The sequence below is a fragment of the Variovorax paradoxus genome (genome assembly GCF_030815855.1).
Lineage (GTDB): Bacteria > Pseudomonadota > Gammaproteobacteria > Burkholderiales > Burkholderiaceae_C > Variovorax > Variovorax paradoxus_M.
This window is the reverse complement of record NZ_JAUSXG010000001.1, coordinates 5,217,717-5,440,542: the sequence shown is the minus strand read 5'-3', so window position 1 is coordinate 5,440,542 and position 222,826 is coordinate 5,217,717. Positions and strand designations below refer to the sequence as shown.

Sequence of the window (222,826 nt, the reverse complement as noted above, 5' to 3'; positions counted from 1 at the left end):
AAAGCAGAAGCTCGGCGGACGTTCGCGAGACATTCAGGCGCAGCAGGCCGGCCGGCTTGTCGCGCGCTTCGTCGATGCCTTCGACTGCCTGCGCGAGTGCGGCCAGTGCCGGCTGCGCGCCCTTCAGCAGTTGCTGGCCCAGCTCGGTGACGCCGACGCGCCGCGTGGTGCGGTCGAGCAGGCGCACGCCCAGCCGCCGCTCGAGCGTGCGCATGGTCTGCGACAGTGCCGAAGGGGATACGCCCAGTTCTTCCGCCGCCCGCGTGAAGCTGGCGTGGTGCGCAACGCGTGCGAAGGCGGCAATGGCGGGAAGCAGTTCGGGCGACATGCGCAATTATGAAGACAGGCTTCAGAGCGCAACACCGCCGAACAGAGGCTCAGGGCTGGAAGCCAGAGCGGCGCACCACCGGTTCCCACTGCTGGCGGAAGGCCTTGAGCATCTGCACCGTTTCGGCCTGCGTGCTGACGACGGGCGTGATGTAGGCCGCATTGGCGGCTTTCTGCAGCGCCGGGTCCTGCATGACGTCGCGGATGGCCGCGGCCAGCTGCTGCACCTTGGCCGGCGGCATCGAGGCGGGAGCGAAGAAGGCGTTCCAGCCGTCGGCATCGATCTTCATGCCGGCCTCGCGGAAAGTCGGAATGGCCGGCGCGAAGCTCACGCGCTTCTTGCCCGATACGGCGAGGATGCGGATCTTGCCGGCCACGTGCTGGCCGTAGAGCGAATCGAGCGTGTCGATCGCGATCGGCAGGGTGCCGCCGCTCAGGTCGGCCGACAGCGGCGCCGATCCGCCATAGCCCTTGATCTGCGGCTGCACGCTCAGCGCATCGCCCACCATCAGGCCGAAGAAGTGCGGCAGGCTGCCGGTGGCCGGCACGCCGAAGACCGCCTCTTCCGGGTGAGCCCAGAGCCGGCCCACGAGAAACATGGCGCGGTCGAGCTGCAGCTTGTTGCCCACGGCCAGCGCGAAGTCGTAGCTGCTGACCTGCGAAACCGGCACGAAGTCCTTGTCGGGATCGTAGCCTGCATCCTTGAACACGAGCGGCGCCACCACCATCACGGCGGGGTTGCCGAGCATCAGCACGTTCTGCGCCGCGGGCGCGCGCTTGATCTCCCTGGCCGCGAGACGGCCGCCCTCGCCGGGGCGGTTCTCGACGGTGACCGCCACGCCGAGCTTCGGACCCAGCCGCTCGGCCACCAGGCGCGCGAGGCGGTCGGTGCTGCCGCCGGCGGTGTAGCCGACCACGAGCGTGAGCGGTGCGTCCAAGGCGGGCGCCTGGGCCTGCGCCATGGGAGCGGCAGATGCGGCAAGCGCCAGACACCATGCGCTGAGCTTTCGCCGGGAAAAGAATGCGGCCATCGGATTTCCTCCTTGCAGTTGCGGTGAACGAGCACGCCGGGGGCCGTACGGCGACAATTCGCGGGCCGCGCTCGTTTCATCTCGTGTAATTTGTTACCGAGTTATACGCATGCAGCAATCAGTTGATCTAATCCATCACTTGCCCGCCGAGGCGCGCGGACCACACTGTTTCCCCTCTCTTTCGCCGATCCGATCCGTATGCAAGGCACGCAAGGTCCACACGCTTTCCCCGACGCAGGCGCGCTGCGCGCACCCCGCACCCTGGACGATCTGCTCCTGTATCGGCTCTCGCGCGCGGTGCGCCCCAGCAGCGGCATGGCGACGCGGCTGGTCGAAGGCGGTTTCGGCATCACGCGCCGCGAATGGGGAATGATCGCCACGCTGGCGCAGCAGGGCGAGATGAGGTCCTCCGCGCTGGCCGCGCAGCTGCACCTCGACCGCGTGCGCACCTCGCGCGGCCTGCGTGGGCTGGTCGAGAAAAAGCTGGTGGCGCGCCGGCAGGACGCCGACGACCGGCGCGAAGTGCATGTGCGGCTGAGTCCCTCGGGCCAGCAGCTTTTCGACCGCGTGTTTCCGCGGATCGCGGGGCTCAACACCGATCTGCTCGAAGGCATCGAGCCCGCGCATCTCGATATCTTTCTGCAATGCCTGCGGCACCTCGAACAACGCGGCAACGCGCTGAGTGCGCAGGGGCTGGTGGCCGAGAAGGCCGACCGGCGCTCCGGCGGCACGCGGCACCGCTGGCCGGAGTCCGGCGGGGCCTAGCCCGGCTAGCCTTACTTGGCCTGCAGCAGCGCGCCGGCTTCGAGCAGCACGAGTTCGTTGTCGTCCACCTTGTTCGGTTCGCGGCTGCTCGAGAACGGCAGGTTGTTGTCATTGCCGACCACGATGTGCGTGGCATCGACCACGTCGACGTTCTCGATGGTGAAGAACGGGAACTTGAGCACACCGTCGTTCAGCGGCTTGCGTGCAAGCTTGTGCGGATCGGCGATGTTCAGCAGGTCGATGTAGCCGACCTTGCGCACCGCACCGCCCACGTTGGCATCGTTCAGCTCGACCTTGTAGACGCGCTTGAACTTTGCGATGTCGTGGAAGCAGTCGGTGCGCTTCTGGCCTTCGGGGCAGGCCTTGTCGCTCGTGCCTTCGCCGTTGTCGCGCTCGATGATCAAACCCGTGGTGCCATCGATCATGTTGAAGTCGCCGATCGCGTTGCCGTTCGCTTCGAGCACGTACTTCCAGTGGCGGCCGGTCCACTTTTCCGAAGCCACGTCGAACTCCAGCACGCGCAGCGCTTCCTTTCCGTCGAGCTTTTCGTAGTCCTTGGTCTCGGCGTTCCACACCGGGCCTTCGAGCAGCGCGTAGAGCTTGCTGCCGTCCTTCGACGACGCCATGCCTTCGAAACCCTTCGAGCGCTTGACCTGAAAGTCGACCGCGCCGCCCGGTGCGCCCGGCGTGGTCACGGTCGGATGGTCTGGCGAACGCACGGCCTTGCCGTCGACGTGCGTGTCGAACACCGCGAGCACCTTGCCCTTGAGATCAGCCTTGATCAGGAAGGGGCCGAACTCCTCGCCGATCCAGAGCGCGCCGCCCGCGAACTGGAAGCTCTCGGGATCGAAGTCGGACCCTGTCAGGTAGCGCTGCTTGGTGCCTTCGTGAACGATGCGGAACGGCACCTTCTTGTCGGGGTCGTGCAGGAAGACGGTGCCGAGGCGACGGAACTCGCCGCTCTTGAAGTCCACCTTGTAGTGGTTCAGGTACAGCATGAAGTCGGGCGAATTGGCCTTGGCGCCCGCCCCGTTGTCGGTGAGGATCCAGAACGAACCGTCGTCCATCTTCTTGATGCCCGAGTGGCCCTGCAACGGCTGGCCCTTGAACGGCACCGAGACGCCGGTGCCGCGGCCGCCCGAGAGGCCTTCGACCGTGCCGAGCGCCTCGACGCGCTGGCCCGAGGTGAACTTGCCGCTCGCCTGCAGGTCGGCCGGCGCATTCTTGGGCGCGGCCACGAAGCTCCGCGCGGGCAGCACGGCATGGCCGGCGAGCGTGGCGGGGAAGGCGGTCTGTGCGGATGCGCTGCCGCAGGCGAGTACGGCGGCAAGGGCGATGATGGAAAGAGAGGCGAGGCGCGTCATGAGCGAGAAAAGGTTTCAGTCGAAACGCGAGACCATGCCGATCCCTCGTGACGCCGCCATGACATCCGCTATTCAACTCAAGGTGCGATGTCCACCGTGACCTCGCGCGACTCGGCACGGCCCTGGTCGTCGACGGCGCGCAGCACGTAGCGCCGGCCGGAGTCGGCCATGTCGGGCATCCAGGTGATGCCCTCGCCGGGCGCGGCGCGGCCGATCAAGGCATCGTCCGCGAACCAGTAGATCGTCTGCGTGCCCGCCGCCGCCTCGGCACGCAGCACCAGCGGCTCGGGCTTCTTCACCCGCAGCGTATGCCGCACGCCGCGCAACGGCGAGGTGATGAGCGGCGCCGTCTCCGAAGACGCGTTGCCCTTCTCGCAGCCATCGGCCGGCAGGCTCGCGCGCGGCAGCCCGGCCTGGCGGAACAGCCGGCGCATGTCGCTGCCCCATTGCTCGACCACCTGCTGCCGCGCATTCGGCTGCGGACCGCACACCACCTGGCCGGTCGTCTCGTCGACCCACACCGCGCGATGCAGGCTGCTGACCTGGATCGGCGACTTGCCCGCGATGAACCAGGCCGTGGTGCGCACCGGGCAGAGCGCGTCCGGCAAGCCGCCCGTCGCGGTGCACACCTCTACCTGGCGCAGGTCGGGCGGTTGCCGCGTCGCGATTTCGCCGGGGTCCAGCCGCTCGGCGCGCAGCGCATCGACCATGCGCAGGAACAGCGGCGCGGCCGCATCGACACCCACGAGCGCCGGGTTGCTGGTGCCGTCGAAATTGCCGACCCACACCACGAGCACATGGCGGCCGAACACGCCCGCGGTCCATGCATCTCGGAAGCCCCACGACGTGCCCGTCTTCCACGCGATGGCGGGGCGCGCGGGCAGCGTGGTGTCGGGGCGCGGCGTCTGGCGCAGCATGTCGAGCGTGATGAACGAGGCCTCTTCGCTCAACAGGCGCAGCGGCTGGACGGCCCGCTCATCGGTTGCGGCCTGCGTGTAGCGCAGCGGCTGCGCGATGCCGCCATTGGCCAGCGTGGCGTAGAGCCCCGCGAGCTCCTCGGGCGTGACCTCGCCGCCGCCGAGCACCAGCGCAAGGCCATAGTGCGATTCGCTCTGCAGCTTCTGCACGCCCGCAAGCCGCATGAAGTCGTAGAGCCCCGGCTTCGAGAGCTTCGCGGCCACGGCCACCGCCGGGATGTTGCGGCTGCGGATCAACGCCTCCTGCGCGGGCAGCGGGCCGGCGAAGCGGTGGTCGAAGTTCTCGGGCGTGTAAGGGCCGAAGGAAGTCGGCGCGTCCTTGAGCATGGTCTTCGGATGCAGAAGGCCCTGGTCGAGCGCAAGCGCATAGATGAAGGGCTTGAGCGTGGAGCCCGGCGAGCGCTTGGCTTGCGCGCCGTTGACCTGGCCCGCGATGGCGTCGTTGCGCCAATCGGCCGAGCCGATCAGCGCGCGCACCTGCATGGTCGAGGCGTCGAGCAGCAGTGCGCTCGCGTTGGTCATGCCGACGTCGGCATGCGTGCGCAGGTACTGGCCCATCACGCGTTCGAGCGTGGCCTGCATGCGCAGATCAAGGGTTGTGCGGATTTCCTGCACGCCGCGCTCCTGCGCGAGCAGCATGTCGGTGGCGTGCGGCGCGAGAAAAGGCAGGCTGCCGCGCGACTGCGCCGAGAGCGCGAGCTGCGCGTCGGGCGCGTGCTGCTTTGCGGTGGGGTCACGCTCGGCCCACAGTGCCCAGAGCCGTTCGCGCGCCTCTTGCAGCTCGGTGTTGCGGCCGCGTTCCGCAATGCGCTTGACGGGGTTCTGCGGAATCACGGCCAGCGTCAGCGCTTCGGGCAGGCTGAGCTTGGCGGCGTCCTTGCGGAAGTAGATGAGGCTCGCGGCCTGCACGCCTTCGATGTTGCCGCCGTAGGGCGCGGTGTTGAGATACGCCTCAAGAATTTCGCGTTTGCCGAAGCGCGCTTCGAGCCAGAAGGCGGCGCCGATCTGCGCGACCTTGCCCATGGCCGTGCGGCTGTCGATGCCGTAGACGCGGCGCGCGAGCTGCATCGTGAGTGTCGAGCCGCCTTGCCTGCGTTCGCCGCTCGCGATACGCCATGCGCTGCGTACCAGCGCGGCGGGGTTGACGCCAGGGTGCGCGTGGAAGCGGCGGTCTTCGTAGAGCAGCACGGCATCGACCAGCTTGGGCGAGATGCGGTCGAGCGGCACCCAGAGCCGGTACTGCTCGTCCCCCGCGAGCGTGAGCCGCAGCAGCTCGCCGCCTTGCGCGTACACGGCACGCGAGCTGCCGACGGTTTCGCTGAGCGGGGCGTGGGGCCAGAGGCGCAGCAGGGCCAAGATCAGGGCCGCGACAGCTAAGACGATCAGCGTCTTGCGCCCTCTCCCTGTGTTACTCCCTCTCCCTCCGGGAGAGGGCTGGGGTGAGGGCAGCGGCGACGGGTCAAGCTGCGTGGTCATGGTGGCGCCGAACCCTCACCCTAACCCTCTCCCAGAGGGAGAGGGGACAAGAGAAGAGGGGGCAAGGCGGGGCTCGCCATGGTCAATTCGCCACCACCTGGAAGCGCGCACCTGCCGAGCGTGAATACACGCGCCGGTCGTACATCGCTTCGCCGTATGCCGCGGGCACCACGAAGTCGCCCACGTTGGTGGCGCGCGCCTTGTAGGTCACTTCGAGCAGGTCCTTGCTGACGGCACCGTAGAACACCACGCGGTCTTCGCGGATGTCGGCGTACTGCATCTTCCATGAGCCGTCGGCGCCCAACCGCTTCTTCCAGATCGGCGCATCGGCGCTGGCTTCTTCATCATCGCCCACGGCCTGCAGCACCGGCTCCAGCCCGCCGGGCAACAGGTCGACCAGCGCCACGTCGTTGAGCTGCGCGCGCTCCAGGCTGCGCACACGGACCCGCACCGTGACCTCTTCGCCGAGCTTGGCCTTGGTGATGGGGTTGCCCTTCGCATCAAGCACTTCATGGAAGATCTCGAGGCCCTGGTTCACCGGCGTGGCGGGCACGTTGCGCTCGAAGCCCTGTTCGGCCCAGCTGTAGTAGAGGTTGAAGTCGCTGTCGTTCGACAACTTCAGCTTGGCGGTGCCGCTCGGCACGGCGGCACGCGTGATCGGGTTGACTGCACCCAGTGCGAGCGCCGCGGCCTGGCCTTGCGCATTGACCGTCTGCGCCGTGAGCTTGCCCTCTGCGTTCTGCGCCACCGCTTCGAAGTAGGCATCGACCGCGAGCAGCATCGAGGCCGACGACAGGCTGTTGTACCAGCCGTCGCGCACCATCGCGCCCATGCCTTCCCACACGGCCGGCTTCAGCGTCTTCAGGCGCGACGGGAAGTGGCGGCCCACCAGGTGCAGCGTCATGCTGTCGTGCACCAGCGGGTCGTAGTACGGGCCCCACACGTTGCGGCGCTGTTTTTTCTCGGTACGCGAAAGCAGGTCCGACCACACGGGATTGAGCAGCTCGTTGGCCACCTGCTCCTGCTTCACGAGCTGATAGCTCGCGGCGAGGTACACGGCGCCGAGGTCATCGCTCCAGCCTTGGGTCTGCCGTGTCTGCTGGGTGCGCCAGGCTTCGCGCAGGTTGGCCAGTGCGGCCGGCGCGATGATGCCCTGGCGCGTCAGCAGGTAGGCGGCCTGCGTGCGCTGGCGCCAGCCGTCCAGTGAGGTGTCGCCGCTGCCGAGCCAGCCCTGCAGGTAGGTGTTGGCCTTCTGCAGCAGGTCTTGCGGCACGGGCAGCTTGTGGTCCTTGGCTTCGACCAGCAGGTGCACCGCGTAGAGCGTGGCGAAGGCATCGGCGCCCGCGCCGGGCCACAACGCGAAACCGCCCTCGGCCGTCTGCCGTGCGCGCAGTTGCACGAGGTAGCGCTCGAAGGTCTTGCGCGCATCGGGCATTGGGCCTTGCTCGGCGGTGCGGCCGCGCGCCATTTCCTTCACCAGCTCGGGCCGGCCCGACAGCAGCACGGCCGGGAAGGTCTGGCTCGTGATCTGCTCGGTGCAACCGTGCGGGTACACCTCCAGGTACTGCATGAGGCCGGTCGCAAAGGCCCACGGCGCAGCCGACACCGCCACCTCGCTCTTGCGAAAGTTCGGGTACAGGTCGGCCTTGCTGTTCAATTCACCTGCGCGCTGGAAGCTGCCGGCTTGCACCAGCGTGACGAACGGCGATGCGGGCCGCACGCTCACCTCGGTGGAGAGGCGTGCGGTGAAGGCCTTGTGCGTCGAGGTGAACACCAGCGCGGAAGAACCCAGCACCGCCTGCTCGCCCGGCTTGGCGCGCACGTTGAACTTGGTGCTCGCTTCGCCGCGTTCGTTGACCTTGAGGGTCTGCGTGGCGTCGCCCACCACTTCGAGCCCGCCCGAGGCAGTGAGCGTGAGCGCAATGGGCGCTTCCTTGCCCGAGCCCGCGATGTTGTTCGCGAGGCCTACACCGACTTCGACCGTGTCGCCAGGCGCCATTGCGAGCGGCGCGTTCGGCAGGATCACCATGTCGCCGCGCACCACGGTGCGGGTGCTCTTGGCGGCGGTGGTCTCATCGTTCACCGCGACGGCCATCACGCGCAGGCTGCCGTTGAAGCTCTCGGGCACGGTGTAGCTGAACTCGCGGCTGCCGTTCACGTCGACCAGCCCCGACCAATAGGCCACCGGCTTGTCGCGCTTGCGCTTGAACGGGTTCAGGTGCTTGCCGAGCTCGCCTTCGCCGTCGCCGCCGGGAGCGGCGCCCTGCATGAGCTTCTTGAACTCGGGCAGGATCAGGTCGAGCGTCTGCAAGGTGCCGACTTCGAGCGCGCGCTTCTGGAAGAAGTGCTTGAGCGGGTCGGGCGTCTTGTAGCGCGCCACCTGCAGGATGCCTTCGTCCACCGCGAACAGCACGGCGCGCGTGGGCTTGTCGCTGGTGAGCTTCATCTTCACGGTCTGGCCGGGCTTCACGAGTTCGCTGCTGGTGAGCTGCAGGTTGGCAGTGCGCTTCGCGAGGCTGGTAGCGAAGGGGATGACACCATACGACAGCGGGCTCATGTAGACCTCGTCCGAAGCCGGGTCGCGCACGAAGTGCACGTTGATGTAGCCGGTGCCCTCGAAGTCCTTGGGCAGCGTGATCTTCTGCACCGAGGCGGTCTTGTCGGTCTTGAACCAGGCATGCGCGTAGACCTTGTCGCGCTCGATGGTGATCAGGCCGGCGCCGACGTACGGCGCGCGGATGCTGACTTCGATCTCCTGGCCCGGCTCGTAGTCCTTGCGGTTCAGCGTGAGTTGCAGCTCGGCATTGCGGTCGAGCGAGCGCGAGACGTTCGCGTTGCCCGCCACGCTGTACTCGATGCGGTTGAGCTCCAGTCCGCCGGCATTGCGCACCACGTACGCGAAGTTGCCCGGCGCGGCGGTGTTGAGCGCCATGGTGTTGCCGGCCGCGGCGATGGCCATCGGCTTCTCGTCGATCACGATGTCCTTCTTGCGCGACTCGTAGCGGTAGAGGCCGTTGTCCTGCTTGACGAGCACCGACAGCACCTTGCGCTCCACACGCTCGATCTTCAGGTCGGCCACGGCCGTCTTCTTTGCCTGCGGGTCGATCGCGATCACGGTGGCGTTGCGCGCGGCGCCCTTGCTCACGTAGCTGGTGTCGCCGTCGACCTTCACGCCCACGAGGTAAGGGATGTCGCTCACCAGCGTCTGCGCCTCGGCCGAGACGCTGCGGCCGCCCTCGGGCTCGAAAGCCTTGGCGAGCACGTGCACCTGATACGTCGCGGCATCGAAGCGCGACAGCCGCAGGTCGAACTCGGCCTTGCCGTCGGCGCTGGTCTGCACGCTGCCCAGGTCGTCGGACTGCTTTTCGGTGGCGCGCTGCGGATCGAAGAAGGCGTAGTCGGCGAACGCGCGGAACACCGGGAAGGCCGGGCTCAGCGTGAGCGTGCCTTCCACCTTGCGGTCGGGCGCCGGCGTGCCGAAGAGGTTCTGCACATCGATCAGCGCCTTCAGGTCCTTGGGCTTGACCCAACCCTCGGCCGCTTCGTTGCTGAGCTTGGCGACGACCTTGGTGCGGTCGGGCAGGAACTCCTGCACCTTCACGGTGGTGCTGCCGATGAGCAGGCCTTCCACCTCGGGGTTGCCGGGCGACGATTCGCGCGGCAGGTAGAGGTTGACGGTGTAATTGCCGGTGGGCGAGGTGTCCTGCGTAGCGTGGGCGATTTCCGCCGCGCCGCCGGGGCCGAGCTTGAGCTTCTCGCGGCGCACGCCGAGGCCGCGCGCGTCGATGACCTCGGCTTCGAGCGGCAGGTCGCGCAGCGACGTGCCCCAGTTGCCGGCCTTGACCATCATCGCGATGTGCATGGTGTCGCCCGGGCGGTAGATGCCCCGGTCGCTGAACACATAGGCCGTCATCTGGTTCGGCACGCCGGCCGCTCGCAGGCCGCCGACATCGAAACGAGAGATGTCGAGCGTGCGGTCGCTGCGGTTGAAGGGCAGGAAGCTCAGGTCGCCGTCCTTGCGCACCACCAGCACCACGGGCGCCTTCTCGCGCTGATAGCCGGCGAGGTTCGGCAGCTTGGCGGCACCGGTCGCGTCCGTGGCCTGCGAGGCGATGATCATGCCGTTGCGGCCCCACACCTCGACCAGCGCACCGGCCACAGGCTGGCCGTTGGCAATGCTCTGCACGAACACGTCGCGCGTGCCGTCGAGCGACTTCTTGGCGACGATGCCAAGGTCGGTGACGAGCACCAGGCGCTGGTCCTTCTGGTCTTCGGGGTTGCCGCTTTCGGGGTCGCCTTCGCCCTCGGACGCCTGTTCCTCCTGCACCTCTTCCGGCTCGGCCTGTGCCGCATCGCCCTCGGCTTTCTTCTTGGCCTTGGGATCGTAGCCCTGCACCTTGAGCAGGAACACGCCGCGGCGGTCCGCCACGTCGCTGCGCAGGTACTCGGCGAAGTCGACGGTTTCGTAGTGCGCCTTGCCGGCGGGAATGCTGAGCGGAATTTCCTTCTGGAAGCGGTCGACGAGGTTGTCCGGCTGCAGGCTGCCGTTGAATTGCGGATGCGCGAAGTCGCCGTTGCTCTGGGTGACCAGGTGCTGCAGCTGCTGCGGCAGCAGGCGGCCGATTTCCAGGCGAATGCCCGGCAGGTCGCGCACCAGGATCGGCAGCTTGCGCTCGCCCGAGAGGGCGAGCAGCGAGCCCTGGCTCATGATGGTGAGCTCGGGCGCAAAGGTCTTGAGCAGCTGCACGTCCTGCCGCGCCGCACCGAGCTGGTAGCCGCCGGGCGTCTTCAGGCCCTTGGCCACGCGGACCAGCAGGTAGCGGCCGCCTTCGGCCTGGGGCATGCGGAAGCTGACCATCTCGGTCACTTCGCGCTCGCTAGCGATGGGCTGCAGGTTGAGCTTCTTCGCGCGGCGCAGCACCGCGTCGGTGATCTTCGCGGGCTCGGCGGACCAGTCGAACTTGTCTTCCGGATCGCCCTTGGCTTCCTCGGTGGCTGGCAGCAACCAGGCCTGGACCACGCGCGCCATCTCGCGCTCGTGCACCGGCATCGAGGCGGTGATGTGCATCACATGCTCCGGCTCGCCGTTTTCGCCGGTGACGATGGTGGGGTCGACGCTGGCGATGTCGAGGCTGAAGAGGCCGGGAATGTCGACCGCGCGCGACACGTCGTTCCGCTGGGCCGGACCGCCCTTTTGCGCCACCGCGCCGGACGTGAGGCTGAGCACCACGGGGCGCGTCTTCTCGGGGATGGGCAGCGGCTCGGACTGCAGGGTGGCGGTGAGGCGCAGCTTGTCATAGCTGACGGTGAACTTCTCGCTCGCGCACTTGCCCACGCCGAAGATCGACGTGCCGCAGGCCTGGTCATAGGTCAGCACCAAGCGCTTCTCGAACTCGACGGTGTTCACGGGATGCGAGAAACTCACGCGGAAGAGCGCGCGACGCACGTTGGCCTGCACCGGGTCCTGATAGAACTCGGCACCCGCGATGCGGGCGCTGAACTCGGGCGAGGTGAACTCGTATTTGCGCAGCGCCATTTCGATGTGCGGTGCCAGTGCGCTGTGCGCGAGCTGCACCTTGTACGGTTGGCCCACCGGCCAATCCTGCGCGGGCAGAAACTCCAGCTTCTTGGGGCTGCTCCACGTCCAGCGGCCGGCGATGGCGGGCTCGATAGCGACGCCGGCCGCCTCCTGGCCGACGCGCGCAATCGGCGCCACCGAGGCCGAGAAGTTGATGACGAGCGGGTTCGGTCCCTTGTCGTTTTCGATCTGCGTGCGCGGCGGCGGCACGATCTGCGCGGTGGCCACGATGGGCTCGACGCGATCGGGCGTGAGGCCATGCCACCACTTCAGTACATGCGGGCTGGCGAACCAGCCCGCCAACACCAGAAATGCGAGCAACACCAACCAGGCCAGCCGCTGCTGCAGCCACTGAAGCCCGAAAAGAAGAAAGGCGCCCACGATGCGCAGCCAGCCCGGTGGCCGCCAGGAACCGATGAGCCCGCGCGCGAGCGGACGCAAGAAGCCGAGCGCGCGGCCCAGCCCGGTGAAGAGCACGTCGCTGAGCGACGCGAGTTTTCGATTGGCAACCTGAAGCATGGAAGCTCCCCCGATGTTTTTGTTGGCGCCTGGCAGTCTGCTGGCGATCTGTGAAGAGACGGCGCTGTGTGTGAAGTCCGCGTGAAAACTGCACAGGCCCGCGCACCGGCCTTGTTCAAGAAGAGAGTTGGGGCTTGTTCACCATCAGCCAGAACACGACCATGGCCTCGTCCCCCCCAGCACCAGTGTCTTCATGCCAGGCCCGCTCCCGCCACATGCCCGCGCGTGAACGCTTCCTCGAAGATCGAGTAGCCGGACCAGTCGGCATGCGCAAATGACAACCGGCCGGCGACGACACGGCCGCGATGCACGTCATCCGGTGCCGTGCGCTGCGAACCGATCTGCGCCAGCAGGCCTGGCCGGGGGATGGACATGGCGTGGCCGTAGCGCGTGATCTCGATGCGCGTGGCGAGCGATGGCAGGTCGGGATGCGGCACCGACAGTTCCGCGAGCAGATCGTCGCGCCATTGCGTCCAGGGGCGCTCGTGCAGGAGGCGCCGGCCGTCGGCCGTGTCGTAGCGGCTCGGGCCGAGCGGACGGTACCAGCTGATGACCGTGCCGCGCGGCGTGGGGTCGAGCGTCTGGTGCCGTGCGTCGACGTAGCCGAGGCCGCGCGTGCCGTAGATCACGTTGTCCCAGCTGGGCGCGGCGCCGGGCCGATCCGCGAGCGGGCCGTTCAGGTGCACGTTGGCGACCAGCCAGGGCGCGTAGCGCACATGCGCGGCGGCGTTTTTGAGGACCTCCGGCGCGTTCTCGACCACGCGCGCGGCGATGAACACCGGCAGCGCGACGACGCAGTGCTCGGCCTGCCATCGCACCAGCGATTTCGTTTCGGCGTCCCAGGCGTCGATCTCGACGCCGCCGCGCAGATCGGCGATGCGCGTGACGACCTGACCGGTGTGCAGCCGGTCGCCGAGCGGCGCGGCCAGACGCTTCGTGAGCCAGCCGTTGCCTTCAGGCCAGGTGAGCACACCGTCGCGCTCGGGGTTCACGTCGTTGGCGCTGCCGCTCGGATCGCCGGGCGCGTGAAAGCCGTGCCGGCTCGCGAAGTAGTGGATGCCGGCCCAGGCCGAGACCTGCTCGATGCCGGCGCCGTAGTCGTCGCGGCAGCAGTAGTCGAGATACCAGCGCAGCTGCGCGTCGCTGAAGCTCTCGCTGTCGAGCCAGCGTGAGAAGGGAACGGCGTCGAGCGCCAGCAACTCGGGCGTTACCGCGACCCTGAGCGTCGGAATGGCGAAATGCGCCGCGTGCTGCAGCGCGTCGATGCGCTGCGCGAACCTGCGGTATTGCGCCTGGGTGTCCGCGCCCACTCCGTGCACCGGCAACAGGCCGTCCTGCCATTCGCCATCAAAGAACAGGCGCTCCTGCGGGCTGTGGCACAGGTTGCGCTCGTCGTATTCCCAACGGCCCGCCACGCGCCGGCGCAGGCCCAGTTCTTCCAGCAGATCCTGTACTTCGCGCGCATCGTCACCAGGCACCGGGAGGTAGTGCGCGCCGAGGGGGCAGGCAATGCCGTTGACGATGCCGCCGCGCGAGTTGCCGCCGGCCGTGTCTTCGAGTTCGAGCAGGGCGAAGTCTTCGATGCCCGAAAGACGCAAGGCGCGCGCGGCGGCGAGGCCGGCGACACCGCCTCCGGCAATCACCACGCGCGTGCGCTTCACGATCGCCGGGGCTTGGCTCGTTGGCGCGCCGTCGCGCATCGCGTGGCCGCGCGCCATATCGATGCCGGTGAAACCGCCTTCGATCGAAGGCGATGATGCTTCGCATCCGGCAAGCGCGAGAGTACTCGCCGCACCGGCCAGGCCGAGAAAATCGCGCCGTTGCATACCGAAGCTAGTGCGCCATCACCTTGCCCCACTCCTGCTCATAAGTGGTGACGAGGGTCTGGTTCGACAGGCGATTGACCTCCGCCGGTACGCGTGCCATGTCGAGCGGAAAGTCGAACATCAGGGGCAATGTCGAAGGCGTGAGGAAACGCAACCCGGAAGGCAGCGCATCGGGCATGCGGTAGGGGCGTCGACTCGCGATGATGTAGCCCCATTCGCCGAAGCTCGGCACGTGCGCGTGGTACGGCGTGGCCCGCAGGCCGACCGATTCGATGGTGGTCGCCACGGTCCAGTAGCTCTTGCGCGCCACCAGTGGCGAGGTGGTCTGGATCACCGCGTAGCCGCTTGCCGAGAGGCGCTTTTCGAGCAGCGCGTAGAAGCTGCTGGTGTAGAGCTTGCCGATGGCGAAGTTGGTCGGATCGGGAAAGTCGACCACGATCACGTCGTACATGTCGCCGGGCTGCTGCAGCCACTGAAACGCGTCGGTGTTGACGATCTTCACTTTCGGCGACGACAGCGAATGCCCGTTGAGCGCCGCCAGCGTTTCATGCTCGGCGAAGAGCTTCGTCATGTTCGGGTCGAGCTCCACGAGCGTGACCGATTCGACCGAGGGGTACTTGAGAATCTCGCGCACCGCCATGCCGTCACCGCCGCCGAGCACGGCCACCTTCTTGGGCGCGCCCTGCGCAGCCATCACGGGATGAACGAGCGCTTCGTGGTAGCGGTACTCGTCGCGCTCGGCGAACTGCAGGTTGCCGTTCAGGAACAGGCGATGCCCGAGCTGCCCGCGCGTGACCACGATGCGCTGGTAGGGCGAGGTGGCGCTGAACACGATGCGGTCTTGATAAAACTTGTCTTCGGCCAGCGTGGTGATGTGGTCGGCCCCGACGAAGGCCCCGAGCAGCGCGGCCAGCGCCAGAAAGCAGGCCATCGCATGCGCCCCGATGCGGCGCAGCTCATGGCGGAACAGCCACAGCGCCCACACGGCCACGGCGGCGTTCATGAAGCCGAACAGCAGGCCGGTGCGGATCATGCCGAGCTGCGGCACCAGGATGAGCGGAAAGGCCACCGACACCGCGAGCGCACCGAGGTAGTCGAAGGTGAGCACCTGCGAGACGAGGTTCTTGAGCTGGATATTGCGCTTCAGGATGCGCATCACCAGCGGTATCTCGAGCCCCACCAGCGTGCCGACCCCCATCACGAGGCCGTAGAGCAGCAGCCGGAACGCGCCCGGCACGTAGGCATTCGCGAGAAAAAGAATCGCCGGCAGGGCGCCGCCGACCAGCGCCACGAGCAACTCGATGCGAAGGAAGTGCGCCGGCAGCTGACGCTCGAAATAGCGCGAGAGCCACGAGCCGACGCCCATGGCGAACAGGTAGGTGCCGATGATGGTGCTGAACTGCAGCACCGAGTCGCCGAGCAGATAGGAGCTCAGCGCGGCCGCGGTCAGTTCGTAGACGAGGCCGCAGGCGGCCACCACGAACACGCTGGCGAGCAGGGCGATTTCGACCGGCTGCGGCCCCTTGGCCGGCCGCACCGGACTGGCGGGAGCGTCCACGGGAGCCAAGGAAGCGCTAATGAATCGCCGCCGCCACGATGACGCAGATGCCGAGGCTCATTGCCGCGACGACCAGGCCCAGTGCCACGTTCTGTTTCTCGACGATCTCGCCCCACAGGTCATAGGGCGTGAGCTTGTCGATGATCAGGAAGCAAAGCCAGAAGATCAGCACGCCAAGCAGCGCATACACGAGCGATCCGAGGACCACGCCCGGTTTCAGCCATTCAAATCCCATAGGGACCTCCAGTCGTAGTAGCAGTAGTAAGTAGGGACATCGACGCGAACCTTGTTGCGCTCTTCATTTATGGCCGCCGCCGCTCGAGTAGCCGCCGTACGAGCCGCCCGAACTGCGCGACCCGCTGGACGAGTTGCTGCAGGTGCTCAGGATGATGAGCAACACGATGACGATGATCACGATGAAGATGATCGTGCCGCAGCCCAGCCCCGATGCGGCGCTGACCGGCAGCGCGTCGCCGCGCACGAACATGTCTTTCTTGTCGTCGAGCTTGAACGCGGCGGACACCAGGCCGCTGTCGAGCTTGTTGCCCGACGACCAGGTCAGCTCGTTCGCCGAACGCTCCATCGACAGCAGCGCGTTGCCGTTGGCGAAATCGCGGTTGAAGGTTTTCTGCCCGCGCTCGACCTGCCAGTAGAACTCGCCCGCCACATAGGTGGTTTCGGCGTTGTAGGCGTACTGCTGGGTGTAGCGCTTGTTGAGGTAAGTGGCGCTGCTGCCGTTCTCGGCCATGACGGGCGCGCCGGTGGTCGGCTTGACCATGCTCCAGCCGTCTTCGGCATCGACCAGGAAGCTGAAGCCGCGCTTCTTGTTGTACAGCAGGTACTCGCTCCAGCCGAAGTGTTCGTCGTCGCCGGGCTCGGTGCCCATGCGGTGCTGGAAGCCCACCACCTGCCATTGCGCGCCCTGCAGCTGGCCCACGCTGCCGATGGCGATCAGCGGGCGAACGGGTTCGTTCTGCGCCGCGTGCTTGAGCTCGCCGCCAATGCCCTGCGACAGGTCGATGATGCTGTTGCACGAGCCACAGGTGATGCTCTTGCTGTCGGCCAGGTTGACCGTGACCGGCGAACCGCAGTTGGGGCAATTGAAGGCCCGGCCTTTTTCGTCCTTGGCGGATTCTTCGCGCAAGCCCGTGAGCTGCAAATCTTCCAACTGCACCGAGCGGCCGAGGTAAACCCCGGGCGGCTCCGTGCTGTAGTCGATGCTGAGCACCAGTCCGTTGCCGCTGCGCAGCTCGACCATGGGGAACGAGCGGCCCAGCTCGGGCAGGTGCGGCAGCTCGCCCTGTGCGGAAAGCAGCGCCACCTGCTCGTTGGACGACACGGTGTAGCTCTGGCCGTTGAACGCGCTGGTGGCCCCCACGCGCAGGTCGGCCGGCGGCGGCGCGGTGCGCTGCAGCTCGAACGGCAACGCAAACACATAGGCGCCGTTGTCCTCGCTGAGGATGCCGGTGCGGTCGCCGTCGAGCGCGGCAATCCATTCGGTCCAGCGTCCGCCCGGATTGCTGTACTGCAGCCGCCCGACGATGGTGAACGGCTGGTCCTGGATACGGCCCGCGGCAAACAGCTGCAGCGGGCTGAAATCGTCGAACAGCTCGGCCATCTTGCCGGTGCGCGCCAGCGTGTCGCCCTGGCGCACGACGGTGCTCTGGCAATACGGGCACACGGCGTGCGTCGATTGCGCCGAACGAAATTCGACCGGTGCGCCGCAGCCTGGGCAGGGCGCACGGTAGGCGCGCTGGGCGCCTGGTTGCTCAGCCATCGCCGGTGCTTAGACCAGCTTCTTGAGCAGCTCCGCCTTCTTGGCGTCGAACTCTTCCTGCGTGAGGATGCCCTTGGTCTTGAGCTCGCCGAGTTTCTCGAGCGTGGTCATGACGTCGTTCGGGCTCACCACGGCCACGGCGGGCTGCTGCTGGGTCGCCGCAGCCTGGGCCGCTGCATTCGGGCTCAGGCCCTGCGCGAGGTTCTGCGCCAGCACCTGGCCGAGCGCCACACCGGCGCCGAGGCCCATGGCATCGCCCGCGATGCCGCCGCCGTTGGCAGCGCCCTCGGCGAACTTCGGAATCGCCTGCGCGGTCTGGTACTGCATGAACTTGCCCATGTCGTTGCCGACCATGCCCATGCCGATCTTCTGGTCGAGGATCTTCTGCAGCTCTTCGGGCAGCGAGACGTTCTGGACCGTGATGTTCTCGAGCTTGATGCCGATCTTCTCGAACTCGGGCACCAATTGCGCGGCGAGTGCCTGCGCAAACTGGATCTGGTTGGCCGCAAGGTCGAGAAAGGGCACGCCGCTGGACGCGATCGCGTTGCTGATGTTCTGCAGCACCAGGCCGCGCAGCTGGCCGTCGAGGTCGGCCACGCTGTAGATGTCGCGCGTGCCGGAAATCTCGGTGTGGAACAGCTTGGCATCGCCAATGCGAAAGCTGTAGTTGCCGAAGGCGCGCAGGCGCACGGCACCGAAGTCCTTGTCGCGAATGGTGATGGGCTGCGGCGTGCCCCACTTCTGATCGACCTGCTGGCGCGTGCTGAAGAAGTAGACGTCGCTCTTGAACGGGGATTCGAACAGCTTGTCCCAGTTCTTCAGGTACGTGAGCACGGGCAGCGTCTGCGTCGTGAGCTTGTACATGCCGGGGCCGAACACGTCGGCCACCTGGCCTTCGTTGACGAACACCGCCACCTGCGACTCGCGCACGGTGAGCGAGGCGCCGTTCTGGATTTCCATCTCGGCCATCGGGAAGCGCCAGGCCAGCGTGCCGTCCCCAGACTCGGTCCACTGGATGATGTCAATGAACTGTTTCTTGATGAAATCCATCAGGGCCATGGTTGCTCCTCGTCTTCAGGTTTTGTCCGAACGGTGCATATTGTCACATCCTCTTGACAGCCCCGGGGTGCATTCGGCGTGCCCGATGCCTCGCCATGCGGCCTATGGCGTCATGGGCCGAGGTCTACAATCGGCGCCCCCAGAAGAAGCGCCACCAGGAGCAACGGCCCATGTCCGATTCGACGATCTCATCGACCCCCACGCCCGAAGACAAGCGCGCCGAATTGCGGCGCGCCGCCCTCGAGTACCACGAGCTTCCGGTGCCCGGCAAGATTGCCATCGCCGCGACCAAGCAGATGGTCAACCAGCGCGACCTGTCGCTGGCCTATTCGCCCGGCGTGGCCGCGCCCTGCGAGGAAATCGTCAAGGACCCGCTGAACGCCTTCAGATACACCTCGCGCGGCAACCTGGTGGGCGTCATCACCAACGGCACCGCGGTGCTGGGCCTGGGCGACATCGGCGCGCTGGCGTCCAAGCCGGTGATGGAAGGCAAGGGCGTTCTCTTCAAGAAGTTTGCCGGTGTCGACGTGTTCGACATCGAGATCGACGAGAAGGATCCGGCCAAGCTGGTCGAGATCATCGCCGCGCTGGAGCCCACCTTCGGCGCCATCAACCTCGAAGACATCAAGGCGCCGGACTGCTTCTACGTCGAGCGCGAGCTGCGCAAGCGCATGAAGATCCCGGTGTTCCACGACGACCAGCACGGCACTGCCATCACGGTGGCGGCCGCCATGCTCAACGGCCTGAAGGTGGCCGGCAAGGACATCGCCGAGGTCAAGCTGGTCACCTCGGGCGCGGGCGCCGCGGCGCTGGCCTGCCTGAACCTGCTGCTCAAGGTGGGCCTGAAGCGCGAGAACGTGTTCGTGACCGACCTGGCCGGCGTGGTCTATGAGGGCCGCGAAGAGCTGATGGACGACGACAAGCGCCAGTACATGCAGAAGACCGACCTGCGCAAGCTCTCGGAAGTGATCGTCGGCGCCGACGTGTTCCTCGGCCTGTCGGCCGGCGGCGTGCTCAAGCCCGAGATGGTGGCAAAGATGGCGGCCAAGCCGGTGATCTTCGCGCTGGCCAACCCGAACCCCGAGATCGCGCCCGAAGACGCCCACGCGGTGCGCCCCGACGTGATCATGGCCACGGGCCGCACCGACTACCCGAACCAGGTCAACAACGTCCTGTGCTTCCCGTACATCTTCCGCGGCGCGCTCGACTCGGGTGCGACCACGATCACCGATGAGATGGAAATTGCCGCGGTGCGTGCGATTGCCGAACTCGCCCAGGCCGAGCAGAGCGAGCGCGTTGCTGCCGCGTACGTCGGCGAAAAGCTGTCTTTCGGCCCCGAATACCTGATTCCGAAGCCTTTCGATCCGCGCCTGATGATGAAGATCGCGCCCGCGGTGGCCAAGGCGGCCGAGGAAAGCGGCGTGGCCTCGCGTCCGATCAAGGACATGGACGCCTACCGCGACCGCCTGCAGAGCTTCGTCTACGCCTCGGGCACCACGATGAAGCCGATCTTCGACGCCGCCAAGCGGGCGCAGAAGAAGCGCGTGGCCTACTGCGAAGGCGAAGAAGAGCGCGTGCTGCGCGCCGCGCAGATCGTGGTCGACGAAGGCATTGCCCGTCCGACGCTGATCGGCCGGCCCGCCATCATTGCGCAGCGCATCGAGAAGTTCGGCCTGCGCCTGAAGGAAGAGCTCGACTACGACATCGTCAACGTCGAGCAGGACCACCGCTACCGCGACTTCTGGCAGACCTACCACCGCATGACGGAGCGCAAGGGGCAGACGGTGCAGACCGCCAAGATCGAGATGCGCCGCCGCCTGACGCTGATCGGCGCCATGCTGCTGCACAAGGACGAGGTCGACGGCATGATCTGCGGCACCTGGGGCACCACGCTGATCCACCTGCACTACATCGACCAGGTGATCGGCAAGCGCCCGGGCGGCTGCGAAAGCACGCCGCAGGACGTGCCGGTGTATGCCTGCATGAACGGCCTCTTGCTGCCCGACCGTCAGGTGTTCCTGGTCGACACCCACGTCAACTACGACCCCTCGCCCGAGGAACTGGCCGAAATCACGACCATGGCGGCCGAGGAAATGATGCGCTTCGGCCTCAAGCCCAAGGCCGCGCTGTTGTCGCATTCCAATTTCGGCACCAGCAACGAGCCCAGCGCGGTCAAGATGCGCAAGACGCTCGACCTGCTGCGCGTGCAGGCCCCCTGGCTCGAAGTGGACGGCGAAATGCACGGCGACGTGGCACTCGACAGCAAGCAGCGCGCGGTCGTCATGCCGCACAGCGCGCTCGCGGGCGACGCCAACCTGTTGGTTTTTCCGAACATCGACGCAGCCAATATTTCTTACAACCTGCTCAAAACCGCGGCAGGCGGAAATATCGCGATCGGCCCGGTGCTGCTCGGCGCCGCCAAACCTGTGCACATTCTCACGGCCAGTGCAACCGTTCGGCGCATCGTCAACATGACAGCCTTGACGGTCGCAGACGCAAACGCAGAGCGATAGGCCACCTGGCGAGAGTGGCTACCCACTTAGGGTGCCACACTCCGCCCCCTCGCACTGCTCAAACTTTGGGCAGTCGCTTGCTATTTTCGCCAGCGTGGTGCACACTCGCGGGCTTGAATTTGCGGGTTAACCCCAGGGTTTCCCGCCGATTCGGAACCCGCTCTTTTCTCTTGTGGTGCCCCATGGCGGCTTACGCCTCGATCACGTCTTCTGTCACTAAGTTTGCGCTCACCGGCTTGATGCTGGCGGCGTTGGCGACGGGGGCCGAGGCCCGCGGATGGTTCGGCACCGGAAAGTCCGCCCAGGAATCGATTGCACTGTCCGATTTGCCGGTACAGGGCCAGCGAACCTACGAAGCCATTTTGAGTGGCGGCCCTTTCCGATACGAGAAGGACGGCACGGTATTTGGCAATCGCGAGCGTCTTCTGCCGCCAGCGCGGCGCGGTCATTACCGCGAGTACACGGTGGCAACGCCCGGCTCGCGCGACCGCGGTGCACGACGCATTATCTGTGGCGGCGAACAACGCACGACACCCGAGGCCTGCTGGTACACGGCAGACCATTACGCAAGTTTCAGACGGATCGCACCATGAGCAGCGACGACAACGAGTTGAGCGGCGCCCCCAAGCGCCCCGAAGAAATGATGATGACTATGGAAAGACCAGCGGAGATGACTTTATCCCTTCGTGCCGTACGCCCGAACATCGTGCAGTCGATTCGTGCGTTCCGCGTGAACGACCTGCAGGAAGCCGCCAACGCCGCGGGCCAGCACTTCCTGTACGCCAACCTGGGCAATGCCCAGACCAAGCAGGACGTTCTCGACCTCATCGCGCAGCAATTCACCTTTCCGGCGCACTTCGGCAAGAATTTCGACGCGCTGTACGACTGCATGACCGATCCGCTGCATAAATCGGGCCCGCAGCCCGGCTTTGTCATCGTGCTCGAGCAGATTCCGGCCAACGCCAAGTTCGACAAGGAAGCGCGCGAGCAACTGCTCGACATCTTCCGAGACGCTTCCGACTACTGGGGAGATCGGAAAGTCCCGTTCCGGTGCTTCTATTCTTTTCTGTAGCCCGTTCTGCACACACCAGCCAAGCAGAACGGGCGAACGAGGCTCAGCCGAACGGCGCAGCACTCGATGGCATCGAAATCAACCGCAACACCGCAAATGCAGTCGCCGGCACCGAACCGGAAGGCGAGAAAATGCCGACCGATAAACTGGTCGACGTTTCGCCCCTTGCATTGCGCATGAGCAGCCCCTTCAACGCGGGCTACTGGCTAGCGGCCGCATAAGGCTCGCCCCAGGCGCAACAAAAAGCCCGTCTCGCGACGGGCTTTTTTATTTGGGCTCGGGGGGAACGGCCTGGGCCAGCGCCACGTATTCGGCCACGGGCACTTCTTCGGCGCGGCGCTGGGCGTCGAATTCGCCCGTGAAGCCGTGCTCATTCAGCCATTTGCCCAACGTGTGCCGCATGATCTTGCGGCGCTGGCTGAAGGCGACCTGCACGATTTCGCCGAGACGGGCGGCATCGACAGCCGGCGGCTGGGCCAGCGGCACCATCCGCACCACGGCGCTGTCGACACGCGGGGGCGGGTCGAAGCTCTCGGGCGGCACGAACAGCACGTTTTCCATCTCATAGCGCCACTGCAGCATCACGCTCAGGCGGCTGTAGTCGGAGGTGGCGGGCTTGGCGACCATGCGGTCGATCACTTCCTTCTGCAGCATGAAGTGCTGGTCGGCGATCAGGTGGGCGAAGCCCAGCAGATGGAACAGGATGGGCGTCGAGATGTTGTAGGGCAGGTTGCCGACCACGCGCAGCGGCGTCGGAAACCTGGCGGCCAGTTCGGCGAAATCGACCTTGAGCACATCGGATTCGATGACGTCGAGCTGCGGATGATCGCGCAGCCGCTTGGCCAGGTCGCGGTCGAGCTCGACCACCGTCAGGCGGCCGAGCCGCTCCACCAGCGGCTGCGTGAGCGCCGCCAGCCCTGGCCCGATTTCGACCATGGCATCGCCGGGCTGCGGCGCGATCTCTTGCACGATCGCGTCGATGATTCCCCCGTCGGACAGAAAGTGCTGCCCGAACCGCTTCCTGGCGATATGTGCCATCAGGACTGGGGCGGCTCGCGGTATTCGACGTAGGCGCGCGCGCGCACTTCCTGCACCCAGGTGGTGAAGGCTTCCTCGACCCGCTGCTCGCGCAGCACGGCGCGCGCGGCTTCGCGCTGCTCGGTCTGAGTGAGCTTGGATTCACGCCGGCCGACCACCTGAATCAGGTGCACGCCGAAGCGCGACACGACGGGATCGCTGATCTGGCCCGGTGCGAGCCGGTCCATGGCCTCTTCGAATTCGGGCACGAACTGGCCCGGACGCGACCAGCCGAGATCGCCGCCTTCCTTGGCGCTCGCATCCTGCGAGTTGTCGCGCGCGAGGCCGGCAAAATCCGCCGAGTTGGCTTGCAGGCGGCGCTTGAATTCCGCGAGTTGCGCCACCGCTTGCGCCGTGGTGCGCTTCGGGTCATTGAGCAGCAGGATGTGGCGCACCTGCGTCTGGGTGACGGTGGCGTCCGCAGCGCCGAGCTGGGCCTTCGCCAGAACCTTGAGCACGTGGAAGCCCGCGCCGGAGCGAATGGGCCCCGCAATGCCGTTGACGGGCGTGGATTGCGTGGCTTCGACAAACAGCGAGGGATAGCGATCGGCAGTGCGCATGCCGACTGCGCCGCCATTGGCGCGGTCCGGCGAATCGGAGTTCTGCTGCACCAGCTTGGCGAAGTCTTCACCGGAGCGCGCGCGTTGCGCGAGGCTCTGCGCGCGCTGCTGCAAGGTGGCCACTTGCGCGTCGGTTGCGTTCTCGGGCACGGCGACCAGCAAATGCGCGAGATTGATGTTCTGCAGCGCCGCGTCCTTGGTGGGCGCATTCCGCTGGTCGCGCAGGTATTCGTCGGCTTCGGAGTCGCTGACCTTGACCTTCGATTCGACTTCGCGGTCGCGCAGGCGCGTGAGCAGCAGCTGGTCGCGCAGGTCGTTGCGGAATTCGCGCGGCGCGATGCCCTCGGCGGCCACGCGCCGGCGCAGCTCTTCGACGCTGAGCTGGTTCTGGCGCGCAACGTTCTGTTCGGCCTGGTCGATGGCGACGTCGTCCACCTTGATGCCGTTTTCCTTCGCCACCTGAAGCTGCGCGCGTTCCGAGATCAGGCGCTCGAGCACCAGGCGCGTGAGTTCGGCGCGGGGCACGCGCTCGGCTTCGGGGTTTTCCTTGACGAGGCGCGTGACGCGCGTCTGCACCTCGGTGTTGGTGATGGGTTCGGAGTTGACCAGCGCAACGATGTACTCGGCCGAGCGCTGCACCGGCGCCGCGGTGGCGGCAGGCGCGGTGCGTGGCACCGGAGGCGCCAGGCGCGGGCCGGCGCGCATGATGTCCGTGATGCCGCCGCCGCCGCTGGGACGCAAGCCCTGGGCGCCCGACGTTGCGGCCAGCGCCGCCAGGCAGCTCAAGGTAAGGATGGAACGGATGTGTTTCATGTCGTTGCTCAATCGTCTCAGTCGTAATTGGTGAAGCGGCTTGGTGCCTCGGTCGGCTCGCGAAGGGGCTGATAGCGCTGGATGTTTTGCCGCAGGGCCTGCATGGGACTCGATCCGATGCTGGAAAATCCGACGAATTCAAGCTGGAACATGATTCGGGTGTTGGCCGTCACCTGGCCGGTCGTGACTCGCTGCAGCACCACGCGTCCGATCCAGCAGCAGCCGTCGTATTCGAAGCCGAGCACGCCGTCCGTGAGTTTCTTGTCCTGCAGGCTGTAGTTGAGCCGGCCCACCGCATACCAGCGCCCGCCGCCCTGGCCCTTGCCGGGGCCGAGGTTCTTGCCCTTGTCGCCCCACAGGTCGTTGAGCGGCCACTGCCAGCCCACGTCGAACGACTTGTTGCCGTCGGTGGCCGTGGGGGTGCTCGGCGCCTGGTAGCGGAAGGCGGCGCTGAGGTTGTGGTACGGCTCGGGGTTGTAGCGCGCGCTGATGGCCGAGCGCGTGGATCTTTGCGTGTCGGGGTTGTATTGGACGACGGTGTCCAGGCTCCACTTGGGCGTCCAGTTGATCTGGGCGCCGACGAGCAGGTCGCTCGCACGGTCGGTCACCGGAACGCCGCCCGGTAGCGTGACCTTCTGGTCGCTGAAGCGCAGCCGCTGCGCAATGCCGAAACGCGCCGCCTCGACACCGGTCGCGGGGTCGATCAGGCGAGAGGTCACGCCGAGCGTGAGCGTGTTGGTGTCTGAAATGCGGTCGTTGCCCGAGAACGCGTTCTCGGTATAGATGGTCGCAAAACTGAAATCGTTGGCCGCCGAATCGTAGTTCGGCAGCATGCTCTGGTTGCGGTACGGCGTGTAGACGTAGTACGCGCGCGGCTCCAGCGTCTGGCGGAAAGCACGGCCGAAGTAGTTCGCGTCGCGCTCGAAGATCAGGCCGCTGTCGAGGCTGAAGGTCGGCACCGTCCGGCTGCTCGACGTCGGGAAGAAATACAGCGAACTCGGGTTGTAGGGCACGCCGTTGACATACGTGATGCCGTTGACGGTGAGTTTCGGAATGTCCGCCTGCGGCAGGTAGTAGTTGTACGACGTCGCGTGCAGCTGCAGCTTCGGAATGACGAACGAGCTCGGCGTGATGAACGGGCGGCTGATCGTTGCCTGCGCAAAGGCGCGGTCCCCGTCGGGCTGCGACTGCTGGTTGATGTCGAACCCCGGCTGCCCGCTCAGGATGCTGTTGACCCGGAAGCGCGTGTAATCGAGGTTCAGCCCCACGTCGAAGCCGTGCCAGTCGTACTTGGCATAGTTGGCCGTGATCTGCGGCATGCGGTCGTACGACGGCACGATCGGCGACAGGTTGTATTGCAGCGTCTGGTAGCGCGTGGTGCGCAGAATGCCGCTCCAGTCGCCCTTGCCCCAATTGAGCATCGCCTCGTTGGGGAGCTGGCGCTGCGAAATCGTCGGCGTGCGGGTGAAGTCGCGCCAGTAGTCGTCGTCGCTGACGCGGTTGATGTTGATGTTGGCCGACAGCGAATCCAGGCCCAGGGCCTTGGCATTGAATTCCTGGTGATGCGTGCCCCAGATCCCCCAGCGCTTGCTGCTGCCCGGCGCCGCGGTCAGGTCCTTGGCCTGGATCTCTCCGTTGGCCAGCTGCTGGAGCTGGCTGGCGCGCAGCTCGTTGTAGCGCTGGCCCACGAGCCGGTCGCTGCCCATCAGGTCCAGGCGGATCGTGCCTTTGTATTCCTTCTCGAGGTAGCGGAATTCCGAGCCCAGGTTGAGCCCCCGCTTGCTCATCAGCGTCGGCGTGAACGTGGCATCGCGGTTGGGTGCGAGGTTCCAGTAGTACGGCTGCGAGATCTCGATGCCGTTGGTGTTGTCGATGCCGACCGTCGGCGGCAGCAGGCCGCTCTTGCGTTCGCTCGACAACGGAAAGCTCACGCTCGGAAACGGTGGCGTGCTGATGCCCATGAAGCTCAGCCGCGCGTCCGTGGCCACGCCGATGTTCTCCTCGGTGTCGGTGGTCATGGTCGCCGCGGTCAACAGCCAGGCCGGCATCCAGCCCGGGTAGTCTTCGCGGCGGCAGGTGGTGTAGGTGGCGCGGCGGGCCACCGACACGTTGCTGTCGACGAAATCGATGCGTTGCGCCTCGCCGTGCCCGCCGGTGGCGAGAAAGCTGTAGTGCACGTTGTTGAAGAAGCCTTCGAAGGTCTCGAGCTTGAGTTCGAGCTCGGGCCCTTCGTACACATTGCCCGCCTGGTTGACGCGCACATTGCCGCGCGCCTTGGCACGGTCGTCGGGCTGGTAGTACTCGAGCCGGTCGGCCGTGATGGCGACTTCGCCGCGCCGCAGCGTGGCATTGCCTTCGACCACGGTTTCGAGATCCTGGCGGCCCGACAGGCGGTCACCGGTGATGAGGCTCGGCAGCTGGCCGCGCTCGGCGGGCGGCAGGGTTTCGGTCAGTTGCGGCGTGCGCTTGAGCGTGAGCGGGCCGTCGAGGCCTTCCGCCGGCTGCGCGGACGCGCCGTGCGCATGCAGCAGCGCAATGGACAACAACGCCAATGGCAGTGGCGGGCCGGAACGCCGCAAGGCAGCACGTCGGCTCATCAAGCCTCCCGCCGCGTCGTTCCGGAGAGAGACCGCAGTCTCTCCGAGGAGGGCTGCGAGTGCACAAGGTGCCAAACGTGGGAGCTTTGGATCGTAGGCATCGGTCAGGAACGAAGGATCGTCGGGAGGACGGCGCGGCAGGCCGGCAGGTTGCAGGAGCCGGCGGCAACCCAGTCCGACCAGGAAGGACCGCAGGAGTTGCCGCGCCAGGCGGATTTGTAGAATCGATTATCCATGACAGCACCCCCGCCCCCGGCCATCGAGCCCGCCCCCCCTGCCAACCCCATCGCCTGGGCCGATCCGCAGCGCGCCGCGGTGTTCGAAGGCTGGCTGGCCGGCATCGCCGCCGCGCACCGCCTGCTGCCCGGCACCGTGCGGCTCGCGTCGGCCGATGCGAGCTTTCGCCGCTACTTCCGCGTCGACACGGCGGAGGCCGCCACCGGCACCCGCATCGTGATGGATGCGCCGCCGGACAAGGAGAACAGCGAGCCCTTCGTGCAAGTCGCCCGCTTGATGGCCGAGGCCGGCGTGACCGCGCCGCGGGTGCTCGAATGGGACCGGCCCAACGGCTTTCTGCTGCTCGACGACCTGGGCCACCGGACCATGCTCGACGTGATCGACCCGGCCCAGCCCGATGCGAGCCGTCCGCTCTACGACCAGGCGATCGACGCGCTGATCCGCTGGCAGCTGGCGTCCAAGCCGGGCGTGCTGCCGCCCTATGACCGGGCGCTGCTCGAACGCGAACTGGCGCTGTTCCCCGAGTGGTACATCGGGCGCCACCGCGGCATCGCCGTCGAGGGCAAGCTCAAGGAACGGCTGGAGCGCAGTTTCAAGCTCATCGTCGAGAGCAACCTGGCCTCGCCCAGCGTGTACGTGCATCGCGACTTCATGCCGCGCAACCTGATGGTCAATGTGGCCCCCACGCTCGGCACTGACGTGTCCTCGCTGCCCCCCGAGGGGGCGCTCGCCGCCTTGGGGCGGCCCGGCGGCGGCTCGACGAGCCTCGGCGTGCTCGACTTCCAGGATGCGGTCTATGGCCCGGTCACCTACGACATCGCCAGCCTGATGCGCGACGCCTTCCTGAGCTGGGACGAAGAGTTCGTGCTCGACATCACGATCCGCTACTGGGAAGCCGCCCGCAGGGCCGAGTTGCCGGTCGATGCGGATTTCGGCGCCTTCTATCGCTCGGTCGAATGGATGGGGCTGCAGCGCCATCTCAAGGTGGCCGGCATCTTCGCCCGCCTCACGCTGCGCGACGGCAAGCCGCGCTACCTGGCCGATGCGCCGCGTTTCATCGCCTACATCCGCTCCACGGCCAGCCGCTACATGGAACTGACGCCGCTGCTGCGCGTGATCGACGAGGTCGAGGGCACTTCGGCGCTCACCGGTTTCGCCTACGGCAGGGTCTAGATGCCGCGCTTTCATTGCTCGGTGCCGCTTGCCGCCGGCGCCACGCTGGCATTGCCCCCGGGGGCGGCGCGCCATGTGCAAGTGCTGCGGATGCAGCCCGGCGACGCACTCACGCTGTTCGACGGTTCAGGCGGCGAATATGCGGCCACGGTCGAGCGCATGGGGCGCAGCGAGGTTTCGGTCGCCATCGGCGCCCATGCGCCGGCAGAACGCGAGGCCATCCGTGCCGTGCATCTCGCGGTCGGCATGCCCGCCAACGAACGCATGGACTGGCTGGTCGAGAAAGCCACCGAACTGGGCGTCGCGAGCATCCAGCCGCTGGCCACGGCCCACGGCGTGCTGCGCCTTTCGGGCGAACGCGCCGAGAAGAAGAGGGCGCACTGGGAAGCGATTGCCATTGCGGCCTGCGAGCAATGCGGTCGCAATCGCGTGCCGGTGATTCATCCGGTGCGGTCTTTCTCGAGCCCCTCGGCGTGGAGCGACGCGGCGGCGGGCAACGACGCGTTGCGCCTCATCCTGAGCCTTGCAGAAGGCACCCGGCGCCTTGCCGACGCCACCGCGTCGGCATCGACCGACCGCAGCGTGCTGGTGCTGAGCGGCCCCGAAGGCGGCTTGAGCGGCGCCGAAGAGCAGGAAGCGATCGGCTGTGGCTTTGCCCCTGTCACGCTCGGGCCGCGCGTGCTGCGCGCCGAAACGGCGGCGCTCGCCGCGCTCGTGGCCTTGGCCGGAACCTAGCGGCGCCGGCGTGCAAGTTGCGGAACAATGTTTGCTTCACTCCGTTCACCCCGACCAGAGAAGGATCTTCACGCCATGCTTCGCTCGCCACGCGCGCTCCGTTTCGCCCCCCTTGCCCCTCTCGTGCTGGCCATGCTCTTCGCCGCCCAGGGTGCGCAAGCCCAGAACACCGCGGTGGCACCCACGCCCACACAAGTCGCTCCCGAGGTGGACAAGGTTTTCACCCAGCTGACGGCCGCGCCAGCAGTTCAGAAACTGCTCGATGCGGTCAAGGCCGACCACGAGCGCTCGGTCGAAGATCTCAAGATGCTGACCGAGATCGAAGCGCCTCCGTTCAAGGAACAGAAGCGCGCCGAAGCCTTTCTGGCACGCATGAAGGCGCTTGGCCTCACCGACGCGAAGATCGATGCCGAAGGCAACGTCATCGGCTTGCGCAAGGGCAGCGGGAACGGCCCCAAGCTGTTGATCTCGGCCCACCTCGACACCGTGTTCCCCGCCGGCACCGACGTGAAGGTGAAGGAGCGCGACGGCAAGCTCTTCGCACCGGGCATTTCGGACGACACCCGCGCGCTTTCGGTGCTGCTGTCGTGGCTCAAGGTGCTCAACGACAACAAGGTCCAGACCGTGGGCGACCTGCTGTTCGTCGCCAATGTCGGCGAGGAAGAGCTCGGCAACCTGCGCGGCATGAAGGCGATCTTCCGCGACAACCTCGACATCGACGGCATGGTGGGACTGGAGCCTTCGCCCGATGGCAACGTGCTGATCCTGGGCACCGCGAGCCACCGCTACGAAGTCACGTTCAAGGGGCCGGGCGGCCACAGCTTCGCCGCCTTCGGCCAGGTACCGAGCGCCATTCACGGCATGGGCCGCGCGATCGCCAAGATTGCCGAGGTTCGCACGCCCAGCTTTCCGAAGACCACCTTCACGGTCGGCACGGTGGGCGGCGGCACGTCGGTGAACACCATCGCGCCCGATGCCCGCATGGCCATCGACATCCGCTCGGACGACATGGCGTCGCTGCTCGAAACCGAGAAGAAAATTCTCGCAGCCATCGACGAAGCCGTGGCCGAGGAGAACAAGCGCTGGAATGTCACCACGCTGAGCGCCAGCCACAAACTGATCGGCGACCGGCCAGGTGGACGCACGCCGTCCGAGTCGGTGATCGTGGAAGCGGCGATCCGCTCGAACACCGCCTTCGGCCACAAGACGCTGCTGCGCGGCGGCAGCACCGACGCCAACGTGCCGATGTCGTACGGCATCCCGGCCATCATCATCGGCGGCGGCGGCAAGTCCGCCGGCTTTCATGCCCTGAGCGAGTCGATCGACGTGACAGACGCATGGAAAGGCGCGCAGAATTCGCTCGTCACGGTGCTCGGCCTCGTGGGTGTGCAAGGGGTCAGCCCCGCATTGCTGCCCAAACGGCCGGCGCGTACCAAGTAATTTGTCACGTTGCCCGCCGAAAGTGGATACGCCGCTTTCGGCTTGCGACCCGTCGCGCTGGAAAATGCAGGCGGTTCTGTCACACACCAAAGGAAACGCCATGGGATTGCTCGATTCGGTACTCGGTCAAGTGCTGGGAGGCGCCACCCAACAACAGCAACCGCAGGGCGGCGGCACCGGCGGCATGGGAGACCTCGGCGGCCTGGCTGGCGCGCTCGGAGGCCTGCTCGCCAACAACGGCGGTCAGGGCGGCCTGGGAGGGTTGGTCTCGAAATTCGAACAGGCCGGCATGGGTGACGTGATCGGTTCATGGATCGGCAAGGGAGAAAACCAGCCGGTCTCGGGCGGCCAGTTGCAAGATGCGTTGGGCAGCGACACCATCGCCAGCATCGCGTCCAAGCTCGGCATCAATGCCCAAACGCTGTTGCCCATGCTGGCGACCATGTTGCCGGTCCTCATCGATCAGCTCACGCCGCATGGCAAGGTGCCGGAGCAAGGCCTGGACAACCCGAACGACCTCTTGAGTTCACTCAGCGGCCTGCTGCAGAACAAGCAGCCCTAAGCAAATTTGCTCACAAGAATTCCGGCGCCCGCGAGGGCGCTTTTTTTTGGCCGACGCATTTCGACTGGCGCATCGAAGGCGAATCACGTAGAACGCCAGCCTGCATGCCGCAACCCGCTTTCGCCTCCTTCTCCTCATGAATCGCAATCTCTGACTGCTCGCCATCTGCCAGGGCCTATTCCTGACCAACAACGTCACCTTCATCGCCATCAACGGGCTGGTGGGCTTGAGCATTGCGCCGCGCGGCTGGATGGCGACGCTGCCGGTCATGGGCTATGTGGTGGGCGGCGCGCTCACCACCGGGCTGGTCGCGCGCACGCAGCAACGCTTCGGCCGGCGCGGGTCGTTCCAGATCGGGCTGGCGGTGGCGCTGGGGTCGGCGTTGCTGTGCGCGTTCGCAGCCGTTTCGAAGAACTTATGGCTGCTTTGCTTCGCGACAGTCGTGGCCGGCTACTACAACGCCAACGCCAATCTCTACCGTTTTGCGGCAGCGGAGCTGGCAGCGCCGGCTTGGCGCGAGAAGGCGGTGTCGCTGGTGATGGCCGGTGGGCTGATCGGCGCGGTGTCGGGGCCCAACCTCGCGGCGGCCACGCGCGACGTGTTCGCCGTGCCGTTCGCGGGCGCCTACATCGCGCTGGCGGCGGTGGCGCTGCTGTCGATGGGGGTCATGCGCTTCATCGACTTTCCCGCCACGCTCACGCGCCAGCAGGCGCTCGGCGGACGGGCGCTGTCGGAGATCATGCGGCAGCCGGTTTTCATCGTGGCGGCCGCATCGGGTGCGCTGGGTTTCGGCGTGATGAACCTGCTGATGGCGGCCACGCCGATCGCCATGCAGATCTGCAGCCTCCCATTTTCGGACGCCGCGCTGGTGCTCGAATGGCATGTGATCGGCATGTTCGCGCCCGGCTTCTTCACCGGCCATCTGATCCGCCGCTTCGGTGCGCTGCCGGTGATGGGCGTGGGGCTGGTGCTCAACCTGGGGTGCATCGCCGTGGCGCTGTCGGGCGTGGAGCTTCAGCACTTCCTGGTGGCGTTGTGCCTGCTGGGCGTGGGCTGGAATTTCCTGTTCACCGGCAGCACCACGCTGTCGCTCACGGCCTACACCGCGGACGAACGCGACCGGGCGCAGGGCGCGCTCAATTTCTGCGTGTTCGCCACGCTGGCGCTGACCTCGTTCGCCTCGGGCGTGCTGGTCACGACGCAGGGCTGGCAGCTGTTGAACTACGGTTCGCTGGTGCCGGTGGTGCTCACGGGCGCGGCGCTGCTGTGGCTTGCGCAGACGCGCCGTCGCGCGGCCACCGCGAACGCCTGACGCGCCCTTCAACGCCGCGGCAAGAGCGGCCGTAGCTCGCCGCTTCGCTCAAACGTTCACCGGCTCCGCGGCCGCGGCGCGGTGCGCGGCCGGCAAGGCCGCAATCACTTCGGCCACGGCGGCCGTCAGTTTCTTGGCGTAAGGCACATGCAGGAATTCGTTGGGCCCGTGCGCATTGCTCTTCGGACCGAGCACGCCGCAGACCATCATCTGCGCCTTCGGAAAGCCGGCACTCAGCATGTTCATCAGCGGGATGGTGCCGCCCTGGCCGATGTAGCCGCAGGAGGCGCCGAAATGCGCCCGAGAGGCCTTGTTGAGCGCGTCCTCGAACCACGGGGTGATCGTCGGCGCGTTCCAGCCGGTGGCGCCGCCGCCGCTTTCGAAGGTCACGCGCGCCTGATACGGCGCGTTGTCCTCGAGCAGGGTCTTGAGCTGCTGCACCGACTCGGCCGCATCGACCAGCGGCGGCAGGCGCAGCGAGAGCTTGAAGGCGGTGTAGGGACGCAGCACGTTGCCCGCATCCTTGAGCGCCGGAAAGCCTTCCGCGCCCGTGACCGACAGCGTGGGTTTCCAGGTGCGGTTGAGCAGCGCTTCGACCGGATCGGTGGTGGTCGGCAGCGCGAACATGGTCGAGCCGCCGCAGTCGTAGTGCGCCCACGGAAAGCGCTTGTAGACCTCGTCGCCGAGGATGGCGGCGGTGGCTCTGGCCTGTGCCAGGCGGTCGGCTGGCACTTCGCAATGAAAGCTCGCGGGCAGCAGGCGGCCGGTGGCGCTATCTTCGAGCCGGTCGAGCACCTGCCGCATGATGCGGAAGCTCGAGGGCACCAGCCCCGACGCGTCGCCCGAATGGATGCCTTCGGTCAGCACCTCGACCTTGAGCGTGCCGCTGGCCATGCCGCGCAGCGAGGTGGTGAGCCACAGCTGGTCGTAGTTGCCGGCGCCGGAGTCGAGGCAGATCACCAGTTCGACATTGCCCAGTCGGGGGCGCAGGGCGTCGACGTACGGCAGCAGGTCGTAGGAGCCGCTTTCCTCGCAGGTCTCGATGAGCCCGACGATGCGCGGATGCGCCGCGTCCTGATTCTTGAGCGCTTGCAGCGCGGCAATGCTGGCGTAGACCGCATAGCCGTCGTCGGCGCCGCCGCGGCCATAGAGCAGGCCGTTCTCGTACTTGGGCGTCCAGGGGCCGAGGTCGTTGCGCCAGCCGGTGAATTCGGGTTGCTTGTCGAGGTGGCCGTACATCAATACGGTCTCATCCATGTCGGTGCCCGTGGCCGGCACTTCGAAGAACAGCACCGGCGTGCGGCCTTCGAGCCGCACGATCTCGAGCTTCAGGCCTTCGACCTTTTGCGCCTCGACCCAAGCGGCGGCGTTGCGCAGCACGGTTTCGAGATAACCGTGGGCCGCCCACTCCTTGTCGAAGCCCGGCGACTTGGCGGGAATGGCGATGTAGTCGGTGAGTTGCCTGACGATGTCGCCGTCCCACTGGGCGGTGACATCGGAGAGGGCGCGCTCGGCATCGAGCGTACCTGGAGGCATTTCGCGGTGCAGGGGGGCGTTCATCGGTGGGTTCTCCGCGGGTGACGAAAAAACGCATTTTGCGCCTCGCGGCGACCCCGCGTAGAGTGCGGCAATCTCAACCCGGAGCGCAATGTGAGCAAGGCAACATCGACTCGGACCGCGATGAACATCAAGGCAGGCATTGGCGGCTGGACCTACGAGCCCTGGCGCGACAACTTCTATCCGAAGGGGCTCGCGCAGGCGAAGGAGCTGCGCTATGCCAGCCGCCAGGTGAGCGCCATCGAGATCAACGGCACCTACTACAGCACCTTCAAGCCCGAGACCTTCCGGAAGTGGCACGACGAGGCTCCGGAGGGCTTCGTGTTCTCGATGAAAGCCTCGCGCTTCACCACCAACCGCAAGGTGCTTGCCACCGCGGGAGAGTCGATCCAGCGCTTCATCGAGAGCGGCGTGAGCGAGCTCGGCGACAAGCTAGGCCCTATCGTCTGGCAGTTCATGCCGACCAAGCAGTTCGATGCCGAGGACTTCGAGGCCTTTCTCGCTTTGCTGCCGAAGAAGGAAGGCAGCCGCGCGCTGCGCCACGTGATGGACGTGCGGCACGAGAGCTTCATCACGCCCGCTTATCAGGCGCTCGCGAAGAAGTACAAGGTCTCGACCGTGTTCACCGATGCGAACAAGTTTCCGTCGTTCGAGGAACCCGAAGGCGACGTTGCCTATGCGCGGCTCATGATGGCCGATGCCAAGCTCAAGACCGGCTATGCGCCCAAGGCGCTCGACAGCTGGGCCGAGCGCGCGCGGCAATGGGCCGAATCGCCCAAGAAGCGCGACGTGTTCGTCTACTTCATCAACGGCGCCAAAGAAAAAGCACCGGCCGCGGCCGGTGCCTTGCTGGAGCGCCTGGGTTGGAAGCCGCCCGAAGAGGCGGCCGGGACTTGAGCCCCGAGTTGCTTAGGCCTTGGCGCCGAAGCTGATTTCGCCCGACAGCTGGCCGCCTTCTTCGATCACGATCTTGCCGTAGCGGATCTTGCCGGTGACCTTGCCGGTCGAATGGATCACGAGCTTTTCGCGCACCGTGAGGTTGCCGTCGAAGATGCCGCGGATTTCGGCGATGTCGATTTCGGCGGAGCCCTTGAACTCGCCCTGCTCGGCGATCTGCATCAGGCGCGAGTCCATGGTGGCTTCGACCAGGCCTTCGACGACGAGCGTGTCGCAATCGGTGATCTCGACGCCCTTGAGCTTGATGTTCGGGCCGACGGTGAGCTTGCTGCCGCCTTCCTTGGCGACGGGTGCGGCCGCCGGGGCCAGGCCGCCTTGCTGCGCGGTCAACGAAGACGGATTGACGGGCGAACCCGAGAGATTGGTACCCGAACCCACCAGCGGCGCGGGACGAGAGGTCAACGAGTCGGTGTCACGATCACGCTTGCCGAAAAAGGGGGACTGTGTAGCCAATGGGGAGCTCCTCAACAAAGGGGCTATCGTAAGAAGCCCCTCGCGCCCCGCGGCACTTCATTGCGCAAGAAACGTAACTGAATAAATCCAGCCGCGTTGGACAATGCCCTCTCCCGTGACCTCCCGGCCCGCAAGATGACCCGATCGAACACCGCTCCCGCTGCCCGGACTTTGGCTCTCTCCTCGACCATCGACGCTCGCTTCGACAAGCCGGCCGGCGGCTGGCGGCGCCGGCTGTTCACGGTGATCTTCGAGGCCGATACGCGCGCCGGCCTGCTCTTCGACCTGGCGCTGATCGCGGTCATCGTGACCAGCGTGCTGGTGGTCGTGCTCGACAGCGTGCAGTCGATCCGTGATCAATGGCGGCCGCTGTTCAATGCATTCGAATGGGTGTTCACCATCCTGTTCACGCTCGAATACATTGCGCGGCTTGCCTGCGTGAACAAGCCGATGCGCTATGCGCTGAGCTTCTATGGCGTGATCGACCTGCTCGCGCTGTTGCCCACCTACCTGGTGGCGTTTGCGCCCGAGCTCGCCTACCTTATCGACGTGCGCGTGCTGCGGCTTTTGCGCGTGTTCCGCATCTTCAAGCTGTCTCGCTACTCGGTGGAATACCGCGCGCTGGTCTCGGCCGTGGCCGCGAGCCGCCGGAAGATCACGGTGTTCGTGGGTTTCGTGATGCTTGTGGTGCTGGTGATGGGCACGCTGATGTATGTGGTGGAAGGGCCGGTGCACGGCTTCACGAGCATTCCAGTGGCGATCTACTGGGCCATCTCGACCATGGCCACCGTGGGCTTCGGCGACTTGGTGCCCAAGACCGATCTTGGCCGCGCCATCGCCTCGGTGATGATGCTGCTGGGCTGGGGTGTGCTCGCGGTTCCGACGGGTATCGTGACCGCCGAGATGGCGCGGCGCGGTCCCGACGAGGATGTCGAGCCGGTGCCGATGGCAGGGCGCGGCGTGCTGGCGATGACAGCAGCGCCCGCGGCCGAGGCCGTTCCCGCGCGGCGGCTCACGCCTGCGGCCAGACGGCGCGCCCTTGCGCAGCATCGTCGAGGCGGGCGATGAAGGCGTTCGCATCGGGCTCGGGCAGCGTGAACGTGAAGTCCACCGCATCGCCATGCCGCACGTCGACGAGCGAAGCGCCTGCAACGGCCGCGATCTCCCGCCGCACCAGTCCTTCCAGCGCATAGGGCACGGCACATTGCAGCAGCCGCTGGCGCACCAGCGGGACCAGCGTTGCACCGAGGCAGGCCTGCGCCACGGCATCGGTGTACGCCCGCACGAGGCCGCCCGCACCCAGCTTGATGCCGCCGAAGTAGCGGACCACCGTGGCGAGCACGCCTTCGAGCTGCTGGTGGCGCAGCACCTCGAGCATCGGGCGTCCGGCGGTGCCGCCCGGCTCGCCGTCGTCGTTCGCGGCCGAATGGCCGCCCGCCATCAGCGCCCAGCAGACATGTGCCGCGGCGGGGTGTTCGCTGCGCAGCGCCGCCACGACGGCAAGCGCCGCGGCGCGATCGGCCACCGGTTGCACGCAGCCGATGAAGCGGCTTTTCTTGACCAGCAGTTCGCTGTGCGCCGGTTGCGAGAGCGTGAAGCTCATGGGTGCGCCGTATTCACGGGGCGCGAAAGCGCTCAGCGCTCCCGCTCGAACTTGAACACGGCCGTGCCGGCGCGCGCATTGGGCAGCCAGCGCACGCTGCGGCCTTCCTGCACGCCGAAGGCATCGAGCACGCGCAGGCTGTTCTTCTGCGCCAGCACTTCGAAATCCTTGAAGGTCCCGACCCGGATATTGGGCGTGTCGTACCACTGGTAGGGCAGGCGGCGCGTCACCGGCATGCGGCCGCGCGCAATGCTGATGCGGTTCGGCCAGTGGGCGAAGTTCGGAAACGCGACGATGCCGATACGGCCCACGCGCGCGGTTTCGCGCAGCATGACCTCGGCATTGCGCAAATGCTGCAGCGTGTCGATCTGCAGCACCACGTCGAAGGTGGCGTCGTCGAACACCGCCAGGCCTTCGTCGAGGTTCAGCTGGATCACGTCGACGCCGCGGCGGATGCACTGCAGCACGTTGCCGTCGGCGATCTCGACGCCGTAGCCGGTGCAGCCGCGCTCGCGCTGCAGCAGGTCGAGCATGGCGCCGTCGCCGCAGCCGAGGTCGAGCACGCGCGCGCCTTCGGGCACGAGATTGGCGATGAGGCGCTGGGTTTCGATGTCGCTCATTGGGCGGCCCTCCCTTCGGCGTGGATTTCGTGCGCCACGCGCTCGAAATAGGACCGCACCACGCCCATGTAGCGCACGTCGTCGAGCAGAAAAGCGTCGTGCCCGTGCGGCGCGTCGATCTCGGCGTAGCTCACGTTGCGGCGATTGTCGAGCAGCGCCTTCACGAGCTCGCGGCTGCGCGCGGGCGAAAAGCGCCAGTCGGTCTTGAAGCTCACGAGCAGGAACTTGGCGGTGGCCTTTGCGAAAGCCACGCTGAGGTTGCCGCCGTGACCGCGCGCGGGGTCGAAGTAGTCGAGTGCGCGCGTGATCAAGAGGTAGGTGTTGGCGTCGAAGTACTCGCTGAACTTGTCGCCCTGGTAGCGCAGGTAGCTTTCGATCTGGAACTCGATTTCCTGCGTGGAATAGCGGTAGTCCAGCGCCGCCGCCTCTCCTTCGACCGCGCTGCGCAGGATGCGTCCGAACTTCTCGTTCATGACGTCGTCGCTCAGGTAGGTGATGTGGCCGATCATCCGCGCGATGCGCAGGCCGCGCTTGGGAATGACACCGTGCTCGTAGAAGTGGCCGCCATGAAAATCGGGATCGGTGACGATCGCGCGGCGAGCGACTTCGTTGAAGGCGATGTTCTCAGCCGTGAGATTGGGCGCGCTGGCCACCACCACGGCGTGGCGCACGCGGTCCGGGTACTGCAGCGTCCATGACAGCGCCTGCATGCCGCCCAGGCTGCCGCCCATCACGGCCGCGAGCGTGCGGATGCCCAGCGCGTCGAGCAGCGCCGCCTGGGCATCGACCCAGTCTTCGACCGTCACCACCGGAAAGTCGGCGCCATAGACGCGGCCCGTGGCGGGATTGGTGTGCATCGGCCCGGTCGAGCCGAAGCAGGAACCGAGGTTGTTCACGCCGATCACGAAGAAGCGGTCGGTATCGACCGGCTTGCCCGGCCCCACCATGTTGTCCCACCAGCCTTCGGACTTGGCCTGGCCTTCGTAGACGCCCGCGACGTGGTGAGAGGCGTTCAGCGCGTGGCACACCAGCAGCGCGTTGCTGCGATCGGCATTCAGGGTGCCGTAGGTTTCGTAGGCGAGCGTGTAGTCGCCGAGCGAGGCGCCGCTGCGCAAGGCCAGCGGGCCCGCGAACTGCATCGACTGCGGAGAGACGACCAAAGAAGGTGACGACATCAATAAAAAACCCGGCCTCGCCAAAAACGAGCCGGGTTGTTCGCCAACTGACTGTCTTTAGCTGAATTTATAAAGCGCCCGCAAGCTGAAGCAAATCGGCGCAGCCGGCAGTATATCGCTCCGCCGAATTACCAGCCGACGATCATCACGATGCCGAGCACGAGGAAGATCGCCGCCGAGATGCCGTGCACGAGCGTGATCGGCACGCGCTTCACGATCTTGTCGCCCAGCCAGACGACCGGCGCATTGGCCAGCATCATGCCGAGGGTGGTGCCCGCGACCACCCACACGTAGGCCTCGGTGAAACGGGCGGCGAGCATGACGGTGGCGATCTGGGTCTTGTCTCCCATTTCTGCCAGGAAGAACGCCACGAGCGTGGTGCCGAAGACGCCGGAGTGCGAGGCGGCGGGAGCGTCGTCTTCGTCGAGCTTGTCTGGAATCAGCATCCAGGCGGCCATGGCGATGAACGAGCCGCCCAGAATCCAGCGCAGCACGTCGGGGCCGAGCCAGTGCGTGATCCAGTTGCCGACGGCACCGGCCAGGGCATGGTTGACGACGGTGGCAACGAAGATCCCGAGCACGATCGGCCAGGGTTTTCTGAAACGCGCGGCGAGCAAGAGGGCCAGCAACTGGGTCTTGTCGCCCATTTCGGCGAGCGCGACCACGCCGGTTGCAACGAGAAAAGCTTCCATGAAAGAGAGGGGTTCCTTGGGCCGAAGGACGCAATTGACCGCACAACACCTTCGGCCATATTCCCGAAGTTGCACGGTCAAAGGTCTCGCCAGGTGAATCACTGCACGCGCCATGTCCCGTGTGGGGCAGGACAAGTCTGTTGACGCGGGCCCTTCTCGCGGTGGAAGGCGGCTACTCCCCAATGACAGGGTGAATTCTAGCGTGGTGCCACTCTCCCGCTGTCCGCCCTTGTAAGCGGGCGCTAGCTTCGGTTAATTTTTGATGGCGCCGCAGGAAGCCGCAAATTCCTACTTGCATTCCGCGCATTTCACCCATAATGCACGAGCCTCCCTCTTGACTTTTCCGGGTAGGCAGTTCGGTGATCGGTCAGTTTCGCGCGACTCGACAGCTCTTGGTTGAGTGATGCTTTCGGGACTCCATCGCTTTTCTTGCTATGTGTTTATAGGAGTCCCTTGATGGGCAACAAACTGTATGTCGGCAACCTGCCTTACTCGGTGCGCGACAGTGATCTCGAACAGGCTTTCGGACAATTCGGCGCAGTAACCAGTGCCAAGGTCATGATGGAACGTGACACCGGCCGCTCGAAGGGCTTCGGCTTCGTCGAAATGGGCAGCGACGCGGAAGCGCAGGCGGCCATCAACGGCATGAACGGCCAGCCCCTGGGCGGCCGCGCCGTCGTCGTCAATGAAGCACGTCCGATGGAAGCACGTCCCCCGCGCAGCGGTGGTGGTGGCTACGGCGGCGGCGGTGGTGGTTATGGCGGCGGTGGCGGCGGTGGTGGCGGTGGCTACGGCGGCGGCGGCGGTGGAGGCTACGGTGGTGGCGGCGACCGCAGCGGTGGAGGCGGCGGTTACGGCGGCGGCGGTGATCGCAGCGGCGGCGGCGGCCGTTCCGGTGGCGGCGGCTACGGCGGCGGTGGTGGTGGCCGCAGTGGTGGCGGCGATGGCGGTTTCCGCAGCCCTTATGGCGCCGGCCCCCGTGGCGGCGGCGGTGGTCGCTCCGGCGGTGGTGGCGGCTACGGCGGCGGCGGGAACAGCGGCTACTAAGCCCTGCACCCCGGATACGCACAAGCAAAAGGCTCCTCTGGAGCCTTTTTCATTGGGCCTGTTGCGACGAACCGCGCGAGCAGCACGCCCGCGCCGGCCGCAGGAGCCTCAGGTTTCGCCGCTGCGCTTCTTGCGCTCCCGGCCCTGCACCGCACGGTCGAGCAGGGCGTTGGGCAGCATGCGCATGATCTTGGAGACCACGCCCATCTGCCAGGGAATCACGCGATAGCTGGTTCCGGCCTCGATGGCGCGAAGCGCGTGGTTCGCAAAGTCTTCGGCCTTCATGAGAAAGGGCATGCCGTAGCGGTTGCCCTGGGTCAGCGGCGTATCGATGTAGCCGGGGCAGAGTGTGACGACCTTGACGCCGCTGTTGTGCAGCTCGCCGCGCAAGCTCTCGCAGTACGCGACCACGCCCGCCTTGCTGGCGCAATACGCGCCATGCCCCGGCAGGCCGCGAATGGCCGCGACGCTGGCAATGCCGACCAGTCGGCCGCTGCCGCGCTGCTTCATCGCCGCCGCGAAGGGATGGAAGGTGGCCATCAGGCCCACGTTGTTGGTGGCGAAGGTTCGCGCCATCACGTCGATGTCTTCGCGCTCTTCCGTGTCGATGCCCACGCTGATGCCGGCGTTGGCGATCACGACGTCCGGCAGGCCCTGGCGCTCGATGCAGGCGGCGCCCGCGGCCACGATGCTGTCTGTCTGGGCCACGTCGGCGCTGTATATCCGATAGCGGGCCGCATCGAGCCCACGGGCGCTGGCCCAGGTTTCGATCTCCGCCGTACGCCGCGCGACCAGCGCCAGCCGATACCCGGCCTCATAGAAGCTCGCGGCCAGGGCCTGGCCGATGCCGCTCGACGCGCCGGTGATGAAGACAAGTGGAGACGTACTCATGCGCGGGACTGGCTTTCGCGGGTGTTTTGTTTTTTTCAGCGCGGCTTGCCGCCCGCGGCCGCCGACGGAATCAACACGCCGCGCACGCGGCCAGTGAGGTTGGCAACGCCGCTCAGGTTGTCGTAGTCGAGGTTGTCGGCGGTGAACTGGTCGCTGCCGCGAATGAGCGTGACGGGCTTGTTCGACGTCACCTTCTCGGTGTCGAGAAAGGCATGCAGGAAGTCGCCGCGGAATTCGAGGCGCGGCGTCGACTTGCCGTTGGCAGCCACGACCGGATCGCGGATGACGATGGCGTTGCCGAAAAGCTGGATCTCGCTGCCGTCGGAATTCGAGAGGCCGCGGTTGGCCGTGGCGTGGGTCGTGTAACCCTCCGTGGAGATGGATCGCACGCGCACATCGTCGACTTCGGTGGTGTCGGTGTCGGGGTAGTGCCGGCCTTCCTTGCCATGAAGTTCGCTGCGCAGGTCGCCGTTGGGCAGGTAGTTCTTGATCACGAACCCGCGCATGAAATAGTCCGGCTCGTGGGTGGGCGCGGCTTTGGCGGTAGGCTCGAGCAGCTTGGGCGCATTGCGCACCAGCCAATAGGTGCCGAGCGCGACGGCCGCCGTGAGAATGATCGGCAGGTAGATCGTGGCGCGATCGAGCGCGTTGCGCAGCAGGCTCCAGGCGCGCGTCATTGCGTCGGGCCTCGCGCGGCGTCGAGCAGGCGCCTGTACTGGCCGCAGGCCGTGAGCAGCAGATCGCAGAACTCGCGCGCCGCGCCTTCACCGCCGCGTGCGCGCGTGACATAGCTGACTGCATTGCGCACCTCGACATGCGCATTGGCCGGCGCCGCCGCAAAGCCGACGCGGCTCAGCACCGGCAGGTCGGGCCAGTCGTCGCCGATGGCCGCCGCCTGGTGCCAGCCGAAGCCCAGCTGTTCGAGCATGGCCTGGGCCGCGGGCAGCTTGTCTTCGGTGCCGTAGCGCACATGCTGGATGCCGAGCGCTTCGAGCCGCACGCGCAGCGGCTTGGAATCGCGCCCGGTAATCACCGCCGGCGTGATGCCCGCCAGGCGCAGCAGCTTGAGGCCGTAGCCGTCGAGGATGCTGAAGCGCTTGAGGGTTTCGCCGTGCTCGGTGAAGTACACGCCGCCGTCGGTCAGCACGCCGTCGATGTCGAAGAACGCGATGCGCACATCCTGCGCTGCCAGCAAGGTCTCGGCCTGGAAATCGAGCGGCATCAGATGACCTTCGCGCGCATCAGGTCGTTGATGCTCAGCGCGCCGACCAAATGCCCCGCGGGGTCGACGATGAGCACGCTGGTGATGCGGTGTTCTTCCATCAGTTCGGCCGCCTCGACCGCCAATGCCTCGGCCCGCAGCGTGCGCGGACCGGAGTGCATCACATCGGCGGCGGTCAGGCCGCGCAGGTCGCCGCCGGTCTCGACCTGGCGGCGCAAGTCGCCGTCGGTGAAGATGCCGATGGCGCGGCCTTCGGCATCGACCACGGCGGTGGCGCCCAGGCCCTTGGAGCTCATCTCGCGCATCAATTCGCTGAGCGTGGCGGTCGGTGCCACCCGCGGCACTTCGTCGCCCGAGCGCATCACGTCGGCCACATGCGTGAGCAGCTTGCGGCCCAGCGCGCCGCCGGGGTGCGAGCGTGCGAAGTCTTCGGAGCCGAAGCCGCGCGCGTCGAGCAGCGCCACCGCCAGTGCATCGCCCATCGCCATCTGGGCGGTGGTGCTGGCGGTGGGGGCGAGGTTGAGCGGGCAGGCTTCCTTGGCAACGCCCGCGTCGATCACGATGTCGGCGTGGCGCGCCAGGGTGGAATCGACACGGCCGGTCATCGCGATCAGGGGCACGCCCTGGCGCTTGACCACGGGCAGGATCACGGTGAGCTCGTCGACCTCGCCGCTGTTGGAGATGGCCAGAACCAGGTCGACCGACTTGATCATGCCCAGATCGCCGTGGCTGGCCTCGGCCGGGTGGACGAACATCGCCGGCGTGCCGGTGGAAGCAAGGGTGGCGGCGATCTTGCGGCCGACATGGCCGCTTTTGCCCATGCCCATCACGACGACGCGGCCGCGCACTTCGAGGATCTTGCGCACGGCATCGACGAAGCTCGGACCCACGCGCGACTTGAGGCCGAGCACGGCATCGGACTCGATGTCGAAGGTGGCGCGCGCGCGCGCGAGGATGGCGTCGGCGTTGACCACGGGGGGCAGGGGAGCTGAACTCATCGCCGGATTTTACGGGGCGCCCGGCATCTCCCGTCATCGGGCGAAAGCGGCGCGCCCGGGGCACGGACATTGCTCTAGCATCCGACCATGTCTTCGTTCGATCTCACGCTGTTGTATTTGCTTGCCGCGGTCATCGGCGTGGTGGTCTGCCGTTCGCTGAAGCTGCCGCCGATGCTGGGCTATCTGTCGGCCGGCGTACTGATCGGCCCTCATGCGCTGGCTTTGGCGCAGAACTCCGAAGGCATCCGCCACCTGGGCGAGTTCGGCGTGGTGTTCCTGATGTTCGTCATCGGACTGGAGTTCAGCCTGCCCAAGCTGCGCGCCATGCGCAAGCACGTGTTCGGACTCGGCCTGTTGCAGGTGTTGCTGACGATGACGCTCGCCACCGCCGGCGCGCTGTTGATCGCCTCCCAGCTCCCGCCGGCGTGGCGGCTCGGGTGGCAGACGGCGCTGGCGCTCTCGGGCGCGCTCACCATGAGCAGCACCGCCATCGTGGTCAAGCTGATGGCCGAACGGCTCGAGCTCGAAAGCGAGCACGGCAAACGCGTGATGGGCGTGCTGCTGTTCCAGGACTTGGCCGTGGTGCCGCTCTTGGTGCTGATTCCCGCGCTCGGCGCACCGCCCGAAGCGCTGGCCAAGGCCCTCGCGCTGGCGCTGGTCAAGGCCACCTTGCTGATCGGCGTGCTGCTGTACGGCGGCCCGCGCGTCATGCGCTGGTGGCTCACGCTCGTGGCGCGGCGGCGCAGCGAAGAGCTCTTCATCCTGAACGTGCTGCTGATTGCGCTCGGCCTGGCCTGGCTGACCGAACTGGCCGGGCTGAGCCTGGCACTGGGCGCCTTCATCGCCGGCATGCTGGTTTCCGAGACCGAATACAAGCACCAGGTCGAAACCGACATCCGTCCGTTCCACGACGTGCTGCTGGGCCTGTTCTTCATCACCGTGGGCATGTCGCTCGACTGGCACATCGTGGTGGACCGCTGGGCGCTCGTCGCCGTGCTGCTGGTGCTGCCGCTGGCGTTCAAGCTGGCGCTGGTCACCGTGCTGGCGCGGGTGCTGGGCGCCACCTCGGGCGTGTCGCTGCGCACCGGCCTCTACCTGGCGCAGGCCGGCGAATTCGGCTTCGTGCTGCTGACGCTGGCGCAGGAGCGGAGCCTGCTGCCGCCGTGGCTGGCCAACCCGGTGCTGGCCTCGATGGTGCTGTCGATGCTCGCCACCCCGTTCATCGTCATGTACACCAACGCCATCGTGCGCAAGCTGGTGGCGAGCGACTGGCTCCAGCAGTCGCTGCAGATGACAAGCATCGCGCGCAAGACCATCAATACCGCGAAGCACGTGATCATCTGCGGCTACGGGCGCTGCGGCCAGAACCTGGCGCGCATCCTGGAGCGCGAAGGCATTCCCTACATGGCGCTCGACCTCGACCCCGACCGGGTGCGCCAGGCCGCCGCGGCCGGCGATTCGGTGGTGTTCGGCGATGCGGCGCGGCTGCAGGCGCTGATGGCGGCCGGCCTGGCCCGCGCCAGCGCCGTGGTCGTGACCTACCTCGACGTGCCGGGCGCCATGAAAGTGCTGGCCAACACCCGCGCCCACGCGCCGCAGGTGCCGGTGATCGTGCGCACGCAGGACGACCACGACCTCGAGAAACTGCAGGCGGCCGGCGCGACCGAGGTGGTGCCCGAGGCCATCGAGGGTTCGCTGATGCTCGCGAGCCACGCGCTCGCGCTCGTCGGCGTGCCCATGCGGCGCGTGATCCGCGTGGTGCAGGACCAGCGCGACGCGCGCTACAACCTGCTGCGCGGCTACTTCCACGGTGCCGACGACGACAACGCCGACGAGCTCGATCACGAGCGGCTCAACACCTTCACGCTCACCCCCGGCGCCCGCGCCGTCGGCCAAACCCTGGCGCGGCTGGCGCTGGAAACATTGAATGTGCGCGTCGCCAGCCTGCGGCGCCACGATGGCCAGCCCCAGGAACCTGCCGACGATACGGTGCTGACAGATGGCGACACCCTGGTGCTGTCAGGCAAGCCGGCCGCCTTGGCCGTGGCCATCGAGCGCCTGCAAAAAGGTTAGACGTCCCTGGCTGGGAGCGGCGGTAGCCCCTGGGGGACGAATCAGTTGACCAGCGTGGGATTGCGCTTTTCTTCTTCGATGCGTTGCTGCCGGCGCACCGCCTCGCATTGCGCATGCGTCTTGAATTCGGGCTTGAGGCACTGCGCGGCCATGCACTGGGCCTTCGCGATGAAGTTGCGGTCGCCGCAGATGGACTGCGGATCGGCCGGCCCCGCCGCCGCGGGCGTCGGGGCGGGCGCGGGGGCCACTGCCGGTGCAGCCTCGGGCGCGCCGGGTTGCGGCGGGGCCGCTGCCGCCGCCTTGCGCGACTTGGCCGCAGCGGCGGCGGACAGCGGCTTCGGACTCGCCGCGGCGGCCGATGCGGCCGGCGCCGGAGCAACGAGCGTTGGTTCCGCCGCCGGCGGCTCTGCGGGCGGATGTTCCGGCGCCGGCGCCGCCGCTCCCGAAGCCTCGGTCAAGGCAGGTGGCGCAATGGCCGGCCCCGCAGGTGCAGCGGGTGCCGTCACTTTGGCCTGCGCGCTCGGCTTGTCCGTTCCGTACCCGTACCACCCGGCGGCGATCATGAGCAGCCCCACCGCCAACAACACCAGCCAAAGCAGGATGCCGCGCAAGCGCGGCGGCTTCCGAACCTCGGCCCCGGCGGGCCGCGGCGTCCTGGGCCTGGAGGCTTTCTTGGCCCGGGGTTCACGCGGCGGCGAGGGTGGCCGCTTCGAACCGCCCGTTCCGACGATGACGGTCTTCTCATCGGCCAGCGAGCCGGCATGCATGTAGGCGGCTTGAGAAGCGATCGGCAAACTGCCGTCGAAAAGCCCGCCGGGAATGGTGGGTGCGCGCAATTGCGCGGGCGCCGTAGCGGCCCATTCGCGGTCCGACCGGCTGTCGGGGGCTGGAGGCGGCGCCATCGGCGCAGGCGAGGGTGTGGGTGCTGCGGACGGCAGCTTGCCGCCGCAACTCCTGCAGAAATTCGCGCCCTCGCGGTTCTCCGTGCTGCATACCGGACAGATCAAGGCCATGACGACTGACTTCTAGGGAACGATTTCAAAGAAAAAACTGGCTGCGAAGAGCCGTCCGGGCCCGAATGCGGAGCTGAGAGTTCGATGCTCAGGTCACCGCGACGCGCTTGGAGCGGTGCGCCATGCGCTTGGCGATCACGGCACCGAGCCCCATGGCGATTTCGAGCGCGAGGTTGGGTTGGCGATTCGACATTTCGGCGAACCGGATCGCCGTGAGGCGCCATACGCGGCCCGCGCCGGTGACCACCACGTTGGCCGAATGCGGTTCGCGCGAAAAGAAAGAGCCTTCGCCCACGACCGATCCGGGCATGAGCACGGCGAGCTTCATCTGTTCCTTGCTGCTCACGCGATGGACGCTGATCGCGCCGCCCTCGAGGAAATACACCGAACGGTCGTGCGTGCCTTGCTCGATGAGAACGTCGCCCACGCCGGTATCGATCGGCTGCAGGTAGCCCGCCAGCGTTTCCCACTGCTGTACGTTGAGCGTCAACGCGAACGCGTCGTTGCTGTTGTTGTCCGCGATGGCGCGGCTCAGGTTCTGGATGGACATGCTTTTCTCAACCCCCGCATCGGTGCAGAAGTATCCGCGAAGGCCGCGCCTTTCGGCTACAACTCTTTACGTTTTTCGTTGCGGCTGTCGCTATTTACCGATGCAGAAGCGCGAAAAGATGACCCCCAGCAGGTCGTCGGCGCCAAATTCGCCGGTGATTTCGTTCAGTGCGTTCTGCGCGAGACGCAACTCCTCGGCCAGCAGATCGAGCAACTGGGCTTGGGCAGCCAAGTGGCTTGCAGCCAACTCCAGGTGGGTTTCGACGCGGCCCAGCGCCTGCACGTGGCGCGCCCGCGCCAGGTAAACGCCCTCCGGCACCGACTGCCAGCCCGCCATGGCCAGCAGCTGCTCGCGCAGCGCTTCGATGCCGAGGCCGGTCTTGGCGGACAAGGCAATGCCCTGGGCCGCGCCCGCGCTGCCCATCGGTGCGGCGTCCTGCTTGTTCCAGACGTCGAGCACCGGCACGCTCGCAGGCAGCTTCTGCCGCAGGCTGCGCAGGATCTCTGCGTCGGCTGCGGCGTAGTCAGGCAAGCCCGCACGCGTCAGGTCGTGCAAGAACAGCACGGCGTCGGCGCTCTCGATCTGGCCCCACGCGCGCGCCACGCCGATCTGCTCGACCTCGTCGCTGCTGTCGCGCAGGCCCGCGGTGTCGGCCACATGCAGCGGCACGCCGTGGATCTGGATGGTCTGCGAAACGACGTCGCGCGTCGTGCCCGCCACCGCGCTCACGATGGCCAGCTCGGCGCCGGCCAGCGCGTTGAGCAGCGAACTTTTGCCTGCATTGGGCTGGCCCGCAATGACGACCTTGATGCCTTCGCGCAGCAGCGCGCCCTGTTTTGCGCGCTGCTGCACTGCCGCCAGTTGCGCCTGCAGCCTCGCGAGCTGCCCGGTGGCATCGGCCTTTTGGAGAAAGTCGATTTCCTCTTCGGGAAAGTCGAGCGTCGCCTCGACCAGCATGCGCAGATGAATCAGCGCGTCGCGCAGCGTATGGATCTCGCGCGAGAAGGCCCCCGAAAGCGAGCGCCCGGCGCTCCGCGCGGCCGCCTCGGTGCTGGCGTCGATCAGGTCGGCGATGGCCTCGGCCTGGGCCAGGTCGATCTTGCCGTTGAGAAAGGCGCGCTGGCTGAACTCGCCCGGCTCGGCCACGCGCAGGCCGGACAGTCGCGGCCGGCCGGTGACCGGATCGGGCTCTGCGGCGGCTTCGAGGCAACGCGCCAGCAGCAACTGCAGCACGACCGTTCCGCCATGGGCCTGCAACTCGAGCACGTCTTCGCCGGTGAACGAATGCGGCGAGGGAAAGTGAATCGCCAGGCCATGGTCGACCGGCTCGCCGGCCGCATCGCGGAAGGGGAGATAAGTGGCTTCGCGCGGCTTCAGCGACCGGCCGCAGAGCGCCTCGATCAGCGGCGCAAGCCGCGCACCCGAGACGCGCACGATGCCCACCGCCCCGCGCCCCGAGGCGGTGGCGATGGCGACGATGGGATCGGTGGTGCGGGCGAATGTCATGGAAGCGCGATTCTTTCAGCAAAAAGGAAAAGGGCCGCGGATGCGGCCCTTTGCATGGGTGGCGGAGGCCGTGCGGCTTACTTGCCCAGCACGCCCAGCCGCTTGTTGATGAACCACTGCTGCGCAATCGACAGCACGTTGTTGGTGATCCAGTACAGCACCAGGCCGGCCGGGAAGAAGATGAACATCACGCTGAACGCGAGCGGCATGATCCACATCAGCTTGGCTTGCATCGGATCGGGCGGCGTCGGGTTGAGCCAGGTCTGGAACAGCGAGGTGAGCGTCATCACGATCGGCAGGATGTACCAGGGGTCGGGTGCCGAGAGGTCGGTGATCCAGCCGATCCACGGTGCGTGGCGCATTTCGACCGACGACAAGAGCACCCAGTAGAGCGCGATGAACACCGGGATCTGGATCACGATCGGGAAGCAGCCGCCCATCGGATTGACCTTCTCGGTCTTGTAGATGCGCATCATCTCCTGCTGCATTTCTTGCGGCTTGTCCTTCAGCCGCTCGCGCATTTCCATGATCTTGGGGTTGATGGCCTTCATCTTGGCCATGCTGGCGTAGGCCTTGGCGTTGAGCCAGTAGAAGGCCGCCTTCAGCAGCACCACGAGCGCCACGATGGACCAGCCCCAGTTGCCGAGAATGCCGTGCAGCTGGTTCAGCAACCAGTACAGCGGCTTGGAAATGATCGCGAAGATGCCGTAGTCCTTGACCAGGTCCAGGCCCGGTGCAATGGCTTCGAGCTTCTTTTCTTCTTCGGGACCGGCGAACAGCACGCTGTTGACCACCTGGGTCTGGCCCGGAGCGATTTTCGGCAGCGTGGCCACCATGGCGACGGTGAAGAGGTTGTCGCCCAGGTCCTTCACGCGGAATTCGCGCTTGAGCTGTTCGCTGGCGGGGTCGCCCTTGAGCAGCCACGCCGAGACGAAGTAATGCTGCACCATCGCAATCCAGCCGTCGTTGGCGGGCGGCGGCGGCTCGATCTTGCCCTTGGCAATGTCCTTGAAGTCGAGCTTGTGGAACTTCTTCTCGTTGGTGTATGCCGCTGGGCCGGTGAAGGTGTTGGTGCCGAACATCGTGCCCGCTGCCACCGTGCCGTGGCGCAGCAGCTGCATGTAGAGCTGCGCGTCGCGCGGCTGGTCGCTCACGTTGACGACGTCGTGGCGCACATTGATGGTGTAGTCGCCGCGCTTGAAGACGTAGGTCTTGACGTACTTGAGGCCGCCCGCGGGTGCGCTTTCGAAGCTCACTTCGAGCGTGTTCTGGCCTTCGGCCATTTCGCGCGGGCCGGCCTTCGGCGTCATCGGGGTCAGGTGGTTGGGGAAGGGTTCGCCGGTCTGGCTCAGCAGGCCGGTTTGCGCCACGTAGCGCGTTGCGGGCGAGCCGTTCTCGAACAGCACCACGTGCTTGGTGCGGTCGGCCTCTTCGTACTTCAGCAGTTCGAGGTGGTTGACCGTGGCGCCTTCGCTGTCGATCACCGCCTTGAACAGGTCGGTGGTCACGCTGACCTGCTCACGCGGCGCGGCTGGCGCGGCTTGCGTGGGCACGGCGGCTGCGTTGCCTCCGGCGGTGGACGCGGTCGGCACGCTGCTGCCGGCGGCCGGCGTGCTGCCTGCCGGTGCGCTTGCAACGGCAGCCGGCTTGCTCGACGGCAGGAAGGTCGGCTTGTTGCCGTTGAAGACCTGCCATTGGTCCCACAGCAACACCAGCGAGAAACCAAAAATCACCCACAGGATCGTGCGGCGTATATCGTTCATGACGAAGACTTCTTGTCGGAGGAGAGAAGAGACGAAAACAGCGAGCCTGACTTGTCAGTGCGACGCTGTGATTTCGGTGGAACCGGATCGTGGCCGCCCCGGCACCAGGGCTGGCAGCGCGCGATGCGGTGCAGAGTGAGATAGCTGCCCTTGAGCGCACCGTGCACGTCCAGCGCCTCGATCGAATACACCGAGCAGCTCGGCGTGAAGCGGCACGACTGGCCGAGCCATGGGCTCAGCAGCAGGCGATAGCCCTTCACGAGGCCGATCAGCAGGCGTTTCATGAGGAGGAGAAGGAAGGCGGGGAAGAAGGAGACGAGGGAGCCGGCGAGCGCGCCGCCCGCGCCAGCAGTTGCTGGAGCTCGGCACGAACAGCGCCCTTGAGCTTGTCGGAGCTCGCGCTCACGAATTCCTTGCGGTCAAAACCCGCGCGCAGCCGCACCACGTGCGCCGCACGGGGCAGGCCGACGTCGGGCGCGGCGCTCACGGTATAGATCTGGCGCTTGATGGCGTTGCGCGTGACCGCGCGGCGCGCCCAGCGCTTGGGCACCATGGCGCCCAGCCAGACTGCGTCGGACGCGAACAAAGGCTGCGCGCTCGACGTGGAGTCGAGTGCGCAGCGATGCAATGCGAAATGAGCAGTGCGCGCCACAGTGGCACCTGCAAGGACGGCCTGGAATTGCGCGCGGGTCTTGAGCCGCTGCATGGAAACCGGGCCAGACACGCCAGAAGCACTGGCTGAGGAAGCTGGCGCTGGCGGGTCGGCTGCTGGCAACGGCAGAGGAACTGCCGTCAGACGGCCAGGCGCTTGCGGCCCTTGGCGCGGCGTGCGTTGATGACGGCACGGCCGCCACGGGTCTTCATACGGACCAGAAAGCCGTGGGTACGGGCGCGGCGGACTTTGGATGCTTGGTAAGTGCGTTTCATGATGAGATTTCCTGCTGATTCCCCCGATATCCACGATGTCCCACATGAACCTAGAAGGCCATATCGGACAGGCGGACGCTGGGAGCGTTTTTCGGATGACCCCCGAAAGACGCAATGAGGTTTTCAGGGAAACCCGCAATTATCGCAAACATTCGGCCCAACACCAAACATCGAGCGAGTTTGCGGGCCTTTGCATGGTACCCCGGGGCATGTGGATAAGGTTTTGACAAGTTAGAATGCGGACCGCCTTGCAGCAGAGAATATCCACAATACATATACCAAAAAATGGACGAGGGACGCACCACTTTTTCAAGCACCCATGTCGACTGACGGCATCGGTGAAAGCCTCTGGCAGGCCTGTGTCGACCAGCTCGCGCAGGAGCTGTCCGAGCAGCAATTCAATACCTGGATCAAACCCCTGACGGCGCAGGTCACCGACGACCTTTCGCGCATGACGGTGTTCGTTGCCAACCGCTTCAAGCTCGACTGGATCCGGGCCCAGTACGCCGGCAAGATTGCCGCCATGGCCGAGAAGATGTACGGCCAGCCGGTCGCGGTTGAGTTAGCGCTTGCTCCGCGAGAAGCGCCCGCGCGCTCTGCACCCGTCGCCGTCATGGCGGAAACCGACGTGCCGCGCGACGTGGCCGGGCCGGGCGAGGAGCCGGCTGCGGCGGGCTTCAAGAACCGGCTCAATTCGGGCCTGACCTTCGACACCCTGGTGGAGGGCACGGCCAACCGCATGGCGCGCGCCGCGGCCATGCACGTGGCCGGCATGCCGGGCCATCTGTACAACCCCCTGTTCATCTACGGCGGCGTCGGCCTGGGCAAGACCCACCTGATGCACGCTGTGGGCAACCGGCTGCTCGCCGACCGCCCGGATTCCAAAGTTCTCTACATCCATGCCGAGCAGTTCGTCTCGGATGTGGTCAAGGCCTATCAGCGCAAGACCTTCGACGAGTTCAAGGAGCGCTACCACTCGCTCGATCTGCTCCTGATCGACGACGTGCAGTTCTTCGCCAACAAGGACCGCACCCAGGAAGAATTCTTCAACGCGTTCGAAGCCCTGTTGGCCAAGAAGTCGCACATCGTGATGACCAGCGACACCTATCCGAAGGGTCTCGCCGACATTCACGAGCGGCTGGTGTCGCGCTTCGATTCGGGCCTCACGGTGGCCATCGAGCCGCCCGAGCTCGAGATGCGCGTGGCCATCCTGATCAACAAGGCGCGCGCCGAATCGGCCGAAATGCCCGAGGAAGTGGCCTTCTTCGTGGCCAAGAACGTGCGCTCCAACGTGCGCGAGCTCGAAGGCGCGCTGCGCAAGATCCTCGCGTACTCGCGCTTCAACCAGAAAGAAATCTCGATCGCCCTGGCGCGCGAGGCGCTGCGCGACCTGCTGTCGATCCAGAACCGGCAGATCTCGGTCGAGAATATCCAGAAGACGGTGGCCGACTACTACAAGATCAAGGTCGCCGACATGTACAGCAAGAAGCGCCCGGCCAGCATCGCGCGGCCGCGGCAGATCGCGATGTACCTGGCCAAGGAACTCACGCAAAAGAGCCTGCCGGAAATCGGCGAGCTGTTCGGTGGGCGCGACCACACGACGGTGCTGCACGCGGTGCGCAAGATTTCGGGCGAGCGCCAGCAGCTCACCGAACTCAACCAGCAGCTCCACGTGCTCGAACAAACGCTCAAGGGCTGACCCCCGGAATGTCATCAAGAATGCCCCACGCGACAGCGGAGAATGGCGTCTTACAAGCGGATTCAAAGAAATAAGAGAAGAGGAAGAAGACATGATCGTTTTGAAGGCAACCCAAGACAAAGTCCTCGCCGCGCTGCAGTCGGTCGCAGGCATCGTGGAGCGGCGCCATACCCTGCCGATCCTCGCCAATGTGCTGATCCGCAAGACCGGCGGCCAGCTGCAGCTGACCACCAGCGACCTCGAGATCCAGATCCGCACCACGGCCGAGCTCGGCGGCGATGAAGGCAACTTCACCACCACGATCGGCGCGCGCAAGCTGATCGACATCCTGCGCACCATGCCGGCCGACCAGACCGTGAGCCTCGAATCGAGCGCGAGCAAGCTGGTGCTCAAGGGCGGCAAGAGCCGTTTCACGCTGCAGTCGCTGCCGGCCGAAGACTTTCCGCTGGTGCAGGAAGCCGCCAACTTCGGCCCCGTGTTCAGCGTGCCGCAAAAGACGCTGAAGGACCTGCTCTCGCAGGTCTCGTTCGCCATGGCCGTGCACGACATCCGCTACTACCTGAACGGCATTTTGTTCGTCGCCGAAGGCAAGCAGCTGAGCCTCGTGGCCACCGACGGCCACCGCCTGGCGTTTTCGTCGGCCACGCTCGACGTCGAAGTGCCGCGCCAGGAAGTCATTCTTCCGCGCAAGACCGTGCTCGAAATGCAGCGCCTGCTGTCGGACGCCGAAGGCGCCATCGAGATGCAGTTTGCGAACAACCAGGCCAAGTTCAGCTTCGGCGGCATGGAGTTCGTCACCAAGCTGGTCGAAGGCAAGTTCCCCGACTACAACCGCGTGATTCCCAAGAACCACAAGAACAGCGTCACGCTCGGCCGCGCCCCCCTGTTGGCCAGCCTGCAGCGCACCGCCATCCTGACGAGCGAGAAGTTCAAGGGCGTTCGGCTCAACATCGAGCCTGGCACGCTGCGCATCGCGTCGAACAACGCCGAACAGGAAGAAGCGCAGGACGAGCTCGACATCGACTACGGCGGCGACGCCATCGAAATCGGCTTCAACGTGACCTACCTGATCGACGCCCTCGCGAACATGGGCCAGGACATGGTCAAGCTGGACCTGGCCGATTCCAACAGCTCGGCGCTACTGACCATCCCCGACAACGCGACATTCAAGTACGTTGTCATGCCCATGCGGATCTAGCCGCCAGAAAAGACAGCGCCTTGCGCAGACGACCCGCGGCCCCCCCGCGGGTTTGCGCTTTCAAGAGGCAGGAAAAATCGATTCCGAGAGCCCGAAAAATTTCGTGAATGCCGTGAGAGATAGAGGAATATCCGAATGAGTGCAGAAGAAAACAAGCCCCAAGTGCCCCACACCGAACCGGTCTACACGCCCGAGATCGAAAGTGCGGTGCCGATCGAGATCACGCCCGCCGACACCAGCTACGGCGAAGGCTCGATCACGATCCTCGAAGGGCTCGAGGCGGTGCGCAAGCGCCCCGGCATGTACATCGGCGACACCTCCGACGGCACGGGCCTGCACCACCTGGTGTTCGAAGTGGTCGACAACTCCATCGACGAGGCGCTGGCCGGCCATTGCGACGACATCGTCGTCACCATTCACACCGACAACTCGATCTCCGTGACCGACAACGGCCGCGGCATTCCGACCGGCGTGAAGATGGACGACAAGCACGAGCCCAAGCGCTCGGCGGCCGAAATTGCGCTCACCGAACTGCACGCCGGCGGCAAGTTCAACCAGAACAGCTACAAGGTATCGGGCGGCCTGCACGGCGTGGGCGTGAGCTGCGTGAACGCGCTGAGCGTGAAGCTGCGCCTGATCGTGCGCCGCGAAGGCAAGATCCACGAACTCGAATTCAGCCGCGGCTTCGTGCAGAACCGCTTGCTCGAAACCGTGAACGGCTTCGAGGTGTCGCCTATGAGGGTCATCGGCGAAACGGACAAGCGAGGCACCGAGGTGCACTTTCTGCCCGACACGGAAATCTTCAAGGAAAACAGCGATTTCCATTACGAAATCCTGAGCAAACGCCTGCGCGAGCTGAGCTTCCTGAACAACGGTGTGCGCATCCGCCTGCTCGACGAGCGCACCGGCAAGGAAGACGACTTCTCCGGCGCCGGCGGCGTGCGCGGCTTCGTGGAGTTCATCAACAAGGGCAAGACCGTCCTGCATCCGAACTCGTTCTATGCAGCAGGCGAGAAGCCCGCCGACACCTACGGCGGCATCCCGGGCACGCACATCGGCGTGGAAGTGGCCATGCAGTGGAACAGCGGCTACAACGAGCAGGTGCTGTGCTTCACCAACAACATTCCGCAGCGCGACGGTGGCACCCACCTCACGGGCCTGCGCGCCGCGATGACCCGCGTCATCAACAAGTACATCGAAGAAAACGAGTTCGCCAAGAAGGCGAAGGTCGAGGTCACCGGCGACGACATGCGCGAAGGCCTGTGCTGCGTGCTGAGCGTGAAGGTGCCCGAGCCCAAGTTCTCGAGCCAGACCAAGGACAAGCTGGTGTCCAGCGAAGTGCGCGCGCCGGTGGAAGACATCGTCGGCCGCCTCTTGACCGACTACCTGCAGGAACGCCCGAACGACGCCAAGATCATCTGCGGGAAGATCGTCGAGGCGGCCCGCGCCCGCGAAGCCGCCCGCAAGGCGCGCGAAATGACGCGCCGCAAGGGCGTGCTCGACGGCATGGGCCTGCCCGGCAAGCTGGCCGACTGCCAGGAAAAGGACCCCGCGCTGTGCGAGGTCTACCTGGTGGAGGGCGACTCCGCCGGCGGCTCCGCCAAGCAGGGCCGCGACCGGAAATTCCAGGCCATCCTGCCGCTGCGCGGCAAGATCCTGAACGTGGAAAAAGCGCGCTACGAGAAACTGCTCACCAGCAACGAAATTCTCACCATGATCACGGCGCTGGGCACCGGCATCGGCCGCGCCGGCGCCACCAGCGCGGGCGGCGGGGCGGACGACTTCAACGTCGCCAAGCTGCGCTACCACCGCATCATCATCATGACCGACGCCGACGTCGACGGCGCCCACATCCGCACGCTGCTGCTCACCTTCTTCTACCGGCAGATGCCGGAGCTGGTCGAGCGCGGCCACATCTACATCGCGCAGCCGCCGCTCTACAAGGTGAAGGTCGGCAAGGAAGAGCAGTACCTGAAGGACGGCCCCGCGCTCGACGCCTTCCTGCTCAAGGTGGCCCTGAAAGACGCGAGCATCGAGACCGGCGGCCCCAATTCGACCACCCTGAGCGGCGACACCCTGGCCGAACTGGCGCGCAAGCACCAGCTGGCCGAGGCGGTGATTGCGCGGCTGCGCAACTTCATGGATGCCGAGGCCCTGCGCGCCATTGCCGACGGCGTGGCGCTCGACCTCGACACCACGCCCGCGGCCGAAGCCTCGGCCGTGGCACTGCAGGCCAAGCTGCGCGAGCTCAACACCACCGGCGTGCCGGCCGAAGTGACCAGCGAGTTCGATGCCCGCACCGACAAGCCGCTCTTGCGCATCAGCCGCCGCCACCACGGCAACATCAAGAGCAGCGTGCTCACGCAGGACTTCGTGCACGGCGCCGACTACGACGCGCTGGCCCAGGCCGCGAACACCTTCCGCGGCCTTCTGAGCAGCGACGGTGCCATCGTCCGCCGCGGCGAAGGCGAACGCGCCAAGGAAGAAAAGGTGGCCGACTTCCGCATCGCGATGAAGTGGCTCATCGGCCAGGCCGAGAACGCCACCTCGCGCCAGCGCTACAAGGGCCTGGGCGAAATGAATCCCGCGCAGCTGTGGGAAACCACCATGGACCCGACCGTGCGCCGCCTGCTGCGCGTGCAGATCGACGACGCCATCGAGGCGGATCGCGTGTTCACGATGCTGATGGGCGACGAGGTGGAGCCGCGGCGCGAGTTCATCGAGCAGAACGCATTGCGGGCTGCGAATATCGACGTGTAGGAACTGACAGGGCACAAAGCAACCGTGTGGTTGCGCGAGGCCTTGGTGCTGATCCTGTCAGCCCGGGGCATCGCATCGTCGTCATCGGCTGGCGCGCCCTCATGCCCAAGGCGGAGGCGCGCAAGACTGCCAGGCGGCGCACCGCATGAGTGAAGGTGTTCCGCTATGATCAACCCGTTGGTGCTCGCTTCGTCTTTCCGGTCGAAGCAGTTCAACGGGAATCAGGAGGGGTGGTGCGGCAAGCCATCGCGCGCCCTAACCTGAGCTGCCCCCGCAACGGTAAGCGAACGTGAGCCCTCGTGCTCGCCGCTCGTGTCTATAGCCCACTAGGTCAATCCGCGCAATCTGCGCTGCCTGGGAAGGGAACACGGGTCGTCTTCGCCAGCCCGGATACCGGCCAACGAGGCGGCGCGCTGTGCGAACGGCGCGCCTTGTGGTGCGTACCTGCGGGGAAGCGGGTGAGCATGGCTGGCGCGGTATTTTCTCTATGGCACGCATCCCCTTCAGGCGACATGGCCCTGGCTCACGCCCGCTGTGCAGTGGCGTTCGTGCGCTGCGAGTGGCCGGCAGGCCGATGAGGGTCGGCGGATGATTGCAACCGCAGCCTTCAGATGTCCCGCGCTGCTGGTCACGGCCCCGGCGTCGGGCCAAGGTAAGACCACCGTCACTGCCGCTTTGGCGCATTGGCATCGCAGCAAGGACCGGCGCGTGCGGGTGTTCAAGACCGGGCCGGATTTTCTCGACCCCATGGTGCTCGAACGTGCCAGCGGCGCGCCGGTGCAGCAGCTCGACTTGTGGATGGGGGGGGAGGCGCACTGTGCCGAGCTCTTGCACCGTGCAGCTGCGGAGGCCGACCTGATCCTGGTCGAAGGCGCGATGGGGCTGCACGATGGAACGCCGTCGAGTGCCGATCTGGCGCTGCATTTCGGACTGCCGGTACTGGCCGTGATCGATGCATCGTCGATGGCGCAGACCTTCGGCGCAGTCGCCCACGGGCTGGCGACCTATCGCCCCGGCCTGCAGCTGGCGGGCGTGCTGGCCAATCGCGTGGGCAGCGCGGGCCATGCGCAGATGGTGCGCGAGAGCCTGCCGGCCGGCATGGCCTGGTACGGCGCGCTGCCGCGCGGCGGGCACTACGCGTTGCCGTCGCGCCACCTCGGCCTCGTGCAGGCCGGCGAGGTCGACGACATCGCCGAGCGCATCGCAGCCGCCGCGCTTGCGCTGGCCGAGCACGGGGCGCTGCCGATGCCGCCCGCCGTGGAATTCAACGCGCCGCTGCGCCCGGCTTCGGATTCAGGTCTGCCCGTTTCGCTCGCCGGCGTGACGATCGCCATCGCGCAAGATGCCGCCTTCTCGTTCGTCTACTCCGCCAATCTCGACCTCCTGCGCACCCTGGGCGCGCAACTCCGCTTCTTTTCGCCGCTGGCCAACGAACCGGTGCCGCAAGAAGCGCATGCGCTGTACCTTCCGGGCGGTTACCCGGAACTGCACTTGCACGCGCTGGCCGGCAATACGGCGACGCGCGAATCCATCGCTGCGCACCATGCCGCGGGTCGCCCGATGGTCGCGGAGTGCGGCGGCATGCTGGTGCTGCTGGAGTCGCTGAGCGACGCTGCCGGCCACAAGGCGCCCATGCTGGGTTTGCTGCCCGGGCAGGGCGCGATGTCCGACCGGCTCGTCAACCTCGGCATGCACAGCCTGGAGTTGCCCGAAGGCGAGGTCCGCGGCCACACTTTTCATTACGCCCGCATCGACACGCGCGCGCCGGCTGCACTGCACACGCGAGCCCGGCGCCACCACGGCCAGGCCGAAGCGGTCTTCCGCCAGAAACGCCTTTTCGCGTCCTTCATGCATCTGTACTTTCCGAGCAATCCAGCGGCCATCGCCGCGTTGTTCAAGCCCTGATCGCGCGCTGGCAACGCCGCACGCGACCCCACAGAAACACCACAGTCCATGCAAACCTCGACGCCCACACCCATGCAAAGCCGCAAGATCCCCGCCACCATCGTCACCGGCTTCCTCGGCAGCGGTAAAACCACGCTGCTGCGCCACCTGTTGCAGAACGCCCAGGGCCGGCGCATCGCAGTCATCGTCAATGAGTTCGGCGAATTGGGCATCGACGGCGAGTTGCTGCGCGGCTGCGGCATCGGCTGCGACGAGACCGGGGCGCCGGACGGCCAGTTGTTCGAGTTGGCCAACGGCTGCCTGTGCTGCACCGTGCAGGAAGAGTTTGCGCCGGTGATGGAGCAACTGGCCGCACGGCGCGATCAGATCGATCACCTGGTCATCGAGACCTCGGGCCTGGCGCTGCCCAAGCCCCTGGTGCAGGCCTTCCAGTGGCCGGCGCTGCGCAACGCATTCACGGTGGATGCGGTGATCACGGTGGTGGATGCACCGGCCGTCGCCGCCGGCCGCTTCGCGGACGACCCGCTGGCGGTAGACGCCCAGCGCCGCGCCGACGAGAACCTCGACCACGATTCGCCCTTGTCGGAGTTGTTCGAAGACCAGCTCGCAACCGCCGACCTGGTGGTCGTGCACAAGACGGATGGGCTCGACGCGGCGACGCTGGCCGGCGTGGAGGCCGTCATCCGCGCCGAGACCGCGACAGGCGTGAAGCTGGTGCATGCGCAGCACGGGCGCATCGACCTGGGTGTGCTGCTGGGCATGGAGCGGGCGGTGGAGGATGCGATCGACCAGCGCAAGACTCACCACGACGAAGAGGAAGACCACGACCACGACGCCTTCGACTCGGTCTCGGTGACCCTGCAGGTCCCTGACCGGGGCCGCTTGCTGGCCGCCTTGCAGAGGCTGGTCGAGCGCCACGAGATCTATCGGGCCAAAGGCTTCGTCGCACTGCCCGGCGCAGCGATGCGGCTGGTAGTGCAAGGCGTCGGCACGCGCTTCGACAGCTACTTCGACCGGCCCTGGCGCGCCGACGAGGCTCGGCAGACGCGCCTTGTGCTGATCGGGGCAGGCCTCGATGCGGCAGCCTTGCAAGCCGAGCTGGACGCCGCGCTGGGCGTGGCCGCGGTGGCCTGACGCGTCGCCGAAAGTCCTTCATGCATCTGCTGTCCACCCGCCCCGGCGGCCACGTCGAAGACGGCGGCCAAGGCGTCGTGCGCGTGGCGCAGACGCCCGCCTCGGTGGTCGTGCTCAGCGCCGCCGACACCACCCTGTCGCTGCTCGCCGACGCGGCCGGGCAGATGGGCGCCGACTATCCCAGCGTGCGCCTGGCCAACCTGATGTGGCTTCGGCAGCCGGCTTCCGTGGACATGTATGTCGACGACGTGCTGCGCCATGCCCGCGTGGTGGTGATCGACCATCTGGGTACCCCGAGCGACTGGGCCTACCTGGTGGAGCGCGCCATGTCCTCGGCACGCGAACGCGGTCAATGGCTGGCGATGTTCTCGGGCGATGCCTCCGAAGACATGCAATTGCTCATGCGCAGCAGCGCGCCGCACGACGATTGCCGCCATCTTTGGCGCTGCCTGCGCGAAGGAGGGCTCGACAATGCGAAGGCTTTCTTCTCGCTGATCGGCCATGCGGCGTTCGGGCTGGGCAGCCGGCCGGCGCAGCCGGTGCCCCTGCCTTCGGCCGTGCGCTATCGGCCGCGGGAGGCTGCCGGCCGCGCCACCTGGAAGGCAGGCGCGCCGGTGGCGCTGCTGCTGTTCTACCGCGCCCATCTGCAGGCGGGCAACACGGCGGTGTTCGACGCCATGCTGGAAGCGCTGTCGGCCGCCGGCTTGAACGCGGTGGCCCTCGCCGTGGATTCGCTCAAGAACGCCGACAGCCACGCCGCGGTGCAGGCCTTGGTCGCGGAACACCGCGTGGCGATCGTGCTGAACGCGACCAGCTTCGCGGTGGCGTCGATCGACGGCCGCGACGATGGGAGCGCAGGCGACGGCGACATGTCGCTGGCCACGCTGGCCGGGGACGCCCCCGTGCTGCAGCTCATTACCGCCGGCGGCACGCAGGAGCAATGGCTGGCCGACCCGCACGGCCTGGCGCCGCGCGATCTGGCCATGCAGGTGGTACTGCCCGAGGTGGATGGGCGCATCCTCACGCGCGCCATCAGTTTCAAGGGCATGGCCTGGCGCTGCGAGCACACCGAGCTCGACGTGCTTCGCTACCAGGCCGAGCCCGGCCGAATGGCCTTCGTGGCCGAACTCGCACGCCGCTGGTGCGTGCTGCGCGACAAGCCCAACGCCGACAAGCGGATCGCGCTGATCCTGGCCAACTATCCGATCGACGATGCGCGCATCGCCAACGGCGTCGGGCTGGACACGCCGGCGTCGACCGTGGTCGTGTTGCAGGAACTGCAGGCCGCGGGGTACCTGACCGGGGATCTGCCCGCCAGCGGCGACGCCCTGATCGCGGCGCTGTTGCGCGGCATCACCAACAACAGCGACGCCAACGGCGGCCGACCCGCCGCGCAGAGCTTTTCCCTGGCCGACTACCTGGAAGATTTCAATCGATTGCCCGCCGACAGCAGGGCGGCGGTCAACGCCCGGTGGGGCGCGCCCGAGCAAGAGCCGTCGCTGCGCAGCGGGCGCTTCACGATTGCCGGCCTGCGCTTCGGCCACGTCTTCGTCGGTATTCAGCCGGCGCGCGGGCGTGCCGTGGACCTGGCGGCCACCTACCACGACGCGGACCTGGTGCCGCCCCACAACTACCTGGCCTTCTACTTCTGGCTGCGCCGCGCCTTTGCGGTCGACGCGATGGTGCATGTGGGCACGCACGGCAATCTCGAGTGGCTGCCGGGCAAGAGCGTGGCACTGAGCGAGGCGTGCTGGCCCGACGCCATCCTGGGCCCGCTGCCGCATCTCTATCCTTTCATCGTGAACGACCCGGGCGAAGGGAGCCAGGCAAAACGGCGCACCCAGGCCGTGATCATCGACCACCTGATGCCGGCGATGACGCGCGCCGAGACCTATGGCCCGTTGCAGCAGCTGGAGCGGCAGATGGACGAGTACTACGAAGCCCTGTCGCTCGATCCGCGACGCGCGCGGCTGCTGCGCGAGGACATCCTCGGACGCACCGTGCGCGAAGGCTTGCACGAGGAACTGGGGTTCGCGCGGTCGACCGACGAGAGTGCCCGGGAGAGCCTGTTGAAGGGGCTGGACGCCTATCTTTGCGAGATCAAGGAATCCCAGATCCGTGACGGCTTGCATGTTCTGGGGCGTTCGCCGCAGGGCCGCCAGCGCATCGACACGCTGCTGGCGCTGGCGCGTTTTCCAGGCGGCACGGCCGCCAGTCAGAAGAGCCTGTTGGTCGCACTGGCGCAAGACCTTGGCGTGGAGGGCGCGGACGGCTTCAGCGCTCTGGGGCCGGACTGGGCCGCGCCGTGGCACGGTCCGCGTCCGAAGGTGTTGCAAGAGATCAGTGCCGAGGCATGGCGCCACGCCGGCCACACGCGCGAGCGGCTGGAACTGCTGGCAGCGCGCCTGGTGGCGGTGCAGGCGGTGTCCGGCGACACTCCGGCGGGCACTGCGCATGATGCCTTCGATGCCCATGACTGGCCGCATGCGGCACCGGTGCTGCAGCGCCTGAAGCAGGTGCTGGCCCCTCGCCTCGATGCCTGCGGCCCCCAGGAAATGACGCAATTGCTGCGAGGTCTGTCCGGGCGCTTCGTGCCCCCTGGCCCGAGCGGCGCGCCGTCGCGCGGCCGGCCCGATGTGCTGCCCACCGGACGCAATTTCTACAGCGTCGACACCCGCGCCGTGCCCACGCCCACGGCCTACGCCATGGGTGCGGCCGCGGCGGAACGACTGATCGAGCGCCACCTGCAAGACCACGGCGCGATGCCTGGCGAGGTGGGCTTGTCCGTCTGGGGCACCAGCACCATGCGCACCGGCGGCGAAGACGTGGCGCAGGCCTTCGCGCTGCTGGGCGTGCGGCCGAAGTGGGCCGACGGCAGCGCGCGCGTGATCGACATCGAAGTGCTGCCGATGGCTGTCCGCCATCGGCCGCGTGTGGACGTGACTCTGCGCGTGTCGGGCTTCTTCCGCGATGCCTTTCCCAACGTGATCGACCTTTTCGACACGGCCGTGCGCGCCGTGGCCGCGATCAGCGAAGACGATGAATCCGACGAGGTGAACCCGATCCGTGCCCGCGTACGGCGCGAGGCCGCCGAGGCCCTGGCGGCCGGCCAATCCGTCGACCAGGCGCGGCGCCAGGCCACGTGGCGTGTGTTCGGCCCGCGTCCGGGCGGCTACGGCGTGGGTGTGCAGGAGGTGCTGGACAGCGGCCAGTGGCAACACAGCGCCGACATCGCCCAGGCCTATCTGCAGGCCGGTGCCTTTGCCTATGGGCAGGGCGAACACGGCGTTGCCGCGCGCGCCTCGTTCGAGCAGCGTCTGGGGCAACTCGATGCGGTGCTGCACAACCAGGACAACCGCGAGCACGACGTGCTCGACGCTGCCGACCACGCCCAGTTCCAGGGCGGGATGGCGGCCGCCGTGGCGCATCTGGCGGGCGCACCGGCTGCGCTCTACCACGGCGATTTCAGCGTGCCGGGGTCGCCGCGCATCCGCAGCTTGCGCGAAGAGGTCGCGCGCGTGGTGCGATCGCGCGCCGTCAACCCGAAGTGGCTGGACGGCGTGCGGCGGCACGGCTACAAGGGCGCGGCGGAGATCGCCACCACCGTGGACAACCTGTTCGCGTACAGCGCCACCACGGGCGTGGTCGGCGATCACCAGTACGCGCTGGTGGCCGATGCCTACCTGCACGACGACAAGATGCGCGAGTTCCTGCAGCGGCACAACCCGCTGGCCCTGCGCAGCATTGGCGAGCGCCTGCTGGACGCCATGCGGCGCGGCTTGTGGCAAGAAGCCGGCGACCACCGCGAACGCATCGAACACCACCTTCTGGCGCTGGAGCGCCGGCTCGAGGACCACGGCGAAGGGCCACTCTGATGACACCCCATTCCACCGAAGCGATCGCCGGCCCGAAGCTCGAGCCGGCCGGTCGCACGACCCTTCCCCTTCAGTGCGCTGATCGGTCAACCCCTGCTGCAACGCGCGCTGTTGCTCGCGGCCATCGACCCCGGTATCGGCGGCGTGCTCATCAGCGGACCGCGCGGCACCGCGAAGTCGACCGCGGCGCGGGCCCTGGCCGCGTTACTGCCGCCTACGCCCGCTTCATCGGCTGCGCCCTTCGTCACCTTGCCGCTGTCCGCCACCGTCGAGCAGCTGGTGGGAACGCTGGACGTCGAGGACGTGCTCCGCGATGGGCGGCTGCGCCTGGCGCCGGGCCTCTTGACGCGCGCCCACCATGGCGTGCTGTACGTCGATGAAGTCAACCTGCTGCCCGACGCGCTGGTCGACGCGTTGCTCGATGTCGCCGCCAGCGGCGTGAACACCGTCGAGCGCGACGGCATTTCGCAACAGCACGCCGCACGCTTCGTGCTGGTCGGAACCATGAATCCCGAGGAAGGCGAACTGCGCCCCCAGTTGCTGGATCGTTTCGGCCTGTCGGTGGCGCTGGCCAACCCGAGCGAAGCCGGGCAGCGGATGGCGATCGTGCGCGCGCGTTTGCGCTTCGACGAAGACCCGCTTGGGGTGGCCGACGCACATGCCGGTGAGCAGGCCCGCCTGGCTGCGGCGGTGATTGCAGCCAGCGCCGGGCTGGCCCGCCTGGCGTGGTCGGATGCCGTGCTGCAGCGCGCCGCGGAATGCGCGCTCGCGGCTGGCGTGGACGGCATGCGGGCCGACCTGGTGATGCTGAGAGCGGCGCGTGCGCTCGCTGCATTCGAGGGCCGCACCGAAGTCACGACGGACGATGTCGACGCGGTGGCGGAACTGGCATTGGCCCATCGACGGGAGGAGGGCAGGAGCAGCCCGGCGCCAGAGCCAAAAGCCGACATGCGGCAGGCGGCGCCGGCATCCACCGGCAGTTCCGCACCATCCGCCAACAGTTCCCCCATGGGCGACTGGGGTGCGCTGCCGCCGATTCCCGAGGCCACTGCCCGCGTGCTGCCCGAAGGAGGGTGGCCCGCAAAAAAAGCGTGAGCCACCGCAGCCGCCTCATGCGCGCCGGGCGCGGAGGTCTGCGGTGGCTGAATCCAGTTCGGCAGCCATTGCTGGCGCCGCCTGCACATGCGGATGCCGGCCCTTCGCGGGCTGCCATCGCATGGGTGCCCACTCTGCTGGCGAAGGGCCCGCAGCCTTTGCAAGGCGGGCATCTGCGCTACAGCCAGCGCTCGGTGCAACCGGCGCGCCTGCACCTGATCGTGCTCGACACCTCCGGCTCGATGCGCCAGCGCGGGCGACTGGCGCTGGCCAAGGGGCACGCCACCTGGCTGATCGAGCAGGCAGCGCGCGCCGGCGACAGCGTGGCCATGCTGAGCTTCGGCGGCCAGGGCGTCGAGCTGCGGCTGCCGCCCGGCCGGGCACGCGCGTCTTGCAGGGAAAAGGTTCGAGCGCTGGGCGGTGGCGGGGGCACGCCGCTGGCGCATGCCCTGGCACAGGCCGACAAGCTGCTGCGCCGCGCCGAACGTCGCGACGGCCCGGCCGAATCCTGGCTCTGGCTGCTGACCGATGGCCGGACGCTGGAGCAGCCGGCGGCACCCGAGGCCCCGCGGCATGTCGTCATCATCGATTTCGACGAAGCCGCGCGCGCCATCGGCCGCTGCGCCGTCTGGGCGCAGCGCTGGGGCGCGGAACATCGCCTCGCCAGCCGACCCGAGTGACCCCGACGAGCAAAGTAGAACCATGTCCCATGCAGCTCACCCAGCGCCCACCGTGCTGCTCGCCGATCGGCTGCGCCCTGCCGCCAAGGGCTGGTGCCCCGGCGCGCATCGCGCCATGGCATCCGGCGATGGCCTGCTGGTGCGGGTGCGGCCGCAGCTGGCGCGCTTGACGAGCGCGCAGGCCCTCGGGTTGTGCGAGCTGGCCGGGCGCCTGGGCTCGGGGCTCATCGACCTGACCCATCGTGCCAACCTGCAGTTGCGTGGCGTGACGCCCGACGCCCATGGCGCGGTGATCGATGCACTCTGCGCCCTCGGCCTGGCCGATGCGGACGCCACGCGAGAAGCCTGGCCGCTGGTTCTCGTGGCGCCTTGCTGGCAAGCGGGCGATGACACCGAAGGCATCGCCACGGAATTGTTGTCGCGCCTGAACGAACTGCCCGCGCTGCCGCCCAAGTTCGGGTTCGCGGTGGATGCGGGGCCGGCGCCGGTCCTGGCCGCGGCCCCGGCCGACGTGCGTATCGAGCGGGCCCGCTCGGGTGGCCTGCTGGTGCGCGCCGACGGCGCCGTGGCCGGACATCCCGTGTCCCGCGCCGGTGCGGTGGATGCGGCATTGGCGATGGCCGATTGGTTTGCGGCGACGGCCAACGGGGTCGAACCGGCATCGCGGCGAATGCGTCGCCATCAGCAGATCTTCAGTTGGGCCGACGGCCCGCAGCCGCTCGAACCCGCGGCCGCCTCGGCCTCGCTGCCCACACCCGGCATGTCCTCGCTCGGACCGGTTTACGGCGTGCCTTTCGGACAGATCGAGGCGGCGGCCCTCGCCACGCTGTTGCGCGACAGCGGCGCCGTGGGGCTGCGCCTGACGCCGCATCGCGCCCTGGTCCTGGAAGGCGGGCGGTGGTGCGATGCGAAGGCTTTCATCACCGTGGCCGGCGATCCCTTGCTGCGCGTCGATGCCTGCCCCGGCGCGCCTTCGTGTGCCTCGGCAACGGTGGCGACCCATGCGGTCGCCCGTGCACTTGCTTCGGGGCTGGCAGCGGCCGGCACCGGTGCACCCCGCAGCCTGCACGTGTCCGGCTGCGCCAAGGGTTGCGCACGTGCGCGCCCGGCCGATGCCACTTTGGTGGGCCGCAACGGCGCCTTCGATCTCGTGCGCGGCGGATGCGCCTGGGACGCGCCCGTGCAGACCCGACTGTCCCCTGAAGCCTTGTGCTCACTCATCGGAATGCCCTGATGCACGTCTTTGAAACCGATGGCGCGGAAATCTACCGTCGCTCTTTCGCCATGATCCGGGCCGAGGCCGATCTCTCGCGCTTCGATGCCGACGACGAGCCCGTCGCGGTGCGCATGATCCACGCGGCCGGCCTGATCGGGCTGGAAGCGCAGTTGCGCTTCCAGCCCGGCTTCACCCGCGCGGCGCGGGCGGCGCTGGCGGCCGGTGCACCCATCCTGTGCGATGCACGCATGGTCAGCGAAGGCGTGACCCGCTCGCGCATGCCGGGCGGCAACGAGGTGGTGTGCACCTTGCACGACCCGGAGGTGCCCGGTCTGGCCGCGGCCATGTCGACCACCCGGTCTGCCGCCGCGCTGGAACTGTGGCGACCTCGGCTGCAGGGCGCCGTGGTGGCCATCGGCAATGCACCGACGGCCTTGTTCCACCTGCTGAACATGCTGCAGGATCCGGCCTGCCCGCGGCCCGCGGCGATCATCGGTTGTCCGGTCGGCTTCGTCGGCGCGGCGGAATCGAAAGACGCGCTGTGGGCCGAACAGCCTGCGCCCTGTTGCATCGTGGCCGGACGCCTGGGCGGCAGTGCCATCACGGTGGCGGCGATCAACGCGCTGGGGAGTCGTCTGGAATGAACCCGCGCGGCACCCTGTACGGACTGGGCCTGGGCCCCGGGGACCCGGACCTGATGACCGTGCGCGCGCACCGGCTGTTGCAGCGCGCGACCCATGTCGCCTACTTTCGCAAGGCCGGCCGGCCCGGGCAGGCGCGCCGCATCGTGGACGATCTGCTGCCCGAAGCGGTGACGGAACACGCGATGGAATACCCCGTCACCACCGAGATCCCGGTGGACGATCCGGCCTACAACCAGCTGCTGTCCGCCTTCTATGCCGAGTGCGCGTCGCAGCTGCGGGCGCTGTCGGACGCCGGCCACGACGTGGTCGTGCTGTGCGAGGGCGATCCGTTCTTCTATGGCTCGTTCATGCACCTCTACACCCGGCTGATCGAGACCCACCCGGTGCAGGTGGTGCCGGCGATCACCGGCATGTCGGGCGCATGGACGGCCACCGGCCAGCCCATCACTTGGGGCGACGACGTGTTGACCGTGCTGATGGGCACGCTGCCCGAAGCGCGGCTCGCCCGCCACATGGCCGACAGTGAAGCGTTGGTCGTGATGAAGATCGGTCGCCACATCGACAAGGTGCGCCGTGCATTGACGGCGGCGGGTCGCCTGCAAGACGCCTGGCTGGTCGAGTTCGCCACCATGCCGGGTCAGAAGGTAATGCGGCTTGCGGAGGCCGAAGGCCGCGTCACGCCCTACTTTTCGATCGTGCTGGTGCATGGGCAAGGACGGCGGCCATGAGCGCCGCCCGGCCGCCCGAAGGCGCTCGCACCGCAGTGCGCAGCACGGAGGTCGCCTGATGAGCGTGCCGACGCATGCAGCGGGCTGGCTGGTCATCGCCGGACTCGGCCCGGGCGCCGATGGCTGCGTGACGCCCGAGGTGAGCGCGGCCCTGGCCGATGCCACCGACGTGGTCGGCTACATCCCCTATGTGGCGCGGGTGGCGCCGCGCGCCGGACTCAGGCTGCACGCGAGCGACAACCGCGTCGAGCTGGAACGCGCCGCCCACGCGCTGCGCCTGGCCGCCGAAGGCCGGCGCGTGGTGGTGGTGTCGTCGGGCGACCCGGGTGTGTTCGCGATGGCCTCCGCGGTGTTCGAGGCGGCGGAGGCGGGCGATGCTGCATGGCGCCTGCTGGACGTGCGCGTGTTGCCCGGAATCACCGCGATGCTGGCTGCCGCCGCGCGCGCCGGAGCGCCGCTGGGCCACGATTTCTGCGCCATCAACCTGTCGGACAACCTGAAGCCCTGGACCCTGGTGGAACGCCGTCTGCGGCTGGCGGTGCAGGCCGATTTCGCGATGGCTTTCTACAACCCGCGCTCCGTGTCTCGCCCGAGCGGCTTCGCCCGAACGCTGGCCGTCCTTCGCGAAGCCTGCGGCGCGGCGGGAAGCCCGGCGCGTCCGGTGATCTTCGCCCGTGCCGTGTCCACGCCCGACGAGACCATCCGCGTGGTCGCACTGCAAGATGCAGAGCCCGAAATGGCCGACATGCGTACCGTCGTCATCGTCGGCTCCAGCCTGACGCGGGTCATTGCCCGCGAGGGCGGACCCTGGGTCTACACGCCGCGCTCGGCGCCGCGCGAGGCGGGCGCATGATGCGCCGCCTCCAGCCACAGCAGCACCTCGGCCACGCGCGTCGCTTCCTGCCGCGCGGGCAGCGGTGGCCGCGCCACCATCACGATCGGCAGTTCGAGTTCGCGGGCAGCGTGCAGCTTGGCCTCGGCACCGGTGCCGCCGGCGTTCTTGCAGACCAGGATGTCCACGCGCTGCGCGCGCAGCAGGGCGATGTCGCCTTCCAGGTCGAAGGGTCCGCGCGAGACGATGACCGTGTGTTGCGGCAAGGGCGGCCGCAGCTCGGGCAGGTCGACCAGCCGCAGGATGTAGTGGTGCTGCGGCTGTGCCGCGAAGGCAGACAAGTGCATGCGGCCCAAGGCCAGCATCACGCGCCGCGGTGGCCCCTTCAGCGCGGCCACAGCCGCGGGCAGGTCGGGCACGGGCTGCCAGCGGTCGCCGGGACCTGCCTGCCAGCCGGGGCGAGTCAAGGCCAGCAAGGGCAGGCCGCACTCCGCGCAAGCCGCGACCGCGTTCGCGCTCATGCGCGCAGCGAAGGGATGGGTGGCGTCCACGACGTGCGTCACCTGCTCTTCGCGCAGATGGCGCACCAGGCCGTTCACGCCGCCGAAGCCACCCACGCGCACGGCGATGGGCTGCGCCTTGGGCTGGGCCACCCGGCCGGCATAGGACAGCACGGCGCGTTCGCCCCTTTCGGCGAGCGCCCGCGCCAGCGCGCTCGCTTCGAGCGTGCCGCCCAGGACCAGGACATTGCGCATGGCTGAATTCACTGAAGTTACCCCGTGGTTGACGATCATCGGGCTCGGCGAAGACGGGTGGAAGGGCCTGCCTTCCGCCAGCCGCGCGGCACTCGATGCGGCCGAACTGGTGGCCGGCAGCGCCCGGCATCTGGCGTTGTTGCCACATCTGCGCGCCGAGCGGCTCGAATGGCCGGTGCCGTTCGCCGATGGCATCCCGATCCTACTGGCGCAGCGCGGCCGCCGCGTGGCGATGCTGGCCTCGGGCGATCCGTTCTGGTTCGGCGCGGGCAGCTCGGTGACGCGCCATCTGGCCGCGCACGAATGGCATGCCTTGCCTGCTGCATCGACATTCGGCCTGGCGGCTGCGCGCCTGGGTTGGCCGCTGGAGCACTTGACCTGCCTGGGTCTGCACGCGGCGCCGCTGGCGCGTCTGCGACCGCACCTGCACACGGGCGAGCGGCTGTTGCTGCTGCTGCGCGACGGTGCGGCAGTGACGGCGCTCGCGCGCTACCTCGTCGACAACGATTTCGGCGCCAGCGCGATGAGCGTGCTCGAAGCACTGGGTGGCCCGCACGAGCGGCGGCGCGACGTCACTGCGTCCGCCTTCGACCTGGCCGATGTGCGGCATCCGGTGGCCGTGGCCCTGCAGTTGGCCGGAACGGGCATGGCCATGCCGTGCAGCACGGGCCTGCCGGACGACGCCTTTGCGCACGACGGCCAGCTCACGAAGCAGAAGGTGCGCGCGCTGGCGTTGTGCGCCCTGGCACCGCGGCCCGGCGAGCGGCTGTGGGACATCGGTGCGGGCTCCGGGTCGATCGGCATCGAATGGCTGCTGAGGCATCCGAGGTGCGAGGCCGTCGCCATCGAGGGCGACCCCGAACGCGCGATGCGGCTGCGTGCCAACGCCGACCGGCTGGGCGTCGATCGGCTCGCATTGGTGACAGGCAGCGCACCCGAAGCCTTGGCCGGCCTGCCGCCACCGGATGCTGTCTTCATCGGCGGCGGCCTCAGCGACGCCATGCTGTCGCATCTGTGGCGCTTGCTTCCGCAAGGCTGCCGCGTGGTGGCCCATGCAGTGACACTGGAATCCGAAGCACTGCTGAGCGACTGGCACGCGCGCGCCGGCGGCAGCCTGACACGCATCGAGCTGGCGGAGGCCGCGCCATTGGGGACGCGGCGCGCCTGGCGCGCTTCCTACCCGATCGTGCAATGGAGTGCGACGCGATGATGGTGGCGGGTTTCGGTTTCAGAAGCGGCGCGACGCTGGCATCGCTGCGCGACGCATTGGCGCACGCGGCCGCGGCCTTGCAACCCGCGGTGCCGGTGCAGTCGATGGCCTTGCTCGCCGCTGCGCAAGACAAGACCGATGCACCGTGCCTGCGTGCGCTGGCCGAGGAACTGGGCGTGCCGGTGTGCGCCGTGGAGGCTGCGCGCATGAACGCCACCGTCACCCTGACCGACCACGCCCGGGTGCGTGCGCTGCGCGGCAGCGGCAGCACCGCCGAAGCCGCGGCCCTGGCGGCAGCCCTGCTGCACGCCGGTCCGGGTGCAACGTTGCTTCATCCGCGCGTGGTGTCGACCGACCGCCTTGCCACCTGCGCGATCGCCGCGCGAACACAACAACCGGAGTTTCGACCATGACCATCCACTTCATAGGCGCCGGCCCCGGTGCGCCAGACCTGTTGACCCTGCGCGGGCGCGACCTGATCGGCCGCTGCCCTGTCTGCCTCTATGCCGGCTCGCTGGTGCCCGAAGAAATCCTGGCGCATTGTCCACCCGGTGCACGCATCGTCAACACCGCGCCACTCGATCTCGATGCCATCGTCGCCGAATTCGTCGCCGCCCATGCAGCAGGGCAGGACGTGGCGCGGCTGCATTCGGGCGATCTGTCCGTGTGGTCGGCGATGGGCGAGCAGTTGCGCCGTCTGCGGGCCGTCGGCATCCCCTACACGGTCACGCCCGGCGTGCCCTCGTTCGCCGCCGCGGCGGCCGCGCTGGGTGCCGAACTCACGCTGCCGGGCCTGGCGCAGTCGGTGGTGCTGACGCGCACATCCGGCCGCGCGTCGCCCATGCCTTCGTGCGAGACCCTGGCTGGCTTCGCCGCCACCGGAGCCACGCTCGCCTTGCACCTGTCCATCCACAAGCTGGCCGAGGTGGTTGCAGAGTTGGTGCCGTTCTATGGCGCCGAATGTCCGGTTGCCGTGGTCTATCGCGCAAGCTGGCCGGACGAGCAGATCTTCCGCGCGACCTTGGCCACCATCGAGGCGACGATGGGCGAGGGCGTGGAACGCACCGCGCTGATACTCGTCGGCCCCGCCCTGGCCGCAGAAGGCTTCGCCGAAAGCCGCCTCTATGCCGGCGACTACGATCGAAGGTTCCGGCCGACACGCGCCGAACCGGGCAATCCGCCGACCACCTGACATCGCATTTCTCGTTCCCTCCCATCCACCCCCTTGCAGCTCCGCGCAGCGGACTGCACTCACCCTACGGAGCCCCGCCATGCACATGGAACCCGGAATCGTCGACGGCAGCAAGATCCTGCTGTCCTATGCCACGGCGAGCGCCTGCGCGCTCTATGCAGTGAAGCTGTCCCTGAACCACATTCGCGAGGAGGGTGCGGGCTCGCTGCTGCTGCGCAGCGTGCTCGCCGCCATGCTGGTCTTCGTCTTCTTCGAGGTGTTCCCGCACGCGCCGGTCGGCGTGTCCGAGGTTCACCTGATCCTGGGCTCGTCGCTGTTCCTGATTCTGGGCGCGGCGCCCACCGCCATCGGCCTGGCCGCGGGGCTGGCGCTGCAGAGCCTCTTCTTCGAGCCGCAAGACCTGCCGCAGTACGGCATGAACGTCACCACCTTGCTGGCCGCGCTGTTCGCCATGCAGGCGGTGGCCAGGCGGGTGCTGCCGGCCAGGCTTCCCTATGTCGAGCTGGGCTACGTGCATGTGCTGAAGATGTCGGTGGTGTTCCAGGGAGGGATCGTCACCTGGGTCGCTTTCTGGACCATCTACGGCCGTGGCTTCGGGGCTGAGACGCTGCAAGCCGTGGGCAGCTTCGGCGCCGCCTACATGACGGTCGTGCTGCTGGAGCCGCTGGTCGACCTGGCCGTGCTGGCGGCAGCCAAGGGACTGCGCGGGCGGGCAGGACAGGGCGGGTCGGTGCTGCTGACGCGGCGTCTGCACCACGCAGCCTGATCACGCGCCGGTCGATTGCCCGCAGGCCCGCCGATGGATGCCGTTTCCACGGTCGAGCTGATGCTGATTGGCATCGGCACCGGCCATCCCGAGCATCTCACGCTCCAGGCCATCGGTGCACTGAACCGTGCCGACCTCATCCTGATTCCACGCAAGGGCGCCGACAAGGCCGAGCTCGCCGACTTGCGCCGCACGATCTGCGCCACGCATCTGAACGGTCAGGCCCGAGTGGTCGAGTTCGATCTGCCTGTGCGCGACATCGCCGCGCCCAGCTATCTCGACGGCGTGCACGAGTGGCACGCGGCCATCGCCGCCGTGTGGGCGGAGCAGATCGCCACCTGCCTGCCTCATGGCGGCCGCGTGGCGCTGCTGGTCTGGGGAGACCCCTCCCTCTACGACTCCAGCATGCGCATTGCCGAACGGTTGCAAACGGCCGGCATGGCGCTGCGGGTCGAGGTGATTCCCGGCCTGAGCAGCGTTCAGTTGCTGACCGCCGCGCACGCCATCCCGCTCAACACCCTGGGGGCCCCGGTGCTGATCACCACCGGACGTCGGTTGAGGGCCGGCGGCTGGCCGGCAGGCCTGGACACGGTCGTGGTCCTGCTCGACGGTGCCAGCGCTTTCCAGGTTCTCCCCCCGGAGGGCATCGAGATCTATTGGGCCGCCTATCTCGGGATGCCGTACCAATTGCTTCTTGCCGGCCCTCTGGCCAGCACGGGACCACGCATCTCCGCGCTTCGCGCAGCAGCCCGCGAGGAGCACGGCTGGATCATGGACAGCTACCTTCTTCGACGGAGCGTGTAGTTCCGTTTTTGGTCAATCGGTCAGCAGAAGAGCGAAAAAAAGCGCCTCAGCATTGCTGGGCGCTTTCTTATTTCCAGGTTGCCGAGCAGCTCGACCCTTGCTTTGCGGGCCGGTGCTGCTCAAGCCCCGTGCTTCTTATTTCCCCGGTGCCTGCCCCAGGATATCCACCACCACCCGGCGGTCCGGCTGCAGGCAGGCGACCAGGCGCGGGGCGCGAACCGTGCCCTGGCAGTCGCGCGTCACGGGTTCCCGCTCACCCCGCGACTGCACTTCCATCGGCGCGCGCACGCCCGCGGACTTCAGGTAGTCGCGCACGGTGTTGGCGCGCCTGAGCGCCAGGCGGTCGTTGTAGGCCTCGTCGCCGAGGCGGTCGGTATGGCCGGTGATCGTCAGGCTCTGCACCTGCATCTCCTGGCTTTGCAGCGCACGGGCCAGCGCATCCAGCTCGCCGCGGCCCTGCGGCAGCATGTCGGCCGCGCTCGAGCGATCGAACTTGAAGAGCGCGTCGGTGCTCAGGTTCACCCGCCGCGTCGTCGGGGCCGGCGGCACCGGCACTGGCGCCGGGGTGGGCGCCGGCGTCACGACGGGCGTGAGCGCGCAGTTCTGCCCCTGGCACCAGTTGTAGCGCTCGTCATGCAGGCTGCCGCAGCCGACCAGGACGAGAGTGGCGAGGGCCGTGGCGCCGAGCGCGAGCAGTGTCGGCGTGTTCTTCGTTTGCGTTTGCATGGTTTGCGTTTGCATTGTTTGTTTCCTTCCCGTTGTCAGTGGTTCGACCGCGCTCACCGCGCTCACCACGCCACCCGCACGCCCAGCTGCCCCGAGACGCCCTCGCGGCTCGTGCCGCTGAGCGAGCGCTGGTACTGCACGCCGCCATACAGGTAGGCCGCCTTGCTCAGCGGCAGCTGCGCGCCCACGCCCAGCTCGGCCCAGGTCTGCTTGGCCCATGCCTCGCTGACCGCGGTGTTGCCGATGGTCACGGCCTTCGGATCCTTGAACTCATGCAGCAGATCGGCGGTCACGTAGAAGGTGTTGGTGCGCGTGAGCTTGTCGCCGCGCTCGGCCTTGTCGTTCCAGGCGAGGCGTGCGCCCACGCGGCCGCGCAGGCTCTGGCTGGTGAAGCCGTCCACGGTGGACACGTTGTCCGCAAAGCCGCGGTAGCGCGTCGCCTGGTAGCTCAGCTGCGCCTGCGGCTCGATCAGCCATTGGCTCTCGCCGATCTGCCAGGGGCGGCCCACTTCCACGCTCAACCCCGCGCCGGTGCCCTTCTGCGTGCCTTCGCCGCCGTACTTGTCGGTGTACTTGTTCTGCACCGCATGCAGCTGGCCGACCAGGTCGAGGTAGCTGCCGTTGTCGGCGTAGCGCGTGTGGTACGCGCCCAGCGTGGCCATCTGGCCCTTCATCTTGCCGGTGTCGTAGCCCATGCCGGCGTCGCCGCGGCGGCGGTCGCTGAAGTGGGTGCTGGTGCGCCCGTAACCCGCGGTAAGGCCGGTGTGGCTGCGCGACTTGTCGGCCGCGTCGCCGCTGTAGCGGACCGCCAGCTCCTTGCCGAGCTGCACGTACTGCATTTCCTGCTCGAAGCCAAACTGGCGCTTGCCGTCCAGGTCCAGGCGCTGCGCATGCAGGCGCATCCACAGCTGGTCGGCGGGCGCCTTGTCGTCGCAGCCGCAGTGGTCCCACTTGAGCGTCTGCTGCTCGCCCACGCGCTTGTGCAGGCTGCCCAGCAGGCCCAGGCCCAGCTCCTGGGTGGCGACCTGGCCCATCACATAACCGGCCACGGCGGGGCGCAGCACCTCGGGGGCCGGGACCGGAACAGGCGCCGGACTCGGGACACCCGGCACCGGCTTGGGCGTGTTGTAGACGCTGCTCAGGTAGAAGCTGTTGGCGTCGCCGTCGGTGCGCCCGCCGCGGTGCAGGCCGTATTCGTAGGCGCCGGCCTGCACCGGGGCGGCCAGGGTGAAGTCGCCTTCCGAGGAGGTGCCGGTGACCTGGACCACCTGGATGCCGTTGATGGTGGCGGCGCCGGCGCCGCCGGCATTGGTCACGAGCACGCGCGAGGTGCCGCTGGTGTTGCCGTTGACCACCAGCTTGTCGGTGGCGCTGGCATCGCTGCCCAGGGCGGTGTTCACGCGCACGATGCCGTTGGCGCCGGCGTAGTTGCCGTACAGGCTCAGCAGGTTGCCGGGGGTGCCGGCGGGGTTGCGCAGGTCGATGAGGCCGGCGTTGTGCACGTCGCCGGTGACGCTGAAGGCCGGCTGGCCCATGAACACGCTGCTGGTGGGCTGAATGAACAGGCCCAGGGGGGCACCGCCGGCGTCGGCTCCGGCGCCGACCACCAGCGGGGCGCCGGCGAGGGTGAGGCGGGTGTTGTCGAGGGTGATGGTTTCCCAGTTGCGCAGGGTGTCGCCACCCGCGGTGGCGGTGACGCCTTGCAGGGTGAGCTTGTCGACCCAGCCGTCGGCGGCCGAGACGTCGTCGCCGCCGTCCAGGACCTGGCTGCCGTTGTAGCCGGCGGCGGACACCAGGGCAGTGTCGGAACCGTTCTGGCCGTAGAAGCCGCCTGACAGCGTGCCGCCGGTCCAGGTGAAGCTGTCGTTGCCGTCGGCCGCGCTGGCCAGGCGGTCGTCGCCGTAGATGTTGCCGCTGAAGCGGCCGCCGGTGAGCGCCAGGCTGTCGTTGCCCAGGCCGAGGATGGCGTCGCCGGTGACGGTGCCGGCGGTGGTGACGACGGCGTTGCCGCCGAGGATGTCGGTGCCGGTCTGGGCGAAGTCGCCGTCTCGGATGGCGATGCCGGAGGCGGCGCCGTTGACGGTGGCGGCCGCGCCGATGTTGATGGTGCCGCCTGCCGCTGCCGTCGTGTGGATGGCCGCGCCCGCGCCGCTGCCGCCGGTCAGGCTGCCCCCGGTGACGTTGACGTTGTAGGTGCCGCCCCTGGCTGCAACGCGCAGGCCATCCCCATTCACGCCGGTGGCCGTCGCGGTGCCGGCGCTCATGGTCGCCGCTGCAACTCCCGAGCCTGAATTGGTGACGCTGATGGCGCGGTCGCCCGTCACCGAGCCGCCCTGCATGACCAGCGCCGCAGTGCTGGTGCTCGCAAAGTTGGTGATGGCGCTTGAAACCCCGGTGGAGCCAGAACCACTGGTGGAGGTGATGGCGCCGCCCGTGACCGTCACGGTCGAATTGCCCAATCCGCTCGTGACGGCGCCAAGGCCACTGCTGTAGCCCGATGTGACAATCTGGCCATTCGTCATTGTGACTTTGACATCGGACGTATTGGCCTTGTTGGTGATTTGACCGACAAAGCCATTGGAGCTCTCGCCACTCGTCCTGATGCTGCCACCGCTCATTGATGCGGTCACGGCGCCAAGACCGTTGGTGATGGCACGTGCGCCCTCGGAGGCGAGGCCGGTGGTTTCCACGGTCCCGCCCGTCATGGCCAGCGTGGTCGCCCCGGTACCGTTGACATTGCTGGTTCTGGCGTAAATGCCATTCGCCGCGTCGCCGCTGGTGGAGATGCTGCCGTTCGACAGTGTGGCACTGGCCGCGCCCATGCCCGTGTTCTCTGCGTAGATGCCGAAGGCAGTAAATCCTCCGGTGGCAACGGTCGAAGCTGCGGCATCCATGGTCGCCGTCGCCGCGGCCGTGCTGGCCGGGTTCAGCACGGCGGACCAGATTCCGTAGCCATTGCTGCCTTGCGTCGCGATGCTGCCCCCCGTCATCGACGCGGTCGCGGCGCCCGTGCCGACGGCCAACGCGGCCAGCCCGACGCCGCCCGCTCCGTTGGCGATCACCCTTCCTCCCGTCTGGCTAGCAATCGCGTCGCCAGACCCTGAGCCGACTGCGATGACGGTCGAGCTGGCGCCGTTCGTCGTCGCCGTGCCGCCAGAAATGGTGGCGGAAGCAATGCCGGAGCCCAATGTCTGGGCCACAACGACCGAGTTATTCGCGGCCTGTGTAGTGGCTTTACCACCAGTCATGGACGCAACAGCATCGCCATTGCCCCATGCCAAGGCGTAAGCCGCGTGCGACCCGCCTGCCGCAGTGCCGGTACTGATCGAACCGCCGTTCACCGTGACCGTCGCCGTGCCGATGCCGTGCGTTTCTGCAAACAGACCGACCCCTGAACCTTGCGTGCCCGTGGTGGAGATGGAACCGCTGTTGAGGATCGAGGTTGCATTGCCGCTACCCACGACGCTGGTGGCGACGCCCAGAGCGTTCTCGCCTTTGCTGGTGATGTTCGCACCATTGATGACGATGCTCGCATCACCGCCGGCGCCGCTCGCGAGTGAGTTGGCCAGCACAGCCCAGGCGGCACCGGACACAGGATTGCCCGCCGGGGTGGTCACATTGATCGTGACCGGGCCGTTGACTTCGATCCGTCGGTTGCCGGTGCCGCCACCGCCCGAATAGACGCCATTGGCGGTTGTCGGCGCGGTGACCGGCGTGATGGTGAAGGGCGCCGCGGTGCCGTCCACGATGACGGTGATGCCGTCGGTGCCATATGCAATGCCGGTGGTGTTCGGGTTGGCGTCCCCCACTGGCGTTCCATCACCGTTGCAGATGACGGTTCCACCAACGGCGACAGCTCCGCACTCGTTGGCCGCCCAGGCGGACGATGCGCCGCCGTAAGCGACCGCCGCCAAGAGGCCTGCGGCCAGCACGGTACCCGACGACTTCTTGCCGCGCGCGGCACTCACCTCGCTGGCCGCAACCCACGCACCCAGTGCCTCGTTCCAGATGCTCTGAAATGACCTGTTCATCCTCTGACCCTCGCTCCAAAAAAGTCCAAGCGATGCGGCCAATCGGAAACCATTTCCGTTAACCCACTGCCGTGACCCGCCTACTTTTGCGGCAGGCGTGGAGACTATTGGTGGAAGAGGGGTAGACCAAAGGCACTAATTCACAAACCGGGGATTCTGATTACATTCTGGCAAACAAGATTTCACATCAGGGAATTTTTCACGACTTCCCATCGAGCGGACGGCAAAGTTAATCCCGCAGGGTGCCGTTCTTCCAAAGAAAACCGGGGGCTCTTGAGGTGCAATTTTTTAAACCCATGCCAACCTGCATAACTATTGTTAACGATCTACCACGAGTGTTTCAAATGCCAACAAGGTCGGCGTCCTTGCTCACCCTTCAGCCGGTCCAGATTTTCGCTGTTCAGCCTGGAAGGCCTGCAATAAAACCTGCGCATGCCGTAGAGGAACTTCGCCGGCTTCCAAATACCGGATATCGCCAGCATCGTAGTAATGGATGGGGGTGGGAACATTGATCGATGGCCACCGCGAAACAAGGTCGTAGCCGGTCAAGAGTTGATTGCCCCGGTTAATGCCGCGACGGAGTAATCGCCCTTTGGTCGTCATCGGCAAATCCTGCCGGGCTGGCGTTCCGCGCACTGATGGCGATGAACGAATAGCCGCCGAGAATGGGTTGAAACACCCGATGTGCTCAGCCCTTTAATTCATCGGGCACATTTACATCGAGTTAATCGACGATCCGACCTCAATAATCTACCGCTGGGTTTTACAGGGCGGCTCCAACAGCGGATTGCGCCGGCAGTCCGCCATTGCGCTTTCTCTCTACAGCATGCGCATCGGCCGGCGCCCACCCCAGCCGCCCTGCATTGTTCGTGCGACCCGTGCCAGCCCGCCGGTTCCGCTGGCCGCCCGCCCAACCAGTGCGCCGCCCGCCGCCCCCGCCAGCAGCCGGCGCACGAGCGACGGGCTGCGCCCGGCGGTCAACAACAGCAAAACACCCGCGCCCAGAACCGCGAGGTGTTCGCCCGGAAAGCCCGGGCGCTGCGCGTCCATTTTCTTGACTGCTTCGATCTTGGATCCGATGTTCATTGGAAGCTCCTTTTCTGTACGAACCTCTTCATAACAAGCGGGGCGATGCACCGGTGTAGGCGCTGTTCACCTGCCATGGGCCGAATCGGGCGTACGGCGCCCTTTCTCAGGGTTTTCATATAGGGGTGGGATACAAATGGCCTGGAGGCCCATCGCACACGTGTTATCAGCTATTAAAACTATAGCGTTCAGTCCCTTCGCGAGAATCGTTCCTCGTAAACGCTATATCTAGCCCGACTCTTGCTAAGCAAAATCCTCGACGGATTCACGTCACCCATGATCGAGGACATCGAAGCAATGAACCTTATGCGTCTCCGGCAGCCGATGGCTGCGTTGGTACTGGGCGGCACAGCAGCATTCTTCGGGGCGCTGGCCACGTCGGCCCATGCGGTTTCGAGCCCGCCCATTCAGATGGCGCAGGGCGTCGAATACATGTGCGGAGGCGCAAGCAAGGACGAAGCTGCATTCATGCAGATGGTGTCGCCGCGATGGGCGGCGACCATCGAATTCGGCGTCAACGAGAGCAAACAGCGTGGCAGCTTTCCGGTGCGCGCAGCGGTCCAGGTGCGCGAGAAGTACACGGGCCGCACGGTGATGGAAGCGCAGTCGAACGGCCCCTACATGCTGGCGCGGCTCGATCCCGGCGCCTACGACGTGAACGTGACGCTGGGCGGCCTCACGATCACGCAAACGTTGACCGTGATCGCGGGTATGCCGTCCCGCGCGGTGTTCATGTGGCCATCGAACTTCGACATGGCTTCGGTGCTGCCGCCGATGCCGCAAACGCAGGCACTCGCGCAGACCTCCGCCGGACGCTGAGGGCGCTTTCCGCCCGGCCGGTTTCTGGTCCGGGTGGATTCTCTTTCTTTCCTGTTAAGCCTTGCCTAAGCCCTGCGCCGCACAGTAGCGGCGTGGCCTTCTCGCCACGCAGACACGGAAGAAAGGATCCAGACCATGACCTCCCGGATTTCATCGCGCACGCGGTCCGCAGCGGCCGCCATGCTGTGCGGCGCCGCGCTTCTTGCGGCGCTCTCGCCGGCGCATTCGGCGATCAATCCGCCGATCCACATGACGCACGGCATCGAATACATGAGCGGCGGCATCGGCAGCGACGAGGCCGAACTGATGGAGACGGTTGCGCCGCGCTGGCCGGCAACTTTCGAATTCGCCATCAAGGACCACAAGGGCGCCGACTTCGCGGCCGGCGTTCACGTCACGGTACGCAGCAGCAATGGCACCGCGCTGCTCGACGACGTGGTGTCCGGCGGACCGTTCATGGTGGCCCGGCTCGATCCGGGCACCTACGAAGTGGAGGCTCGCTTGCTTGGAAACACGCTCAAGCAAACACTGCATGTCCTGCCCGGTGCGCCCGCGCGCGTGGCATTCGTGTGGCCCGCAGGCACCGACATGGCCTCGGCCGGCACGCGCGCGGTGCAGTAGCGCCCAAGCGCGGTTTGAAACCGATGCGCCGGGCCGCGGGCTTCGAAACCTGCCTCGCCCACAGCGCCTGCTATCCGTGCGCCAGGCGCTATAGAAAAAATAGCGGGCACCGGTTCGGCGGGCGTCTTGAATGTACGGCATGCGCCTTGCAGATACCGCATCCCGGGCAGTGCCCGTTCCCATTGCCCCAATGCCGATACGTCCCCTGAGCGTTCTGACCGCGCTCCTGCATGTCTACCTGGCGCTGCGCCTGCTGCCCGCATTGGCCATGCTCACTCCGGCCTGGCCGCTGGCGCTCGCCGCCCTCGCAATTTCGGCACTCACGATCCCGTTGCCTTTCGTCGCGCGCCGCGCCGTGCGCAACGCCTCCTTGAAGGAGGCGCTCCAATGGACAGGGCTGATCAGCATGGGCTGGTTCTCCTCGATGTTCGTGCTGACGCTGGTGCGCGATGCGGGCCTTGCGCTCGTCTGGGTGGCCAGCGCACTGGCCGGCCTACCGGTGCCCTGGAGCGCCGTGCTGCCGTGGAGCGCGATGGCCGTGCTGGTGGTGGCAACCCTGGCGTCCGCCGTGGGTTTTCTCAACGCCCGCAGAACCGCGAGCGTCAGGCGTGTCGACGTTCCGATTCACGGGCTGCCTTCGGCGCTCGAGGGCTTCACGATCGCGCAGCTCAGCGACATCCACGTGGGTCCGACGATCCGGAGCAACTACATCCAGCGCATCGTCGACGCGGTGAACCGGCTCGGCGCCGACGCCATCGCCATCACCGGCGACCTGGTGGATGGCAGCGTGGCCGAGCTGCGCGAGCACATCGCGCCGCTGGCCGGACTGCGTGCGCGGCACGGTACTTTCGTCGTCACGGGCAACCACGAGTATTACGCCGGTGCGCATGCGTGGATCGACGAGCTGCGCCGGCTCGGCCTGAAGGTCTTGCTCAACGAGCATGTGGTGCTGCAGACGCGCAATGTGCGCGGCGCGCAGAACGACGAAGAGCTGTTCGAGAGCCAGTTGGTGCTGGCGGGCGTGACCGACTTCACCGCCGGCCACTTCGACCCCACGCACGCAAGCGATCCGCACCTGGCGCTGTACGACGCTCCTCCGCTGGTGCACACCCGCGTGCTGCTGGCGCACCAGCCGCGCAGTGCGCCGGTGGCGGCCAGGGCCGGCTACCAGCTGCAGCTCTCGGGCCACACGCATGGCGGCCAGTTTTTTCCGTGGAACCTGTTCGTGCCGATGCAGCAGCCTTTCACCGCGGGCCTGCACCGGCTGCACGACATGTGGATCTACGTGAGCCGCGGCACCGGTTACTGGGGCCCGCCGAAGCGCTTTGGCGCGCCTTCCGAGATCACGCTCGTGACGCTGGTGCCGGCGCGCGGCTGAGGCTCCCGCTCAGGCGCGCAGCTCGGCCAGGCGCCGGGCGTTCGAGGTGGCCGCCGCATGGATCGGCTTCAGCCCTTCGCGCGCAATGCGGACGGCCGCGCCGGAGAGCTGGCCGGCCGTGCTTGCCGCGCGGGTGCTCGCCTTCACGAAGGCGTCGCCGCGCTCCGCAGCTTGCGCTGGCGTGATGCTGCCCGCCATCGACAGAAAAGCGCCCGCGCTGAGAAGCCAATGCTGCAGCGCGCGGCTGGCCAGCGAAACATGGCTGCTGTGCCACTGCTTGACCATGGCAGCGCCCGATTCGCCTGCCGCGGCGAGCTTTTCATTGCCCATGAGCTGGAACTCCGCGAGGTCGGCGGCGCTGGGCGCGAGCCCGGCCCTGGCCATTTGCTCGGTGCGCATGTGGATGACCGAGCCGGAAGACAGCAGCATTTCCTGGGTCTTGAGAGCCACGTCGGCCCACAGCATCAGCGGGTTGGCCAAACGGGCGGCAGAAGTGAGAGACGACATAGAGAAGGGCGAACCATGAGGATGAATGAGCACCACTATAGGCTCCGGCCACGCTGATTGCTGCACTGCAACAAAATCGTTTTCGCAATTTTGTTGAACAAGTCCTACCTGCCGACATGGCAATAGCCTTCCGGAAAGCAGCGGAGGGGCCGGAAAGTAATTATTTCCTTCCTTTTCACCATTTGCTTTCCAGACGCGCATCATGAAAGTACAACCGTCCGCGCCCCTCGTGGCCGCGGTGTTCGCAGGCGTTCTCGGCCTGCTGGGCACCGAGGCCCATGCGTTCGAAGACAGCGCCCGCGGCATCTACTTCGAGGGCGGCCGTGCACCGCATGGCGACAAGGGCGCCACCAATGCAACGACCGTGGGCGTCACGCTGCCTTGGTCGCTGCGCCAGCCGGTGCACGAAGGCGCACTGACTTCCTACTGGGACCTGTTCGTCAGCCAGTGGCATGCGCCGGCGCTCGGCAGCGGTTCGCGCAACTACACGCAGCTCGGCGCCATCTATACGTGGCGCTATCGCTTCGACGGCGGCCGTTCGTCCTGGTTCGCCGAAGGCGGCGTGGGCGGCACGGTGATGGACCACCTGTACAGGACGCCCGACCGCACTTTCAGCACCGCATTCCAGTTCACCGAGGTGCTGGGCGTGGGACGCAGCTTCGGCGAGAACGGCAGGCATGAACTCGCATTGCGCCTGCAGCATTTTTCGAACGCCGGACTCAAGAAGCCCAACCCGGGCGAAAACTTTGTCCGGCTGCGCTACACCTATCACTTCTAGGGCGCTCAGCGCGCCGTGCTGCGCCAGCGCCGGGTGCGCAACTCGGTGACGAAGTAGGCCACGGTGGCGACAGCCAGCGGCAAGAGGTAGTAAAGCCCCCGGTAGACCAGCAGCACGCCCAGCAGCTTGCCTTGCTGCACCTCGTGTGAAAGCAGGGCAATGAACACCGCCTCCAGCACGCCGAGGCCGGCCGGCACGTGCGTGACCACGCCTGCGACTGCGGCGACCAGCAGCACCGCGAGCACCTGGTGATAGGCCACCTGGCCCTGCAGCAAGATCCAGATCACGCCGCCGATCAACGACCAGTTCAGGCACGACATGGCGAGCTGGAGCAGCGCCATGCGCAGCTTCGGCACCTTGAACAGATAGCGGCGCACGCGAAAGACACGCCCACTGGCCGACGCGCACAGCACCAGATAGGCCGCGGCCAGCAGCAGCAGCAGCGCGCCCAGAATGCGCAGGCCGCCGTTGTCGATCTTCCATTCATCCGGCAAGTCCATCGGCCAGAAGCAGAACGCCGCGCCCGCCACCACCAGGTAGCCGAGCCAGTTGGTCAGCATGCTGAAGCCGAGCACGCGGGTGATGGTGTCGTTGGAAAGGCCCAGCCGCGAATAGAGCCGGTAGCGAAACGCCACACCGCCCACCAGCGAACCGAGGTTGAGATTGAAGGCGTAGCTGATGAAGGTCACACCCATCACACTCGCTGCACGGAGCCGGTGGCGCGTGAGATACCGGCCCAGCAGGTCGTACGTGCTGTAGGTCGCAAAGCTGCCTGCGGCCAGCGCGCCCGCGATGAGCAGCGTGGCCGCGGGCAGCTCCCGCATGGCCTCGAACACCTCTTGCCAATCGATGGCGCGCGCCTGGCTCACGAGCAGCCACGCGATGAGGCCGAAAAAGCCCCAGACGGCGATGCGGCGCAGCCAGGGCCACCAGGGGCGATGCGCGAGGCTCAGGGTGCTCATGGGAAAGCCGCGGCGCCATGCGCCGTCGCGTTCGGCTCGGGGGCGGACCGGCGGTTCATGCGGCTTCCGTCGTCTGGGTGGCCCCGCCGCTCTCGCCGTTCTTCTCTCGCTGTTCGCGCTTTTCGGCAAGGTCGGTGGCCTCGGCGAGCGTCAGGCGCGGCACCTGGCGCGGCAGCCAGCCCAGCCACGAGGGATACCAGCGCAGGAAGTGGAAGATGAAGAAGCTGCGCACCAGCCGCCAGCCGCTCCATCCGCTTTCGAGATCGGCCTCGCCGATCGCCTTGCAGCTCACGCGCATGAGCGTGTCCATGCGTTGCCACAGCAGCTGGTTGAAAGCCTTGTCGCGCGCGATCACGTTCGCTTCGAGGTTCAGCGACAGGCTCAGCGGATCGAGGTTGCTCGAGCCGACCGTGGTCCAGTCGTCGTCGATCAGCGCAATCTTCGCGTGCAGCGGGCGGTCGCAGTACTCATAGATGCGCACGCCCGCATGCAGCAGGTGGTGGTAGAGCATGCTCGCGGCGGTCTTGACGATCGGCATGTCCGGCTCGCCCTGCAGGATGAGCCGCACGTCCACGCCGCGCCGCGCCGCGCGCCGCAGTTCCTTGATCAGCCGGTAGCCGGGAAAGAAATACGCATTGGCAATCACGATGCGCCGGCGCGCGGCGCGGATCGCGGCCAGGTACTGGCGCTCGATGTCGCTGGTGTGGCGGCGGTTGTCGCGCGTGACGAACATGGCTTCCACCTCGCCCACGGACTCGCGGGCCACCGGCGGTGCCTGCTTGAGGCGGCGGCGGAACCAGCCGGGCCCCTTGTCGCCGAGCGCAATGGCGCGCAGCACGAACTGGTGGATCGGCGCCACGATCGGTCCGCGAAGCTCGACCGCGTAGTCCTGCTTGGCCTTGGGCCCGAAGTCGAGCAGGTGGTCGGCCGAATAGTTGATGCCGCCGACAAACGCCAGCTCGCCGTCGACCACCACGATCTTGCGGTGCATGCGGCGGAACACGTTCAGCCGCTGGCCGAGGATGCGCTTGCCCGGATCGAACACCCGCATCTTCACGCCGACCGAACTCAGCCCTTCGATGAATTCGCGCGAAAGATCGGGCGAGCCGAAGCCGTCGACCAGCACGTCGACCTTCACGCCGCGCTGGGCCGCCGCGCGCATGGCGGCGTGCAGCGCCAGGCCGACCTTGTCCTCGAACAGGATGAAGGTCTCGACGATCACCTCGCGCTTCGCCTGGCGGATGGCGTCGAACACGCGCGGGAAGAACTCCTCGCCGTTCTCGAGCAGCGCAATTCGGTTGCCGCCGATCCAACGGCCGCTGCTATCCATGGCGGCCACCGTCAAGGCTCGCGGGCCTCGCCATCGATGCAAGCCGCGGCGCGGAGCGAACTGCGCAGGACATGGCGGTGGTCCATCTTCAAAGGTCGATGTTCGCCACCAGCGGCGCATGGTCCGACAAATGCGACCAGGGCTTGCGCGGCAGCACCACGGGCGCATGCACGCCCGCATTGCGGACATAGATGCGGTCGAGCGACAGCAGCGGAAAGCGCGACGGAAAGGTCTTGGCGGCCGAGCCGTTCGCATGAACGAACACCTCGCGCAGTGCCGCACCTTCTTCGAGCACCCGGTGGGCGCGGCCGCGCCAGTCGTTGAAATCGCCCGCCACGATCAGCGGCGCATCGGGCGGCACTTCGTCGCGCACGATGTGGCAGAGCAGTTCCAGCTGCTGCTGCCGGTGCGCCTCCGCCAGGCCGAGGTGGGCGCAAATCGCATGGACATCGACGGTGCGGCCCGGCAGGCGCAGCACGCAATGCAGCAGGCCCCGTTTTTCGGGCCCGGCCACCGACACATCGTGGTTGCGGTAATGCACGATCGGAAATTTCGACAGCACCGCGTTGCCGTGATGGCCACGCGGATACACGGCGTTGCGCCCGTACGCGAACTGCGGCCACATGGTGTCGGCCAGAAATTCGTAATGCGGCGCCTCGGGCCAGTTGTTCACCTTGCGCGAGTGGCGCGAATGGGTGCCGAGCACCTCTTGCAGGAACACCACGTCCGCGCCCACGGTGCGCACCGCATCCCGCAACTCCGGAAGAATGAACTTGCGGTTGAGCGCGGTGAAGCCCTTGTGGGTGTTCACGGTCATCACCTTGAGAGAGGTCGGCGCCGTAACGGCGAACGGAATCGGGGAAGAAGACATCTGTGCTGCGGTTGTACGTTGCCGCGCCGCCCGCGCCTGTAGGAACGCGCCACCTTCTTTCACGGCCGTTGCCGCTGCTTTCGCGCCAGGGCGGCGGACTCCTACAGGCAGGCCTGCCGCACCCCGACATGGGCGCCATTCCGGGCCTCCTACGGTGATTTCAGGGCCAGGGGAACGGCCCGTCTTTCTTCCTCATCGATTCGTTCATTCCTCGAGACACGCAAAGGAACACACCATGAAGCACGGAATCTTTCACGCCACGGTGCTGGCTGGCCTGATGGCCGCGGCCGGTGCCGCGATGGCGCAAGCCACATCGATACCCGCCCAGCCCGACCCGGCGGTGGGCGGCCAGGCCAGCACGCAAACGCCCTCCGGCGTGCCCAACCCGCCACAGCGCCCGGACAGCAGCCTGCCGAATTCGCGCGAGGCCGTGAAGGCCGAGGCGCGCGCCCACAACCGCAACAACACGAACAACCTGGTGCCGAAGGGCGAGGCCAGCACCACGGTGAACAGCCAACCCAATGCACTGCCGCAACCCACCGGCGAAATGTCGCGCGCCGAAGTCAGCCAGCAGGCCCGCAAGACCAAGCCCCAGTTCGGCCAGCGCGGTGAACGGCCGGAAGTACCGACGAACCCGACTGACAAGACCGGCACGCCTCAATAGTCCAGCGTCCACGTAATAAAAAAGCCCGCAGTGCACGAGGCACTGCGGGCTTTTGACTGCGTGCGCCGTACAGGCGCTTTTCGGCTCAGCAGGTCAGCTCTTGGCGGGCGCCGAGTGCTGGCCGTCGGCACCGCCATGGCCATGGTGGCCGCGATGCCCATGCATGCCGGCATGCACCGTTTCCGCGTCGAAGGTCTTCTGCTGTTCGGGCGTCAGCGCGCCGTAGAAGGTCTTCGTGGCTTCGGCGCGCTTGGCGAACCTGGCGCTGCGCTCGGCCTGGCGGGCCTGCATGCGCTCCAGCCGCTCGGGCGTGGTGAGCTTGGCGAATTCGGCGCGGTCCATGCGCTGCGGGCGGGCACCGGCGGGCGGCTGGCTGGCCGATGCGAAGGTGGTCCATGCGCTTTCCTGCGCGGCGGTCAGCTTGAGCTTTTCCTTCAGTGCGGCCAGGCGCTTGGCGCGGTGCTCTTGCATGCGCTCCATGCGCTGGGCCGGGTCCATGCGCTTGTGCTGCGCCTTGGATGCCGGGCCGTCAGCCTGCACGACGGCGGCCGACGGGGCGGCAGAAGTGGTCGGTGCGGCCGGAGCCTGTGCAAAGGCGCCCGAAGAGGCGAGGGCGGCTGAACCGAGAAGGCTGGCCCAGACGATGCGTTGGCGAAGAGAGATCATGAGAAGTGCTTCCTTTCGAAGAAGCCCGCCGCCAAGGGGCAGCAGGTGAAGCGAAGTGTGGAAGACCTGTGTATCTCCCAGGTGAGCCGAAAGTGAGCGTGCGTAAAGAATCATGAACCGCGCAGGCTCGGCCCTGTCGAAGCGTGATTTATTTGGGCCTGGGCTGCTTCAATCCACGATCGGGCGACTGCAGCTTGCCGGTGCGCATCTCGCCCACGGCCAGCGCCACGGCGCGCGCCACGTTGCGCACTTCTTCCTGCACGTCCGCATCGGCGTCGAGGGCGTCGTGGCTGGTGGCATAGGGTTCGTAGTAGCCGATGTAGCGGTCGAAGCGGGCTTGCGGGCCCGCATCGACCAGGCCCATCCAGTCGAGCCAGTCCGACAGGTTGCGGCGCACGCTCTCGGCGCCGGCCACATCGCCGTGCACCACCACGCCATAGACGCGGCCGCCGAGATGCTTGGGGTAGCCCCAGCCCTCGAGTTCGAGCGCCTTGGCCTCTTCGGGCTTCTTGCCGTGGGTGCTGGTGGGATCGGGGTTGCCGCCGTCGGCGCACACCAGCCGATCGATCATGAGCTTGAGCGGGCTGGCCGCCTGGTACCAGTGCGTGGGCGTGAACAGGATCACGCCGTGCGCGGCCACCCAGCGCTCGTAGATCTCGTTCATCCAGTCGCCGGTCTGGCGCATCGAATGGTTGGGATAGCAGCTGCAGGGCCAGTGGCACAGCGGCATCGCGGTGGACACGCAGCCCTTGCAGGGGTGGATGTGCCGGCCGTACTCCGAAGTGAGCAGGCTCAGGTCGAGCACGTCGGTTTCGATGCCGCAGCCTGCGAGCACCTCGCGCGCAAGCTGCAGCAGCCGCCATGTCTTCGATATTTCTCCGGGGCAGGTGCCATCGTTGCGCGGCGAGCCGTTGACCAGCAGCACGCGCGACCGCGTCTGTGGCTGGCCCCAAGCGGCCTGCGCCGCATCGATGCGCGCCTTGGCTTCGAGCCAGTCGATGGACAGGTCGTACTCAGGGTCCGCATAGCCAGGGCCGGCCTTGCGTGTGATGGGCGCCTTGCGGCCCTCCTGGTAGGCCTCCCATGCAATGAGTTCGACGCGCTGCAGCGCCTCCTTCTCGGCCTCGAAGGCCGGGTCTCGGAAAGGCTGCATGAAGCGCTCGTGGAACGCATCGCGCTGCAAGGTGTCGGGCGCCTGCCCCTTGCGGACCTGGGGAGCTCTGGGGGTGGGGGTCGGGCCGGGCTTGCTGGAGGGCATGGCAGCCAATCTATGCGCCTCGGCCGCGTGCGTGACCTGCGCGCGGCGCCGATTTTCGGTAGGCCTGCGACTACAGGGCTATTCGAATTTTCCGTTCTGAAAATCATGCACGGCCTGCTTCACCTGCTCCTGGGTGTTCATCACGAAAGGGCCGTACTGCGCAATCGGCTCTTGCAGCGGCCGGCCGGCGATCAGCAATGCGCGGGCCGGGCTGTGGTTGGTTGCGCCCGCGCGCAGCACCACGCCGTCGCTGCCGGGGTCGTTCGCCAGAATGGCCATGCGGCGCGTCGGCACCTCGCTGCCCGCGATCCACACCGACTCGCGGTACACGTACACCAGCGCGTTGTGGTCGTCGGCCAAGGGCTGGGCAAACTCGGCGCCCGGCGGCAGGCTGATGTCGAGGTAGAGCGGCTCGGTGCGCTCGCGCCGCACTGCGCCTTCGATGCCGTGGCTTTCGCCCGCGATCACCCGCACGTGCACGCCCGCGGCGGTGGTGTATTCGGGGATTTCCTCGCTTTGGATGTCGCGATACCAGGGCTCCCGCATCTTGTCCTTGGCCGGCAGGTTGAGCCAGAGCTGAAAGCCTTCCATCAGGCCTTCTTCCTGTTCGGGCAGCTCGCTGTGAACCAGCCCGCGGCCGGCCGTCATCCATTGCACGCCGCCGTTTTGCAGCAGCCCCTCGTGGCCCGCGCTGTCGCGGTGGCGCATGCGGCCCGCAATCATGTAGGTCACGGTTTCGAAGCCCCGGTGCGGATGGCTGGGAAAGCCGCCGATGTAGTCGCCGGGGTTGTCGCTGCCGAAGGCGTCGAGCATCAGGTACGGGTCGAGTCTTTTCTGCAGCGGCTGCTGCAGCACGCGGGTGAGTTTGACGCCGTCGCCATCGCTGGTGGAAACACCGGCCACGATGTGGTCGATGCCGCGCGGCGTGGCCACGGGATCGGTGGGGTGGTTTGCGTTCTTCATGCGGCCATGGTGGCACTAACGACCCGACCGCGCCACCTGTGGGGGTGCCGGTTTCAGGCTACGAACTCAGCGCGGCCACTGCTGCCGCTGCCAGTAGCGGTACTGCCAGCGCGTGGAAAAACCGGCACGCCGGTAGAGCGCATGGGCCGGGATGTTGTGCGCATCGACCTGCAGGAACACGCGTTCGAAACCGCGTTCGAGCGCAGCCTCTGCCAACCCGGCCAGCACGCGCCCGGCCAGGCCCCGGCCGCGCTGCGACTGCTCGGTGCGCATGCCGTGGACGCTGGCCCATCCGTGGCTGAAGGCCATGGCGCCTGCCGCGACGGTGCGGTGCCCTTCGCGCACGCTGGCATAGAGCGAGCCCTTGGCGCGGGACAGCGCCCGCACGCGATGGGCACCGTCGACCGGATCGAAGCCTTCCCCGAGGAACAGCCTGGCCCAGGCGTCGTCGGGTACGGGATCGACGTCGGCCGGTGCCACGCCGGCCGCGGCCACGTCGCGCATGCGCCTTGCCGAGCCGATCTGTACGCAGGTGGGCGAATCGCCCACGTAATGCCGTTGCTCCAGTTCGGCCCGCAGCGCATTGAAGCAGGGGACGTCGGCCAAGCGGAACGCGGGCACGAATTGGTGGCTGTCATAGCGGTCCTCGATGCGGTCGAGGGTGCTGTCGCTCACCGCCTGACGGTGCAGCGGAACGGCCGACCTCGCGCGCTTGACGGTGCCGTCGTCGAAGGGCAGCAGCCAGCCGTCGAGTTCCTCGACGGCCAGGGGCGACACGGCGGCGACCGTGGCGCGCTCGATGGCTTCGATCTCGTCGATGTCGCTCATGGCGCCGCCTCCGGTGCCGGGAATTTGGCGCCTGCCACGCTTTTGAGCAGCGCTTCGCGCTGGTTGCGGCTGATGCCGCGCACGCTCTCGGCCACCCACTTGGTGCGCTCCGGGTCGATTCGCCCGTCGTGCCGCCATCGCTCGAGCACGGCGTGCGGCTTGTGCAGCATGGCCGCGAGCCAGACCGCTTGCGCGGGCTCCAGGTTGCGCGCCGGCCGCTTGAAGTAGCGCCGCGCGGCGGCCTCGGCGCCGCACAGGTTGCCGCCCCAGGGCGCGTTGTCGAGGTAGAGCTGCAGGATGCGCGCCTTGCCCAGCGTCTGCTCCATTTCGACCGCGTAGAGCAGCTCGCGCAACTTGCGTTCGGCAGTGCGGTCGCTGCCGGTCACCAGCATCTTCGCGAGTTGCTGCGTCAGTGTGCTGCCGCCGCGCTTGAGCTGGCCGTCTTTCTGGTTGTTGTCGATCGAGGCGACGATTTCCGCCAGGTCGTAGCCGGCGTGGCTGAAGAAGCGCTGGTCTTCGGCCGCGATGACGGCCCGCGCCAGCCAGCTGTCGTTGGCCAGCTTCGCCGGCGCGCCGCAGCTGGTGCGTGCGCCGAGCATGGCTTCGGTACCCAGCCCTTCGACCGTGAACTGGCTGACGACGGGAATCACCGTGAACGTGCCTTCGGGCAGTGCGACGTTTCCGCGCAGTGCCAGCGTGCCGCCGATGCGGGCGCGCTGCAGTTCGGGCAGGCCGGGTGCGAGCACCGCGTACCAGCGGGCGATGGGCGCGTCCTTGATGTCGGCACTGAGCTGCAGGCTCTTGGGCGCGAGGCGCCCTTCCCATTGGCCGTGGATCACGGCCGCCGCATCGGCGCCGCGGGGCGTGGCCTCGAGCGTGCCCGCCAGCGTGTTGCCGTCGCGCTTGACGGTGGCGACCAGCCCCTCGACCTGGATCGGCTGCGTGCCGAGCGCCGGAACTTCCGCCGCGCAGGGAGCGCAGCGCAATTCGAGTGCGCCGGCTGCATCCTTCCAGGCGAAGTGCACGGTGCCGAAACGGGTGTCGAGCGAATGCCCGTCGAGCCGTGGCGCGAGCCACGGAGAGGTGGCCAGGCGCACCGCCGTGGGTACGCCGATTTCGAAGCTCAGCGGACCGGCCTTGACCGTGCTGCGCCATTCGCCGGCCGCGGGCGCAAGCGCCAGCTTTACTATCAAGAAGATAGCTAAACACGCGGTCACTACAAGGGCTACCAGCCCGTAAATCGCAGATCTCAGGGTCTTGTTCACACAACTCTCACATGGGTCTCGCCACCGTGACGGCTTGCCACGGACCGGTCGACTGCCCGCTGGCCGCCGCCCAGTACCAGGCTGAAGTGTCGGTGAAAGCGGTGCCTTCGGCATCGACGATGCGCTCGCAAACGCGGAACTTTTGCAGACCGTGCCGTTGCGCAACAAAACAGCGCCACAAACGCTCTTGCGCATCGCGTTCCAGGCGCGCCTGCTCGATGCGATAGCCGAGTGCGCGGTAACAATCGGCGGCCGGATGCAGCATTCGCGTAGGTGTGTTCACCGCGCGCATCACGATCATCTGCGTGCCGTCGGTCATGCGACCGATGGCGCCCGGGAAGCGGTCGGCAAAGCGCTGCTCGACCTCGCCGAGGGCCATCGGCCGCAGCGGAACGCCGTCCCATTCGCGTGGCCATTCGTGCGATGCCGCGGCGGCCACGGGTTCTTGCGGCGCGCGCAGCGCGGCGGCGGTCGACCACAACAGGCACAGCAGCATCGCGAGTGCGAACGCGGTCTTGTGGCCGATCCGGTTGATGAAGTGATTAGCGAAAAAGCTTTCAAAGAACCGTGTCGACATGGCGGCCTCCTTGCGCGGTGATCAGGCCCGGAATGGGCCGGTCGGCGAATTCGGGCGCGGCGCGCGCCGGCACCATCAGGCGGGCGATACCGCCGCACACCGCAGCCAGCACCGCAAGACCGAGCATGTTGTGCGCCCACGGCGCCAGCGGATGCCCCGCGCCTTCGAACGCAATCAGCACGCTGTTGCGCAAGATGTTGCCGCCCAGCACCAGCAGGCCCACCATCGGCAGCCGGCGCAGAAAGCCGCGGTCGCTCCGGCCCGCCCAGAGCGCAACCGCGCAGGCGGTGAAGTAGCCGAGCCACACCATCTGCACGCCCGAACACGGCGCATCGACGATGACCAGCCGGCCATCCACCAGCAGGCTGCTGCCCTCGCGCGCCACGCTGAAACCGGGCGCCAGCAGCCAGCGGCTCGCCTCGGCCGTGACCACGCGCAGCGGATAGCCCGCGTAGAACTGCAGCGACGACAGCAGCGGCAAGGCCAGCACCGCGAGCCCGGCCACCGGCAACGCGGCCACGCGCCGCGGCAGGAAGGCCAACAAGCCGCATGCCAAGGCCAGCACCGCCACCAGGCTCGCAGCGAGTGGGGGCAAGGCGGGCAAGGCACCGAGCCCCGTGCGCAGCAGCGTCGCCAGCAAGGTCCCGGCGCCTGCCAAAGCCAGCCAGCCCAGCCGCGGCGCGGCACGCAGTTCGCGCCGCTGTTGCCATGCGAGCGCGGCCAGTGCGGCCAGCGCCAGGAGGCCCAGCGGGTCGTCGGAGCCGTCGCGCATGCGCTGGACCATCCAGGCCCAGGTCGGCGCGAGCGCGGCGAACTGCAGCGCGAGCCAGAAGGCGGCCGGTGCGCGGTCGATGTGAATGCCCCCCTCCACGATGCGCGGATGGCGATGGGCAAGTGCGGCCAGTGACATTTGTTTTTTTCCTTTTTTCCGCGCTCAGGCCGTGAAGCGGCGCGGATCATGGCGCCGCGCGCGGCGGCGCAGCATGGCGAGCATCGACAGCACGACGGCAATGGCGCCCAGGGTTTCAGGCTCGGGCGTGCTCGGCACTTCGGCACCCAGCGCCAGCTCGCTCACGCCTTGCGGCAACGGCAGCGGTTGGTTCACGTCGACGCTGTTCTGCGGCGCAAGGTTGCGCACCACCTTGTCCACCGCGATGAAACTGGTGTACTGCGTCAGCAGGCTGTACTTGAGGCCAAGCTCGGTGATGCGCTCCTTGAAGGCGGTGCCGCCTTCGAGCGTTTCCTGGTCGCTCAGGCTCTGGACGCGGTGGCGCGCCCACAGCGTGCGCAGCGCGGCGGTGTCCTGGCGCATTTGCGGGTCGATGCGCAGCTCCTGGCGGTACGGGCCGTTGGCGCCCTGGCCTTCGACGATGACGCGGCCCCGGGCCTTGCCTTCGGCATCGGCGCGCCACTTGCCGAACACGATCACCGGGCGTTCGCCCAGCACGTCGGGCAGCGCCTGCGGTTCCACGTCGTACACGTCGAGCCCGCCGAAAGTGACCTTCACGTTCGTGAGCACCGGCGACTCCACCATGCGGCGAAAGCGCGCGGCCTGCTCCGGCGCCTGGACCGGGTCGGTGATGATGAAGGGCTCACCCATGCCGGCGCGCGCAATGCCTTCCATCAGGCTGCGGTTCACCGACGAGCCGATGCCGAAGGCGAACACATTGGCCTTCGAGAGGTTCTTGCGCACCAGTTCGAAAGCCTCGCGCTCGACGCTCACGTAGCCGTCGGTCATCAGCACCACGGTGCGCGACACCTTCTCTTCCTTCGGCTCGGCATAGACGCGCTTGAGTGCGGGAATCAGCTCGGTGCTGCCGCTGCCGCTGTAGTTCTGGATCGTGGCCAGCGCCTGCTCGATGTTGGCGCGCGTGGCCGGCACCGATTGGGGCGAGAGCATCTTGTTGCTGCCCGAGAACAGCAGCACGTTGAAGGTGTCGCTCGGGCGAAGCCCGCCGATCAGGCGCTCGAGCACTGTCTTGGCCGTGTCGAGTGGAAAGCCATGCATCGACCCCGAAATGTCGACCACGAAGATGTAGTCGCGCGGCGAAATGGCGCTGGCGGCCACGGCCTTGGGCGGCTCGATCATCGCAAGAAAGAAGTTCTCGGCGCTTCCATCGGTGTTCTGCCCCTGGCCCTTGTAGAGCATCAGACCCGATTCGATCTTCTCGCCCGCAAGGCGATAGTCGAGCACGAAGTCGCGATTGTCCGCGGGCCGGCCGTCGGCCGTGAGCACCACGTCGGCATGCCGCTCTTCATCGCTCTTCTTCACCTCGATGGCGTGGGTGTTCGAGCGCACTTCCTTCAGGCCCATCGGCGTGTCGATGCTGGCCTTGAGCGTGAAGCGGGTGTTGGGCGCCACGCCCGCGCGCAGCGTGGGCTGTGCCATCCATTGGGCCTGGTCGTTCTCCGATTGCGGGCTGTTGTAGCGCGGGCCCACCACGGTGGGGAACACGAACGCATAGTTGCCCGACTGCGGCACCAGCAGCTCGGTGTAGCGCAGCTCCACCTTCACTTCATCGCCCGGCAGGATGTTCGCGACATTCATCTGGAACACGTTGGGCAGGTGCTGCTCGAGCAGCGCGGCGGTCTTGCCTTCCTTCTTCGCGGCGTCGTATTCGATCTGTGCCTGCTGCTTCTCGCGGATCTGCGCGGTGATCAGGCGATCGGCCAGCCGCACGTTGAGGCCGCTCACTGCGGCCTTGGTCGAGCCTGGGAAAACGTACTTGGCTTCGATGGCGCGCTGGCCTTCGTTGCGGTAGGTCTGCGTCACGGTCACATCGGCAATGACGCCCGAGATCTTCACCGCCACCTCGGTTCCCTTGAGCGGCAGGCGGTCGACCGAAGGGTCGTCGCTCTTCACGAGGAAATACGGGCTCTCGGTCTTCAGCCGCGGGCCCGTTGCTTCCTGCGCATGCACGGGGTGCACGCTGAGCGCGACGAATCCCGCGGTGGCCAGGCCCACGGTGGCGAGCCAGAGCCAGCGGCCGGGGCGGGTGGAGATTTGGGCGTCCATGGCGGTGTGATGTGGGTGTCCGTGCGAACTTGCACAGCCGCAACTGTCACCACCGTGCGAGAAGGAAATTGGAAGGCTGCTTGAAGTCCGGCATCCCGGATGCCGCCTGTGTGAAGCCTGTGTGAAGTCCGCCGGCGGCCCCGCTTCACACAGCCTTCGGGTCGCGCGGCGAGCATCGCCGCTTCGCTACCGAAGAGGAGAAGAAAACATGTTCCAGTTGTTCAAGGCCCTGCAGAGTTCCATGCTGGTCAAGGTCGCCGGCCTGCTCGTACTCACGCTCTTGCTGTGCATTCCATTGGCCGAAATCAATTCGATCAACCGCGAGCGCGGCCGCAGCCAGCGCGAGGCGGCCGAGGAGCTTGCCGCCACCTATGCGAGCGCGCAGACCATGGTGGGCCCGGTGCTGCTGGTGCCTTATGTGGAACGCTGGGTGGAGCCGCTGCGCGACGCCCAAGGCAAGGTGATCGGCCAGGAGGCGCGCAGCAAGGAAATGGCCCACGCGGTGTTTCCCGACAAGCTGCACATCGAAGGTTCGATGGCGCCGCACGAGCGCTACCGCGGCATCTTCAGGATTCCGTTCTACACGCTCAACGCCACGCTCGGCGGCGGTTTTTCCGCCTTCGACCCCCAATCGGTGGCGCACAGCGAAGCCGATTCCCGCATCGAGTTCAAGGCGCCCTTCGTCGTCTTCTACGTGAGCGATCTGCGCGGACTCGACGGTTCGCCGTCCATCGCGATGAATGGCGAGGGCCTGCGTTTCAAGCAGCGCGTGCCCGGCCTGGCGGACGACAGCTGGCTGGCCGACAGCATCCACGCACCGCTGGCCGGTGCCGCACTCGCCGCGTGGGAATCGAAGGCGCCGTTGCCCTTCGAAATGAAGCTCGGCCTCGTGGGACAAGACACGCTCTCGATGGTGCCGATTGCCGAAGAGACCACCGCCCACCTGAGCTCGCCCTGGGCGCATCCGAGTTTCGGCGGCCGCTTTCTCGCCGCGAAGCGCGATGTGACGCCACAAGGCTTCGATGCGCACTGGCGCGTGTCGTCTCTGGTGACCTCGGCGCGCGAGCAGGTGCGCGCCGGACTGTCGGGGCGCGATACCGGTGCCGCCGCCACGGCAGCAGCTGTCGCGGTACCGGCAAACCACCGCGGACCGCGCGAGCTCGGGCCGCTGCAGACCTTCGATGTTTCCCTTGCGCAGCCCGTCAACGTGTACTCGATGAGCACGCGCGCCGGCAAGTACGGCGCGCTCTTCATCGGTCTGGTGATCATGGCGGCCTTCATGTTCGAGCTGTTCCGCAGGCAGCGCATGCACCCGGTGCAATACGGGCTCGTGGGCCTCTCGATCGCGCTGTTCTTCCTGCTGCTGCTGGCCCTGTCCGAGAAGCTGGCCTTCTGGCTGGCCTATGCCAGCGCGGCCGGCGCGAGCGTGCTGCTGCTCGGTATCTACTTCAGCGCGGTTTTGCAAAGCTGGAAACGCGGCGCGGGCTTCGGGGCCTATGTCGCGGTACTCTATGGCGCGCTCTACGGCCTGCTGGCATCGGAAAGCAATGCCCTGCTGCTCGGCGCCCTGCTGACATTCGGCATGCTGACGGTGCTGATGCTCGCGACCCGCAAGGTCGACTGGTATGCGTTGTCGACCGGGAACCCCCGAACGACCGAGCCAGTCTCACCTGAAGTGGCTCCGTCCGTGTAACGGACGCTACCGACTGTTTTTCCTAACCACTGATTTCCATGGACGATTCCTCTCCTTCCACCGAACCGGCGCGCTCCGAACGCTCGACGCGGCTGCGGCACATTGCGCGGTGGAGCGCCATTGCGGGCGGTTCCGCTGCGCTGGTTCTGCTGGTGGCCGCCGGTGTGGCGGTGGCCGTCATCTATCCGCGGCTGCCCGACATTTCGGAGCTCGCCGACTACCGGCCCAAGCTGCCGCTGCGCGTGTATTCGGTCGAGGGCACGCTCATCGGCGAGTTCGGCGAAGAGCGCCGCACGCTCACGCCCTTTGCCAACATTCCGAAGGTGATGAAAGACGCCGTGCTTGCAGTGGAAGACGCGCGCTTCTACGCCCATGGCGGCGTCGACTACAAGGGCTTCGTGCGCGCGGCGGTGGCCAGCCTGAAGGGCGGCCGCAAGCAGGGCGCTTCCACCATCACGATGCAGGTGGCGCGCAATGTGTACCTGAGCTCGGAACGCACGCTGAGCCGCAAGACCTACGAAATTTTGCTGGCCCTGCGGCTCGAGCAGCAGCTCACGAAGGACCAGATCCTCGAGATCTATCTGAACCAGATCTATCTTGGCAACCGCGCCTATGGTTTTGCGGCGGCCTCCGAGGCGTATTTCGGCAAGCCGCTGCAGAACGTCACCACGGCCGAGGCCGCCATGCTGGCCGGCCTGCCGAAGGCACCCGGCGCCAACAACCCGGTGGCCAACCCGCGCCGCGCCCGCGCGCGCCAGCTCTACGTGATCGACCGCATGCACGAAACCGGCTTCATCACCGCCGAACAGGCGGCCGAGGCCAAGAAGGAAGAACTGCATCTGCGCGACGCCGCCGACCCGGACCGGCTGCATGCCGAGTACGTGGCCGAAACGGTGCGCCAGATGATGTATGCGCAGTACGGCGACAGCATCTACACCAGCGGCATGAAGGTCTACACCTCGCTGGTCGCGGCCGACCAGGCGGCAGCCTACCGGTCGCTGCGCAAGGGCATCATGGATTACGAGCGGCGCCAGCCTTATCGCGGCCCCGAGCGCTTCGTGGATCTGCCCGACGACCCCAAGGAAGCCGACGAGGCCGTCGACGACGCGCTGGCCGAACACCCCGACAACGGCGACGTGATGGCGGCCGTGGTGCTGGAGGCCAACAGCAAGGAAATCAACGCGGTGCGCGCCAATGGCGAAACCGTGCAGATCACCGGCGAAGGCCTCCGGCCTGCACAGTCGGGCCTTGCCGCCAAGGCGCCGCCGAATATCAAGATCCGGCGCGGCGCGGTGATCCGCGTGGCAAGAACGCCGAAGAACAGCTGGGAAATCACGCAGCTGCCCGAGGTCGAAGGCGCCTTCATCGGCATGGACCCGCGCACCGGTGCCATCAAGTCGCTGGTAGGCGGCTTCGATTTCGGCAAGAACAAGTTCAACCACGTCACGCAGGCCTGGCGCCAGCCGGGCTCCAGCTTCAAGCCGTTCATCTACTCGGCCGCACTGGAGAAAGGCTTCACGCCGTCCACCATCGTCAACGACGCGCCGCTGTACTTCGAGCCGAGCACCCCGGGCGGCCAGCCCTGGGAACCGAAGAATTTCGACGGCGGCTTCGAAGGACCGATGCCGCTGCGCACCGCGCTGATGAAGTCGAAGAACCTGGTGACGATCCGCCTGCTGCAATCCATCGGCGCACCGTACGCGCAAGACTGGATCACCAAGTTCGGCTTCGACAAGGACAAGCATCCCGCCTACCTGCCGATGGCACTCGGCGCGGGATCGGTCACGCCGATGCAGATGGCCAGCGCCTACTCGGTATTCGCCAACGGCGGCTACCGCGTCAATCCGTACCTGGTCACGCGCGTGACCGACCTGCGCGACAAGGTGCTGCTCGAAACCGAACCGCCGGTGCTCGACGAAACCCGCCGCGCCATTCCCCAGCGCAATGCCTTCATCATGGATTCGCTGCTGCAAAGCGTGGTGAAGGGCGGCACCGCCGCGCGCGCCTACCAGGCGCTCAAGCGCGACGACCTGTTCGGCAAGACCGGCACCACCAACGACTCGTTCGACACCTGGTTCGCGGGTTTCCAGCCCACGACCGTGGGCATTGCATGGATCGGCTACGACACGCCGCGCCAATTGGGCGTGCGCGGCGAAACCGGCGGCAGCCTGAGCCTGCCGATCTGGATCGGCTACATGCAGACGGCGCTCAAGGGCGTGCCGGTCAGCAAGATTCCGGAGCCTCCGGGCGTCGTCAATGTCGACGGCGAGTGGTACTTCGACGATTTCACGCCCGGCCACAGCGTGGCGAGCCTGGGTGTCGAGAACACCGAGGCGGCGCCGCCGCCGGCGGAAGAACTCACGGGCGCGCCCCTGGGCGCGCCGCCACCGCCCGAGGAGCGCAATCGCATCCTCGATTTCTTCCGGTAGCGCGCGAAAGGGCAGCGCCCAGGAAACGGGGTGGGCAGGGCGAACGGGGCGGTGTCTCTACACTCGGTGCTGCCTTCCGCTCCACCTTCTGCACGCCCACGCCCTCATGGAAATTCTTACCCTGGTGACCCTGCTTGTCGTCGGCGCCTACATCCTCAAGTCCAGGGACCAGCGCCAGCGCATCGCGCTGCTCGGAAGCCATCTCGGCAGATACCAGATCGAAAGGCTGATGGAATCACTCACCGAGGGGTACCTGCGCTGCCTCGGCGAAGACGACGCCGAGCGGCGCCAGCAGATCTGGAGCCTGCTCGATTCCACCGAGGAAAAGCTTTCGGCCCAGTTCGACAGCTTTGCCGCCGAGTTCGCGCGCGTCGACGAAGCCGACACCCGCGTGAGCAAGCTGCCGCTGGCGATTCCCTTCGCGCACAAGCTGTTCCCCGCGGCCACCTTCGACCTGCGGGAAGCGCTGACTATCCACGCGCGCGGCATTGCCGACGTGATGCGCAACGAATCGGGCCGCACGCCCAAGGCCAAGGCCTTCACCATGTCGGCCGAGCTGTTCCTGATGCAGCACACCTGCCATTGGTTCTGCAAGTCGAAGACCGTGGCGTCGGCGCGCATGCTGGCGAGGCACAAGACCTCGTACGAGCAATTGCTCGGCGCCGTGAGCCCCGCAACCCGCCGGGCCTACGGCGCGCTCACCGGGCAGTAGTCCGCAGTTGGCCCGTCCTCAGTGATGTGACGACAAAAGCGGCAGCGTGAGCGTGGCCACCGCGCCGCCGCGCGCCGCATTGCCGAGTTCGATGCGTCCGCGGTGCAGCGCGGCAATCTCCTTCACGAAGGCCAGCCCGAGCCCGGTGCTTTTCTTCTGGCTGTGCGGCCGCGCCAGCGAATAGAACTTCTGAAAGACTTTTTCCTGCGCGTAGTCCGGAATCCCCGGGCCGCGGTCGCGCACGGTCACGCGCGCGAGCTTCGAGGTGGTTTCCAGCGTCAACAGCACTTCGCTGCCCTCCGGTGAAAAATCGATGGCGTTGTCGAGCAGGTTGCTGATCGCGCGGCGCAGCAGGAACGGGTCGCCTTCGGTGCTGGCCTCGGCGCGGATGTTCACGCGCACGCTGATGTCGCGCTTGGCCGCCGCGGGCTGCGCGCTGATGGCGATGTCCTCGATCAGCGATGCCAGCGCCACGGGCTCGGTGCGGTCGAGGCCGTGGCGGGTTTCCAGCGCGGTGAGTTCCATCATGCGGTCGACGATCTCCTGGATGCGCTGCGTTTCGCGTTCGATGTTCTTCAGGAAGCGCTCACGCTCCGCATGCGGCATCGACGGTTCCTGCAGCAGCTCGGCCGCGCCGCGAATCGCCGACAGCGGGCTCTTCACTTCGTGCGTGAAGGTCTGCACGTAGTCGGCCACGTAGTTGCGGCCGGTGAGCGCATCGCGCATTTCGCTGAAGCCGGCGCGCACCGCATCGACCGCGCGCCGCGCCATGCGCGAAAGGCTCAGGGTGCGCTGGGCGCGCACCCATTTCCAGTAGTCCGAAATCAGCCCGAAGGGCCGCACCAGCCAGACCGAGACGATCACCGCCAGCAGCAGCAGCGCCAGGCCAGACCCCACGCCCACCCACAGCGTGCGGGCGCGCGCGTCTTCCACGAACTGGCCGAAGCTCTGCACCGGCTTGCCGACGCTGGCCATGCCGACGATCTCGTTGTTCCAGCGGATCGGCGCGCCCACGTACATCACCGAGGTGCGTGGGTCGCCGTCGACGTCGCGCGACGTGCGGGCGCCGTACAGACCCGCGAGCGTGCGGCTCACGTCGCTCCACTGCGAGTAGTCGGCACCCAGGTGCCTGCCGAGCGAATCGAACATCACGCGGCCGCTGCGGTCGGTGACGTACACGCGCAGTTCGACGCGGTTCTTGTGCAGGTTGTAGATCTGCGCGGAGAACTCGCGCGCATAGACCGTGCGGAACAGCGGCTCGAGCCGTGCGGTGTTGATGGCGCCGGCGATCACGTCCTGCTCGACCAGGCTGGCCACGAGCTGCGAGGTTTCGACCAGCGACTCTTCGGCCGATTCGCGGTAGCGCGGATCGATGTCCGACACCACGCGGTAGAGCAGGAACGCGATGCCCGCCGTGTAGATCAGCAGAATCCCGATGAAGATGCGCGTGCGCCGACTCACGACGCGCCGAGAGGCAGTTCTTCGTTCAGCGCATAGCCGGTGCCGCGCAGCGTGCGGATCGGCTCGACCTCGGGGGCCACCATCTTGAGCTTGGCGCGCAGAGTCTTGATGTGCGCGTCGACCGTGCGGTCGAAGCTGTCGCTTGCGTCGTCCCAGACCAGTTGCAGCAATTCGTCGCGCGTGAAAACGCGGCCCGGCCGCTGCACCAGCAGCCGCAAAAGGCCGTATTCGTAGCGCGAGAGCTCGAGCAGGCGGCCGTAGTAGCGGATCTGCATGCGCTCGTTGTCAAGCGCAAACGGCATTGTGGGGGGCTGTGCGGCCGCTGGAGCCGCCGCACCCGGAATTTGAGGGGGTACCCCGTTGGTCGTCGCCACGGACCCTCCAGGGACCGCTCGGGCACTGCGACGGAGGATGGTGCGCACCCGCGCCACCAGTTCGCGCGGAGAAAAGGGCTTGGCGATGTAGTCGTCGGCACCGAGTTCCAGCCCGACCACGCGGTCGATCTCGTCGCTTCTTGCGGTGAGAAACAGCATCGGCACCTCGGCGCCCCCCTGCGACTGGTTCAGCGCGCGCAGGCGCTTGAAAAGCTCGAAGCCGTTGAGGTCGGGCAGGCCCACGTCCAGGATGGCCAGCGCCGGCGGCTCCTGCGCGAACTGCGCGATGGCTTCTTCGGCCGTTGCGCACCAGACCGGCGTGAAGCCGTCGCTTTTCAGGACGTACTGCAGGGTGTCGGCAATGCCCGATTCGTCTTCGGCGATCAGGATCCGGGGTTTGAAACTCATCCCCGGATGTTAGCGAGGGGGCGAGGTCTGGCGCAGGAGCGTTTGGGTGCGTGGCGCCGCGAACACGGCGCGGCCGTTCGCGGCCTTTTTTTCGGGCGCGGCACTGGCGCCTTGTCTTCTTCTTATCTCTCTTATTCAAATTAGTAGTAGTAGATAAGGGAAGCCCCTGTCTGTGGACATGCCGGTTTTTCCCTTGCGTGACAGTGACTTGTCATACCTCTGTCACTGTGCGCAGCCCTGCTTCCGAGCTGTCGCGCCAAAAGGAACAACATTGCCCGGCGCGTCCGGCCTGTGGATAACCGCCTGCTTGTGCCGGAACTCTCCCCAGAGTTGTCCTTTGACAGGGCTCCGCAAATCTGCCAAAGACGGTTTTCGGTGCAAGAAATTCAGTGCCACTTATTTAGGCAGAATGTAGATTTTCCTTGTAGATCAATCACTTAGCGTTCTCTTACAAAGAAGTGCGAGTGTTATCCACAGAGTTGCTCAAGCTTTGTGGGGAGAACACCCGGCGGAACCTTCGCGCGCGATGCCGAACGAACTTCGTCCTTCAATCAGTGGAAATTCCAACGTGACACCTACCGAAACCAAGGCCATCGTGACGCTCAGCCTGCTGGCCGCCTTCGTCGACGGCGACAAGCACGAACGCGAACGCGCCGAGATCAAGCGCATTGCCGAAGGCCTTTCGCAGGCCGACGGCGTGAATCTGCCCACGCTCTACCAGGACGTGTTGATGAAGCGCGTCTCGCTCGCCTCGGTGGCCGGCGATCTGCAAAGCGTCGAATCGAAGCAGCTGGGCTATGAAATGGCGGTGTGCGTGTGCGATGCCGACGGCACGCAGTCGGAGGCGGAACGCATGTTTTTGGCGGACGTGCGCACCTCGCTCGGGCTCGATGCCTCGGCGGCGCAGTTTTCCCGCCAGGCGGAGGAAATTGCGGCGGTTCCAGTGGCGGCAACTGTTCCGGCCACCGGTGCGGCTGCGGCAACGGCGCCTGCCGCGGTGCCATCGCCCGACAGTGCCGAACTCGACAAGTCGATCCTCAACGCGGCCATTCTCAACGGCGCGCTCGAGCTGCTGCCTGAAACGCTCTCGACCATGGCAATCATTCCGCTGCAGATGAAACTGGTCTACCGCATCGGCAAGGCCCATGGCTACGAGCTCGACAGCGGCCACGTCAAGGATTTCCTGGCCACGGTCGGCGTGGGGCTGACGTCGCAGTACCTGGAGCAAGCCGGACGCAAGCTGCTCGGCGGCCTGCTCGGGAAGATGGGCGGCGGCCTGTTGCGCGGACTCGGCAACCAGGCGGTGAGCTCGGGCATGAGCTTTGCCTCGACCTATGCCTTGGGGCACGTGGCCAAGCGCTACTACGCCGGGGGCCGCACGCTCTCGGCGCAGATGCTGAAAGACACGTTCGCCGGCGTGGTGCAGGAGGGCAAGGGCCTGCAGACCCAGTACCTGCCGGCCATCCAGGAAAAGGCCCGCACGCTGGATGCCGGAAAAGTGCTGTCGCTGGTCCGGGGAAACTAGCCGGCCAGGTCGTCGAGGATCGGGCAGTCGGGGCGCGCGTCGCCGTGGCAGCAATGCACCAGGTGCGCGAGCGTGTTGCGCATCGACTGCATGTCGGCAATGCGCTGCTCCAGTTCGCCCAGGTGCCTCTGCGCCACGCGCTTCACGCTGGCGCTCGCACGCCGGCGGTTGTGCCACAGCCCGACCAGCTCGGCGATTTCTTCCATCGAAAAACCGAGATCGCGCGAGCGCTTGATGAAGCGCAGCGTGTGGATGTCGGCGTCGCCGTACTGCCGGTAGCCGCTTTCGGTGCGCGCCACCGCAGGCAAGAGGCCGAGGCCTTCATAGTGCCGCACCATGCGCGCCGAAACCCCCGAGAGCCTTGCGGCTTCGCCGATGGAGACGGTGCCGAAGCTGTTGCTCATTGCACCGTGTAGCCGGCGTTCTCGATCGCGGCGACGATGTCCTGGCGAGGCTGTGCGCTCAGCACGTCGACATGGCCCGTTTCGAGATCGACAGTGACCTGCGCTTCGGGGTCGACCGTCTGTACCGCGTTTTGCACGGCGCTCACGCAATGGCCGCAGCTCATGCCCGAGACCTGGAATTTCTGGCTCATCGTTCTTGCTCCTGTTGAAGTTGAATGAAGTGAGGCGCCAGTTTGAACCCTCTCACGATGTCAATGTCCAGCGCAGGGACACTGCGCTACTTGTTTGACCTTGCCATGATGTGAGACTTTAGCCTTCGGGCATGGACAATCTGCAACCCTATCCCTCGAACCCCATGAGCACCCTGGATCTTTCCGTCGGCGGCATGACCTGCGCTTCTTGCGTCATGCGCGTGGAGCGCGCGCTCAAGAGCGTGCCGGGCGTGCAGGACGTCAGCGTGAACCTGGCCACCGAATCGGCCCGCGTGGTGGCGGCCGATGGCGAAGACATGGATGCGCGGCTGCGCCGTGCCGTGCGCGCCGCGGGCTACGAGCCGCGCGCCGCCGGCCATGCGGCCGACGATGGCGCGGCCCTCTCGCCCTGGCATGGCTTCGGGCCTGTGGGCATCGGCCTTTTGTTGTCGCTCCCGTTGCTGGCGCCGATGCTCGGGCAACCCTTCGGCGAGGACTGGATGCTCCCACCGTGGGTGCAGCTGCTGCTGGCGGCGCCGGTGCAGTTCTGGCTCGGCGCGCGCTTCTACCGCGCGGGCTGGCATGCCGCCAGGGCAGGCACCGGCAACATGGATCTGCTGGTGGCGCTCGGCACCAGTGCGGCCTTCGGGTTGTCGCTCTGGCTCTGGTGGCGCGCGGCGACGGGCGGGCACGCAGGACACGGCGCCGTGCCCCATCTCTACTTCGAAGCGTCGGCCGTGGTCATCACGCTGGTGCTGCTCGGCAAATGGCTGGAGGCGCGCGCCAAGCGGCAAGCCACCTCGGCCATCCGCGCGCTGCAACAGCTGCGGCCCGAAGTTGCGCACCTGGTGGGAAAACGCGGCGAAAGCGATGTGCCGATCGGCGAGGTGATGGTGGGCGACTTGCTCGCGGTTCGGCCGGGCGAACGCGTGCCGGCCGATGCGCGCGTGGTCGAGGGCGAGTCGGAAGTCGACGAATCGATGCTCACCGGCGAGCCGCTGCCGGTGCCGAAGCGGCCTGGCGATGCATTGACGGGGGGCGCAGTCAACGGCGACGGCCGCATGGTCGTCGAGGTGAGGGCGGTCGGTGCCGAGAGTGTGCTGGCACGCATCATCCGCCTGGTCGAGGACGCACAGGCCGCCAAGGCGCCGATCCAGCGGCTGGTCGACCAGGTCGCGGCCGTGTTCGTTCCCGTGGTGCTGGCGATTGCGCTGGCCACGCTGGCGGGCTGGCTGCTCGCGGGCGCCGGTACCGAGCTCGCCATGATCCACGCCGTGGCCGTGCTGGTCATTGCCTGCCCCTGTGCGCTGGGTCTCGCAACGCCGGTGGCTGTCATGGCCGGCACCGGCGTGGCGGCGCGCGGCGGCATCCTGATCAAGGACGCGCGTGCGCTGGAGCTCGCGCACCGCGTCGATACCGTGGCTTTCGACAAGACCGGCACGCTGACGCTGGGACGGCCGGTGCTCACTGCCCTCGTGCCCGTGGCGGGCCTCCGTGGTGAAGCCGAACTGCTCGCCACGGCTGCGAGTCTGCAAGGCGGCAGCGAGCATCCGCTGGCGCGTGCCGTGCTGGCGACCGCCGCACAGCGCGGATTGCAGGCGCCGCCCCCGGCGGCCATGCAGGCGATGCCCGGTCGCGGTGTGCGCGGCGAAGTCGATGGCGAGACCTGGGCCATCGCGAGCCTGCGCTGGTGCGCGGAACTCGGCGTGGTTGCCGACGCCGCGCAGGTCGAGAGCCTGCATGCGCAGGGTGCCACGGTGTCGGCGCTGCTGCGCTTCGATGCGGAAGGCACTGCACAGGTGCAGGCGCTGCTGGCCTTTGCCGACGAGCCCAAGCCCGAAGCCGCCGAAGCCATTCGCACGCTGCATGCGCGGGGCCTGCGCGTGGTGATGATCTCGGGCGACAACCTGCGTGCCGCGCAAGCGATGGCAGCCCGGCTGGGCATTGCGGCCGAGGATGTGCGCGCCGATGTGCTGCCGGCCGACAAGGCGGCGCAGGTGAGCGCCCTCAAGAAAGACGGCCACGTGGTCGCCATGGTCGGCGACGGTGCCAACGATGCGCCCGCACTGGCGGCGGCCGACGTGGGGATTGCCATGGCACCTGCGGGCGGCGGCACCGATGTGGCGATGGAAGCCGCGGGCATCACGCTGATGCGCGGCGACCTGGCATTGGTGGCCGAGGCGCTCGACCTTTCGGCACGCACGGTCGCGAAGATCCGGCAGAACCTGTTCTGGGCCTTTGCCTACAACGTGGCCGGTATTCCGCTCGCGGCGTTCGGGCTGCTGAGTCCGGTGGTGGCCGGTGCGGCGATGGCGCTGTCGAGCGTCAGCGTGATGGCCAATGCGCTGCTGCTGCGGCGCTGGAAGCCCTGAGTTCGTTCTGCGAGAAGGGTCAGTCGATCAGCAGCGCGAGCATCTGGTCGTCGATGTACTCGGCCTCGCCGGCCCGCTTGTAGAACTTGCGCAGCGTGCCCTCGTATTGGAAGCCCAATTTCTCGTAGAAGCGCAAGCCTGGCGCGTTGTCGCTCTCGGCATAGAGCTCGATGCGTTTCACGCCGTCGGCCTTGAGGTGCGCGATGGCGTCGCTCACCATCGCCTGCGCGATGCCTTGGCCATGAAGCGCAGGATCGACCGCCAGCGTGCCGAAGCAGGCCACGTGCCGCGCGCGGCCGGGATAGCGCGTTGCGCGATAGAACCCGCCGACGCGGCCGTCGACTTCGTAGACATAGAAGCTGCGGCTGTCGACCAGCTCCTTGTAGATGGCCCGGAATTCATCGAGCGGCATCGGGTCGTAGCCCAGGAAGGGCACCACCCGCTCATGCATGTAGATGGAGAAGACCGCTTCGAGGTCGTGGTGTGCGGCGAGCCTGCGCATGGTGTCGGGTTTTCTGAAGATGCGAAGAGGGCATCAGCATACCCAGTCCCGGCTCGCTCGCGGGCGCGGCGCTGCAATCGTTTCGCTCTTCAACGGTCCGCGGCGCGGCCCGCGATCAGCACGGCGTTGGTGCCTCCGAATGCGAACGAATTGGAAAGCACGTAGCGAAGGTTTGTGGCATCGCGCGGGTCGCCATGGACGAAGTCCAGATCGAAGGCCGCATCGGGCGCGTGCAGGTTGGCGGTGGGCGGAAGCATCCCGTGCGCCAAGGTCCGCAGCGCGGCCACGAGTTCGATGGCGCCGCCGCCGCCGAGCACATGGCCGTGGATGGCCTTGGTGGCGCTCACGGGCGTGGCATTGCCGAACACCTCCCGGATGGAAGCGGCCTCGGCGGCGTCACCTGCCGCGGTGGCGGTGCCGTGCGCGTTGACATGGCCGATGTGCGCCGCTTCGATGCCCGCGTCGCGCAGCGCAGCGCGCATGGCGCGCACCTGCCCTGCGGGGTCGGGGTGGGTGATGTGCGTGGCGTCGCAGTTGGTGGCATAGCCTGCAAGGATGAAGGGCGTGGCATCGCCCGCGCCGCGAGCGTTTGCATGCGCTTCCGATTCGAGCACCAATGCGGCCGCGCCTTCGCCGAGCGCAAAGCCCGCGCGGTCGCCCGAGAACGGCCGGCAGGCGCTGCCGGGTGCGCCGGGCGGCGGCGGTGCCGTCACGCGCATCGCATGCCAGCTGGCCATCACGCCGGGTGTGAGCATGGCGTCGTGGCCGCCGACGATGGCCGCGTCGATCCAGCCGCCACGAATGGCACGCATCGCCTCGCCGATGGCCACGGCCGAAGAGGCGCACGCGCAGGCGTATGCAATGGCCGCGCCCTGCGCACCGAACTGCAGGGCGAGCTCCGCGACGGCTGCGTTGGGCATGACGGTGAGCACCGTCGTCGGCCGCATGCGGCGCCGTTCGCCGTACAGCGCGCGGGTGGTGTCGTCGAAGACACCCGCGCCGGCCAGGCCGCTGCCCCAGAAGATGCCGAGGCGTTCGGGATCGACGCTGCCGGCATGGAGCCCCGCTTGCGCGGCGGCGTCGCGCGCGGCCGCCAGCGCCATGGCGGTTCCGCGGTCGAGCGGGAGGCGCGAACCGCTGCGCACCGCGGCCGGTTCGAACTCGCAGGCGGCCACGGAGAGTTCGATCGGATCCAGGCCGTCGATCTCGAGCGTTCGTGCGCGCACCGCGGAACGCCCGTTGAAGAGCGCCTCGTCGAACGACTCGGTCGTGTGGCCGAGGGGCGTGACGAAGCCGAGGCCCGTCACCCGCACCGGTGCAGATGCCGCGCGCGCCGCCGAGGCCGCGAGCACCGAATGGGCCGCGCCGCTGCTCACGCGTGCACGGCCGCCGGCGATTCGACGTCGCAGCGGATCTGGGCGTCGATGGCTTCGCACAGGCGCTGCAGCGTGATGCCTGCTTCGCGCGGGTCGAGCCGGTCTTCGGGCAGGCGCAGATGAAAAGCGTCTTCCACCGCGAACACGAACTCCATCAGCCCGAGCGAATCGAGGCCGAGTTCTGACAGGGGTGTATCGGGCGCGATGGCATCCGGCGGAACAGCGAAGCTGTTCACCAGAATGGCCGCGATGCTGTTGAAGACCGGCGGAGAAAAAGAGGCGGACATGGCGTGCTTTCTTTCAGGCGTGCAAAGGGCGGAGGAGGCGCGCGGACGAGGCGCCGGGAATGCCCGGCATGCCGTGGGCGACGGCATCGGCGAAGGCGACCGTTTCGCGCACCACCTGGTGGCGGTCGTTGTCGATCGTGATCATGTGGTAGCTGTCGGTCAGTACCACGCTGCGGAATGCCTTGCAGCGCAGGCCGCGCGCCAGGATGTCGAGGTTGGCCACGCTGGCCACTTCGTCGTCGCGCGCATGCAGCGCGAGCACGCTGGCGCATTGCACGCGGTGGAGGTTGCGCCGCACATGGCGAATCAATCGGTCGTGTTCGCGCAGATGGGCGACGCCGATCACCGAACTGCCGGCGCGCGACACCTTGCGGTGGCGCAGCTCGCGTTCGATCCAGGCGCGCACGCGTTCGTTCTTCACGCCGTAGGGCGGACGCTCCCGGTACTGCCACAACCGTCCGAGCGGCGTGTAGAACGCCAGCGGCAGCAAGACCTGCGTGCGCGGAATGGCCCAGCCATCGAAGCGCAGCGTGGTCGACATCAGCACCAGCGCATCGACATCGCTGCCGCAGCGAATGGCCGCGCCGAGCGCAAGCGACGAACCGGCCGAGATGCCGACCAGCATCACGCGCTCGTGCTGCATGCGCAGCACCTGGACCTGCGCCTTGATCGCATCGAGCCAGCGCTCGTACGGTAGGGCGTGCTGCATCGGCGCAGCGGCATCGAACGAGTAGCCGTCGATCTGCAGCGGATGCACCGAATAGCCGTTGCCGCGCAATGCGGACTGCACGGTCAGCATCTCGTCAGGTGTGCTGCATAAACCATGCAGCAGCACGACGGCCGTGCGGCGCACCGCGGGGTGCACCACGCTCAGCAGGTCGGAGGGATCGCGGGCGCTCATCGCATGGCCTGGGGCTGGAAAGGGGCCCGCGCCGCAGGTTGCTGTCGTATGCTCATGGCGTGTTTATCGCCGCTGCGTACTGACCGGCTGCTGACCCTCCTTCGCGCAAGAATAGGCATCTCAACCACACCACACACCATGCGAATCCTGCTTGTCGAAGACGATGCCGTCCTGCGCGACGTGATGCTGCGCAGCCTTGCGGATGCCGGCCATCGGGTGGACGTGTCGGCCAATGTCGAGGAAGCCGACCATCTCTGGCGCGTGCAGCCTTTCGACGCGGTGCTGCTCGACCTGAACCTGCCGGCCACGGCAAGCCCGACGAGCGGGCTGGCGAGCGGGCTCAATGCCTTGCGCCAGGCACGCGCACGCGGCGACCGCACGCCGGTGCTGGTGCTGACGGCGCGCGGCCGCACCGAAGAACGCATCGCGGGTCTCGATGCCGGGGCCGACGACTACCTGGGCAAGCCCTTCGATCTTGCGGAAGTCGAGGCCCGCCTCCGTGCCCTCGTGCGGCGCGCCAAAGGCACCGAAGACATCGTGCTGCTCGGCAATCTGAAGCTCGACCGCAAGGCGCGGCGCTTTTCGACCGCGAGCGGGCCGCTGGACCTGCCGGCGCGCGAGTTCGAGGTGCTGTGGGAACTGATGAGCCCCCCGGGCCGCACGGTGAGCAAGCGCGCGCTGTCCGACAAGCTCTCGAGCTTCGACGAATCGCTGGGCGACAACGCACTGGAGGCGTTCATTTCGCGGCTGCGCAAGAAGCTGGTCGGCTCGGGCGCGGGCATTCGCACGCTGCGCGGCATCGGCTACCTGCTCGAAGCGGAAGTGTGAGCCGCACCGAGTCTGCCGTGCCTCGGCCGCCGCAGGCCGCGCCTTCGCTCACGCGGCGCGTGCTGCGCAACGTGCTGGTGCCGCTGGCGCTCACGTGGATGGCGGGTGCGGTGATCGCGCTCGTCATTGCCAATTACTTTTCCGAGCAGGCGTTCGACCGCGGCATGCTCGACGACGCATATGCGCTCTCGGCCAACGTGCAGGCGGGCGAACGCGGCATCGAACTGCTGCTCACGCCGCGCGAAGTGGCCACGGTGCTGTTCGACCAGATCGAACAGGTCTATTTCTCGGTGCAGCGGCTCGACGGCACGCTGATCTCGGGCCAGGCGGATTTGAAAGCAGCGCTGCCGGCCGAAGGTTCGCGCTACCGCTTTTCGGATGTGAACTACAACGGCAAGGTGCTGCGCGCGGTGGTGCTCGAACACGATGCCGAGCCGGGCCTGCTGATGCCCTATCGCGTGGTGATTGCGCAGACCACGCTGAGCCGCACGGCCCTGGTCCGGCGGCTGCTCGGCTATGCGCTCGCGCCGCAGGTGCTGCTGCTGATGCTGCTCGCGGTGTGGCTCTGGCGTGGCATCCGGAGCGATCTGCGTCCGCTCGGCGAGCTTCAGCAGGCGCTGGACCGGCGCGATGTGCACGACCTTTCGCCGGTGGCGGTGGTCCAGACCTCGCGTGAAGTGCAGCGCCTGGGCAATGCGGTCAACGCGCTGTTCGAGCGGCTGAACCACAGTGTGCGCGCGCAGCGCGAGTTCGTGGGCAACGTGGCCCACGAGCTGCGCACGCCGCTCGCGGGCATTCGCGCACTGGCCGAATACGGGCTCGCGCAGCACGACTCCACCGTGTGGCGCGAGCAGCTCGCGCGCGTGGCCGAACGGCAGGGCCGCGCGAGCCATCTCATCGACCAGCTGTTGGCGCTCGCGCTCGCCGACGAGGCGCGCACCGGCCTCGCGCGCGAACCGGTGCGGCTCGACGTGCTCACCGAGCAGACGGTGCTGCGGCATCTGGCCCGCGCCGACACGCGCGGTGTCGACCTCGGCGCGCGCGGCCTCGACGAACGCGTGACCGTGCTGGCGAACGAGGCGCTGGTCGAAGGCATTCTCGACAACCTCATCGACAACGCGCTGCGCTATGGCGGGCGCACCATCACCGTCGAACTGGCGGGCCGCAGCTTGAGCGTGATCGACGACGGCCCCGGCATTCCGCTCGAGGCGCAACGCGACCTGATGCAACGCTGGGCGCAAGGCCCCGCCGGCCAGAAGCTGGGGCAGGGCTCCGGACTGGGTCTGTCGATCGTGGCGCGCTATGCGGAACTGCTGGGTGCCGAGCTGCGGCTCGATGCGGCCGAGCCCTCGGGATTGCGGGTGAGCGTAACCTTCGCGGAAGTGCACTATCGCGCGCTCCAGGACGGCTACGGCAACGCCTCCGGTGCGGCGGGCGGCTCGGCCTCGTAGAGTTCCAGCGGCAGGCCGTCGGGATCCGCAAAGAACGTGAAGCGGCGGCCGGTGTATTCGTCGGTGCGCAACGGCTCTACCGCCACACCCCGCGCGGCCAGTTCACCGGCTGCGGCCTCTACGTCGGCCACTTCGAACGCCAGGTGCCGCAGGCCTTGCGCTTCGGGACGCGTGGGACGCGACGGTGCGTCCGGAAAAGAGAACAGCTCGATTTGCGAGCCGTCGGGGAGCGCGAGGTCCAGCTTGTACGAATTGCGTGCGGCGCGATAGTTTTCGGCGACCACGCGCAGGCCCAGTACGTCGGCATAGAAGCGCTTCGACACGGCGTAGTCGGCGCAGATGATCGCGACGTGGTGCAGTCTTCCGAGTTGCATCGTGCTCAAGCCTCGAACTCCACTTCGCCTTCGATCTCGACCGGGATGTTGAACGGAAGCTCCGCCATGCCCACGGCACTGCGCGCGTGCGCGCCGATGTCGGGCCCGAACAGTTCGAGCACGAGGTCGGAGAAGCCGTTGATGACGGCGGGCTGCTGGCCGAAGCCGGGCGCCGACGCCACCATGCCGAACACGCGCGTCCAGGCGGTGATGCGATCCAGGTCGCCGAGCGCGCGCTGCAGGCTGCCCAGCATCGCCAGCGCGGTGAGCCGCGCCGCGGTGTAGCCTTGTTCGACGGTCAGTTCGCGGCCCAGCTTGCCGAGCGGCGCGGCAATGGTGCCGTCCGCGTTCAGCGGGCCGTGTCCCGAGACGAGCGCGCGGCGCCCGACGATGCGCACGAAATTGAATGGCAGCACCACGCCGGGCGGCGGGGAGACCGGTGGCGGCAGCACGAGGCCGAGGGCTGCAAGCCGGTGTTCGATGCGGGCCATGGCATTTCTCTCCTGTCGCGGCGGGATGCGCCGCCCCATCTTGCCATGGCCTGCCTGTGCCCCGCGAACTCAGCCGAGCGCCGGGTAGTCCGTGTAGCCCTTGGCGCCGCCGCCGTACATGGTGGCCTTGTCCAGCTCGTTGAGCGGTGCGTTCTCGCGCAGGCGGCGCACGAGGTCGGGGTTGGCGATGAAGGGTTTGCCGAAGGCGACGAGGTCGTCGCCTTCCTTCACGGCCTCGTCGGCGAGCGGCTTGTCGTAGCCGTTGTTGACCATCCATGCGCCCTTGCCGCCGGCCTGGCGGTAAGCGGCCTTGAGGGCCTCGTAGTCGAACGGGCGGTCGTCGATCTCGCGCGGGCCGCCGGTGGCGCCTTCGATGATGTGAACATACGCCAGGCCGAGCGGCGCGAGCTGTTTCACCACGTAGGTGAAGAGCGGCTGCGGATCGGAGTCGTGCGCATCGTTGGCGGGCGTGACGGGCGACAGGCGAATGCCGGTCTTGCCGCCGCCGACCGCATCGACGACTGCGCGCGTGGTCTCGAGCAGCAGGCGGGCGCGGTTCTCGATGCTGCCGCCGTAATCGTCGGTGCGCTTGTTGCTGCCGTCTTTCAGGAACTGGTCGAGCAGGTAGCCGTTGGCACCATGCAGTTCCACGCCGTCGAAGCCGGCGGTTTCCACGGCGTTGCGCGCAGCGGCCGCATAGGTGTGGACGATGCCGGGCAGTTCTTCGGCGTCGAGTGCGCGGGGTTCGGAAGTTTCGACGAAGGTCGGTGCGCCGCCCTTGATGAGCACGGTCTTGGTCTTCGCCGTGATCGCGGAGGGCGCGACAGGCTTTCCGCCGCCCGGCTGCAATTCGCTGTGCGAGACCCGGCCCACATGCCAGAGCTGCACCACGATCTTCCCGCCCTTGGCATGCACCGCATCGGTCACGCGCTTCCAGGCGTCGAGCTGTTCGGTGCCGTAGAGGCCCGGCACGTCGGAGTAGCCCTGGCCCTGGTGGCTGATGGCGGTGGCTTCGGTGATGAGCAGGCCGGCCGTGGCGCGCTGTGCGTAGTACGTGGCAGCCAACTCGGTCGGGATAGCGTTGGGCGAGCGGTTGCGCGTGAGTGGTGCCATCACGATGCGATTGGCAAGCTGCAGGTCGCCGGCTTGTACGGGGTCGAAGAGAGAGGGCATTGCGTGAACCAAAGAGTGGGACAGAGGCCGCGAGGCTAACCCTGCGCCGCCAACCCTGCTGCCGCACGGTTGTCCGGTTGCTGCTAGGCGTTCGGCGAGCCCGCGGCAAGGGCGAGCAATGCGGCGCTCACGCGCATGGGCATTGCGAGCAGGATCTGCCCCATGCCCTTGCCGAGCGCATCGTTGCGCAGCGACGCCATGCCGCCACCGCCCAGCGCCTGTTCGCAGACGAAGTTGAAAGCCCCGATGCCCGGCATGTCGTAGCGCGTGACAGGCCCCTCGACGAGATGCGCGAGCCATTCGGCCACGCGCGCTTCGGTCAGTTGCTCGCGCAGCAGCGGCAGCAAGGCCGGGTGGCGCGCGATGACGCCGATGTTCGAGGTGTCGCCCTTGTCGCCACTGCGTGCCCAGGCGAGGCGGATGAGCGGCACTTCGACGGCATCGAGCGAGGACGAGGGAGCTTCCATCGTGTCTGCGGCGTGCGTGGGCGAAAGGCCATCCGCAGCCATCGGCGACGCGGTATCGCGTGGAACGTCGATGCGCTGCGCGCCGATCGTCACGCAGGGCCCGACCAGCGACTTGTCGAGCAGAAACGCGTACTGCCGGATCGACGGCGAAACCGACGAGCGCCCGCCGCCCGCGCCTGTGGTGCCCGGCGCCCACGAGGTGCCTGCCGGCGCAACCTCGCGCGCGAAGAGCTCCAGGGCTTCCCTGCGCGAGTGCGTGACCGCGAGCCGCAGCACGGCTTCGCGCGTCTGCGTGGCGCGCGCATGCGGTCCGTAGCAAGACTCCGCGCCGAGCACTTCGAGCTGCGTACCGCTGTAGGGGCCGAAGCCATGCCGGGCAAACAGCGCGCTCGTGCGTGCGAGGACCGCCTCGCCGGTGCGGCGCGCCTTCGCGATCGCATCGAAGCCGACGATGGTGAGCTGAGCCGCGGTCTTGAATCCCTCCACATGGGTGGCGCAGACCTTGTAGCTCGCGGTGGGTGCGCGGCCGCGCGCGCCATGCACGCGCACGCGGTGCTCGCCGGCCTGTTCGATGCGCACCTGCGTGAAGTCGGCCACGACATCGGGCAGCAGGTAGGCCGAGGGGTCGCCGATCTCGTACAGCATCTGCTCGCCCACCACGGCCGGCGTGACCTTGCCGCCGGTGCGCGCGGGCTTGGTGACGACAAAGGCGCCGTCGGCGTGGCATTCGACGATCGGGTAGCCGATGTTCGGCCAGTCGGGCACCGTGTCCCAGTCGGTATGGAGGCCGCCGGTCGCCTGGCAGCCGCATTCGATGATGTGCCCGGCGAGGCTGCCGGCCGCGAGCAGGTCGTGGTCGCCGGGTTGCCATCCGAACTCGTGCATCAGCACGCCCAGCGTCACGGCGGAGTCGACGCAGCGGCCGGTGACGACCACCTGCGCGCCGGCGTCGAGCGCGGCCTGGATGGGCCTTGCGCCCAGATACGCATTGGCCGTCAGCACGCGCTCGGGCAGCGGCGCGCCGCTCTGCAGTTCGCGCACCGGGGGCTGCGCCAGGCGAAGTTGCGGCAATAGCGGCAAGACATCGTCGCCGCTCACCACCGCAATCTTCAGTGCGATGCCTTGCTCGGCCGCGAGCGCCGCAAGTGCATCAGCGCAGCCCTGCGGATTGACGCCGCCCGCGTTGCTGACCACGCGGATGCCTTGTTGCACGATGTCTTTGAGCACCGCTTTCATCGCAACCGAAACGAAATCAGTGGCGTAGCCCAATTCCGGCTTCTTGAGCCGCGCACCCGCGAGGATCGACATGGTGAGCTCGGCAAGGTAGTCGAACACCAGGTAGTCGATCTGCCCGCTGGCCACGAGCTGCGGCGCGCCCACGCTGCTGTCGCCCCAGAAGCCCGAGGCACCGCCAATGCGGACGATGCGTTGCTGTTCAGCGCCGTTGATGCCGCTCACCGGCCGCTCCACTGCGGCTTGCGCTTTTCGCGGAAGGCGAGCTGCCCTTCGGCCGCGTCCTCGGTCAGCGCGAAGAGGCCGATCTGGCTTTCGGTGAACGCCATCGATTCTTCGAAGGCCATGGCCTCGATCTTCTTGAGGGTGTACAGGCCGCGCCGTATGGCGGCGGGCGACTTGTCGAGCAGGCGGCCGAGCAGCCCATCGACGCACGCATCGAGATCGTCGCTCACGTGGTTGACCAGCCCGTATTCGAGCGCCTCGGCGGCGGTGATGGATTCGCCCGTGATGCACATCTCGGCCAGCACACGCCGCGGCAGCAGGTTGCAAAGAACGCTGAGCACCTGCGCGGGAAAGAGTCCGACCTTGACCTCGGGCAAGCCGAACACGGCGTGGCTGCCGGCCACGGCCATGTCGCACATGCCCAGGATTCCCATGCCGCCCGCCATGCAGGCGCCGTTGACGCGCGCAATCAACGGCACCGTCGATTGGCGTGCCTGGCGAAAGAGATTCGCGAAGCCCTGATAGGGCTCTGCATGATCGAACTTGAAGGAGGTGCCGCTTTGCAGATCGGCGCCGGCGCAGAAGGCGCGCGTGCCGCTGCCGGTAATGACCACGGCGCGCACCGCGCGGTCGCGGTTGGCGCGCGCCAGCGCATCCGAGAGTGCCGAAAGCACGCCGGCGTTGATCGCATGGCGGCGCTCTTCGCGTTCGATGGTGAGCCACATCACGGGCCCGCGCATCTCCTCGCGCAGTTCTTGGAGGGGAGGGGCTTCGGCCATCGTCGTCGGGTCTTTCGCTTCGAGGTCTGAGTTCGACCCGTAGCGTGGCCCGAAAAAAAAGCCGCGGCATGCGGCTTGTGGCTGAAGCGGCCCGGGTTTTCCCTTGGGTGGCCCGGGCTGCGGATGGCTTTGAAGGTCTTCTGCGAGCTTCCTCTTACTTCAGCAGGCCTTCAGCCTTCATCGCCTCTTGAACGGCGGGGCGGGCGGCCACGCGTGCGTGCCATGCCTGCACATTGGCAAAGCTCGAAATGTCGAGGCCGGTGGGCTTGGTCCAGTTGGTCACGGTGAACAGGTAACCGTCGGCCACGCTGAAGTGCTCGCCCATCAGGTACGGCTTGTCGGCGAGCTGGCCGTCGAGCCATTGGTAGCGCGACTTGAGCTTGTCCTTGAAGATGGTCTTGGCTTCTTCGGGCATGCCGGGGTTGAACAGCGGGCTGTAGCCCTTGTGCATCTCGGTGCCGATGAAGGTCAGCCACTCCTGCAGGCGGTAGCGCTGCAGGGTACCAGCGGCCGGTGCGAGATTCTTCGTGGGTGCCAGGTCGGCGATGTATTGCACGATGGCCGGGCCTTCGCGCAGGCGCGTACCATCGTCGAGTTCGAGCATCGGCACGTAGCCCAGCGGATTGATGCCGTAGTAGTCGGTGCCGTCTTGCAGCTTGTGGGTCTTGGTGCTGGCCAGCACGGGTTCGAAGGCGATACCGGCCTCGTGCAGCGCGATGTGGGGCGAGAGCGAGCAGGCGCCGGGCGAGTAATACAGCTTCATGCGGTGAATCTCCGAAGTATGTGGATAGCAGGAAATGATCTTTGGATCGACATGCATGCTAGCGGGTTTGCGAGTGCGCGTTTTGTCCTACGGACGCTCGCGCGCACCGACTATCGGGCCGGCGCCAGCTCTTTTCTAAGCTCGCCGCAACGGTGGGCAAGGGCTCGCTGCAAGGAGTTTCGGATGTTGAAGTACGCGATTATTTTCGCGGTCATCTCGCTGGTGGCCGCAGTGCTGGGCTTCGGCGGCATTGCCGCGGGCGCGGCCGGTATTGCCAAGCTGCTGTTCGGCCTGTTCCTGCTGCTGGCGGTGGTGTTCGTGGTTCTCGCGGCATTGGGCATCGGCGCGGTGAAAAAGGCCATCGATTGACGCACCGGCTCGTTCCGCGCTGGCCGCGCGCGCGCCCGCTCGGCTTGCTGCTGCAGAGCCCGGCTCATCGGGTGATGCGGGTGCTGCTCGTGACGCAGGCGCACTGGCAGCTTCCAGAACATCGCTCGCGCCGGCGGCATGCATAAACAGGCGGGACAGCCGCGCATGCACATCTCCCACATCGAGGCAGAACTCGGCTATGAGGTCCACGCGCCCGCGCACATGCTGCTCAACATCGAGGCCGCGCAGGCGGGCTCGCAGGCGGTGATCAGCGAGGCGCTGGTGATCGAGCCGCCGACGGAGGTGCAGGTCTATTGCGACGAATCAAGCGGCAACCGCTTCGTGCGCTTCGACGCCCGGCCCGGTCCGCTGAAGATCAGCTACAAGGCGAGCGTGCAGCGCCGGCAGATCGACGTGCCGCTCGACCTGGCCGAGGTGCCGGTCAACTTGGTGCCCAACGAAATCCTTCACTACATGATGCCGACGCGCTACTGCGAGTCGGACCTGATGTCGCGTTGCGCGCAGCAGCTCTTCGGCGACTTGCCGCCGGGCATCGGCCGGGTGCAGGCCATCGTCGACTGGATCCATGACAGCATCACCTATGAACCGGGCAGCAGCGACTCGACCACGACCGCACGCGAGGTGTTCGTGGCACGCGCGGGTGTCTGCCGCGACTTCGCGCACCTGGGCATTACCTTCTGCCGTGCATTGAACATTCCGGCGCGGCTGGTGGTGGGCTATGTATGGTTCGACGAACCGCCGCAAGATTTCCATGCTGTCTTCGAAGCCTGGCTCGGCGACCGGTGGGTGCTGTTCGACGCAACGCGCATGGCACCGGTCGATCGGCTGGTGCGCGTGGGCACGGGGCGAGACGCCAAGGACGTGGCCTTCTGCACGATATTCGGCGCTGTCGCCATGACGGGCAAGACGCTCGCGATTCGCGAACTGCAGGACGAGAGCGTGGCGCCGCCGGCCGAGCCCGAACCGACGGGCGCCTTGATCGGCATCGAAAAGCCAGTACCTGTCGTCGAATTGGCTGCCGCGTCTGAATAGCCCCCACCCACTCTGCATAGTATGCTATCAAAAAGATAGCAATGGCGATGTAGCGGGCGAGGGTTCAATATCTTTTCGAAGCAATTAACCACGTTGCCCCCATTCCGGGCGCAAAGCAGCACCCCCGATTAAAATTGGTGCCCCCTTTGCGCAGCGCACGCGTCAGTGCGCCCCCTCTCTCATGCTGTATCCCGAAGAATTCGATGTCATTGTCATCGGCGGTGGCCATGCCGGCACCGAAGCCGCGCTGGCGGCTGCCCGCATGGGCGCCAAGACACTGCTGCTTTCCCACAACATCGAGACGCTGGGGCAGATGAGCTGCAATCCGTCGATCGGGGGTATCGGCAAGGGCCATCTGGTGAAAGAGGTCGATGCGCTCGGCGGCGCCATGGCCATTGCCACCGACGAGGCGGGTATCCAGTTTCGCATTCTCAATTCGAGCAAGGGACCGGCCGTGCGCGCCACCCGGGCACAGGCCGATCGTGTCTTGTACAAGGCCGCGATCCGCCGCCGCCTCGAGAACCAGCCGAACCTGAGCCTGTTCCAGCAAGCGGTCGACGACCTGATGGTGGAGGGCGACCGCGTGGTGGGCGCCATCACGCAAGTCGGTATTGCATTTCGCGCCCGCACGGTGGTGCTGACCGCCGGGACTTTTCTCGATGGACGCATTCACGTCGGCCTCGACAACTACCAGGCCGGGCGCGCGGGCGATCCGCCGGCCATCAGCCTGTCGGCGCGGCTCAAGGAATTGAAGCTGCCCCAGGGCCGCCTGAAGACTGGCACGCCGCCGCGGCTCGACGGCCGCACCATCGACTTTTCGAAGTGCACCGAACAACCGGGCGACGGCATGCCGGGCGGGGCAGGGCCGATGCCGGTGTTCAGCTTCATGGGCCGAGTGGACATGCACCCGCAGCAAATGGCCTGCTGGATCACCCACACGAACGAGCGCACGCACGACATCATTCGCTCGGGCTTCGACCGCAGCCCGATGTTCACGGGCAAGATCGACGGCGTCGGTCCGCGCTACTGCCCGAGCGTCGAAGACAAGATCAACCGGTTCGCCGACAAGGAAAGCCACCAGATCTTTCTCGAGCCCGAAGGGCTCACGACCAACGAGTACTACCCGAATGGGATCTCGACCAGCCTGCCGTTCGACATTCAGTACCAGCTCGTGCGCTCGATGCCCGGGCTGGAGAACGCCCACATCCTGCGGCCGGGCTATGCCATCGAGTACGACTACTTCGATCCGCGCGAACTCAAGAGCAGTTTCGAAACCCGATCGGTCAAGGGCCTGTTCTTTGCCGGGCAGATCAACGGCACGACCGGCTACGAAGAAGCGGCAGCACAAGGCCTGTTTGCCGGCATCAACGCCGCGCTTCAATGCCGCGGCGAGGAGGCTTGGCTGCCGCGCCGGGACGAAGCCTACCTGGGCGTTCTGGTCGACGACCTGATCACCAAGGGTGTGACCGAGCCGTATCGCATGTTCACCAGCCGTGCCGAGTTCAGGCTGCAGCTGCGCGAGGACAACGCCGACATGCGCCTGACTGAAGCAGGGCGCAAGCTCGGACTGGTGGGCGACGAACAATGGGATGCTTTCAGCCGCAAGCGCGATGCTGTTTCACGTGAAACAGAACGGCTCAAGTCGATCTGGGTGAACCCGCGCAACCTGCCGGCGGCTGAATCGGAGCGCGTACTCGGAAAGGCCATCGAGCATGAGTACAACCTGGCCGACTTGCTGCGCCGACCGGATGTGAACTACCGAACGCTGATGTCGCTGGACGGCGGAAAGTACAGCGCAAAGTCGGCGCTCAACGAAACCGAAATCGAGCAGATCGAGATCTCGGCCAAGTATTCCGGCTACATCGAGCGCCAGCACGACGAGGTGGAGCGTGCCGCGCATTTCGAGAACTTGCGTCTGCCCGCCGATTTCGACTATGGCCAAGTCAAGGCTCTGAGTTTCGAGGTTCGCCAAAAGCTCGACAAGCACCGGCCTGAAACGCTGGGCTTGGCTTCTCGCATCTCGGGCGTGACGCCCGCCGCGATTTCCCTGTTGATGATCCATTTGCGAAAAGGCGGGCACAAGGCGTTCAACCGCGACGCCGACGCGGAAGCTGCGGCGGCAGAATCGCAGTCCGCCCAATGAGCGCGCCGATCGATACGCTGCGCCAAGGCGCGGCAGCCCTGGGTGTAGTCTTGTCCGACCGGCAGGCGGAACAGCTGCTGGCCTATGGCACGCTGATGCTCAAGTGGAACAAGGTCTACAACCTGACGGCGTTGCGCGATGAAGCCAGCGTGCTGACGCACCATCTGCTCGACAGCCTGGCGGCGGTGCCGCCGCTGCAGCGCGAGTGGGCGGGGCAAGGCGCGCTACTCGACGTCGGGTCCGGCGGCGGCCTGCCGGGTGTCGTGATTGCCATCATGCGGCCGGACCTGAAGGTGAGCTGCCTCGATGCGGTCGCGAAGAAGGCCGCCTTCGTTCAGCAGGTGGCGGCCGAACTCGAACTGCCTACTCTGCGTGGATTGCATGCGCGGGTCGAATCGCTGACCGGTCGCTATGAGGTCATCAGTTCCCGTGCCTTCGCCTCGCTGCCGGACTTCTTCGATGGGTCGAAGCACCTGCTCGCGCCCGAGGGCGTCTGGCTGGCCATGAAGGGCAAAGTGCCGAGCGATGAACTGGCCGTCTTGCCCGAGGGTGTCGCAGTGTTTCACGTGGAACAACTGACGGTTCCCGGCTTGGACGCCGAGCGCTGCATCGTCTGGGCTCGCAAAGAAGCGGCCTGAATCGCCAAAAAAGAGGCCGCGGCCCCGGTGAAAGCCGACGCCGAATGGCCCTTGCTTGACCGGCCTCGCTTAGACTCGACGCCTCCCCTGGCTCTCTTTCTCGAGGCAAATCCCATGTTCGGCATTGCTGACTACGGCGCATTCGTCGCCGCCATCGTCCTCTTTCTCTTGATTCCCGGTCCGGGCAACCTGGCGTTGATTACCTCGACCAGCAAAGGTGGGATCCGTGGCGGGCTGGCAGCCACGCTCGGCGTGATCATCGGGGACCAGTTCCTCATGTGGGCGGCGGTGGCGGGCGTGTCGGCGGTGTTGGCCACTTACCCGACCGCCTTTGCGGCCGTGCAGTGGCTGGGTGCTGCCTACCTTGCCTGGCTCGGCTTCAAGATGCTGCTCGCCAAGCCGGGTGGAGCGCCGATCCTGAATATTCGCCCGAGCCACTTCCTTAGGCAGGCACTGACGATCACTTTGCTCAACCCCAAGGCAATCGTGTTCTACATGGCCTTTTTCCCTCTGTTCGTCGACCCGGCCCGCCATCAGGGCGTGGTCACTTTCGGTGCCATGGCGGTGACGATTGCCGCACTCACCTTCCTGTACGGCCTCACGTCGACGCTGCTCACGCACTTTCTGGCTGAGCGCATTCGCGCCAATCCCCGTATTTCGGGCACGCTCGAAAAGCTTGCCGGCGTCTTCCTGATTGCTTTCGGCGTCAAGCTCGCCATTTCCCGCTGATCCGAACATGGCCAAGATTTTCTGCATTGCCAACCAAAAGGGCGGCGTCGGCAAGACCACCACCACTGTCAACCTGGCCGCCGGCTTGGCGAAGGTCGGCCAGCGGGTGCTGATGATCGACCTCGACCCCCAAGGCAATGCGACCATGGGTTCGGGCATCGACAAGCGCCAGCTGGAGATGACGGTGTACGACGTGCTGCTCGAGTCGGCCTCCGTGGCCGAGGCGCGCGTCAAGGCCGACAAGTTGGTGGAGGGCGGTTGCGGCTACGACGTGCTGGGCGCCAACCGCGAACTGGCCGGCGCCGAAGTCGAAATGGTGGCGCTCGACCGCCGCGAGAAGCGCCTGCGCACCGCGCTGGCCGCGGTCGGCGCCGAGTACGACTTCGTGCTGATCGACTGCCCGCCGAGCCTGAGCCTGCTCACGCTCAACGGCCTGTGTGCCGCCCATGGCGTGATCGTGCCCATGCAGTGCGAGTACTTCGCGCTCGAAGGGTTGACCGATCTGGTCAATACCATCAAGCAGGTGCATGCCAACCTCAACAAGAACCTGCAGATCATCGGCCTCCTGCGCGTGATGTTCGATCCGCGTATCACGCTGCAGCAGCAGGTGAGCGAGCAGCTCAAGTCCCACTTCGGCGACAAGGTGTTCGACACCGTGATTCCGCGCAACGTCCGACTGGCCGAGGCACCGAGCTACGGACTGCCCGGCGTGGTGTTCGACCCCGCCGCCCGCGGTAGCCAGGCCTTCATTGCCTTTGCCAAGGAACTGGTCGAAAAGCTGCCGCCCGCCAGCGCGTTCGCATCCGGCGCGGTGGCGCCTCCGATTGCACCCGTCGCACCGGGCGCGCCCAACCTGGCCATTCCCGAGGACGTGCTCGCACCCGCCGTCGCACCCGATTCCGCCAGCGAAAAAAGCCTCTGAAGCGGTCCGCCCTGGACATGCGCCATCAATCTCGCAGCAAATAAATAATGACAATTTCCCGCATCCTGTTGCTGCCCGGCTGGCAGAACAGCGGCCCCGGTCACTGGCAAACTCGTTGGGAATCGGCATACGGCGACCACCGCGTCGAGCAGCACGATTGGATGCGCCCGCTGCGGGGCGACTGGTCGGCACGGCTCGAAGAAGAAGTGCTGGCCGCACCCGGGCCGGTGCTTTTCGCGGCGCACAGCCTGGGCTGCATCCTCGTGGCCGCATGGGCCGCGCACTCGCGCAATACGCACAAGGTGCGCGGCGCGCTGCTGGTTGCGCCCGGTGACCTGGAGCGCGACGACCTCCGGCAGCTGATCCCGGGCTGGGCGCCCATCGTGCGCAAACCGCTGCCGTTCCCGTCGGTGCTGATCGCCGCCAACGACGATCCTTATTGCGACGCCAAGCGCTCGTGCCAGCTCGCTGCCGATTGGGGCGCACGCTTCGTCGACGCCGGCACCGGCGGCCATCTGAACGCCGACTCCGGGCTGGGCGACTGGCCCGAAGCCCGGCAACTACTGAACGACATCTCGAAAGACACGCACTGATGGCGACCAAGAAACCCAAGGGCCTGGGGCGCGGCCTCGAAGCGCTGCTCGGCCCCACGGCCGCACCCTCCGCAGACAACAACAATGGGACGGAAGAGGGCGCCGCGGCGCAGAACCCGAACACGCTGATGCTCGACCAGATGGTTGCCGGCGTTTACCAGCCGCGCACCCGCATGGACGAAGGCGCGCTGTACGAGCTCGCCGAGAGCATCAAGGTGCAGGGTATCATGCAGCCGATCCTGGTGCGCCGGCTCGATGAAGCCTCGGCCGCCGCCAAGAACGCCGAATACGAAATCATCGCGGGCGAGCGCCGCTTCCGCGCCGCCAAGCTGGCGGGCCTCGACCGCGTGCCGGTGCTGGTGCGCGATGTGCCCAACGAGGCCGCGGCGGCCATGTCGCTGATCGAAAACATCCAGCGCGAAGACCTCAACCCGCTCGAAGAAGCCCAAGGCCTGCAACGCCTCGTCTCGGAGTTTGGGCTCACTCACGAAATGGCGGCGCAGGCCGTCGGCCGTTCGCGCAGCGCCGCCAGCAACTTGCTGCGCCTGCTGAACCTGGCCGAACCGGCGCAGCAGATGCTCATGGCCGGCGACATCGACATGGGCCATGCCCGCGCGCTGCTGTCGCTGGACCGCGGCACGCAGATCACGGCTGCCAACCAGATCGCCGCCAAGAAAATGTCGGTGCGCGAAGCCGAGTCGCTGGTGAAGCGGCTTGCGGCCGAGTTCACGCTCACCCCGTCGCGGCGCGGCAACGACGGTGAAAAATCGCGCGACCTGCAGCGCGTGGAAGAAGAGTTGGCCGACCTGCTCACCGCCGAAGTCGAGGTCCGCATCAAGAAGCGCAGCAAGCGCGGCGGCAAGGTCGAGGAGAGCGGAGAACTCGCCATCCACTTCGGGTCCATCGAGGCGCTCAACGGGCTGATCGAACGCATCCGCCAAACGGCCTAGCCAGCGGGCCGTGGCTCGGACTTTTGCGCGATTGTTTCTTGCAATCTTTTACGCGTATCCTCTCCGCTGATTTCAAATCGCAAATCTCGAGGAGAGGGAGTCCTTCATGAAATTCAACAAGTTTCCGGTCGCAGCCGTGGCCGTGGGTGCGCTGCTGCTGACCGGTTGCGCGGCCACCGACATGCAGATGGGCAGCCAGTCGGCCAAGACCATGGCCACCGGCAGCGCCGCCGGTTCGGCAACCGCCGGTGACAGCAGCCAGCTCGAGCGCTGCGACTCGCCGCTCGGCACCGTCTCGCTGGTCGAGAACGTGAACTCCGGCTGGTACACCATCCTCACCGGCGAATACCGCTTGCCGCCGACGGCCAACCTGCTGCGCCTGCTGGTGCAGCAATCGAACTGCTTCGTGGTGGTCGAGCGCGGTGCGGCCGGCATGAACGCCATGACGCGCGAGCGCGCGCTGCAGCAGTCGGGCGAAATGCGCGGTGGCAGCAATTTCGGACGCGGCCAGATGGTGGCCTCCGACTACGGCCTGTCGCCCGAGATCGTGTTCAGCAACAGCGATGCCGGCGGCATTGGCGGCGCGCTCGGCGGCTTGGTGGGCGGCAACCGTGGCCGCGCCCTGGCTGCGGTCGGCGGCAGCATGCAGACCAAGGAAGCCAGCGCGCTGCTCACCCTCATCGACAACCGCTCGGGCGTGCAGGTCGCGGCCGCTGAAGGCAGCGCCTCCAAGACCGACTTCGGCGCCTTTGGTGGCCTCGCGGGCCGAAGTGGCGCCGGTGGCCTTGGCGGCTACACCAACACGGCACAGGGCAAGGTGATTGCCGCGGCCTTCATGGATGCGTTCAACCAGATGGTTCGCTCGCTGCGCAACTACAAGGCGCAGACGGTGCGCGGCCAGGGCCTCGGCGGCGGTGGCCGGTTGGGTGTGGACGGCGGCGCCGCGCCGTCGCAAACCTCCGCGCCGGCGGAGCAACCCGCGCCCGCCCGCCGCCGCAGGTAACACGCGGCGGCCGCTTAAAAAAGAAGCCCGGCGCTCTCGCGAGCCGCCGGGCTTTTTCTTGTCCGTGAACGGATCAGAGCGCGAAGATCTTTCCCGGATTCATGATGTTCTTTGGATCGAGCGCGCGCTTGATCGTGCGCATCATGTCGATCGCGCCCACGCCTGCTTCGGTCACGAGGAAGTCCATCTTGTGCAGCCCCACGCCGTGCTCGCCCGTGCAGGTGCCTTCGAGCGCCAGCGCGCGGGTCACGAGGTCGTGGTTGAGCTTCTCGGCCTTCAGGCGCTCTTCGGGAATGTTCGGGTCGAGCAGGTAGCCGAAGTGGAAGTTGCCGTCGCCCACGTGGCCGACCAGGAAGTACGGGATGCCGCTGGCATCGGCCTCGGCCACCGAATCGAGCAGGCAGTCGGCCAGGCGCGAAATCGGCACGCAGGTGTCGGTCGAGATCACGCGGCAACCGGGCCGGGACTGCACCGCCGCGAAGTAGCTGTTGTGCCGCGCGGTCCACAGGCGCGTGCGTTCTTCGGGCGTGCTGGCCCATTCGAAGGCGTTGCCCCCGTGGCCGCTCGCGAGCTCCTGCACCGTCTCGGCCTGCTCCTTCACGCCGGCCGGCGAGCCGTGGAATTCCATCAGCAGCATCGGCTCTTCGCGCAGATTGAGCTTGGCGTAGGCGTTGACCATGCGCACCGTGTTCACGTCGATCAGCTCCACGCGCGCAATCGGCACGCCGAGTTGAATGGTTTCGATGGTGGTGCGCACCGCGGCTTCGATGCTCGGGAACGAGCAGATGGCGGCCGACACGGCTTCGGGCAGCGGGTAGATGCGCAGCGTGACTTCGGTGACCACGCCCAGCGTGCCTTCGCTGCCCACCATGAGGCGCGTGAGGTCGTAGCCCGCCGACGACTTCTTCGCACGTGTACCGGTGCGGATGACGTCACCGCTGGCCGTGACCACTTCGAGCGCCAGCACGTTCTCGCGCATGGTCCCGTAGCGCACCGCGTTCGTGCCGCTTGCGCGCGTGGCCGTCATGCCACCGATGGAAGCGTCCGCGCCGGGGTCGATGGGAAAGAACAGCCCCGTGCTCTTGATCTCTTCGTTGAGCTGCTTGCGCGTGACGCCCGGCTGCACCGTGACGGTGAGGTCGTCGGCGTTGACCGACAGCACCTTGCTCATGCGCGACACGTCGATGCTGATGCCGCCCTGCACCGCCAGCAGGTGGCCTTCGAGCGACGAGCCCACGCCGAAAGGAATGACCGGCACGCTGTGCTCGCTCGCAAGTTTCACCGCGTCGGCCACGTCCTGCGTGCTCTCGGCAAACACCACGGCCGAGGGAGGCGGCGCGTCGAACGACGACTCGTCGCGGCCATGCTGGGTGCGCACCGCCATGGCCGTGGAACAGTTGGCGCCGAAGCGGGCCTTCAAACCTTCGATGAGGCTGTCGGGCACGTCGCGCAGATGAAGCTCCGGCAGCAGGTGCGAGGTTTGTGTCGGGGCGTTCATCGGCGTCTCCTGGAATGATGTGGATGCGGGGCTCTGTTCGGCCATTTTACGGAGCGAGCACCATAATGCGCTTCAGGAAAAGCCATGAACCCTCCGACGCTCGCTGCCCTTGCGGCATTTCCTTCGCTGCTCGAAGCCCACTACGCGATCATTCCGCAGGCGTACCGCCACTGGGCCCCGCGGTCATGGGAGGGCGTGCCCAGCGAGGCCTTCACGGCCATCGAGCAGCTGTGCCATGTGCGGGACATCGAGATCGAGGGCTATCACGAGCGCTTTCGCCGCACGCTGCAGGAAGACAACCCCACGCTGGCATCGATCGACAGCGAACCGCTGGCCATCGAACGCGGCTACGGCAAGGCCGACGCAGCGCAGGTGCTGGCCGGGTTCCGCATCGCACGCGCGCGCACCATGGAAATCGTTTCGCAGCTGAGCGAGGAGCAACTCGCACGCACGGCCGTGTTCGAGGGCTACGGACCGCTCACCATGCGCAGCCTCATTCATTACCTTTGCAGCCACGACCAGCAGCATCTTGCAGGCCTGCAGTGGCTACTCGGCAAGATCGACGCGTCCAGGGTCGGCCCATAGAAAACACACGAACAGGAGCGCCCATGGGCAACCGACTCTCGCAGATCGCCACCCGCACCGGCGACGACGGCACCACCGGCCTCGGCGACAACACCCGCGTGCCCAAGGACCACTTGCGCGTGCACGCTATGGGCGACGTGGACGAGCTCAACTCGCAGATCGGGCTGCTGCTCTGCGAGCCCATGCCCGAGCCCGTGCGCGAGCTGCTGGTCGACGTGCAGCACCAGCTTTTCAATCTCGGCGGCGAGCTTTCGATGCCGGGCTACACGCTGCTGAAGGCCGATGCGCTGCTGCAGCTGGACAACGCATTGGCCGAGCACAACGCGGCCTTGCCGCGCCTCGCCGAATTCATCCTGCCCGCGGGCACCCGTGCGGCCTCGCTGGCGCACGTGTGCCGCACGGTGGCGCGCCGGGCCGAGCGTGCCGTGGTGGCGCTCGGTGCCACGGCCGAACTCAACGACGCGCTGCGCCAGTACCTCAACCGGCTCAGCGACCTGCTCTTCGTGCTCGCGCGCGTGCTCAACCGGATGAACGGCGGCGACGACGTGTACTGGAAGAGCGAGCGCATGGCGCGCGCCGCGGCCGCCGATGCCAAAGACGAAGGAAGCCCCTCATGAAGAAGAAACCTGCCTACTACGCCCTTGCCGTTGCAGCAGCAACGGCCCTGCTGTTGCCCGCGCCTGCCGTGCATGCGCAAAGTGCCGACAACCCTCCCAAGGCAGAGCGTGCCCATACGCTCAAGCCGCCACCGCGCAACAGCAAGGTCGTGAACAGCGTGCAGCGCGGCACCAATGCCGCCGGCCGCGGCATCGACCACGCCGAAGACGCGACCCGGCGCGGTGTCAACAACGTGTCGGAAAAAGCCAGCCGGCCGGTGCGCAGGGTGGGCGAGTCTTTCGGACGCAAGCTTGCACCGGGTTCCGGTGGGCGCGCTGCGCCGCCGCCCGTAGGACCGCAAGGCAACGCACCCTGATTGAGGCGCCTTCTGTAGCGGCTTTGTCTTGATGATGGCAAGAAACATAGAGATCAAGGCCCGTATCGACAGCGTGGAACGCGTGGCACTCATCGCCGCGAAGCTCGCCGACTCGGGCCCCATCGAAATCGCGCAGGACGACACCTTCTTCCGCTGCGAGAACAGTGCAGACCGCCTCAAGCTACGCACCTTCGCGCCCGACCGCGCCGAACTGATCTTCTATCGCCGCGCGAACAGCAGCGGCCCGAAGGAGTCGTTCTATCTGATCTCGCCCACCACCGCGCCCGACACGCTGCGCGAATCGCTCACGCTGGCCTGGGGCCAAACCGGCCGTGTGCGCAAGCAGCGTCGGCTCTTCATCGTGGGCCGCACGCGCGTGCACCTTGACCGTGTTGAAGGGCTCGGCGAATTCCTCGAACTCGAAGTGGTGCTCGAAGAGGACGAGTCTGCCGAAGCCGGCATCGCCGAAGCCCATGCGCTGATGGGGCGCCTCGGCATCGGCACCGACCAGCTGGTGCAGGGCGCCTACGTCGATCTGCTGCGCGCCGCCTGAGCGCCCTCAGCGCCAGCCCGCGGCCTTGAGCTGCTCCGCGAGTTGCTGCGCGATCTTCGCGTAGCCCTGTGCATTGGCATGGATGCGGTCGGAGCGCAGCGAGGCGTCCGACAACACGTTCGAATACACATTGGCGACGAGCAGTGCCTGCCCCGACTTCGCAACCTCGTCATAGAACGGCGCATCGCTGAGCGAGCCGACGGCCGCGCGCATCGCGTCGGGCGCGGGGGTGGCCAGCAGTGCGACGTGAGGCGTATGCGCGCGCGCCTGGCTGACGAGGGCTGCGAGGTTGTCGCGCGTGGCAGCAGGCGGCATGCCGCGCAGCATGTCGTTGCCGCCGATGCCGATCAGGATCGCGTCGTAGTTGCCCGCTGCCAGCAGCGGTGGCAGGCGCTCCAGTGCCCCGGCCGAGGTGTCGCCGTTGAGGCCTGCGTTGTCGATCTGCCAGCCGGTGAGTTCGCCGAGCTTCACAGGCCAGGCCGCGTCGGGCGGCGCGCCGTAGCCGAAGGTCAGGCTGTCGCCGAGCGCCAGCACGCGAGCATCCAGCTTCAGCGCGGCGGCGGAGGACTTGCGCTTGCCGCAGCCAGCCAGGGCGGCGACGGCCGGCAAGCCGGCCATCAGTTGGAGGAGGAGGTGTCGTCGCTTCATGCTGCGCGGGAGCTTAAACGCAGCCGATCGATCCGTCGCGGCTTGCTCGAAAACCGAATAAGCCTCACCGTTTTTGTTCGTTCTCCGGGCCGGGGCAGCGGCGAAGAATCCTCACCCTGCACGTTCATTCCAACCACCAGGGTCCGACACCATGCCGCTGCTCAACCGCCATCGCTTCCTGCGCCATGTGGCCGCATTCTCCGCCGCCTTGCTCGCCGCGCCCGTCGTCGCCTGGGCCGCGCCCGCCGGCGGCGAGCCGGTGTGGTTCGGCGTGAGCGGGCCGCTCACCGGGCAGAACGCGCAGTACGGCGCGCAGTGGAAGGCGGGCTTCGACCTCGCGCTCGACCACGTCAATGCACAGGGCGGCATCCACGGCCGGCCGCTGGCCTACAACTTCGAAGACAGCCAGAGCGATCCGCGCCAGTCGGTGGCCATTGCGCAGAAGCTGGTGAACGACAAGCGCGTGCTCATCGAACTCGGAGATTTTTCGAGCCCGGCCTCGATGGCGGCGTCGCCGATCTACCAGCGCGCCGGGCTCGTGCAACTCGGCTTCACCAACTCGCACCCCGACTTCACCAAGGGCGGCGACTACATCTGGAGCCCGTCGATCAGCCAGGCCGATGCGCAGCCGCTGCTCGCCGATCTCGCGGTGAAGACGCTGGGTTTCAAGCGCATTGCGGTGCTCTACCTCAACACCGACTGGGGCCGCACCAGCAAGGAGGTGCTCGTGAAGGCTGCGCAGGAACGCGGCGCGCAGCTCGCCATTGCCGAGGGCTACCAGGCCGACGAGAAAGACTTCCGCTCGACGCTGGTGCGGGTGCGCGATGCCAATCCCGACGGGCTGGTCCTCATCTCGTACTACCCCGACGGCGCGCTCATCGCGGGCCAGGTGCGCAGCGTGGGCCTGAAGCAGCCGATCGCGGCGGTGGGCTCGGTGTATTCGCCGAAGTTCATCGAGCTCGGCGGCGCCGCAGTGAACGGCATTCACACCAACACCGCCTTCTTCCCCGAGGAGCCGCGCGCCGAGGTGCAGGAGTTCGTGAAGAGCTTCCGCGCCAAGTACAACAAGGAGCCCGACGCATTCAATGCCTACGCCTACGACGCGGTGGTGTACGCGGCCGCGGCGCTGCGCCAGGCCGGCCCGCAGGCCGACCGCAAGGCGGTGCGCGATGCGTTCTACAAGATCAAGGACGTGCCCAGCGTGATCTTCGGCAAGGCCAGCTTCGATGCGCAGACGCGCCGCGTGATTGGTGTGAAGAGCGTGAACCTGGTGGTGAAGGACGGCAAGTGGGCGCAGATCGATGAGAAGGCGGCAGTGGCCTCTTCGAAATAAATGGTCTTCGGTTTTATTCCCTCTCCCGCAAGCGGGAGAGGGGGCAAGGCAGCAGCCACCCCATGAGCTTCACCTCCTTCTTCGACTACACCGTCAACGGCCTGATCATCGGCAACATCTACGCGCTGCTGGCCGTCGGCCTCGCGCTGATCTTCGGTGTCTCGCACCTGATCAATTTCGCGCACGGTTCGGTCTACACCGTCGGCGCCTACATCGGCTGGGCCAGCATCACCTACCTGCATACGCCGCTGCCCGTCACCATCCTGCTGGTCGTGCTCGGCTCGGGGGCGCTAGGCATGCTGATCGAACGCGTGGGCCTGCGGCCGCTGCAAGGCGCGGCGCGCATCGCACCGCTGCTGGCCACCATCGGCATCAGCTTCGTGCTCGACATCCTCGTGCAGCTGGTCTTCAGCCCCGACCCGCGCTCGCTGCCCACGCAGCTGCCCGACTGGCGCCTGCAGATCGGGACCGGCACCATCGGCGCGCTCGACCTGCTGATCGCGGGCATCGGCGTCGCGAGCGCGGCGGTGCTGTTCGTGTTCCTGCGTTTCACCAAGCTCGGCTGGGCCGTGCGCGCGACCGCGCAGGACCGCGATGCGGCGCAGCAGATGGGCGTGGACGTCGATCGAGTGAACCAGGCGGTGTTCGCGATTGCCGCTGCGCTGGGCGGCCTCTCGGGCCTGCTCGTGGGCATGTACTACAACAACATCAGCCCCGCGATGAGCTTCCAGGCCACGCTCAAGGGCGTGGTGGCGACTGTCGTCGGCGGCGTGGGCAACGTGCCGGGCGCCATCGTCGGCAGCCTGCTGCTGGGGTTGATCGAGAGCTACGGCGTGGCGATCCTCGGCACGCCGTACCGCAACCTGTTCGCCTTCGCGCTGTTGCTGGTCATCCTGGTGTGGAAGCCGAACGGTCTCTTCGGGCGCAAGCGTGCGCTGCCGCCCGAGCCGCTGACGGGTACGTTCATCGCACCGAGCAAGCCATGGCACGTGCCACCACGACTGCTCATTGCGCTCACCGCCGCAGCAGTGGCGTTGCCGCTCTTCGAACCCTCACCGTACCTGCTGCAGACGCTCACCAACGCATGGCTCTACGGCGCGTTGGCGCTGAGCCTCACGCTGGTCGCCGGCACCATCGGGCAGATCTCGCTCGGCCATGCGGGGTTGCTGGCCATCGGCGCATACGCCTCGTCGCTGCTGGTGCTCGACCTTGACCTGCCGGTGGGCACGGGCATCGTGCTCGCGGGCATCCTCACGTCGCTGATCGGCACGGCGCTGATCTTCCCGGCGTTCCGCCTGCGCGGCCACTACGTGTCGATTGCCACGCTCGGCATCGGCGAGATCGTGGCGCTCACCATTCTCAACTGGGAAAGCCTCACGCACGGGCCCATCGGCGTCTCGGGCATTCCGCCGCTTTCGCTGCTCGGGCGCGACGCATCGTCGAACGAGGCGATCTACTGGGCCTCGTTCGGCGCGATGGTGCTGCTGGCCCTGCTGCAGTGGCGCCTGCTGCGGTCGCACCTCGGCCGCACCTTCCGCGCGGTGCGCGAAGACGAAGTGGCCGCACGCGCCTACGGCGTGAGCCCCGACCGCTACAAGGCGCTCGCCTTCGGCTTCGGCGGCTTCGCGGCGGGCGTGAGCGGCGCCTTCACGGCGCACATGTATTCGTACATCAACCACGAGACCTTCGGCTCGCAGATCTCGATCCTCGCGCTCACGATGGTGATCCTCGGCGGGCTCGGGAACATCAGCGGCGCGTTGCTCGGCGCAGTGGCGCTCGTGAGCCTGCCCGAGCTGTTCCGCGTGACCGCCGAGTACCGGATGCTGATCTACGGCATCGCATTGCTGTTGCTGATCCGCTTCCGCCCGCAAGGCCTGCTGGGCACCGTCTGAAGAAAGAACCATCCGACACCATGAGCCATCTCAACGACTACCTCGCCGAGAAACGCGCCGCCGTGCTGGCACGCAATGCCGCCGTCGAGGCGGGCACCGCGCAGCCCGTGCAACTGAAGGCCAGCGTGAAGGCCGAAGGCCGCAGCGGCGTGCGCCGCCTGCGCATTCGCGAGCACCAGGTCATCAGCGACAGCCCGCCCGATTTCGCGGGCTACAACCTCGGCCCGAGTTCGCCCGAGCTGCAGCTCGGCGTGCTCGGCACCTGCGTCACGCACATCTTCCTGATCCAGGCGGCGGAGCGCCAGGTGCCGCTCGAAAGCCTCGAGGTGGAAGTGACCGGCCTCATCGATCCGCGCGGCGGCAAGCCGGGCCACGAGCACACGCCCATCTGGCCGCACGAGATCGGCTACACCGTGCACATCGACTCGCCCGCGAGCCGCGAGGAGATCGATGCGCTGTTCGAGGGGGTGGAGCGCAACTGCCCGATCCTGAACCTGCTGCGCAATCCGCAGGCAATTCGCGCCGAGGTAAAACTCGTCAACTCGAAGGCGGAGGCGGCCAATGCGCCGCAGGAAGCGGGCGATGCCATCGCTGCTTGAGATCAAGGGCCTCACGCGCCGTTTCGGCGGTCTCACCGCGGTGAACGCGGTCGACTTGCAGGTGCGCGAGGGCGAGCTGCTGAGCGTCATCGGACCGAACGGGGCAGGGAAGACCACGCTCTTCAACCTCGTGACCGGCCTCGACCGGCCCGATGCGGGACAGGTGCTTTTCGACGGACAGGACATCACCGGCGTGCCGGCGCAGCAGCTCGCGCAGCGCGGCCTGGCGCGCACCTTCCAGCATGGCCGCGTGTTCGCGAATCTCTCGGTGCTCGACAACGTGCTGGTCGGTGCGCACACGCGGCTGCGCGCCGTGAAACCGCGCGTCGGCGGCGTGCCGGGTCTCGGCGCGCTGGCCGAGCTGGCGCTTGCGCTGGTGCAGCCATCCGCCGTGCGGCGCGAGGAAGAGGCGCTGCGCGAGGACGCGCACGCAATCATCGCGCTCTTCGGCGAACGGCTCACACCGCGCATCGACCATCCTGCGTACAGCCTCTCGTATGCGAACCGCCGGCGCGTCGAGATCGCACGCGCGCTCGCGCTCAAGCCGCGCCTGCTGCTGCTCGACGAACCCACCGCGGGCATGAACGAAAGCGAGACCGCGGAGATGCTGGAGATCATTCGAGGCCTCAAGTCGCGGGGCCAGACCATCTTGCTGATCGAGCACAAGCTCGACCTCGTGATGCAGCTCTCCGACCGCGTGGCCGTGCTCGACGACGGCCGCAAGATCGCCGAAGGCCTGCCCGACCAGGTGCGCAACGACCCGGCGGTGATCGAAGCGTACCTTGGCCATCGCCATGTCGGACAGGCGAGCGCAGAGGCGGTGCCCGCATGATCACCACCGTCGCGCGAACCGGGCTTCCTCCCTCGCCCCTGTGGGGAGAGGGCAGGGGTGAGGGGCTGCCCGAACGCGCGGCAGCGCCCGCTTCCAATGGGCTCGCACACCCCCTGCTCCAACTCAAGAAGGTCAACAGCTTCTACGGCCCCGTGCAAGCGCACTTCGACCTCGACCTCGAAGTGCGCCGCGGCCAGATCGTCAGCCTGCTCGGCGGCAACGCCAGCGGCAAGTCGACCACGATGAAGATCGTGCTGGGCCTGCTCAAGCCGCGCTCGGGTGAAGTCAATTTCAACGGCGAGTCGACGCTCGGCCTCGGCACGCCGCAGATCATCCGCAAGGGCATCGGCTCGGTGCCCGAGGCCCGCCGCCTGTTCCACGCGATGACCGTGCGCGAGAACCTGTTGATGGGCGCCTACGCACGCAGCGACCGCAAGGCGGTGGCCGAAGACCTCGAGCGCATGCTCGAACTCTTTCCGCGCGTGGCTGAGCGCATCGAGTTCCAGGCCGGCACGCTCTCGGGCGGCGAACAGCAGATGGTGGCCATGGCGCGCGCGCTCATGGGCCGTCCGCAGCTCATCTGCATGGACGAGCCGACCATGGGCCTGTCGCCGCTCTATGTCGACAAGGTGCTCGAACTCATCGCTCGCATCAACGGACAGGGCGTGTCGGTTTTCATGGTCGAGCAGAACGCCAGTCTTGCCCTGCAGATCGCGCACCACGGCTATGTGCTGCAGACCGGTCGCATCGTGCTCTCGGGGCCGGCGCGTGAGCTGCTGGCCGATGCGCGCATCCGCGATGCCTACCTGGGCGGCGAGGGCGCAGCACGCACGGCTTCCTGAAGAGTCAACCGAAAAACGGCGAGAACGAATCCATGTCACTGAAACTCGACCACATCGTGATCGCGGTGCACGACCTCGAACGCGCCATCGCGGACTACGACGCGCTCGGCTTTCACGTGCTGCGCGGCGGCGACCATCCGGGCCGCGCCACGCACAACGCGCTCGTGGTGTTCGCCGACGGCAGCTACTTCGAGCTGATCGCATGGCGCGAAGCGTCGCCCGCCGAGCGCTGGTGGCAGTTGCTTCAGCGGCATGGCGAAGGCATCGTCGATTTCGCGCTGCTGCCGCGCCACACCGTCATCACCGTGGCCGATGCGAAGGCGCGCGGTCTCGCACTCGAAGGGCCGCTCGACGGCGGACGCGTGCGGCCCGATGGCGAACGCTTGCGATGGCAGACGGCGCGCCCGCTCTCGGCCGACTTGCCTTTTCTGTGCGGCGACCTCACGCCGCGCGCCTTGCGCGTGCCTGAAGGCGAGGCGCGCGTGCATGCCAACGGCACGCTCGGCGTTGCGAGTCTTGCGGTCGCGGTGCGCGATCTCGACGCCACGCTCGCCCGCTACCGCGCGCTGCTCGGCACCGCGGCCGACGACGCGGCCACGCACATCGGCGAGCCTGTCGCGATGCCGGGCAGCAGCCTGCGCGTGGCCGTCGTGGCGCTCGGCGGCAGCCTGTTGGTGCTGTCTTCGCCGCGAAGCAGCGCGGCTGCCGCGCAAGAGGGCGGCGATGCGCTCTCGCAGCGGCTCGCGGTGCGCGGCGAAGGCCCTTACGCCGTGGTGCTGCACACGAACCAGGCCCGATCCACCGGGGTGCTCGACCTCACGCGCACGCATGGCGCACTGATCGAACTCGAGTTGCCACCGCTGGATGTCGCCGCGAAGCAGGAGCCGCGCACTGACCCAGCCGATAGCTTGGTGGGGGGATGAGCCCTTGCCTCGAATTGCAGGACAACGCGCCGCTCCGATACCAACGCTTACCTGCTTTCACCTGACGGCGACCTGATGTGCCCCGGGCAGACACAAGCGCCGATGACAATGGACTCGTCATCAACACGAAGGAGTTCCAGATGATCATCAAGTCAAAGAGCATGGCCGTCGCTGCTGCGGCGCTCGCGATGTGCATGGCCGCGGGAAGCGCCTTCGCGCAAGACCGTGGCCACGATCGCGGTCATGACCGCGGCGACGACCGAGGCAACGGCCGCTACGAACAACAGCATCGCCAGTTCGATCGGCACGACGACCGCCGTGGCGACCGCTACAGCCGCGAAGACTATCGCCCCGGCCGCCAGTTCGACCGCCGCGGCTATCCGCAGCCGCATGCCGAATGGCGCCGCGGCGGACGCGTGCCCAACGAGTACCGCGGCCGCAACTACGTGGTGAACGATTGGCGTGCCTACCGCCTGCAGCAGCCGCCCCGCGGCTATCAGTGGGTGGGTGTGGGCGGCGACTATGTGCTGGCGGCCATTGCCACCGGCCTGATCGCGCAGATCATCGTCGGCAACCAGTAAGGCGCCAAGCGCTTGGCCTGCCACGCGCAGGCTGGAAGACCGCCGCGGGAACCTCCTGCGGCGGTCTTTTGTTTTTGCGGGGAGCGGAGGCCGCTCAGGCCGCCACGGTGGGCAGCGATTGGGCGCAGACGTTGCGCCCGGTGATGGTGAGCCGCAAGCCGCCGCCGTGCCATTCGAGCCAGTTAAGGCTCACATACGCGTCGATGTCGCTGTCGTCGATGCGGTCGGCCTGGCGGCTCTGCAGCAACTCCACGACGGCAGGCAAGCCCCGTCTCAGCCGCTCGCGCCTTTCGGCGACGTCGGCGGCCTTCAGGGCGGCCCTGGTTTGCTGTTGCTGCTGCGGGGTCGATGCCATTGCTGATCCGTTCCGGGAAGCCAAGGAATTAACCCGAATGTACGCTCCCTGTGTGAAGCGGCATGCTTCTTTTTTAATCCTGTGCCCGCAAGCGTCGAATCCGTTGCGTGGGCGCTAGATTTCGTAGTGCGATCCCTTCGCTTCATCGCCCAGAGCCTTCTCGACCACGGCCCGCGTCAAGGTCGGCGCGAAGGATTCGATGAACGCGTAGACATACTTGCGCAGGTAATTGCCGCGCCGCACCGCGAGCTTGGTCAGGTTGATGCCGAACAGCCGGCCGGCATCGAGCGCGCGCAGCTGCGTGTCGCGCTCGGTTTCGTAGGCCACGCCTGCGACGATGCCCACGCCCATGCCCAGCTGAACATAGGTCTTGATCACGTCGGCGTCCATGGCGGCCAGCACGATGTTGGGCGCGAGGCCGCGCTGGGCAAAAGCCTCGTCGATGCGCGAGCGGCCGGTAAAGCCGGTGTCGTAGGTGATGAGCGGGTAACGCGTGAGCGCCTCGAGCGTCAGCGGCGCATCGAGCAGCGCATGGCCCGGCGGCACCACCACCGAATGCGTCCAGCGGTAGCAGGGCAGGGCCACCAGCTGCGGATAGTCGCCCAGCGCTTCGGTCGCAATGCCCACGTCGGCCTCGCCGTCGATCAGCATCTGCGCGATCTGCTTGGGCGAACCCTGGTGCATATGCAGCTTCACGTTGGGAAACTGCGCGCGAAACTCCTGCACCGCGACCGGCATCGCATAGCGCGCCTGCGAGTGCGTGGCCGCCACAGACAGCAGCCCGCTTTGCTGCGCCACGAACTCCTGTCCCGCATGCCGCAGGTTGCTGCTTTCCAGCAGCATGCGTTCGATGATCGGCAGCACGTGGCCCCCCGGCTCCGTGAGGCCGGTGAGGCGCTTGCCGGCGCGCACGAACAGTTCGATGCCGAGCTCTTCCTCCAGTTCGCGGATCTGCCGGCTCACGCCCGGTTGGGAGGTATGCAGGGTGTTGGCGACTTCGGTCAGGTTGAAGCCGCAACGAACGGCCTCGCGTACCGAGCGCAGTTGTTGGAAGTTCATTCTGGCGCGGGAGGATCGGGGAAAGGGAGAGAGACAGAGACCCGGAACGGGCCGCCCGGCGATTCTCGGCAGAAGTGCTTATGCGGGGAACGATGCGTTTGTTGGTTTCACATGAGCAAATCATCTTTGCAGGCCATCTCTTGTGGATCCTCGAGTGGAATTGCAATTTCGCACGATTGTGCTAAAGTCAGATTCATGGACGCCAAGACCCAGAAAAGCGAACTCACCCGCACGGCCATCGTCGGCGCGGCGATGGACCTCGCCCTGAGCGAGGGTCTCGAAGCCATCACGCTCCAGGCCGTGGCCAGCCGTCTGGCGCTTTCCAAGAGCGGGGTGTTCTCCCGCGTGGGTTCGCGCGAGGCGCTGCAGAAGGCCGTCATCGAGGAATACGGCCGCCGCTTCCTGGCCGACGTGTTCGTGCCCGCCATGCAAAAGCCCAAGGGCCTCGCGCGGCTCTGTGACATCGTCGACCGCTGGATTGCCCGCACCCGCGACATCGAGGCCGAAACCGGCTGCATCTACACGGCGGGCGCGTTCGAGTACGACGACCGGGAAGGCGAACTGCGCGACCTGCTGTTCAGCGAGGTCACGCGCTGGCGCGCCGCGCTGCGCCGCACGGTGCTGCAGGCGGTAGAAACCGGCGAGCTCCGGGCCGACACCGATGCCGCCCAGGTGGTCAGCGAAATCAATGGCGTCATCATCGGCCTCCTGCATGACGCGCGCTTCCTGCGCGACCCGCAAGCCGGCGACTGCGCGATGCGCACCTGGCAGCGGCTTCTTTCCAGCTACCGCGCCTGAACCCTCGGGCAGGCACGTTTTCGTCCGTCTTTCTTTGGTTCAATTTCGCACAATCGTGCGATAAAAAAGGAGCAGCACCATGCTGATCATCGCTCTCTGCCTCGTTGTCTATGTGGGCGCCATCGGCGCCGAAGCCGTCCGCGATGAGCTGCGCAGTCTTCCGCGCAGCAACGACGACTGGGTCTGGTTCTGAACGCAGGAGCCCATCGGATGACAAGCACCAGCAGCACCCCTTCGTCTGCGCCGACACATGCCGCGCAATCGAACTACTACCGCCCCAGCCGCCTGATGCGCGCCGTGCGCTTTGGCCTGACCGCGTCGGAGCGCCTCTGGCCCGCATTGGGCGTGCGTGCGGCCCATCGCATCTTCGGCACGCCGCTGCCGCTCAAGTGGCTCTACCGCGCGCAGGCGCCCGGCGCAGGATGGCGGCGCGAAGCCTGGCGCTTCGAGAACGCAAGCCTCGGGCTCTATCACCTCGCCACGCAGGATTCAGGCGCTGAATCCGCCCCCGTGGTGCTGCTGGTGCACGGCTGGGGCGGGCATGCGGGGCAGATGCTGACGCTGGCGGATGCTGTTGCCGGTGCGGGCCTGCGGCCGGTGCTGCTCGAGCTGCCGGCCCATGGCCGCAGCGCGGGCACGATGAGCAACGCGCCGCAGTTCGCCCGTGCCATCTCGTACGTGGTGGCAAGGCTCGTGGCGGACGGACATACCCTTCGCGCCGCTGTGGCGCATTCGATGGGCGCCAACGCGCTCGGGGTGGCTGCCGCGCAGGGCCTGCGCACCGAGCGGCTGGTGCTGCTGGCACCACCGGCGTCGGCACGTGAATTCACGCGCTACTTCACGCACACCTTCGGGCTGAGCGAGAAGACGCGGCTCGCCATGCAGCGGCTGTTCGAGGCGCAGGAAGGCTTCTTGATGGCGCAACTCGAACCGGCCGCCGTCGGGCCCCGCATCGTGCAGCCGACGCTGATCGTGCACGACCGCGACGACCGCGTGAACCGGTTCGCCGATGCGGAGGCCTACCGCGATGCAATCAAGGGGGCGCAGCTCGTGGCCACGAAGGGGCTGGGACACCGCCGCATCCTCAAGGAGGAGGACGTGGTCCGGCAGGTGACGCGCTTCATCGCGCGTGCGGACTGACCGAAGCCGCGCAGGCGGTGCGGGTTGTGCCGCCCGCCTGCCGCCCGCCTGCCGCGCGTCAGCGCGCCGGCGAGGGCGACGGGTCGGGCAGTTCGATCTTGATGTCGAGCACTTCGAGGTCGTCCTGCTTTTCCAGGTGAACCTTGATGTCCTCGGCATTGATCTTCACGTATTTGGAGATCACCGCCATCAGCTCGCGCTGGAGGTCGGGCAGGTAGTCGGGGCGCTTCTTGCCGCTGAGGCTGGACCGCTCGTGCGCGAGGATGATCTGCAGCCGCTCCTTGGCGACGCTGGCCGTCTTCTTCTTTTCGCCGAGCAGGAACGAGAAAAAGGACATGGCCTACTTGCCTCCGAAAATTCGCTTGAAGAAGCCCGGCTTTTCCGCGTCGACGAAGCGCATCGGCTTGTCTTCACCCAGGAAGCGCGCCACCACGTCGCTGTAGGCCTTGGCCACGTCGGTTTCCTTGTCGTGGATGGCGGGCACGCCCTGGTTGGAAGCCTGCAGCACGCTTTCGGATTCGGGAATGACGCCGATCAGCTTGATGCGCAGGATGTCCTGGATGTCTTCCAGCGAAAGCATCTGGCCGCCGGCCACGCGGTTGGGGTTGTAGCGGGTGATCAGCAGGTGCTCCTTGATGGGGTCGCCGCCTTCCTTCGCCCGCTTGGTCTTGCTGCTCAGCATGCCCAGGATGCGGTCGGAGTCGCGCACCGAGGATACCTCGGGGTTGGTCACCACCAGCGCCTCGTCGGCAAAGTGCATGGCCATCATCGCGCCGGTTTCGATGCCCGCGGGCGAGTCGCACACGATGTAGTCGAAGTCCATGGCCGCCAAGTCGGTCAGCACCTTTTCCACGCCTTCTTGCGTCAGGGCTTCCTTGTCGCGCGTCTGCGAGGCCGCGAGCACGAACAGGTTGTCGCACTGCTTGTCCTTGATGAGCGCCTGGCTCAGGTTGGCTTCGCCCTGGATCACGTTGATCAGGTCGTACACCACGCGCCGCTCGCAGCCCATGATCAGATCGAGGTTGCGCAGGCCCACGTCGAAGTCGATCACAGCCGTTTTCTTGCCCGCGAGCGCGAGGCCCGACGCGAAGCTGGCGCTCGTCGTGGTCTTGCCGACGCCGCCCTTGCCTGAGGTCACCACCACAATTTTGGCCATGGCCATTCCTTCTTGTTTCGATTTGGTTGTTGGTTTTTAAGATCCGCCGCGCCCGGTCAGGGATGCGGCCGCCGCCGGGCCGCCCCAAGGCGAGCCGCGCCTCCCCCTCGGGGGGTGGCGAATTACACGCAGCGAAGCGGAGTGAAAAGCCGGGGGGCACATCAGATCGCGTCGATCACTAGCTTCTTGCCGTCCAGGCGGATCTGCGCTGGCTTACCGAGCACCGGGTCGGGCAGCGGCACTTCGTTGGTGCGGTAGATGCCCGCAATGGCCACGAGCTGCGCTTCCATGCAGGTCGAGAAGATTCGCGCCTCGGTATTGCCGCGCGCGCCGGCAATGGCCTTGCCCCGCAGCGGCGCGTAGACGTGCACGTTGCCGTCGGCAATGACCTCGGCGCCGAAGCTCACCACCGCGGTCACCACCACGTCGCCGCCGCGGGCGTAGACCTGCTGGCCCGAACGCAGCGGCTTGTCGATCAGGAGCGTGCCGTTGGCGGGCACCGGCACTTCGCGCACGATCTGCGGTGCTTCGCTGGCCGGAGCCGGCGAAGCGGCCGGCGGCGCCGGAGAACGCGGCGCGGGCGCCACCGGCATGGCCGTCAGAGACAGGCCGGCGGCACGGGCCGCGGCATTCTGGGCGTCGTTGCCCCCGCGCACCGCAATGGGCTGCGTCTGGTGGCGCGCCAAAAGGCCGCGCAGCGCCGCAAAGTCGAGCTCGGCGGGTTCCTCGCCGCTGTCTTCGTCGGGCTGCAGCTGCGAGAGGTCGATGACCACCGGCTCCTGCTCGAAGAAATCGGGCGAGTCGGCCAGCTGTGCATCGAGGGCCTCTGCCAGCACGGCCAGATCGGCCGTCTTGAGGATCACTGCGATCAGCGGCAGCGTGGCGCTCTTGAATTCGAAAACCGCCTTGGTGCGCGCGGCGGAGACATCGGCCATTGGAAAACGTCGGTGCGAAAAGCGTTGGAGTCTAACGGGCGCGGGCATGCGGCCGGCGGCCGGCCCCTTCTTCAACCGCTCCAGACAACACTTCTTGCACGACGTTTCACTTTTAAAACGCTCAGGCGTTGCGCGATCGGCCCAGCAGTGCGTAAAGAATGATCGCCCCGAAAGTGGCGGTCCCGATGCCGCCCAATGCGAAGTCGCCGAACTTCAGCGTGAAGTCGCCGGTGCCGATGATCAGCGTGATCGCGGCCACGATCAGGTTCTTGTTCTGCGAGAAATCGACCTTGTTGTCGACCCAGATCTTGGCGCCCGCAATCGCGATGAGGCCGAACACCACGATGCTCACGCCGCCCATCACCGGCAGCGGAATCGCCTGGATCAGCGCGCCGAACTTGGGGCTGAAGCCCAGCACCAGCGCAATGACGGCAGCCACCACGAACACCGCGGTCGAGTAGATGCGCGTGGCCGCCATCACGCCGATGTTCTCGGCATAGGTGGTCACGCCCGTGCCGCCCGCGGCGCCGCTCACCACCGTGGCGATGCCGTCGCCGATGAAGGCGCGGCCCATGTAGGGGTCGAGGTTGCGGCCGGTCATGGCCGTCACGGCCTTCAGGTGGCCGAGGTTTTCCGCCACCAGGATGATCGCAACGGGTGCGATCAGCAGCATGGCATTGGCCGTGAACACCGGCGCGGTGAAGGTCGGCAGGCCGAACCAGGCCGCGTTGGCAATGCCGCTCAGGTCCACCGGCTTGCCCATGCCCATGACGTTCGTCAGCACCGCATAGACCACGGTGGCCAGGATCAGCCCGACCAGGATCAACAGGCGCTGCAGCATGCCGCGCGTGAACACCGCCACCAGTCCCACGCAGAGAAAGGTCACGGCCTGCATCCACGAATCGAAGTTGCTGGCCGCCATGTTCTTGATCGGCACGCTCGCCAGGTTGAGCCCGATCACCGCCACCACGGCGCCCGTGACCACCGGCGGCATGAAGCGCTCGATCCAGCCGGTGCCCACGGCCTGCACGATGGCGCCGATGAGGATGTAGACCACCCCGCAGGCCACGATGCCGCCCAGCGCCACCGCGATGTTGGCGTTGGGCCCCTTGCCCGCATAGCCACTGGCCGCGATCACCACGCCGATGAACGCGAAGCTCGATCCCAGGTAGCTGGGCACCTTGCCGCCCGTCACCAGGAAGAAGATCAGCGTGCCGATGCCGCTCATCAGGATTGCGATGTTGGGGCTGAAGCCCATCAGGATGGGCGCCAGCACCGTGGCGCCGAACATTGCGATGACGTGCTGCACGCCCATGGCGCCGGTCTGCAGCCAGGGCAGGCGTTCGTCGGGTGCGACCACGCTGCCCTCGGTGGCGGCGACTTCGCGCCAGCTGAATAGATTGCTCATGAGTTGTTATCTCCTCGGTAGTTATGTGCCTGGTGGGCTTCTCTCGGCCCGCTGCCGCCCCCGCGTAAGGGCGGGTCTTCTTCTTTCGCTAGCGCGGCGGCAGCACCGCCATTGTGATGCGCGAGACGCAGGTCAAGTCGCCCGCGTCGTTGGTCATGTCGATCTGCCACACCTGCGTGGTGCGCCCGCGGTGCACCGGCCGGGCCGTGCCCGTGACCCAGCCGCTGGTGGCGGCGCGGATGTGGTTGGCGTTGATGTCCAGGCCCACGGCCCGGTCACCTTCGGGCGCCGAATAGTGCGCGCCGCAGGAGCCCAGCGTTTCGGCCAGCACCACCGAGACGCCGCCGTGCAGGATGCCGTAGGGCTGGCGCGTGCGCTCGTCCACCGGCACGCGGGCGCGGATGAAGTCGTCGCCCACCTCCAGAAACTCCATGCCCAGCGTGGAGACGGCGGTGCCGATGTGGTTGCGGGTCAACTCTTCGACCGAGATGTCTTTCTTCCAGATACGCATTGGTTTCTCTCCGTGCAGGTGTTCGGGAAACTATAGCGATGGAGGCTGACAACGGAAGTCGCCTTTGCGTGCTAACTTGCATCGATGAAGCGCCCCACCAGAGCCTGGCTTGCCGGAATTGCCGCGGTCCTGCTGCTCGGGGCCGGTGCGCTGGTCTGGGTGGCAAGCACCCGCCTGCCCAGCGACGAGGAAGCGGCCGCGCGCATTTCCGAAGCCTTCGAGAAGCGCTTCGGCGTCGGCCTCAAGGTGGGGGGTGCCCATTGGGCGCTGTTGCCCGCCCCCGTGCTCGTGCTGTCGAACGTCGCCACCGATCAGCCCCGCCCGATCACCCTGCGCCGCATCACGCTCCAGCTCAAGCTCAGGGAACTGCTGCGCCGGGTCATCGCCGTCGACGAGGCCGAGATCGAAAGCCTGGTGCTGCCGCGCGACTCGGTGCAAGCGTTCCGCGGCAAGGGCCCCAAGCCGAAGGAGGACAGCCCTGTCGTCGCGCTACCCGCGCCCTGGACGCTGGCGCCTGTTCCGCTCGAAAAGCTGCGCTGGCGCGACGTGGTCTGGATCGACCGGCGCGACATCGCACTGGCCTACGACGGCGAAATCAGCTTCGACGCCCATTGGCGCCCGCGCCAGGCGCGGCTGGAGCGGGCCGGCGCATCGCCCCCGGCCCGGCTGCGCCTCGACCGCCTGGCCGGGCAGGACCGGTGGCGCACCCGCATCGATGTGGGCGGGGGTACGTGGAACGGCGTTACGGTGTTCGAGATGCGGCCCGACGACAGGCTGCGCGTGTCGGCCGAACTCGAGCCGCGGCAGGTGGACATCGAAGGCCTGGTGCAGGCTTTCGGCCGGCGCGCCGCCGTGTCCGGCAAGGTCTCGGGCCATTCCACGCTGGTGGCCGAGGCCGGCGAGCTGGGCGCGCTGGTCCGCAGCCTGCGCACCCGCACCACCTTCTCGGTGCGCCCCGCCTCGCTCACCGGGGTGGACCTTGCCAAGGCGGTCGCCACCGTGGGCACCAACCGCGGCGGCACCACGCCGCTCGACGAGCTCACGGGCACGCTCGACACCGAAGGTACCGACAACGGCATCGTGTTGCGCTACACCGGCCTCAAGGCGCGCTCCGGCGTGCTCACGGCCACCGGCAACCTGAAGTTCTTCCATCGCAAGCTGGATGGCGAAATAGCTGTCGACCTGGTCGACGGCGTGGTCGGCGTGCCGCTCAAGATCGGCGGCACCGCCAGCGACCCGGAGGTTTCGCTGACCGGCGGCGCGCTGGCCGGCGCGGCGGTCGGCACCGCGGTATTGCCGGGCGTGGGCACGGCCATTGGCGCGCGCGTGGGGCAGCAGGTGGAAAAGCTGTTCGGAACCGAAGAGCCCAGGAAGAAGGCGATGCCGGGAACTCGCAAGGGCCCGGCGGTTTCGCCCTGAGGCGCCGGCGGGGCTTGCGACTGATATGAAGCCCGTTGAAGCCCCGCGCTGCGCACCCCTGGGAGGTGTCAGCCGAAGGCCTTGATGACGGCCGGCACCGTCAGCACCGCCGTGTAGTAGCCCATGAACTGCACGCCGGTGTTGAAACCGATGGCGCGCGACAGCAGCCCGCCGAGCAGGCCCATCGTGAGGATCACCAGCAGGCCGAGCAGCTGCCCTTCCCATACGCTGATCACCACGATCAGGCCGACGAAGGTCGCGATGATGGCCTCATGGCTCACCTTGCGCGAGACGAAGAGCGCTGCGCGGCGCGCGAAATTCATCGTGAACGGGTAGGCCACCAGCGCCGCAAGCACCACGGCCAGCATGCCGTAGCCCAGGAACTCCCAGTGGTTCAACAGGTTGTGCAGGTTGTGCGTCTGGCCCGTGGCAGTGTCGATGGTGAACACCGGCGGTGCATTGAAGAGCGGCGCCGCCGGCCCCGCCGCGACGGGGCTCAGCGGCAGCCCGATGGCGATCAGCGGGATGAGCGCCTCGGCAATGTAGGTGGCCTCGGTCACGCCGTTGCGCGCGGCCAGCGTGGTGGTGAGCCGGTGGTAGGCGTGCTTGATGCGCGAGCCCACCAGTTCGCCCAGCACCACCGTCATGGCGACCGGGCTGAACACGAAGGTGGCGCTGGAGATCGCGGCGGTCGCGAAGGTCCACTTCACCTGGCCGCGGTCGAGCACCTTGAACGGATTCGGAAAATAGCCCGACCAGCCCTTCACGTCGGGCGCGAGCGAGAAGGTGCGGACCTTGTCGCGCTTCATGCGCGCACGCGCCGCGGGCGAGATCACCGAGAACAGGTCGGCCACGAGCGGCCCGATCGCGATGCCCAGGAAGTAGCTGATGCTGAGCTTCACGCCGTATTTGCCGGTGAGCGCCTGCAGCGCCACGATCACCATCACGAACGGTACCAGCGTGGCGACAGAGGCCCAGCGTCCGCTCGAAAAGTACGCAATGGCCACGGCCGCCACCACGAAAATCCATGGCGCCGCCTTGGTGATGGCCGCGCCATAGGGCGCGAGCAGCACCGCGAACAGCACGGCCAGCGGCACCGCGATGAAGGCCGCGATGATCGCGCCCGACACCATCTTGCGCAGCGCGACGTGCGGCACGCCGAGGTTGCGCAGCACGTTCGCGTCCTGCAGCAGCGGCGTGGCCATGGTGTCGCCCGGAATGCCGAGCAGCGCGGTCGGCACCGCATGCGTCATGTGCTTGGCCACAGCGGCGGCCAGAAAGAAGGTGAACACGCCTTCGGGCGGCACGCCCAGCAGCACCACCAGCAGCGTGAGCGGTGCGAGCGTGGTGGTTTCGTCGGTGCCCGAGACGAGGCCGATGGCCGCGAACACAATGGCGCCCACGAGGCCCATGCCGGTGGCGACGAGAATCTGGTTGAACAGGGCAGCGTCGATCACGGTGCGGCTCCTTCGGTGTTCTTGGCTCGGGGCTTGTACGACGCGAACAGGTCGTAGATCTCCAGCTCCTTCATCTCGCGCACCACGGACGGCGGCAGGTCGTCCATCGAGCCCAGGTCGCCGTGCTCGCCGGCCAGTTCTGCCAGCACTTCTTCGCGCCAGCGCGGATCGGCACCGGTGCTTTCCACCACCTCGCGCTTCGGCGTGAAGAGCTTCGCGCAGATCAGACCCGACACCACGCAGCCGCCGAGGCCGGCGAGCATGGCGTAGGCGCGTGCCAGCTCGGGTGTGCTCACAGTGCTCGCGAGCACGCGGCTGGCCACGAGATAACCCGCGAGGCTCACTGCGACACCGATGACGATCGACCATGCGAGGTGGCCCAGGTCGGCCGTGTCGCCCCATATCTCCACCAGCCGCCATCTGGCGCGGGTTGCACTGTCTGCGTTCATTTTTCGTGTGTCTCCGTTTGTGGTTATGCGACGGCCGCCCGTGCAGCCGCCGCGCTGTGCCCCAGTCTGGGCCGCGGTCCGTTGCGCGGGGCTCTCCCGCGTTGCTTGCCTACTTCTTGCGCAGCGCTTCGAGCAGTGCCACGGCGCGATCGGTGCGCACGTCGTGTTCCGCGGCCATCTGCCTGGCGATGCTGTCGATCTCGTCGCCCGTGGCGCCCGCGACCAGCGCGATGTTGCGGGCATGCAGCGCCATGTGGCCGCGCTGGATGCCTTCGGTGGCGAGTGCGCGCAGCGCGCCCAGGTTTTGCGCGAGGCCCACGGCCACCGCGACTTCGCCGAGTTCCTGTGCCGACTTCACGCCGAGGATCTTCAGTGCGAGCCGAGCGAGCGGGTGCGTCTTGGTGGCGCCGCCGACCAAGCCCACCGCCATCGGCATCTCGATGGTGCCGACGAGTGCGCCGCTCGTGTCCTTCTCCCATGTGGTCAGCGAGGAATAGCGCCCGCTGCGGCAAGCGTACGCATGCGCGCCGGCTTCCACCGCGCGCCAGTCGTTGCCGGTCGCGACGATCACCGGATCGACGCCGTTCATGATGCCCTTGTTGTGCGTCGCCGCGCGGTAGGGGTCGATGGCCGCGAAGGTGTAGGCGTCGATCACGCCTTCGACCACTTCTTCGCCGCTGCGCTCGCGCGTGGCCAGAACGGAAGGTGCGAGCCGCACGCGCGCACGCGCCAGCCGCAGGTCCGCCAGGTTCGACAGGATGCGCAGCCGCACCGTGCCGCCCGTGAGTTGCTCGACCAGCGGCGACACCGCCTCGGCCATCGTGTTGACCGTGTTCGCGCCCATCGCGTCGCGCACGTCGACGATGAGGTGCATCACCACCATCGCGCCGCGCGGCGTGTCGCCGAACACGTGCACCTCGATGTCGCGGCAGCCGCCGCCCAGACCGATCAGCACCTTGTCGCGGCTGTTCGCCACGGCCAGGATTTCATCGCGCGCACGCAGCAGCGCGAGCCGCGCGCCGTACGGGTCGGTGATGCCGATCACCTGCACCTGCGCGCGCATCAGCGGCCCGGTGCTCGAGGCCTCGAAGCCGCCACCTTCGCGCGCCAGCTTGGCCATGAACGATGCGGCGGCGACCACCGAGGGTTCTTCCACCGCCATCGGCACGAGGTAGTCGCGCCCGTTCACGGTGAAGTTGCCGGCCACGCCCAGCGGAAGCTCGAAGGTGCCGATCACGTTCTCGATCATGCCGTTGGCGCGGTCCACGCTCAGCGCGCCGGGCTGCGCGAGCAGCGCCACCTCGTCGTCGGTGAGCGATGCGGCCTGTGCGATGTGGGCGAGGCGCTGCGCGGGCGTCAGCGCGCGGAAATTGGAAAGGCGGGAATCGGCGGGCATCGGTGCGTGTCTCTTCGGAGGATGAATTCGGGAGCAGGCAATTTAGGCCCGCTGTACCGCCGGCGGAAGGCACAGTTTGGCGGGACAGTGCGGACAGTGGTGCGTTGCAAGGGTTTGCTGTGTCACAGTCTCGGCCCATGACCACGATTGCCGATTCGCTCGCCGACACCCTCGCGCGCCAGATCGCCAGCGGCGCCTACAAGGCCGGCGACAAGCTGCCATCTCTTCGCGAGCTGGCGCAACTGCATGGCTACGCCAAGAACACCGTGGTGGCCGCGTTCGAGCTGCTGGTGTCGCGCGGCCTCGTCGAGCCGCGGCGCGGTTCGGGCTACTTCGTGCTCGCGCAGTCGACGCCCAAGCCGCCCGAGGAAGACGCGGGCAGCCTCGGCCGCGCGATGGACATCGTGTGGCTTATGCGCGAGCAGCTCAAGACGCAGCCCGATGCGGTCGCGGTGGGCGACGGCTTTCCGCCGGTCGAATGGCTGGCCGACGTGCGGCTCGACAAGTACCACCCCAAGGTGGTCCGCACGGGGCTCGGCGCGCTGTTCCGCTACGGCAGCCGCTTCGGCTACGCGCCGCTGCGCGACCACCTCGTGCGCAAGCTGGCCGATTTCGGCATTGGCGCCGAGCCGCGGCAGATCGTGCTCACGCACGGCGCCAACGAGGCGATGGACATCGTCATCCGCTACTTCGTGCCGCCCGGCGGCAAGGTGCTGGTGGACGACCCGGGCTACTACCCGCTCTTCGGCAAGCTCAAGCTCGCGGGCGCGCAGATGCTGGCGGTGCCGCGCCTGGCCGACGGGCCCGACCTCGACGTGCTGGAGCAGCTGCTCATCGCCGAGCGGCCGCGCCTCTTCTTCACGCAGTCGCTCGCGCACAACCCCACGGGCTCCGACATCTCGCCGGCCAAGGCGTTTCGCGTGCTGCAGCTGGCGCAGAAGTACAACCTGCTGATCGTCGAGAACGACCCGCTTGCGGACTTCAAGCCGACGGCATTGCCGCGGCTCTCGGCGCTCGACCAGCTGGAGCGCACCATCTACATCGGCAGCTTCTCGAAGTCGTTCTCGGCGGCGCTGCGCGTGGGCTTCATCGCCTGCGGGGCGGATCTCGCGAGCGACCTGGCCGACCTGAAGGCGTTGATCCACGTGAGCAGCTCGGAGTACAGCGAGCGCACGGTCGATGTCATCTTGAGCGAGGGCCACTACCAGCGGCACCTGAACCGCCTGCAGAACCGCCTTGGCGAAGCTACGCGCAAGGCGCTGCAGCTGTTCGATTCGGTCGATGCGGAGGTCTTCGCGCGCACCCCGCAGTCGCTCTACATCTGGGCCGCGCTGCCCGGCGTGGCCGACTCGCTGGTGTTGGCGAAGGAACTGCTGCCGCGCAAGATCGTGATGGCGCCGGGGCGCATCTTCAGCGTCGATTCGACGCAAGTCTCGCGCTGGTCGCGCTTCAACGTCGGCGCCATGGCCGACCCGCGTTTCGCGAAGGCGCTGCGCACCGCGCTGCGGCGGCGTATCGGCTCTTGAATGCGCCCTTGAACACCGTCCCGGTCGCCGCGCCGAAGGGGCTCACTCCAACTCGTCGAACTGGATCACGCCTTCCTTCATGACCAGCGGAATGCGCTCGCCCTGCCCGAGCAGGCAGGCCACATCGCGCAGCGGGTTGCCGTCAACGACCAGGATGTCGGCCAGCGCACCCGGCACGAGGCGGCCCAGCCGGTCGGGCATGCCCAGCACCTCGGCGCCGACCACCGTGGCGCTGGCAATGGCTTCGGCCGGCGACAGCACTTCGGCGCGCAGCCGGAATTCGTCGCTCTGCAGCCGCTGCGATTCGCCCAGCAGGTCGGAGCCGAAGCCCATCTTCACGCCCGCCGCCTTGTAGATCCCGAGCGAGCGCAGGCCCGCCTCGCGCACATCGGCCACCTTGGCCACGCTTTCCTTCGGCAGCCCGAAGCTCTCGCCCTCGTTGGCCAACGCGTCGTAGGTGACCAGCGTGGGCACCGCGTAGGCGCCCAGCTGCGCCATCAGCGCGGCTGTGGGCGCATCCACGAGGTTGCCGTGCTCGATGGTGCGCACGCCGCAGCGCACGGCGCGCGCGATGGCCTCGGCGGTGTAGGCGTGCGCCATCACGTAGGTGCCGCGTGAGCGGGCTTCTTCGACGATGGCGCGGATCTCGTCTTCGCTGTAGCCGAAGGCGCCCACCGGGTCGGTCGGCGAGGCCACGCCACCCGACGCCATGATCTTGATCTGGTCCGCACCCATCTGCAGCTCTTCGCGCACGGCACGGCGCACCGCGTCCACGCCGTCGACCACGCGCGCCAGTGCGCCGACGCGCACGCAGGTCGGGCAGGTGGCGTTCGGGTCGAGGAAATCGGAGCGCGCCCGCATGTCGCCATGCCCGCCCGTCTGGCTCAGCGCGCGCCCGGACACGAACAGGCGCGGCCCCTGGGCGAGCCCGGATTCCACCGCCTGCTTGAACGCGAACCCCGCGCCGCCCGCGTCGCGCACCGTGGTGAACCCGCGGCGCAACATGCCGCGCAACATCGGCACGCTGCGCAGCGTGACGAGCACGTTCGGCATATGGACTTGCCGCGCGAGATTGAGCTCCACCGCGATCACGTGCACGTGCAGGTCGATCAGGCCGGGCATCAGCGTCTTGCCCTTCACGTCGATGATCCGCGCGGCCTTGCTCTGCAGCGGCTTGTCCGAGACTTCGCGCACCGTGCCGTCCTCGACCAGCACGTCATAACGTTCCAGCAGCTCGCCGCGCAGCGGGTCGAGCAGGTGGGCGTTCCTGAAAAGTACCGTGTTCGTCATGCGATGGATTCCTTGGTGTCCCGGGCCATGACGGCCGGTACCGCCAGCTGCGCAAACAGGCGCGCGAGTTCGATGTGCTCGGTGCCGTACCAGTTTTCCTCGTGCAGCATGTTGAGCGTGCCCAGCGTCTCGCCCCGCCAGCGCAGCGGAATGTTCAGCACGCTGCGGCAGCCCAGCGACGCGATGAGCTCGTGGTCGTAGAACACGTCGCGCAGGTCGTCGGCGTTGCGCCCGATGTAGGGCAGGCCGCGCTGCATCACCTGCTGCATCCACGGCGAATCGGTGATCGGCTTGCGTCCCCCCACCGGATAGGCCTCGCGCATGTTGGTGTACACGCGCTCGGACTCGCGCTCTGCGCGGTGGTGCACCAGGACGGTGAACAGGCGGTGGCCGATGGTCGCGGCCACCGCCTTGTCGATTGCGCCGAAGGTGGCTTGCGGCTGCCGGATATCGGCGTGGGCCTGCGCCACGGCGGAGAGTGATTCGGTCAAAGAGGTTTGCAACATGGATTGGACGGTTCAGGAAAGTTCGCTCGCGGCGATGTCTTCGAGCGAGCGGCCGCGCGTCGGAATGCCCAGGAACGTGACGGCCGCGGCGCCCAGCAGCAGCACCGCCGTCGTCATGCCGAACACGCCCGCGAACCCCAGCGAGGGATAGACGAAGCCGACCAGGATCGGCGCCGTGATGCCGCCGATGCGGCCGATGGCCGACGCAAGCCCGGAGCCGGTCGCGCGCACTTGGGTGGGGAACACCTCGGGCGTGTAGGCGTAGACGCCCGCGTAGGTGCCGTTCATGAAGAACGAAAGCAGCACGCCGGCCAGCATGATCTGCCCGTCGCTGTGGGTGAAGGCCAGCCCCAGCGCCGAGGCGCCGCCCAGCAGCATGTAGCTCACGATGGTGGCTTGGCGACCGATGCGCTCGTTGAACCATGCGGCCGAAAAGTAGCCTGGAATCTGCGCGATGTAGATCACCAGCGAATAGCCGAAGCTCTTGGTGATCGTCATGCCGTTCTGGATCAAGAGGCTCGGAATCCAGGTGAAGAACGAGTAGTAGCTGAAAGTGATCGACAGCCACATCAGCCAGGTCATGCCGCTGATGCGGATGAGCTTGCCGGACACCAGCGTGGCGTAATTCTTCAGCAGCTTGCCCCGGCTCGTGCTGGGAGGCGGCGCGGCCACGTCCTGGGCGTTGAGCACCGGCAGGGCGCGGCCGCCTTGCACGTGCTCGGCTTCCATCGCATCCATGATGGCTTCCGCCTCGCCCAGCCGCCCCTGGCTTTCGAGCCAGCGCGGCGATTCGGGCAGTGCCCGGCGCCACCACAGCAAGAGCACCACGGGCAGCGCGGTGATGAAGATGACGATGCGCCAGCCTTGCGGATGCGCGGGCACGATGAAGTAGCCCAGCAGGGCCGCGGCCACGAAGCCGAACGAGAAGAAGCCGGCCAGCGCGCCTGTGAACGTGCCCCGGTAGCGCCGCGCCACGAACTCGGACAGATAGGGCGCGATGATCGCGCTCTCGGCCCCCGCGCCGAAGCCGGCCGCGATGCGCAGCGCGAGAAACAGCGTCCAGTCGTTGACCATGCCGCTGAACAGCGACGCCACGCAGTAGATGGCCAGCGCCGACATCATCACCTTGCGCCGCCCGATCAGGTCGCCGCAGGCGCCGGCGGCCAGCGCGCCGAAGAAGAAGCCGATGAAGTTCGCGCTGGCCAGCACGCCGATCTGCACGCTGCTGAGCCCCCAATCGGTGCGCAGCACTGGCAGCACGAAGGCGATGACCGCGGCGTCCATCGCGTCGAAGGTGTAGCCCAGCCCTCCCATCATGAGCAGCCGGCGGTGAAAGCCGGAGAAGGGCAGGCGCTCGATGCGAGCCGACAGCATGGTCATGTGGTTTCCCTCGACACGGTTCAAGAACGCGGCATGGACGACGCGCAGATCGTAGGATCGACGGGATATACCGGCAAATTTATACTGCCAATTGTGTTTATAGAGCTTGTGAATGAATGGACGGCCGCCTGAATGAACTACCGCTCCGCCGACCTGAACCTGCTGAAGGTGTTCGAAGCGCTCATGACCGAAGGCAATGTCACGCGCGCCGCGCGCAAGCTGTCGCTCACCCAGCCCACGGTCAGCAATGCGCTGCGCCGCCTGCGCGAGACCTTCGACGATCCGCTCTTCGTGCGCAGCGGCGCCGGCGTCAACCCCACGCGGCGCGCCATCGAGCTGTGGGAGCCGCTCGCCCCGTCGCTGCATGCGATTCGCGGCACGCTGGAAGGGGAGCGCTTCGACGCCCTGCGCAGCACCGCGAGCCTCAGCATCGCCATGTCGGACTACGTGTCGAGCATCGTGGTGCCGCGGCTGGCCGGCCAGCTGAGCACGGCCGCGCCGTCGATGCAGATCCACGCCATACCCAACACACTGGTCGACTTCGACAAGGTGCTGGCGGACAACAAGGCCGACTTCGCGATCAGCGTCTACAACGAGGAAGTGCAGCGGCCGGCGTTCCTCAAGTCGAGGGCGCTGTGGTCGCCCGACTTCATGTGCGTGCTGCGCACGGGCCATCCGCTGGCACGCGCCGACAAGATCCCGCTGAAGAAATTCCTGGCCGCGCGCCATGTCGACGTGAGCCTGGTCGGCAAGACCATGCCGACCTACGATCTCTTCCTGCACAGCCGCGGGCTCCAACGCAACCTGGTCGCGACGGTGAACCACTACCACGCGGCCTACGAAGTGGTGCGCCGTTCCGACCTGATCGCGGTGCTGCCGTGGTCCGAGCGCTTCGAGCCGGTGCGCCTGGCCGGCCTGCGCCGGATGCCCGTGCCGCTCGACGCGCCGCCGCGCATCATCGAGCTGTTCTGGCACCAGCGGCACGAAACCTCCGCGCTGCACCAGTGGCTCAAGAACCTGCTGCTGGTGCTGTTCGAGCAGCCCTCCTGAGACCCTTGAGACCCGCGTGACGCCGGGAGAGCCGATCAGCCGCGCAGGCGGATCACCTGCAGGTCGTGGTGCACGCCGGCGTGCAGCCGCGCCACGTCGGCCGCGCGGCGCATCAGCACCGCGCGCTGGTTGATGTAGCCCTTGTCGGTGATCTCGCCCGCGTCGAGGCTCGGCGGCTCGCTGAGCACCAGTGCGCACGTGGGGCATTGCGACGAACCCGCGCCTTCGCCCCGCAGCGTGCGCAGCACCTCGGCGATCCGCTCGGCCAGTGCCTGCGGCGCGAGCGACGCGGCCTGCGGGCTCGCAAACACCAGCATGCCGATCTCGTCGCGGTCATGGCCCGTAAGCACCACGTCCTGCGCATGCGGCGCCAGCAGCGACACCAGCTTGACGCGCAGCGTGCCCACCGAGACCCAGGTGCCGCTCGAGAGCTTGAAATCTTCGGCCACGCGGCCGTCGAAGATCACGCCGCGCTCCGGGCGCTCGGGGTCGGCGAGGTAGCCCGCGTCGCCGATGCGGTAGTAGCCCTCGTCATCGAAAGCCTCCGCCGTTTCGCGCGGCGCATTCCGGTAGCCGGGAAACACCGACACGCCCTTGACCCGCATCTCCAGCTTCTGGCCATTGGGAACGAACTTGAGTTCGAGCCCCGGCAGCGGCGCGCCGATGCAGCCGGCACCATCGAGCTTCCAGTGCGCCGAGGTGATGGCCGGGGACGTTTCGGTCGCGCCCCACGAGGTGGTGAGCCACAGCGGCCGCTCGGGCCGCACGCGCCGCGCCACCGCTTCGAGCCTTTGCCACGTCGAAGGCGCGAGCGCCGCGGCCGCATAGAAGGCCAGCCGCAGGCGCGAGAACACCTCGGCGGCGAGCGCGTCGTCGGCTTCGAGAAACGGCAGCAGCATGTCGAAGCCGCGCGGCACGTTGAACAGCAGCGTGGGCTTCACCTCGCGCAGGTTGCGCACGGTCTTCTCGATGAGTCCCGGCGCGGGCCGGCCTTCGTCGATGTAGAGCGCACCGCCGTGGCACAGCACCATGTGCAGGTTGTGGTTGGCGCCGAAGGTGTGGCTCCAGGGCAGCCAGTCGACCAGCACCGGTTTCTCTTCGTTCAAAAAACGCCAGGTCTGCGCCATCATCTGCTGGTTGGCGCACAGCATGCGATGCGTGTTGATCACCACCTTGGGCTTGCCGGTGGAGCCCGAGGTCAGCAGGTACTTGGCGTGGGTGTCGGGCAGGATGGCCGCGAAGGCCTCCATCACGGCGGGCGTCTCCCGCGTGGCGAGCAGATCCGCGAAAGCCATCGCGCCCGCATGCGCATCGGCATTGCGGCTGAACACCGTGACCGCCTCCACACCGCAGCCCGCGAGCGCGCCGCCGTAGACCTTGGCATCCGAGGCATAGATCAGCGACGGCCCGAGGGCCTTCAGCATGCCGTGCAGCCGCGACGGATCTTTCGCCATGCGCGAGTACGCGCTCGACAGCGAGCAGGCCGTGCGGCCGATGTGCATCGCCGCGAGCATCAGCACCGCGTGGTCGATGGCGTTGTCCGAGAGGATTGCAATGGGCTTGCCCTCGGGCAGCTTCAGGTCGAGCAGGGCCTGTGCCACCGCGCCCACGGCGTGGCGCAGCGCGCGGTAGTCGAGCTTGCGCCAGCCTTCGCCGCTCTCGTCGCGTTCCGCGAAAGCCAGCGCCTCGGGCGTTTCGCGCGCCCAGCGCTCGATCCATTCGCCGATGCAGCGCGCATAGGGCTTGAGCGCCATCGGCGAACGCAGCGCGAAGGAGCCGTCGTCGAAATCGATGCGCACCGTGCGGGGCGGGGCGATCTGGTTTTCGTCCAGGAGGAAGTCGTCGTTCATGTCAGTCGAGTCTGCCGGTATCGGCCTTGGCGCGAATCAGGTTCAACAGCAGGATGTCGCGCGCGGCTTCGAGGTCCGCCACGCGCCGCGCACCCAGTTCTTCGGCCACGCCATGCACCACTTTTTCTTTGAGTTCCGCCGTCATCGATGGTGCGCCGAGGTCCTTCCACCAGTCCTCGATCGGCCCGCCCAGGTGTGCGAGCACATGTTCGATACCGCCCGCGCCGCCCGAGAGATGCAGGTTCATGAACGGCCCCATCACGGCCCAGCGCAGGCCGGGGCCGTGCGCAATGGCGGTGTCGATGTCGGCCACGCTCGCCACGCCTTCATTGACGAGGTGAAAGGCTTCGCGCCAGAGCGCTGCCTGCAGCCGGTTCGCGATGTGGCCCTTGACCTCGCGCTTCACGTGGATCGGCCGCTTGCCGATGGCCGCATAGAAGGCCATGGTGCGTTCGATGGTCTCGGCCGAGGTGCGCTCGCCGCCCACCACTTCCACGAGCGGAATCAGGTGCGGCGGGTTGAACGGATGGCCCAGCACCACGCGTTCCGGGTGCCGGCATTCGGCTTGCACCGCGCTGATGGCAAGCCCCGAGGAACTCGACGCCAGGATGGCGTGGGCCGGCGCGGCCTGGTCCATGCGCCGGAACAGGTCGATCTTGAAATCCAGCCGCTCCGGGCCGCTCTCCTGCACGAACTCGGCCTCGGCCACCGCGTCTTCGAGCCGTTCATGGAAGCGCAATCGCCCGGCCGAGGCACCCGATGCCAGGCCGAAGCGCTCGAGCGTGGGCCAGTGCGCGGCCACGGCCGAGCGCAGCCGTTCCTCGGCACCGGGCGAGGGGTCGGTGGCCTCCACGTCGAGGCCCTGCGCCAGGAAAAAGGCGGCCCAGCTGGCGCCGATGACGCCGGTGGCGACCACCGCCACGCGTCTTGGAGTCAGTTCCATCCGCATCGCCTCAGGAGTCCGCCGTGAAGCCGATCTTCTTGACCAGCGGGCCCCAGCGGTCGGCTTCTGCCCGCTGCGAGCGCGCCATCTCCTCGGCGGTGGAGCCCTGCGCGATCAGGCCGACCACGGCCAGGCTGTCCGTCACCACCTTTTCCTTGATGGCCGCGTTGATCGCCGCATTGGCCGTGGCCACCACGCTGGCCGGCGTCCGGGCCGGGGCGTAGAAGCCGAACCATTCCTCGGTGGTCAGCTCCGCGAAGCCTTGCTCGGCGAAGGTCGGCACTTCCGGCGAGAAGGGCGAGCGCGCCTTGCCGGAGGTGGCCAGCAGCCGCAGCTTGCCGGCCTTGTGGTTGGGAATGAAGTCGCCGCTGGGCGTGACCATGGCGGCGATCTGTCCGCCCACCACGTCGGTCACGCCGGGAATGGAGCCGCGGTAGGGCACGTGCTTCAGGTCGACCCCGTTGTTGAGGCCGAGCAGCGCGCCGATGAAATGCGGCGTCGAGCCCGCCGCCGGCGAGCCGTAGCTGGCCTGGTTCGGGTTGGCCTTGGCCCAGGCCAGGAAGTCCTTCACCGTGCGGACCTCGGGCGGCACCAGCGGGCCGACGGCGAGGCCGTGGTGCATGACGGCGGCAATCGACACCGGCACGAAATCCTTGCTCGGGTCGTAGCTGAGCTTGCTGTAGATATGCGGGTAGATCGAGGTGCACGAGAACGGCGACAGCGCCAGCACGCTGCCGTCGGCCGGCGCGCTCTTGAGCACGTCGAGCGCGATGCGCCCCCCGGCGCCCGGCTTGTTCTCGACCACGGCCATGTTGCGGGTATAGGCCGAGCCCGCGAGCTTTTCACCCACGCGGCGCGCCACGCTGTCGCCGGCACTGCCGGCCGGAAAGCCGTAGTAGATCTTGACCTGCTCGAGCGCCTGGGCCAGCGCGGCCAGCGGCGAGAGGGCGCCCAGGGCGGTGGCTGCGCCGAGCGTATGGAGGAAGTGGCGGCGGGTGTTCATGAGGTGTCTCCGGTTTTTCTGCGGGTTTTCCGATGGTGGTTCTGGCAAGTCGATCGGCCGCTTCAGCGCGGCGCGAATTCCGGACGCGGACCGCCTCTGCGGGGCAGTCCCATCATGGACCTTGCTTCGGCCGGTGTGGCAACTTCCATGTCGAGTTCGCGGATAACGCGCACGATGCGTTCGGTCAGCTGCACGTTGGTGGCGAGCTCGCCCTGGCGGAAATAAAGGTTGTCTTCCAGTCCCACGCGCGCATGCCCGCCCAAAAGCAGCGCCGCCACGTTGGCTTCCAGCTGCGACGTGCCGATGCCGCTCACGCCGAAGATGCTGCCCTTGGGCAGGGTGTCGACCATCATCTGCAGGAAACGCGGCGAATACGGCATCGCGTTCTGGAAATTGCGGTGCACGTTCATCACCAGGTTGATGAAGTAGGGTTCGTCGTCGTGGCCCTCGTCGATCAGCGTGGTCGTGTCCTGCAGGATGTGCGTGGGGCTGAACACTTCCCACTCGGGCTTGATGCCGCGCGCCTTCATGCCGGCGGCGAGTTCACGGCCGCGGGTGATCGGCGTGTCCATCAGGATCTGCCTGCCCTCGAAGCTCAAGTTCAGCGTGGTCGCGTCGAGCGTGCACATCTCGGCGCCCGCGTCCATGCCCTTGATGCGCTCTTCCCAGGCAATTTCCCAACGGCCTCCGGACAGCGGCTTGACCATGTCGCCGTGCACGCCGCCGCCCGTGGAGTTGTTGATGACGATGTCGCAGCCGCCCGCGCGGATGCGGCTGTTGATGTCGCGGTACACGTCGGCGTCGCAGGTGGCGCCGTCGTCCGGGCGGCGTGCGTGGATCGCCGCCACGCTCGCGCCTGCGTTCCAGCAGCGCAGCACGTCGGCCGCGATTTCGGCAGGCTGGGTGGGAAGGTGCGGGTTCTGCGACTTGTGCGCCATGCCGCCGGTGGGGGCGATGGTCACGATCACTTTGCGCTTCGACGACATGCTCCGGATCTCCTGGTGTCTTCTTTCATGAGGGGCGCGGGTATTATTTTTTGCGGCGCAGGCACACTCAGTCATTGCGACGACATTTGGAGTCAGGGTTTACGCGGCGCGGCCCCATTTCCACGCCATCAGGAGCTTTCTTTTCATGTCCACGACGAAGCCGGCCATCCAGGCGGCATCGCTGACCATTCCACAGCTGCTTCAGCGCTCGGCCTGGTTTCCGCCGCTCGACGAAGCGGCCCGCGAGCGCGTGCTCGACGATATCCGCGAGGTCGAAGTCGCGGCCGGCGCCGCGCTGTGCCGGCGCGGCGATACGCCGCTGCACTGGTACGGCACGCTCGAAGGCCTGCTCAAGTGGTCCATCACCTCGAGCGACGGCCGCTCGGTCACCTTCGGCGGGCTCTCGGTCGGCAGCTGGTTCGGCGAAGGCACGCTGCTGCGCGCCGCGCCGCGCTCGGCCGACGTCATTGCGCTGCGGCCCAGCCGCGTGGCCCAATTGCCGCTCGAGACTTTCGAATGGCTGCACCGCACGCAGCGCGGCTTCGACCATTTCCTGCTGCAGCAACTCAACGAGCGGCTGCATTGGTTCATGGGCAACTACGCGGCGCACCGGCTGCTCGACGCCGACAGCCAAGTGGCCCGTGCGCTGGCCGGGCTGTTCCATCCGTGGCTGTATCCGGGCAGCGAGCCGCACCTGCAGGCGTCGCAGGAAGAGATCGCGAACCTGTCGGGGGTGTCGCGGCAGCGGTGCAATGCGGCGCTGAACCGGTTGAAGGAGGCGGGGTTCCTGCGGATCGAATACGGCGGAATCACCGTGATCGACCTGGAGGGGCTGCGGCGGTTCATCGAATAGCCACAGCCCGTTTCCCGTCACTGCGCCTTCTTCGCGCCTTCCGCCAGCCGCTTGCGGTACTCGGTGGTCGTCACGCCGCCGAACCCCCAGTCATCGGTATCGATTTCCTCGATCACGATGTGCGTCCACTCCGGCGGCTTGTTCAGCACGCGCTCGAGGGTTTCCGTGAACTCGGCAATGACCTGGGTCTTCTGTTCACGCGTGACGCCGTCGCGGGTGATCTTCAGGTTGATGAAAGGCATGGTGTGCTCCTTGGATGGATGAAGTGCGTTTTTGCCGTTACCAGGTGCCGGCGCTCGCGCCGCCGTCCACCGCCAGCACCACGCCCGACGTGAAGCCAGCGCTGGTGAGGTAGAGCACCGCATCGGCAATCTCGCGCACGGTCGCGATGCGGCCGGCGGGTGCCAGGCCGCTGAGGAAGCCATGGTTCTCGGGCGGGTGCATCGGCGTATCGACGATGCCGGGAGCCACCGCGTTCACCTGGATGTTGTGCGGCGACAGTTCGAGCGCCAGTGCGCGCGTCGCGGCATTGATGCCGCCTTTGAGCAGCACAGGCAGCAAGGCCGGCACCTTGAGGTTCGGCTGCAATGCGATGCCCGCGGTGATGTTCACGATGTGGCCCTTGCGGCGCGGGATCATGTGCTTCGCGGCGGCCTGCGAGGCATGGACGAAACCCTTGAGGTTCGTGGCCACCAACTCGTCGAGCTCTTCCTCGGTGTAGTCGACGAAGGGCTTGGCATTGAAGATGCCCGCGTTGTTGATGAGCACGTCGACCTGGCCGAAGCGTTCCACGGCGCGTTCGATGAGCTGCTGCGCGGTCGCGTGCTGGCCGATGTCACCCGCCACGCCGAGGAACCGCGCGGGGTTGCCCAGCTGCTTCGCGGCGGCTGCGAGCCGTTCGTCGGTGCGCGCGTTGCCGACCACGTTGAAGCCGCGTTCGAGGTAGGCCTCGGCGAGCCCCAGGCCGATGCCGCTCGAGGCGCCGGTGATGACGACGGTGAGTGAGTTGCTGTCTTGCATGTCGGTTCTCCAAAGAAGTTGATGACGTGAGGAGAACTGTATTGATGACACGGCAACAGATAAATCACTAGACTTGCACTTCACTTGATACGTGAGGTAATCAATCCATGCAGCGGCAGTTCGGCGACATCCTTCTCGGCAGCATCGAACTCTTCTGCCTCGCGGCGGAGACCGGCGGCTTCACCTCGGCCGCGCTGGCCGCGGGCGTCACGCCGGCGGCCGTGAGCCGCTCGATCTCGCGGCTCGAGAAGCGGCTGGGGCTGCGCCTGTTCGTGCGCACCACGCGCAGCGTGCGGCTCACCGACGCTGGCCGCTCCTATTTCGCGCAATGCCGCCAGGCACTCGCACAGCTCGCCGAGGCCGAGCGTGAAGTCATGGGCCAGCAGGCGCAGCCGTCGGGCACCCTGCGCATCAGCGTCCCGACCACCTACGGCCATCACCGCATCCTGCCGATGCTACCGGCGTTCCGCGAACGCTTTCCCGACATCCGGCTGCATGTGCACCTGAGCAACCGCAACATCGACTTCGTGGAAGAGGGCTACGACATGGCCGTGCGCGTGCGCGCCCAGCCCGACTCCACGCTGATCGCGCGGCACCTGGAAGATGCGGCGCTCGTGGTGGTCGCGACGCGCAAGTACCTGAAGAAGGCCGGCACGCCCCGCACGCTCGACGACCTCGCCGCGCACGAGTGCATCCAGTTCGAACTGCCCAGCAGCGGGCGGCGCATCTCCTGGCTCTTCAACGAGGGCGGCAGGGAACACGAGGTTCTTGCGGACAGCGCCTACAGCTGCTCCGACGACGTGCTCGGCGGCGTCACGCTCGCCAAAAGCGGCGCCGGGCTGTTCCAGACCTACCGCTTCGTCGTGGAAAAGGAACTCGCCGACGGCGCGCTCGTCGAGGTGCTGAAGCCGTTCGCGGGCCGCTCGCGCCCCTACACGCTGCTGTACCCCGACGGGCGGCATGTGCCGCTGCGCATGCGGGTGTTCATCGATTTCCTGACGGCGCAACGGGCCGCGTGAGGCTCACACCCCGAGCAGCTCTTCCAACGCCTGCGGCTCGGCCAACAGGTCGGCCGATGCGCCGTGCCGCACGATCTGGCCCTTCTCCATCACCACCGCGAGGTCGGTGTGCGCGAGCACCTTGCGGTAGTCGCGGTCGACGATGAGGGTGGCGATGCCGGTGCCGCGGATCTCGCCGATCACGCGCCAGATCTCCGCGACGATCAGCGGCGCGAGGCCTTCGGTCGCCTCGTCGAGGATCAGCAAGCGCGGGTTGGTCATCAGCGCACGGCCGATGGAGAGCATCTGCTGCTCGCCGCCCGAGAGCTGCTGGCCGCCGTGCGAGAGCCGTTCGGCCAGCCGCGGAAACGTGGCCATCACGCGGTCGAAAGTCCAGGCGCGTCGGCCGTCGATGCCCGCGCGCTCGCTCATCACGAGGTTTTCGCGCACCGAGAGGTTCGGAAAGATGCCGCGGCCTTCGGGCACGTAGCCGATGCCCAGGCGCGCCATTTTTTCGGGCGGCCAGCCGGTGACCGTGCGGCCATCGACCTGCACCTCGCCCGAGGCCGGGCGCACGTAGCCCATCATGCTGCGGATCAGCGTGGTCTTGCCCATGCCGTTGCGCCCGAGCAGGCCGACCGAGTTGGCGGCGGGTAGGCCGGCATGCACGCCGCGCAGGATGTGGCTGTTGCCGTAGTAGGTGTTGAGATCGCGGACGACGAGCATCAGTGGTCTTCTCCAAGGTAGGCCGTGCGCACTTCGGGGTTCTCGCGGATCGAGGCCGGATTGCCCGTTGCGATGACGGTTCCGTTCACCATCACCGTGATGCGGTCGGCAATGCGGAACACCGCGTCCATGTCGTGCTCCACCAGCAGGATTGCCTGTGTCGCTTTCAAACCCGTGAGCAAGGTGAGCATGCGGTCGGTTTCCTCGGCACCCATGCCCGCGAGCGGCTCGTCGAGCAGCAGCACGCGGGGCTTGGTGGCGAGGCACATCGCCACTTCGAGCTGACGCTGCGCGCCATGGCTCAGCGTGCCGGCGACGCGCAAGGCTTCGTTCGACAGGCCTGCGGCCTCGAGCGCCGCGTCGGCCGCGGCATTGCTGGCCGCGCAGCGCTGCGACGACTGCCACACCGTCCATGGCCGGGCCGTGGCCGCCTGCGCCGCGAGCCGGCAGTTCTCGTGCACGCTGAACTCCGGAAAAATGGTCGTGCGCTGGTAGCTGCGGCCCACGCCGGCGCGCGCGCGTCGCCATTGCGCGCGCTGCGTGATGTCGATGCCGTCGAGCGAAATGCGGCCTTCGGAGGCGTCGATTTCGCCCGAGAGCATGTTGATCAATGTCGACTTGCCCGCGCCGTTGGTGCCGATCACCGCATGCACTTCGCCGACGTGCAGGTCGAGCGTGACGGCGTTCACGGCGGTGAGGCCGCCGAAGCGGCGCGTGAGGCCAGTGACGGAAAGAAGGGCGCCTGCATTCATGGTTTTGCTCCCTCTCCCCTTGGGGAGAGGGCTGGGGTGAGGGCACTGGGCGATAGAAAGCGCAGGGCGATGGGCAGGGCCGCAGCCCTCACCCTAGCCCTCTCCCGCCTGCGGGAGAGGGGACAAATCCCGAACGCGGGAGCAGTCATGCGGCCTCCTTGGGTGACAGCCGCTTGACCAGGCCGATCAAGCCCTTCGGCAGCAACGCCACGAACACGATGATCGCGATACCCAGCGTCAGCTGCCAATGGTCCGCCAGCGGTCCCATCACCGCGTGGGTCGAGAAAATTTCCTTCAGCAGCGTGAACGCGATGGCACCGATGACCGCGCCGCGCAAGTGGCCCAGGCCGCCGAGGATCACCATCAGCAGCACCTCGCCCGAGTTGTGCCACGCCATCAGCTCCGGATTGACCACGCCATCGCGCGAGGCCAGCAGGAAGCCCGCCAAGCCGGCCAGCGCGCCCGCCAGCACGAAGGCCGCGAGCTTGTAGCCGTACACCGGGAACCCCGCAGCGCGCATGCGCTGCTCGTTCACGCGGATGCCCGCGAGCGCCGCGCCGAAGCGCGAGCGGCGAACCAGCGCCAGGAGGCCGTAGGTGAACACCAGCGATGCGAGCACCACATAGAACAGCACCATGCGGTTTTCCATGTCGAGCTTGCCGATGGCCGGCCGCACATACATGTAGATGCCGTCGCTGCCGCCGCCGACCTTGGTGTCGTGGAACACGAAGAAGGCCATCTGCGCGAAGGCCAGCGTCACCATGATGAAGTACACGCCGCGCGTGCGCAGGCTCAGCGCGCCGACGAACAACGCATAGAGCGCCGCCGCGCCCATGGCCGCCGGCAGCAGCAGCGCGAGGTTGCCGCCCTCGCTGCCCGAAGCCAGCACCGTGACGTAAGCGCCGATGCCGTAGAACGCCGCATGGCCCAGGCTCACGAGCCCGGTCATGCCGACCAGCAGTTCCAGGCTCAGCGCGAAGATCGACAGGATCATGATCTTGACGACGAAGTCCGAGACGTAGTTGCCCATCAGCGGACCCAGCACGCCGATGGCGACCGCGCAGATCACCGGTACGAGGAATGCGCCGCGCCGCATGGAGGCGGTGTTGCCTTGCGTCATGGCCGCCTCCCCATCAGCCCTTCAGGCTTCCAGATCAGCACGATGGCCATCAGGAGGTAGATGCCGATGCCGCTCAGGTCCGCGAAGAACACCTTGCCGAAGGTGTCGACGAAACCCACCAGCAGCGAAGCCACCAGCGCGCCGGTGATCGAGCCGATGCCGCCGATCACCACCAGCACGAAGCAGATGATGAGCACGCTCGCGCCCATATTCGGATAGACCGACGACATCGGCGCCGCGATCATTCCGGCCAGCGCGGCGAGCGCCACGCCCGCCGCGAACACGATGCGGTAGAGCCGCTTCACGTCGATGCCCAGGCCGCGCACCATGTCGCGGTTGCTGGCGCCGGCGCGGATCATCATGCCGAGCCGCGTGCGGTTGACCACCCAGTACAAAGCCACCGCGAGCACGATGCAGGCGGCGGAGGCGAAGAGCCGGTACCACGGATAACTCATGACGTTGCCGAGCGCGAAGCTGCCGTCGAGCCAGGCCGGCACCTTCACGCCATGCACGTCGTTGCCCACGAGAATGGAGCGCAGCTCCTCGAACACCAGGATGAGCCCGTAGGTCATCAGCACCTGCTGCAGGTGGTCGCGCTGGTAGAGATAGCTGAAGAAAGCCCATTCGAGCAGGTAGCCGAACACGGCCGCCAGCACCACGCCGGCCACCAGCATCAACAGAAACTGGTCACCGAACAGCGGCGCGAGCGCGAACGCCATGTACGCGCCGATCATGTAGAAGCTTCCGTGGGCGAGGTTGATCACGCCCATGATCCCGAAGATCAGCGTGAGCCCCGAGGCCACCAGGAAAAGCAGGAGTCCGTACTGAACCGAGTTCAGGCACTGGACGAGAAAGGTGCCGAAATCCACGTTAGATCATCTCGATATGGGCTTGGGGAGCGTGGCGCGATAGCGCCCGCGATGTTCGGGGGACACCGCGGAACCGGCTTTGCCGGGCCGCTGGTGTCGCCCCCTCGAGGGGGGAGTCGAGCTACACGAAGTGAGCGAGGGACGGGGGTGGGTCGATCACATCCTGCAGCCGCGCGCCGGATCCGTCAGACCCTTGATCGCGATGCTCATCAGCTTGTTCTCCTTGCCGTCCACCTTGCGCAGGTAGATGTCCTGCACCGGGTTGTGCGACTTGCTCATCGTGAACGTGCCGCGCGGGCTGTCGATCTTCGCCTTCTCGATCGCGGCCGTGAATTCGGCCTTCTTGCCGATGTCGCCCTTGGTGGCGGCGAGGCCCACGCCCAGCATCTGCGCCGCGTCGTAGCCTTGCACGGCATACACGTCGGGCTGCAGCTTGAAGGCCTTGGCATAGCCGACGCGGAAAGCGTTGTCGCGCGCGGTGTTCAGGCCGTCCGCATAGTGCAGCGTGGTCAGCATGCCTTGCGCGGCTTCGCCCTGTGCATCGAGCGTACCGTCGGTCAGGAAGCCGGGGCCGTAGAGCGGAATGGTCTTGTTGAGGCCCGCGGCCTGGTAGTCCTTGACGAACTTCACCGCGCCGCCGCCCGCGAAGAAGGCATACACCGCATCGGGCTTGGCCGCGGCGATCTCGGTCAGGAGCGCCTGGAACTCGACGTTGGGAAACGGCAGCGTGAGCTGCTTGTCGACCTTGCCGCCGTTCTTCTCGAAGCCTTCCTTGAAGCCGTTGACCGACTCGTCGCCGGCCGCGTACTTCCAGGTGATGGTCATCGCCTTTTTCTTGCCCTGCTGCTTGGCTGCGACTTCGCCCATGGCAAAGGCGGGCTGCCAGTTGGAGAACGAGCTGCGGAAGATATTGGGCGCGCACATCGGGCCCGTCACCGCGTCCGCACCGGCGTTCGGCACGATGAGCACGGTGCCGCTTTCCTTCGCGGCCTTGGCCATGGCCATCGCGACGCCTGAGTGCACGGTGCCGACGATCACGTCGACGTTGTCGCGCTTGATGAGCTTGTTGACGTTGTCGGTGGCCTTGGCGGGATCGGACTCGTCGTCGACCTTGAAGTACTCGATTTCGCGGCCGGCGAGCTTGCCGCCGTGTTCGTCGACATAGAGCTTGAAGCCATTTTCGATGGCCACGCCCAATGCGGTGTAAGTGCCGCTGTAGGGCAGCATCAGGCCGACCTTGAGCTTACCGGTGCCTTGGGCGCCGGCCGCGCTGCAGAGGGCGGCAAAGGCGAGGGCCGTCAGCGCGAGTCGCGTGGTGTGGATGGTCATGGTTTTTGTCTCCTGTTTTCGGCAATGAAAGAAGTGGTCGCGACGATGACACGATCCGGCTGATCGCGATGCGGGGAATGCCCGCATTCAGGGATTTCGAGCAGCTCGCATCCCCTGACGCGCGCCGCGATGCCGTGGATCTGCGCCAGGGTGCCGTACTCGTCGCCCGTGCCCTGGACGGCGAGCACCGGGCAGCGGATGGTATCGAGCTCGGCCTCGATGTTCCATTGCCGGAAGGGCGGGTGCAGCCAGATGCGGTTCCAGCCCCAGAAGGCGGAGTGGGCGCTGTCGTGGTAGCGGCCGAGCTTCTTTGGCAGGTCGGTCGAGAGGTACACGGTGCGCGCCTGCTCGATGTTCGCGACGGTCACGTCTTCCACGAAGATGTGCGGGGCCAGCACCACGAGGCCTTGCACGCGCTCGGGAAAGCGCGAGGCGTAAAGAAGCGAGATCGAGCCGCCGTCGCTGTGGCCGAAGAGCCAGGGCTTTTCGCCGTCGAGCTTCAGTGCGGCGAAGAGGGCGGGCAGCACTTCGTGCGCCTGCCGGTGCATGAAGTCGACGTCCCAGGTTTCGTTGTCTTCACGCGGCGTGGAGCGGCCGTAGCCGGGCCGCGAGAACACGAGGCCGCGGGCATTCGCGGCGTCGCAGACTTGCGCGGGGAAGTCCTTCCACATGGCGACGGAGCCCAGGCCCTCGTGGAGGAAGACGATGAGCTGGGCATCGGTGCGCTCGGGGGCGATCCGTTGGCACTCGATCTGCACGGTACGGCCGCGCCAGTTGATCGTTGTGAAGTCGGGTGTGCTCATGGTGTTGCTCCTTCCCCTCCCGGGGGAAGGCTGGGATGGGGGCTCGCGGCGCTGGCAGAAGCCATGCCTTTGCAAACGCCGCCTGCCCCCACCCCAACCCTCCCCCGGAAGGGGAGGGAGAAAGGCAAGGGGAACCTCATGCCTGCTTCTCCCTCTCCCGCAGCCTGAACCGCTGAATCTTCCCCGTCGCCGTCTTCGGCAGCTCCTGCACGAACTCCAAGAACCGCGGGTACTTGTACGGCGCGAGCCGCTCCTTCACGAACGCCTTCAGTTCCTCGTCGCTGACCGATTGGCCGTCCTTCAGCACGACAAACGCCTTGGTCTTGGTGAGCCCGTCCGCGTCTTCCTTGCCAATCACCGCAGCCTCGAGCACGGCAGGGTGCTGCATCAGCGTGGCCTCGACTTCAAAGGGCGACACATAGATGCCGCTGACCTTCAGCATGTCGTCGCTGCGGCCGGCGTACGTGAAGTAGCCGTCGGCATCGCGCGTGTACTTGTCGCCGCTCTTGGTCCAGCCGCCCTGGAAGGTTTCGCGCGACTTCTCGCGGTTGCACCAGTACATGAGCGCCGAGCTCGGCCCGCGGATGTAGAGGTCGCCCACCTCGCCGTCGGGCACCGGGCGGCCGTCTTCGCCGCGCAGTTCGACCTCGTAGCCTTCCACCGGCTTGCCGGTGGTGCCGTAGCGCACGTCGCCAGGGCGGTTGGAGATGAAGATGTGCAGCATCTCGGTCGAGCCGATGCCGTCGATGATCTCGCAGCCGAAGTGCGTCTTGAAGCGCTGCGCAATTTCGCTGGGCAAGGCCTCGCCGGCGGAAGAACACATGCGCAATGCCACGGCCTCGCGCGCCGGGAGTTTGGGCGAGGCGAGCATGCCCGCGAACCCGGTCGGTGCGCCGAAGAAAACCGTTGGCTTGTGCTCGGTCCAGCGGCGGAAGGTGGCGTCTGGCGTGGGCCGTTCGGCCATCAGCACCACGGTCGCACCGACCGACAACGGAAAGGTCAGCGCATTGCCGAGCCCATACGCAAAGTACATCTTGGCGGCCGAGAAGCACACGTCGTTCTCGGTGAGCCCGAGCACCGGCTTGCCGTAGAGCTCGGCCGTCCACCACAGGTTGGCGTGCGTGTGGACCGTGCCCTTGGGCTTGCCGGTGGAGCCGGAGGAATACAGCCAGAAGCCGGGGTCGTCGGAAGCCGTGGCTGCGGGCGCTGCCATTGGCTCGGCGGCAGCGAGCGCTGCTTCGAATTCCTTCGAACCGTCGGGTAACGCGCCCGAAGGTTGCGAGACGATCAACGTGTGCACTTCATGCCCGCCGTGCCCCATCGCCTCTTGCAGCGTGGGCAGCAGTGCGTCCGACACCAGCGCGGCCTGCGCGCGGCTGTGGTCGAGCATGTAGGCGTAGTCGTCGGTCGTGAGCAGCGTGTTGACTGCGACGGGCACCACGCCCGCATAAAGACAACCCAAGAAGCTCACCGGCCAATCGCTGCTGTCGAGCATCAGCAGCAGCACGCGCTCTTCGCGCCGCACACCGGCTGCCTTGAGCGCGGCGGCAAGGCGGCGCGCGCGGTCTTCGAGCTGGCCGTAACTGAGCGTGCCGCGGTCGTCGATGTAGGCAATGCGTTCGGCGCGACCGCGGTTGAGGGCGAACAGGTGTTCGGCAAAATTGAATCGTGCGGGCGGGCTCATCATGCGTGTCTCCTTGGGCCGTGTTCTTTGTCTTGGTTCTTGTTGCTAGAGGCCGAGCTGTGCGAGCACGCCGGGGCTCGCTTGCACCGCGCTGCGGCGGTGATAGAAATCCAGCGCGCGCAGTCCGCCCAGTTCGGCGCCGCCGCCCGCGCGGCCGGGGCCGCCGTGCATCGACATCGGCATCACGTTGCCGTGTCCGGTGTGGGCCTGTGCCACCTCGGGCGAAATCACGTGCACGCGGCCGTGGCTCGGCGCCACGGCGAGCGCGGCGTGGGCCAGTGCGGCATCGTCGCTGCCATAGAGAGACGTCACGAGCGAACCCTGGCCGCGGTGCGCCAGCGCGATGCCGTGTGCAAGATCGCGGTAAGGCAGCAGCGTGGCGACCGGCCCGAACACTTCCACGTCGTGCACGCGCTGCGCCGCATCGGCATCGCGTGCGCCCAGCAGCACCGGGCCGATGCAGGCGGCCACCGCCGGTTCCGCGTCGATCAGCGGCGTGTTGCGGCCGTCGTACAGCACGGTGGTCTGCGCGGACAGCGCTTCCAGGCCTTCGTTCACCGCATTCAGTTGTGCGCGGCTCACGAGCGAGCCCATGCGCACGCTCTCGTTGCGCGGGTTGCCGACGGTCACGCCCTTGAGCTTGGCGCCAATGGCTTCGGCGGCGGCTTGGTACACCTCGGCCGGCACCAGGATGCGCCGGATCGCGGTGCACTTCTGGCCCGCCTTCACCGTCATTTCGCGCACCACTTCGCGCACCAGCAGATTGAAGGCGTCGCTGCCCGGTGCGGCGCCCGGCAGCAGCAGGGCGCTGTTGAGGCTGTCGGCCTCGATGTTCACGCGCACCGAGCGCTCGGCCACGGCCGGGTGCGAGCGGATCAGCGCCGCCGTTTCGGCGGAACCGGTGAACGAGACCACGTCGAAGGGCTGCAGCGCATCCATCAAACCGGCCGAGCTGCCGCAGACCACGGAGAGCGCGCCCGCGGGCAGCACGCCCGCATCGACCACGTCTTTCACCATGCGCTGCGTGAGCCAGGCGGTGGCCGTGGCGGGCTTCACGATCACGGGCACGCCCGAGAGCAGCGCGGGCGCCGCCTTTTCCCACAGGCCCCACGACGGAAAGTTGAAGGCGTTGATGAACAGCGCCACGCCCTGCGTCGGCACCTGCAGGTGCTGCGACTGGAACACCGGCTCCTTGCCGAGCTTGACTGCATCGCCGTCGCGCAGCGCACGCACGTCGCCGAGCGCATCGCCCCATTTGGCGTACTGGCCGAGCGTGAAGATCGCGCCGTCGACGTCGACAGCCGAGTCGTTCTTCACGGTGCCCGAGTTCGCCATGGCGATCTCGTAATAGGCATCGCGGTTGGCCTGCAGCACCTTCACGACGGCGCCGAGCAGCGCGGCACGCTGGCGGTAGGTGAGGGCGCGCAGCGCATTGCCGCCCTGTTCGCGTGCAAAGGCAAAGGCCGCGGGCAGGTCGAGGCCGGTGGCGTCGACGCGCGCGAGCTCGGTGCCCAGCACCGGGTCGAACAGAGGCGTGCCGGCGCCCGATCCGCTTTGCCAGCGGCCGGCGACATAGTTCGGAAGGAGCTCGGTCATGGCGTGAACTTGATCTGCCCTTCGGGCAGGAGATAAAGAACGATCGCGCGGCCTTGCGCCACGGTCGGCCGGTGCGCGGTGCCGGGGCCGTAGACGCACCAGCCCGCGGGCCGGCCGTCGAAGGTGGCGCCGGCGCTGCCTTCGAGCGGCATGATCAGGTCGATTTCGCCGTTGGGATGCGAATGGTGCGGCCCCGCGATGTCCTGCATGTCGACCACGTCGACCGAGAAGCGGTGCAGGGCGTCTTCGGCCTTGAACACGCGGCCGTACTTGATGCCGCCGCCTTCGCGCTCGCACAGCCAGCCTTCGGCCACGCCGCCGATGCAGGCCTGGCGCAGCTGTTCGAAACTGGCGCTGCCCGCGCCGTGCGTGGCGTTCAGCCACTGGTCGAGTTTTTCGTCGAGCGGCCGGCCGGCGATTTCGGCGGTCAGGCCGGCGATCAACTGGTGAAATGCTTCCTTGCTGGACATTGGCGGGCTTCCTTTTTGGAGGCTGGCTGGCAGGGTGGCGCCACAGCGAACTTATGAACTACATTGCATGATCGCTGCGCGTGCAGTATCTTGCTTGTGATCGAACGATAAGCACCGAGTCAGTGGGTGTCAAGCAATATAGTGCATATATGGTGTTTACCCTGAGCGCGCACAATCCCGGCCAAGAACGAGGACTTGCATGAACGAGCATGTAGACGCGGTGCTGTCCACCGCGCCCGACGGCAATCACGCCGGCAACGCAGCCACGGCACCGGCCGGGGAGGCCAGGAATCCATTGCTGGCCGCGCTGGGCGACCGCGTGCGCAACCTGCGCGCGCAGCGCGGCCTCACGCGCAAGGCCGTGGCCATTTCGGCCGGTGTGTCGGAGCGGCATCTGGCCAACCTCGAATACGGCATCGGCAACGCATCGATCCTGGTGCTGCAGCAGGTGGCCGGCGCGCTGCACTGCTCGCTGGCCGAACTGGTCGGCGACGTGACCACCAGCTCGCCCGAGTGGCTCTTGATTCGCGAGCTGCTCGAGAAGCGCAGCGAAACCGACTTGCGCCGTGTGCGCCTGGCACTCGGCGAACTGCTGGGCACGGCCTCGGTCGACCCGGCGCGGCACCGCCGCATTGCGCTCGTGGGCCTGCGCGGCGCCGGCAAGTCGACGCTCGGCCAGATGCTGGCCGACGACCTCGACGTGCCCTTCGTGGAGCTGAGCCGCGAGATCGAGAAGCTCGCGGGCTGCAGCGTGCGCGAGATCCACGACCTGTACGGCACCAACGCCTACCGCCGCTACGAGCGCCGCGCGCTCGAGGAGGCGGTGCAGATCTACAGCGAAGTGGTCATTGCCACGCCGGGCGGCATCGTCTCCGACCCCCGCCACCTTCAACGAATTGCTCGCGCACTGCACCACCGTGTGGCTGCAGGCCGCGCCCGAAGAGCACATGGGCCGCGTGGCCGCGCAGGGCGACACCCGCCCGATGGCGGCCAGCAAGGAAGCCATGGAAGACCTGCGGCGCATCCTGAACGGGCGCGCCGCCTTCTATTCGAAGGCCGATCTCTCGGTGGACACCAGCGGCAAGACCCTGGCGCAGAGCTTCCAGGCGCTGCGCGCCGTGGCCCGCCAGTCGATCGGCATCGGCGCCTGAGCTGAAGTTTGAAAAAAAGCGATTCAGGCATTGACTTGCCTGTTCGCATGCAGCATGATGCATGTCATCGGAACCTGAAGATGCAATATTCTTCCGGTTTGCATCTGCCCCACAGGAGACTTCCGTATGACCGAGACCACGACCCTTCAGGCGCCCCCGCGCGTCGACTACCGCATCGAACCCGCGCAATACAAGCACTGGAAGCTCAGCTTCGACGGTGCGGTGGCGCGCCTCGTGCTCGACATCGCGGAAGACGGCGGCATTCGCCCCGGCTACAAGCTCAAGCTCAACAGCTATGACCTGGGCGTGGACATCGAACTGAACGACGCGCTCAACCGCGTGCGTTTCGAGCACCCCGAAGTGCGCAGCGTGATCGTCACCAGCGGCAAGGACCGCATCTTCTGTTCGGGCGCCAACATCTTCATGCTCGGCGTGTCGAGCCACGCATGGAAGGTGAACTTCTGCAAGTTCACCAACGAAACGCGCAATGGACTCGAGGATTCGTCGAAGCATTCGGGCCTGAAGTTTCTTGCGGCCGTGAACGGCGCCTGCGCCGGCGGCGGCTACGAGCTGGCCCTGGCCTGCGACGAAATCTTGCTGGTGGACGACCGCTCCTCGGCCGTGTCATTGCCTGAAGTGCCGCTGCTCGGCGTGCTGCCCGGCACCGGCGGCCTCACCCGCGTAACCGACAAGCGCCATGTGCGGCACGACCTCGCCGACATCTTCTGCACCAGCGTCGAAGGCGTGCGCGGCCAGCGCGCGGTCGACTGGCGGCTGGTCGATGCCGTCGCCAAGCCCGCGCAGTTTGCCGCCGCCGTGCAGGACCGCGCCGCGCAACTCGCCGCCGGCAGCGACCGTCCCGCGGGTGGCAAGGGCGTGGCGCTGACCCGCCTGGAGCGCGAGGAAACCGCCGACAGCATCCGCTACCCGAACGTCGACATCCAAATCGACCGCAGCAAGCGCACCGCAACCATCACCGTCAAGGCGCCCACCGGCACGCAGCCGTCCGGCATCGCAGACGTCGAGGCCGCCGGTGCCGCATGGTGGCCCCTTGCCGTGTGCCGCGAACTCGACGACGCCATTCTCAATCTGCGCACCAACGAGCTCGACATCGGCACCTGGCTGCTCAAGACCGAAGGCGACGCGCAGGCCGTGCTCGCCTCCGACGCCGTGATGTTCGCGAACAAGGACCATTGGCTGGTGCGCGAAACCATCGGTGCCCTGCGCCGAACGCTGGCGCGCCTGGACGTGTCGTCGCGCAGCCTGTTCGCATTGGTCGAGGCGGGTTCGTGCTTCGCCGGCACGCTGGCCGAACTGGCCTTTGCGGCCGACCGCACGTACATGCTCGCGCTGCCCGACGATGCCGCGCGCGCACCGAAGCTCGTGCTCAACGAATTCAACTTCGGCTTCTTCCCGATGGTGAACGACCAGACCCGCCTGCAACGCCGCTTCTACGAAGAAGCCGCGCCGCTCGACGCTGCCCGCGCCGCGGCCGGCAAGCCGCTCGATGCCGATGAGGCGCTGAAGCTCGGCCTCGTCACCGCCGCGCCCGACGACATCGACTGGGACGACGAGATCCGCATCGCCATCGAGGAGCGCGCCGCCATGTCGCCCGACGCGCTCACCGGCCTTGAAGCCAACCTGCGCTTCGCAAGCAAGGAGAACATGGCCACCCGCATCTTCGGCCGGCTCACCGCCTGGCAGAACTGGATCTTCAACCGCCCCAACGCCGTCGGCGAAAAGGGCGCACTGAAGGTCTACGGCACCGGCGAAAAGGCCGGCTTCGATCTCAACCGCGTCTGAGCACCCAAGGAACAACGATGAGCACGATCAACTACAGCGAGAAGATCCCCAACAACGTCAACCTCGGCGAAGACCGCACGCTGCAGCGCGCGCTCGAAGGCTGGCAGCCCAACTTCATCAACTGGTGGGACGACGTGGGCCCCGAGGGTTCGACCAACCATGATGTGTACCTGCGCACGGCGGTGAGCGTCGATCCGCAGGGCTGGGCGCAGTTCGGCCATGTGAAGATGCGCGACTACCGCTGGGGCATCTTCCTGAATCCGGGCGATGCCAACCGCGAGATCCACTTCGGCGACCACAAGGGCGAGAAGGTCTGGCAAGACGTGCCCGGCGAACACCGCGCCAACCTGCGCCGCATCATCGTGACGCAGGGCGACACCGAGCCCGCCTCGGTCGAGCAGCAGCGCCACCTGGGCCTCACGGCGCCGTCGATGTACGACCTGCGCAACCTGTTCCAGATCAACGTCGAAGAAGGCCGCCACCTGTGGGCGATGGTCTACCTGCTGCAAAAACACTTCGGCCGCGACGGCCGCGAAGAGGCCGATGCGCTGCTGCAGCGCACCTCGGGCGACGCCAACAACCCGCGCATCCTGGGTGCCTTCAACGAGAAGACGCCCGACTGGCTCGCGTTCTTCATGTTCACCTACTTCACGGACCGCGACGGCAAGTTCCAGCTCGCCGCGCTGGCCGAGAGCGCGTTCGACCCGCTCGCGCGCACCACGAAATTCATGCTGACCGAAGAAGCCCATCACATGTTCGTGGGCGAGAGCGGCGTGTCGCGCGTGCTGGCGCGCACCGCGCAGGTGATGAACGAACTGAAGACCGACGACGCGCAGAAGATCCGTGCCGCGGGCTGCATCGACCTCCCCACCATCCAGCGCTACCTGAACTTCCACTACAGCGTGACCATCGACCTGTTCGGCGCCGACCAGTCGAGCAACGCCGCCATCTTCTACAGCTCGGGCCTGAAGGGCCGCTACGAAGAAGGCAAGCGCACCGATGACCACATCCTCAAGGGCCAGACCTACAAGGTGCTCGAGGTGAAGGACGGCCAACTCGTCGAGAAAGACGTGCCGATGCTCAACGCGCTCAACGAAGTGCTGCGCGACGACTTCATCAAGGATTCGGTGGCTGGCGTGGGCCGTTGGAACAAGGTGCTCGAGAAGGCCGGCATTCCCACGCGCCTGACCGTGCCGCACAAGGCCTTCAACCGCCAGATCGGCGCGCTCGCCGGCATCAAGATGTCGCCCGAAGGCCGCGTGGTGAACGAGGTTGAATGGGCCGCGAAGAAAAACGAATGGCTGCCGAGTTCCGAAGACTTCGCTTTCGTGGCATCGTTGATGGGCCGCGTGGTGGAGCCGGGCAAGTTTGCCGGCTGGATCTCGCCGCCGGTGATGGGCATCAATCGCCAGCCGGTCGATTTCGAATACGTGCGTTTCGGCTGATTTGGGTATTACTCCCTCTCCCCTTGGGGAGAGGGCAGGGGTGAGGGTAGGCGGCGTCCCCACGACAAGCTGCTTCCCCCTCACCCTGACCCTCTCCCCAAGGGGAGAGGGAAAAGGAGAACAACATGGACATGGCCGTTGAAGCCGGGGTCATCAAGCAGCACCTGATCGACCCCGAGATCTGCATCCGCTGCAACACCTGCGAGGCCACCTGCCCCGTCAACGCGATCACGCACGACGACAACAACTATGTCGTTCGGGCGGACATCTGCAATGGCTGCATGGCCTGCATTTCGCCGTGCCCGACAGGCTCGATCGACAACTGGCGAACCATGCCCTTGGTGCGCGCGTACTCCATCGAAGAACAGCTCACCTGGGAATCGCTGCCCGCCGAGCTCTCGCCCGAGGAGCTCGAAGCCGCCGGCGTTTCCGCCGATGCCGGCGAAGAAATCGCGGCGGCCGCCGCGCCCGTGCCGGCCCAGGCGCAAACCACCGCCGCCGAACCGGTCTTCAACTCGGCCCAGTATGGCGCCACCGTCCCGCCTTGGTCGGCCGCGCACGCCTACACCAACCTGTTTCCGCCGAAGACGCCCACCACCGCCACCGTGGTCGGCAACTTCAACTGCACCGAGGCAGGCTTCGAGAGCGAGACGCACCACATCGTGCTCGACTTCGGCGTGGTGCCGTTCCCGGTGCTCGAAGGCCAGTCGATCGGCATCGTGCCGCCAGGCGTCGATGCCATCGGCAAGCGCCACCACGCGCGCCAGTACTCGGTGGCCAGCCCGCGCAACGGCGAGCGGCCCGGCTACAACAACGTGTCTCTCACCGTGAAGCGCGTGACCGAAGACCACCAGGGCGACCCGGTGCGCGGCGTGTGCTCCAACTACGTCTGCGACCTGAAAGTGGGCGATACGGTCCAGGTGGTGGGGCCCTTCGGCGCCTCGTTCCTGATGCCGAACCATCCCAAGTCGCACATCGTGATGATCTGCACCGGCACCGGCAGCGCGCCCATGCGCGCCATGACCGAATGGCGCCGGCGGCTGCGCAAGAGCGGCAAGTTCGAAGGCGGCAAGCTGATGCTGTTTTTCGGCGCGCGGACCCAGCAGGAGCTGCCGTATTTCGGCCCGCTGCAGTCGCTGCCCAAGGACTTCATCGACATCAACCTTGCGTTCTCGCGCACGCCCGGGAGCCCCAAGCGCTACGTGCAGGACCTGATGCGCGAGCGCGCCGCCGACCTGGCCGCGCTGCTGAAAGACGGCGCAAGCCACTTCTACGTGTGCGGCCTCAAGAGCATGGAAGAAGGCGTGGTGCTCGCGCTGCGTGACGTCGCGACCGAAGCCGGGCTCGATTGGGACACCGTGGGTGCCGCGTTGAAGCGCGAAGGCCGGCTGCACCTCGAAACATACTAAGCTGCGGCGAATGCAGTTCGCCGACTTCCATGCGGGCCAGACCATCGAGGCCGGGCCCTATGTCGTTTCCGAAGCGGAGCTGATCGGGTTCGCGCAAGCGTACGACCCGCAATGGTTTCACACCGATCCCGAGGCCGCGGCGGACAGCGCCTTCGGCGGCCTCATCGCGAGCGGATGGCACACCTGTTCGATCGCCATGCGCCTCGTGGTCGACGCTGCGCTCAAGGGTTCGGAGTCATTCGCCTCGCCGGGGCTCGAACATGTGCGCTGGCCCCATCCCGTGCGGCCCGGCGATGCCTTGCGGCTCGTGGCCGACGTCATCGAGGCGAGGCGCTCCGAGAAACGGCCCACGCTCGGCATCCTGCGGTGGCGCTGGCGGCTCTTCAACCAGCGCGATCTGATGGTGCTCGACATGGAAGTGACAAGCCTTTTCAGGCTCGAAGCGGCCGGCTGACGTCCCATCAAAGAAAAAGCCCGCAACGCGAGCGCTGCGGGCTTCCGAGGCCGTTACGGGCCTCCGGCACTGAAGTGGTTTACTTCGTCACGTCGACCGCGCCCGAGCCCTTGGCCTTGCCGCTGGCCTTCGCCCCGACACCCGACGGCTTCACTGCGCCGCCGGCCGAGCCCACGGCACCGGTCGCGCTGTTCACCGTACCGCCCACGGTGTTCGTGACACCGCCTGCCGCGTTGGTTGCGCCACCCACCGCGTTCGTTGCGCCACCCACGGCGTCCGTGGCACCGCCTACCGTGTTGGTCGCGTTACCCACGGCACCCGTTGCACCGCCGACCACGCCGCCGAGCGTATTGCCCAAGCCGCCCGCAGCGCCGCTGGTACCACCGCCGGCATTGCCGTTGGCAGAGGTACCGGCTGTTGCGGCGGTTCCCGCCTTTGCGCCTGCATTTCCCTGAGCCGGCGCGGTCTTGACCGCACCCGAGGTGTTGACATCGGCATTCACGCCTACACCGACTCCGACGCCTTGTGCCTGTGCAAAGCCGCTCAATGCGAGCAGGCTTGCGAGCAAGGCGCCGGCGACGATGGACTTGTGTTGTTGTTGCTGCTTCATAGGTAACTTTTCCTTTCGATTGAATGGTCGGCTGACCAGAACCGGCTGGGGGCCAGTTCGGTTGCTACCGTGACCACCTCGGCAGTTGTCGCCGTGTGCGAAGGGGCCGCTCACTCGCGTGGGACGCCTCCGTCGGCGAAAAGGGCGGCTCACGCGTTAGGCCCGCGCATTCCGCTCTGCAAAACGGTGCGCAACAAATCAGCAGACGGACGCACGACCGTTTTTCCGGTAGGGCCAATCGATCTCCCTTCCTGCATCCCGCATCTCATGCAACTAATAATGTTGCATGAGAAGAGACGGCAAGCTTTCGGCAGTTCTCCACGTGCTGCTGCACATGGCCGAGACGGACGGGCCCGTCACGTCCGAATCGCTGGCCGTGGCCATGCACACCAACCCGGTCGTGGTGCGGCGGGTCATGTCGGGCCTGCGGCAGGCGGGCTTCGTGAGCTCGGCCAAGGGCCATGGCGGCGGGTGGGTGCTGTCGTGCTCGCCGGCCGCGGTGACGCTGGGCGATATTCACAACGCCGTCGGTTCGCCCGCGCTGCTGGCCATGGGCAACCGCACCGAGAGCCCCGGCTGCGTGGTCGAGCAGGCCGTGAACGCGGCGCTCGACGGCGCATGCCAGGAAGCCGAGGCCTTGCTGCTCAAGCGTTTCAACGGCATCACGCTGGCCGATCTCTCGAAAGACTTTCATCGCCGCATGACGGGCGGCGGCTTCACTCACAAGGACATCGAACATGCGCTATGACGCTCTTGTCGTGGGCGGCAGCTTTGCCGGCCTTTCCGCTGCGATGCAGCTGGCCCGTGCGCGCAGGAAAGTGTGCGTGGTCGATGCGGGTGCGCCGCGCAACCGCTTCGCCGCCGCTTCGCACGGCTTCTTCGGCCAGGACGGCACGCCGCCGCTGAAGATGATTGCCGACGCGCGCGCCAAGCTGCTGGCGTATCCGAACGTCAGCTTCATCGAGGGCAGCGTGGTGGGTGCGCACGCCGATGGAGTGGTCGGATTCACTGCATCGCTGGACAGCGATCGACAGGTATCGGCCGGCAAGCTCGTGCTGGCATTCGGCGTTCAAGACGGCTTTCCGGACATCGCCGGTGTGAGCGAGCGCTGGGGCGCCAGCGTGCTGCACTGTCCTTACTGCCACGGCTACGAATTCAGCGGCCGCAAGCTGGGCGTCCTCATCGAGAGCCCGCATCCGCCGGACCACGCGATGCTGATCGCCGAGTGGGGGCCGGCCACGCTGTTCCTGAACGGCAACCACACGGTCGACGACGAGGCCCGCGCCAAGCTGCAGGCGCGTGGCGTGGCCATCGAGCCGGCGCGCATCGTGGCGCTGGAAGGACCGGGCCAGGAGCTGTCCGCCGTGCGCCTTGAAGGCGGCCGTCTCGTGCCGCTGGACGCGCTGTTCCTGGCGCCGCGCACGCGCCCGGGCAGTCCGCTGGCCGAGCAGCTCGGCTGCGCGTTCGACGACGGCCCGTTCGGCCCGGTGATCCGCACCGACGCGATGAAGATGACCACGGTGCCCGGCGTTTTTGCCGCGGGCGACGTAGCCATGCTGATGCACAACGCCACGCTCGCGTCCGCCGACGGCGTGATGGCGGGGGTGTCGCTGCACAGGTCATTGGTGTTCGAAACCTGACCCCGCCGAAACGGCCCTAAAATCCCTCTATAATTCGACTCCTGAAATGCGGGAATAGCTCAGTTGGTAGAGCGCAACCTTGCCAAGGTTGAGGTCGAGAGTTCGAGACTCTTTTCCCGCTCCACATTTCGTGCAAAAGGCCACCTCACTGGTGGCCTTTTCTTTTGGGCGTCCGTATTCGTCAGCCCCTCGCCGGCAGTACCGTCCCCCGGCTTTCGCCGAAGCCGATGCGCGCATGCCCCGGCTTCTCGCACCAGCCGCGCAGCAACACCGCATCGCCGTCTTCCAGGAAGCCCCGCTGTTCGCCGTTGGCCAGCGTGACCGGGTTTTGCGCGGCACGCGTCAGCTCGATCATGGCGCCCGCTTCTCCCGGACCGGGCCCCGAAATGGTTCCGCTGCCGAACAGGTCGCCCGGGTTCAGGCTGCAGCCGCCCATGGTGTGGTGCGCCACCATCTGCGCCACGCTCCAGTACTGGTGCCTGAAGCTCGTGCGCGACAGGCGGGAAGGGCCGCTCCTGTCGTTGCGTGCTTGATCGCTTTCGAGCCACACCTCCAGCCGGATGTCGATGGCGCCGCTTTCGCGGTTTGCTTCGCTCTCCAGGTAGTCGAGCGGTTGGGGCTCGTTCGCAGGCCGCGTCCAGGCTTGGCGATACGGCGCCAGCGCTTCCATCGTCACGATCCACGGCGAGATGGTGGTCGCGAAGTTCTTCGCGAGGAAGGGCCCGAGCGGCGCCATCTCCCAGAACTGGATGTCGCGCGCCGACCAGTCGTTGAGCAGGCAGATGCCGAAGATGTGCTCTTCCGCATGTGCGAGCGGAATCGGCTCGCCCGCCGCATTGCCATCGCCGATCCACACGCCGAGTTCGAGCTCGTAGTCGAGCCGCGCGCAGGCGTGGTACGTCGGCGCCTTGGCGCCCGGCGCCATCGTCTGCCCCATGGGGCGGTGAAAGCGCTGGCCGCTCACGCCGATGGTCGACACGCGCCCGTGGTACGCCGTGGGAATCCAGCGGAAGTTGGGCGTCACGTCGCCCTCGGGGTTCATCAGACGGCTGATGTTCAGCGCATGGTCGATGGAGGTGTAGAAGTCGGTGTAGTCGCCGATGCGCGCGGGCACCGTGTATTCGACCTCGGCTTGCGGCACGAGGCACTCGCGCACGGCGTGCACTGTGGCAGCAGGCGCATCGTCCCGCAGCAACGCGAACACGGCATGGCGCAGCGCTTGCCATGCGGTGCCGCCGAGCGCGAAAAAATCGTTGAGTGCCGGCAGTGCGGCGGCGCGGCCCGCATCGAGCGCGAGTCCGTCGAGCAGCTGGCGCGCCGAAAGCGCCGCCACGTCGAGCACCTGGTCGCCAATGGCGACGCCGCCGCGAAACGGCTCAGGGCTGCCCGCGCGGCGGAACACCGAGTAGGGCAGGTTCTGGATCGGAAAGTCGGTTCCTGTGGCGTTGGCCGTGTCGACCCAGCTCCTGGCGCCGGCGTCGTGCGTGTGGTTGAGCGCAATCATGGCTGCGGTGTCCCTTGCTTCAGATCGATGCCATCAGCGCATCGTCGAAGATCGCGACCGCGCGCGTCCAGCCCGCCGATGCGCCGCGGATCTTGTGCGGAAAGCAGCTGATGAAGAACCCCGTGGGCGGCAGCACTTCGAGGTTGTGCAGCTTTTCGATGTGGCAGTAGCCGATGTCGCGGCCGACCTTGTGGCCTTCCCAGATCAGCGAGGCGTCGTTCGTTTCGCCGTATTTTTTGGCCGTGTGCACAAAGGGCGCGTCCCAGCTCCATGCGTCGGTGCCCGTAAGGCGCACGCCGCGTTCCAGCAGGTACATGGTGGCTTCGTAGCCCATGCCCGCGCCGGCCGAGACGTAGTCGGAGTGGCCGTAGCGCGAGCCCGCGCGCGTGTTCACCACCACGATCTCCAGTGGGCTCAGCGTGTGGCCGATGCGCTTGAGCTCGGCCTCCACGTCGTCGGCCGTGACCACGTAGCCGTCTGCAAAGTTGCGAAAGTCGAGCTTCACGCCGGGCTGGAAGCACCATTCGAGCGGCACGTCGTGAATGGCGATGGCGGGCTTCTTTTCGCCGAGCGCCTTGTCCATCGTGGAGTGAAAGTGGTAAGGCGCGTCGAGGTGCGTGCCGTTGTGGGTGGACAGTTGCACCAGTTCCACGGCCCAGCCCTCGCCGTCGGGCAGGTCTTCTTTCTTCAAGCCGGGGAAGAAGGGCTCGATCTGCTCGTAGGTCTGCTCGTGCGTGAAGTATTGGATCTTCGGCGCGAAGGCGGGCGGATCGGAAAGCACATCGTTTTCGAGAAAGATCGAGAGGTCGACGAACTTGCGTGGCATGGCGGGGCTCCTTGCAGGGTATTGATGTTGGTGTGAAGAGAATTCAGGGCTGCTGCCAGCGCAGCAGCCGCTTCTCGGCAAAGGCCAGCAGTGCGTTGCTCACAAAGCCGATGAGCCCGAGCAGCACGATGCCGGCAAAAAGATCGCTGGCGCGAAACGCGCGCGCCGCGAGAAGAATGGCCTGGCCCAGGCCACTTTGCGAAGCGATCATTTCGCCCACCACCGCAACGATGAGCGCAATGGTCAGCGCGAGCCGCATGCCCGCCAGGATGTCGGGCATGGCGTTGGGCAGACCCATCTTCCAGATGTACGCGGCGCGCGACATCTGCAGGCAGCGTGCCACTTCCGACAAGCGCGGCTCCACCGCCGCGAAGCCGTGCACCGTCGCCAGCAGCACCGGCCACATGGCGCCGAATGCCACCACGAACAGCACCATGCCGGGGTTCAGGCCGAAGATCGAAATGGCCAGCGGCAGCAGCGCGGACGCGGGCAGGGGGCGAATGAATTCGAGCGTCGGCTGCACCCAGGCGCGCACCGCGGGCGAGACGCCGATGGCGGCGCCGAGCACCACACCGAACAGCGAGGCCAGCAGCCAGCCCTCGACCATGCGGCCGACGGTGGCCTGCGTGAAGGCAAGCAGCTCGCCATGACCCGAGCCGCCCGAGAGGTTGAGTCCTTCGAGCAGGCTCGCGAAGGTGGCTTGCGGTGTCGGCAGGAACACGCGGCTCACCCAGCCTGCATTGCTGGCCACCCACCAGAGCGCAATCAACGCGCACAGCACGGCGAACGAGCCGAGCCAGTTCATCATGCGAAGGCGGCCCTGGGCATTGCCGCTCATGGCTGCACCCCCATGCGCCGCGCGACCACGCGCTGAAGCGCCACCATGCCCGCGTTGACCGCAAAGCCCACCACACCGATCCAGCCGAGCCAAGCGAGCATCAGCGCCGGATCGAAGCTCTGCTGCGCGATCATCATCGCGTAGCCCATGCCGTTGGGGTTGGCCGCAATCTCCACCGTGACGGCCACCACCAGCGCCACCGCCACGCCGAGCCGCAGCGCGACGAACAGGCGCGGCACGATGGCCGGCAGCACGATCTTGAAGGCGCGCTCGCGCGGCGAGAGGCCGAGCACTCGGCTCACTTCGAGCAAGCGCGGTTCGATCTGCTGCACCGCCGACTGCACCAGCACCAGGAGCGGCCAGAAGGTGGCGAAGGCGACGATGGCCAGTTCCATGCGCACGCCGAAGCCGAAGGTCAGCATGGCGAGCGGAATCAGCGCGACCGAGGGCACGGGCCGCAGCACTTCGATGGAAAGCGAACCGAACTGCGCTGCGCGGCGCGAGAGCCCGAGCACCAGGCCGAGGGCGATGCCGAGCGCCGCGCCCAGCAGCAGGCCGAGCGCGGCCGTGCCGAGCGTGAAGCCCGTGGCCTGCCAGAGCGAACCATCGAGCGCCGCACCCACAAAGGCCTTGGCCGCGGCAGTCGGCGGCGCGAGCGCGTCGCTGCCCAGCGCCGCCGCACGCCGCGCATACCACTCGAACGCGCCGACGAGCAGCGCAGGAAATACCCACGGCCGCACCCAACGAAGCAGGCGGCTTTCAGTCATGGCCCTGCTCGATGAAGGCGAAGAGCTCGCGCCGCAGCCGCAGGTATTCCGGATGCTCCTTGGTCGTGAGCTGGTCGCGCGGTCGCGGAATCTTCACGTCGATCATTCGCGCCAGGCTGGGCCGCCCCGGCCCGGGATTGGCCTGCAGCGCGATCACGCGGTCGCCGAGGTAGATGGCTTCTTCGAGGTCATGCGTGACGAACAGCACCGTGAGCCCGTCGTCGCGCACCAGCCGCGCCAGTTCGTCCTGGAGGCTCTGGCGCGTGAGCGCATCGAGCGCGCCGAAGGGCTCGTCCATCATCATGAGTTCGGGCTTCTGCGCCAGGCAGCGGGCAATCTGCGCACGCTGCTGCATGCCGCCAGAAAGCTGCACGGGAAATTTCTGCGCGTGCTTTGCAAGCCCCACCTTGCCCAGCACGTTGGCGATGCGCGGCGCACGCTCCGCCGCAGGCACGCCGGCGGCTTCGAGCGCAAGGCTCACGTTGCCTTCTACCGTGCGCCACGGCAGCAGCGCGCGGCCGTAGTCCTGGAACACGAAGGCCACTTCGCGGGAGGGCTCGGTCATCTTCACGCCGTTGCGGCGCACTTCGCCGGCGCTCGCGGTAACGAGGCCGCTGGCCGCGCGCAGCAGCGTGGTCTTGCCGCAGCCGCTCGGGCCGACGATGCAGACGAACTCGCCGCGCGCCACGTCGAACGAGGTGGGTGACAGGATCTCCCGCCCGCCGAGCCGGATCGCGACGCCGTCGAAGCGAAGAAAATCGGCGGCAGCGTTCACTTGGCGATCAGCTTCGCGACGTCGATGGGCGTCTTCAGCATGTCCTGGTCCTTCATCAGGCCGACCCAGTAGCCCAGCTGCTTCTCGTTCACCATGGCGCCCGGCGGTGAGATCTGGATCTTCGCGAGCACCTCGGGCGGCAGCTTGATGTACTTGCCGATGGCGGCGCGCACCTTGGCATCGTTCTTCGGCTGCTGCATGAAGGCGGCGGCTTCGACCAGCGATTCGCGGAACGCGCGCGCGGCGGCCGGGTTCTTCGCCACCCATTCGCGCCTGGCCGCGTGCACGATGGTCTGGTTGTTCTCCGGCAGAAACGTGGAGTAGTACGACGCCACGTAGCCCGCGCCGCTTTCGGTGATGCGGCTCATGAACGGGTCGGCGGACACCACGGCGTCGACCGAACCGCCGCGCAGCAGGTCGGCATGCTGCGGGAACGAGGCCTCGATGAAATTGACCTTGCGGTAGTCCACGCCGCTGTCCTTGAGCCATGCCCGAAACGTCACATGCAGGAACGCGCCGAGCCCGGGCACGCCGATCTTCTTGCCCACGCAGTCCTGCGGCCCCTTGATGCCCGAGCCGGCGCGCGCCACCAGGCCGAAGCCCGTGATCGTCTTCGACGTGAGTCCGCCGCCCGCGACCAGCACGAGGTCGAGTCCGCCGTCGACCGCCTGCAGGAACACCGAGGGGGTGGGCCCGCCGATCTGCAGCGAGTCGGACTGAAGCGCCGCGGGAATGGTCGAGTTGAGCGGAATGAACTTGAGCTCCACCTCGAGATTGCGCTTCCTGAAATAGCCCTCTTCGGCCGCCACGAAGACCGAGGCGAAGTCGGACACGGCGGTGTAGCCGAACACGATCTTCGGATTCGATTGCGCGCGCGAAGGCAGGGCCGTGGCGGCCGATGCCGCGGCCAGCACCGACAGCAGGGTTCGTCGTTTCATCATGTCTTTCGTCTCCTGGAGGTGGTTTTCTTTGGTGGGGCTTTCGGCCGCGGCAGCGCGGCGCGCAGCCCGCCGACGATGAAGTTCACCAGCATCGGCGCCACGGCCGGATCGCTGCGCTGGTTCTCTCCGCGCGAAAGCCGCTCGATGCGGCTGTCGTTCAGGTGGTGCAGCAATGCACCGAGCGAGAACTGGTAGCCCCAGGCCGCCTGGCCGCGCGTGGCATGCGGCAGCGCGACATGCAGCGCGTCGATATACGCCTCGGCCAACGGATCGAAGTAGCCGCGCAGCACGCGGTCGGCTTCCTCGGTGGCGTGATAGAGCTCGCGCGCCACCAGCAGCGCGTAGTACTCGCCCTCGGCGCTCGCGCGCAGCGCCAGCACCGGCCCGGTGAAGGCCTCGATGATGCGCGGCAGCGTGCGCGCGTCGTCGGGATCGTTGTTCACCGCCTTGAGGCCTGCGAGCCGCTCCTCGATGCTATGGCTCCAGTGCTCGAAGATGGCATGGAAGAGCTCGTGCTTCGGGCCGAAGTAGTAGCCCACCAGCGCGAGCGGAACGCCCGCTTCCTCGGCGATCTGGCGAATGGTGACCGCGTGATAGCCGTGCTGCGCAAAGAGCTTTTCCGCCGCCAGCAGGATCGCGTGGCGCCGGTCGGGCCGGGCCGCTTCGGCGGTGATCGCCGCGGCCCGGTGGACGCTGCGTTTGACGGGCGGGGTACGGGCGTTCATCGAGCGTATTGAACGTCTGTACAAAACTATTGAACACGCGTACAAACCCTGAGGTCAACCCCGATTGAGCGGCATCGAATGCGGCATTACGCTCGGACCATGCCCGCTCCCAACATTCCCCAGATTCGCCTCTACCAGAACTGGCTGCGCGACCAGCGCGGCCTGTCGTTCGACACCTACGACGCGCTGTGGCGCTGGTCCGTGACCGACCTGGACGCCTTCTGGCAGAGCATCTGGGACTACACCGGCATGCAGTCGCCCACGCCCCACACCGCGGTGCTCGCTGAATCGCGCATGCCCGGCGCCAAGTGGTTTCCAGGCGCACAGGTCAACTACGCGCGCGAGGTGCTGCGCCACGCCGATGCGGCGCATGCGGCCGGCATGCTCGCCATCGTGAGCGACAACGAGCTCGGCGAAGTGCGCGAGATGTCATGGCCCGAGCTGCGCCGGCAGGTCGCCTCGGTCGCGCTCACGCTCAAGTCGCTCGGCGTGCGGCGCGGCGACCGCGTGGCCGCCTACATGCCCAACGTGCCCGAAACCATGGTCGCGTTTCTTGCGTGTTCGAGCATCGGCGCGGTGTGGAGCGTGTGCGCACCCGACATGGGCACGGCCGCCGTGGTCGACCGCTTCCGCCAGATCGAGCCCACGCTGCTGATCGCCGCCGATGGCGTGCACTACGGCGCCAAGCCCATCGACCGCAGCGCGGTGGTGCAGGAACTGCGCGGCGCATTGCCCAGCGTGCAGAAGCTGCTGCTGCTCAGAACGCCGCATGCCGCGCAACAGCTCGCCGCCGATGTCGACTGGCAAGGCGTCATCGCGCGCAGCGACCCCGAGGTGGCGGCCTTCGAACCCGAGTGGCTGCCCTTCGACCATCCGATCTGGATCGTCTACTCGAGCGGCACCACCGGCCTGCCCAAGCCCATCGTGCACGGGCAGGGCGGGATCATCATGACGATGTATGCCTGCGGCCTGCACAACGACATCGGCGCGAGCCACGGCGCCAACAACTTCGGCGAGCGCTTTCACTGGTACAGCTCGACCGGATGGGTCATGTGGAACTGCCAGCTCGCGGGCCTGGCCTTCGGCGCCACCATCGTCATCTACGACGGCCATCCGGCCGGCAGCAAGGAGAAGCCCGACTGGGCCGTGCTGTGGCGCTTCGTCGCCAAGCACCGTATCACCTTCTTCGGCGCCGGCGCGGCCTACTTCACCAACTGCATGAAGGCCGGCGTGGTCGCGGCCGAGTGCGGCGACCTGTCGCGCGTGCGCGCGCTCGGCAGCACCGGCTCGCCGCTGTCGGAAGACGTGCAGCGCTGGGGCACGGCGCAGCTGCGCGCCGCGGGTGCCGACAGCGTGTGGTGGTGCAACATTTCGGGCGGTACCGACTTCTGCGGCGCCTTCGTCGGCGGCAACCGCGAGCTGCCCGAAGTGCCCGGACAGATGCAGTGCCGCCAGATCGGCCACGCGGTGGAGGCATGGAACGAAGGCGGCCAGCCCGTCATCGGCGAAGTGGGCGAGCTGGTCTGCACGCGGCCCATTCCGTCGATGCCACTGTATTTCTGGGGTGACGAAGGCAATGCGCGCTACCTGTCGAGCTACTTCGACACCTACCCCGGCGTGTGGCGACACGGCGACTGGATCAAGATCGGCGAGGACGGCGGCTGCATCATCTACGGCCGCAGCGACGCCACCATCAACCGCCAGGGCCTGCGCATGGGCACCAGCGAAATCTACAGCGCCGTCGAGGGGCTGCCCGACGTGCTCGACTCGATGGTGGTCGATCTCGAATACCTCGGCCGCGAAAGCTACATGCCACTGTTCGTGGTGCTGCGCCCCGGCGTGGCGCTCGACGATGCCATGCGTGCAAAGATCAACAACGCGATCAAGACCTCGCTCTCGCCGCGCTTTGCGCCCAACGACATCTTTCAGGTGGCCGAGATTCCGCGCACGCTCTCGGGCAAGAAGCAGGAGCTGCCGATCAAGAAGCTGCTGCTGGGCCAGCCGATCGAAAAAGTGGTCAACCGCGAGGCCATGGCCAACCCCGGCAGCCTTGACTGGTACGTGGCCTTTGCCGCGCGGCGAGCGGCTCAGGCCAGCAGCTCGTAGAGCACCATGCGCGTCTGCCGGCCGCGCAGTTCGGCCTGTTCCTCGATGCGGCGCGTGGGCAGCCGCCCGCCGAGCGCCTCGAACGTGGCTTCCGACACCAGGGTCTGCGTGCCCAGTTGCTTGTTGATGCCCTCGATGCGGCTCGCCACGTTGATCGCGTCGCCAAAGGCGGTGTAGGACAGCCGGTCGTTCGACCCGAGCACGCCCGCGATCACCACGCCCGTGTGAATGCCGATGCGCGTGCGGAATTCAGGCAGGCCTTCGGCGTGCCATTTGCGATTGAGATCACCCATCTCGGCATGCAGCTGAAGGGCCGCCGTGCAGGCCTGGTATTCCGCGTCGTGCAGGTCTGCCGGCGCGCCCCACAGCACCATGATGCCGTCGCCGATGAACTTGTCGATCACGCCGCCGTGCTGCGCGAACACGCGCGCCGCAAGGTTGAAGTACTCGGTCAGCATGCCCACCAGCACATCGGCATCGAGCGATTCGGAGATGCGGGTAAAGCCCTCGACGTCGGTGAACATCACGGTGATGCGCCGCGGCGAGCCGCTGGGTGCCAGCGCGTGCCCTTCGGCGATGAGCCGGTTGATCACGTCCACCGGCACGAACTTGCTGAAGGCCTTCAGGCTGCGCGCCGATTCGTCCAGCGCCTGGTCCAGGTGCTGGATCTCGAGCACCCGGCTCGGCTCGCGCGGCAGGTTGTCGAGTTCCAGCAAACCGATGCGCCGCGCAATGCGCGACAGGTTCTCGACCGGCGATGTCACCAGCTTCGAGAGCCGCAGCGACAAGAGCAGCGTTGCCACCAGGAACAGCACCGCCAGCAGCAGGCCCCACAGCACGGCGCGCCGCAGGCCGCCAAGCACCATGTCTTCGGGCACCCAGCTGACCAGCTGCCAGCCGGTGGACGGGATGCGCGAGGTCTGCACCAGGTAGCGCTTGCCTTCGAAGGCGATGGAAAAACTGGTGTCGAGCGGTCCCGTTGCAAGGCCGTCGGCAACCATGTGCTCGTGCAGTGCGCCGAGCACCCCACCCTTCGCCGGCGCCAGTTCGCGGACCACGCCCGGAACGTCGCTGCGGGCAAGCACTTGATACTCGCTACTCAGCAAGGCGCTGTTCCCCTGGCCGCTGCTGCTGCTGAAGAGGCGCACGAATTCGGACAGCCGCCCCAGCGACACGTCGCCCGCGACGACCATGGCACGGTCGTTGCCTTCGGCCTGGCTGCGCTTGATTGGCAGCGCATACGTCACGCCCAGTTCCTGCGCCGCGGCAAAAACGTAGGGCTGTGTCCAGACCGGCCCCTTGGCCTCGCGAGCCTGCACATACCAGCTGCGCTGCGTCGGGTCGTAGCTGCTGCGGTAGGCCTCGATGCGCGTCGTGCCGTAGCGTTGCCGCACGTCGCCCGGCGCGTTCGATGCCGGCTTGTACTGCCACGTCTCCGTGGTGAACGACGGCCCGCGCGAAATCTGCCGCACTGCCAGCGCGGGGTAGCGCAATACCATGAGCATCTGGCCGTCGTCATCGGCCACGTACGTGCTGTCGAGCTCGGGGGATTGTTGAAGCAGCGTCCACAGCAACTCGGCGGTCTGGCCCGCGGTGTCGCCCGTGGGACGCAGGTTGGGCGAGTCGCTGATCGCGCCCACCACCGATTCGGTCTTTGCCAAAAAGGCCAGCACCTTGTCTTCGGTGCGGTCGTGGTTTGCCTTCTGGGCCGATTGGCCGATGCTGGAGACCAGGCGCTGCGAGCCCCAGTAGCCCAGCGCCACCAGCACCAACGACTGGCTCAGGGCGACGGCGCTGACGACGGTGCCCACGTCCACCCTGAAGCGGCGCGGCTTGCGATACGGGCCCGGGGGCCTTGGCGGTGTTGGTGTTGTCTCCACAAAAGCAAAAGACGGGTGCGCCGTCGAGGAATGCAGCGGTCATTTTGCGTTGAGTGCACTAACAAGTGTCAACCTAAGTGTGCATTGCGCTACTAACGCACCGAAGTATTCCTCCGCGGTGCGAAGGATTTCGTGGCCGCCGCAACAGCTTCAGCGTTGCGAGGCGCCATGCGCGTCAGCGCGCATCGTGAAAAATGATGCCCAGCGTGTGCCGCCGCCCGGAGCGCACGCGGCTCACGCCGTGCCGCATGGTCACGCGGTAGGTGCCGCGCGTACCCGCCACCGGCCGCTGGTTGACTGCGAAGATCACCGCCTCGCCTTGCGCGAGCGACACCACCTCGGCGCGCGACTGCATGCGCGGCCGTTGCTCGGTGAGCACGAATTCGCCGCCGGTGAAGTCTTCGCCCGGCCGGCTCAGCAGCACCGTGAGCTGCAGCGGAAACTGCAGGTCGCCGTACAGGTCCTGGTGCAGGCAGTTGTAGTCGCCCTCTTCGTAGCGAAGCAGCAGCGGCGTGGGGCGCAACTGGCCCGCCGCATGGCAGCGCGCGAGATAAGAGGCGTGCTCCACCGGGTAGTCGGCCGGCTGGCCCATGGCCGCGGCCCATGCATTCGCGAAGGGTGCGAGGCGCTCGTACAGCGCGCTGCGCCATGCCGCGATCGAGAGAGGGAGCGGGTTGGCGAAGTACTGGTACTCGCCCTGGCCGAAGCCGTGGCGCTGCATCACCACGCGGCTGCGGAAATGGCCGGCCTGGTCATAGAGCGCGGCCAGCGCGCGGCATTCCTCCGGATCGAAGAGCACTCCCGTGGTTGCGCAGCCGCGCGTGGCCAGGTCTGTTTCGATGCGGGGCCAGTCGAGGGCGTCGACTTTTCTTGCGGGCGCCGGAGAAGCAGCAGGAGCGAGAGAGGTTTGCATGCCGCCAGTGTCCTGCCGGCGCAGCGGCGGCGCTCGCCGTTTCCGGACACGATTTCCGGCGTGCTTACCCGCCACCTACAGCCACTTGCCGCTGCCCGTCGGCATCTGGATATTCGTCGCCGGGTCGCTGCCGCTCACGAGCGCGCCGATCGCAATGCTCAGCAGCGAGATGAAGATGCTCGCGAAGAAGGCGGTCCAGAAGCCCGAGAGCTTGAACCCGCGCACCAGCGCCGCCACCAGCATGATCATCAGCGCGTTGATCACCAGCAGGAAGAGGCCGAAGGTCAGCAGTGTCAGCGGCAGCGTGAGCACGATCAGGAGCGGCTTGACCACGGCATTCGCCAGGCCGAGCAGCAGGGCCGAGATCACCAGCGCGGAAGTGCTCTCGAACTTGAGGCCGCGGAAGATGAGGCTTGCGATCCACAGCGCCAGCGCTGTGATGGCCCAGTGCACGAGAAAGGGAGCGAGGTTGTTCAGCATGGTGTGAGAGGCGGAAGACGGTCCGCGCGGTGATGCGGACCATCATATCGGCGGCGGCTCAGGATGAGTCGCGCCGTGCCTCGGCCAGCAGCCAGTCGCTGAAGAATTTCAGCAGCGGCCGCTGGTCGGCGCGCTCGGGCGTCACGAGGTAGTAGTTGCGTTCGCCCGAAAGCGGCCGCGCGCAGGCCACCACCAGTTCGCCGCGCGCAAGCTCGTCGGCCACCAGCATGGTCGGCATCAGCGCCACGCCCAGGCCGTGCGATGCGGCCGCGGCCAGGATCGAGAACAGCTCGTAGCGCGGGCCGCCGCGCGCATGGGGCGCGTCGATCTGCTGCGCGTCGAACCATTGGCGCCAGCCGTCGGGGCGCGTGCTTTGCTGCAGCAGCGGCATCTGCGCGATGGCCGCGGGCGACACCGGCTTGCCCTTGCGTCCGTTCGACTGCAGAAGCGAAGGGCTGCACACCGGCACCACGTCTTCGTGCATCAGCATGAGTGCGCGCGTGCCGGCCCAGTTCTCGACCTGCGCGGGCGTGCCGGCATACAGCGCCGCGTCGAACTCCGCATCGGCAAAAAGAAAGGGACGCGTGCGCGTCTCGATGTGCACCACCACGTCGGGCTGCAGCGTCGCGAAACCCTTCAGGCGCGGCATCAGCCAGCGGGTCGCAAAGGTGGGCACGGCCGCCAGCGCGAGCGAGCCGCCTTCGCCCTGGTGCGCCATGGCGTCGAGCGTGTCGCGCTCCATGGCCTCGAGCCGCTTGGTGATCTGCCGCGCATAGGCCGCGCCGCTCGCGGTGAGTGCCACGCCGTGCCGCGTGCGGCGGAACAGCGCCACGCCCAGGAAGGCTTCGAGCGTGCCGATCTGGCGCGACACCGCACTCTGGGTGAGCGCGAGTTCCTGCGCGGCACGCGTGTAGCTCTCGTGGCGCGCGGCGGCGTCGAAGCACACGAGGGTCTGCAGGGGCGGGATCTTGCGGCGCATGTATGCCGCGAGTGTATGACTGGAAAAGCATGCTCACCAATGAAAATGCCCTGACAACGTCCTGCAAGACATTCTTCATCCGCATATCTGGGTGAGGATTCATCGTTTGCACCCGACCCCTCGCGTGGCTAGGATCGACCCATTCCTCTCGTTTTTCTCTTTTTCCCCTATTCCGGAGACAGCACATGGCCGCCAAAGCGCAATTCCACTGGGACGATCCTCTTCTTCTCGACCAGCAACTGACCGACGAAGAACGCATGATCCGCGACGCGGCCAATGCCTATTGCCAGGAGCGCCTGGCGCCCCGCGTCATCGAGGGTTTCCGCAGCGGTGAAACCGACCCCGCCATCTTTCGTGAAATGGGCGCGCTCGGCCTGCTCGGCCCGACGATTCCCGAGCAGTACGGCGGCCCCGGCCTCAACTACGTGGCCTATGGCCTGATCGCCCGCGAAGTCGAGCGCGTCGATTCGGGCTACCGCTCGATGGCCAGCGTGCAGAGCTCGCTCGTGATGGTGCCCATCTTCGAATTCGGCACCGAGGCGCAAAAACAGAAGTTCCTGCCCAAGCTCGCCACCGGCGAATGGATCGGCTGCTTCGGCCTGACCGAACCCGACCACGGCTCCGACCCGGGCAGCATGGTCACGCGCGCCAAGAAGGTGCCGGGCGGCTATTCGCTCAGCGGCGCCAAGATGTGGATCAGCAACTCGCCCATCGCCGACGTGTTCGTGGTGTGGGCCAAGGAAGTCAGCGAGAGCGGCACCGTGGGCCCGATCCGCGGCTTTGTGCTCGAGAAGGGCATGAAGGGCCTCAGCGCTCCGGCCATTCACGGCAAGGTCGGCCTGCGCGCCAGCATCACCGGCGAGATCGTGATGGACGGCGTGTTCTGCCCCGAGGAAAACGCGTTTCCGGAAGTGCAAGGCTTGAAGGGTCCCTTCACCTGCCTGAACAGCGCGCGCTACGGCATCTCTTGGGGCGCCATCGGTGCGGCCGAAGACTGCTGGCACCGCGCCCGCCAGTACACGCTGGACCGCAAGCAGTTCGGTCGCCCGCTCGCCGCCAACCAGCTGATCCAGAAGAAGCTGGCCGACATGCAGACCGAGATCACGCTGGGCCTGCAAGGCAGCCTGCGCCTGGGCCGCATGAAAGACGAAGGCACGGCCTCGGTCGAGATCACCTCGATCATGAAGCGCAACAACTGCGGCAAGGCCCTCGACATCGCCCGCCTGGCACGCGACATGATGGGCGGCAACGGCATCAGCGACGAGTTCGGCGTGGCGCGCCACCTTGTGAACCTCGAAGTGGTGAACACCTACGAAGGCACGCACGACATCCACGCGCTGATCCTGGGCCGTGCCATCACCGGCATTGCTGCTTTTGCGAACTGAGAGCGAATGACCAACAAGCCCGCAGCACTCGACGGCATCAAGGTCCTCGATCTGTCCCGCGTGCTCGCGGGCCCGTGGTGCACGCAGATCCTCGCGGACCTGGGCGCCGACGTCATCAAGATCGAGCGTCCCGGCGTCGGCGACGACACGCGCACCTGGGGCCCGCCCTTCATCAAGGATGCGAACGGCAACGACACCGACCAGGCCAGCTACTTCACCGCCTGCAACCGCAACAAGCGTTCGGTCACGGTCGACATGGCCACGCCCGACGGGCAGGCGCTGCTGCAGCGGATGGCGGCGCAGGCCGACATCGTGGTGGAGAACTTCAAGACCGGCGGCCTCAAGCAATACGGCCTCGACCACGAGAGCCTGCGCGCGGCCAACCCGCGCCTCATCTACTGCAGCGTGACCGGATTCGGCCATGACGGCCCGTATGCCGAGCGCGCGGGCTACGACCTGATGATCCAGGCCATGACCGGCATGATGAGCATCACCGGCCGTCCCGACGACTTGCCTGGCGGGGGTCCGCTGCGCGTGGGCGTGGCGCTCACCGACCTGTTCACCGGCGTCTATGCAAGCACCGCCATCCTCGCGGCGCTGCAGGTGCGGGGCCGCACGGGTGAAGGCCAGCACATCGACATGGCGCTGCTCGACGTGGGCATGGCCATCCTCGCCAACCAGGCGAGCGCGTTCCTCAACACCGGCCACGCGCCCGAGCGACAGGGCAACACGCACCCGAGCCTCGCGCCGTATCAAGACTTCCCGACGCTCGATGGGTCGATGCTGCTGGCCATCGGCAACAACGGCCAGTTCGCGCGTTTTTGCGAAGCGTCCGGGCATGCCGAGTGGGCGGCCGACGCGCGCTTTGCGAGCAACACGCTGCGCGTGAAGCACCGCGGCGTGCTCATTCCGATGATGGAAGCGCTCACGCGCACGCGCACCACCGCCGACTGGGTCACGCTGCTAGAAGACAAGGCCGTGCCCTGCGGCCCGATCAATGACATTGCGCAGGCTTTCGACGATGCGCAGGTCAAGTCGCGCGGCCTCGTCGTCACGTTGCCGCGCGACGCGGGCGACGGCATCGAAAGCATCACCGGCGTGGCGAGCCCGCTGCGCCTCACGGCCACGCCGCCGGTCTTACGCCATGCGCCGCCCGCGCTCGGGCAGCACACGCGCGAAGTGCTGGCCGAGTTCGGCATCGACGCCGCACGCTTCGAGGCACTGCGCTCGGCCGGCGTGGTCTGACGAAGTAGGGCGAGCCATGGCGGACCCGATGCGCAGCCCACCGTTCTCAGTGCTGCGCATCGACCATGTCGTGCTGCGCGTGAAAGACGTCGAGCAGTCGATCGCCTTCTACCGTGACGTGCTCGGCTGTGCGGTCGAGAAGCGCCGCGACGATCTGGGGCTCGTGCACCTGCGCGCCGGCACCAGTCTCATCGACCTGGTCACACACGACGGTCCGCTCGGCAAGCAGGGCGGCGCCCTGGCCGGCAAGGAAGGCCGCAACGTCGATCACCTCTGCCTGCGCATCGAGCCCTTCGACGAGGCGGCCATTCGCGCGTTGATGGCGCGCCACGGCGTGCCGGTGAACGGCGACGTGCAGAACAACTTCGGCGCCGAGGGCAATGGGCCTTCGATCTACATTACCGACCCCGACGGCAACAGCGTCGAACTCAAGGGAGCGGCGGGCTGATTCTGTGTCTCCTGCTTGCCGCGGTTTTAGGGTCGGCGCTGCTGTTCGTTCAGGGCGACGCTCACGCCGACGGCGTACTCTGCTCCGCGAATGTCCCCCGCTTCGCTCCTCCTTTATTTCGCTGCGCAGAGCACACCATCGACGTGAGCGTTGTGCGCGTCGGTCGTTGATCAGCGGTGCACCATCAGCGCCCCCAGGTGCACAGGGCATCGGGTGCTCCGCGCAGCGAAATAAAGGAGGAGGGGCGCAGCCCCGGGGGACATTCGCGGAGGGGAGTACCCGGTGTCCTGTGCACACGCCCCGAATGCATCCGCCTTCGAGTCCGTTCCCGTCGGACAAAGCAAACGCGAAGCTGGTGACGTACCTCGACCAGCGCTCCGCCCGTTGGCTTCGTGGAGAATCAGCGTGCGCCATCGCGCACACAACGATTCTTCAAGGGAGCTTTTCAATGTCCGAACATTCATCTGCCGCGCGTGTCACCGCGCGACTTTCTCTCGCCATGTCCGCGCTGGCCGTCGCCACACTGCTGGCCGCCTGCGGCTCGCGCCAACCGGCCACACCCGAGCCACCACCCGCGACCGCCACGCCGCGCAACAGCGTCGTCATGCCCGCCATCGCCTACGGCACCACCACCAAGGGCGTGCAACTGTCGAAGGCCGACGATGCGTGCGATGTGCCTGCCTCGCTGCGGCAAGCCGTGCAGGATCAGTTGCTTGAACCCTACGAATTTCTGCTCACGCCGCCGGCACCCGCCAACGCGCAGGCCGCGCCCATGCTGAAGCTGGAAATTACCGACTTGCTGGCAAACGCGGGCGGCCTCTACGGCGGCCCCAAGATCGTTCAGCTGCGCGGCACGCTGGAGCGCCAGGGCGATGCGCCCGCGAAGTTCACCGCGCAGCGCCAGATGTTCATCTACTTCGGCATGCCGCGCAGCACCTGCAGCATGGTCGGCGTCGTGACCTACAAGCTGGGCGAGGACATCGCGCAATGGCTGCTGAAGCCGGTGGACGGCGCGGTGCTCGGCGAGCACTGACGATCGATTCTCTGCCTGGAGCCCTTCTACGTGATCCATAGGGCCACGTGGGGGTGCCTTTGGTCGGGGCGGCGCTCGCGCCGATGGCCTGTGCACACGCCCCGGAACAGACCGCATACCGTTCCTCGCGCTTTACCCAACAGGCCCCTAGCCGGCGCGCCCGACGATTGCAACGCCGAACACCACCACACCGAGCGCGAGGTTCAGGCTCACCAGCTTGCGAACCATGTCGAGCCGACCGGCCGCCACGGGCCACGCGCTCTCGTTCACTGCGCGCCGCAGCGCCCTGAAGACCGACGCGCGGATGTACACATAGATGCCCGCCATCACGATGGCGATGCCCATCATCGCCTCGACGCGCCAGTGCACGCCGCGGAAACCGCCCATCAGCAGAATCATGGCCACGCCGGTCACGAACAGCAGCGTGACCGCCGCATCCACGCCGACGAAGAAGCGCCGCAGCGCCGCGGCCATGGTGCGCAAGCGCAGCGGTGGCTCCAGCGTGGCGACGGCGGCGGGGCGCACCGCGAAGTGCAGCGTGGCCATGCCACCGACCCAGAAGGCGGCGGCGAGAAGATGGATGAAGAGCAATATGGCGTGGGGCATGGGAGCCGATCAGAACACCGAACGGTGCGAGCGCGCAATCTTCGCGTCGTTGCGTTAAAACTCCATCCTTCGCATCACCCAAGAAAGAAAGACGAGGCTTCGATGACCCGCACCATCGCGCAGAAGCGCGCCGACTTCCGTGCCCTCCACGCGCAGGGCTGCTTCGTCATTCCCAACCCTTGGGACACAGGCAGCGCGCGCTACCTGCAAGGCCTCGGGTTCAAGGCGCTGGCCACCACCAGCTCGGGCCATGCCTGGTCCCAAGGCCTGGCCGACGGCGCGCAATCGCGCGAGACCGTGCTCGCCCACCTGCGCGACATGGTGGCCGCCACCGACCTGCCGGTGAATGCGGACTTCGAGAACGGCTTTGCGGCCGATGCCCGAGGCGTGGCGGAAAGCGTGCGGCTTGCCGTCGAGACCGGCGTGGCGGGCCTGTCGATCGAAGACTCGACGGGCGATGCGGCGAACCCGCTGTTCGCGATCGACGTGGCGGTGGAGCGGCTTCGCGCTGCGCGCGGCGCCATCGACGCGGCCGGCGGCGACACGCTGCTGGTGGGCCGGGCCGAGAATTTCTTTGTCGGCCGCCCCGACCTCGACGACGCCATCGCCCGCCTGAAGGCCTACGCCGAGGCCGGTGCCGACTGCCTCTATGCGCCCGGCATCCGCACGCGCGAGCAGATCGCGGCGGTGGTCGCCGCGGTGGCGCCCAAACCGGTCAACCTGCTGATCGGCTGGGCCAGCGACCTCACGATGCGGGACATTGCCGAACTCGGCGTGCGGCGGGTCAGCGTGGGCGGTGCGCTCGCACGCTCGGCCTGGGGCGGCTTCGACCGCGCCGCGCGCGCGCTCGCCGAGCAGGGGCGCTTCAATGGCTTCGAAGGCGCGGCCTCGGGGGCCGATCTCAATGGGTTCTTCGCTCCCTTCTCCGAATAGCGCGCCCGCGGGCGCCGTGGACGCGCTGCTGGCGGAAATCCGCAGCTGCACCGCCTGCGCCGCGCATCTGCCGCTGGGCCCGCGGCCGGTGGTGCAGGCCAGCGCCACGGCCCGGCTGCTCATCGTCGGCCAGGCGCCGAGCATGACCGTGCACGCCACGGGCGTGCCATGGAACGACAAGAGCGGCGAACAGCTGCGCCGCTGGCTCGGCATCGACCGCGAGGTGTTCTACGACGCCACGCGCGTCGCGATCATGCCGATGGGCTATTGCTACCCGGGACGCGGCACCAGCGGCGACCTGCCGCCGCGCCGGGAGTGCGCCGAGCTCTGGCATGCGCGCCTGCTGGCGCAGATGAAGCAGGTCGAGCTCACTCTGCTGATCGGCCAGTATGCGCAGCGCCACTTCCTGGGCGCGGCGCGCAAGGCCGGCGTGACCGAGACCGTCCAAGCCTTTGCGCACTACGCGCCGCGTTTCATTCCACTGCCGCACCCGTCGCCGCGCAACACGGGCTGGTTCAAGCACAACCCGTGGTTCGAGCGCGATGTGCTGCCGGTGCTGCGCGAACGCGTGCGTGGGGTCCTCGCGCCGTCTTACGGCGCCACGGCGACCGAGGTGCCCGCCGCCTCGAAGGGCCGCGCGGCATAGACGACGCGCCCGCCCACCACCGTCATCAGCGAGACCGTCTTGCCGATGCGCTCGACTGGCACCGAGAAGAAGTCCTGGTCGAGGATCGCGAAGTCCGCGAGCTTGCCGACTTCCAGCGTGCCGCGTTTCGCCTCATCGAAGCTGAACCACGCGCTGCCCGCCGTATAGAGCCGCAGCGCCTGTTCGCGCGTGGGCGTTTCCTCGGCGCCGCGCATGGCCTTGCCGCTCACGGTCTTGCCGTCGAGCATCCATTGCAGCGCGACGAAGGGGTTGTACGAAGCCACGCGATGCGCGTCGGTGCCGGCGCCCACGTTCACGCCCGCACGCAGCGCGGTGCCGATGGGCGGCATGCGGCGTGCCGCATCGCCGCGCGTCGCCATCGCGCGGTCGCCCTGGAAGTACATCGCGTCCTGCATCGTCCAGCCGATGCCCAGCGCCTTCATGCGCGCGAGCGTCTCGGGCGAGGCGTCGTCCAGGTGCGCGATCGACCAGCGCAGGTCGCGGATCGGAACCTCGGCGTTCAGCCGCTCGTACAGCCCAAGCAGGTGATCGACCGAGCCGTTCTCCTGCCAGTGGATGGTGACCGCGAGCTTGCGCGTCGCCGCCCACTTGATCAGTTCGTAGAACTTCTCCTTCGCCGCCGCGTCGGGGAAATTGTTGTTGTACATCGCGAGCGTCACGCGTTCGCCGATGCCGTTGAACTTCAGCATGTCGTCGCCGAAGCCCATCGGCAGCATCTGCGTCAGCTCGCGAAACTCCTGCAGCTCGGCGCCGGGCTTCTGCGCGAACACGCTGTAGGCCAGGCGCAGCGTCAGCGCCTTCTCGCGCCACAGCTCGAACAGCGCCGCGTACTGCGAAGGCGCGATGCTGAAGCCGCCCGGGTCCACCAGGCCGGTGAGACCCAGGCGGTTGAGCTCGGTGAAGAAGGCGCGCGTGCCGGCCAGGTTGTCCTCGTAGGTCGGCTTGGGCAGCTTGTCGAACAGGGCCGAGATGCCGACGATGTCGCCGGTCATCCAGCCCGGAGCGCCGTCGGGCGCCGGCTTCATGCCGGCCGGCAGCGTGCCCGCGGGAACGCCGAGCGCTTCGAGCGCCTTGGGCGTCATCGCCACGGCCTCGTAGAAGAGCTGCACGTACACCGGGTGGTTCGGCGCGGCCTCCTGCAGCTCGGCCACGGTGGGGCGGCGGCGTTCGGCGAACTGCTGCTCGGTCCAGCCGCCCGCCACGATCAGCCAGCCGCCGGGCCGCGCGCGGGCCGCCGCGGCGCGGATGCGCGCCATGGCCTCGTCGATGGTGCCGGCGCCGATCCAGTTGACCTCGGTCGAATAGCTCAGCGCCGCGCGCACCGCGTGCATGTGCGAATCGATGAGGCCCGGAATCAGCGTGCGTCCGCCGGCATCCACCATGCGCGTGGCCGGGCCCGAGAGCGCGCGCATCTGCGCGGCATTGCCGACGGCCACGATGCGACCGTCGCGCACGGCCAGCGCCTGCGCGGTGGTGGAGCTTGCGTCGAGCGTGGCGATCTTCGCGTGGGTCACGATCAGGTCGGCCGGCTGCGCCCGTGCGGCAAGCGGCGGCAGCAGCAACGATGCGGCGGCCGCGGCCGCCGTGAGGAATGTGCGCCACATGGTCAGTCGACCTTGATGCTCGCGGCCTTGACCACTTGCTGCGCCTTGGCCGTTTCGTCGCTGATGAACTTGTTGAACTGCGCCGACGGCATCGTGAAGGGCTCGGCGCCGAGCTTGTCCAGGCGTTCCTTCAGTTCGGGCGAGGCCATGATCTTCGCGACCTCGGCTTGCAGGCGGTCGACCACCGGTTGCGGCGTCTTCGCGGGTGCGAAGAGCCCGACCCAGAACAGGTACTCGGAACCCGGCACGCCGGCTTCCGCCGTGGTGGGTGCCTCGGGCAGGGCCGGCGAGCGCTTCGCGGTGCCCACCGCCAGCGCCTGCAGCTTGCCGCTCTTGATGAGCGGCAGCGCCGACACCATCGGCGCGAAGAACCAGTCGACGCGCCCGGCCATCACTTCGGTCATGGCCTCGGGCGTGCCGCGGAAAGGCACGTGCTGCGCATCGAGCCCGGCCGCGAGGCGGAACACCTCGGCATTCATGTGCGTGGCCGAACCATTGCCCGCGGAGCCGTAGTTGAAGCCGCCCGGCCTGGCCTTCACTTTCGCCACGAGATCCTGCACGTTCGCGAAGTGCGAAGGCGCGGTCACCAGCACGTTGGGCAGGCTCGCCATCGGCGTGATGCCGGTGAAGTCCTTGATCGTGTCGTACGACAGGCCCTTGTAGATCCATGGGTTCACGAGGTGCCCCGCCGAATGCACCAGCAGCGTGTAGCCGTCAGCCGGCGACTTGGCCGCGATGGCCGCGCCGAGCGTGCCGCCCGCGCCGGGTTTGTTGTCCACCACCACGCTCGTGCCGAGCGCGGGCCCGAGCTTCTCGGCCACGAGCCGCGCAACGATGTCGGTGCCGCTGCCGGCCGTGAAGGGCACCACCAGCTTGATGGTTTGCGTGCCCGGCCATGCGTTTTGCGCTTGCGCGCCGCCGAGCGTGCAGGCCGCGAGCGCCACGGCCATGGTTGCGAGAGCCTGCCGGCGGCTCCAGGGGAATGTCTTCTTCATGCGTCTTGTCTCCGTTGATTTGTTTGGGTGAGCGATGAATGACTGAGGAGGAAGAAGGCCTATGCGGCCGGCGGCGCGTACGGCATCACCAGCGCCACGAGCACCGGCCGGTTGCCGCGGTTTTCCAGCTGCCGCTTTTCGCCCGGCGCGAAGCGGCAGCTGTCGTAGGGGCCGAGCACTTCTTCCTGGTGTGCGCCGTCGAGCTCGCCGACCACATGGAGCTGGCCTTCGAGCACGAGGTACAGCTTTTCCATCGGCGAGCCGTCGAGGCCCGTATGGCCGCCGGGCAGGATCTGGCTCATGCCCATCCACATCTGCGTCGAGGGGCCGGCCTCCTTGCCCTGCAGGCGCAGGCAGCGCATGTCGAAATGGTTGGGCGCTTCGTAGTGCGGCGCTTCGCTGAAGCGGGTCACGTGCATGGCGGTGTTCCTTGTTGCGGGTTCCTTCGGGTTCAGGGGCGCAGCACGACGCGGTCGGTGCTGCCCGAAAGCACCAGCCGGTAGGCCTCCATGGCTTCGTCGAGCGTGAAGCTGCGCGCCACCGGAAAGGGTTTCAGCGTGCCGCGCTCGAAGCCCTCGCGCATGGCGTCGAGCTGTGCGGTCGAGGCCACGCAGTCCATCGCGAGCGAATCGATGCCCACGAAGGTGTGCATGCCGCGGTAGAACGCGAAGATGTCGAAGGGCACCGCGCGCTCGTGCGTGGCGATGAAGATCTGCGTCGCGCCCTTGGCCATGGCCTTGTTGGCAGCCTCGAAGTAGGCACTGCCCACGGTGTTGTAGACGATGTTCGCGCCGCGCCCGCCAGTGAGCTCGCGCACCTGCGCGCCCACGTCGGTGTGGTGGCGCGCATCGATCGCGTCGACCGGCCCGCACGCGAATCCTTCGAACGGGCCCGCGCGGCGCTGCACCGCGATCACGCGCGCGCCGGCCTGCGAAGCGAGCTGCACCGCCGCTTGCCCGACCTTGCCGTTGGCGCCGAGCACCAGCACGGTCTGGCCGGCCTGCGGCATGCCGCTGCGGCGAAAGCCTTCGTAGGCGGTGACGAAGGGCACGCCCACCGCGCCGGCCTCGTCCATCGAAATGCCCCGGGGCTTGGCGCGCAATGCGCCTTCGGGCAGCACCAGGTAGCGCGCATGCGAACCGTCGCGCGTGATGCCGATGTCTCCGCCCGAGCCGTAGACCTCGCGGCCGATCCATTCGGTCGGACCGCTCACCACGGTGCCCGCGAAGTCGCGCCCCGGGGTGCGGGGCCACACGGCCTGCGGCATGATGCCCAGCGTCGCTTTCACGTCGCTCGGGTTCACCGCAGCGGCGGCGACGCGCACCACGGCGTGGCCGGCGGGCGGTGTGGGTTCCTGCTGTGGCGTGGCCTCGAGTTGCAGCGCATCGAGATTGGCGGCCTTCTCGTTCACGCGCAGTGCGCGAGAGGTGTGGGTTGTGTGCATGGCGGCGACGCTCATCGTTCAGCTCCTCGCACCCGGCAAGCCCAGCATGGCGCGCGCCTCGCGTGGATTGGCAATCTCACCGCCGAGGCTCACAAGGATGTCGCGCGCCTTCGCCACCAGCTGCGCATTGCTTTCGGCCAGCACGCCCTTCTCGAGGTAGATGTTGTCTTCCATGCCCACGCGCACATGGCCGCCCAGCAGCCAGGCCTGCGCGACGATCGGAAACTCCATGCGGCCGATGCCGAAGGCGCTCCAGAACGCGCCGCGCGGCAGCATGTTGCGCGCGTACAGCAGCGTCTCGGGCGTGGGCGCGAAGCCGTACTTCACGCCGAGAACGAAGGTCCACATCGCGGGGCCGTCGAGGGTGCCGTCGGCGATCAGGTCGAGCGCGAGGTTGATGTCGCCCGAATCGAAAATTTCCAGTTCGGGCTTCACGCCCGCCTCGCGGATCACCTTCGCCATGCGGCGCACGTTCTTCGGCGTGTTCATCACCACGTCGGGGCCGGAGTTCATGGTGTTGAGGTCGAGCGAGCACACATCGGGCCTGATGAGCGCGATGTGCTCCACGCGCTTTTCCGGCGGCAGCAGCGTGGTGCCGGGGGCGGCGATCTTCGGATCGTCCTCGCTCGGGATGTAGCGCCCGCCGGGGCCGGTCGTGAGGTTGACGATCAACTCGCGATTGCTGCGGCGGATGCGGTCGACCACCTCGCGGTAGAGCTCGACTTCCATCGAGGGCTTGCCGGTTTCGGGATGGCGCACGTGGATGTGCACCTGCGCCGCGCCGGCCTCGGCGGCGGCCAGGCATTCGTCGGCGATCTGCACCGGCGTGATCGGCAGGTGCGGCGTCTGCTCGGGCTTCACGAGGTTGCCCGTCACGGCGCAGGTGATGAGGGTCTTGGCGGCGCTCACAGGTGGCGCCCTCCATCGACCACGATGCGCGTGCCGGTGACGAAGCGCATCGTCGTCGCGAGCGCTTCGACCGTGGCGGCCACGTCGTCCGGCTTGCCAATGCGGCCGAGCGGCGTGGTACTCGCCATCTTGTTCGCGAACTCCGCGCCGCGGCCCGGCACGAAGCCCGATTCGACCGCACCCGGCGACACCGACACCACGCGCACCGCCGGCGCCAGCGCCTTGGCCAGCGCATCGCCCACCACGTCGAGCCCCGCCTTGGCCGCGACGTACGCGAGGTTGCTGCCCACGCCCGTGAAGCCAGCGATGGACGAGATGTTGGCGATGAGGCCGTCGCCGCTTTCCTTCAGCATCGGCGCGAAGGCACGGATGGTCGCGAACACGCCGCGGAAGTTGGCGCGCAGCAGGTCGTCGATGAGTTCGTCGGTCAACGAATCGAGGTCGCCCGCGGGAATGGGCTGCGTGTGTCCCGCGCTGTTGACGAGGATGTCGCAGCGGCCGTGCGTGGCTTTCACTTGCGCAGCGGCGGCCTGCAGGCTCGGTGTGTCGACGATGTCGGCGCGGATCGCCATGTGGCGTTGTCCGTTGGCGGAGGGCAGGGCGGCGGCGCGTGCAGCCGCATCGTCGCCCTTGCGGTGCAACAGCACGCAGGTGGCGCCGAGCGCGGCCAGGCGTGTGGCCGTCGCATAGCCGATGGCGCCGAGGCCGCCGGTGATGACGGCCACCTTGCCGTCGAGTCGGGAAACAGGATCGAAGCTCATGGGGTGAAAGGAAGTTGTGGAGTCAGGGAATCGGTGGACGGGGGAACTTCATCTCGCCGGGTTCGAGCTGGAAGTCGTATTGCAGCGTGGCGGTCTGGCCGTCCGGCGCCAGCGCAAAGCGGCCGATCAATCGCCGCGTCACGCCGAAGGTCGGGTCGCTCTCGAGGTTCTCGTCGTCATCGGCGAACACCTGCGTGATCAGCACCTTGTGACCCGGCTTGCTCACCATGAAGTGCAGGTGCGCGGGCCGGTTGGGGTGGCGTTGCTGCGCGCGCAGCAGCACGCCGCAAGGCCCGTCGGTCGGCACCGGGTAGCCGGCCGGCCGCACGCTGCGAAAGTGAAAGCGCCCCTTGGCGTCGGTGGTGAAGCGGCCGCGCAGGTTCATGTCTTCCTGCGCCGGGTCCTGGTTTTCGTACAGGCCGACGGGCGAGGCCTGCCACACGTCGACCGTGGCATCGGCGACCGGCCGGCCCTTGGCATCGCGCACCGTGCCCGTCACCGCGAGCGGAATGCCCGGCGTGCCCGAGCGCGCGATGTTGTCGCCCGGCGCGCAGGCCGGCGAGTTCGCGCGCCAGAAGGGGCCGAGCAGCGCGGCCGGCGACTCGCCGTGCGGGTCCTGGTTGTTCTGCAGCGCCACCACGGTGGAAAGGCCGAGGATGTCGGCCGCCAGCACCACCTCGTTCTTGGTCTCGCCCGTGGCGTGGCCGATGGCGACGATGAATTCGAGCGCCTGCTCGAACTCCTCCTCGGTCAGCTTCACCTCCTGGACGAAGGCATGCAAGTGGCGCGTGAGGGCATCCATCACGGTGCGCAGCCGCGCGTCGGGCGTGCGTGCCATGGCACCGAGCGCGAAGCCGAGCACCGAATCGGGCGAGGTGGCAATGTTCATGGCAAGTCTCTGCAATCGTTTGCACGATGTTAGATCAAATCGCGAAAAAGTAAAATGACCCTGTTCACCGGGTCAGGAATGAGGAAAGCCGTTCGCAGCTCCTGACTGGCATGACAATCGTTTGCATCAATTCATGAGCACCAGCCCGACTTCCACCCCCGTGACCATCCGCGATGTCGCCCGCGCCGCCGGCGTGCATGTGTCGACCGTGTCGCGTGCGCTCAGCGCCGAGAAGCGCTCACTGATCAGCGAGGAGGTGCTGCGCGTGGTGGAAGAAGCGGCGCAGCGCCTGGGCTACCGGCCCAACCGCGCGGCCTCGGCATTGCGCACCGGGCGCACCCACACCATCGGCGTGCTGGTGCCCGACATCACGAACGCGGTGTTCCCGCCGATCCTGCAAGGCATCGAGGCCAGCGCGGCGGCGCGCGGGTACTTCGTGTTCGTCACCAACGTGGTCGACCCGGCGCTGGCGCGGCCCGTGCTCGAACGCATGCTGGCGCAGCGCGTCGACGGCGTCATCCTCGCCACCGCCACGCGCGACGACCCGCTGGTCGACTTCGTCACGAAGGCCGGCATGACCGCGGTGCTGGTCAACCGCGCCGACGAGACCGGGCGCCTGCCCGCCGTGGTGAGCGACGACCGGCTCGCGATGAAGCTGGCGGTCGATCACCTCGTGGGGCTGGGCCACAAGCGCATCGCGCACCTCGCGGGGCCGCAGCACATTCCGACCGGTGTCGGCCGCCGCCTGGGCGTGGAGCAGGCGCTGCGCGACCACCGCATGAAACCGTTCCGCGTGGTCGAGTGCGCGAGCTACAGCCGCGAGGCGGGAGCGATCGCGATGCAGCAGATGCTCGGCGCCGGTGCCGCACCGCAGGCGGTGGTGTGCTGCAACGACCTCGTGGCGCTGGGCGCCTACGACGCACTGCGCCAGGCCGGCTTGCGCGTGCCGAAGGACATCTCGGTGACGGGCCACAACGACATGCCGCTGGTCGACATGGTCGATCCGCCGCTCACCACCATCCGCCTGCCGCACCGCGAGCTCGGCTGGCGCGCGGCCGAAATGCTGTTCGCCGAAATCGACGGGCAGGCGATGTCGGCATCGACGGTGGTGCTGCGGCCGGAGCTGGTGGTGCGCAAGTCGACCGGGGCGCCGGCCGCGCGCTGATCAGCTGGGGCGGCGGACGGTCTTCTTGCGCGCCGCGGGCCGCCGCGGCGGCGTCGCCTCGAGCACCAGTTCGGCCGGCAGCGTGTCGTTCCACGATTCCGTGAAGTAGGCGCGGTCGCTCGGCACGAGCTGCGGCAACGCTTCGCGCAGCAGGCCCAGCGACTGCTCGGCCGCATTCAGGTCGCCCGCATGCGCCGCGTACCAGGCATGCTCGAACAGCAGGCTGCAATGCTGCAGGCCTGGATAGCGACGGCGCCCGGCCTGGTGATCGGCGAGCCGGGCCTGCGCCACCTCGACCCAACGCAAGGGCCAGTGCGCGGCATCGAAGGCATCCGCAAGCGGGCCGGCGAGCTTAGAGATCGCGGCCGGGTCCAGCGGCTTCTGTGCGCGGAACTGCGCCAGCGTGGATTGCGGCTCGGCCTGGCAGTGACCGCGCGCGATGCGCATCAGGTAGATCGCGTTCCATGCCGAGCGCCCCTGGCCGTCTGTGTGGCCGCAGAGCCATTCGCTGAAGGCGATCCATTGCACCGCGCGGCGGGTGGTGTCGGCATGGCCGTCGTGCGCGAGCGCCGGCAGGTCGGCGAGGCCGACGCGGTCGAACAGCCAGGCGGCCATGCCCATGTTGGCGGCCACGTGCTGCGCCGCATCGAAGGAGTGCGATTCGAAGGCCGCGGCCAAGGCTTCGCCGAAGCGCTTCAGCGACTCTTCGGCGAGCGTGGCAGCGGTGGGCTTGTCTTCGGCCGAGAGCCCGAGCGCGCGCGATCGGCAGACCAGCGCCCACAGGTTGCACCACTCGAAGCGCACGTCGGGATGATGCCGAAGCACCAGCCCGCGTGCCGCATCCTCGGCCATGCCGCTCAGCAGCGATTGCGCCAGCGGCAGGTCGCGCGCGGTGTAGGCGCACCAGGCCGAGACAATGCATTCCATCGCGCCCAGGTAGTCGTTGCCCGCCACATGATGGGCGAGGCGCTGTTTCTTGAGCGCCTGCAGCCGCCGCCGCGCCTGTTCGTTGTCGCCGAGTCGGCGCCACAGCATCGCCTCGTTGAGCGTGACCAATGCGCGCTGGAAGTCGGTGGCGGCCAGCGTGCCGGCCAGGCGGATCGACTCGAGCGCGCTCGCCGGCTGCCCGGGCGTGCCGCCGCCCGCCACCGGCGCCATGAGCCGTCCCTGCTTTGCCGCCTGTTGCGAGGCGACCAGCTGCTTCCAGAACGCGGCATCCTGCAGGTGCACCGCATCGGGCGGCGTCGGCGAGCCGGGTTCCGCTGCACGAGCCTTGCGCGAGCGCAATCCGAGAAAGGAAGCGACCTCGGCCGCCGTGGCCGCCCGGCCGCCCACCTGCATGCGCACGCGCTTCGCTTCGGCGGCTGGCAGCCAGAATGGCCCCTGGCTGCGCTTCTCGGCATTGAGGAAGCGCGGCTCGCGCTCTGTGTCCTCACCCCAGCCGGCCTCGATGTTCCAGGCCTTGAAGTCGCGAAACGCTCGGCTCACCACCATGCGCAGCGTGCTCGCATCGGTGACTTCGCCGCGCAGATCGGCGAGCCGCACGAGGCCGCCTTCGGCATCGTGCGCGTGTTTCATGCGCGCAAGCAGCCAGAGCGACTGGAAGGCCGCACGCCGGCCGTTGACCGATTGCGGCGAGGTGAGTTCGATGGAGAGCGGGGCGGGTGTAGCGGGTTGGAGCACGCCCCGGATTGAACCTCAAATTCCGTCCCGGTGGGCGCGGGCCGGCGCCGTTTTTCCTCAGTACCGGTCGCGTTCCAGCAAAGCGTTGACCTGGCTGCGCCCGATGCCCAGGTCGCGCAGCTCATGGTCGCTCATGCCGGCCAGGTGCTGCGAGTCGGCGCGCTTGCGGCGATGCTCCGCCATTCGGCGGCGCCAGCCGCGCAGCGCGAGCATCAGGCGTTGATGGAATGGCGAGTGGGCGGGCGCTGTCACGGTGGGCTCCTTGTTGGAAGCGCTCATCTTCCGGCGACGCATGCTATTGTGGAAGTTGAGATTCCTGAACCCTTCAATCAGCATTACTGATATGCGGCAACTCAACCTCGACCAACTGCGGACGCTCATCGCCATTGCGGACCTCGGCACCTTCTCGGCGGCGGCCAAGGCGCTGCACCTCGCGCAGCCCACGGTGAGCCTGCACATCAGCGAACTCGAATCGCGGCTGGGCGCTCCGCTCGTCGTGCGCGGCAACCGACGCGTCATGCCTACGGCGGCCGGTGCGGCGCTGGTGGAGCGCGGGCGCAAGCTGCTGCGCGATACCGACGACGCCATCGAAGCCGTCAAGCGCCAGGCCGAAGGCCGCACCGGCCGCGTGCGGCTCGGCACGTCCACCGGCGTGGTGGTCGACCTGCTGCCGCAGGTGCTCGAGGCACTGGGCGCCGGGCATTCGGGCATCGACGTCGAGGTCAGCATCCTCGGCTCCAACGAGGCGATGGCGCGTCTGGCCGCGGGCACGCTCGACATCGGCCTGGTAGCGGTGCCGCAACCGCCGCTGCGCGATCTCGTCGTGACGCCATGGCGCGACCAGGCCATGATGGCTTTCGTGCCGCAGCGCTGGAAGGCGCCCAAACGCGTGACGCCGGCATGGCTCGCGGCGCAGCCGCTGATCTTCAACGAAGCCACCACCCACATGTACCGGCTCACGATGGAATGGTTCGCGGCAGCCGGCTTTGCGCCGCGCGCGCGCATCGAGCTCAACTACGACGCCGCGATCCGCAGCCTGGTGGCGGCCGGCTACGGCGCTGCGCTGCTGCCGCTGCAGCAAACCACCGACGCGGCCCTGAACGAGCGCATGCAGATTCTGCCGGTAACCCCCAGGCTCACCCGGCGCCTCGGCATTGCGCATCGCCAGCGCGCCGGGCTCGACGGCGCCACGCAGAGCGTGCTGAAGGTGCTGACGGCGTTTCGCCAGCTCTGATTTCAGCTGCGCGTGGGCTCGTTCGGAAGGCCTTCGATCGGGCATTCCGCGGTGCCGATGGTGCTGCGCGTGAACGACTCCACCTGCTTGCGCGCAGCTTCGGGGTCGTCGATCCACTGCTTGTAGAAGTCGAACGGGCAGGCCGCCACGCCCTTGTCGCCATCGCCCGAATTGATGACGCCGGTGTAGCCGCGGTGCAGCAGCTTGAAGAGGTGATTCTGCGACTGGCCGTTCTTGCGCGCGTCGCGAATCAGCCCCATGGAGAGCTCGGCGTAGTTGATGCCCATTTCTTCTTCGCCGCATTCGCCCAGCGTGCGGCCGTCGAAGCCGATGATGGCCGAATGCCCGAAGTACGAGTACACGCCGTCGAAACCGGCCGCGTTGGCCACCGCCACGTAGGTGTTGTTCATGAAGGCCATGGCCTTCGAGACCAGGATCTGCTGCTCCTTGGCCGGGTACATGTAGCCCTGGCAGCGCACGACGAGCTCGGCGCCGCGCATCGTGCAGTCGCGCCAGATCTCGGGGTAGTTGCCGTCGTCGCAGACGATCAGGCTGATCTTCATGCCCTTGGGGCCGTCGCTCACATAGGTGCGGTCGCCGGGGTACCAACCCTCGATGGGCACCCACGGCATGATCTTGCGGTACTTCTGGACGATCTCGCCCTGGTTGTTCATGAGGATCAGCGTGTTGTAGGGCGCCTTGTCCGGATGCTGCTCATGACGCTCGCCGGTCAGCGAGAACACGCCCCACACGTCGGCGCGGCGGCAGGCGTCGGCAAAGAGGGCGGTCTCGTCGCCGGGCACGGTGGCGGCGGTGTCGTACATCTCCTTCTCGTCGTACATGATCCCGTGCGTGGAGTATTCGGGAAAGATCACCAGGTCCATGCCGGGCAGGCCCTTCTTCATGCCGACCAGCATCTCACCGATCTTGCGGGCGTTGTCCAGCACCTCGGCCCTGGTGTGCAGGCGGGGCATCTTGTAGTTGACGACCGCGACGCCCACGCAATCGCTGCTGCTCGAAATATCACCATGTCGCATGACGCTGCTCCTGAAGGATGGTTGAGAAACAAAAAAGCCCGAGCCGGTGTTCAACCGGTTCGGGCTTGTTCTGCGGTGCGGCGGGTTCGTGTCGTCGAAGCCGATTGTTCTCAATTCAGCGGGAGCTGCCCATACGTCATTTCGCTGATTGCGGCAGAGGCGTTCAGCGGGGCCGCGCGTAGTCGGATTCGATCCACGCGGTGGCACTGCCGGCCGTGAGCTTGAACGCGGGCGAGACGGCGACGCTGGCAAGCTCGGTGTCGTCCGCGTCGTCGTGCGCGGTGAGCGTGGCGGAGGGGCTGTCCTCGTCGGGCACGATGGCGAGCGACACGCGCACGCGCTGGTCGTTGCGCGCCGTGACGGTCACGCTCTTGTTGAGCGTGGCGTGCAGCTGCTGCTCGTGTCGGCGAATCACTTCGGCGGCGGTCTTCACCAGCGTGGAAAAGGCCGGGCCATCGAGTGGCTTCGGGTTTTTCTTGTCGCGGCCCATGGTCCAGGGGCCGACCAGCGCCGGCTCGGGGTCGCCTTGGCGCGTCATCTCGACGGCCCAGCCGTCGTCTTCCTCGTTCTTGATGACGCGGGCGGTCCATGGGCCGTCGCGCCAGAGGCGGGGTTCCTGCAGGGGGAGGGTGTCGTCGGAGTCGGTGGAATCTGTGGCTTCGGTCATTCGGATGCTTGTGAGGGCGTGGATTCGTGCGCGGCCCATTTTCGCCTGCGCCAGCGAACGGGCGCTCAGAAGACCGACAGCCCGGTGCGCGCGACGAAGAGCTCCAGCGCCTTCATGCCGAGCAGCGAGTTGCCCGTGGCATCCAGCGCGGGCGACCAGACGCACAGCGTGAGCCGGTCGGGCACGACGGCCACGATGCCGCCGCCCACGCCGCTCTTGCAGGGCAGCCCGATCGAAAACGCCACGTCGCCCGCGGCATCGTAGGTTCCACAGGTGAGCATCAGCGCGTTGATGCGTCGCGTCTGCCGTTCGCCGGTGACCTCGGCCTGGCCGTGGATCGGATGCGCGCCGTCGCGGCACAGGAAGGCTGCCGCCCGCGCCAACTGGCGGCAGCTCATTCGCAGCGCGCACTGGTGAAAGTAGGTGTCGAGCACCGCGGCCACGTCGTTGTCGATCTTGCCGAAGCTCTTCATGAAGTTGGCGAGCGCGATGTTGCGGAAGCCGGTGGCGGCCTCGGACTGCGCCACTTCATCGTCGAACGCGATCGGCTCCCCGCACAGGCTGCCCATCAGCGCAAGAATGTCCGCCTTCGCGCTGCCGCCGGTTTCGAGCGCCTGGCTCACCAGGCGGTCGGCCACCGCAATGGCGCCCGCATTGATGAACGGGTTGCGCGGCTTGCCGTGTTCGTTCTCCAGCTGCACCAGCGAGTTGAACGGGTTGCCCGAAGGCTCGCGTCCGATGCGCTCCCACAGCGCATCGCCCATGCGCTGCATGGCGAGCGTGAGCGTGAAGAGCTTCGACACGCTCTGGATCGAGAACGGCGTTTCGGCGTCCCCGGCGAAGGCCTCGGCGCCATGGCAGGTGCGCAGGGCAATGCCGAGCTGTCGCGCATCGACGCACGCCAGCGCCGGGATGTAGCTGGCCACCGTGCCGGCCGTGCCCAGCAGCGGGCGCAGGCTGGCGACGATGTCGTCGAGCACCGGCTGGAAGTCCGTGTCTTTCATGCCCGCGCCTTTCGCCGGTTGACCATCACGATGCCCAGGGCGACACCCACCAGCGCGAGCATCAGCTGCAGCGTGAGCGGTTCGCTGAGCAGCACCACGCCGAACACCAGCGCGAACAGCGGGGTCAGAAAGCTGAACGACGACATCTGCGTGGCGGGATAGTGCCGCAGCAGCCACATCCAGGTGAGATAGCTCGCGAACGCGCCGATCACGGTCTGCAGGCCGATCGAGGTCCATGCCCAGGCCGAATAGGAGACGCCCCACTTTTCGCCGAGCAACACGGAGATCACCGGGCACACCGCCGCGGTCACGCCCACCTGATAGAACAAGGCCTTCTCGGCGCTCGCGGTGGCAAGCCGCGTGGTGCGCAGCGCCAGCGTGGTCAGGCCCCAGAGCATGCCGCCCACGATGCCCATCGCATCGCCGAGCAGCTGGCCCGAGCTCGAATGCCCGAAGCCTTCGCTGAATGCGAACACCACGGCCGCAAACGCGATGGCCAGGCCCAGCCACTGGAAGCCCCTTAGGCGTTCGGCTGGTACCCAGTGTGGCAACAGCAGCGAGACCCAGAACGGCGCGGTGTACAGGAACACCGTGAGCCGTGACGCCGAGGTGTGCTGCAGGCCCAGGTAGATGCAGGTGAACTCGCCCGCGAACAGCAGGCCCACGAGCAGGCCGCCCGGCAGCGTGCCGTCGCGCTCGAAAAGCGGCACGCGGCGCCACACGCACCAGAGCCACAGCAGCACGACGGCGCCCGCCATGCGAATGGAGGCCTGCCAGAGCGGCGGCACTTCGGTGACCGTGGTCTTGATGAGGATCTGCTGCAGCCCCCAGAACGCGCAGCATGCGATGAGAAGGCCGATGGCGAGGGAGTCGAGTTGGGTCTTGCGCTGAGTCATTCGTTCTTGTCTGCTTGCGATTCTGTTTGTTTGTCGTTCAGCCGCCGGCCACGCGATACGGCGGCTTGCCGCGGGTGCCGATCATCAAGTCGGGCACCACGGTCTCCACGTCGGGCACTGAGCGCGCGGCTCGCTCCAGCCGCCGGGCCAGTGCGGCCGAGGGCACGCAGCCCTGCAGGTAGACCCAGCGGCGCTGGACGATCACCCACACGCTGCTCTTGCGTACCCCCGGCACGGCCAGCAACGCGGCGCGCACCTTGGGTGCGAGCGGCTTGTCGTAGCGGTAGGCGTTGCTGTCGGTGCACTTGCCGGCCAGCCAGCAGCTGGTGCCGCGCTCCAGCCGCGAATGGGTCTGGGCGCGGCGTTCCTCGGCGGTATAGAACGGGCCTTCGGGCATGGCGCAGGCGGGCAGGCCTGCGGAGACTCGAAAAAAGGGATCGTCGAACCAGTTCTGCTTGATCGGCTCAGCTGCTTTCTGCGCCATGGCTGTCTGCGCGGCCAGCAGCAGGACGGTGAGCGCGGCCGAAGGGCTCACAAGGGATGTTCCGTGTAGAAGCGCCCGCCATGAAACAGCAGCGGCGAGGCGCCCGCGTTGTGCGTGCAGCGCTCCACTTCGCCGACGAAGATCACGTGGTCGCCTTCGTCGTAGCGGCTGCGGTTGAAGCACTCGAAGCTTGCCGCCGCGCCCGCCAGTACCGGCGCCCCGCCCAGGCCTTCGGTAAAGGCCACATCGGCCCAGCGGTCGATGTTCTTGGCGGCGAAGCGCTCGGCCAGTTGCTTCTGGTTGGCGGCCAGGATGTTGATGGCGTAATGCGAACCGGTGCTGAGCGCCGGCATCGAGCCCGCGGCACGCGCCAGGCTCCACAGCACCAGCGGCGGTGCGAGCGACACCGAATTGAACGAATTCGCCGTCAGGCCGACCAGCACGCCGTCGGCCGAGCGCGCGGTGACGATGGTCACGCCCGTGGCGAACATGCCGAGCGCGCTGCGGAATTCTTCGGTCGAGAAGGAAGGCGGTTGCGCCTGGGCGGGAGCGTTCACGGAAAAGCCAGAGAGTGCGCAGGATGACGCCGCTCTATTCTGGCCGAAGGTCGGGCAGGCCGCCGATCGGTGCTTCCGGGGCGCCGCTGATCTTGCTGATGATCAGATTCGATTTCCACTCACTCCGGCGCCGTACGTATAGGGATTGTAGGGAAAGCTCTCATATTTTCTTATTAACTTGACACTGATAAGATTAAATCGCGCCCTGTCACTGCCCTGGGGCGAGCCAGAAAAAGGAGACGACATGCTCGGACGACAACTCTCTCGGCGCCTGCGGCAGTGGGTGCCGCTCGCCGTGCTCGCGCTCTTCAGCGCCGCGGCTTCGGCCGCCGGCGCGTACCCGGACCGGCCGATCCGGCTGGTGGTTCCCTACACGGCGGGAGGCATCAGCGACGTGCTGGCGCGCACGCTGGCCGAGCGCATGCGCAAGGACCTGGGCCAGCCTGTCATCGTGGACAACAAGCCCGGCGGCAACACCGCACTGGGTGCACGCCTGGTGGCTTCCGCCGAGCCCGACGGCTACACGGTGCTGTTTGCCACTGGCGCCACCGCGGTGCTGAATCCGCTGCTCTATCCCAAGCTGTCGTACAACCCCGAGAAGGAGCTGCAGCCCGTGGCCCGCATCGCGGTCACGCCGATCGTGATGCTGGTCGGCAACAGCTCGCCGCACCGCACGCTGCGCGACTTCGTCGCCGACGCGAAGGCCAACCCGGGCAAGCTCAACTACGCATCCACGGGCACCGGCAGCTCGCTGCACCTGGCTGTCGAGCTGCTGCAAAACGCCACCGGCGTCTCGCTGGTGCATGTGCCCTACAACGGCAGCGCGCCCGCGCAGGCCGCGTTGATGGCCGGCGACATCCAGTTCTTTGCCGACTCCACGGGCAGTGCCATGGGCCTGGTGCGTGGCGGCAAGCTGCGCCCGCTCGCGGTCACCACCCGTGAACGGCTGCCGGCCCTGCCTGAAGTACCGACGGTTGCGGAGAGCGGCTACCCCGACTACGAGGTCACCACCTGGTTCGGCCTCATGCTGCCGCGCAACGCACCGCCCGACGTGGTGAACCGGCTGAACGCCTCGGCGGCCCAGGCGGTGGCCGACCGCAGCTTCCGCGATCAGTTCGAGGCGCTCGGGCTGGTGGTGCCGCCGGCGCTGACGGCCGCCGAATTCAACACCTACATCGGCCGCGAGCGCGAGCGCTGGGCGCCGCTGATCCGCGCCAAGCACATCGTTCTCGAGTAACCCCCAGCATCACCGGAAGCCATTGAATGTTCGAAGCCAACCTGCTGCGCGGCAAGCGCATCCTCGTGACCGGCGGCGGCTCGGGACTCGGCCGCGAGATCGCCGAGCGCTACCTGCAATTGGGCGCCGAGGTCCACATCTGCGGCCGCCGCCAGCCAATGCTCGACGCCACCGCCGCCGAACTCACGGAGCGCCACGGCGGCGTGGTGCGCGCGCATGCGGTGGACATCCGCCAAGCCGACGCGGTCGACGCCATGGTCGAGCGCATCTGGGCCGAGCACGGCCCGCTCGACGGGCTGGTCAACAACGCGGCCGGCAACTTCGTCAGCCGCACGCAGGACGTGTCGCCGCGCGGTTTCGACGCGGTCGCCAACATCGTGCTGCACGGCACCTACTACGTCACCCACCACGTCGGGCGGCGCTGGATCGCCACGGGCCACAAGGGCTCGGTGATCTCCATCGTCGTGACCTGGGTGCGCACCGGCGCGCCCTTCGTGGTTCCGTCGGCGATGAGCAAGGCCGGCGTGGACGTGATGACCAAGTCGCTCGCCATCGAGTGGGGCCGCTACGGCATCCGGCTGAACGCCATCGCGCCGGGCATCTTTCCGACCGAAGGCGCGAACAGCCGGCTCAGTCCCAAGGCGGCCTGGGAAGACGGCGCGGTGCGCAACCCGATGAACCGGCTGGGCCGCATGCCCGAGCTGCAGAACCTGGCGGTGTTCCTGATGGCCGACGGCGTCGAGTGGATCACCGGCGAGACCATCGCCATCGACGGCGCGGGGCATCGGCAGAACGGCGCCTCCTTCACCGAGCTGGCCGATCTGGACGACGAGGCCTGGCGCGGCATGCGCGAGGCGATACGGGGGCAGGACGCGCGCGACCGGGCACTGCGCGAAGCGGCCCCGGAACCGGACGCGCCGCCCGCCGCGCCCCGAGGCCATTCATGAGGATCGACCGGATCGTCGACGACGTGGTCGCAGCAGGCCGTGGCGACCACGCCGCGCTGCTGCTGGAGGACGGGCGTGCGGTGTCGTATGCGCAACTGGGCGCACGCATCGAGGAAGCGGCGGCTGCGCTTGCCGAGGCCGGCCTCGCACCGGACCAGCGCATGGTGCTGGTGGGCGAGAACAGCGTCGACATGGTCGTGCTGCTGCTCGGCGCGATCCGCGCCGGCGGCTGGGCGGTACCCCTCAATGCCCGCATGTCGGGCGGTGAAATCGACGCGATCTGCGCGCACTGCGAGCCGCGGCTTGTGTACTTCGCGGCCGCCGCATCGGGCGAGGCGCTGGCCCACGCCGAGCGCCGCGGCGCCGCCGGCGTGCTTGCTGCCTGCGCGCCGGGCGGACGGTTGCAGCGCTGCCCGGGCACGGCGGCCGACGATGCGTCCGGCGATGTCGCCCTGATGATCTACACCTCGGGCAGCACGGGCCTGCCCAAGGGCGTGATGCTGAGCCACGGCAACCTCGATTTCGTCACCCATGCCTCGATGGTGCAGCAGGTGCTGCTGCCGGACGATCTGATCTTCCATGCGCTGCCGATTTCGCATTCGTTCGGGCTGATCTCCGCGCTGCTGTGCGGGCTCCGCGCGGGTGCCACGCTGCGCCTGGTGGGGCGCTTCTCGGCCGGGCTGCTGGCCGAGGCGATCACCAGTGGACAGGTTACGGTGTTCCAGGGCGTGCCGGCGATGTACGCGCGGCTGCACGAATGGTCGCAGCAGCAGGGCCGCCCGCTGACCCCCAACCGGCTGCGCATGGCCTACATCGGCGGCTCGCTGGTCGACGCCACGCGCAAGGCGCAGACCGAAGCGCTGCTCGGCCTGCCGTTGCACCACGGCTACGGCCTGACCGAGTCGGCACCCGCGGCCACCCGCACCTTCGGCCATCCGCCGCCCGCGGACGTGACCGCCGGCTGGCCGATTCCGGGCGTGGAGGTGATGCTCGCGGATGCGGACGGGCGGCCTGCGCCCACCGGCGAGCGCGGCGAGGTCCTGATCCGCGGGCCCAACGTGATGAAGGGCTATTTCCGCGACCCGGCGCAGACGCGCGCGGCAGTCGACGCCGAGGGCTGGCTGCACACCGGCGACATCGGCGTCTTCGGCCCGGCAGGCGACCTTTCCATCGTGGGCCGCAGCAAGGAGATGATCATCCGCGGCGGCTTCAACGTGTACCCGGCGGAGGTCGAGAAAGCGATTGCCGCCTTTCCCGAGGTGGCGCAGTGCGCGGTGGTCGGTCGCAGCGTGCCGGGCGACGAGGAGATCGTCGCCTTCGTCGAGCCGCTGCAGGGGCGCAGCATCGACACCGCGCGGCTCTGCGCCTTCCTGCGCGAGCGCCTCGCACCCTACAAGGTGCCGGCCGAGGTGCGCGTGATGGCGCAGTTGTCCGCGAGCCCCACCGGCAAGCTGCTCAAGGCGCAGCTGAAGTCGCTGGCACAGGCCGCGCCGGCGACGGCGCGGCCGTCGCTCGACCGCTTGCTGGCGCCGCGCTCCGTGGCCGTGGTGGGTGCATCCGACAACCCGCACAAGGTGGGCGGGCGGCCAATCCGTTATTTGCTGGAGCAAGGCTTCGGCGGCCGCATCTATCCGGTTCATCCGCGCGCCGGCGAGGTGCAGGGCCTGCGGGCCTATGCGGCGCTCGACCAGCTGCCGGAAGTGCCCGATGCGGTGGTGCTCTGCATCGGCGCCGAGCAGGCCGAGCAGCAGCTGGCCGATTGCGCGCGCCTGGGCGTGGGGCATGCGTTGCTGTTCGCCTCCGGCTATGCGGAGGTCGGCGCCGAGGGCCGCCTGCGGCAAGAGGCCCTGGCCGGCATCGCCCGGGCCGGCGGTGTTCGCCTGGTGGGGCCCAACAGCATCGGCGTGGCCAGCTTCGACAGCGGTGCGGTGCTCTCCTTCGCCTCGATCTACAGCGACCATGCGCCGCTCGACGGACCGGTGGCGATCGTGTCGCAAAGCGGCGCGTTCGGCGTCTCCGCCTATGCGCTGCTGCGCGAAGCGGGCTGGGGCGTGCGCTGCGTGGCCGCCACCGGCAACGAGGCCGATGTGGACACGGCGGACCTGGTCGATGCACTGGCGCGTCGACCCGGCGTGCGGCTGGTGCTGCTCTACGTCGAGCACGTGCCCGATCCGGCGCGCATGGCCGCGGCGCTCGAAACGGCGCGCCAGCGCGGCGTGGCGGTGCTGGCGGTGCGCTCCGGGCGTTCGACGCATGGCAGGCGTTCGGCCGATCTGCACACAGGCTCGGCCGGGGCGGCCGGTGCGGGGCTCGACGCCATGTTCGAGTCGCATGGCTGCCGCACCGTAGGCGGCTTGGTCGAACTTGTGGGCGCCGTGCCGCTGTACCTCGGGCCGGCGGTGGGCGCCGGGGGCTCCGGCGGGCTGCCGCGGCTGGCGCTCGTCAGCAACTCCGGTGCGTCATGCGTGCTGGCGGCCGACGAGGCGCAAGCCCGCGGACTGCCGCTGGCGCAGCTATCGGCGGACGCGGAGCAGCGCCTGGCCGAGCTGCTGCCCAGCTTCTCGCTCAACCGCAATCCGGTCGATCTGACGGCGATGCTGCTGGCCGAACCGGCTTTGCTCGGCGCGGTGATGCAGGTGGTGCTGCAGGACGCGGCTGTGGACGCCGCCGCGCTGGGCTTGCTGGCAGTCGGCGGACCGAGCTACGACCTCGCGCGCTTCGTGCGCGAATGCCGGGCCGTGGTGGACGGCGCGGGCAAGCCACTGGCGGTCTACAGCCCGCATGCGCATGTGCGCGAGGCCTTCGCTCAAGCCAGCTTCGCGGTGTTTCCGGGCGAGGCCGAAGCCATGCAGGCATTGCAGGCCTTTGCACTGCATCGCAGCCAATCGGCCACGGCCCGCGCGAGGCCCGGGCTCGATGTGGAGGAAGCCGGCCGAGGCCTGGCCGAGCTGGCGCCTGGCTAGCTTGCCGCGGGCTGGTAGTCCAGCCCCGCGATGAAGATCGAGAACACGTCGTGGCCGATCTTCATCGGGTCCTTGCCGACGATGTCCCAGGCGTTCTGGCGGTCGACCATCACGGTGGCCAGGCCGTGGCAGGCGGTCCATGCGGCCAGCGCGGCGGGCCGCACGCGGGCGAGCGGCACGTTGCGGTGGCTCAGGTAGTCGCCTACGCAGGTTTCCAGGATGCCGTAGGAGCGCGTGGCGGCCTGCTCCAGGTCGGGGAACTGCAGCTTCTGCGGAATGGCCGGGCCGTACATCACCTGGAACAGTGCGGGCCGCTCGATCGAGAACTGCAGGTGGGCGAGCATCACGCTGAGCAGCCGTTCGCGCGGATCGTGCAGGCTGCGCAATGCACGGATGCGCTGGTCGAACATCATGCGAAAGCCCTGCGCGGCAATGGCCGCGAGGTAGCCCGACTTGCCCTCGAAGTGGTGCAGCGGCGCGGTCTGCGACACGCCCACGTCGCGTGCCGCCTGGCGCAGGCTCAGCGCGGCAAGGCCCTGCGCATCGAGGATCTCGATGCCGCGCATCACCAATGCATCGCGCAGGTTGCCGTGGTGGTAGGTCGAGCGTTTGGCCTCTGCGCCCTCTGCCGCCGGACTGGCGCGCGATTCGGCACGCGATGTGGAGACGGAGGTTTTCTTCATGGGCCTGCGAGCTTAAACCGGCGGCACCCGCGCGCTGCCGCTCAGCCGAAGAACCAGTAGCAGACCGCGATGGCGGCCACCACGCCCGCCAGTTCGGCCAGGAGCGCGCAGGCCACGGCGTGCCGCGCCCGCTGGATGCCGACAGCGCCGAAGTACACGGCCAGCACGTAGAAGGTGGTTTCGGTGCTGCCCTGGATGGTGGCGGCCACCAGCGCGGGAAAGCTGTCGACGCCCTGTGTCTTCATGGTTTCGATCAGCATCGCGCGCGCCGCGCTGCCCGAGAAAGGCTTGACCAGCGCGGTCGGCATGGCGTCGACGAAACGCGAATCCCAGCCGCCCATGTCGACCAGCCAGCGCAGGCCGCCGAGCACGAAGTCGAGTGCGCCCGAGGCACGCAGCACGCCCACGGCGCACAGCATGGCCACCAGATAGGGCAGCAGGTTCTTCGCGATGTCGAAGCCTTCCTTCGCGCCCTCGACAAAGCATTCGTAGACCTTGATGCGGCGGATCGCACCGGCCAGCAAGAAAACGATGATCACGCCGAACAGCGCAAGGTTGCCCATGAGCGACGAGAGCGACGCAATCGCCGCGGCCGAGAGCGTGCCCAGCAGCGCCATGAAGCCGCCGAGCAGCAGTGCGCCCGGCACCAGGTAGGCCAGCACCACCGGGTCCCACAGCCGCAGGCGCTGGGCCACGGCCACCGAGAGCAGGCCGACGAGCGTCGATGCGCTGGTCGCCAGCAGAATCGGCAGGAACACCATCGTCGGGTCGGCGGCACCCTGCTGCGCGCGGTACATGAAGATGGTCACGGGCAGCAGCGTGAGCGACGATGCGTTGAGCACCAGGAACAGGATCTGCGCATTGGTGGCCGTGACCGGATCGGGGTTCAACCGCCGCAGTTCGCGCATGGCCTTGAGGCCGATCGGCGTGGCCGCGTTGTCGAGCCCGAGCGCGT

Annotated in this window: 209 protein-coding genes, 1 tRNA gene, 1 pseudogene and 2 riboswitches (2 of these 213 only partly in view); of the genes and pseudogenes, 90 read left to right on the top strand and 121 right to left on the bottom strand. The window is 67.3% G+C overall.

All coding sequences use genetic code 11. The annotated features are described in order from the left end of the window. Positions 1-328: the start of a LysR family transcriptional regulator gene (locus QFZ42_RS25810; RefSeq protein ID WP_307703707.1), read on the bottom strand. Its footprint begins 647 nt before the window's first position; the window shows 328 of its 975 coding nt (coding positions 1-328); the start codon lies at positions 326-328; the stop codon falls past the left edge of the window. A gap of 49 nt (positions 329-377) precedes the next feature. Beyond that, positions 378-1,358, bottom strand: a complete 981-nt coding sequence (locus tag QFZ42_RS25805; RefSeq protein WP_307703706.1) for a tripartite tricarboxylate transporter substrate-binding protein — start codon at positions 1,356-1,358, stop codon at positions 378-380. Positions 1,359-1,556: 198 nt separating this feature from the next. On the opposite strand from QFZ42_RS25805, the gene QFZ42_RS25800 reads away from it, so the two are divergent. Next, the gene (locus tag QFZ42_RS25800) at positions 1,557-2,123 is read left to right on the top strand and encodes a MarR family winged helix-turn-helix transcriptional regulator (RefSeq protein WP_307703705.1); all 567 of its coding nucleotides are present in this window, start codon (positions 1,557-1,559) and stop codon (positions 2,121-2,123) included. Between the two features lie 11 nt (positions 2,124-2,134). On the opposite strand, the gene QFZ42_RS25795 is transcribed toward QFZ42_RS25800, so the two are convergent. The 8 genes from QFZ42_RS25795 to QFZ42_RS25760 all read right to left on the bottom strand — a co-directional run bounded on the left by QFZ42_RS25795 (position 2,135) and on the right by QFZ42_RS25760 (position 18,257). Then, the gene (locus tag QFZ42_RS25795) at positions 2,135-3,487 is read right to left on the bottom strand and encodes an esterase-like activity of phytase family protein (RefSeq protein ID WP_307703704.1); all 1,353 of its coding nucleotides are present in this window, start codon (positions 3,485-3,487) and stop codon (positions 2,135-2,137) included. A gap of 77 nt (positions 3,488-3,564) precedes the next feature. Then, complete coding sequence (pbpC, locus tag QFZ42_RS25790; protein ID WP_307703703.1) at positions 3,565-5,940, bottom strand: penicillin-binding protein 1C; 2,376 nt, start codon at positions 5,938-5,940, stop codon at positions 3,565-3,567. Positions 5,941-6,022: 82 nt separating this feature from the next. Beyond that, positions 6,023-12,037, bottom strand: coding sequence for an alpha-2-macroglobulin (locus QFZ42_RS25785; RefSeq protein WP_307703702.1), 6,015 nt, complete (start codon positions 12,035-12,037; stop codon positions 6,023-6,025). Between the two features lie 191 nt (positions 12,038-12,228). After that, positions 12,229-13,863, bottom strand: coding sequence for an FAD-dependent oxidoreductase (locus QFZ42_RS25780; protein WP_307703701.1), 1,635 nt, complete (start codon positions 13,861-13,863; stop codon positions 12,229-12,231). 7 nt (positions 13,864-13,870) lie between these two features. Continuing rightward, positions 13,871-15,421, bottom strand: a complete 1,551-nt coding sequence (locus QFZ42_RS25775; RefSeq protein WP_307703700.1) for a polyamine aminopropyltransferase — start codon at positions 15,419-15,421, stop codon at positions 13,871-13,873. A 16-nt stretch (positions 15,422-15,437) separates the two neighbouring features. Beyond that, positions 15,438-15,656, bottom strand: a complete 219-nt coding sequence (locus tag QFZ42_RS25770; protein WP_015868006.1) for a DUF350 domain-containing protein — start codon at positions 15,654-15,656, stop codon at positions 15,438-15,440. Between the two features lie 63 nt (positions 15,657-15,719). Then, the gene (locus QFZ42_RS25765) at positions 15,720-17,198 is read right to left on the bottom strand and encodes a DUF4178 domain-containing protein (RefSeq protein ID WP_307703699.1); all 1,479 of its coding nucleotides are present in this window, start codon (positions 17,196-17,198) and stop codon (positions 15,720-15,722) included. A gap of 9 nt (positions 17,199-17,207) precedes the next feature. Beyond that, positions 17,208-18,257: an SPFH domain-containing protein gene (locus tag QFZ42_RS25760; RefSeq protein WP_126749292.1), complete on the bottom strand. Its 1,050-nt coding sequence runs from the start codon at positions 18,255-18,257 to the stop codon at positions 17,208-17,210. Positions 18,258-18,427: 170 nt separating this feature from the next. Here QFZ42_RS25760 and QFZ42_RS25755 point away from each other — a divergent pair, with 170 nt between their 5' ends. The 4 genes from QFZ42_RS25755 to QFZ42_RS25740 all read left to right on the top strand — a co-directional run bounded on the left by QFZ42_RS25755 (position 18,428) and on the right by QFZ42_RS25740 (position 22,063). Next, positions 18,428-20,770 carry an NADP-dependent malic enzyme gene (locus QFZ42_RS25755; protein WP_307703698.1) on the top strand — a complete coding sequence of 781 codons (2,343 nt, stop codon included), beginning with the start codon at positions 18,428-18,430 and terminating at the stop codon, positions 20,768-20,770. Between the two features lie 182 nt (positions 20,771-20,952). After that, entirely contained in the window at positions 20,953-21,363 is a 411-nt protein-coding gene (locus tag QFZ42_RS25750) for a ribonuclease domain-containing protein (protein WP_307703697.1), read from the top strand. A gap of 53 nt (positions 21,364-21,416) precedes the next feature. Continuing rightward, the gene (locus QFZ42_RS25745) at positions 21,417-21,842 is read left to right on the top strand and encodes a barstar family protein (protein ID WP_086012221.1); all 426 of its coding nucleotides are present in this window, start codon (positions 21,417-21,419) and stop codon (positions 21,840-21,842) included. Further along, positions 21,821-22,063 (top strand): hypothetical protein, encoded by a 243-nt coding sequence (locus QFZ42_RS25740; RefSeq protein ID WP_307703696.1) that lies wholly within the window; start codon positions 21,821-21,823, stop codon positions 22,061-22,063. The genes QFZ42_RS25745 and QFZ42_RS25740 overlap by 22 nt, the downstream gene beginning before the upstream one ends. A 46-nt stretch (positions 22,064-22,109) precedes the next feature. On the opposite strand, the gene rsmA is transcribed toward QFZ42_RS25740, so the two are convergent. From rsmA to QFZ42_RS25725, 3 genes are read right to left on the bottom strand one after another with little or no spacing between them, the layout of a single operon-like run. Continuing rightward, positions 22,110-22,880 carry a 16S rRNA (adenine(1518)-N(6)/adenine(1519)-N(6))-dimethyltransferase RsmA gene (gene rsmA / locus QFZ42_RS25735; protein WP_307703695.1) on the bottom strand — a complete coding sequence of 257 codons (771 nt, stop codon included), beginning with the start codon at positions 22,878-22,880 and terminating at the stop codon, positions 22,110-22,112. Then, entirely contained in the window at positions 22,880-24,292 is a 1,413-nt protein-coding gene (locus QFZ42_RS25730) for a peptidylprolyl isomerase (RefSeq protein ID WP_307703694.1), read from the bottom strand. Before QFZ42_RS25730 ends, rsmA begins: the two co-directional genes overlap by 1 nt. A gap of 17 nt (positions 24,293-24,309) precedes the next feature. Next, positions 24,310-26,889, bottom strand: a complete 2,580-nt coding sequence (locus tag QFZ42_RS25725; RefSeq protein WP_307703693.1) for an LPS-assembly protein LptD — start codon at positions 26,887-26,889, stop codon at positions 24,310-24,312. A gap of 234 nt (positions 26,890-27,123) precedes the next feature. Between QFZ42_RS25725 and QFZ42_RS25720 the strand changes: the two genes are divergently transcribed. From QFZ42_RS25720 to QFZ42_RS25700, 5 genes are all read left to right on the top strand, one after another. Then, positions 27,124-28,299, top strand: a complete 1,176-nt coding sequence (locus QFZ42_RS25720) for an aminoglycoside phosphotransferase family protein (RefSeq protein WP_307703692.1) — start codon at positions 27,124-27,126, stop codon at positions 28,297-28,299. Then, positions 28,300-29,034 (top strand): 16S rRNA (uracil(1498)-N(3))-methyltransferase, encoded by a 735-nt coding sequence (locus tag QFZ42_RS25715; protein ID WP_307703691.1) that lies wholly within the window; start codon positions 28,300-28,302, stop codon positions 29,032-29,034. A 75-nt stretch (positions 29,035-29,109) separates the two neighbouring features. Next, positions 29,110-30,474: a M20/M25/M40 family metallo-hydrolase gene (locus QFZ42_RS25710; protein ID WP_307703690.1), complete on the top strand. Its 1,365-nt coding sequence runs from the start codon at positions 29,110-29,112 to the stop codon at positions 30,472-30,474. A gap of 100 nt (positions 30,475-30,574) precedes the next feature. Continuing rightward, positions 30,575-31,036: a YidB family protein gene (locus QFZ42_RS25705; RefSeq protein ID WP_307703689.1), complete on the top strand. Its 462-nt coding sequence runs from the start codon at positions 30,575-30,577 to the stop codon at positions 31,034-31,036. Between the two features lie 154 nt (positions 31,037-31,190). Further along, positions 31,191-32,348 carry an MFS transporter gene (locus tag QFZ42_RS25700; protein WP_307704303.1) on the top strand — a complete coding sequence of 386 codons (1,158 nt, stop codon included), beginning with the start codon at positions 31,191-31,193 and terminating at the stop codon, positions 32,346-32,348. 48 nt (positions 32,349-32,396) lie between these two features. Here the strand turns inward: QFZ42_RS25700 and QFZ42_RS25695 are convergent, their stop codons facing one another. Next, the gene (locus QFZ42_RS25695) at positions 32,397-33,908 is read right to left on the bottom strand and encodes a M20 family metallopeptidase (RefSeq protein ID WP_307703688.1); all 1,512 of its coding nucleotides are present in this window, start codon (positions 33,906-33,908) and stop codon (positions 32,397-32,399) included. Between the two features lie 90 nt (positions 33,909-33,998). Here QFZ42_RS25695 and QFZ42_RS25690 point away from each other — a divergent pair, with 90 nt between their 5' ends. Then, entirely contained in the window at positions 33,999-34,802 is an 804-nt protein-coding gene (locus tag QFZ42_RS25690) for a DUF72 domain-containing protein (protein WP_307703687.1), read from the top strand. Between the two features lie 12 nt (positions 34,803-34,814). On the opposite strand, the gene QFZ42_RS25685 is transcribed toward QFZ42_RS25690, so the two are convergent. Beyond that, the gene (locus QFZ42_RS25685; RefSeq protein ID WP_307703686.1) at positions 34,815-35,315 is read right to left on the bottom strand and encodes a bactofilin family protein; all 501 of its coding nucleotides are present in this window, start codon (positions 35,313-35,315) and stop codon (positions 34,815-34,817) included. Between the two features lie 135 nt (positions 35,316-35,450). Here QFZ42_RS25685 and QFZ42_RS25680 point away from each other — a divergent pair, with 135 nt between their 5' ends. Further along, the gene (locus QFZ42_RS25680; RefSeq protein WP_307703685.1) at positions 35,451-36,383 is read left to right on the top strand and encodes an ion transporter; all 933 of its coding nucleotides are present in this window, start codon (positions 35,451-35,453) and stop codon (positions 36,381-36,383) included. On the opposite strand, the gene QFZ42_RS25675 is transcribed toward QFZ42_RS25680, so the two are convergent. From QFZ42_RS25675 to QFZ42_RS25660, 4 genes are all read right to left on the bottom strand, one after another. Next, positions 36,328-36,918 carry an IMPACT family protein gene (locus QFZ42_RS25675; RefSeq protein ID WP_307703684.1) on the bottom strand — a complete coding sequence of 197 codons (591 nt, stop codon included), beginning with the start codon at positions 36,916-36,918 and terminating at the stop codon, positions 36,328-36,330. The genes QFZ42_RS25680 and QFZ42_RS25675 overlap by 56 nt on opposite strands. A gap of 32 nt (positions 36,919-36,950) precedes the next feature. After that, positions 36,951-37,538, bottom strand: coding sequence for a methionine biosynthesis protein MetW (gene metW / locus QFZ42_RS25670; RefSeq protein WP_307703683.1), 588 nt, complete (start codon positions 37,536-37,538; stop codon positions 36,951-36,953). Next, complete coding sequence (gene metX, locus QFZ42_RS25665) at positions 37,535-38,713, bottom strand: homoserine O-succinyltransferase MetX (RefSeq protein WP_307703682.1); 1,179 nt, start codon at positions 38,711-38,713, stop codon at positions 37,535-37,537. The genes metW and metX overlap by 4 nt, the downstream gene beginning before the upstream one ends. 128 nt (positions 38,714-38,841) lie before the next feature. Then, positions 38,842-39,405 (bottom strand): TMEM165/GDT1 family protein, encoded by a 564-nt coding sequence (locus QFZ42_RS25660; protein WP_307703681.1) that lies wholly within the window; start codon positions 39,403-39,405, stop codon positions 38,842-38,844. Positions 39,406-39,415: 10 nt separating this feature from the next. Then, a riboswitch (yybP-ykoY riboswitch) is annotated at positions 39,416-39,598 on the bottom strand. Between the two features lie 263 nt (positions 39,599-39,861). On the opposite strand from QFZ42_RS25660, the gene QFZ42_RS25655 reads away from it, so the two are divergent. Then, positions 39,862-40,452: an RNA recognition motif domain-containing protein gene (locus QFZ42_RS25655; protein ID WP_307703680.1), complete on the top strand. Its 591-nt coding sequence runs from the start codon at positions 39,862-39,864 to the stop codon at positions 40,450-40,452. A 108-nt stretch (positions 40,453-40,560) separates the two neighbouring features. Here the strand turns inward: QFZ42_RS25655 and QFZ42_RS25650 are convergent, their stop codons facing one another. The 4 genes from QFZ42_RS25650 to QFZ42_RS25635 are packed head-to-tail and all read right to left on the bottom strand — an operon-like array spanning position 40,561 to position 43,563. After that, the gene (locus QFZ42_RS25650; RefSeq protein WP_307703679.1) at positions 40,561-41,343 is read right to left on the bottom strand and encodes an SDR family oxidoreductase; all 783 of its coding nucleotides are present in this window, start codon (positions 41,341-41,343) and stop codon (positions 40,561-40,563) included. Between the two features lie 35 nt (positions 41,344-41,378). After that, a complete protein-coding gene (gene lptC / locus QFZ42_RS25645; protein ID WP_307703678.1) occupies positions 41,379-42,020 on the bottom strand; it encodes an LPS export ABC transporter periplasmic protein LptC in 642 nt (213 codons plus the stop codon). Next, positions 42,017-42,565 carry a KdsC family phosphatase gene (locus tag QFZ42_RS25640; RefSeq protein ID WP_307703677.1) on the bottom strand — a complete coding sequence of 183 codons (549 nt, stop codon included), beginning with the start codon at positions 42,563-42,565 and terminating at the stop codon, positions 42,017-42,019. The genes lptC and QFZ42_RS25640 overlap by 4 nt, the downstream gene beginning before the upstream one ends. Beyond that, positions 42,565-43,563, bottom strand: coding sequence for a KpsF/GutQ family sugar-phosphate isomerase (locus QFZ42_RS25635; RefSeq protein ID WP_307703676.1), 999 nt, complete (start codon positions 43,561-43,563; stop codon positions 42,565-42,567). The genes QFZ42_RS25640 and QFZ42_RS25635 overlap by 1 nt, the downstream gene beginning before the upstream one ends. 87 nt (positions 43,564-43,650) lie before the next feature. Between QFZ42_RS25635 and QFZ42_RS25630 the strand changes: the two genes are divergently transcribed. After that, positions 43,651-45,636 carry a monovalent cation:proton antiporter family protein gene (locus QFZ42_RS25630; RefSeq protein ID WP_307703675.1) on the top strand — a complete coding sequence of 662 codons (1,986 nt, stop codon included), beginning with the start codon at positions 43,651-43,653 and terminating at the stop codon, positions 45,634-45,636. A gap of 41 nt (positions 45,637-45,677) precedes the next feature. Here the strand turns inward: QFZ42_RS25630 and QFZ42_RS25625 are convergent, their stop codons facing one another. From QFZ42_RS25625 to rpmH, 7 genes are all read right to left on the bottom strand, one after another. Then, complete coding sequence (locus tag QFZ42_RS25625) at positions 45,678-46,649, bottom strand: zinc ribbon domain-containing protein (RefSeq protein ID WP_373423367.1); 972 nt, start codon at positions 46,647-46,649, stop codon at positions 45,678-45,680. Between the two features lie 88 nt (positions 46,650-46,737). Beyond that, complete coding sequence (locus QFZ42_RS25620) at positions 46,738-47,199, bottom strand: Crp/Fnr family transcriptional regulator (protein WP_307703673.1); 462 nt, start codon at positions 47,197-47,199, stop codon at positions 46,738-46,740. A 90-nt stretch (positions 47,200-47,289) separates the two neighbouring features. Next, positions 47,290-48,705: a tRNA uridine-5-carboxymethylaminomethyl(34) synthesis GTPase MnmE gene (gene mnmE / locus QFZ42_RS25615; protein ID WP_307703672.1), complete on the bottom strand. Its 1,416-nt coding sequence runs from the start codon at positions 48,703-48,705 to the stop codon at positions 47,290-47,292. 77 nt (positions 48,706-48,782) lie between these two features. Further along, positions 48,783-50,468 carry a membrane protein insertase YidC gene (gene yidC, locus QFZ42_RS25610; RefSeq protein ID WP_307703671.1) on the bottom strand — a complete coding sequence of 562 codons (1,686 nt, stop codon included), beginning with the start codon at positions 50,466-50,468 and terminating at the stop codon, positions 48,783-48,785. Continuing rightward, a complete protein-coding gene (yidD, locus tag QFZ42_RS25605; RefSeq protein ID WP_307703670.1) occupies positions 50,465-50,752 on the bottom strand; it encodes a membrane protein insertion efficiency factor YidD in 288 nt (95 codons plus the stop codon). Before yidD ends, yidC begins: the two co-directional genes overlap by 4 nt. Then, a complete protein-coding gene (locus tag QFZ42_RS25600) occupies positions 50,749-51,174 on the bottom strand; it encodes a ribonuclease P protein component (RefSeq protein ID WP_307703669.1) in 426 nt (141 codons plus the stop codon). The genes yidD and QFZ42_RS25600 overlap by 4 nt, the downstream gene beginning before the upstream one ends. 86 nt (positions 51,175-51,260) lie before the next feature. Next, positions 51,261-51,395 carry a 50S ribosomal protein L34 gene (gene rpmH, locus QFZ42_RS25595; protein WP_007834827.1) on the bottom strand — a complete coding sequence of 45 codons (135 nt, stop codon included), beginning with the start codon at positions 51,393-51,395 and terminating at the stop codon, positions 51,261-51,263. A 319-nt stretch (positions 51,396-51,714) separates the two neighbouring features. Between rpmH and dnaA the strand changes: the two genes are divergently transcribed. The 12 genes from dnaA to cobJ all read left to right on the top strand — a co-directional run bounded on the left by dnaA (position 51,715) and on the right by cobJ (position 69,182). Continuing rightward, positions 51,715-53,094 carry a chromosomal replication initiator protein DnaA gene (gene dnaA / locus QFZ42_RS25590; RefSeq protein ID WP_307703668.1) on the top strand — a complete coding sequence of 460 codons (1,380 nt, stop codon included), beginning with the start codon at positions 51,715-51,717 and terminating at the stop codon, positions 53,092-53,094. A 91-nt stretch (positions 53,095-53,185) separates the two neighbouring features. Continuing rightward, complete coding sequence (gene dnaN, locus QFZ42_RS25585) at positions 53,186-54,292, top strand: DNA polymerase III subunit beta (RefSeq protein WP_307703667.1); 1,107 nt, start codon at positions 53,186-53,188, stop codon at positions 54,290-54,292. Between the two features lie 135 nt (positions 54,293-54,427). Further along, positions 54,428-57,052 carry a DNA topoisomerase (ATP-hydrolyzing) subunit B gene (gene gyrB, locus QFZ42_RS25580; protein ID WP_307703666.1) on the top strand — a complete coding sequence of 875 codons (2,625 nt, stop codon included), beginning with the start codon at positions 54,428-54,430 and terminating at the stop codon, positions 57,050-57,052. A 161-nt stretch (positions 57,053-57,213) separates the two neighbouring features. After that, positions 57,214-57,468: riboswitch (cobalamin riboswitch) on the top strand. Between the two features lie 172 nt (positions 57,469-57,640). Further along, the gene (locus QFZ42_RS25575) at positions 57,641-58,957 is read left to right on the top strand and encodes a cobyrinate a,c-diamide synthase (protein ID WP_307703665.1); all 1,317 of its coding nucleotides are present in this window, start codon (positions 57,641-57,643) and stop codon (positions 58,955-58,957) included. A gap of 72 nt (positions 58,958-59,029) precedes the next feature. Further along, entirely contained in the window at positions 59,030-60,091 is a 1,062-nt protein-coding gene (cobW, locus tag QFZ42_RS25570; protein ID WP_307703664.1) for a cobalamin biosynthesis protein CobW, read from the top strand. A gap of 20 nt (positions 60,092-60,111) precedes the next feature. After that, the gene (gene cobN, locus QFZ42_RS25565; protein WP_307703663.1) at positions 60,112-63,966 is read left to right on the top strand and encodes a cobaltochelatase subunit CobN; all 3,855 of its coding nucleotides are present in this window, start codon (positions 60,112-60,114) and stop codon (positions 63,964-63,966) included. A 108-nt stretch (positions 63,967-64,074) separates the two neighbouring features. Continuing rightward, positions 64,075-65,061, top strand: a complete 987-nt coding sequence (locus tag QFZ42_RS25560; protein ID WP_373423412.1) for an ATP-binding protein — start codon at positions 64,075-64,077, stop codon at positions 65,059-65,061. A gap of 125 nt (positions 65,062-65,186) precedes the next feature. Next, a complete protein-coding gene (locus QFZ42_RS25555; RefSeq protein ID WP_307703661.1) occupies positions 65,187-65,741 on the top strand; it encodes a vWA domain-containing protein in 555 nt (184 codons plus the stop codon). A 22-nt stretch (positions 65,742-65,763) separates the two neighbouring features. Next, positions 65,764-66,975: a hypothetical protein gene (locus QFZ42_RS25550; protein ID WP_307703660.1), complete on the top strand. Its 1,212-nt coding sequence runs from the start codon at positions 65,764-65,766 to the stop codon at positions 66,973-66,975. After that, positions 66,975-67,601, top strand: a complete 627-nt coding sequence (locus QFZ42_RS25545; protein WP_307703659.1) for a precorrin-8X methylmutase — start codon at positions 66,975-66,977, stop codon at positions 67,599-67,601. The genes QFZ42_RS25550 and QFZ42_RS25545 overlap by 1 nt, the downstream gene beginning before the upstream one ends. Continuing rightward, complete coding sequence (locus tag QFZ42_RS25540; RefSeq protein ID WP_307703658.1) at positions 67,598-68,329, top strand: precorrin-2 C(20)-methyltransferase; 732 nt, start codon at positions 67,598-67,600, stop codon at positions 68,327-68,329. The genes QFZ42_RS25545 and QFZ42_RS25540 overlap by 4 nt, the downstream gene beginning before the upstream one ends. Before the next feature lie 58 nt (positions 68,330-68,387). Next, complete coding sequence (gene cobJ / locus QFZ42_RS25535; RefSeq protein WP_307703657.1) at positions 68,388-69,182, top strand: precorrin-3B C(17)-methyltransferase; 795 nt, start codon at positions 68,388-68,390, stop codon at positions 69,180-69,182. Here cobJ and QFZ42_RS25530 read toward each other — a convergent pair. Then, complete coding sequence (locus tag QFZ42_RS25530) at positions 69,143-69,916, bottom strand: cobalt-precorrin-6A reductase (protein WP_307703656.1); 774 nt, start codon at positions 69,914-69,916, stop codon at positions 69,143-69,145. The two genes, cobJ and QFZ42_RS25530, sit on opposite strands and share 40 nt — an antisense overlap. Between QFZ42_RS25530 and cbiE the strand changes: the two genes are divergently transcribed. From cbiE to cobF, 5 genes are all read left to right on the top strand, one after another. Beyond that, positions 69,915-71,126, top strand: coding sequence for a precorrin-6y C5,15-methyltransferase (decarboxylating) subunit CbiE (gene cbiE / locus QFZ42_RS25525; RefSeq protein ID WP_307703655.1), 1,212 nt, complete (start codon positions 69,915-69,917; stop codon positions 71,124-71,126). The genes QFZ42_RS25530 and cbiE overlap by 2 nt on opposite strands. Next, positions 71,108-71,539 (top strand): cobalamin biosynthesis protein, encoded by a 432-nt coding sequence (locus tag QFZ42_RS25520; RefSeq protein WP_307703654.1) that lies wholly within the window; start codon positions 71,108-71,110, stop codon positions 71,537-71,539. Before cbiE ends, QFZ42_RS25520 begins: the two co-directional genes overlap by 19 nt. Further along, positions 71,536-72,318, top strand: coding sequence for a precorrin-4 C(11)-methyltransferase (cobM, locus tag QFZ42_RS25515; protein WP_307703653.1), 783 nt, complete (start codon positions 71,536-71,538; stop codon positions 72,316-72,318). Before QFZ42_RS25520 ends, cobM begins: the two co-directional genes overlap by 4 nt. A gap of 79 nt (positions 72,319-72,397) precedes the next feature. Continuing rightward, positions 72,398-73,084, top strand: a complete 687-nt coding sequence (locus tag QFZ42_RS25510; protein ID WP_307703652.1) for an energy-coupling factor ABC transporter permease — start codon at positions 72,398-72,400, stop codon at positions 73,082-73,084. Positions 73,085-73,117: 33 nt separating this feature from the next. Continuing rightward, positions 73,118-73,888 (top strand): precorrin-6A synthase (deacetylating), encoded by a 771-nt coding sequence (cobF, locus tag QFZ42_RS25505; protein WP_307703651.1) that lies wholly within the window; start codon positions 73,118-73,120, stop codon positions 73,886-73,888. Between the two features lie 135 nt (positions 73,889-74,023). Here cobF and QFZ42_RS25500 read toward each other — a convergent pair whose 3' ends face one another. The 4 genes from QFZ42_RS25500 to QFZ42_RS25485 form a co-directional block, all read right to left on the bottom strand. Continuing rightward, positions 74,024-74,629, bottom strand: coding sequence for an OmpA family protein (locus QFZ42_RS25500; RefSeq protein WP_307703650.1), 606 nt, complete (start codon positions 74,627-74,629; stop codon positions 74,024-74,026). Between the two features lie 47 nt (positions 74,630-74,676). Further along, positions 74,677-78,645 carry an autotransporter outer membrane beta-barrel domain-containing protein gene (locus QFZ42_RS25495; RefSeq protein WP_307703649.1) on the bottom strand — a complete coding sequence of 1,323 codons (3,969 nt, stop codon included), beginning with the start codon at positions 78,643-78,645 and terminating at the stop codon, positions 74,677-74,679. Between the two features lie 369 nt (positions 78,646-79,014). Further along, positions 79,015-79,248, bottom strand: a complete 234-nt coding sequence (locus QFZ42_RS25490) for a hypothetical protein (RefSeq protein WP_307703648.1) — start codon at positions 79,246-79,248, stop codon at positions 79,015-79,017. Between the two features lie 216 nt (positions 79,249-79,464). Beyond that, entirely contained in the window at positions 79,465-79,731 is a 267-nt protein-coding gene (locus tag QFZ42_RS25485; RefSeq protein ID WP_307703647.1) for a hypothetical protein, read from the bottom strand. Between the two features lie 297 nt (positions 79,732-80,028). On the opposite strand from QFZ42_RS25485, the gene QFZ42_RS25480 reads away from it, so the two are divergent. The 3 genes from QFZ42_RS25480 to QFZ42_RS25470 all read left to right on the top strand — a co-directional run bounded on the left by QFZ42_RS25480 (position 80,029) and on the right by QFZ42_RS25470 (position 82,549). Next, the gene (locus QFZ42_RS25480; protein WP_307703646.1) at positions 80,029-80,550 is read left to right on the top strand and encodes a hypothetical protein; all 522 of its coding nucleotides are present in this window, start codon (positions 80,029-80,031) and stop codon (positions 80,548-80,550) included. Positions 80,551-80,685: 135 nt separating this feature from the next. Continuing rightward, the gene (locus QFZ42_RS25475) at positions 80,686-81,171 is read left to right on the top strand and encodes a hypothetical protein (protein ID WP_307703645.1); all 486 of its coding nucleotides are present in this window, start codon (positions 80,686-80,688) and stop codon (positions 81,169-81,171) included. A 130-nt stretch (positions 81,172-81,301) separates the two neighbouring features. Further along, positions 81,302-82,549 carry a metallophosphoesterase gene (locus QFZ42_RS25470; RefSeq protein WP_307703644.1) on the top strand — a complete coding sequence of 416 codons (1,248 nt, stop codon included), beginning with the start codon at positions 81,302-81,304 and terminating at the stop codon, positions 82,547-82,549. A gap of 9 nt (positions 82,550-82,558) precedes the next feature. Here QFZ42_RS25470 and QFZ42_RS25465 read toward each other — a convergent pair whose 3' ends face one another. Further along, positions 82,559-83,056, bottom strand: a complete 498-nt coding sequence (locus QFZ42_RS25465) for a polyhydroxyalkanoate granule-associated phasin (protein ID WP_307703643.1) — start codon at positions 83,054-83,056, stop codon at positions 82,559-82,561. 202 nt (positions 83,057-83,258) lie between these two features. On the opposite strand from QFZ42_RS25465, the gene QFZ42_RS25460 reads away from it, so the two are divergent. Beyond that, positions 83,259-83,834, top strand: coding sequence for an acyloxyacyl hydrolase (locus QFZ42_RS25460; protein ID WP_307703642.1), 576 nt, complete (start codon positions 83,259-83,261; stop codon positions 83,832-83,834). Between the two features lie 5 nt (positions 83,835-83,839). On the opposite strand, the gene QFZ42_RS25455 is transcribed toward QFZ42_RS25460, so the two are convergent. The 3 genes from QFZ42_RS25455 to QFZ42_RS25445 form a co-directional block, all read right to left on the bottom strand. Next, on the bottom strand, positions 83,840-84,796 hold the full coding sequence (locus QFZ42_RS25455; protein ID WP_307703641.1) for a lysylphosphatidylglycerol synthase domain-containing protein: 957 nt from the start codon (positions 84,794-84,796) through the stop codon (positions 83,840-83,842). A gap of 55 nt (positions 84,797-84,851) precedes the next feature. After that, positions 84,852-86,126, bottom strand: coding sequence for a cardiolipin synthase ClsB (gene clsB, locus QFZ42_RS25450; protein WP_307703640.1), 1,275 nt, complete (start codon positions 86,124-86,126; stop codon positions 84,852-84,854). An 88-nt stretch (positions 86,127-86,214) separates the two neighbouring features. After that, on the bottom strand, positions 86,215-86,997 hold the full coding sequence (locus QFZ42_RS25445) for an endonuclease/exonuclease/phosphatase family protein (protein ID WP_307703639.1): 783 nt from the start codon (positions 86,995-86,997) through the stop codon (positions 86,215-86,217). Positions 86,998-87,232: 235 nt separating this feature from the next. Between QFZ42_RS25445 and QFZ42_RS25440 the strand changes: the two genes are divergently transcribed. Next, positions 87,233-87,661 carry a serine/threonine protein kinase gene (locus QFZ42_RS25440; RefSeq protein ID WP_307703638.1) on the top strand — a complete coding sequence of 143 codons (429 nt, stop codon included), beginning with the start codon at positions 87,233-87,235 and terminating at the stop codon, positions 87,659-87,661. A gap of 93 nt (positions 87,662-87,754) precedes the next feature. On the opposite strand, the gene QFZ42_RS25435 is transcribed toward QFZ42_RS25440, so the two are convergent. The 8 genes from QFZ42_RS25435 to QFZ42_RS25400 all read right to left on the bottom strand — a co-directional run bounded on the left by QFZ42_RS25435 (position 87,755) and on the right by QFZ42_RS25400 (position 96,234). Continuing rightward, the gene (locus tag QFZ42_RS25435; protein ID WP_307703637.1) at positions 87,755-88,327 is read right to left on the bottom strand and encodes a Spy/CpxP family protein refolding chaperone; all 573 of its coding nucleotides are present in this window, start codon (positions 88,325-88,327) and stop codon (positions 87,755-87,757) included. Positions 88,328-88,475: 148 nt separating this feature from the next. Next, positions 88,476-89,585, bottom strand: coding sequence for a flavodoxin family protein (locus QFZ42_RS25430; protein WP_307703636.1), 1,110 nt, complete (start codon positions 89,583-89,585; stop codon positions 88,476-88,478). 78 nt (positions 89,586-89,663) lie between these two features. Continuing rightward, entirely contained in the window at positions 89,664-90,548 is an 885-nt protein-coding gene (locus QFZ42_RS25425; RefSeq protein ID WP_307703635.1) for a pirin family protein, read from the bottom strand. A gap of 66 nt (positions 90,549-90,614) precedes the next feature. Further along, a complete protein-coding gene (locus QFZ42_RS25420) occupies positions 90,615-91,376 on the bottom strand; it encodes a GNAT family N-acetyltransferase (protein ID WP_307703634.1) in 762 nt (253 codons plus the stop codon). After that, on the bottom strand, positions 91,373-92,569 hold the full coding sequence (locus QFZ42_RS25415; protein ID WP_307703633.1) for a biosynthetic peptidoglycan transglycosylase: 1,197 nt from the start codon (positions 92,567-92,569) through the stop codon (positions 91,373-91,375). Before QFZ42_RS25415 ends, QFZ42_RS25420 begins: the two co-directional genes overlap by 4 nt. 79 nt (positions 92,570-92,648) lie before the next feature. Then, positions 92,649-93,218 carry a hypothetical protein gene (locus tag QFZ42_RS25410; protein ID WP_307703632.1) on the bottom strand — a complete coding sequence of 190 codons (570 nt, stop codon included), beginning with the start codon at positions 93,216-93,218 and terminating at the stop codon, positions 92,649-92,651. After that, entirely contained in the window at positions 93,199-94,128 is a 930-nt protein-coding gene (gene xrtQ, locus QFZ42_RS25405; RefSeq protein ID WP_307703631.1) for an exosortase Q, read from the bottom strand. Before xrtQ ends, QFZ42_RS25410 begins: the two co-directional genes overlap by 20 nt. 24 nt (positions 94,129-94,152) lie before the next feature. Next, entirely contained in the window at positions 94,153-96,234 is a 2,082-nt protein-coding gene (locus QFZ42_RS25400) for a VIT and vWA domain-containing protein (RefSeq protein WP_307703630.1), read from the bottom strand. A gap of 208 nt (positions 96,235-96,442) precedes the next feature. On the opposite strand from QFZ42_RS25400, the gene creD reads away from it, so the two are divergent. The 3 genes from creD to QFZ42_RS25385 all read left to right on the top strand — a co-directional run bounded on the left by creD (position 96,443) and on the right by QFZ42_RS25385 (position 101,068). After that, entirely contained in the window at positions 96,443-97,927 is a 1,485-nt protein-coding gene (creD, locus tag QFZ42_RS25395; RefSeq protein ID WP_307703629.1) for a cell envelope integrity protein CreD, read from the top strand. Between the two features lie 38 nt (positions 97,928-97,965). After that, positions 97,966-100,356, top strand: a complete 2,391-nt coding sequence (locus QFZ42_RS25390) for a penicillin-binding protein 1A (protein ID WP_307703628.1) — start codon at positions 97,966-97,968, stop codon at positions 100,354-100,356. Between the two features lie 106 nt (positions 100,357-100,462). Further along, the gene (locus tag QFZ42_RS25385; protein WP_307703627.1) at positions 100,463-101,068 is read left to right on the top strand and encodes a hypothetical protein; all 606 of its coding nucleotides are present in this window, start codon (positions 100,463-100,465) and stop codon (positions 101,066-101,068) included. A gap of 18 nt (positions 101,069-101,086) precedes the next feature. Here the strand turns inward: QFZ42_RS25385 and creC are convergent, their stop codons facing one another. Both creC and creB read right to left on the bottom strand, forming a co-directional pair. Beyond that, a complete protein-coding gene (gene creC / locus QFZ42_RS25380) occupies positions 101,087-102,529 on the bottom strand; it encodes a two-component system sensor histidine kinase CreC (RefSeq protein WP_307703626.1) in 1,443 nt (480 codons plus the stop codon). Continuing rightward, positions 102,526-103,311: a two-component system response regulator CreB gene (gene creB / locus QFZ42_RS25375; protein ID WP_307703625.1), complete on the bottom strand. Its 786-nt coding sequence runs from the start codon at positions 103,309-103,311 to the stop codon at positions 102,526-102,528. The genes creC and creB overlap by 4 nt, the downstream gene beginning before the upstream one ends. A gap of 568 nt (positions 103,312-103,879) precedes the next feature. On the opposite strand from creB, the gene QFZ42_RS25370 reads away from it, so the two are divergent. Further along, positions 103,880-104,836: a YcjF family protein gene (locus QFZ42_RS25370; RefSeq protein ID WP_307703624.1), complete on the top strand. Its 957-nt coding sequence runs from the start codon at positions 103,880-103,882 to the stop codon at positions 104,834-104,836. On the opposite strand, the gene cueR is transcribed toward QFZ42_RS25370, so the two are convergent. Beyond that, positions 104,833-105,240 carry a Cu(I)-responsive transcriptional regulator gene (gene cueR / locus QFZ42_RS25365; RefSeq protein WP_307703623.1) on the bottom strand — a complete coding sequence of 136 codons (408 nt, stop codon included), beginning with the start codon at positions 105,238-105,240 and terminating at the stop codon, positions 104,833-104,835. The two genes, QFZ42_RS25370 and cueR, sit on opposite strands and share 4 nt — an antisense overlap. Then, on the bottom strand, positions 105,237-105,431 hold the full coding sequence (locus tag QFZ42_RS25360) for a heavy-metal-associated domain-containing protein (RefSeq protein ID WP_307655995.1): 195 nt from the start codon (positions 105,429-105,431) through the stop codon (positions 105,237-105,239). Before QFZ42_RS25360 ends, cueR begins: the two co-directional genes overlap by 4 nt. 131 nt (positions 105,432-105,562) lie before the next feature. Here QFZ42_RS25360 and QFZ42_RS25355 point away from each other — a divergent pair, with 131 nt between their 5' ends. Beyond that, positions 105,563-107,803: a heavy metal translocating P-type ATPase gene (locus tag QFZ42_RS25355; protein WP_307703622.1), complete on the top strand. Its 2,241-nt coding sequence runs from the start codon at positions 105,563-105,565 to the stop codon at positions 107,801-107,803. Between the two features lie 19 nt (positions 107,804-107,822). On the opposite strand, the gene QFZ42_RS25350 is transcribed toward QFZ42_RS25355, so the two are convergent. From QFZ42_RS25350 to QFZ42_RS25335, 4 genes are all read right to left on the bottom strand, one after another. Beyond that, complete coding sequence (locus QFZ42_RS25350; RefSeq protein WP_373423411.1) at positions 107,823-108,326, bottom strand: GNAT family N-acetyltransferase; 504 nt, start codon at positions 108,324-108,326, stop codon at positions 107,823-107,825. 68 nt (positions 108,327-108,394) lie between these two features. Further along, complete coding sequence (locus tag QFZ42_RS25345) at positions 108,395-109,681, bottom strand: beta-ketoacyl-[acyl-carrier-protein] synthase family protein (RefSeq protein WP_307703620.1); 1,287 nt, start codon at positions 109,679-109,681, stop codon at positions 108,395-108,397. Continuing rightward, a complete protein-coding gene (locus QFZ42_RS25340; protein WP_307703619.1) occupies positions 109,678-109,968 on the bottom strand; it encodes an acyl carrier protein in 291 nt (96 codons plus the stop codon). Before QFZ42_RS25340 ends, QFZ42_RS25345 begins: the two co-directional genes overlap by 4 nt. A gap of 13 nt (positions 109,969-109,981) precedes the next feature. Continuing rightward, positions 109,982-110,869: an alpha/beta hydrolase gene (locus QFZ42_RS25335; protein ID WP_307703618.1), complete on the bottom strand. Its 888-nt coding sequence runs from the start codon at positions 110,867-110,869 to the stop codon at positions 109,982-109,984. A gap of 138 nt (positions 110,870-111,007) precedes the next feature. Between QFZ42_RS25335 and QFZ42_RS25330 the strand changes: the two genes are divergently transcribed. Further along, positions 111,008-111,697 (top strand): response regulator transcription factor, encoded by a 690-nt coding sequence (locus QFZ42_RS25330; RefSeq protein ID WP_307703617.1) that lies wholly within the window; start codon positions 111,008-111,010, stop codon positions 111,695-111,697. Further along, positions 111,694-113,148 (top strand): sensor histidine kinase, encoded by a 1,455-nt coding sequence (locus tag QFZ42_RS25325; RefSeq protein ID WP_307703616.1) that lies wholly within the window; start codon positions 111,694-111,696, stop codon positions 113,146-113,148. Before QFZ42_RS25330 ends, QFZ42_RS25325 begins: the two co-directional genes overlap by 4 nt. On the opposite strand, the gene gloA2 is transcribed toward QFZ42_RS25325, so the two are convergent. The 6 genes from gloA2 to gstA all read right to left on the bottom strand — a co-directional run bounded on the left by gloA2 (position 113,106) and on the right by gstA (position 118,653). Beyond that, on the bottom strand, positions 113,106-113,522 hold the full coding sequence (gene gloA2, locus QFZ42_RS25320; protein ID WP_307703615.1) for an SMU1112c/YaeR family gloxylase I-like metalloprotein: 417 nt from the start codon (positions 113,520-113,522) through the stop codon (positions 113,106-113,108). The two genes, QFZ42_RS25325 and gloA2, sit on opposite strands and share 43 nt — an antisense overlap. 5 nt (positions 113,523-113,527) lie before the next feature. Continuing rightward, entirely contained in the window at positions 113,528-114,013 is a 486-nt protein-coding gene (locus QFZ42_RS25315; RefSeq protein WP_307703614.1) for a RidA family protein, read from the bottom strand. Positions 114,014-114,082: 69 nt separating this feature from the next. After that, positions 114,083-115,186, bottom strand: coding sequence for an alkene reductase (locus QFZ42_RS25310; RefSeq protein WP_307703613.1), 1,104 nt, complete (start codon positions 115,184-115,186; stop codon positions 114,083-114,085). An 83-nt stretch (positions 115,187-115,269) separates the two neighbouring features. After that, on the bottom strand, positions 115,270-117,111 hold the full coding sequence (locus QFZ42_RS25305) for an acyclic terpene utilization AtuA family protein (RefSeq protein WP_307703612.1): 1,842 nt from the start codon (positions 117,109-117,111) through the stop codon (positions 115,270-115,272). Then, positions 117,108-117,890, bottom strand: coding sequence for an enoyl-CoA hydratase/isomerase family protein (locus QFZ42_RS25300; protein ID WP_307703611.1), 783 nt, complete (start codon positions 117,888-117,890; stop codon positions 117,108-117,110). Before QFZ42_RS25300 ends, QFZ42_RS25305 begins: the two co-directional genes overlap by 4 nt. A gap of 154 nt (positions 117,891-118,044) precedes the next feature. Continuing rightward, positions 118,045-118,653, bottom strand: a complete 609-nt coding sequence (gene gstA, locus QFZ42_RS25295) for a glutathione transferase GstA (RefSeq protein ID WP_307703610.1) — start codon at positions 118,651-118,653, stop codon at positions 118,045-118,047. A gap of 183 nt (positions 118,654-118,836) precedes the next feature. Here gstA and QFZ42_RS25290 point away from each other — a divergent pair, with 183 nt between their 5' ends. From QFZ42_RS25290 to QFZ42_RS25250, 9 genes are all read left to right on the top strand, one after another. Beyond that, positions 118,837-119,022 (top strand): DUF1328 family protein, encoded by a 186-nt coding sequence (locus tag QFZ42_RS25290; RefSeq protein ID WP_307703609.1) that lies wholly within the window; start codon positions 118,837-118,839, stop codon positions 119,020-119,022. Between the two features lie 165 nt (positions 119,023-119,187). Continuing rightward, the gene (locus QFZ42_RS25285) at positions 119,188-120,075 is read left to right on the top strand and encodes a transglutaminase-like domain-containing protein (RefSeq protein ID WP_307703608.1); all 888 of its coding nucleotides are present in this window, start codon (positions 119,188-119,190) and stop codon (positions 120,073-120,075) included. Between the two features lie 181 nt (positions 120,076-120,256). Continuing rightward, positions 120,257-122,218, top strand: coding sequence for a tRNA uridine-5-carboxymethylaminomethyl(34) synthesis enzyme MnmG (gene mnmG / locus QFZ42_RS25280; RefSeq protein ID WP_307703607.1), 1,962 nt, complete (start codon positions 120,257-120,259; stop codon positions 122,216-122,218). After that, positions 122,215-122,856 (top strand): 16S rRNA (guanine(527)-N(7))-methyltransferase RsmG, encoded by a 642-nt coding sequence (rsmG, locus tag QFZ42_RS25275; protein WP_307703606.1) that lies wholly within the window; start codon positions 122,215-122,217, stop codon positions 122,854-122,856. The genes mnmG and rsmG overlap by 4 nt, the downstream gene beginning before the upstream one ends. A gap of 114 nt (positions 122,857-122,970) precedes the next feature. Beyond that, positions 122,971-123,585 (top strand): LysE family transporter, encoded by a 615-nt coding sequence (locus QFZ42_RS25270; RefSeq protein ID WP_307703605.1) that lies wholly within the window; start codon positions 122,971-122,973, stop codon positions 123,583-123,585. A gap of 7 nt (positions 123,586-123,592) precedes the next feature. After that, positions 123,593-124,507, top strand: a complete 915-nt coding sequence (locus tag QFZ42_RS25265) for a ParA family protein (RefSeq protein WP_307703604.1) — start codon at positions 123,593-123,595, stop codon at positions 124,505-124,507. Positions 124,508-124,554: 47 nt separating this feature from the next. Continuing rightward, entirely contained in the window at positions 124,555-125,100 is a 546-nt protein-coding gene (locus QFZ42_RS25260; protein ID WP_307703603.1) for an RBBP9/YdeN family alpha/beta hydrolase, read from the top strand. Continuing rightward, a complete protein-coding gene (locus QFZ42_RS25255; protein WP_307703602.1) occupies positions 125,100-126,050 on the top strand; it encodes a ParB/RepB/Spo0J family partition protein in 951 nt (316 codons plus the stop codon). Before QFZ42_RS25260 ends, QFZ42_RS25255 begins: the two co-directional genes overlap by 1 nt. A gap of 106 nt (positions 126,051-126,156) precedes the next feature. Next, positions 126,157-127,053: a CsgG/HfaB family protein gene (locus QFZ42_RS25250; protein WP_307703601.1), complete on the top strand. Its 897-nt coding sequence runs from the start codon at positions 126,157-126,159 to the stop codon at positions 127,051-127,053. 73 nt (positions 127,054-127,126) lie between these two features. Here QFZ42_RS25250 and QFZ42_RS25245 read toward each other — a convergent pair whose 3' ends face one another. Further along, entirely contained in the window at positions 127,127-128,551 is a 1,425-nt protein-coding gene (locus tag QFZ42_RS25245) for an FAD-binding oxidoreductase (RefSeq protein ID WP_307703600.1), read from the bottom strand. Between the two features lie 84 nt (positions 128,552-128,635). Between QFZ42_RS25245 and QFZ42_RS25240 the strand changes: the two genes are divergently transcribed. Genes QFZ42_RS25240 through QFZ42_RS25225 form a run of 4 tightly spaced genes read left to right on the top strand, consistent with a single transcriptional unit; the run spans position 128,636 to position 130,662 of the window. Continuing rightward, entirely contained in the window at positions 128,636-129,136 is a 501-nt protein-coding gene (locus QFZ42_RS25240; RefSeq protein WP_307703599.1) for a DinB family protein, read from the top strand. A 23-nt stretch (positions 129,137-129,159) separates the two neighbouring features. Continuing rightward, the gene (locus QFZ42_RS25235) at positions 129,160-129,753 is read left to right on the top strand and encodes a cob(I)yrinic acid a,c-diamide adenosyltransferase (protein ID WP_258503190.1); all 594 of its coding nucleotides are present in this window, start codon (positions 129,160-129,162) and stop codon (positions 129,751-129,753) included. After that, on the top strand, positions 129,750-130,109 hold the full coding sequence (locus QFZ42_RS25230) for a hypothetical protein (RefSeq protein ID WP_307703598.1): 360 nt from the start codon (positions 129,750-129,752) through the stop codon (positions 130,107-130,109). Before QFZ42_RS25235 ends, QFZ42_RS25230 begins: the two co-directional genes overlap by 4 nt. Positions 130,110-130,143: 34 nt before the next feature. Next, positions 130,144-130,662: a class IV adenylate cyclase gene (locus tag QFZ42_RS25225; RefSeq protein WP_307704302.1), complete on the top strand. Its 519-nt coding sequence runs from the start codon at positions 130,144-130,146 to the stop codon at positions 130,660-130,662. A 6-nt stretch (positions 130,663-130,668) separates the two neighbouring features. On the opposite strand, the gene QFZ42_RS25220 is transcribed toward QFZ42_RS25225, so the two are convergent. Further along, entirely contained in the window at positions 130,669-131,310 is a 642-nt protein-coding gene (locus QFZ42_RS25220) for a GDSL-type esterase/lipase family protein (RefSeq protein WP_307703597.1), read from the bottom strand. Positions 131,311-131,461: 151 nt separating this feature from the next. Between QFZ42_RS25220 and QFZ42_RS25215 the strand changes: the two genes are divergently transcribed. The 7 genes from QFZ42_RS25215 to QFZ42_RS25185 all read left to right on the top strand — a co-directional run bounded on the left by QFZ42_RS25215 (position 131,462) and on the right by QFZ42_RS25185 (position 138,312). Further along, positions 131,462-132,643: an ABC transporter substrate-binding protein gene (locus QFZ42_RS25215; RefSeq protein ID WP_307703596.1), complete on the top strand. Its 1,182-nt coding sequence runs from the start codon at positions 131,462-131,464 to the stop codon at positions 132,641-132,643. A 62-nt stretch (positions 132,644-132,705) separates the two neighbouring features. Continuing rightward, entirely contained in the window at positions 132,706-134,535 is a 1,830-nt protein-coding gene (locus tag QFZ42_RS25210) for an ABC transporter permease (RefSeq protein WP_307703595.1), read from the top strand. Positions 134,536-134,555: 20 nt separating this feature from the next. Beyond that, positions 134,556-135,134, top strand: coding sequence for an OsmC family protein (locus QFZ42_RS25205; protein ID WP_307703594.1), 579 nt, complete (start codon positions 134,556-134,558; stop codon positions 135,132-135,134). Further along, complete coding sequence (locus QFZ42_RS25200) at positions 135,118-135,966, top strand: ABC transporter ATP-binding protein (RefSeq protein ID WP_307703593.1); 849 nt, start codon at positions 135,118-135,120, stop codon at positions 135,964-135,966. The genes QFZ42_RS25205 and QFZ42_RS25200 overlap by 17 nt, the downstream gene beginning before the upstream one ends. After that, complete coding sequence (locus QFZ42_RS25195) at positions 135,963-136,808, top strand: ABC transporter ATP-binding protein (RefSeq protein WP_307703592.1); 846 nt, start codon at positions 135,963-135,965, stop codon at positions 136,806-136,808. The genes QFZ42_RS25200 and QFZ42_RS25195 overlap by 4 nt, the downstream gene beginning before the upstream one ends. A 32-nt stretch (positions 136,809-136,840) precedes the next feature. Beyond that, positions 136,841-137,731 (top strand): VOC family protein, encoded by an 891-nt coding sequence (locus tag QFZ42_RS25190; RefSeq protein ID WP_307703591.1) that lies wholly within the window; start codon positions 136,841-136,843, stop codon positions 137,729-137,731. 140 nt (positions 137,732-137,871) lie between these two features. Continuing rightward, positions 137,872-138,312, top strand: coding sequence for an RcnB family protein (locus tag QFZ42_RS25185; RefSeq protein WP_307703590.1), 441 nt, complete (start codon positions 137,872-137,874; stop codon positions 138,310-138,312). Positions 138,313-138,406: 94 nt separating this feature from the next. On the opposite strand, the gene QFZ42_RS25180 is transcribed toward QFZ42_RS25185, so the two are convergent. Together QFZ42_RS25180 and QFZ42_RS25175 are read right to left on the bottom strand one after the other, a co-directional pair. Next, positions 138,407-138,667: a hypothetical protein gene (locus QFZ42_RS25180; RefSeq protein WP_307703589.1), complete on the bottom strand. Its 261-nt coding sequence runs from the start codon at positions 138,665-138,667 to the stop codon at positions 138,407-138,409. Positions 138,668-138,781: 114 nt separating this feature from the next. After that, on the bottom strand, positions 138,782-139,726 hold the full coding sequence (locus tag QFZ42_RS25175) for a CysB family HTH-type transcriptional regulator (RefSeq protein WP_307703588.1): 945 nt from the start codon (positions 139,724-139,726) through the stop codon (positions 138,782-138,784). Positions 139,727-139,921: 195 nt separating this feature from the next. Here QFZ42_RS25175 and QFZ42_RS25170 point away from each other — a divergent pair, with 195 nt between their 5' ends. Together QFZ42_RS25170 and QFZ42_RS25165 are read left to right on the top strand one after the other, a co-directional pair. Beyond that, positions 139,922-140,524, top strand: coding sequence for a TetR/AcrR family transcriptional regulator (locus tag QFZ42_RS25170; protein ID WP_307703587.1), 603 nt, complete (start codon positions 139,922-139,924; stop codon positions 140,522-140,524). A 210-nt stretch (positions 140,525-140,734) separates the two neighbouring features. Then, on the top strand, positions 140,735-141,664 hold the full coding sequence (locus tag QFZ42_RS25165; protein WP_307703586.1) for an alpha/beta hydrolase: 930 nt from the start codon (positions 140,735-140,737) through the stop codon (positions 141,662-141,664). 58 nt (positions 141,665-141,722) lie between these two features. On the opposite strand, the gene minE is transcribed toward QFZ42_RS25165, so the two are convergent. The 5 genes from minE to QFZ42_RS25140 all read right to left on the bottom strand — a co-directional run bounded on the left by minE (position 141,723) and on the right by QFZ42_RS25140 (position 145,674). Further along, positions 141,723-142,001, bottom strand: a complete 279-nt coding sequence (gene minE / locus QFZ42_RS25160; protein WP_307703585.1) for a cell division topological specificity factor MinE — start codon at positions 141,999-142,001, stop codon at positions 141,723-141,725. A gap of 3 nt (positions 142,002-142,004) precedes the next feature. After that, complete coding sequence (minD, locus tag QFZ42_RS25155) at positions 142,005-142,820, bottom strand: septum site-determining protein MinD (RefSeq protein ID WP_055807861.1); 816 nt, start codon at positions 142,818-142,820, stop codon at positions 142,005-142,007. Between the two features lie 161 nt (positions 142,821-142,981). After that, complete coding sequence (minC, locus tag QFZ42_RS25150; RefSeq protein ID WP_307703584.1) at positions 142,982-143,755, bottom strand: septum site-determining protein MinC; 774 nt, start codon at positions 143,753-143,755, stop codon at positions 142,982-142,984. Positions 143,756-143,876: 121 nt separating this feature from the next. After that, the gene (locus tag QFZ42_RS25145; protein WP_307703583.1) at positions 143,877-145,163 is read right to left on the bottom strand and encodes a solute carrier family 23 protein; all 1,287 of its coding nucleotides are present in this window, start codon (positions 145,161-145,163) and stop codon (positions 143,877-143,879) included. 88 nt (positions 145,164-145,251) lie between these two features. Then, positions 145,252-145,674: a hotdog fold thioesterase gene (locus tag QFZ42_RS25140; protein ID WP_307703582.1), complete on the bottom strand. Its 423-nt coding sequence runs from the start codon at positions 145,672-145,674 to the stop codon at positions 145,252-145,254. 84 nt (positions 145,675-145,758) lie between these two features. Here QFZ42_RS25140 and QFZ42_RS25135 point away from each other — a divergent pair, with 84 nt between their 5' ends. Then, on the top strand, positions 145,759-147,093 hold the full coding sequence (locus tag QFZ42_RS25135; protein ID WP_307703581.1) for an AsmA-like C-terminal region-containing protein: 1,335 nt from the start codon (positions 145,759-145,761) through the stop codon (positions 147,091-147,093). 68 nt (positions 147,094-147,161) lie between these two features. On the opposite strand, the gene QFZ42_RS25130 is transcribed toward QFZ42_RS25135, so the two are convergent. The 3 genes from QFZ42_RS25130 to QFZ42_RS25120 form a co-directional block, all read right to left on the bottom strand. Beyond that, positions 147,162-148,505 (bottom strand): tripartite tricarboxylate transporter permease, encoded by a 1,344-nt coding sequence (locus tag QFZ42_RS25130; RefSeq protein WP_307704301.1) that lies wholly within the window; start codon positions 148,503-148,505, stop codon positions 147,162-147,164. 41 nt (positions 148,506-148,546) lie between these two features. Further along, on the bottom strand, positions 148,547-148,999 hold the full coding sequence (locus QFZ42_RS25125) for a hypothetical protein (RefSeq protein WP_307703580.1): 453 nt from the start codon (positions 148,997-148,999) through the stop codon (positions 148,547-148,549). A gap of 109 nt (positions 149,000-149,108) precedes the next feature. After that, positions 149,109-150,395, bottom strand: a complete 1,287-nt coding sequence (locus tag QFZ42_RS25120; protein ID WP_307703579.1) for a hydroxymethylglutaryl-CoA reductase, degradative — start codon at positions 150,393-150,395, stop codon at positions 149,109-149,111. A gap of 137 nt (positions 150,396-150,532) precedes the next feature. Between QFZ42_RS25120 and QFZ42_RS25115 the strand changes: the two genes are divergently transcribed. Beyond that, a complete protein-coding gene (locus QFZ42_RS25115; protein ID WP_307703578.1) occupies positions 150,533-151,921 on the top strand; it encodes an aminotransferase-like domain-containing protein in 1,389 nt (462 codons plus the stop codon). Between the two features lie 42 nt (positions 151,922-151,963). On the opposite strand, the gene QFZ42_RS25110 is transcribed toward QFZ42_RS25115, so the two are convergent. The 3 genes from QFZ42_RS25110 to QFZ42_RS25100 are packed head-to-tail and all read right to left on the bottom strand — an operon-like array spanning position 151,964 to position 155,097. Beyond that, positions 151,964-153,211 (bottom strand): metal-dependent hydrolase family protein, encoded by a 1,248-nt coding sequence (locus tag QFZ42_RS25110; RefSeq protein ID WP_307703577.1) that lies wholly within the window; start codon positions 153,209-153,211, stop codon positions 151,964-151,966. After that, a complete protein-coding gene (locus tag QFZ42_RS25105) occupies positions 153,208-153,717 on the bottom strand; it encodes a GAF domain-containing protein (protein ID WP_307703576.1) in 510 nt (169 codons plus the stop codon). Before QFZ42_RS25105 ends, QFZ42_RS25110 begins: the two co-directional genes overlap by 4 nt. Positions 153,718-153,729: 12 nt before the next feature. After that, positions 153,730-155,097, bottom strand: coding sequence for an MFS transporter (locus QFZ42_RS25100; RefSeq protein WP_307703575.1), 1,368 nt, complete (start codon positions 155,095-155,097; stop codon positions 153,730-153,732). Positions 155,098-155,229: 132 nt separating this feature from the next. Here QFZ42_RS25100 and QFZ42_RS25095 point away from each other — a divergent pair, with 132 nt between their 5' ends. Then, positions 155,230-156,147 (top strand): LysR family transcriptional regulator, encoded by a 918-nt coding sequence (locus QFZ42_RS25095; RefSeq protein ID WP_307703574.1) that lies wholly within the window; start codon positions 155,230-155,232, stop codon positions 156,145-156,147. Between the two features lie 35 nt (positions 156,148-156,182). Here QFZ42_RS25095 and QFZ42_RS25090 read toward each other — a convergent pair whose 3' ends face one another. The 4 genes from QFZ42_RS25090 to QFZ42_RS25075 form a co-directional block, all read right to left on the bottom strand. Next, positions 156,183-157,997 carry a feruloyl-CoA synthase gene (locus QFZ42_RS25090; RefSeq protein ID WP_307703573.1) on the bottom strand — a complete coding sequence of 605 codons (1,815 nt, stop codon included), beginning with the start codon at positions 157,995-157,997 and terminating at the stop codon, positions 156,183-156,185. 1 nt (position 157,998) lies between these two features. After that, entirely contained in the window at positions 157,999-158,940 is a 942-nt protein-coding gene (locus QFZ42_RS25085) for a 3-hydroxyacyl-CoA dehydrogenase NAD-binding domain-containing protein (protein ID WP_307703572.1), read from the bottom strand. 10 nt (positions 158,941-158,950) lie between these two features. Further along, positions 158,951-159,943 (bottom strand): Bug family tripartite tricarboxylate transporter substrate binding protein, encoded by a 993-nt coding sequence (locus tag QFZ42_RS25080; protein ID WP_307703571.1) that lies wholly within the window; start codon positions 159,941-159,943, stop codon positions 158,951-158,953. 62 nt (positions 159,944-160,005) lie between these two features. After that, positions 160,006-160,929, bottom strand: coding sequence for a 3-keto-5-aminohexanoate cleavage protein (locus QFZ42_RS25075; RefSeq protein ID WP_307703570.1), 924 nt, complete (start codon positions 160,927-160,929; stop codon positions 160,006-160,008). 145 nt (positions 160,930-161,074) lie between these two features. Here QFZ42_RS25075 and QFZ42_RS25070 point away from each other — a divergent pair, with 145 nt between their 5' ends. Then, positions 161,075-161,782, top strand: a complete 708-nt coding sequence (locus QFZ42_RS25070; protein WP_307703569.1) for a Crp/Fnr family transcriptional regulator — start codon at positions 161,075-161,077, stop codon at positions 161,780-161,782. Between the two features lie 17 nt (positions 161,783-161,799). On the opposite strand, the gene QFZ42_RS25065 is transcribed toward QFZ42_RS25070, so the two are convergent. Continuing rightward, positions 161,800-162,024 (bottom strand): tautomerase family protein, encoded by a 225-nt coding sequence (locus QFZ42_RS25065; protein ID WP_307703568.1) that lies wholly within the window; start codon positions 162,022-162,024, stop codon positions 161,800-161,802. Positions 162,025-162,061: 37 nt separating this feature from the next. After that, positions 162,062-162,802 carry an SDR family NAD(P)-dependent oxidoreductase gene (locus QFZ42_RS25060; protein ID WP_307703567.1) on the bottom strand — a complete coding sequence of 247 codons (741 nt, stop codon included), beginning with the start codon at positions 162,800-162,802 and terminating at the stop codon, positions 162,062-162,064. Positions 162,803-162,909: 107 nt separating this feature from the next. On the opposite strand from QFZ42_RS25060, the gene QFZ42_RS25055 reads away from it, so the two are divergent. Continuing rightward, positions 162,910-163,821: a LysR family transcriptional regulator gene (locus tag QFZ42_RS25055; protein WP_307703566.1), complete on the top strand. Its 912-nt coding sequence runs from the start codon at positions 162,910-162,912 to the stop codon at positions 163,819-163,821. A gap of 3 nt (positions 163,822-163,824) precedes the next feature. Here QFZ42_RS25055 and QFZ42_RS25050 read toward each other — a convergent pair whose 3' ends face one another. The 9 genes from QFZ42_RS25050 to QFZ42_RS25010 all read right to left on the bottom strand — a co-directional run bounded on the left by QFZ42_RS25050 (position 163,825) and on the right by QFZ42_RS25010 (position 173,149). Then, complete coding sequence (locus tag QFZ42_RS25050; RefSeq protein ID WP_307703565.1) at positions 163,825-164,526, bottom strand: ABC transporter ATP-binding protein; 702 nt, start codon at positions 164,524-164,526, stop codon at positions 163,825-163,827. Further along, complete coding sequence (locus tag QFZ42_RS25045) at positions 164,526-165,278, bottom strand: ABC transporter ATP-binding protein (protein ID WP_307703564.1); 753 nt, start codon at positions 165,276-165,278, stop codon at positions 164,526-164,528. The genes QFZ42_RS25050 and QFZ42_RS25045 overlap by 1 nt, the downstream gene beginning before the upstream one ends. 145 nt (positions 165,279-165,423) lie before the next feature. Continuing rightward, positions 165,424-166,398: a branched-chain amino acid ABC transporter permease gene (locus QFZ42_RS25040; protein ID WP_307703563.1), complete on the bottom strand. Its 975-nt coding sequence runs from the start codon at positions 166,396-166,398 to the stop codon at positions 165,424-165,426. Then, a complete protein-coding gene (locus tag QFZ42_RS25035; RefSeq protein ID WP_007832654.1) occupies positions 166,395-167,267 on the bottom strand; it encodes a branched-chain amino acid ABC transporter permease in 873 nt (290 codons plus the stop codon). Before QFZ42_RS25035 ends, QFZ42_RS25040 begins: the two co-directional genes overlap by 4 nt. A gap of 156 nt (positions 167,268-167,423) precedes the next feature. Continuing rightward, positions 167,424-168,596 carry an ABC transporter substrate-binding protein gene (locus QFZ42_RS25030; protein ID WP_307703562.1) on the bottom strand — a complete coding sequence of 391 codons (1,173 nt, stop codon included), beginning with the start codon at positions 168,594-168,596 and terminating at the stop codon, positions 167,424-167,426. Continuing rightward, on the bottom strand, positions 168,593-169,399 hold the full coding sequence (locus QFZ42_RS25025) for an alpha/beta fold hydrolase (protein WP_307703561.1): 807 nt from the start codon (positions 169,397-169,399) through the stop codon (positions 168,593-168,595). Before QFZ42_RS25025 ends, QFZ42_RS25030 begins: the two co-directional genes overlap by 4 nt. Positions 169,400-169,535: 136 nt before the next feature. After that, a complete protein-coding gene (locus tag QFZ42_RS25020; protein WP_307704300.1) occupies positions 169,536-171,083 on the bottom strand; it encodes a benzoate-CoA ligase family protein in 1,548 nt (515 codons plus the stop codon). A gap of 45 nt (positions 171,084-171,128) precedes the next feature. Continuing rightward, the gene (locus tag QFZ42_RS25015; RefSeq protein WP_307703560.1) at positions 171,129-172,679 is read right to left on the bottom strand and encodes a 3,4-dehydroadipyl-CoA semialdehyde dehydrogenase; all 1,551 of its coding nucleotides are present in this window, start codon (positions 172,677-172,679) and stop codon (positions 171,129-171,131) included. Beyond that, positions 172,676-173,149: a 4-hydroxylaminobenzoate lyase gene (locus tag QFZ42_RS25010; RefSeq protein ID WP_307703559.1), complete on the bottom strand. Its 474-nt coding sequence runs from the start codon at positions 173,147-173,149 to the stop codon at positions 172,676-172,678. Before QFZ42_RS25010 ends, QFZ42_RS25015 begins: the two co-directional genes overlap by 4 nt. Positions 173,150-173,348: 199 nt before the next feature. On the opposite strand from QFZ42_RS25010, the pseudogene QFZ42_RS25005 reads away from it, so the two are divergent. The 5 genes and pseudogenes from QFZ42_RS25005 to QFZ42_RS24985 all read left to right on the top strand — a co-directional run bounded on the left by QFZ42_RS25005 (position 173,349) and on the right by QFZ42_RS24985 (position 179,411). Next, positions 173,349-174,300 (top strand): annotated as a pseudogene (locus tag QFZ42_RS25005) (helix-turn-helix transcriptional regulator). Positions 174,301-174,426: 126 nt separating this feature from the next. Further along, complete coding sequence (gene boxC / locus QFZ42_RS25000) at positions 174,427-176,103, top strand: 2,3-epoxybenzoyl-CoA dihydrolase (protein ID WP_307703558.1); 1,677 nt, start codon at positions 174,427-174,429, stop codon at positions 176,101-176,103. 17 nt (positions 176,104-176,120) lie between these two features. After that, positions 176,121-177,548 carry a benzoyl-CoA 2,3-epoxidase subunit BoxB gene (gene boxB, locus QFZ42_RS24995; RefSeq protein ID WP_307703557.1) on the top strand — a complete coding sequence of 476 codons (1,428 nt, stop codon included), beginning with the start codon at positions 176,121-176,123 and terminating at the stop codon, positions 177,546-177,548. A 125-nt stretch (positions 177,549-177,673) separates the two neighbouring features. After that, positions 177,674-178,957 (top strand): benzoyl-CoA 2,3-epoxidase subunit BoxA, encoded by a 1,284-nt coding sequence (boxA, locus tag QFZ42_RS24990; protein WP_307703556.1) that lies wholly within the window; start codon positions 177,674-177,676, stop codon positions 178,955-178,957. A 10-nt stretch (positions 178,958-178,967) separates the two neighbouring features. Continuing rightward, positions 178,968-179,411 carry a MaoC family dehydratase gene (locus tag QFZ42_RS24985; protein WP_307703555.1) on the top strand — a complete coding sequence of 148 codons (444 nt, stop codon included), beginning with the start codon at positions 178,968-178,970 and terminating at the stop codon, positions 179,409-179,411. Positions 179,412-179,490: 79 nt separating this feature from the next. Here the strand turns inward: QFZ42_RS24985 and QFZ42_RS24980 are convergent, their stop codons facing one another. Further along, on the bottom strand, positions 179,491-180,021 hold the full coding sequence (locus tag QFZ42_RS24980; RefSeq protein ID WP_307703554.1) for an adhesin: 531 nt from the start codon (positions 180,019-180,021) through the stop codon (positions 179,491-179,493). A gap of 286 nt (positions 180,022-180,307) precedes the next feature. Between QFZ42_RS24980 and QFZ42_RS24975 the strand changes: the two genes are divergently transcribed. The 3 genes from QFZ42_RS24975 (at position 180,308) to QFZ42_RS24965 (ending at position 181,785) form a co-directional block, all read left to right on the top strand. Beyond that, positions 180,308-180,769 carry an RrF2 family transcriptional regulator gene (locus tag QFZ42_RS24975; RefSeq protein ID WP_307703553.1) on the top strand — a complete coding sequence of 154 codons (462 nt, stop codon included), beginning with the start codon at positions 180,308-180,310 and terminating at the stop codon, positions 180,767-180,769. Further along, complete coding sequence (locus tag QFZ42_RS24970) at positions 180,759-181,661, top strand: NAD(P)/FAD-dependent oxidoreductase (protein WP_307703552.1); 903 nt, start codon at positions 180,759-180,761, stop codon at positions 181,659-181,661. The genes QFZ42_RS24975 and QFZ42_RS24970 overlap by 11 nt, the downstream gene beginning before the upstream one ends. 48 nt (positions 181,662-181,709) lie before the next feature. Continuing rightward, a tRNA-Gly gene (locus QFZ42_RS24965) sits at positions 181,710-181,785 on the top strand. 57 nt (positions 181,786-181,842) lie between these two features. On the opposite strand, the gene fahA is transcribed toward QFZ42_RS24965, so the two are convergent. The 7 genes from fahA to QFZ42_RS24930 are packed head-to-tail and all read right to left on the bottom strand — an operon-like array spanning position 181,843 to position 188,037. Then, positions 181,843-183,165, bottom strand: coding sequence for a fumarylacetoacetase (fahA, locus tag QFZ42_RS24960; protein WP_307703551.1), 1,323 nt, complete (start codon positions 183,163-183,165; stop codon positions 181,843-181,845). A gap of 19 nt (positions 183,166-183,184) precedes the next feature. Then, positions 183,185-183,991, bottom strand: coding sequence for a cyclase family protein (locus QFZ42_RS24955; protein ID WP_307703550.1), 807 nt, complete (start codon positions 183,989-183,991; stop codon positions 183,185-183,187). 43 nt (positions 183,992-184,034) lie between these two features. Beyond that, positions 184,035-184,829: an ABC transporter permease gene (locus QFZ42_RS24950; RefSeq protein ID WP_307703549.1), complete on the bottom strand. Its 795-nt coding sequence runs from the start codon at positions 184,827-184,829 to the stop codon at positions 184,035-184,037. Then, on the bottom strand, positions 184,826-185,596 hold the full coding sequence (locus tag QFZ42_RS24945) for an ABC transporter permease (protein WP_307703548.1): 771 nt from the start codon (positions 185,594-185,596) through the stop codon (positions 184,826-184,828). Before QFZ42_RS24945 ends, QFZ42_RS24950 begins: the two co-directional genes overlap by 4 nt. Beyond that, positions 185,589-186,371, bottom strand: a complete 783-nt coding sequence (locus tag QFZ42_RS24940; RefSeq protein WP_307703547.1) for an ABC transporter ATP-binding protein — start codon at positions 186,369-186,371, stop codon at positions 185,589-185,591. Before QFZ42_RS24940 ends, QFZ42_RS24945 begins: the two co-directional genes overlap by 8 nt. Beyond that, a complete protein-coding gene (locus QFZ42_RS24935) occupies positions 186,368-187,312 on the bottom strand; it encodes an ABC transporter substrate-binding protein (RefSeq protein ID WP_307703546.1) in 945 nt (314 codons plus the stop codon). Before QFZ42_RS24935 ends, QFZ42_RS24940 begins: the two co-directional genes overlap by 4 nt. Next, positions 187,309-188,037, bottom strand: coding sequence for a TetR/AcrR family transcriptional regulator (locus QFZ42_RS24930; RefSeq protein ID WP_307703545.1), 729 nt, complete (start codon positions 188,035-188,037; stop codon positions 187,309-187,311). Before QFZ42_RS24930 ends, QFZ42_RS24935 begins: the two co-directional genes overlap by 4 nt. A 99-nt stretch (positions 188,038-188,136) precedes the next feature. On the opposite strand from QFZ42_RS24930, the gene QFZ42_RS24925 reads away from it, so the two are divergent. Continuing rightward, the gene (locus tag QFZ42_RS24925) at positions 188,137-190,143 is read left to right on the top strand and encodes an acetoacetate--CoA ligase (protein WP_307703544.1); all 2,007 of its coding nucleotides are present in this window, start codon (positions 188,137-188,139) and stop codon (positions 190,141-190,143) included. Here the strand turns inward: QFZ42_RS24925 and QFZ42_RS24920 are convergent. From QFZ42_RS24920 to QFZ42_RS24905, 4 genes are all read right to left on the bottom strand, one after another. Continuing rightward, on the bottom strand, positions 190,125-191,954 hold the full coding sequence (locus tag QFZ42_RS24920) for an adenylate/guanylate cyclase domain-containing protein (protein WP_307703543.1): 1,830 nt from the start codon (positions 191,952-191,954) through the stop codon (positions 190,125-190,127). The two genes, QFZ42_RS24925 and QFZ42_RS24920, sit on opposite strands and share 19 nt — an antisense overlap. A gap of 244 nt (positions 191,955-192,198) precedes the next feature. Then, entirely contained in the window at positions 192,199-192,936 is a 738-nt protein-coding gene (locus QFZ42_RS24915; RefSeq protein ID WP_307703542.1) for a 2OG-Fe(II) oxygenase, read from the bottom strand. Positions 192,937-193,011: 75 nt separating this feature from the next. Continuing rightward, complete coding sequence (locus tag QFZ42_RS24910) at positions 193,012-193,416, bottom strand: phage holin family protein (RefSeq protein ID WP_307703541.1); 405 nt, start codon at positions 193,414-193,416, stop codon at positions 193,012-193,014. A 58-nt stretch (positions 193,417-193,474) separates the two neighbouring features. Beyond that, positions 193,475-194,395, bottom strand: a complete 921-nt coding sequence (locus QFZ42_RS24905; protein ID WP_307703540.1) for a LysR substrate-binding domain-containing protein — start codon at positions 194,393-194,395, stop codon at positions 193,475-193,477. Between the two features lie 185 nt (positions 194,396-194,580). Between QFZ42_RS24905 and QFZ42_RS24900 the strand changes: the two genes are divergently transcribed. The 4 genes from QFZ42_RS24900 (at position 194,581) to QFZ42_RS24885 (ending at position 198,506) form a co-directional block, all read left to right on the top strand. Further along, positions 194,581-195,780, top strand: a complete 1,200-nt coding sequence (locus QFZ42_RS24900) for an acyl-CoA dehydrogenase (RefSeq protein ID WP_257862889.1) — start codon at positions 194,581-194,583, stop codon at positions 195,778-195,780. Positions 195,781-195,786: 6 nt separating this feature from the next. Further along, positions 195,787-197,025: a CaiB/BaiF CoA transferase family protein gene (locus QFZ42_RS24895; protein ID WP_307703539.1), complete on the top strand. Its 1,239-nt coding sequence runs from the start codon at positions 195,787-195,789 to the stop codon at positions 197,023-197,025. 16 nt (positions 197,026-197,041) lie between these two features. Further along, positions 197,042-197,473 carry a VOC family protein gene (locus QFZ42_RS24890; protein WP_307703538.1) on the top strand — a complete coding sequence of 144 codons (432 nt, stop codon included), beginning with the start codon at positions 197,042-197,044 and terminating at the stop codon, positions 197,471-197,473. Between the two features lie 448 nt (positions 197,474-197,921). After that, entirely contained in the window at positions 197,922-198,506 is a 585-nt protein-coding gene (locus tag QFZ42_RS24885; RefSeq protein WP_307703537.1) for a hypothetical protein, read from the top strand. 147 nt (positions 198,507-198,653) lie between these two features. Here the strand turns inward: QFZ42_RS24885 and QFZ42_RS24880 are convergent, their stop codons facing one another. Beyond that, the gene (locus QFZ42_RS24880) at positions 198,654-199,112 is read right to left on the bottom strand and encodes a CopD family protein (protein ID WP_307703536.1); all 459 of its coding nucleotides are present in this window, start codon (positions 199,110-199,112) and stop codon (positions 198,654-198,656) included. A 102-nt stretch (positions 199,113-199,214) separates the two neighbouring features. Between QFZ42_RS24880 and QFZ42_RS24875 the strand changes: the two genes are divergently transcribed. Together QFZ42_RS24875 and QFZ42_RS24870 are read left to right on the top strand one after the other, a co-directional pair. Then, entirely contained in the window at positions 199,215-200,045 is an 831-nt protein-coding gene (locus QFZ42_RS24875; RefSeq protein WP_307703535.1) for an isocitrate lyase/PEP mutase family protein, read from the top strand. Then, the gene (locus tag QFZ42_RS24870) at positions 200,017-200,691 is read left to right on the top strand and encodes a uracil-DNA glycosylase family protein (protein ID WP_307703534.1); all 675 of its coding nucleotides are present in this window, start codon (positions 200,017-200,019) and stop codon (positions 200,689-200,691) included. Before QFZ42_RS24875 ends, QFZ42_RS24870 begins: the two co-directional genes overlap by 29 nt. Here the strand turns inward: QFZ42_RS24870 and QFZ42_RS24865 are convergent. The 7 genes from QFZ42_RS24865 to QFZ42_RS24835 are packed head-to-tail and all read right to left on the bottom strand — an operon-like array spanning position 200,637 to position 207,314. Further along, the gene (locus tag QFZ42_RS24865; RefSeq protein WP_307703533.1) at positions 200,637-202,316 is read right to left on the bottom strand and encodes an amidohydrolase; all 1,680 of its coding nucleotides are present in this window, start codon (positions 202,314-202,316) and stop codon (positions 200,637-200,639) included. The genes QFZ42_RS24870 and QFZ42_RS24865 overlap by 55 nt on opposite strands. A gap of 2 nt (positions 202,317-202,318) precedes the next feature. After that, positions 202,319-203,311, bottom strand: a complete 993-nt coding sequence (locus QFZ42_RS24860) for a Bug family tripartite tricarboxylate transporter substrate binding protein (RefSeq protein WP_307703532.1) — start codon at positions 203,309-203,311, stop codon at positions 202,319-202,321. Positions 203,312-203,370: 59 nt separating this feature from the next. Beyond that, on the bottom strand, positions 203,371-203,730 hold the full coding sequence (locus QFZ42_RS24855) for a cupin domain-containing protein (RefSeq protein ID WP_307703531.1): 360 nt from the start codon (positions 203,728-203,730) through the stop codon (positions 203,371-203,373). A gap of 32 nt (positions 203,731-203,762) precedes the next feature. Continuing rightward, positions 203,763-204,770, bottom strand: coding sequence for a quinone oxidoreductase family protein (locus tag QFZ42_RS24850; RefSeq protein WP_307703530.1), 1,008 nt, complete (start codon positions 204,768-204,770; stop codon positions 203,763-203,765). A 3-nt stretch (positions 204,771-204,773) separates the two neighbouring features. After that, positions 204,774-205,664, bottom strand: a complete 891-nt coding sequence (locus tag QFZ42_RS24845) for a 3-keto-5-aminohexanoate cleavage protein (protein WP_307703529.1) — start codon at positions 205,662-205,664, stop codon at positions 204,774-204,776. Beyond that, the gene (locus QFZ42_RS24840) at positions 205,661-206,425 is read right to left on the bottom strand and encodes an SDR family NAD(P)-dependent oxidoreductase (protein WP_307703528.1); all 765 of its coding nucleotides are present in this window, start codon (positions 206,423-206,425) and stop codon (positions 205,661-205,663) included. The genes QFZ42_RS24845 and QFZ42_RS24840 overlap by 4 nt, the downstream gene beginning before the upstream one ends. A gap of 22 nt (positions 206,426-206,447) precedes the next feature. Continuing rightward, on the bottom strand, positions 206,448-207,314 hold the full coding sequence (locus QFZ42_RS24835) for a dioxygenase family protein (RefSeq protein ID WP_307703527.1): 867 nt from the start codon (positions 207,312-207,314) through the stop codon (positions 206,448-206,450). Between the two features lie 133 nt (positions 207,315-207,447). Between QFZ42_RS24835 and QFZ42_RS24830 the strand changes: the two genes are divergently transcribed. Beyond that, positions 207,448-208,479 carry a LacI family DNA-binding transcriptional regulator gene (locus QFZ42_RS24830; protein ID WP_307703526.1) on the top strand — a complete coding sequence of 344 codons (1,032 nt, stop codon included), beginning with the start codon at positions 207,448-207,450 and terminating at the stop codon, positions 208,477-208,479. Here QFZ42_RS24830 and QFZ42_RS24825 read toward each other — a convergent pair whose 3' ends face one another. Continuing rightward, complete coding sequence (locus QFZ42_RS24825) at positions 208,480-210,162, bottom strand: hypothetical protein (protein ID WP_307703525.1); 1,683 nt, start codon at positions 210,160-210,162, stop codon at positions 208,480-208,482. It abuts the gene before it with no gap. 57 nt (positions 210,163-210,219) lie between these two features. After that, entirely contained in the window at positions 210,220-210,414 is a 195-nt protein-coding gene (locus QFZ42_RS24820; protein WP_307703524.1) for a DUF1127 domain-containing protein, read from the bottom strand. A 91-nt stretch (positions 210,415-210,505) separates the two neighbouring features. On the opposite strand from QFZ42_RS24820, the gene QFZ42_RS24815 reads away from it, so the two are divergent. Continuing rightward, the gene (locus QFZ42_RS24815) at positions 210,506-211,396 is read left to right on the top strand and encodes a LysR family transcriptional regulator (RefSeq protein ID WP_307703523.1); all 891 of its coding nucleotides are present in this window, start codon (positions 210,506-210,508) and stop codon (positions 211,394-211,396) included. 2 nt (positions 211,397-211,398) lie between these two features. Here QFZ42_RS24815 and QFZ42_RS24810 read toward each other — a convergent pair whose 3' ends face one another. From QFZ42_RS24810 to QFZ42_RS24785, 6 genes are all read right to left on the bottom strand, one after another. Beyond that, complete coding sequence (locus QFZ42_RS24810) at positions 211,399-212,433, bottom strand: aliphatic amidase (RefSeq protein ID WP_307703522.1); 1,035 nt, start codon at positions 212,431-212,433, stop codon at positions 211,399-211,401. Positions 212,434-212,596: 163 nt separating this feature from the next. Then, on the bottom strand, positions 212,597-213,100 hold the full coding sequence (locus QFZ42_RS24805; RefSeq protein WP_307703521.1) for a hypothetical protein: 504 nt from the start codon (positions 213,098-213,100) through the stop codon (positions 212,597-212,599). A 65-nt stretch (positions 213,101-213,165) separates the two neighbouring features. Next, entirely contained in the window at positions 213,166-214,104 is a 939-nt protein-coding gene (locus QFZ42_RS24800; RefSeq protein ID WP_307703520.1) for a glutaminase, read from the bottom strand. Next, positions 214,101-215,000: a DMT family transporter gene (locus tag QFZ42_RS24795; protein ID WP_307703519.1), complete on the bottom strand. Its 900-nt coding sequence runs from the start codon at positions 214,998-215,000 to the stop codon at positions 214,101-214,103. Before QFZ42_RS24795 ends, QFZ42_RS24800 begins: the two co-directional genes overlap by 4 nt. A gap of 37 nt (positions 215,001-215,037) precedes the next feature. Then, positions 215,038-215,535, bottom strand: coding sequence for a BON domain-containing protein (locus tag QFZ42_RS24790; protein ID WP_307703518.1), 498 nt, complete (start codon positions 215,533-215,535; stop codon positions 215,038-215,040). Further along, on the bottom strand, positions 215,532-215,975 hold the full coding sequence (locus tag QFZ42_RS24785; RefSeq protein WP_373423410.1) for a flavin reductase family protein: 444 nt from the start codon (positions 215,973-215,975) through the stop codon (positions 215,532-215,534). Before QFZ42_RS24785 ends, QFZ42_RS24790 begins: the two co-directional genes overlap by 4 nt. 310 nt (positions 215,976-216,285) lie before the next feature. Between QFZ42_RS24785 and QFZ42_RS24780 the strand changes: the two genes are divergently transcribed. From QFZ42_RS24780 to QFZ42_RS24770, 3 genes are read left to right on the top strand one after another with little or no spacing between them, the layout of a single operon-like run. Next, positions 216,286-217,278, top strand: coding sequence for a Bug family tripartite tricarboxylate transporter substrate binding protein (locus QFZ42_RS24780; protein WP_307703516.1), 993 nt, complete (start codon positions 216,286-216,288; stop codon positions 217,276-217,278). A 26-nt stretch (positions 217,279-217,304) separates the two neighbouring features. Further along, the gene (locus QFZ42_RS24775; protein WP_307703515.1) at positions 217,305-218,225 is read left to right on the top strand and encodes an SDR family oxidoreductase; all 921 of its coding nucleotides are present in this window, start codon (positions 217,305-217,307) and stop codon (positions 218,223-218,225) included. Next, positions 218,222-221,188 (top strand): AMP-binding protein, encoded by a 2,967-nt coding sequence (locus QFZ42_RS24770; RefSeq protein WP_307703514.1) that lies wholly within the window; start codon positions 218,222-218,224, stop codon positions 221,186-221,188. Before QFZ42_RS24775 ends, QFZ42_RS24770 begins: the two co-directional genes overlap by 4 nt. On the opposite strand, the gene QFZ42_RS24765 is transcribed toward QFZ42_RS24770, so the two are convergent. Next, complete coding sequence (locus QFZ42_RS24765) at positions 221,185-221,871, bottom strand: TetR/AcrR family transcriptional regulator (protein ID WP_307703513.1); 687 nt, start codon at positions 221,869-221,871, stop codon at positions 221,185-221,187. The two genes, QFZ42_RS24770 and QFZ42_RS24765, sit on opposite strands and share 4 nt — an antisense overlap. Positions 221,872-221,912: 41 nt before the next feature. Beyond that, a protein-coding gene (locus QFZ42_RS24760; protein ID WP_307703512.1) for a nucleoside recognition domain-containing protein crosses the window boundary here: on the bottom strand, positions 221,913-222,826 show its 3' portion. 316 nt of this gene lie beyond the right edge of the window; only the last 914 of its 1,230 coding nucleotides appear in the window; its start codon lies off the right edge, out of view; its stop codon occupies positions 221,913-221,915.

Bases quoted from the DNA above. Each gene is read 5' to 3' on its own strand.
- QFZ42_RS25805 (WP_307703706.1), bottom strand. From the start codon at position 1,358: ATGGCCGCATTCTTTTCCCGGCGAAAGCTCAGCGCATGGTGTCTGGCG.
- QFZ42_RS25800 (WP_307703705.1), top strand. From the start codon at position 1,557: ATGCAAGGCACGCAAGGTCCACACGCTTTCCCCGACGCAGGCGCGCTG.
- QFZ42_RS25795 (WP_307703704.1), bottom strand. From the start codon at position 3,487: ATGACGCGCCTCGCCTCTCTTTCCATCATCGCCCTTGCCGCCGTACTC.
- pbpC (WP_307703703.1), bottom strand. From the start codon at position 5,940: ATGACCACGCAGCTTGACCCGTCGCCGCTGCCCTCACCCCAGCCCTCT.
- QFZ42_RS25785 (WP_307703702.1), bottom strand. From the start codon at position 12,037: ATGCTTCAGGTTGCCAATCGAAAACTCGCGTCGCTCAGCGACGTGCTC.
- QFZ42_RS25780 (WP_307703701.1), bottom strand. From the start codon at position 13,863: ATGCAACGGCGCGATTTTCTCGGCCTGGCCGGTGCGGCGAGTACTCTC.
- QFZ42_RS25770 (WP_015868006.1), bottom strand. From the start codon at position 15,656: ATGGGATTTGAATGGCTGAAACCGGGCGTGGTCCTCGGATCGCTCGTG.
- QFZ42_RS25765 (WP_307703699.1), bottom strand. From the start codon at position 17,198: ATGGCTGAGCAACCAGGCGCCCAGCGCGCCTACCGTGCGCCCTGCCCA.
- QFZ42_RS25760 (WP_126749292.1), bottom strand. From the start codon at position 18,257: ATGGCCCTGATGGATTTCATCAAGAAACAGTTCATTGACATCATCCAG.
- QFZ42_RS25755 (WP_307703698.1), top strand. From the start codon at position 18,428: ATGTCCGATTCGACGATCTCATCGACCCCCACGCCCGAAGACAAGCGC.
- QFZ42_RS25750 (WP_307703697.1), top strand. From the start codon at position 20,953: ATGGCGGCTTACGCCTCGATCACGTCTTCTGTCACTAAGTTTGCGCTC.
- QFZ42_RS25745 (WP_086012221.1), top strand. From the start codon at position 21,417: ATGACTATGGAAAGACCAGCGGAGATGACTTTATCCCTTCGTGCCGTA.
- rsmA (WP_307703695.1), bottom strand. From the start codon at position 22,880: ATGGCACATATCGCCAGGAAGCGGTTCGGGCAGCACTTTCTGTCCGAC.
- QFZ42_RS25730 (WP_307703694.1), bottom strand. From the start codon at position 24,292: ATGAAACACATCCGTTCCATCCTTACCTTGAGCTGCCTGGCGGCGCTG.
- QFZ42_RS25725 (WP_307703693.1), bottom strand. From the start codon at position 26,889: ATGAGCCGACGTGCTGCCTTGCGGCGTTCCGGCCCGCCACTGCCATTG.
- QFZ42_RS25720 (WP_307703692.1), top strand. From the start codon at position 27,124: ATGACAGCACCCCCGCCCCCGGCCATCGAGCCCGCCCCCCCTGCCAAC.
- QFZ42_RS25715 (WP_307703691.1), top strand. From the start codon at position 28,300: ATGCCGCGCTTTCATTGCTCGGTGCCGCTTGCCGCCGGCGCCACGCTG.
- QFZ42_RS25710 (WP_307703690.1), top strand. From the start codon at position 29,110: ATGCTTCGCTCGCCACGCGCGCTCCGTTTCGCCCCCCTTGCCCCTCTC.
- QFZ42_RS25705 (WP_307703689.1), top strand. From the start codon at position 30,575: ATGGGATTGCTCGATTCGGTACTCGGTCAAGTGCTGGGAGGCGCCACC.
- QFZ42_RS25695 (WP_307703688.1), bottom strand. From the start codon at position 33,908: ATGAACGCCCCCCTGCACCGCGAAATGCCTCCAGGTACGCTCGATGCC.
- QFZ42_RS25680 (WP_307703685.1), top strand. From the start codon at position 35,451: ATGACCCGATCGAACACCGCTCCCGCTGCCCGGACTTTGGCTCTCTCC.
- QFZ42_RS25675 (WP_307703684.1), bottom strand. From the start codon at position 36,918: ATGAGCTTCACGCTCTCGCAACCGGCGCACAGCGAACTGCTGGTCAAG.
- metW (WP_307703683.1), bottom strand. From the start codon at position 37,538: ATGAGCGACATCGAAACCCAGCGCCTCATCGCCAATCTCGTGCCCGAA.
- metX (WP_307703682.1), bottom strand. From the start codon at position 38,713: ATGTCGTCACCTTCTTTGGTCGTCTCTCCGCAGTCGATGCAGTTCGCG.
- QFZ42_RS25660 (WP_307703681.1), bottom strand. From the start codon at position 39,405: ATGGAAGCTTTTCTCGTTGCAACCGGCGTGGTCGCGCTCGCCGAAATG.
- QFZ42_RS25655 (WP_307703680.1), top strand. From the start codon at position 39,862: ATGGGCAACAAACTGTATGTCGGCAACCTGCCTTACTCGGTGCGCGAC.
- QFZ42_RS25650 (WP_307703679.1), bottom strand. From the start codon at position 41,343: ATGAGTACGTCTCCACTTGTCTTCATCACCGGCGCGTCGAGCGGCATC.
- lptC (WP_307703678.1), bottom strand. From the start codon at position 42,020: ATGACGCGCGCCTGGAGCCTGCTGCGCAACGCGCTCGATCGCGCCACG.
- QFZ42_RS25640 (WP_307703677.1), bottom strand. From the start codon at position 42,565: ATGCCGCTCGATTTCCAGGCCGAGACCTTGCTGGCAGCGCAGGATGTG.
- QFZ42_RS25635 (WP_307703676.1), bottom strand. From the start codon at position 43,563: ATGAGTTCAGCTCCCCTGCCCCCCGTGGTCAACGCCGACGCCATCCTC.
- QFZ42_RS25630 (WP_307703675.1), top strand. From the start codon at position 43,651: ATGTCTTCGTTCGATCTCACGCTGTTGTATTTGCTTGCCGCGGTCATC.
- QFZ42_RS25625 (WP_373423367.1), bottom strand. From the start codon at position 46,649: ATGGCCTTGATCTGTCCGGTATGCAGCACGGAGAACCGCGAGGGCGCG.
- QFZ42_RS25620 (WP_307703673.1), bottom strand. From the start codon at position 47,199: ATGTCCATCCAGAACCTGAGCCGCGCCATCGCGGACAACAACAGCAAC.
- mnmE (WP_307703672.1), bottom strand. From the start codon at position 48,705: ATGACATTCGCCCGCACCACCGATCCCATCGTCGCCATCGCCACCGCC.
- yidC (WP_307703671.1), bottom strand. From the start codon at position 50,468: ATGAACGATATACGCCGCACGATCCTGTGGGTGATTTTTGGTTTCTCG.
- yidD (WP_307703670.1), bottom strand. From the start codon at position 50,752: ATGAAACGCCTGCTGATCGGCCTCGTGAAGGGCTATCGCCTGCTGCTG.
- QFZ42_RS25600 (WP_307703669.1), bottom strand. From the start codon at position 51,174: ATGCAGCGGCTCAAGACCCGCGCGCAATTCCAGGCCGTCCTTGCAGGT.
- rpmH (WP_007834827.1), bottom strand. From the start codon at position 51,395: ATGAAACGCACTTACCAAGCATCCAAAGTCCGCCGCGCCCGTACCCAC.
- dnaA (WP_307703668.1), top strand. From the start codon at position 51,715: ATGTCGACTGACGGCATCGGTGAAAGCCTCTGGCAGGCCTGTGTCGAC.
- dnaN (WP_307703667.1), top strand. From the start codon at position 53,186: ATGATCGTTTTGAAGGCAACCCAAGACAAAGTCCTCGCCGCGCTGCAG.
- gyrB (WP_307703666.1), top strand. From the start codon at position 54,428: ATGAGTGCAGAAGAAAACAAGCCCCAAGTGCCCCACACCGAACCGGTC.
- QFZ42_RS25575 (WP_307703665.1), top strand. From the start codon at position 57,641: ATGATTGCAACCGCAGCCTTCAGATGTCCCGCGCTGCTGGTCACGGCC.
- cobW (WP_307703664.1), top strand. From the start codon at position 59,030: ATGCAAAGCCGCAAGATCCCCGCCACCATCGTCACCGGCTTCCTCGGC.
- cobN (WP_307703663.1), top strand. From the start codon at position 60,112: ATGCATCTGCTGTCCACCCGCCCCGGCGGCCACGTCGAAGACGGCGGC.
- QFZ42_RS25550 (WP_307703660.1), top strand. From the start codon at position 65,764: ATGTCCCATGCAGCTCACCCAGCGCCCACCGTGCTGCTCGCCGATCGG.
- QFZ42_RS25545 (WP_307703659.1), top strand. From the start codon at position 66,975: ATGCACGTCTTTGAAACCGATGGCGCGGAAATCTACCGTCGCTCTTTC.
- QFZ42_RS25540 (WP_307703658.1), top strand. From the start codon at position 67,598: ATGAACCCGCGCGGCACCCTGTACGGACTGGGCCTGGGCCCCGGGGAC.
- cobJ (WP_307703657.1), top strand. From the start codon at position 68,388: ATGAGCGTGCCGACGCATGCAGCGGGCTGGCTGGTCATCGCCGGACTC.
- cbiE (WP_307703655.1), top strand. From the start codon at position 69,915: ATGGCTGAATTCACTGAAGTTACCCCGTGGTTGACGATCATCGGGCTC.
- QFZ42_RS25530 (WP_307703656.1), bottom strand. From the start codon at position 69,916: ATGCGCAATGTCCTGGTCCTGGGCGGCACGCTCGAAGCGAGCGCGCTG.
- QFZ42_RS25520 (WP_307703654.1), top strand. From the start codon at position 71,108: ATGGAGTGCGACGCGATGATGGTGGCGGGTTTCGGTTTCAGAAGCGGC.
- cobM (WP_307703653.1), top strand. From the start codon at position 71,536: ATGACCATCCACTTCATAGGCGCCGGCCCCGGTGCGCCAGACCTGTTG.
- QFZ42_RS25510 (WP_307703652.1), top strand. From the start codon at position 72,398: ATGCACATGGAACCCGGAATCGTCGACGGCAGCAAGATCCTGCTGTCC.
- cobF (WP_307703651.1), top strand. From the start codon at position 73,118: ATGGATGCCGTTTCCACGGTCGAGCTGATGCTGATTGGCATCGGCACC.
- QFZ42_RS25500 (WP_307703650.1), bottom strand. From the start codon at position 74,629: ATGCAAACGCAAACCATGCAAACGCAAACGAAGAACACGCCGACACTG.
- QFZ42_RS25495 (WP_307703649.1), bottom strand. From the start codon at position 78,645: ATGAACAGGTCATTTCAGAGCATCTGGAACGAGGCACTGGGTGCGTGG.
- QFZ42_RS25490 (WP_307703648.1), bottom strand. From the start codon at position 79,248: ATGACGACCAAAGGGCGATTACTCCGTCGCGGCATTAACCGGGGCAAT.
- QFZ42_RS25485 (WP_307703647.1), bottom strand. From the start codon at position 79,731: ATGAACATCGGATCCAAGATCGAAGCAGTCAAGAAAATGGACGCGCAG.
- QFZ42_RS25480 (WP_307703646.1), top strand. From the start codon at position 80,029: ATGAACCTTATGCGTCTCCGGCAGCCGATGGCTGCGTTGGTACTGGGC.
- QFZ42_RS25475 (WP_307703645.1), top strand. From the start codon at position 80,686: ATGACCTCCCGGATTTCATCGCGCACGCGGTCCGCAGCGGCCGCCATG.
- QFZ42_RS25470 (WP_307703644.1), top strand. From the start codon at position 81,302: ATGTACGGCATGCGCCTTGCAGATACCGCATCCCGGGCAGTGCCCGTT.
- QFZ42_RS25465 (WP_307703643.1), bottom strand. From the start codon at position 83,056: ATGTCGTCTCTCACTTCTGCCGCCCGTTTGGCCAACCCGCTGATGCTG.
- QFZ42_RS25460 (WP_307703642.1), top strand. From the start codon at position 83,259: ATGAAAGTACAACCGTCCGCGCCCCTCGTGGCCGCGGTGTTCGCAGGC.
- QFZ42_RS25455 (WP_307703641.1), bottom strand. From the start codon at position 84,796: ATGAGCACCCTGAGCCTCGCGCATCGCCCCTGGTGGCCCTGGCTGCGC.
- clsB (WP_307703640.1), bottom strand. From the start codon at position 86,126: ATGGATAGCAGCGGCCGTTGGATCGGCGGCAACCGAATTGCGCTGCTC.
- QFZ42_RS25445 (WP_307703639.1), bottom strand. From the start codon at position 86,997: ATGTCTTCTTCCCCGATTCCGTTCGCCGTTACGGCGCCGACCTCTCTC.
- QFZ42_RS25440 (WP_307703638.1), top strand. From the start codon at position 87,233: ATGAAGCACGGAATCTTTCACGCCACGGTGCTGGCTGGCCTGATGGCC.
- QFZ42_RS25435 (WP_307703637.1), bottom strand. From the start codon at position 88,327: ATGATCTCTCTTCGCCAACGCATCGTCTGGGCCAGCCTTCTCGGTTCA.
- QFZ42_RS25430 (WP_307703636.1), bottom strand. From the start codon at position 89,585: ATGCCCTCCAGCAAGCCCGGCCCGACCCCCACCCCCAGAGCTCCCCAG.
- QFZ42_RS25425 (WP_307703635.1), bottom strand. From the start codon at position 90,548: ATGAAGAACGCAAACCACCCCACCGATCCCGTGGCCACGCCGCGCGGC.
- QFZ42_RS25420 (WP_307703634.1), bottom strand. From the start codon at position 91,376: ATGAGCGACATCGACGAGATCGAAGCCATCGAGCGCGCCACGGTCGCC.
- QFZ42_RS25410 (WP_307703632.1), bottom strand. From the start codon at position 93,218: ATGTCGACACGGTTCTTTGAAAGCTTTTTCGCTAATCACTTCATCAAC.
- xrtQ (WP_307703631.1), bottom strand. From the start codon at position 94,128: ATGTCACTGGCCGCACTTGCCCATCGCCATCCGCGCATCGTGGAGGGG.
- QFZ42_RS25400 (WP_307703630.1), bottom strand. From the start codon at position 96,234: ATGGACGCCCAAATCTCCACCCGCCCCGGCCGCTGGCTCTGGCTCGCC.
- creD (WP_307703629.1), top strand. From the start codon at position 96,443: ATGTTCCAGTTGTTCAAGGCCCTGCAGAGTTCCATGCTGGTCAAGGTC.
- QFZ42_RS25390 (WP_307703628.1), top strand. From the start codon at position 97,966: ATGGACGATTCCTCTCCTTCCACCGAACCGGCGCGCTCCGAACGCTCG.
- QFZ42_RS25385 (WP_307703627.1), top strand. From the start codon at position 100,463: ATGGAAATTCTTACCCTGGTGACCCTGCTTGTCGTCGGCGCCTACATC.
- creB (WP_307703625.1), bottom strand. From the start codon at position 103,311: ATGAGTTTCAAACCCCGGATCCTGATCGCCGAAGACGAATCGGGCATT.
- cueR (WP_307703623.1), bottom strand. From the start codon at position 105,240: ATGAGCAACAGCTTCGGCACCGTCTCCATCGGCGAAGCCGCAAGGCTC.
- QFZ42_RS25360 (WP_307655995.1), bottom strand. From the start codon at position 105,431: ATGAGCCAGAAATTCCAGGTCTCGGGCATGAGCTGCGGCCATTGCGTG.
- QFZ42_RS25355 (WP_307703622.1), top strand. From the start codon at position 105,563: ATGGACAATCTGCAACCCTATCCCTCGAACCCCATGAGCACCCTGGAT.
- QFZ42_RS25340 (WP_307703619.1), bottom strand. From the start codon at position 109,968: ATGTCCGCCTCTTTTTCTCCGCCGGTCTTCAACAGCATCGCGGCCATT.
- QFZ42_RS25335 (WP_307703618.1), bottom strand. From the start codon at position 110,869: ATGAGCGCCCGCGATCCCTCCGACCTGCTGAGCGTGGTGCACCCCGCG.
- QFZ42_RS25330 (WP_307703617.1), top strand. From the start codon at position 111,008: ATGCGAATCCTGCTTGTCGAAGACGATGCCGTCCTGCGCGACGTGATG.
- gloA2 (WP_307703615.1), bottom strand. From the start codon at position 113,522: ATGCAACTCGGAAGACTGCACCACGTCGCGATCATCTGCGCCGACTAC.
- QFZ42_RS25315 (WP_307703614.1), bottom strand. From the start codon at position 114,013: ATGGCCCGCATCGAACACCGGCTTGCAGCCCTCGGCCTCGTGCTGCCG.
- QFZ42_RS25310 (WP_307703613.1), bottom strand. From the start codon at position 115,186: ATGCCCTCTCTCTTCGACCCCGTACAAGCCGGCGACCTGCAGCTTGCC.
- QFZ42_RS25300 (WP_307703611.1), bottom strand. From the start codon at position 117,890: ATGGCCGAAGCCCCTCCCCTCCAAGAACTGCGCGAGGAGATGCGCGGG.
- gstA (WP_307703610.1), bottom strand. From the start codon at position 118,653: ATGAAGCTGTATTACTCGCCCGGCGCCTGCTCGCTCTCGCCCCACATC.
- QFZ42_RS25290 (WP_307703609.1), top strand. From the start codon at position 118,837: ATGTTGAAGTACGCGATTATTTTCGCGGTCATCTCGCTGGTGGCCGCA.
- QFZ42_RS25285 (WP_307703608.1), top strand. From the start codon at position 119,188: ATGCACATCTCCCACATCGAGGCAGAACTCGGCTATGAGGTCCACGCG.
- mnmG (WP_307703607.1), top strand. From the start codon at position 120,257: ATGCTGTATCCCGAAGAATTCGATGTCATTGTCATCGGCGGTGGCCAT.
- rsmG (WP_307703606.1), top strand. From the start codon at position 122,215: ATGAGCGCGCCGATCGATACGCTGCGCCAAGGCGCGGCAGCCCTGGGT.
- QFZ42_RS25270 (WP_307703605.1), top strand. From the start codon at position 122,971: ATGTTCGGCATTGCTGACTACGGCGCATTCGTCGCCGCCATCGTCCTC.
- QFZ42_RS25265 (WP_307703604.1), top strand. From the start codon at position 123,593: ATGGCCAAGATTTTCTGCATTGCCAACCAAAAGGGCGGCGTCGGCAAG.
- QFZ42_RS25260 (WP_307703603.1), top strand. From the start codon at position 124,555: ATGACAATTTCCCGCATCCTGTTGCTGCCCGGCTGGCAGAACAGCGGC.
- QFZ42_RS25255 (WP_307703602.1), top strand. From the start codon at position 125,100: ATGGCGACCAAGAAACCCAAGGGCCTGGGGCGCGGCCTCGAAGCGCTG.
- QFZ42_RS25250 (WP_307703601.1), top strand. From the start codon at position 126,157: ATGAAATTCAACAAGTTTCCGGTCGCAGCCGTGGCCGTGGGTGCGCTG.
- QFZ42_RS25245 (WP_307703600.1), bottom strand. From the start codon at position 128,551: ATGAACGCCCCGACACAAACCTCGCACCTGCTGCCGGAGCTTCATCTG.
- QFZ42_RS25240 (WP_307703599.1), top strand. From the start codon at position 128,636: ATGAACCCTCCGACGCTCGCTGCCCTTGCGGCATTTCCTTCGCTGCTC.
- QFZ42_RS25235 (WP_258503190.1), top strand. From the start codon at position 129,160: ATGGGCAACCGACTCTCGCAGATCGCCACCCGCACCGGCGACGACGGC.
- QFZ42_RS25230 (WP_307703598.1), top strand. From the start codon at position 129,750: ATGAAGAAGAAACCTGCCTACTACGCCCTTGCCGTTGCAGCAGCAACG.
- QFZ42_RS25225 (WP_307704302.1), top strand. From the start codon at position 130,144: ATGGCAAGAAACATAGAGATCAAGGCCCGTATCGACAGCGTGGAACGC.
- QFZ42_RS25220 (WP_307703597.1), bottom strand. From the start codon at position 131,310: ATGAAGCGACGACACCTCCTCCTCCAACTGATGGCCGGCTTGCCGGCC.
- QFZ42_RS25215 (WP_307703596.1), top strand. From the start codon at position 131,462: ATGCCGCTGCTCAACCGCCATCGCTTCCTGCGCCATGTGGCCGCATTC.
- QFZ42_RS25210 (WP_307703595.1), top strand. From the start codon at position 132,706: ATGAGCTTCACCTCCTTCTTCGACTACACCGTCAACGGCCTGATCATC.
- QFZ42_RS25205 (WP_307703594.1), top strand. From the start codon at position 134,556: ATGAGCCATCTCAACGACTACCTCGCCGAGAAACGCGCCGCCGTGCTG.
- QFZ42_RS25200 (WP_307703593.1), top strand. From the start codon at position 135,118: ATGCCATCGCTGCTTGAGATCAAGGGCCTCACGCGCCGTTTCGGCGGT.
- QFZ42_RS25195 (WP_307703592.1), top strand. From the start codon at position 135,963: ATGATCACCACCGTCGCGCGAACCGGGCTTCCTCCCTCGCCCCTGTGG.
- QFZ42_RS25190 (WP_307703591.1), top strand. From the start codon at position 136,841: ATGTCACTGAAACTCGACCACATCGTGATCGCGGTGCACGACCTCGAA.
- QFZ42_RS25185 (WP_307703590.1), top strand. From the start codon at position 137,872: ATGATCATCAAGTCAAAGAGCATGGCCGTCGCTGCTGCGGCGCTCGCG.
- QFZ42_RS25180 (WP_307703589.1), bottom strand. From the start codon at position 138,667: ATGGCATCGACCCCGCAGCAGCAACAGCAAACCAGGGCCGCCCTGAAG.
- QFZ42_RS25175 (WP_307703588.1), bottom strand. From the start codon at position 139,726: ATGAACTTCCAACAACTGCGCTCGGTACGCGAGGCCGTTCGTTGCGGC.
- QFZ42_RS25170 (WP_307703587.1), top strand. From the start codon at position 139,922: ATGGACGCCAAGACCCAGAAAAGCGAACTCACCCGCACGGCCATCGTC.
- QFZ42_RS25165 (WP_307703586.1), top strand. From the start codon at position 140,735: ATGACAAGCACCAGCAGCACCCCTTCGTCTGCGCCGACACATGCCGCG.
- minE (WP_307703585.1), bottom strand. From the start codon at position 142,001: ATGTCCTTTTTCTCGTTCCTGCTCGGCGAAAAGAAGAAGACGGCCAGC.
- minD (WP_055807861.1), bottom strand. From the start codon at position 142,820: ATGGCCAAAATTGTGGTGGTGACCTCAGGCAAGGGCGGCGTCGGCAAG.
- minC (WP_307703584.1), bottom strand. From the start codon at position 143,755: ATGGCCGATGTCTCCGCCGCGCGCACCAAGGCGGTTTTCGAATTCAAG.
- QFZ42_RS25145 (WP_307703583.1), bottom strand. From the start codon at position 145,163: ATGAGCAATCTATTCAGCTGGCGCGAAGTCGCCGCCACCGAGGGCAGC.
- QFZ42_RS25140 (WP_307703582.1), bottom strand. From the start codon at position 145,674: ATGCGTATCTGGAAGAAAGACATCTCGGTCGAAGAGTTGACCCGCAAC.
- QFZ42_RS25135 (WP_307703581.1), top strand. From the start codon at position 145,759: ATGAAGCGCCCCACCAGAGCCTGGCTTGCCGGAATTGCCGCGGTCCTG.
- QFZ42_RS25130 (WP_307704301.1), bottom strand. From the start codon at position 148,505: ATGGGCCTCGTGGGCGCCATTGTGTTCGCGGCCATCGGCCTCGTCTCG.
- QFZ42_RS25125 (WP_307703580.1), bottom strand. From the start codon at position 148,999: ATGAACGCAGACAGTGCAACCCGCGCCAGATGGCGGCTGGTGGAGATA.
- QFZ42_RS25120 (WP_307703579.1), bottom strand. From the start codon at position 150,395: ATGCCCGCCGATTCCCGCCTTTCCAATTTCCGCGCGCTGACGCCCGCG.
- QFZ42_RS25115 (WP_307703578.1), top strand. From the start codon at position 150,533: ATGACCACGATTGCCGATTCGCTCGCCGACACCCTCGCGCGCCAGATC.
- QFZ42_RS25110 (WP_307703577.1), bottom strand. From the start codon at position 153,211: ATGACGAACACGGTACTTTTCAGGAACGCCCACCTGCTCGACCCGCTG.
- QFZ42_RS25105 (WP_307703576.1), bottom strand. From the start codon at position 153,717: ATGTTGCAAACCTCTTTGACCGAATCACTCTCCGCCGTGGCGCAGGCC.
- QFZ42_RS25100 (WP_307703575.1), bottom strand. From the start codon at position 155,097: ATGACCATGCTGTCGGCTCGCATCGAGCGCCTGCCCTTCTCCGGCTTT.
- QFZ42_RS25095 (WP_307703574.1), top strand. From the start codon at position 155,230: ATGAACTACCGCTCCGCCGACCTGAACCTGCTGAAGGTGTTCGAAGCG.
- QFZ42_RS25090 (WP_307703573.1), bottom strand. From the start codon at position 157,997: ATGAACGACGACTTCCTCCTGGACGAAAACCAGATCGCCCCGCCCCGC.
- QFZ42_RS25085 (WP_307703572.1), bottom strand. From the start codon at position 158,940: ATGGAACTGACTCCAAGACGCGTGGCGGTGGTCGCCACCGGCGTCATC.
- QFZ42_RS25080 (WP_307703571.1), bottom strand. From the start codon at position 159,943: ATGAACACCCGCCGCCACTTCCTCCATACGCTCGGCGCAGCCACCGCC.
- QFZ42_RS25075 (WP_307703570.1), bottom strand. From the start codon at position 160,929: ATGTCGTCGAAGCGCAAAGTGATCGTGACCATCGCCCCCACCGGCGGC.
- QFZ42_RS25070 (WP_307703569.1), top strand. From the start codon at position 161,075: ATGTCCACGACGAAGCCGGCCATCCAGGCGGCATCGCTGACCATTCCA.
- QFZ42_RS25065 (WP_307703568.1), bottom strand. From the start codon at position 162,024: ATGCCTTTCATCAACCTGAAGATCACCCGCGACGGCGTCACGCGTGAA.
- QFZ42_RS25060 (WP_307703567.1), bottom strand. From the start codon at position 162,802: ATGCAAGACAGCAACTCACTCACCGTCGTCATCACCGGCGCCTCGAGC.
- QFZ42_RS25055 (WP_307703566.1), top strand. From the start codon at position 162,910: ATGCAGCGGCAGTTCGGCGACATCCTTCTCGGCAGCATCGAACTCTTC.
- QFZ42_RS25050 (WP_307703565.1), bottom strand. From the start codon at position 164,526: ATGCTCGTCGTCCGCGATCTCAACACCTACTACGGCAACAGCCACATC.
- QFZ42_RS25045 (WP_307703564.1), bottom strand. From the start codon at position 165,278: ATGAATGCAGGCGCCCTTCTTTCCGTCACTGGCCTCACGCGCCGCTTC.
- QFZ42_RS25040 (WP_307703563.1), bottom strand. From the start codon at position 166,398: ATGACGCAAGGCAACACCGCCTCCATGCGGCGCGGCGCATTCCTCGTA.
- QFZ42_RS25030 (WP_307703562.1), bottom strand. From the start codon at position 168,596: ATGACCATCCACACCACGCGACTCGCGCTGACGGCCCTCGCCTTTGCC.
- QFZ42_RS25025 (WP_307703561.1), bottom strand. From the start codon at position 169,399: ATGAGCACACCCGACTTCACAACGATCAACTGGCGCGGCCGTACCGTG.
- QFZ42_RS25020 (WP_307704300.1), bottom strand. From the start codon at position 171,083: ATGAGCCCGCCCGCACGATTCAATTTTGCCGAACACCTGTTCGCCCTC.
- QFZ42_RS25015 (WP_307703560.1), bottom strand. From the start codon at position 172,679: ATGACCGAGCTCCTTCCGAACTATGTCGCCGGCCGCTGGCAAAGCGGA.
- QFZ42_RS25010 (WP_307703559.1), bottom strand. From the start codon at position 173,149: ATGTCCAGCAAGGAAGCATTTCACCAGTTGATCGCCGGCCTGACCGCC.
- boxC (WP_307703558.1), top strand. From the start codon at position 174,427: ATGACCGAGACCACGACCCTTCAGGCGCCCCCGCGCGTCGACTACCGC.
- boxB (WP_307703557.1), top strand. From the start codon at position 176,121: ATGAGCACGATCAACTACAGCGAGAAGATCCCCAACAACGTCAACCTC.
- boxA (WP_307703556.1), top strand. From the start codon at position 177,674: ATGGACATGGCCGTTGAAGCCGGGGTCATCAAGCAGCACCTGATCGAC.
- QFZ42_RS24985 (WP_307703555.1), top strand. From the start codon at position 178,968: ATGCAGTTCGCCGACTTCCATGCGGGCCAGACCATCGAGGCCGGGCCC.
- QFZ42_RS24980 (WP_307703554.1), bottom strand. From the start codon at position 180,021: ATGAAGCAGCAACAACAACACAAGTCCATCGTCGCCGGCGCCTTGCTC.
- QFZ42_RS24975 (WP_307703553.1), top strand. From the start codon at position 180,308: ATGAGAAGAGACGGCAAGCTTTCGGCAGTTCTCCACGTGCTGCTGCAC.
- QFZ42_RS24970 (WP_307703552.1), top strand. From the start codon at position 180,759: ATGCGCTATGACGCTCTTGTCGTGGGCGGCAGCTTTGCCGGCCTTTCC.
- fahA (WP_307703551.1), bottom strand. From the start codon at position 183,165: ATGATTGCGCTCAACCACACGCACGACGCCGGCGCCAGGAGCTGGGTC.
- QFZ42_RS24955 (WP_307703550.1), bottom strand. From the start codon at position 183,991: ATGCCACGCAAGTTCGTCGACCTCTCGATCTTTCTCGAAAACGATGTG.
- QFZ42_RS24950 (WP_307703549.1), bottom strand. From the start codon at position 184,829: ATGAGCGGCAATGCCCAGGGCCGCCTTCGCATGATGAACTGGCTCGGC.
- QFZ42_RS24945 (WP_307703548.1), bottom strand. From the start codon at position 185,596: ATGACTGAAAGCCGCCTGCTTCGTTGGGTGCGGCCGTGGGTATTTCCT.
- QFZ42_RS24935 (WP_307703546.1), bottom strand. From the start codon at position 187,312: ATGATGAAACGACGAACCCTGCTGTCGGTGCTGGCCGCGGCATCGGCC.
- QFZ42_RS24930 (WP_307703545.1), bottom strand. From the start codon at position 188,037: ATGAACGCCCGTACCCCGCCCGTCAAACGCAGCGTCCACCGGGCCGCG.
- QFZ42_RS24925 (WP_307703544.1), top strand. From the start codon at position 188,137: ATGCCCGCTCCCAACATTCCCCAGATTCGCCTCTACCAGAACTGGCTG.
- QFZ42_RS24915 (WP_307703542.1), bottom strand. From the start codon at position 192,936: ATGCAAACCTCTCTCGCTCCTGCTGCTTCTCCGGCGCCCGCAAGAAAA.
- QFZ42_RS24910 (WP_307703541.1), bottom strand. From the start codon at position 193,416: ATGCTGAACAACCTCGCTCCCTTTCTCGTGCACTGGGCCATCACAGCG.
- QFZ42_RS24905 (WP_307703540.1), bottom strand. From the start codon at position 194,395: ATGCGCCGCAAGATCCCGCCCCTGCAGACCCTCGTGTGCTTCGACGCC.
- QFZ42_RS24900 (WP_257862889.1), top strand. From the start codon at position 194,581: ATGGCCGCCAAAGCGCAATTCCACTGGGACGATCCTCTTCTTCTCGAC.
- QFZ42_RS24895 (WP_307703539.1), top strand. From the start codon at position 195,787: ATGACCAACAAGCCCGCAGCACTCGACGGCATCAAGGTCCTCGATCTG.
- QFZ42_RS24890 (WP_307703538.1), top strand. From the start codon at position 197,042: ATGGCGGACCCGATGCGCAGCCCACCGTTCTCAGTGCTGCGCATCGAC.
- QFZ42_RS24885 (WP_307703537.1), top strand. From the start codon at position 197,922: ATGTCCGAACATTCATCTGCCGCGCGTGTCACCGCGCGACTTTCTCTC.
- QFZ42_RS24880 (WP_307703536.1), bottom strand. From the start codon at position 199,112: ATGCCCCACGCCATATTGCTCTTCATCCATCTTCTCGCCGCCGCCTTC.
- QFZ42_RS24875 (WP_307703535.1), top strand. From the start codon at position 199,215: ATGACCCGCACCATCGCGCAGAAGCGCGCCGACTTCCGTGCCCTCCAC.
- QFZ42_RS24870 (WP_307703534.1), top strand. From the start codon at position 200,017: ATGGGTTCTTCGCTCCCTTCTCCGAATAGCGCGCCCGCGGGCGCCGTG.
- QFZ42_RS24865 (WP_307703533.1), bottom strand. From the start codon at position 202,316: ATGTGGCGCACATTCCTCACGGCGGCCGCGGCCGCCGCATCGTTGCTG.
- QFZ42_RS24860 (WP_307703532.1), bottom strand. From the start codon at position 203,311: ATGAAGAAGACATTCCCCTGGAGCCGCCGGCAGGCTCTCGCAACCATG.
- QFZ42_RS24855 (WP_307703531.1), bottom strand. From the start codon at position 203,730: ATGCACGTGACCCGCTTCAGCGAAGCGCCGCACTACGAAGCGCCCAAC.
- QFZ42_RS24850 (WP_307703530.1), bottom strand. From the start codon at position 204,770: ATGAGCGTCGCCGCCATGCACACAACCCACACCTCTCGCGCACTGCGC.
- QFZ42_RS24840 (WP_307703528.1), bottom strand. From the start codon at position 206,425: ATGAGCTTCGATCCTGTTTCCCGACTCGACGGCAAGGTGGCCGTCATC.
- QFZ42_RS24835 (WP_307703527.1), bottom strand. From the start codon at position 207,314: ATGAACATTGCCACCTCGCCCGATTCGGTGCTCGGCTTCGCGCTCGGT.
- QFZ42_RS24830 (WP_307703526.1), top strand. From the start codon at position 207,448: ATGAGCACCAGCCCGACTTCCACCCCCGTGACCATCCGCGATGTCGCC.
- QFZ42_RS24815 (WP_307703523.1), top strand. From the start codon at position 210,506: ATGCGGCAACTCAACCTCGACCAACTGCGGACGCTCATCGCCATTGCG.
- QFZ42_RS24810 (WP_307703522.1), bottom strand. From the start codon at position 212,433: ATGCGACATGGTGATATTTCGAGCAGCAGCGATTGCGTGGGCGTCGCG.
- QFZ42_RS24805 (WP_307703521.1), bottom strand. From the start codon at position 213,100: ATGACCGAAGCCACAGATTCCACCGACTCCGACGACACCCTCCCCCTG.
- QFZ42_RS24800 (WP_307703520.1), bottom strand. From the start codon at position 214,104: ATGAAAGACACGGACTTCCAGCCGGTGCTCGACGACATCGTCGCCAGC.
- QFZ42_RS24795 (WP_307703519.1), bottom strand. From the start codon at position 215,000: ATGACTCAGCGCAAGACCCAACTCGACTCCCTCGCCATCGGCCTTCTC.
- QFZ42_RS24785 (WP_373423410.1), bottom strand. From the start codon at position 215,975: ATGTTCGCCACGGGCGTGACCATCGTCACCGCGCGCTCGGCCGACGGC.
- QFZ42_RS24780 (WP_307703516.1), top strand. From the start codon at position 216,286: ATGCTCGGACGACAACTCTCTCGGCGCCTGCGGCAGTGGGTGCCGCTC.
- QFZ42_RS24775 (WP_307703515.1), top strand. From the start codon at position 217,305: ATGTTCGAAGCCAACCTGCTGCGCGGCAAGCGCATCCTCGTGACCGGC.
- QFZ42_RS24770 (WP_307703514.1), top strand. From the start codon at position 218,222: ATGAGGATCGACCGGATCGTCGACGACGTGGTCGCAGCAGGCCGTGGC.
- QFZ42_RS24765 (WP_307703513.1), bottom strand. From the start codon at position 221,871: ATGAAGAAAACCTCCGTCTCCACATCGCGTGCCGAATCGCGCGCCAGT.